227 protein-coding genes, 4 tRNA genes and 1 pseudogene (2 of these 232 only partly in view) are annotated in these 224,494 nt (G+C 58.0%); 130 read left to right on the top strand and 102 right to left on the bottom strand.

Going from position 1 to position 224,494, the window contains the following annotated elements; all coding sequences use genetic code 11:
- From BW958_RS06615 to BW958_RS06600, 4 genes are all read left to right on the top strand, one after another.
- Window positions 1-1,612, top strand: partial view of an assimilatory sulfite reductase (NADPH) flavoprotein subunit gene (locus BW958_RS06615; protein WP_076574945.1) — the 3' portion only. Its footprint begins 170 nt before the window's first position; the window shows 1,612 of its 1,782 coding nt (coding positions 171-1,782); the start codon falls outside the window, past its left edge; its stop codon occupies window positions 1,610-1,612.
- Window positions 1,612-3,324 carry an assimilatory sulfite reductase (NADPH) hemoprotein subunit gene (gene cysI, locus BW958_RS06610; RefSeq protein WP_076574944.1) on the top strand — a complete coding sequence of 571 codons (1,713 nt, stop codon included), beginning with the start codon at window positions 1,612-1,614 and terminating at the stop codon, window positions 3,322-3,324. The genes BW958_RS06615 and cysI overlap by 1 nt, the downstream gene beginning before the upstream one ends.
- Entirely contained in the window at window positions 3,314-4,096 is a 783-nt protein-coding gene (locus BW958_RS06605; RefSeq protein WP_076574943.1) for a phosphoadenylyl-sulfate reductase, read from the top strand. Before cysI ends, BW958_RS06605 begins: the two co-directional genes overlap by 11 nt.
- Before the next feature lie 233 nt (window positions 4,097-4,329).
- A complete protein-coding gene (locus BW958_RS06600) occupies window positions 4,330-4,971 on the top strand; it encodes an RpiB/LacA/LacB family sugar-phosphate isomerase (protein WP_076574942.1) in 642 nt (213 codons plus the stop codon).
- 91 nt (window positions 4,972-5,062) lie between these two features.
- On the opposite strand, the gene BW958_RS06595 is transcribed toward BW958_RS06600, so the two are convergent.
- Both BW958_RS06595 and BW958_RS06590 read right to left on the bottom strand, forming a co-directional pair.
- Entirely contained in the window at window positions 5,063-5,554 is a 492-nt protein-coding gene (locus BW958_RS06595) for a 2TM domain-containing protein (protein WP_076574941.1), read from the bottom strand.
- A gap of 107 nt (window positions 5,555-5,661) precedes the next feature.
- Window positions 5,662-6,081 carry a bleomycin resistance protein gene (locus BW958_RS06590; RefSeq protein WP_076574940.1) on the bottom strand — a complete coding sequence of 140 codons (420 nt, stop codon included), beginning with the start codon at window positions 6,079-6,081 and terminating at the stop codon, window positions 5,662-5,664.
- A gap of 190 nt (window positions 6,082-6,271) precedes the next feature.
- Here BW958_RS06590 and BW958_RS20490 point away from each other — a divergent pair, with 190 nt between their 5' ends.
- Together BW958_RS20490 and BW958_RS20170 are read left to right on the top strand one after the other, a co-directional pair.
- A complete protein-coding gene (locus BW958_RS20490) occupies window positions 6,272-7,147 on the top strand; it encodes a cache domain-containing protein (protein ID WP_083687255.1) in 876 nt (291 codons plus the stop codon).
- Window positions 7,090-7,725: a GGDEF domain-containing protein gene (locus BW958_RS20170; protein ID WP_179078823.1), complete on the top strand. Its 636-nt coding sequence runs from the start codon at window positions 7,090-7,092 to the stop codon at window positions 7,723-7,725. The genes BW958_RS20490 and BW958_RS20170 overlap by 58 nt, the downstream gene beginning before the upstream one ends.
- A 3-nt stretch (window positions 7,726-7,728) precedes the next feature.
- Here the strand turns inward: BW958_RS20170 and BW958_RS06580 are convergent, their stop codons facing one another.
- The gene (locus tag BW958_RS06580) at window positions 7,729-8,715 is read right to left on the bottom strand and encodes an LLM class flavin-dependent oxidoreductase (RefSeq protein ID WP_076574939.1); all 987 of its coding nucleotides are present in this window, start codon (window positions 8,713-8,715) and stop codon (window positions 7,729-7,731) included.
- Window positions 8,716-8,985: 270 nt separating this feature from the next.
- On the opposite strand from BW958_RS06580, the gene BW958_RS06575 reads away from it, so the two are divergent.
- From BW958_RS06575 to mdtD, 3 genes are read left to right on the top strand one after another with little or no spacing between them, the layout of a single operon-like run.
- The gene (locus BW958_RS06575; RefSeq protein WP_076574938.1) at window positions 8,986-10,386 is read left to right on the top strand and encodes a D-arabinono-1,4-lactone oxidase; all 1,401 of its coding nucleotides are present in this window, start codon (window positions 8,986-8,988) and stop codon (window positions 10,384-10,386) included.
- 2 nt (window positions 10,387-10,388) lie between these two features.
- Window positions 10,389-11,516: a CobW family GTP-binding protein gene (locus tag BW958_RS06570; protein WP_076574937.1), complete on the top strand. Its 1,128-nt coding sequence runs from the start codon at window positions 10,389-10,391 to the stop codon at window positions 11,514-11,516.
- Window positions 11,517-11,525: 9 nt separating this feature from the next.
- Window positions 11,526-12,929 (top strand): multidrug transporter subunit MdtD, encoded by a 1,404-nt coding sequence (mdtD, locus tag BW958_RS06565; protein ID WP_076574936.1) that lies wholly within the window; start codon window positions 11,526-11,528, stop codon window positions 12,927-12,929.
- Window positions 12,930-12,980: 51 nt separating this feature from the next.
- Here mdtD and folK read toward each other — a convergent pair whose 3' ends face one another.
- A complete protein-coding gene (gene folK, locus BW958_RS06560; protein ID WP_076574935.1) occupies window positions 12,981-13,484 on the bottom strand; it encodes a 2-amino-4-hydroxy-6-hydroxymethyldihydropteridine diphosphokinase in 504 nt (167 codons plus the stop codon).
- Window positions 13,481-13,855 (bottom strand): dihydroneopterin aldolase, encoded by a 375-nt coding sequence (gene folB / locus BW958_RS06555; protein WP_076574934.1) that lies wholly within the window; start codon window positions 13,853-13,855, stop codon window positions 13,481-13,483. The genes folK and folB overlap by 4 nt, the downstream gene beginning before the upstream one ends.
- A gap of 157 nt (window positions 13,856-14,012) precedes the next feature.
- On the opposite strand from folB, the gene plsY reads away from it, so the two are divergent.
- The 17 genes from plsY to BW958_RS06465 all read left to right on the top strand — a co-directional run bounded on the left by plsY (window position 14,013) and on the right by BW958_RS06465 (window position 27,885).
- Entirely contained in the window at window positions 14,013-14,618 is a 606-nt protein-coding gene (plsY, locus tag BW958_RS06550; protein ID WP_076574933.1) for a glycerol-3-phosphate 1-O-acyltransferase PlsY, read from the top strand.
- A 112-nt stretch (window positions 14,619-14,730) separates the two neighbouring features.
- A tRNA-Phe gene (locus tag BW958_RS06545) sits at window positions 14,731-14,806 on the top strand.
- A 52-nt stretch (window positions 14,807-14,858) separates the two neighbouring features.
- Window positions 14,859-14,934: transfer RNA gene (locus BW958_RS06540), tRNA-Thr, on the top strand.
- Window positions 14,935-14,937: 3 nt separating this feature from the next.
- Window positions 14,938-15,013: transfer RNA gene (locus BW958_RS06535), tRNA-Phe, on the top strand.
- A 28-nt stretch (window positions 15,014-15,041) separates the two neighbouring features.
- Window positions 15,042-15,117: transfer RNA gene (locus tag BW958_RS06530), tRNA-Asn, on the top strand.
- A gap of 262 nt (window positions 15,118-15,379) precedes the next feature.
- Window positions 15,380-16,129, top strand: a complete 750-nt coding sequence (locus BW958_RS06525) for a M24 family metallopeptidase (protein WP_076574932.1) — start codon at window positions 15,380-15,382, stop codon at window positions 16,127-16,129.
- A gap of 585 nt (window positions 16,130-16,714) precedes the next feature.
- Entirely contained in the window at window positions 16,715-17,137 is a 423-nt protein-coding gene (locus BW958_RS06520; RefSeq protein ID WP_076574931.1) for an MGMT family protein, read from the top strand.
- A gap of 110 nt (window positions 17,138-17,247) precedes the next feature.
- Window positions 17,248-17,466, top strand: coding sequence for a hypothetical protein (locus BW958_RS06515; RefSeq protein WP_076574930.1), 219 nt, complete (start codon window positions 17,248-17,250; stop codon window positions 17,464-17,466).
- A 12-nt stretch (window positions 17,467-17,478) separates the two neighbouring features.
- Window positions 17,479-18,003 (top strand): hypothetical protein, encoded by a 525-nt coding sequence (locus BW958_RS06510; RefSeq protein WP_076574929.1) that lies wholly within the window; start codon window positions 17,479-17,481, stop codon window positions 18,001-18,003.
- Window positions 18,004-18,022: 19 nt separating this feature from the next.
- The gene (locus tag BW958_RS06505) at window positions 18,023-18,517 is read left to right on the top strand and encodes a hypothetical protein (protein WP_076574928.1); all 495 of its coding nucleotides are present in this window, start codon (window positions 18,023-18,025) and stop codon (window positions 18,515-18,517) included.
- 66 nt (window positions 18,518-18,583) lie between these two features.
- Window positions 18,584-19,030, top strand: coding sequence for a DUF2787 family protein (locus BW958_RS06500; protein WP_076574927.1), 447 nt, complete (start codon window positions 18,584-18,586; stop codon window positions 19,028-19,030).
- Window positions 19,031-19,214: 184 nt separating this feature from the next.
- Complete coding sequence (locus BW958_RS06495; protein ID WP_076574926.1) at window positions 19,215-20,441, top strand: tyrosine-type recombinase/integrase; 1,227 nt, start codon at window positions 19,215-19,217, stop codon at window positions 20,439-20,441.
- A 232-nt stretch (window positions 20,442-20,673) separates the two neighbouring features.
- Window positions 20,674-21,555: a helix-turn-helix transcriptional regulator gene (locus BW958_RS06490; RefSeq protein ID WP_076574925.1), complete on the top strand. Its 882-nt coding sequence runs from the start codon at window positions 20,674-20,676 to the stop codon at window positions 21,553-21,555.
- Between the two features lie 92 nt (window positions 21,556-21,647).
- Window positions 21,648-22,292, top strand: coding sequence for a TM2 domain-containing protein (locus BW958_RS20165; protein ID WP_083687252.1), 645 nt, complete (start codon window positions 21,648-21,650; stop codon window positions 22,290-22,292).
- Window positions 22,292-23,005, top strand: a complete 714-nt coding sequence (locus BW958_RS06480; protein ID WP_143233031.1) for a hypothetical protein — start codon at window positions 22,292-22,294, stop codon at window positions 23,003-23,005. Before BW958_RS20165 ends, BW958_RS06480 begins: the two co-directional genes overlap by 1 nt.
- A 1,804-nt stretch (window positions 23,006-24,809) precedes the next feature.
- A complete protein-coding gene (locus BW958_RS06470; RefSeq protein ID WP_076574923.1) occupies window positions 24,810-27,491 on the top strand; it encodes a DNA polymerase type-B family protein in 2,682 nt (893 codons plus the stop codon).
- Window positions 27,484-27,885, top strand: a complete 402-nt coding sequence (locus tag BW958_RS06465; RefSeq protein ID WP_076574922.1) for a hypothetical protein — start codon at window positions 27,484-27,486, stop codon at window positions 27,883-27,885. The genes BW958_RS06470 and BW958_RS06465 overlap by 8 nt, the downstream gene beginning before the upstream one ends.
- Before the next feature lie 596 nt (window positions 27,886-28,481).
- Here BW958_RS06465 and BW958_RS06460 read toward each other — a convergent pair.
- The 4 genes from BW958_RS06460 to BW958_RS20280 form a co-directional block, all read right to left on the bottom strand.
- Window positions 28,482-29,603, bottom strand: a complete 1,122-nt coding sequence (locus BW958_RS06460; RefSeq protein WP_076574921.1) for a DNA cytosine methyltransferase — start codon at window positions 29,601-29,603, stop codon at window positions 28,482-28,484.
- Between the two features lie 2 nt (window positions 29,604-29,605).
- Window positions 29,606-30,205: an Eco29kI family restriction endonuclease gene (locus BW958_RS06455; protein WP_076574920.1), complete on the bottom strand. Its 600-nt coding sequence runs from the start codon at window positions 30,203-30,205 to the stop codon at window positions 29,606-29,608.
- A 207-nt stretch (window positions 30,206-30,412) separates the two neighbouring features.
- Window positions 30,413-30,769, bottom strand: a complete 357-nt coding sequence (locus BW958_RS06450) for a hypothetical protein (protein WP_076574919.1) — start codon at window positions 30,767-30,769, stop codon at window positions 30,413-30,415.
- Window positions 30,770-30,861: 92 nt separating this feature from the next.
- Window positions 30,862-31,641: a hypothetical protein gene (locus tag BW958_RS20280; protein ID WP_143233030.1), complete on the bottom strand. Its 780-nt coding sequence runs from the start codon at window positions 31,639-31,641 to the stop codon at window positions 30,862-30,864.
- A 584-nt stretch (window positions 31,642-32,225) separates the two neighbouring features.
- On the opposite strand from BW958_RS20280, the gene BW958_RS06445 reads away from it, so the two are divergent.
- Window positions 32,226-33,146 carry a WYL domain-containing protein gene (locus BW958_RS06445; RefSeq protein ID WP_076574918.1) on the top strand — a complete coding sequence of 307 codons (921 nt, stop codon included), beginning with the start codon at window positions 32,226-32,228 and terminating at the stop codon, window positions 33,144-33,146.
- 439 nt (window positions 33,147-33,585) lie between these two features.
- A complete protein-coding gene (gene map / locus BW958_RS06435) occupies window positions 33,586-34,416 on the top strand; it encodes a type I methionyl aminopeptidase (RefSeq protein ID WP_076574917.1) in 831 nt (276 codons plus the stop codon).
- Window positions 34,417-34,449: 33 nt separating this feature from the next.
- Here the strand turns inward: map and nikR are convergent, their stop codons facing one another.
- The 14 genes from nikR to BW958_RS06365 form a co-directional block, all read right to left on the bottom strand.
- A complete protein-coding gene (nikR, locus tag BW958_RS06430; protein WP_076574916.1) occupies window positions 34,450-34,893 on the bottom strand; it encodes a nickel-responsive transcriptional regulator NikR in 444 nt (147 codons plus the stop codon).
- A 6-nt stretch (window positions 34,894-34,899) separates the two neighbouring features.
- Window positions 34,900-35,703 (bottom strand): nickel import ATP-binding protein NikE, encoded by an 804-nt coding sequence (gene nikE / locus BW958_RS06425; protein ID WP_076574915.1) that lies wholly within the window; start codon window positions 35,701-35,703, stop codon window positions 34,900-34,902.
- A complete protein-coding gene (gene nikD, locus BW958_RS06420) occupies window positions 35,700-36,461 on the bottom strand; it encodes a nickel import ATP-binding protein NikD (protein ID WP_306169659.1) in 762 nt (253 codons plus the stop codon). Before nikD ends, nikE begins: the two co-directional genes overlap by 4 nt.
- Window positions 36,461-37,291 (bottom strand): nickel ABC transporter permease subunit NikC, encoded by an 831-nt coding sequence (gene nikC / locus BW958_RS06415; RefSeq protein WP_218641742.1) that lies wholly within the window; start codon window positions 37,289-37,291, stop codon window positions 36,461-36,463. Before nikC ends, nikD begins: the two co-directional genes overlap by 1 nt.
- Complete coding sequence (gene nikB / locus BW958_RS06410) at window positions 37,291-38,235, bottom strand: nickel ABC transporter permease subunit NikB (RefSeq protein WP_076574912.1); 945 nt, start codon at window positions 38,233-38,235, stop codon at window positions 37,291-37,293. Before nikB ends, nikC begins: the two co-directional genes overlap by 1 nt.
- A complete protein-coding gene (gene nikA, locus BW958_RS06405; protein ID WP_076574911.1) occupies window positions 38,232-39,806 on the bottom strand; it encodes a nickel ABC transporter substrate-binding protein in 1,575 nt (524 codons plus the stop codon). Before nikA ends, nikB begins: the two co-directional genes overlap by 4 nt.
- A gap of 348 nt (window positions 39,807-40,154) precedes the next feature.
- The gene (locus tag BW958_RS06400; protein WP_076574910.1) at window positions 40,155-40,766 is read right to left on the bottom strand and encodes a LysE family transporter; all 612 of its coding nucleotides are present in this window, start codon (window positions 40,764-40,766) and stop codon (window positions 40,155-40,157) included.
- Window positions 40,767-40,885: 119 nt separating this feature from the next.
- Window positions 40,886-41,716, bottom strand: coding sequence for a PRD domain-containing protein (locus BW958_RS06395; RefSeq protein ID WP_076574909.1), 831 nt, complete (start codon window positions 41,714-41,716; stop codon window positions 40,886-40,888).
- Window positions 41,717-41,742: 26 nt separating this feature from the next.
- Window positions 41,743-43,206, bottom strand: coding sequence for a glycoside hydrolase family 1 protein (locus BW958_RS06390; protein WP_076574908.1), 1,464 nt, complete (start codon window positions 43,204-43,206; stop codon window positions 41,743-41,745).
- Window positions 43,206-45,074 (bottom strand): beta-glucoside-specific PTS transporter subunit IIABC, encoded by a 1,869-nt coding sequence (locus BW958_RS06385; RefSeq protein WP_076574907.1) that lies wholly within the window; start codon window positions 45,072-45,074, stop codon window positions 43,206-43,208. The genes BW958_RS06390 and BW958_RS06385 overlap by 1 nt, the downstream gene beginning before the upstream one ends.
- Window positions 45,075-45,339: 265 nt before the next feature.
- A complete protein-coding gene (locus BW958_RS06380; RefSeq protein WP_076574906.1) occupies window positions 45,340-45,627 on the bottom strand; it encodes a putative quinol monooxygenase in 288 nt (95 codons plus the stop codon).
- 72 nt (window positions 45,628-45,699) lie between these two features.
- Window positions 45,700-45,882 carry a tautomerase family protein gene (locus BW958_RS06375; protein ID WP_076574905.1) on the bottom strand — a complete coding sequence of 61 codons (183 nt, stop codon included), beginning with the start codon at window positions 45,880-45,882 and terminating at the stop codon, window positions 45,700-45,702.
- Between the two features lie 60 nt (window positions 45,883-45,942).
- Window positions 45,943-46,941: an alpha/beta fold hydrolase gene (locus tag BW958_RS06370; RefSeq protein ID WP_076574904.1), complete on the bottom strand. Its 999-nt coding sequence runs from the start codon at window positions 46,939-46,941 to the stop codon at window positions 45,943-45,945.
- A gap of 53 nt (window positions 46,942-46,994) precedes the next feature.
- A complete protein-coding gene (locus BW958_RS06365; RefSeq protein ID WP_076574903.1) occupies window positions 46,995-47,621 on the bottom strand; it encodes an NADPH-dependent F420 reductase in 627 nt (208 codons plus the stop codon).
- 102 nt (window positions 47,622-47,723) lie between these two features.
- On the opposite strand from BW958_RS06365, the gene BW958_RS06360 reads away from it, so the two are divergent.
- Window positions 47,724-48,626 (top strand): LysR family transcriptional regulator, encoded by a 903-nt coding sequence (locus BW958_RS06360; protein WP_076574902.1) that lies wholly within the window; start codon window positions 47,724-47,726, stop codon window positions 48,624-48,626.
- On the opposite strand, the gene BW958_RS06355 is transcribed toward BW958_RS06360, so the two are convergent.
- From BW958_RS06355 to BW958_RS06320, 8 genes are all read right to left on the bottom strand, one after another.
- On the bottom strand, window positions 48,623-49,378 hold the full coding sequence (locus BW958_RS06355; protein ID WP_076574901.1) for a substrate-binding periplasmic protein: 756 nt from the start codon (window positions 49,376-49,378) through the stop codon (window positions 48,623-48,625). The two genes, BW958_RS06360 and BW958_RS06355, sit on opposite strands and share 4 nt — an antisense overlap.
- A 114-nt stretch (window positions 49,379-49,492) precedes the next feature.
- Window positions 49,493-49,750: a GlsB/YeaQ/YmgE family stress response membrane protein gene (locus BW958_RS06350; RefSeq protein ID WP_076574900.1), complete on the bottom strand. Its 258-nt coding sequence runs from the start codon at window positions 49,748-49,750 to the stop codon at window positions 49,493-49,495.
- A 158-nt stretch (window positions 49,751-49,908) separates the two neighbouring features.
- Window positions 49,909-50,262 (bottom strand): fumarate reductase subunit FrdD, encoded by a 354-nt coding sequence (gene frdD, locus BW958_RS06345; protein ID WP_076574899.1) that lies wholly within the window; start codon window positions 50,260-50,262, stop codon window positions 49,909-49,911.
- A gap of 11 nt (window positions 50,263-50,273) precedes the next feature.
- Complete coding sequence (locus BW958_RS06340) at window positions 50,274-50,672, bottom strand: fumarate reductase subunit C (protein ID WP_076574898.1); 399 nt, start codon at window positions 50,670-50,672, stop codon at window positions 50,274-50,276.
- Between the two features lie 4 nt (window positions 50,673-50,676).
- Entirely contained in the window at window positions 50,677-51,411 is a 735-nt protein-coding gene (locus BW958_RS06335) for a succinate dehydrogenase/fumarate reductase iron-sulfur subunit (RefSeq protein ID WP_076574897.1), read from the bottom strand.
- Window positions 51,404-53,185, bottom strand: a complete 1,782-nt coding sequence (frdA, locus tag BW958_RS06330) for a fumarate reductase (quinol) flavoprotein subunit (RefSeq protein WP_076574896.1) — start codon at window positions 53,183-53,185, stop codon at window positions 51,404-51,406. Before frdA ends, BW958_RS06335 begins: the two co-directional genes overlap by 8 nt.
- Window positions 53,186-53,620: 435 nt before the next feature.
- On the bottom strand, window positions 53,621-55,498 hold the full coding sequence (locus BW958_RS06325) for a methyl-accepting chemotaxis protein (protein ID WP_076574895.1): 1,878 nt from the start codon (window positions 55,496-55,498) through the stop codon (window positions 53,621-53,623).
- Window positions 55,499-55,593: 95 nt separating this feature from the next.
- Entirely contained in the window at window positions 55,594-56,271 is a 678-nt protein-coding gene (locus tag BW958_RS06320) for a glycerophosphodiester phosphodiesterase (protein WP_076574894.1), read from the bottom strand.
- A gap of 176 nt (window positions 56,272-56,447) precedes the next feature.
- Here BW958_RS06320 and BW958_RS06315 point away from each other — a divergent pair, with 176 nt between their 5' ends.
- On the top strand, window positions 56,448-57,239 hold the full coding sequence (locus BW958_RS06315; RefSeq protein WP_076574893.1) for a BPSS1780 family membrane protein: 792 nt from the start codon (window positions 56,448-56,450) through the stop codon (window positions 57,237-57,239).
- A gap of 32 nt (window positions 57,240-57,271) precedes the next feature.
- Here the strand turns inward: BW958_RS06315 and BW958_RS06310 are convergent, their stop codons facing one another.
- Window positions 57,272-58,171, bottom strand: a complete 900-nt coding sequence (locus BW958_RS06310; RefSeq protein ID WP_076574892.1) for a LysR family transcriptional regulator — start codon at window positions 58,169-58,171, stop codon at window positions 57,272-57,274.
- Window positions 58,172-58,281: 110 nt separating this feature from the next.
- Between BW958_RS06310 and BW958_RS06305 the strand changes: the two genes are divergently transcribed.
- The 6 genes from BW958_RS06305 to BW958_RS06280 all read left to right on the top strand — a co-directional run bounded on the left by BW958_RS06305 (window position 58,282) and on the right by BW958_RS06280 (window position 66,317).
- Window positions 58,282-59,139: a Vmh family MBL fold metallo-hydrolase gene (locus BW958_RS06305; protein WP_076574891.1), complete on the top strand. Its 858-nt coding sequence runs from the start codon at window positions 58,282-58,284 to the stop codon at window positions 59,137-59,139.
- A 40-nt stretch (window positions 59,140-59,179) separates the two neighbouring features.
- Window positions 59,180-59,818, top strand: coding sequence for a DsbA family protein (locus BW958_RS06300; RefSeq protein ID WP_372629163.1), 639 nt, complete (start codon window positions 59,180-59,182; stop codon window positions 59,816-59,818).
- A gap of 150 nt (window positions 59,819-59,968) precedes the next feature.
- Window positions 59,969-61,609: a methyl-accepting chemotaxis protein gene (locus BW958_RS06295; protein WP_076574890.1), complete on the top strand. Its 1,641-nt coding sequence runs from the start codon at window positions 59,969-59,971 to the stop codon at window positions 61,607-61,609.
- A gap of 117 nt (window positions 61,610-61,726) precedes the next feature.
- The gene (locus tag BW958_RS06290) at window positions 61,727-62,542 is read left to right on the top strand and encodes a Cof-type HAD-IIB family hydrolase (protein ID WP_076574889.1); all 816 of its coding nucleotides are present in this window, start codon (window positions 61,727-61,729) and stop codon (window positions 62,540-62,542) included.
- 261 nt (window positions 62,543-62,803) lie between these two features.
- The gene (locus BW958_RS06285; RefSeq protein WP_076574888.1) at window positions 62,804-64,441 is read left to right on the top strand and encodes a methyl-accepting chemotaxis protein; all 1,638 of its coding nucleotides are present in this window, start codon (window positions 62,804-62,806) and stop codon (window positions 64,439-64,441) included.
- Window positions 64,442-64,676: 235 nt separating this feature from the next.
- A complete protein-coding gene (locus BW958_RS06280) occupies window positions 64,677-66,317 on the top strand; it encodes a methyl-accepting chemotaxis protein (RefSeq protein WP_076574887.1) in 1,641 nt (546 codons plus the stop codon).
- Between the two features lie 29 nt (window positions 66,318-66,346).
- On the opposite strand, the gene BW958_RS06275 is transcribed toward BW958_RS06280, so the two are convergent.
- Genes BW958_RS06275 through BW958_RS06265 form a run of 3 tightly spaced genes read right to left on the bottom strand, consistent with a single transcriptional unit; the run spans window position 66,347 to window position 68,794 of the window.
- A complete protein-coding gene (locus tag BW958_RS06275) occupies window positions 66,347-66,907 on the bottom strand; it encodes a DUF2799 domain-containing protein (protein ID WP_076574886.1) in 561 nt (186 codons plus the stop codon).
- A 56-nt stretch (window positions 66,908-66,963) separates the two neighbouring features.
- Complete coding sequence (locus tag BW958_RS06270) at window positions 66,964-67,392, bottom strand: hypothetical protein (protein WP_076574885.1); 429 nt, start codon at window positions 67,390-67,392, stop codon at window positions 66,964-66,966.
- Between the two features lie 22 nt (window positions 67,393-67,414).
- The gene (locus BW958_RS06265) at window positions 67,415-68,794 is read right to left on the bottom strand and encodes an aminotransferase-like domain-containing protein (protein WP_076574884.1); all 1,380 of its coding nucleotides are present in this window, start codon (window positions 68,792-68,794) and stop codon (window positions 67,415-67,417) included.
- Between the two features lie 118 nt (window positions 68,795-68,912).
- Here BW958_RS06265 and BW958_RS06260 point away from each other — a divergent pair, with 118 nt between their 5' ends.
- The 6 genes from BW958_RS06260 (at window position 68,913) to BW958_RS06235 (ending at window position 74,063) form a co-directional block, all read left to right on the top strand.
- On the top strand, window positions 68,913-69,509 hold the full coding sequence (locus tag BW958_RS06260) for a LysE family translocator (protein WP_076574883.1): 597 nt from the start codon (window positions 68,913-68,915) through the stop codon (window positions 69,507-69,509).
- A gap of 73 nt (window positions 69,510-69,582) precedes the next feature.
- Entirely contained in the window at window positions 69,583-70,173 is a 591-nt protein-coding gene (locus BW958_RS06255) for a LysE family translocator (RefSeq protein WP_076574882.1), read from the top strand.
- A 10-nt stretch (window positions 70,174-70,183) separates the two neighbouring features.
- On the top strand, window positions 70,184-70,876 hold the full coding sequence (locus tag BW958_RS06250; RefSeq protein ID WP_076574881.1) for an aspartate/glutamate racemase family protein: 693 nt from the start codon (window positions 70,184-70,186) through the stop codon (window positions 70,874-70,876).
- A gap of 128 nt (window positions 70,877-71,004) precedes the next feature.
- The gene (locus BW958_RS06245) at window positions 71,005-72,111 is read left to right on the top strand and encodes a 1-acyl-sn-glycerol-3-phosphate acyltransferase (protein WP_076574880.1); all 1,107 of its coding nucleotides are present in this window, start codon (window positions 71,005-71,007) and stop codon (window positions 72,109-72,111) included.
- A gap of 162 nt (window positions 72,112-72,273) precedes the next feature.
- Window positions 72,274-72,738, top strand: coding sequence for a NanQ anomerase/TabA/YiaL family protein (locus BW958_RS06240; protein ID WP_076574879.1), 465 nt, complete (start codon window positions 72,274-72,276; stop codon window positions 72,736-72,738).
- A 125-nt stretch (window positions 72,739-72,863) separates the two neighbouring features.
- Entirely contained in the window at window positions 72,864-74,063 is a 1,200-nt protein-coding gene (locus tag BW958_RS06235) for an acetate kinase (RefSeq protein ID WP_076574878.1), read from the top strand.
- A gap of 106 nt (window positions 74,064-74,169) precedes the next feature.
- On the opposite strand, the gene lipA is transcribed toward BW958_RS06235, so the two are convergent.
- The 13 genes from lipA to leuS form a co-directional block, all read right to left on the bottom strand.
- Window positions 74,170-75,135 carry a lipoyl synthase gene (lipA, locus tag BW958_RS06230; RefSeq protein WP_076574877.1) on the bottom strand — a complete coding sequence of 322 codons (966 nt, stop codon included), beginning with the start codon at window positions 75,133-75,135 and terminating at the stop codon, window positions 74,170-74,172.
- Window positions 75,132-75,785 carry a lipoyl(octanoyl) transferase LipB gene (gene lipB / locus BW958_RS06225; RefSeq protein ID WP_076574876.1) on the bottom strand — a complete coding sequence of 218 codons (654 nt, stop codon included), beginning with the start codon at window positions 75,783-75,785 and terminating at the stop codon, window positions 75,132-75,134. The genes lipA and lipB overlap by 4 nt, the downstream gene beginning before the upstream one ends.
- Window positions 75,786-75,835: 50 nt before the next feature.
- Window positions 75,836-76,099: a DUF493 family protein YbeD gene (gene ybeD, locus BW958_RS06220; protein WP_076574875.1), complete on the bottom strand. Its 264-nt coding sequence runs from the start codon at window positions 76,097-76,099 to the stop codon at window positions 75,836-75,838.
- Window positions 76,100-76,340: 241 nt separating this feature from the next.
- The gene (locus BW958_RS06215) at window positions 76,341-77,510 is read right to left on the bottom strand and encodes a D-alanyl-D-alanine carboxypeptidase family protein (protein ID WP_076574874.1); all 1,170 of its coding nucleotides are present in this window, start codon (window positions 77,508-77,510) and stop codon (window positions 76,341-76,343) included.
- A 124-nt stretch (window positions 77,511-77,634) separates the two neighbouring features.
- Complete coding sequence (locus BW958_RS06210) at window positions 77,635-78,498, bottom strand: septal ring lytic transglycosylase RlpA family protein (protein WP_179078821.1); 864 nt, start codon at window positions 78,496-78,498, stop codon at window positions 77,635-77,637.
- Between the two features lie 129 nt (window positions 78,499-78,627).
- Window positions 78,628-79,731: a rod shape-determining protein RodA gene (rodA, locus tag BW958_RS06205; RefSeq protein ID WP_076574872.1), complete on the bottom strand. Its 1,104-nt coding sequence runs from the start codon at window positions 79,729-79,731 to the stop codon at window positions 78,628-78,630.
- Window positions 79,728-81,650 carry a penicillin-binding protein 2 gene (gene mrdA / locus BW958_RS06200; protein WP_076574871.1) on the bottom strand — a complete coding sequence of 641 codons (1,923 nt, stop codon included), beginning with the start codon at window positions 81,648-81,650 and terminating at the stop codon, window positions 79,728-79,730. Before mrdA ends, rodA begins: the two co-directional genes overlap by 4 nt.
- Window positions 81,651-81,701: 51 nt before the next feature.
- On the bottom strand, window positions 81,702-82,169 hold the full coding sequence (gene rlmH, locus BW958_RS06195) for a 23S rRNA (pseudouridine(1915)-N(3))-methyltransferase RlmH (RefSeq protein ID WP_076574870.1): 468 nt from the start codon (window positions 82,167-82,169) through the stop codon (window positions 81,702-81,704).
- 3 nt (window positions 82,170-82,172) lie between these two features.
- Entirely contained in the window at window positions 82,173-82,511 is a 339-nt protein-coding gene (gene rsfS / locus BW958_RS06190; protein WP_076574869.1) for a ribosome silencing factor, read from the bottom strand.
- Window positions 82,512-82,541: 30 nt separating this feature from the next.
- The gene (gene nadD, locus BW958_RS06185) at window positions 82,542-83,219 is read right to left on the bottom strand and encodes a nicotinate-nucleotide adenylyltransferase (protein WP_076574868.1); all 678 of its coding nucleotides are present in this window, start codon (window positions 83,217-83,219) and stop codon (window positions 82,542-82,544) included.
- Complete coding sequence (holA, locus tag BW958_RS06180; RefSeq protein WP_076574867.1) at window positions 83,213-84,247, bottom strand: DNA polymerase III subunit delta; 1,035 nt, start codon at window positions 84,245-84,247, stop codon at window positions 83,213-83,215. The genes nadD and holA overlap by 7 nt, the downstream gene beginning before the upstream one ends.
- Window positions 84,247-84,729, bottom strand: a complete 483-nt coding sequence (lptE, locus tag BW958_RS06175) for an LPS-assembly lipoprotein LptE (protein ID WP_076574866.1) — start codon at window positions 84,727-84,729, stop codon at window positions 84,247-84,249. The genes holA and lptE overlap by 1 nt, the downstream gene beginning before the upstream one ends.
- Before the next feature lie 12 nt (window positions 84,730-84,741).
- Window positions 84,742-87,321, bottom strand: a complete 2,580-nt coding sequence (leuS, locus tag BW958_RS06170; protein WP_076574865.1) for a leucine--tRNA ligase — start codon at window positions 87,319-87,321, stop codon at window positions 84,742-84,744.
- A 116-nt stretch (window positions 87,322-87,437) separates the two neighbouring features.
- On the opposite strand from leuS, the gene BW958_RS06165 reads away from it, so the two are divergent.
- Window positions 87,438-87,920, top strand: a complete 483-nt coding sequence (locus BW958_RS06165) for a zinc ribbon-containing protein (RefSeq protein WP_076574864.1) — start codon at window positions 87,438-87,440, stop codon at window positions 87,918-87,920.
- A 49-nt stretch (window positions 87,921-87,969) separates the two neighbouring features.
- On the opposite strand, the gene lnt is transcribed toward BW958_RS06165, so the two are convergent.
- The 5 genes from lnt to miaB all read right to left on the bottom strand — a co-directional run bounded on the left by lnt (window position 87,970) and on the right by miaB (window position 93,464).
- Window positions 87,970-89,499 carry an apolipoprotein N-acyltransferase gene (gene lnt, locus BW958_RS06160; protein ID WP_076574863.1) on the bottom strand — a complete coding sequence of 510 codons (1,530 nt, stop codon included), beginning with the start codon at window positions 89,497-89,499 and terminating at the stop codon, window positions 87,970-87,972.
- A gap of 3 nt (window positions 89,500-89,502) precedes the next feature.
- On the bottom strand, window positions 89,503-90,381 hold the full coding sequence (gene corC / locus BW958_RS06155) for a CNNM family magnesium/cobalt transport protein CorC (protein WP_076574862.1): 879 nt from the start codon (window positions 90,379-90,381) through the stop codon (window positions 89,503-89,505).
- A gap of 75 nt (window positions 90,382-90,456) precedes the next feature.
- Window positions 90,457-90,921 (bottom strand): rRNA maturation RNase YbeY, encoded by a 465-nt coding sequence (gene ybeY / locus BW958_RS06150; RefSeq protein ID WP_076574861.1) that lies wholly within the window; start codon window positions 90,919-90,921, stop codon window positions 90,457-90,459.
- A complete protein-coding gene (locus tag BW958_RS06145) occupies window positions 90,918-91,979 on the bottom strand; it encodes a PhoH family protein (RefSeq protein ID WP_076574860.1) in 1,062 nt (353 codons plus the stop codon). The genes ybeY and BW958_RS06145 overlap by 4 nt, the downstream gene beginning before the upstream one ends.
- A 51-nt stretch (window positions 91,980-92,030) precedes the next feature.
- Window positions 92,031-93,464 carry a tRNA (N6-isopentenyl adenosine(37)-C2)-methylthiotransferase MiaB gene (miaB, locus tag BW958_RS06140; RefSeq protein WP_076574859.1) on the bottom strand — a complete coding sequence of 478 codons (1,434 nt, stop codon included), beginning with the start codon at window positions 93,462-93,464 and terminating at the stop codon, window positions 92,031-92,033.
- A 203-nt stretch (window positions 93,465-93,667) separates the two neighbouring features.
- On the opposite strand from miaB, the gene BW958_RS06135 reads away from it, so the two are divergent.
- Together BW958_RS06135 and BW958_RS06130 are read left to right on the top strand one after the other, a co-directional pair.
- Complete coding sequence (locus tag BW958_RS06135; protein WP_076574858.1) at window positions 93,668-94,828, top strand: FAD-dependent oxidoreductase; 1,161 nt, start codon at window positions 93,668-93,670, stop codon at window positions 94,826-94,828.
- A gap of 103 nt (window positions 94,829-94,931) precedes the next feature.
- Window positions 94,932-95,390: a methylglyoxal synthase gene (locus BW958_RS06130; protein ID WP_076574857.1), complete on the top strand. Its 459-nt coding sequence runs from the start codon at window positions 94,932-94,934 to the stop codon at window positions 95,388-95,390.
- A 111-nt stretch (window positions 95,391-95,501) separates the two neighbouring features.
- On the opposite strand, the gene BW958_RS06125 is transcribed toward BW958_RS06130, so the two are convergent.
- The 11 genes from BW958_RS06125 to BW958_RS06075 all read right to left on the bottom strand — a co-directional run bounded on the left by BW958_RS06125 (window position 95,502) and on the right by BW958_RS06075 (window position 105,383).
- The gene (locus tag BW958_RS06125) at window positions 95,502-96,089 is read right to left on the bottom strand and encodes a superinfection exclusion B family protein (protein WP_076574856.1); all 588 of its coding nucleotides are present in this window, start codon (window positions 96,087-96,089) and stop codon (window positions 95,502-95,504) included.
- 107 nt (window positions 96,090-96,196) lie between these two features.
- Complete coding sequence (gene ansB / locus BW958_RS06120; RefSeq protein ID WP_076574855.1) at window positions 96,197-97,255, bottom strand: L-asparaginase 2; 1,059 nt, start codon at window positions 97,253-97,255, stop codon at window positions 96,197-96,199.
- Window positions 97,256-97,387: 132 nt separating this feature from the next.
- Window positions 97,388-97,579, bottom strand: coding sequence for a heavy-metal-associated domain-containing protein (locus tag BW958_RS06115; RefSeq protein ID WP_076574854.1), 192 nt, complete (start codon window positions 97,577-97,579; stop codon window positions 97,388-97,390).
- Window positions 97,580-97,637: 58 nt separating this feature from the next.
- The gene (locus BW958_RS06110; protein WP_076574853.1) at window positions 97,638-98,588 is read right to left on the bottom strand and encodes an AEC family transporter; all 951 of its coding nucleotides are present in this window, start codon (window positions 98,586-98,588) and stop codon (window positions 97,638-97,640) included.
- 63 nt (window positions 98,589-98,651) lie between these two features.
- Window positions 98,652-99,608, bottom strand: coding sequence for a LacI family DNA-binding transcriptional regulator (locus BW958_RS06105; RefSeq protein ID WP_076574852.1), 957 nt, complete (start codon window positions 99,606-99,608; stop codon window positions 98,652-98,654).
- A gap of 125 nt (window positions 99,609-99,733) precedes the next feature.
- Entirely contained in the window at window positions 99,734-100,882 is a 1,149-nt protein-coding gene (locus BW958_RS06100; RefSeq protein ID WP_076574851.1) for a carbohydrate porin, read from the bottom strand.
- 140 nt (window positions 100,883-101,022) lie between these two features.
- Complete coding sequence (locus BW958_RS06095; protein WP_076574850.1) at window positions 101,023-101,937, bottom strand: ROK family protein; 915 nt, start codon at window positions 101,935-101,937, stop codon at window positions 101,023-101,025.
- Between the two features lie 14 nt (window positions 101,938-101,951).
- Window positions 101,952-102,263 (bottom strand): PTS N,N'-diacetylchitobiose transporter subunit IIA, encoded by a 312-nt coding sequence (gene chbA, locus BW958_RS06090; RefSeq protein WP_076574849.1) that lies wholly within the window; start codon window positions 102,261-102,263, stop codon window positions 101,952-101,954.
- A gap of 33 nt (window positions 102,264-102,296) precedes the next feature.
- Window positions 102,297-103,679, bottom strand: a complete 1,383-nt coding sequence (locus BW958_RS06085; protein WP_076574848.1) for a glycoside hydrolase family 1 protein — start codon at window positions 103,677-103,679, stop codon at window positions 102,297-102,299.
- 47 nt (window positions 103,680-103,726) lie between these two features.
- Window positions 103,727-105,055 (bottom strand): PTS sugar transporter subunit IIC, encoded by a 1,329-nt coding sequence (locus BW958_RS06080; RefSeq protein WP_076574847.1) that lies wholly within the window; start codon window positions 105,053-105,055, stop codon window positions 103,727-103,729.
- A 22-nt stretch (window positions 105,056-105,077) separates the two neighbouring features.
- A complete protein-coding gene (locus tag BW958_RS06075) occupies window positions 105,078-105,383 on the bottom strand; it encodes a PTS sugar transporter subunit IIB (protein ID WP_076574846.1) in 306 nt (101 codons plus the stop codon).
- 242 nt (window positions 105,384-105,625) lie between these two features.
- Here BW958_RS06075 and BW958_RS06070 point away from each other — a divergent pair, with 242 nt between their 5' ends.
- From BW958_RS06070 to BW958_RS06050, 5 genes are all read left to right on the top strand, one after another.
- Window positions 105,626-106,927 (top strand): PTS sugar transporter subunit IIC, encoded by a 1,302-nt coding sequence (locus tag BW958_RS06070; protein ID WP_076574845.1) that lies wholly within the window; start codon window positions 105,626-105,628, stop codon window positions 106,925-106,927.
- Window positions 106,928-106,993: 66 nt separating this feature from the next.
- Window positions 106,994-107,935, top strand: a complete 942-nt coding sequence (gene treR, locus BW958_RS06065; RefSeq protein WP_076574844.1) for a trehalose operon repressor TreR — start codon at window positions 106,994-106,996, stop codon at window positions 107,933-107,935.
- Window positions 107,936-108,129: 194 nt separating this feature from the next.
- Entirely contained in the window at window positions 108,130-109,554 is a 1,425-nt protein-coding gene (gene treB / locus BW958_RS06060) for a PTS trehalose transporter subunit IIBC (RefSeq protein ID WP_076574843.1), read from the top strand.
- Between the two features lie 91 nt (window positions 109,555-109,645).
- A complete protein-coding gene (treC, locus tag BW958_RS06055) occupies window positions 109,646-111,310 on the top strand; it encodes an alpha,alpha-phosphotrehalase (protein ID WP_076574842.1) in 1,665 nt (554 codons plus the stop codon).
- A gap of 2 nt (window positions 111,311-111,312) precedes the next feature.
- The gene (locus BW958_RS06050; protein WP_256701864.1) at window positions 111,313-111,903 is read left to right on the top strand and encodes a sugar O-acetyltransferase; all 591 of its coding nucleotides are present in this window, start codon (window positions 111,313-111,315) and stop codon (window positions 111,901-111,903) included.
- A gap of 46 nt (window positions 111,904-111,949) precedes the next feature.
- Here the strand turns inward: BW958_RS06050 and BW958_RS06045 are convergent, their stop codons facing one another.
- The gene (locus BW958_RS06045; RefSeq protein ID WP_179078820.1) at window positions 111,950-114,004 is read right to left on the bottom strand and encodes a methyl-accepting chemotaxis protein; all 2,055 of its coding nucleotides are present in this window, start codon (window positions 114,002-114,004) and stop codon (window positions 111,950-111,952) included.
- An 893-nt stretch (window positions 114,005-114,897) separates the two neighbouring features.
- On the opposite strand from BW958_RS06045, the pseudogene BW958_RS06040 reads away from it, so the two are divergent.
- The 7 genes and pseudogenes from BW958_RS06040 to BW958_RS06010 all read left to right on the top strand — a co-directional run bounded on the left by BW958_RS06040 (window position 114,898) and on the right by BW958_RS06010 (window position 121,414).
- Window positions 114,898-115,877: pseudogene (locus BW958_RS06040) on the top strand (IS30 family transposase).
- Between the two features lie 69 nt (window positions 115,878-115,946).
- Window positions 115,947-116,516, top strand: a complete 570-nt coding sequence (locus BW958_RS06035) for a TetR/AcrR family transcriptional regulator (protein WP_076574839.1) — start codon at window positions 115,947-115,949, stop codon at window positions 116,514-116,516.
- A gap of 57 nt (window positions 116,517-116,573) precedes the next feature.
- Window positions 116,574-117,611 carry an aldo/keto reductase gene (locus tag BW958_RS06030; RefSeq protein ID WP_076574838.1) on the top strand — a complete coding sequence of 346 codons (1,038 nt, stop codon included), beginning with the start codon at window positions 116,574-116,576 and terminating at the stop codon, window positions 117,609-117,611.
- Between the two features lie 37 nt (window positions 117,612-117,648).
- On the top strand, window positions 117,649-118,557 hold the full coding sequence (locus BW958_RS06025; protein ID WP_076574837.1) for an alpha/beta hydrolase: 909 nt from the start codon (window positions 117,649-117,651) through the stop codon (window positions 118,555-118,557).
- A 54-nt stretch (window positions 118,558-118,611) separates the two neighbouring features.
- Window positions 118,612-119,301 carry a Rossmann-fold NAD(P)-binding domain-containing protein gene (locus tag BW958_RS06020; RefSeq protein ID WP_076574836.1) on the top strand — a complete coding sequence of 230 codons (690 nt, stop codon included), beginning with the start codon at window positions 118,612-118,614 and terminating at the stop codon, window positions 119,299-119,301.
- 116 nt (window positions 119,302-119,417) lie between these two features.
- Window positions 119,418-120,314: a LysR family transcriptional regulator gene (locus BW958_RS06015; protein WP_076574835.1), complete on the top strand. Its 897-nt coding sequence runs from the start codon at window positions 119,418-119,420 to the stop codon at window positions 120,312-120,314.
- Window positions 120,315-120,568: 254 nt separating this feature from the next.
- Window positions 120,569-121,414, top strand: a complete 846-nt coding sequence (locus BW958_RS06010; RefSeq protein WP_256701863.1) for a hypothetical protein — start codon at window positions 120,569-120,571, stop codon at window positions 121,412-121,414.
- Window positions 121,415-121,430: 16 nt separating this feature from the next.
- Here the strand turns inward: BW958_RS06010 and BW958_RS06005 are convergent, their stop codons facing one another.
- The 12 genes from BW958_RS06005 to BW958_RS05950 form a co-directional block, all read right to left on the bottom strand.
- Entirely contained in the window at window positions 121,431-121,706 is a 276-nt protein-coding gene (locus BW958_RS06005; RefSeq protein ID WP_076574833.1) for a putative quinol monooxygenase, read from the bottom strand.
- A 97-nt stretch (window positions 121,707-121,803) separates the two neighbouring features.
- Window positions 121,804-123,393, bottom strand: a complete 1,590-nt coding sequence (locus BW958_RS06000; protein ID WP_076574832.1) for a methyl-accepting chemotaxis protein — start codon at window positions 123,391-123,393, stop codon at window positions 121,804-121,806.
- 636 nt (window positions 123,394-124,029) lie between these two features.
- Window positions 124,030-124,596 (bottom strand): GNAT family N-acetyltransferase, encoded by a 567-nt coding sequence (locus BW958_RS05995; protein WP_076574831.1) that lies wholly within the window; start codon window positions 124,594-124,596, stop codon window positions 124,030-124,032.
- 9 nt (window positions 124,597-124,605) lie between these two features.
- Window positions 124,606-125,889 carry an L-methionine/branched-chain amino acid transporter gene (gene yjeH / locus BW958_RS05990; protein ID WP_076574830.1) on the bottom strand — a complete coding sequence of 428 codons (1,284 nt, stop codon included), beginning with the start codon at window positions 125,887-125,889 and terminating at the stop codon, window positions 124,606-124,608.
- A 105-nt stretch (window positions 125,890-125,994) separates the two neighbouring features.
- Complete coding sequence (locus tag BW958_RS05985; RefSeq protein WP_076574829.1) at window positions 125,995-127,425, bottom strand: gamma-aminobutyraldehyde dehydrogenase; 1,431 nt, start codon at window positions 127,423-127,425, stop codon at window positions 125,995-125,997.
- Window positions 127,426-127,445: 20 nt separating this feature from the next.
- Complete coding sequence (locus tag BW958_RS05980; protein WP_076574828.1) at window positions 127,446-128,249, bottom strand: ABC transporter permease; 804 nt, start codon at window positions 128,247-128,249, stop codon at window positions 127,446-127,448.
- The gene (locus BW958_RS05975; RefSeq protein ID WP_076574827.1) at window positions 128,239-129,192 is read right to left on the bottom strand and encodes an ABC transporter permease; all 954 of its coding nucleotides are present in this window, start codon (window positions 129,190-129,192) and stop codon (window positions 128,239-128,241) included. The genes BW958_RS05980 and BW958_RS05975 overlap by 11 nt, the downstream gene beginning before the upstream one ends.
- Window positions 129,189-130,187 carry an ABC transporter ATP-binding protein gene (locus BW958_RS05970; protein WP_076574826.1) on the bottom strand — a complete coding sequence of 333 codons (999 nt, stop codon included), beginning with the start codon at window positions 130,185-130,187 and terminating at the stop codon, window positions 129,189-129,191. Before BW958_RS05970 ends, BW958_RS05975 begins: the two co-directional genes overlap by 4 nt.
- A 63-nt stretch (window positions 130,188-130,250) precedes the next feature.
- Window positions 130,251-131,384, bottom strand: a complete 1,134-nt coding sequence (locus BW958_RS05965; RefSeq protein ID WP_076574825.1) for an ABC transporter substrate-binding protein — start codon at window positions 131,382-131,384, stop codon at window positions 130,251-130,253.
- 135 nt (window positions 131,385-131,519) lie between these two features.
- The gene (locus BW958_RS05960) at window positions 131,520-132,443 is read right to left on the bottom strand and encodes a LysR substrate-binding domain-containing protein (RefSeq protein ID WP_076574824.1); all 924 of its coding nucleotides are present in this window, start codon (window positions 132,441-132,443) and stop codon (window positions 131,520-131,522) included.
- A 99-nt stretch (window positions 132,444-132,542) separates the two neighbouring features.
- Window positions 132,543-132,923, bottom strand: a complete 381-nt coding sequence (locus tag BW958_RS05955) for a PilZ domain-containing protein (protein WP_076574823.1) — start codon at window positions 132,921-132,923, stop codon at window positions 132,543-132,545.
- A 90-nt stretch (window positions 132,924-133,013) separates the two neighbouring features.
- Window positions 133,014-133,499 carry an Rsd/AlgQ family anti-sigma factor gene (locus BW958_RS05950; protein WP_076574822.1) on the bottom strand — a complete coding sequence of 162 codons (486 nt, stop codon included), beginning with the start codon at window positions 133,497-133,499 and terminating at the stop codon, window positions 133,014-133,016.
- A 164-nt stretch (window positions 133,500-133,663) separates the two neighbouring features.
- Between BW958_RS05950 and nudC the strand changes: the two genes are divergently transcribed.
- Together nudC and hemE are read left to right on the top strand one after the other, a co-directional pair.
- Window positions 133,664-134,458 (top strand): NAD(+) diphosphatase, encoded by a 795-nt coding sequence (gene nudC, locus BW958_RS05945; protein WP_076574821.1) that lies wholly within the window; start codon window positions 133,664-133,666, stop codon window positions 134,456-134,458.
- An 87-nt stretch (window positions 134,459-134,545) separates the two neighbouring features.
- Window positions 134,546-135,613 carry a uroporphyrinogen decarboxylase gene (gene hemE / locus BW958_RS05940; RefSeq protein ID WP_076574820.1) on the top strand — a complete coding sequence of 356 codons (1,068 nt, stop codon included), beginning with the start codon at window positions 134,546-134,548 and terminating at the stop codon, window positions 135,611-135,613.
- A 52-nt stretch (window positions 135,614-135,665) separates the two neighbouring features.
- Here hemE and BW958_RS05935 read toward each other — a convergent pair whose 3' ends face one another.
- From BW958_RS05935 to cutA, 4 genes are all read right to left on the bottom strand, one after another.
- The gene (locus BW958_RS05935) at window positions 135,666-136,094 is read right to left on the bottom strand and encodes a hypothetical protein (protein WP_076574819.1); all 429 of its coding nucleotides are present in this window, start codon (window positions 136,092-136,094) and stop codon (window positions 135,666-135,668) included.
- A gap of 89 nt (window positions 136,095-136,183) precedes the next feature.
- Window positions 136,184-136,678: a GNAT family N-acetyltransferase gene (locus BW958_RS05930; RefSeq protein WP_076574818.1), complete on the bottom strand. Its 495-nt coding sequence runs from the start codon at window positions 136,676-136,678 to the stop codon at window positions 136,184-136,186.
- Window positions 136,675-138,399 carry a protein-disulfide reductase DsbD gene (locus tag BW958_RS05925; RefSeq protein ID WP_076574817.1) on the bottom strand — a complete coding sequence of 575 codons (1,725 nt, stop codon included), beginning with the start codon at window positions 138,397-138,399 and terminating at the stop codon, window positions 136,675-136,677. The genes BW958_RS05930 and BW958_RS05925 overlap by 4 nt, the downstream gene beginning before the upstream one ends.
- Window positions 138,396-138,713 (bottom strand): divalent-cation tolerance protein CutA, encoded by a 318-nt coding sequence (cutA, locus tag BW958_RS05920; protein WP_076574816.1) that lies wholly within the window; start codon window positions 138,711-138,713, stop codon window positions 138,396-138,398. Before cutA ends, BW958_RS05925 begins: the two co-directional genes overlap by 4 nt.
- A 163-nt stretch (window positions 138,714-138,876) precedes the next feature.
- Here cutA and BW958_RS05915 point away from each other — a divergent pair, with 163 nt between their 5' ends.
- Window positions 138,877-139,215, top strand: coding sequence for a hypothetical protein (locus tag BW958_RS05915; RefSeq protein WP_076575087.1), 339 nt, complete (start codon window positions 138,877-138,879; stop codon window positions 139,213-139,215).
- Here the strand turns inward: BW958_RS05915 and BW958_RS05910 are convergent.
- The gene (locus BW958_RS05910; protein WP_076574815.1) at window positions 139,209-139,625 is read right to left on the bottom strand and encodes a PACE efflux transporter; all 417 of its coding nucleotides are present in this window, start codon (window positions 139,623-139,625) and stop codon (window positions 139,209-139,211) included. The two genes, BW958_RS05915 and BW958_RS05910, sit on opposite strands and share 7 nt — an antisense overlap.
- Before the next feature lie 90 nt (window positions 139,626-139,715).
- Between BW958_RS05910 and BW958_RS05905 the strand changes: the two genes are divergently transcribed.
- Window positions 139,716-140,621 carry a LysR family transcriptional regulator gene (locus BW958_RS05905; RefSeq protein ID WP_076574814.1) on the top strand — a complete coding sequence of 302 codons (906 nt, stop codon included), beginning with the start codon at window positions 139,716-139,718 and terminating at the stop codon, window positions 140,619-140,621.
- Here the strand turns inward: BW958_RS05905 and ygfZ are convergent.
- A complete protein-coding gene (gene ygfZ, locus BW958_RS05900; RefSeq protein WP_076574813.1) occupies window positions 140,603-141,508 on the bottom strand; it encodes a tRNA-modifying protein YgfZ in 906 nt (301 codons plus the stop codon). The genes BW958_RS05905 and ygfZ overlap by 19 nt on opposite strands.
- 115 nt (window positions 141,509-141,623) lie before the next feature.
- Here ygfZ and BW958_RS05895 point away from each other — a divergent pair, with 115 nt between their 5' ends.
- From BW958_RS05895 to pspG, 19 genes are all read left to right on the top strand, one after another.
- Complete coding sequence (locus BW958_RS05895; protein WP_076574812.1) at window positions 141,624-141,893, top strand: FAD assembly factor SdhE; 270 nt, start codon at window positions 141,624-141,626, stop codon at window positions 141,891-141,893.
- Complete coding sequence (locus tag BW958_RS05890; RefSeq protein ID WP_076574811.1) at window positions 141,890-142,267, top strand: hypothetical protein; 378 nt, start codon at window positions 141,890-141,892, stop codon at window positions 142,265-142,267. The genes BW958_RS05895 and BW958_RS05890 overlap by 4 nt, the downstream gene beginning before the upstream one ends.
- 11 nt (window positions 142,268-142,278) lie before the next feature.
- The gene (locus tag BW958_RS05885) at window positions 142,279-142,899 is read left to right on the top strand and encodes an NUDIX hydrolase (RefSeq protein WP_076574810.1); all 621 of its coding nucleotides are present in this window, start codon (window positions 142,279-142,281) and stop codon (window positions 142,897-142,899) included.
- Between the two features lie 81 nt (window positions 142,900-142,980).
- Window positions 142,981-143,205, top strand: coding sequence for a DUF1656 domain-containing protein (locus BW958_RS05880; protein ID WP_076574809.1), 225 nt, complete (start codon window positions 142,981-142,983; stop codon window positions 143,203-143,205).
- Window positions 143,198-144,061: an efflux RND transporter periplasmic adaptor subunit gene (locus tag BW958_RS05875; protein ID WP_076574808.1), complete on the top strand. Its 864-nt coding sequence runs from the start codon at window positions 143,198-143,200 to the stop codon at window positions 144,059-144,061. The genes BW958_RS05880 and BW958_RS05875 overlap by 8 nt, the downstream gene beginning before the upstream one ends.
- Complete coding sequence (locus tag BW958_RS05870; RefSeq protein ID WP_143233028.1) at window positions 144,058-146,073, top strand: FUSC family protein; 2,016 nt, start codon at window positions 144,058-144,060, stop codon at window positions 146,071-146,073. Before BW958_RS05875 ends, BW958_RS05870 begins: the two co-directional genes overlap by 4 nt.
- A gap of 39 nt (window positions 146,074-146,112) precedes the next feature.
- A complete protein-coding gene (gene parE / locus BW958_RS05865; protein ID WP_076574806.1) occupies window positions 146,113-147,996 on the top strand; it encodes a DNA topoisomerase IV subunit B in 1,884 nt (627 codons plus the stop codon).
- A 21-nt stretch (window positions 147,997-148,017) separates the two neighbouring features.
- Entirely contained in the window at window positions 148,018-148,344 is a 327-nt protein-coding gene (locus BW958_RS05860) for an antibiotic biosynthesis monooxygenase family protein (protein WP_076574805.1), read from the top strand.
- A gap of 53 nt (window positions 148,345-148,397) precedes the next feature.
- Window positions 148,398-150,692, top strand: coding sequence for a DNA topoisomerase IV subunit A (gene parC, locus BW958_RS05855; RefSeq protein WP_076574804.1), 2,295 nt, complete (start codon window positions 148,398-148,400; stop codon window positions 150,690-150,692).
- A 72-nt stretch (window positions 150,693-150,764) separates the two neighbouring features.
- Window positions 150,765-151,181, top strand: a complete 417-nt coding sequence (locus tag BW958_RS05850) for a VOC family protein (RefSeq protein ID WP_076574803.1) — start codon at window positions 150,765-150,767, stop codon at window positions 151,179-151,181.
- Between the two features lie 257 nt (window positions 151,182-151,438).
- Window positions 151,439-151,879, top strand: a complete 441-nt coding sequence (locus BW958_RS05845; protein WP_076574802.1) for a hypothetical protein — start codon at window positions 151,439-151,441, stop codon at window positions 151,877-151,879.
- Between the two features lie 279 nt (window positions 151,880-152,158).
- Window positions 152,159-152,812, top strand: a complete 654-nt coding sequence (locus BW958_RS05840; RefSeq protein WP_076574801.1) for a histidine phosphatase family protein — start codon at window positions 152,159-152,161, stop codon at window positions 152,810-152,812.
- A gap of 75 nt (window positions 152,813-152,887) precedes the next feature.
- A complete protein-coding gene (gene cobT / locus BW958_RS05835) occupies window positions 152,888-153,955 on the top strand; it encodes a nicotinate-nucleotide--dimethylbenzimidazole phosphoribosyltransferase (RefSeq protein WP_076574800.1) in 1,068 nt (355 codons plus the stop codon).
- Window positions 153,952-154,728: an adenosylcobinamide-GDP ribazoletransferase gene (locus BW958_RS05830; RefSeq protein WP_076574799.1), complete on the top strand. Its 777-nt coding sequence runs from the start codon at window positions 153,952-153,954 to the stop codon at window positions 154,726-154,728. Before cobT ends, BW958_RS05830 begins: the two co-directional genes overlap by 4 nt.
- Window positions 154,725-155,288, top strand: coding sequence for an AAA family ATPase (locus BW958_RS05825; protein WP_076574798.1), 564 nt, complete (start codon window positions 154,725-154,727; stop codon window positions 155,286-155,288). The genes BW958_RS05830 and BW958_RS05825 overlap by 4 nt, the downstream gene beginning before the upstream one ends.
- 59 nt (window positions 155,289-155,347) lie before the next feature.
- A complete protein-coding gene (locus BW958_RS05820; protein WP_076574797.1) occupies window positions 155,348-156,070 on the top strand; it encodes a 1-acylglycerol-3-phosphate O-acyltransferase in 723 nt (240 codons plus the stop codon).
- A gap of 213 nt (window positions 156,071-156,283) precedes the next feature.
- Window positions 156,284-156,946 carry a phage shock protein PspA gene (gene pspA / locus BW958_RS05815; protein ID WP_076574796.1) on the top strand — a complete coding sequence of 221 codons (663 nt, stop codon included), beginning with the start codon at window positions 156,284-156,286 and terminating at the stop codon, window positions 156,944-156,946.
- On the top strand, window positions 156,943-157,155 hold the full coding sequence (locus BW958_RS05810; protein WP_256701859.1) for a PspC domain-containing protein: 213 nt from the start codon (window positions 156,943-156,945) through the stop codon (window positions 157,153-157,155). Before pspA ends, BW958_RS05810 begins: the two co-directional genes overlap by 4 nt.
- A 25-nt stretch (window positions 157,156-157,180) precedes the next feature.
- Entirely contained in the window at window positions 157,181-157,393 is a 213-nt protein-coding gene (gene pspG, locus BW958_RS05805; RefSeq protein WP_076574795.1) for an envelope stress response protein PspG, read from the top strand.
- Between the two features lie 60 nt (window positions 157,394-157,453).
- Here the strand turns inward: pspG and tolC are convergent, their stop codons facing one another.
- Window positions 157,454-158,761, bottom strand: a complete 1,308-nt coding sequence (gene tolC, locus BW958_RS05800; protein ID WP_076574794.1) for an outer membrane channel protein TolC — start codon at window positions 158,759-158,761, stop codon at window positions 157,454-157,456.
- 313 nt (window positions 158,762-159,074) lie between these two features.
- Between tolC and nudF the strand changes: the two genes are divergently transcribed.
- Genes nudF through BW958_RS05780 form a run of 4 tightly spaced genes read left to right on the top strand, consistent with a single transcriptional unit; the run spans window position 159,075 to window position 161,568 of the window.
- Entirely contained in the window at window positions 159,075-159,713 is a 639-nt protein-coding gene (gene nudF / locus BW958_RS05795; protein WP_076574793.1) for an ADP-ribose diphosphatase, read from the top strand.
- Between the two features lie 42 nt (window positions 159,714-159,755).
- The gene (locus BW958_RS05790) at window positions 159,756-160,151 is read left to right on the top strand and encodes a DUF1249 domain-containing protein (protein ID WP_083687267.1); all 396 of its coding nucleotides are present in this window, start codon (window positions 159,756-159,758) and stop codon (window positions 160,149-160,151) included.
- Window positions 160,152-160,176: 25 nt separating this feature from the next.
- Window positions 160,177-160,995, top strand: a complete 819-nt coding sequence (cpdA, locus tag BW958_RS05785) for a 3',5'-cyclic-AMP phosphodiesterase (protein ID WP_076574792.1) — start codon at window positions 160,177-160,179, stop codon at window positions 160,993-160,995.
- Complete coding sequence (locus BW958_RS05780) at window positions 160,996-161,568, top strand: YqiA/YcfP family alpha/beta fold hydrolase (RefSeq protein WP_076574791.1); 573 nt, start codon at window positions 160,996-160,998, stop codon at window positions 161,566-161,568.
- Window positions 161,569-161,632: 64 nt separating this feature from the next.
- On the opposite strand, the gene BW958_RS05775 is transcribed toward BW958_RS05780, so the two are convergent.
- On the bottom strand, window positions 161,633-162,502 hold the full coding sequence (locus BW958_RS05775) for a Tim44 domain-containing protein (RefSeq protein ID WP_076574790.1): 870 nt from the start codon (window positions 162,500-162,502) through the stop codon (window positions 161,633-161,635).
- A gap of 222 nt (window positions 162,503-162,724) precedes the next feature.
- Here BW958_RS05775 and dnaB point away from each other — a divergent pair, with 222 nt between their 5' ends.
- From dnaB to BW958_RS05760, 3 genes are all read left to right on the top strand, one after another.
- A complete protein-coding gene (gene dnaB, locus BW958_RS05770) occupies window positions 162,725-164,119 on the top strand; it encodes a replicative DNA helicase (protein WP_076574789.1) in 1,395 nt (464 codons plus the stop codon).
- Window positions 164,120-164,180: 61 nt separating this feature from the next.
- The gene (alr, locus tag BW958_RS05765) at window positions 164,181-165,254 is read left to right on the top strand and encodes an alanine racemase (RefSeq protein WP_076574788.1); all 1,074 of its coding nucleotides are present in this window, start codon (window positions 164,181-164,183) and stop codon (window positions 165,252-165,254) included.
- A complete protein-coding gene (locus BW958_RS05760) occupies window positions 165,254-165,673 on the top strand; it encodes a secondary thiamine-phosphate synthase enzyme YjbQ (protein WP_076574787.1) in 420 nt (139 codons plus the stop codon). The genes alr and BW958_RS05760 overlap by 1 nt, the downstream gene beginning before the upstream one ends.
- 48 nt (window positions 165,674-165,721) lie before the next feature.
- Here the strand turns inward: BW958_RS05760 and fumC are convergent, their stop codons facing one another.
- Together fumC and BW958_RS05750 are read right to left on the bottom strand one after the other, a co-directional pair.
- Window positions 165,722-167,113, bottom strand: coding sequence for a class II fumarate hydratase (gene fumC, locus BW958_RS05755; protein ID WP_076574786.1), 1,392 nt, complete (start codon window positions 167,111-167,113; stop codon window positions 165,722-165,724).
- A gap of 201 nt (window positions 167,114-167,314) precedes the next feature.
- On the bottom strand, window positions 167,315-167,722 hold the full coding sequence (locus BW958_RS05750; RefSeq protein WP_076574785.1) for a hypothetical protein: 408 nt from the start codon (window positions 167,720-167,722) through the stop codon (window positions 167,315-167,317).
- A gap of 291 nt (window positions 167,723-168,013) precedes the next feature.
- Between BW958_RS05750 and BW958_RS05745 the strand changes: the two genes are divergently transcribed.
- Entirely contained in the window at window positions 168,014-168,850 is an 837-nt protein-coding gene (locus tag BW958_RS05745) for a patatin-like phospholipase family protein (protein WP_076574784.1), read from the top strand.
- Between the two features lie 38 nt (window positions 168,851-168,888).
- Here BW958_RS05745 and nadB read toward each other — a convergent pair whose 3' ends face one another.
- Window positions 168,889-170,496, bottom strand: a complete 1,608-nt coding sequence (gene nadB / locus BW958_RS05740) for an L-aspartate oxidase (RefSeq protein ID WP_076574783.1) — start codon at window positions 170,494-170,496, stop codon at window positions 168,889-168,891.
- Between the two features lie 182 nt (window positions 170,497-170,678).
- Here nadB and rpoE point away from each other — a divergent pair, with 182 nt between their 5' ends.
- From rpoE to pdxJ, 10 genes are all read left to right on the top strand, one after another.
- The gene (rpoE, locus tag BW958_RS05735; protein ID WP_076574782.1) at window positions 170,679-171,257 is read left to right on the top strand and encodes an RNA polymerase sigma factor RpoE; all 579 of its coding nucleotides are present in this window, start codon (window positions 170,679-170,681) and stop codon (window positions 171,255-171,257) included.
- A 26-nt stretch (window positions 171,258-171,283) separates the two neighbouring features.
- Window positions 171,284-171,871 (top strand): sigma-E factor negative regulatory protein, encoded by a 588-nt coding sequence (locus tag BW958_RS05730; protein ID WP_076574781.1) that lies wholly within the window; start codon window positions 171,284-171,286, stop codon window positions 171,869-171,871.
- 47 nt (window positions 171,872-171,918) lie between these two features.
- On the top strand, window positions 171,919-172,857 hold the full coding sequence (locus BW958_RS05725; protein ID WP_256701856.1) for a MucB/RseB C-terminal domain-containing protein: 939 nt from the start codon (window positions 171,919-171,921) through the stop codon (window positions 172,855-172,857).
- A gap of 5 nt (window positions 172,858-172,862) precedes the next feature.
- The gene (locus BW958_RS05720; RefSeq protein ID WP_076575084.1) at window positions 172,863-173,324 is read left to right on the top strand and encodes a SoxR reducing system RseC family protein; all 462 of its coding nucleotides are present in this window, start codon (window positions 172,863-172,865) and stop codon (window positions 173,322-173,324) included.
- A gap of 120 nt (window positions 173,325-173,444) precedes the next feature.
- The gene (lepA, locus tag BW958_RS05715) at window positions 173,445-175,238 is read left to right on the top strand and encodes a translation elongation factor 4 (RefSeq protein WP_076574779.1); all 1,794 of its coding nucleotides are present in this window, start codon (window positions 173,445-173,447) and stop codon (window positions 175,236-175,238) included.
- Window positions 175,239-175,243: 5 nt separating this feature from the next.
- The gene (lepB, locus tag BW958_RS05710; RefSeq protein ID WP_076574778.1) at window positions 175,244-176,161 is read left to right on the top strand and encodes a signal peptidase I; all 918 of its coding nucleotides are present in this window, start codon (window positions 175,244-175,246) and stop codon (window positions 176,159-176,161) included.
- Entirely contained in the window at window positions 176,161-176,832 is a 672-nt protein-coding gene (gene rnc, locus BW958_RS05705) for a ribonuclease III (protein ID WP_076574777.1), read from the top strand. The genes lepB and rnc overlap by 1 nt, the downstream gene beginning before the upstream one ends.
- Window positions 176,829-177,734 carry a GTPase Era gene (gene era / locus BW958_RS05700; protein WP_076574776.1) on the top strand — a complete coding sequence of 302 codons (906 nt, stop codon included), beginning with the start codon at window positions 176,829-176,831 and terminating at the stop codon, window positions 177,732-177,734. Before rnc ends, era begins: the two co-directional genes overlap by 4 nt.
- A gap of 23 nt (window positions 177,735-177,757) precedes the next feature.
- Entirely contained in the window at window positions 177,758-178,498 is a 741-nt protein-coding gene (gene recO / locus BW958_RS05695) for a DNA repair protein RecO (protein WP_076574775.1), read from the top strand.
- A gap of 3 nt (window positions 178,499-178,501) precedes the next feature.
- Window positions 178,502-179,239: a pyridoxine 5'-phosphate synthase gene (gene pdxJ, locus BW958_RS05690; RefSeq protein ID WP_076574774.1), complete on the top strand. Its 738-nt coding sequence runs from the start codon at window positions 178,502-178,504 to the stop codon at window positions 179,237-179,239.
- 57 nt (window positions 179,240-179,296) lie between these two features.
- On the opposite strand, the gene BW958_RS05685 is transcribed toward pdxJ, so the two are convergent.
- From BW958_RS05685 to barA, 3 genes are all read right to left on the bottom strand, one after another.
- Complete coding sequence (locus tag BW958_RS05685; protein WP_076574773.1) at window positions 179,297-180,217, bottom strand: N-acetylmuramoyl-L-alanine amidase; 921 nt, start codon at window positions 180,215-180,217, stop codon at window positions 179,297-179,299.
- 3 nt (window positions 180,218-180,220) lie between these two features.
- Window positions 180,221-180,700, bottom strand: a complete 480-nt coding sequence (locus BW958_RS05680; protein WP_076574772.1) for a YehS family protein — start codon at window positions 180,698-180,700, stop codon at window positions 180,221-180,223.
- Between the two features lie 70 nt (window positions 180,701-180,770).
- Window positions 180,771-183,473 (bottom strand): two-component sensor histidine kinase BarA, encoded by a 2,703-nt coding sequence (gene barA / locus BW958_RS05675; protein WP_076574771.1) that lies wholly within the window; start codon window positions 183,471-183,473, stop codon window positions 180,771-180,773.
- Between the two features lie 76 nt (window positions 183,474-183,549).
- Between barA and rlmD the strand changes: the two genes are divergently transcribed.
- From rlmD to BW958_RS05625, 10 genes are all read left to right on the top strand, one after another.
- Window positions 183,550-184,887 carry a 23S rRNA (uracil(1939)-C(5))-methyltransferase RlmD gene (gene rlmD / locus BW958_RS05670; protein WP_076574770.1) on the top strand — a complete coding sequence of 446 codons (1,338 nt, stop codon included), beginning with the start codon at window positions 183,550-183,552 and terminating at the stop codon, window positions 184,885-184,887.
- 118 nt (window positions 184,888-185,005) lie between these two features.
- Window positions 185,006-187,213: a GTP diphosphokinase gene (gene relA / locus BW958_RS05665; protein WP_076574769.1), complete on the top strand. Its 2,208-nt coding sequence runs from the start codon at window positions 185,006-185,008 to the stop codon at window positions 187,211-187,213.
- Between the two features lie 59 nt (window positions 187,214-187,272).
- Window positions 187,273-188,070: a nucleoside triphosphate pyrophosphohydrolase gene (gene mazG, locus BW958_RS05660; protein ID WP_076574768.1), complete on the top strand. Its 798-nt coding sequence runs from the start codon at window positions 187,273-187,275 to the stop codon at window positions 188,068-188,070.
- A gap of 143 nt (window positions 188,071-188,213) precedes the next feature.
- A complete protein-coding gene (locus BW958_RS05655) occupies window positions 188,214-189,851 on the top strand; it encodes a CTP synthase (RefSeq protein WP_076574767.1) in 1,638 nt (545 codons plus the stop codon).
- Window positions 189,852-189,935: 84 nt separating this feature from the next.
- Window positions 189,936-191,237 (top strand): phosphopyruvate hydratase, encoded by a 1,302-nt coding sequence (gene eno / locus BW958_RS05650; RefSeq protein WP_076574766.1) that lies wholly within the window; start codon window positions 189,936-189,938, stop codon window positions 191,235-191,237.
- A gap of 159 nt (window positions 191,238-191,396) precedes the next feature.
- Window positions 191,397-192,668 (top strand): esterase FrsA, encoded by a 1,272-nt coding sequence (frsA, locus tag BW958_RS05645; RefSeq protein ID WP_076574765.1) that lies wholly within the window; start codon window positions 191,397-191,399, stop codon window positions 192,666-192,668.
- Between the two features lie 38 nt (window positions 192,669-192,706).
- The gene (gene crl, locus BW958_RS05640; RefSeq protein WP_076574764.1) at window positions 192,707-193,099 is read left to right on the top strand and encodes a sigma factor-binding protein Crl; all 393 of its coding nucleotides are present in this window, start codon (window positions 192,707-192,709) and stop codon (window positions 193,097-193,099) included.
- Window positions 193,100-193,193: 94 nt separating this feature from the next.
- Window positions 193,194-194,297, top strand: a complete 1,104-nt coding sequence (gene proB / locus BW958_RS05635) for a glutamate 5-kinase (RefSeq protein ID WP_076574763.1) — start codon at window positions 193,194-193,196, stop codon at window positions 194,295-194,297.
- A 61-nt stretch (window positions 194,298-194,358) separates the two neighbouring features.
- On the top strand, window positions 194,359-195,630 hold the full coding sequence (locus tag BW958_RS05630) for a glutamate-5-semialdehyde dehydrogenase (protein WP_076574762.1): 1,272 nt from the start codon (window positions 194,359-194,361) through the stop codon (window positions 195,628-195,630).
- A gap of 110 nt (window positions 195,631-195,740) precedes the next feature.
- Window positions 195,741-196,352, top strand: coding sequence for a murein L,D-transpeptidase catalytic domain family protein (locus BW958_RS05625; protein WP_076574761.1), 612 nt, complete (start codon window positions 195,741-195,743; stop codon window positions 196,350-196,352).
- A gap of 61 nt (window positions 196,353-196,413) precedes the next feature.
- Here the strand turns inward: BW958_RS05625 and BW958_RS05620 are convergent, their stop codons facing one another.
- Window positions 196,414-196,860 (bottom strand): universal stress protein, encoded by a 447-nt coding sequence (locus tag BW958_RS05620; RefSeq protein ID WP_076574760.1) that lies wholly within the window; start codon window positions 196,858-196,860, stop codon window positions 196,414-196,416.
- A 137-nt stretch (window positions 196,861-196,997) separates the two neighbouring features.
- Window positions 196,998-197,459, bottom strand: coding sequence for an RNA methyltransferase (locus BW958_RS05615; RefSeq protein ID WP_076574759.1), 462 nt, complete (start codon window positions 197,457-197,459; stop codon window positions 196,998-197,000).
- 174 nt (window positions 197,460-197,633) lie between these two features.
- Here BW958_RS05615 and BW958_RS05610 point away from each other — a divergent pair, with 174 nt between their 5' ends.
- Together BW958_RS05610 and BW958_RS05605 are read left to right on the top strand one after the other, a co-directional pair.
- Window positions 197,634-198,725: a PfkB family carbohydrate kinase gene (locus tag BW958_RS05610; RefSeq protein WP_076574758.1), complete on the top strand. Its 1,092-nt coding sequence runs from the start codon at window positions 197,634-197,636 to the stop codon at window positions 198,723-198,725.
- Window positions 198,719-199,627 (top strand): pseudouridine-5'-phosphate glycosidase, encoded by a 909-nt coding sequence (locus tag BW958_RS05605; RefSeq protein WP_076574757.1) that lies wholly within the window; start codon window positions 198,719-198,721, stop codon window positions 199,625-199,627. The genes BW958_RS05610 and BW958_RS05605 overlap by 7 nt, the downstream gene beginning before the upstream one ends.
- A 54-nt stretch (window positions 199,628-199,681) precedes the next feature.
- Here the strand turns inward: BW958_RS05605 and BW958_RS05600 are convergent, their stop codons facing one another.
- Genes BW958_RS05600 through BW958_RS05590 form a run of 3 tightly spaced genes read right to left on the bottom strand, consistent with a single transcriptional unit; the run spans window position 199,682 to window position 201,399 of the window.
- On the bottom strand, window positions 199,682-199,882 hold the full coding sequence (locus tag BW958_RS05600) for a hypothetical protein (protein WP_076574756.1): 201 nt from the start codon (window positions 199,880-199,882) through the stop codon (window positions 199,682-199,684).
- A 45-nt stretch (window positions 199,883-199,927) separates the two neighbouring features.
- On the bottom strand, window positions 199,928-200,989 hold the full coding sequence (locus BW958_RS05595; RefSeq protein WP_076574755.1) for a methyltransferase: 1,062 nt from the start codon (window positions 200,987-200,989) through the stop codon (window positions 199,928-199,930).
- A gap of 14 nt (window positions 200,990-201,003) precedes the next feature.
- On the bottom strand, window positions 201,004-201,399 hold the full coding sequence (locus BW958_RS05590; protein WP_076574754.1) for a hypothetical protein: 396 nt from the start codon (window positions 201,397-201,399) through the stop codon (window positions 201,004-201,006).
- A gap of 256 nt (window positions 201,400-201,655) precedes the next feature.
- Here BW958_RS05590 and BW958_RS05585 point away from each other — a divergent pair, with 256 nt between their 5' ends.
- The 17 genes from BW958_RS05585 to BW958_RS05505 are packed head-to-tail and all read left to right on the top strand — an operon-like array spanning window position 201,656 to window position 216,622.
- Window positions 201,656-202,366, top strand: a complete 711-nt coding sequence (locus BW958_RS05585) for a beta-ketoacyl synthase chain length factor (RefSeq protein ID WP_076575083.1) — start codon at window positions 201,656-201,658, stop codon at window positions 202,364-202,366.
- Window positions 202,351-203,145 (top strand): lysophospholipid acyltransferase family protein, encoded by a 795-nt coding sequence (locus tag BW958_RS05580; protein ID WP_076574753.1) that lies wholly within the window; start codon window positions 202,351-202,353, stop codon window positions 203,143-203,145. The genes BW958_RS05585 and BW958_RS05580 overlap by 16 nt, the downstream gene beginning before the upstream one ends.
- Window positions 203,126-203,392, top strand: coding sequence for a phosphopantetheine-binding protein (locus BW958_RS05575; protein WP_076574752.1), 267 nt, complete (start codon window positions 203,126-203,128; stop codon window positions 203,390-203,392). The genes BW958_RS05580 and BW958_RS05575 overlap by 20 nt, the downstream gene beginning before the upstream one ends.
- Window positions 203,392-203,637, top strand: a complete 246-nt coding sequence (locus BW958_RS05570) for an acyl carrier protein (RefSeq protein WP_076575082.1) — start codon at window positions 203,392-203,394, stop codon at window positions 203,635-203,637. Before BW958_RS05575 ends, BW958_RS05570 begins: the two co-directional genes overlap by 1 nt.
- A complete protein-coding gene (locus tag BW958_RS05565; RefSeq protein WP_076574751.1) occupies window positions 203,637-204,212 on the top strand; it encodes a COG4648 family protein in 576 nt (191 codons plus the stop codon). The genes BW958_RS05570 and BW958_RS05565 overlap by 1 nt, the downstream gene beginning before the upstream one ends.
- Window positions 204,199-205,575, top strand: a complete 1,377-nt coding sequence (locus tag BW958_RS05560; RefSeq protein WP_076574750.1) for an AMP-binding protein — start codon at window positions 204,199-204,201, stop codon at window positions 205,573-205,575. The genes BW958_RS05565 and BW958_RS05560 overlap by 14 nt, the downstream gene beginning before the upstream one ends.
- Entirely contained in the window at window positions 205,572-205,937 is a 366-nt protein-coding gene (locus BW958_RS05555; RefSeq protein ID WP_076574749.1) for an ApeI family dehydratase, read from the top strand. Before BW958_RS05560 ends, BW958_RS05555 begins: the two co-directional genes overlap by 4 nt.
- The gene (locus BW958_RS05550) at window positions 205,934-207,610 is read left to right on the top strand and encodes a glycosyltransferase family 2 protein (protein WP_076574748.1); all 1,677 of its coding nucleotides are present in this window, start codon (window positions 205,934-205,936) and stop codon (window positions 207,608-207,610) included. Before BW958_RS05555 ends, BW958_RS05550 begins: the two co-directional genes overlap by 4 nt.
- 7 nt (window positions 207,611-207,617) lie before the next feature.
- A complete protein-coding gene (gene hutH, locus BW958_RS05545) occupies window positions 207,618-209,168 on the top strand; it encodes an HAL/PAL/TAL family ammonia-lyase (RefSeq protein WP_076574747.1) in 1,551 nt (516 codons plus the stop codon).
- Window positions 209,161-209,583, top strand: a complete 423-nt coding sequence (locus BW958_RS05540; protein ID WP_076574746.1) for an acyl-CoA thioesterase — start codon at window positions 209,161-209,163, stop codon at window positions 209,581-209,583. The genes hutH and BW958_RS05540 overlap by 8 nt, the downstream gene beginning before the upstream one ends.
- Window positions 209,583-210,188 (top strand): LolA family protein, encoded by a 606-nt coding sequence (locus BW958_RS05535; protein WP_076574745.1) that lies wholly within the window; start codon window positions 209,583-209,585, stop codon window positions 210,186-210,188. Before BW958_RS05540 ends, BW958_RS05535 begins: the two co-directional genes overlap by 1 nt.
- The gene (locus BW958_RS05530) at window positions 210,175-212,490 is read left to right on the top strand and encodes an MMPL family transporter (protein WP_143233026.1); all 2,316 of its coding nucleotides are present in this window, start codon (window positions 210,175-210,177) and stop codon (window positions 212,488-212,490) included. The genes BW958_RS05535 and BW958_RS05530 overlap by 14 nt, the downstream gene beginning before the upstream one ends.
- Entirely contained in the window at window positions 212,487-213,047 is a 561-nt protein-coding gene (locus BW958_RS05525; RefSeq protein WP_256701853.1) for a DUF3261 domain-containing protein, read from the top strand. The genes BW958_RS05530 and BW958_RS05525 overlap by 4 nt, the downstream gene beginning before the upstream one ends.
- Window positions 213,044-214,210, top strand: a complete 1,167-nt coding sequence (locus BW958_RS05520) for a beta-ketoacyl-[acyl-carrier-protein] synthase family protein (RefSeq protein WP_076574743.1) — start codon at window positions 213,044-213,046, stop codon at window positions 214,208-214,210. The genes BW958_RS05525 and BW958_RS05520 overlap by 4 nt, the downstream gene beginning before the upstream one ends.
- Complete coding sequence (locus BW958_RS05515; RefSeq protein ID WP_076574742.1) at window positions 214,207-214,662, top strand: hotdog family protein; 456 nt, start codon at window positions 214,207-214,209, stop codon at window positions 214,660-214,662. The genes BW958_RS05520 and BW958_RS05515 overlap by 4 nt, the downstream gene beginning before the upstream one ends.
- Window positions 214,663-214,664: 2 nt before the next feature.
- Window positions 214,665-215,390, top strand: a complete 726-nt coding sequence (locus tag BW958_RS05510) for a 3-ketoacyl-ACP reductase FabG2 (protein WP_076574741.1) — start codon at window positions 214,665-214,667, stop codon at window positions 215,388-215,390.
- Complete coding sequence (locus BW958_RS05505) at window positions 215,387-216,622, top strand: beta-ketoacyl-ACP synthase (protein ID WP_076574740.1); 1,236 nt, start codon at window positions 215,387-215,389, stop codon at window positions 216,620-216,622. Before BW958_RS05510 ends, BW958_RS05505 begins: the two co-directional genes overlap by 4 nt.
- A gap of 53 nt (window positions 216,623-216,675) precedes the next feature.
- On the opposite strand, the gene BW958_RS05500 is transcribed toward BW958_RS05505, so the two are convergent.
- Window positions 216,676-217,404, bottom strand: a complete 729-nt coding sequence (locus BW958_RS05500; RefSeq protein WP_076574739.1) for a carbonic anhydrase — start codon at window positions 217,402-217,404, stop codon at window positions 216,676-216,678.
- A 271-nt stretch (window positions 217,405-217,675) separates the two neighbouring features.
- Between BW958_RS05500 and BW958_RS05495 the strand changes: the two genes are divergently transcribed.
- On the top strand, window positions 217,676-218,047 hold the full coding sequence (locus BW958_RS05495) for a DUF2541 family protein (RefSeq protein ID WP_083687247.1): 372 nt from the start codon (window positions 217,676-217,678) through the stop codon (window positions 218,045-218,047).
- A gap of 28 nt (window positions 218,048-218,075) precedes the next feature.
- Here BW958_RS05495 and mog read toward each other — a convergent pair whose 3' ends face one another.
- Entirely contained in the window at window positions 218,076-218,639 is a 564-nt protein-coding gene (gene mog, locus BW958_RS05490; protein WP_076575080.1) for a molybdopterin adenylyltransferase, read from the bottom strand.
- 266 nt (window positions 218,640-218,905) lie between these two features.
- Here mog and BW958_RS05485 point away from each other — a divergent pair, with 266 nt between their 5' ends.
- Window positions 218,906-219,253, top strand: coding sequence for a DUF3135 domain-containing protein (locus tag BW958_RS05485; protein ID WP_076574737.1), 348 nt, complete (start codon window positions 218,906-218,908; stop codon window positions 219,251-219,253).
- Window positions 219,254-219,280: 27 nt separating this feature from the next.
- On the opposite strand, the gene BW958_RS05480 is transcribed toward BW958_RS05485, so the two are convergent.
- The 4 genes from BW958_RS05480 to BW958_RS05465 form a co-directional block, all read right to left on the bottom strand.
- Window positions 219,281-220,606 (bottom strand): NCS2 family permease, encoded by a 1,326-nt coding sequence (locus tag BW958_RS05480; RefSeq protein WP_076574736.1) that lies wholly within the window; start codon window positions 220,604-220,606, stop codon window positions 219,281-219,283.
- A gap of 170 nt (window positions 220,607-220,776) precedes the next feature.
- Window positions 220,777-221,100, bottom strand: coding sequence for a hypothetical protein (locus tag BW958_RS05475; protein WP_076574735.1), 324 nt, complete (start codon window positions 221,098-221,100; stop codon window positions 220,777-220,779).
- Between the two features lie 80 nt (window positions 221,101-221,180).
- Entirely contained in the window at window positions 221,181-222,848 is a 1,668-nt protein-coding gene (gene ettA / locus BW958_RS05470; protein ID WP_076574734.1) for an energy-dependent translational throttle protein EttA, read from the bottom strand.
- 137 nt (window positions 222,849-222,985) lie between these two features.
- Entirely contained in the window at window positions 222,986-223,822 is an 837-nt protein-coding gene (locus BW958_RS05465; protein WP_076574733.1) for a lytic transglycosylase domain-containing protein, read from the bottom strand.
- A 329-nt stretch (window positions 223,823-224,151) separates the two neighbouring features.
- On the opposite strand from BW958_RS05465, the gene BW958_RS05460 reads away from it, so the two are divergent.
- Window positions 224,152-224,494: the 5' portion of a YitT family protein gene (locus tag BW958_RS05460; RefSeq protein ID WP_076574732.1), read on the top strand. The gene runs 257 nt beyond the window's last position; only the first 343 of its 600 coding nucleotides appear in the window; the start codon lies at window positions 224,152-224,154; the stop codon falls past the right edge of the window.

Below are 224,494 nucleotides of genomic sequence, written 5' to 3'. Positions count from 1 at the left end.
CGCTAGCGGCTCTCTGACCATTCTCTACGGATCCCAAACCGGTAACGCCAAGGGGGCGGCCGACAGCTTGCGCAAATTGGCGCAAAGCAAGGGTATTGCCGTGACGCTGGCCTCCATGGCCGACTACAAACCCAAGCAGTTGAAGAAAGAAACTCATCTGTTGGTGGTAGTGAGCACTTACGGGGAGGGCGAGCCGCCCGAGCCCGCCGTCGATCTGCACGAGCAGCTGAAAAAGGGCAAGATTGGCAAACTTGACGGCCTGAAATATGCCGTGCTCGGACTTGGTGACAGCTCCTACGAATTTTTCTGCCAGACCGGTAAGGATTTCGATGACTTCCTCGCCAAGGCGGGCGCTGAGCGGGTGCATGAGAGTGCCTTGCTGGATGTTGACTACCAGTCTGCTGCGGCCAGCTGGGGCGAACAAGCCCTGAGCGCGCTGGCTGCCACCCTCAATGCCGGCGCAGCCGCCAGCGTTGCCGGTGCGGTGGCGCAGGCGGTCGGTCACAGTCAGTATCACAAAGAGAATCCCTTCCCGGCGCGTCTGTCGGTGGTTCAAAAGATCACTGGCCGCGACTCGGTCAAGGATATTCGCCATATCGAAATCAGTCTCGAAGAGTCCGGTATCACCTATCAGGCTGGCGATGCACTCGGTGTCTGGTTTGACAACGATGCGGCGCTGGTTGATGAGCTGTTGGCGCTGACCGGTCTCACCGGCAGCGAAGCCACGGCGCACGGTGAGCTGCGCGCGGCACTGACCCGTCATTTCGAGCTGACTCGCCTGCACGGTGGTTTTATCACCGGACTGGCCGAGATCTGTGATCATGCCGCACTCAAGGATCTGGCCGGTGACAAGGCGCAGGTCAATGCGCTGGTGGCCTCGGCTCAGGTGGTCGATGTGCTCAAGCGCTTCCCGACTCCGCTTAGCGCCGAGCAACTGACCGGTCTGCTGCGCCCACTCACGCCGCGTCTTTATTCGATTGCCTCGAGTCAGCACGAAGTAGAAGAGGAGGTGCATCTCACCGTCGGTGTGGTGCGCTATCCGCAACAAGATGGCACGGTGCGCAGTGGCGCCGCCTCCTCCTATTTGGCCGATCGGCTGGAAGAGGGCGCCGAGGTGCGCGTGTTTGTCGAACACAATGACAACTTCCGCCTGCCGGCTGACCCGGCCACCCCGGTCATCATGATTGGCCCCGGTACCGGTATTGCTCCGTTTCGCGCCTTTATGCAAGAGCGTGAGGCGCAAGCTGCGCCGGGCAAGAACTGGCTGGTCTTTGGCAACCCGAACTTCACCCAGGATTTCCTCTATCAGGTGGAGTGGCAGCGCTATGTGAAGAGTGGCTTGCTGTCGAAGATCTCTCTGGCGTTTAGCCGGGATCAGGCCGAAAAGATTTATGTGCAGGATCGCCTGCGCCAGGAAGGCGCCGAGCTCTTTGCCTGGCTGGAGCAGGGCGCTCATCTTTATGTCTGCGGTGATGCCAACCGCATGGCCAAGGATGTGCAGGAAGCCCTGCTGGATGTGATTGCCCAACACGGCCACAAGAGCCGTGAAGAAGCAGAAGAATATGTGAGCGAACTGCGTCGTGCCAAACGCTACCAGAGGGATGTCTACTGATGAGCAAGCAAACTGTTCCCGGCCCGGTGGAAGGGCCGCTCTCCGATAACGAGCGCCTCAAGCGCGAGAGCAACTTCCTGCGCGGCACCATAGAGCAGGATCTGCAAGATCCGCTGACCGGTGGCTTTAACGGTGACAACTTCCAGCTGATCCGTTTTCACGGCATGTACCAGCAGGACGACCGCGACATTCGCCCCGAGCGCACCGCGCAAAAACTCGAGCCGCTGCACAACGTCATGCTGCGGGCCCGTCTGCCCGGTGGCATCATCACCCCGGCCCAGTGGCTGGTAATCGACAAGTTTGCCGAAGAGAGCACCCTCTATGGCAGCATCCGCCTGACCACCCGTCAGACGTTCCAGTTCCACGGTGTGCTCAAGCGTGACATCAAGTCGATGCACCAACTGCTTAACAGCACTGGCATCGACTCCATCGCCACCGCAGGGGATGTGAACCGTAACGTCCTGTGCACCAGCAACCCGGTGGAATCGGCGCTGCATCAGGAAGCCTACGAGTGGGCCAAGAAGATCTCCGAGCATCTGCTGCCCAAGACCCGCGCTTATGTGGAGATTTGGCTGGACGGCGAGAAGCTCGGTCAGGATGAAGAGCCGATCCTCGGCTCCAACTATCTGCCGCGCAAGTTCAAGACCACAGTGGTGATCCCGCCGCACAACGACGTGGACATCCACGCCAACGATCTCAACTTCGTGGCCATTGCTGAGGGCGGCAAGCTGGTGGGCTTCAACGTGCTGGTCGGTGGCGGTCTGGCCATGACTCACGGCGACACCAGCACCTATCCGCGCAAGGCGAGCGACTTTGGCTTTATCCCGCTCTCCCATGTGCTGGAGGTGGCGGCAGCCGTGGTCACCACCCAGCGTGACTGGGGTAACCGGGTTAACCGCAAGAATGCCAAGACCAAGTATACCCTCGAGCGGGTTGGCGTTGAGGCCTTCAAGACCGAGGTGGAAAAGCGCGCCGGTATCGCGTTTGGTGAGGTGCGCCCCTACGAATTTACCAGCCGTGGTGATCGCTTTGGTTGGGTTGAAGGGGTGGATGGTAAACACCACCTGACCCTGTTTATTGAAAACGGTCGCCTGCTCGATTTCCCGGGCAAGCCGCTTAAAAGCGGTATGCGCGAGATTGCCAAGGTGCATCAGGGGGATTTTCGCCTGACCGCTAACCAGAACCTGATCATTGCCGGTGTACCGGCCGCCGACAAGGCGAAGATCGAGGCGCTGGCCCGTCAGCATGGTCTGCTTGACGATGGCGTGAGTGAGCAGCGCAAACAGTCGATGGCCTGTGTGGCACTGCCGACCTGCCCGCTGGCGATGGCCGAGGCGGAGCGCTTCCTGCCGGCATTCGTGACCGAGATGGAAGGGCTGCTGAGCCGCCACGGTATGGCTGATGATGCGATTATCTTTCGCGTCACCGGTTGCCCCAATGGTTGCGGTCGCGCCATGTTGGCCGAGGTCGGCCTGGTCGGTAAAGCTCCCGGCCGTTACAACCTGCATCTGGGTGGCAACCTGGAAGGAACCCGTATTCCGCGCATGTATCGGGAGAACATTACCGAAGCGCAGATCCTGGCCGAGCTCGATTCACTGATCGGTCGCTGGGCACTGGAGCGCGAAGCCGGGGAAGCGTTTGGTGATTTCGTGATTCGTGCCGGCATTGTGGCGCCGGTGATTGATTCTGCGAGGGATTTCTATGCTGCCTAATGTGCTCGCTAGCGGGCCGCTCGATCTGGATGCCCTGCTGCTGCTCTCTCGGGAGGAGCAAGCCGAGGCGCTGGCCCCCTATAACCGCGAACTGGAAAAACTGAGCGCGCCCGAGCGGGTGCGCTGGGCGCTGGCCAACCTGCCGGGGGGCCACATCCTCTCATCCAGCTTTGGTATTCAGGCCGCACTGATGCTGCATCTGGTCAGTCGTGAGCAGGCCGATATTCCGGTGGTGCTGACCGATACCGGTTATCTGTTTCCGGAAACCTATCGCTTTATCGATGAGTTGAGCGAGCGGCTCTCGCTCAACCTCAAGATCTATCGCGCCGAGCTGACACCGGCCTGGCAAGAGGCCCGTTTTGGCCGCCTGTGGGAGCAAGGGGTCGAGGGGATCACCCGCTACAACCAGATCAACAAGGTCGAGCCGATGGAGCGCGCCCAGCGTGAACTCAACGCGCGCACCTGGTTCTCGGGGCTGCGCCGCGAGCAATCCGGCAGCCGCCAGAACTTGCCGATCCTCGGGGTTCAGCGTGGCCGTTTCAAGTTCCTGCCGGTGATCGACTGGAGTAACAAGGACGTTCACTACTACCTCAAAGAGTTCGATCTGCCTTACCACCCACTGTGGGAGCAGGGCTATCTGTCGGTCGGGGACACTCACACCACCGTCAAGTGGGAGCCGGGCATGAGTGAGGAGCAGACCCGTTTCTTCGGTCTCAAGCGTGAATGTGGCCTGCACGAAGAGAGCGGCGAGCAGGACGGCTCCGGCATCTGATATTTTGTGTTATGAGTGACTGCGCCCGCTGATGCGGGCGTTGTTATTGGTGGTGAAGTTCTGACCTTGCTCACAAAAAAAGAAAAGAATGAAAAAATAGTGAAATGTTGTTTTGTTTTTTCTTTTTCGCCGTTTATCCTACTTCTCATTCAGGTTGCCAGCCCAGTCACATGGACTCGTGCTTGCAACCCATCCATCGGACTTCATTCCCTTTTTTGAAACGGACCAGCACCATGAAAATTGCACTCATCAACGAAAACAGCCAAGCCGCCAAGAACGAAGTGATCTTCAATGCGCTCAAGGCCGTTGCCGAGCCCATGGGCCATACCGTCTACAACTACGGCATGTACTCTCCGGAAGACAAGACCCAGCTGACCTACGTGATGAACGGTCTGCTGACTGCCATCCTGCTCAACAGCAAGGCGGCTGACTTCGTGGTCACCGGCTGTGGTACCGGCATGGGCGCCATGCTGGCGGCCAACTCCTTCCCGGGCGTGCAGTGTGGCCTGGTGATCGACCCGACCGACGCCTTCCTGTTTGGCCAGATCAACGACGGTAACGCTATCTCCATGCCATATGCCAAGGGTTTTGGCTGGGCGGCCGAGCTGAATCTGCAAGACGTGTATCGCAAGCTGTTTGAAGGTGAGCGTGGTCTGGGCTATCCGCGTGAGCGTGCTGCCATCATGGCCAAGAACCGCGGTATTCTCTCTCAGGTTAAAGAAGTGACCCATCAGGATATGCTGACCATCCTGAAGAACATCGATCAGGATCTGCTCAAGACCGCCATCTCTGGCGAGAAGTTCCAGGAATACTTCTTTGCCAACTGCCAAGACGCCGTCATTGCCGACTACCTGAAGACCGTGCTGGCTGCCTGATCAGTTTACAAGGTCAGCACGCTCCTCTCCTCCTGAGCTCCTGTGTTGACCTTGAGGCCCGCCGTTTGGCGGGCCTCGCCTTTTATAAGGTTTACAGTTTGCGCCCCAGCCGCTTCTCAATTTGACGCCGCTCCCACTCGGGGCCGAGTAGAGTGGGCAGTTTGAATAGCCGCACACCATGCAGCGCCAAGCCAATCCCCCATCCCAGCATCGGCCATTTGGCCCAGATATAGTCGGGATCACTCATCAGATTGATGACAAACAGTGCGCTGATGACCACGACATAGCTGAGTAGGTGGCCATAGAACCCCTTGAGATTTTGCACATACTCCATGGCCTCTTTCTCTTCCCGGGTCACGCCGAATGTCGTGTTGTCTTGCGGTTGTGTGGTGTCGTTCATGTCGCTATTCCCCTGCAGCTGGCTAAGTTCCACCTCGAAGACGGATGCCAGCGCCTTGAGAGACTCGAGCCCCGGGGTTTGCCCTCGCTCAATGCGCTGCACGGTTCGCACGCTCAACCCGCTCAAAGTGGCCAGTTGCTCCTGTGACCAACCGCGCTGCAATCTCAATTTCCTGACAATCATTCGAGGCTCCCTGGTGTGATATGACAGCGCCAGCCTAGGGGGAAAACGGGGGAAAGCGCGACGACACTGGCCCGACATTCCCCTGACATTCAATTTAAATCAATTAGTTATCGTTGGATTGGCCGTTCACCCAGATAGCGGGTCAGGCGCAGTAGATAACCGTCCGGATCTTGCACCAAAAACTCCTGCTGACCGTTTTCCACCTCGTCAGCGGCATACCAGCTTTCGGTTAATGGCCGAAACAGTGGCCAGTTGGCCGTTTGTAGCCGCTCCAGCTGGGGCTGAATGTCGGCAAATTCCATCTGCAGATTGATGCCACGGCCAAACGGAGCGATTAACTCGGCGGTTTGCCAACCACCTGCATGGGAGGCCTCCAGCATCAATTGCACCCCCTCGTGGTCGAGATAGGCAAAGGGGGGATTGCTGCGCGCAAAGCGCACCGAAAAGCCCAGCAGTTCGCAATAAAAGTGCAGCGAGCGCTCAAGGTCAGTGACCGTCAACTCGGGCACCATAGGGTTCCAGTTCATCATGAGTCCGTTGTAGCGAGGCTAAACGGTTAACCTCAGCGTTTGGCACCGATTCGTCAAGGTGTATGTCACGATTCGTTACTGATGAATTGGACAGATATCCGGTTTATGGACGATATTATGCATCGGTGATTAATTAATCATTGGCTCATTCATGGTGCACTCTAATCGTTCACGTCTCGACTATTTAATGATCCAGTTCTCACTGCTGATCGGGGTGATGATCGTGCTGATGACCCTGGTGGTGACGGCGATTAATTACCGAACCAGTGTCCGGCTCCACCTGGAGCGTTATCATCAGGTACTGGAGACGCTGGAAACGACTTACCTGCGTGAGCTGATCCGCGAGAGTGAATACCAACTCAATGTGCTGGTAGGCAGCTTGGACCGCTCGGCGCTGGAGCAGGGACAATCGGCCTACAGCCCTTTGTGGCAGGTGGTGCAGCGCATGGCACCGCGTGATCACTATATCTATTTCTATCACATGGATACGGGGCGACTGGATCGCTATCCAGAGTGGGAGATCCCGGAAGGTTACGATCCGACGACGCGTCCTTGGTATGCCTTGGCCCACACCACACCGGAAAGTCCTCACTGGATCGGCCCCTATCCCGAGTACAAATCGGGTGAGATGGTGCTGACATTAGGCCAGCGGTTGGTCAATGCATCGGGCCAGACCATTGGCATCATGATGGTCGACATGTCGTTGACCTTGCTGCAGGAGGCGCTGGACCGCTCACTGGGCGCGATGGATGCCATTTTGTTTTTGCGCGAGCGCAGCAGCGGCAATCTGCTCTCTATCAGCCAACCGGGTGGACTGCGTTCTGACCTTGTCCCCATGCTGCCGCATGACATGAATCTCTCGCTATTGAGCAAGGGGGCGCTCATGTTGCACCCACTCTCCTATGTCGATTGGGAGCTACCCCCCGCCAGCTCTATCAGTGGCTCTATCCGGAACTGTTTATCCTGTTGCCCCTGTTGGCCATGGTCGCTGCAGGATTTATCGGATTGCGCTCATTGCTGCGGGTGTTTCGCCATGAGCTGGACCTGGTTGAAGGACGCCTGAGTCAACTGGGCCACGAGCCTGACAAGGAGCATAAATCCGACCGTCTGTCGGCTTGGTTTGTAGACAAGAGTCTGATTGAACTGGAACAAATTGAGCGGGAATATCTGACTCATCGCAAGGCGTTGCGTCTGGACCCCTTGACCGGGATCTTCAACCGGCGCGCTTTTGATGATGATTTGGCGCTGCGCGCTGCCGCTGGGAAGGTCTACACCCTGGTGATGATCGACGTGGATCACTTCAAAGCGCTCAATGACAACTTCGGCCATCCGTTTGGCGATCTGGTGCTGCGCCGTATCGCGGACGTGCTGGTCTGCGTCTTCGGACTGGATCATGCCTACCGCATTGGTGGCGATGAGTTTGCCATTATCCTTGATGCGCCCCGTAGCGAGGTGGCTAACCGCTTGCAGCAGCTTGCAGTGCGTATGCAGCGGCAACTGTGGCGTGAAGGCGATTGTCAGGTCACGCTCAGCATGGGCGCCGCCACTGGAAGCGGTGCGGCTGCCCCCCTTATCAAGCAGGCCGACGCGGCGCTCTATCAGAGCAAACACGCCGGCCGCAATCGTTGGCAGTTTGCCTGACGGCTACTGCAACCCTTTCATCACTTCTGCCCCAATCGTGAAAGAGTGCTTGCGCGCCTCGTGATCGGTGATGGGAGCATTAAACATCAGCTCATCGGCGCGGGTTTCGGCCAGCAGGGCGCGGATGCCGTGTGCGATGTCGTCACGATTGCCGACCAGCGAGCGGGCGAGGGTGCGTTCCATCGCCAGCAATTCGTGGGCGCCATATCCTTCCAGATCATCGACCGGATGAGGCAGCTCACCGGCATCGCCGCGATGCAGACGCAGAAACTGCTGCTGTACCGAGGTAAACAGTCGGCGAGCGGTGGCACTGTCGTCAGCGGCAATCAGGTTGACGCACACCAACACATATGGCTTGGGCCAACGTGCCGAGGGGCGGTATTGGCTGCGATAGATCTCGATCGCCTGCAGCAACATGGCGGGCGCAAAGTGGGAGGCAAACCCGAACGGCAGCCCCATTGCAGCGGCGAGTTGAGCGCCATAGAGGCTGGATCCGAGCAGCCAGACCGGTACTTGCAGGTTGCGACCGGGCACGGCGCGCACCGGGCTATGTGACTCGCCAAAATAGCCGATGAGCTCGGCCACATCGGCAGGAAATTCATCGAGCGTGCTCTCCTGACGGCGGCGCAGGGCGCGCATGGTTACTTGGTCGCTGCCCGGCGCCCGGCCCAGCCCCAGATCGATGCGATCGCCAAACAGGGCTGCCAGAGTGCCGAACTGTTCGGCCACCACCAGCGGTGAGTGGTTCGGCAGCATGATGCCGCCGGCACCGAGACGGATGCGGGAGGTGCCATTGCCTAGATGGCAGAGCAGCACCGAGGTGGCTGCGCTGGCAATGCCCGGCATGTTGTGGTGCTCGGCCAGCCAGTAGCGGGTATAACCTAAGCTTTCTGCATGACGGGCCAGATCGAGGGAGTGTTGAAAGGCGATGGCCGGCGTTGAACCCTGCGCAACAGGAACCAGGTCCAGCAGGGAGTAGGAAATACTCATGTCTTGCTCCGTAGATAACAGTCGCACCCCGCCAAGCCAGCAGCGGGAGCCCGGTCATGATAATCCGCTTCGATCTTCCCAAGGGTCCTCTGCTGGGGAACATTGTTCGGACGAGTTATGACGTTCTTAACACAGGATTGCATTGAGTCCAAATCTTTCCTGTCCGCTATATCGCAATAGAACCACCCTCTGCAGGGTCTTGTTTTTCATGCCTTGCCCGGGCCTTTTGGTTAAAATCACGGTTCGTTTTTGTATCGGTGAGGAGAGGGGATGACGGTCCGTTTCCAGGCATTTCACAGTATCAGGTCACTGGATGACAGCCAGGTGTTGCTCAACTGGTCCGGCACCAACCCTCTGGCCCGGGTCGAACAGGTCGTTCGGCCCCGTAGCGAGCAAGAGCTACAGCGCTGCCTGACCGAGGCGCCGACCCGGCGATTGCGTCTGGTGGGCTCTACCCTCTCGTTCGAACCAATCCACAGTGTCTTTGATGATCCGGATGCCCTGCTGGTGGATCTCTGCTACCTCAGTGGTCAGGTGGCGGTGGGCGAGCGGAGCGTTACCTATCGGGCCGGCACACCGCTAGATACCGTGTATGCCGAACTGGTGGCGATGAATCGTATGCTGCCGGCCTCTCCCGGCGTCATAGGCATCCAGACCTTGGGGGGCGCGCTGAGCACCGGCACTCATGGCCAGGGGCTGGCCCAATCATCCCTGTGTGATGCAGTGCTCGCCTTGCGAGTGATGCTGGCCAGCGGCGAAATCATTACAGTCGATCGCAGTGACGAGCGCTTTGGCGCGTTCGTGATGGGGCTGGGCTGCCTTGGTGTGCTGCTCGAGGTGACCCTGGCCACTGTGCCCAATCGCATCATGCGTTGCCGCAAGTTGACCACCGACGCCCAGTGGCTGCGTGACCAGCACGAGCCGCTCAATCGTCAGCATGCCTTTGTCAAAAGCTGGTGGTTTGCCTGGACGGGTGAGTGCCATCTCTGGCTGGTCGATCCGGCCAGTGATGAAGAGGTCGCGCGCTATCACGCCAATGGCGATCAACCGCTGACGTTGTCGGTGGCAGCCGATGCCAGCATGAACGCCACGGTGGACCAAACCCTGGCCAAAATGGCGCGTGATACCAAGGATGAGGCCCATGCCGGCGAGCATTTCGAAACGGTGCGTCGCTTCAAGGATGCCTCGGATCTGGTCGGTAACGTCTATCAGCTGCTGTGCAAGGGCATTCCTGCGCCGCAGATCAACTGTGAGATTGCGGTGCCGCTTGAGCGGATGGACGAAGCGTTTGCCCTGCTCGATAGCTGGCAGCAGGCTAATCCTGGCGTGCTTCATTACCCCTTTATCCTGCGTTGCTGCGGCCCCTCCAACGCCTGGCTAAGCCCGGCCTATGGCCGTGAGGTGTGCTGGATTGGGTTTCTGGTTTACCTCGCGGCAGATGGTACCTTTGTCGGCGGCTCGCTCGATCAGATGCATGAGCTGCAGCGACTGCTGGCACCGCTTGGCGGTGTGCCACACTTTGGCAAGCATCTTGCGTTGGACCTTTATGATTTTGCCCGGCAACTGCCACGTTGGAACGACTTCGTTGCCCTGCGTCAGCAGCTTGACCCGGCCGGCCGTTTTTCCAATCCCTGGCTGGAAACCCTGTTTTCCGCCAAACCGGAGGCTTGAACATGCTTACCGATGCCAACGATCCGCGCATTCCCGTGACGCTTCTGACCGGTTTTCTTGGCAGTGGCAAGACCACCTTGCTCAACCATTGGGTCAAACAACCCGAGCTCGGTGAGTGCGCCGTGCTTATCAACGAATTCGGTTCGGTGGGGCTTGACCACCATCTGGTGCAGCAGATTGACGAACAGGTGGTGCTGCTCGATTCCGGTTGTATCTGCTGCTCGGTGCAGGGCTCGCTGGTGGAGGCGCTGCAAGCGCTCTTCATGAAAGCGATTCAGCGCAAGATCAAACCATTTCGTCGCCTGATTATCGAAACCACCGGGCTGGCTGATCCGGCGCCTGTGCTGTTTACCCTGCGTGAAGAGGGGTTTGTCGCCCAGCGTTATCGCTTCGATGGTACGGTGACCGTAGTTGATGCCGGCCATATCGAGCAGCAACTCAGTTCACAATATGAAGCGGTCAAACAGGTGGCGCTGGCCGATCTGCTGGTCATCAGCAAGGGCGATCTGGTCGATGAGCAGACGCTGCAGGCCGTCGAGGGACGGCTGATGAGCCTCAATCCGGCTGCGCCGATCCACCGGGTCAGCCACGGTGCCCTGTCGCCAACCCTGCTTGAACAGCTCGGGGCCTACAGTGCAACCGCCGGGCGCGATGTGCGCCAAGTGCTGGCCTGGCTGCGCACCGAAGCGCCCCGTCAGGGGTTGGCCTCGCCGATGAAACCCCGATTGGCCCCCTTGGTGGCACAGGTCGGGGCCACCACGCCGACTCATTTTGAGCACACCGACGTGGAGAGTTTTTCACTGCGTATTGGCGAGCCCATCAAGGCCAGTCGCCTGCTGGCCGCCATCGAGGCGATTCAGGAGCAATATGGCGATGCATTGTTGCGGCTCAAAGGCATTTTGCAATTGGAGGGGGAGAGCCTGCCGGTGGTGATCCACGGGGTTCATGGTCAACTCTATCCGCTGCAGTCGCTCGGCGATTGGCCGGAAGGGCGAGCCCAGTCCAAGCTGGTGTTTATCGTGCGGCGCAGTGAGCGCGCCGGCATCGAGGCGCTGTTTACCACTACGCTGCAGGCGCCGGAGCCCTCTTTGGAGGAGCGGATGCGTGCCATGTTAGGGCTGCAATCCTAAGAGGTGTTGATGTCCACCGTGACTGTGTTTGAACGCAAGATCCTGCCCTGGCTCGCTGCGTTTGGTTTTTTCATGCAGGCGCTCGACGCCACCATCCTCAATACGGCACTGCCGGCGATGGCGGCGTCACTGGGCGAAAGTCCGCTGCGTATGCAGTCGGTGGTTATCTCCTATGTGCTGACCGTGGCGCTGTTGATCCCAGCCTCCGGCTGGCTGGCCGATCGCTTCGGCACCCGGCGTATCTATCTGCTGGCGATTGCGCTGTTTTCGCTAGGATCGCTGGCCTGCGCCGTGTCGCCCAATCTGCCCTTACTGATAGGCGCGCGGGTGCTGCAGGGGATTGGCGGTGCCTTGCTGGTGCCTGTTGGCCGGCTGGCGGTGCTGCGCATCTTTCAGGGCAGTGAGTTGCTGCGCGCCATGTCGTTTGTCACCATTCCCGGGTTGCTCGGCCCCTTGATTGGCCCGGCGCTCGGTGGCTGGCTGGTCGAGGTAGCGTCCTGGCACTGGGTGTTCTTTATCAACCTGCCGGTGGGGCTGGTGGGCATGATGGTCTGCTGGCAATTTATGCCGGATTTGCGCCAACCAACCCGCAGCTTCGACTGGCAGGGGTTTATCCTGTTCAGCCTTGGGCTGGTGCTGGCCTCGCTGGGCCTGCAGGGGATGGGGGAGCGCAGCTTTTCACTGGGGATATCGCTGCTGATGCTGCTGGCCGGACTGGCGGCCATGGCGGGTTACTGGCTCTATGCCGCGCACGCCGACAAGCCGCTGTTTGCCTTGTCGCTGTTTAAGACCCCTTCGTTTGCCATCGGTATTTTGGGCAACATGTTTGCTCGCCTTGGCAGCAGTGCCATGCCGTTTCTAACCCCGCTGTTTTTGCAGTTAGGACTCGGTTTTGCACCCAGTCAGGCCGGCGTCACCATGATCCCGACTGTGCTGGGTGCCATGCTCACCAAGACGCTGGTCAACCGCCTGATCCCCAAGGTCGGCTATCGCCGTATTTTGGTCGGTAACACGCTGCTCCTCGGCGCCGTGATTTGCAGCTTTTCACTGATAACGCCAGATCTCCCCTATCCGATGCTACTCTGCTGGCTGGCACTGTTTGGTGCGCTGAACTCGCTGCAGTTCTCGGCCATGAATACCTTGACGCTCAAGGATCTCGAACCGGCGCAGGCAAGTGGCGGCAACAGCCTGCTCTCGGTGGTGATGCAACTGGCCATGAGTATGGGGATTGCGGTCTCGGCCAGCTTGCTGAGTGTATTCCAGCAATCTCATGACAACTGGTTGCCGACGTTTCATCTGACTTATGTCTCGGTCGGCCTGATGTCGATGCTGGCGGCACTGATCTTTGCCCAGCTGCGTGGCAGCAGTGACACGGTGAGTTCATCCCGGGTCGGGCACGATCACGACGAGTAAGGTGCAGGTGTTATCAGGAAGAACGGGAGGCACTGGCCTCCCGTTTTTGCATCACTGAGCGCTGGGAGGCGACCAGATAAACGTAATTGGCGAGAGGCGCTGACTGCGTTTGTCATAGGCACGCCAGAGCGCAGCGAAGGACTCACCACTGATCGGATGCCGGCACTCGGGGGCGATCTCGGCGAGCGGCCACAGCACGAAGGCGTTGGTGAGGATCTCACCGCGTGGCAGGTTCACCGGTTGGTCACACACCAGATCGTCAAACAGCAGCAGGTCGAGATCCAGGGTTCGTGGCGAGAACTTCTTGGCGTGTTGCTCGCGGCCATGGGCGAACTCGAGCTCGCGCAGGGCATGGCTGAGTTCGGCCAGCGGGAGGTCGGTGTCGGCACCGACCACCAGATTGTAAAAGGGGCGACCGGCAAAGCCGACCGCTTCACTTTCAAACACGCGGGAGACATCGAGTGGCCCGAGCAGGCGATAGAGCCCGTCCAGTCCGGCTCGAATGTGGCGCTCGCGCTCGACGTTGGAGCCCAGACTGATATAGATGCGGGTCATGAGGCCTCGCTTACGCTCGGTGTGCGGTGGCGTAAAATCTCGACGCCAACACCGCTGGCCTGGGAGACCGCACCTGGCTTGGTCAGGGTCACGCGCACCCACTGCACACGGGCGTCGGCCAGCACCAGCGTCGCAACCTGCTCGGCCATGGTTTCGACCAGTTCAACCACTTGGGTGGTGGCATGCTGTATGATGCGCTCCGAGAGGGTGGCATAGTCGAGCGCCAGCGCAATATCGTCGGTGGCCGCGGCCGGGCGATTGTCGAATCCCATCTCCAGATCAAACACCAGCTTTTGGCGGATCTCCTTCTCCCAGTCATATACCCCAATTGTGGATAAAACTTCCAGACCGCGAATAAACACCTTGTCCATAGCACTACTTCTTCTTTAATCTTGATGTGTTGCCGCCGGTTCAACCGAATCGGCGCAGGCAGACCTTCTGCCGGAGTAAGCGGGCACGGATGAATCTCCCGTACTGGCTTCGGATTGCGCATTCTACTCCATTCACCGCAAGGTAAGAACGATCACAATGACGGCCCTGACGGTTTTGATGATTATCCTGGCCTATCTGGGAGGTTCGCTCTCCAGCGCCGTATTGATCTCCCGGGCCGTTGGTCTGCCCGATCCCCGCGAAAACGGATCCCATAATCCCGGTGCCACCAATGTACTGCGTCTGGGTGGCCGTGGTGCGGCTGTCGCGGTGCTGGTGCTGGATATTCTCAAAGGGTTGATCCCGGTCTATCTCTCCTGGTTCTTTGGCATCATGCCGGTCATGCTCGGCTTTATCGGTGTGGCCGCTTGCCTTGGTCACATGTACCCGGTGTTTTTCCGCTTTCGTGGTGGCAAAGGGGTCGCGACCGCGCTGGGTACCATGCTCCCCATTGGTTTTGGCATGGGGGGACTGGCGATCGGTACTTGGTTGCTGGTGCTGGTGGTCAGCGGTTATTCGTCACTGGCATCGATAGTCACAGTGCTGCTGACGCCGCTGTTTACCTATCTGCTCAAGCCCGAATACACCCTGCCGGTGTCACTGCTCTCTTGTCTTATCCTGATTCGCCATCACGAGAACATTGTCCGGCTGATGCGCGGTGAAGAGCCCAAGGTGTGGCGCCGCCTGCAGCGCCGGGGCCAGTAATCGGCTACAGAGTTGATAAAATCACCGTTGATGAACAAAAAAAAGACGAACGAGACAAAAACTAAAATTTCCCGTTGACCCGCCGCCCCAAAATCCGTTTAATAGCGCCCACGCCCAGATAGCTCAGTCGGTAGAGCAGGGGATTGAAAATCCCCGTGTCGGCGGTTCGATTCCGTCTCTGGGCACCACTTTAGTGTGGTATGCCAACAATTTGGTTTAACGCACAATGGTTTATAGTGTGCCGGCTTAGCTCAGTAGGTAGAGCAACTGACTTGTAATCAGTAGGTCACCAGTTCGATTCCGGTAGCCGGCACCATTTGCCCAGATAGCTCAGTCGGTAGAGCAGGGGATTGAAAATCCCCGTGTCGGCGGTTCGATTCCGTCTCTGGGCACCACCTTCGCAGTACGCTGCAAAAAGTTTGTTCCCTCGTAGTTCAGTCGGTAGAACGGCGGACTGTTAATCCGTATGTCACAGGTTCAAGTCCTGTCGAGGGAGCCATCTAATGAAAAGCCCGCTCAGTTGAGCGGGCTTTTTGCTTTTGTGTATTATCGATGCCCCTTCCTTCACTGCTTGTGCTTCGCCTGGCCTCTGGGTAACTGTTACTTCTGACAGTGTCTTAAGTATGAGCTGGACATCCATACTTTTTACTTAGTAAGAATGAGTTTCAACTGCTGCCTTTTATTCCCTGTCTCTGGGCTCGACGGTCGTTGCGATGTGTGGGGCTTAACATCGGTGTTCTGATGCGGTAGAGGTCACTTTGATGCGCGAAATAGCTATCCATGATGACAATGGGCTCAAACATATCCGGGTTGCGGCAGGTATTGCGTCCAGCGTACTGGATTGGCTGATCCCTCATGTGATTGAGGGGGTGACAACGGAGTCTTTGGATCTGTTATGTCGCCAGAAAATCGCCGCTAATCAGGCTGAGCCCGGTTATCTTGGATATCGCGGGTTTGACAAGGCGATCTACACCTCGGTGAACGATGTGGTCTCCCGTGGTCGGCCAGATAATCGTGAACTTAGGCAGGGGGATGTTCTCAATATCGATTTGGCCGTGGTCAAGGATGGGTGGTTTGGCCACACCAGTCGCATGTTCTCCATCGGTGAGGTGGATCCTGTCAAGGAGCACCTGATCGACTCAGCCTATACCACCTTGCTGGTCGGCATCTCACATATCAAACCGGGTGTTGCGTTTAGCACCATTTCCCATGCTATCGACGATGCCGTCAAGCGACTGGAGTGTCATCTGGCGGTTAAATGTATAGGCCATGGTATTGGTGCCGCCATGTCACCGGCGCCCCCCTTTATCGCCAAGGGGTGGATGACCGGCAACGAGGTCGCGGTGTTTACCGCCATGGGGATGTGCTGGAGTGGCTTTTTGAGCACCCACACCACCATGCTCGATGCCCTCGGCTATCGTCACCTCACCTCCTGCGCCATTGTCGCCCACACGGTCGGCGGCTTGTGCGCCGGTGTGGCCGGTCATCAGCTTTATATGCTGCTGGGCTGAGCAGGGTTCAGACACGGAAACAAAAAGAGGCTCTTCGGAGCCTCTTTGCATTTTCGGCTGTGAGTTACCGTGTCATAAGCCGTTCCGGTCTATATCAGGTCTGTGCGGCCAAGGTATGCCAGTGGAGCACTTCGTTACCGAGATGAGTAGATAGACGAGCCTGCCGACAGGCCATTTCTCCGGTCGTCTGCTCCGGTCTTTGCCGCTGGAGGGCTTGGTTAGGTTGAGAGCCGCCAGTACCGTGTGGCAGTGCAGGTGTGCATGGTAGGCCAGTTCAGTGTTTCCGGTCGGCAGTTCCGGTCTTTTAACGCTGAGTGTATTGGCTATGGTAAGACCGGAGGAGGGCCGGAGAGACGCAACCAGAGGGAATGTCAGGCAAGAGCGAGAGTGGGCGGTAAGCCTGATGTCAAAAGTCACCGAAGCTGAGTTGATCTGATATGTTCAGTGCGGGTCTGGGGGATATCCGGTCTACAGGCAGAGAATGGTGAGATAGCTTATCCCATTTGACTTCGGCGGGATTTAAGAGGAACCTTGTTTGTGCATAAATGCACAGCTTGTGCAATTTTACACAATCTGGAGGGTGTAATGGCTAAAGTCCAAATTCCGAAACTCAAATCTTTACCTGCGTCAGGCGCTAGGCGTTATGAACAGGCACATTTCATATGGATTATATTATCGGGCTGGGTGCTTTTTAATCCAGGAAAAACAATCACCTATGGTGAGTTAGCTAAGCTGCTTGGATATCAACCTCAAGCTGGCATCACTTTGGGAAATGCCTTGGGTATCGTATCTCTCTACTGCCTCTACAACGATCTCCCTCCGCTGAGTTGTATTGTCGTGATTAAAGACACAAATACACCGGGTTGGGAGGACTTGATACCTAAAGGGTCAACGTTGGAGGAGGAGCAGCGCAAGGTGTGGAGTACAAAATGGCATCTATATAGAACGCCATCATCGGGAACTTTAAGAAGGACACGTGAAGAACTGGAGTGGGCTGATTACCTCTAACGTATCTGTGTGCGCTTCAAACACATATTAAATCCATGTTCATCCAGAACATCAGGCCCTGAGCTAACCACTCAGGGCCTTTTTCATATCTACGACCCAAAGGACAGAGCATGTTTATCCACCAAATTTTGCGCAAACAAGTAGCTGCGATCAGCATCAAGCCAATGAGAGACGGCAGTATTGATTTCACGGTAAAGGGCAGCACCAAGGGGGCGATCAAAGGCGCTATCACCGGTGCGGGCGTAGGTGCCAGAGGCGGTATCCCCGGAGCCGTCGCAGGCACCATCATCGGCGGCACTATCGGTTATATCACTGGGCCAGCGGACTAAGGGGGATTTGCCATGGATGAGTTCATTCAAGAAGGGAAATACGCTTCCCACGAGACGCTAAAGGGTTATGCCTACAGCTGGCAAACGCTGAGCTTGTTGATGCAGGAGGTCATTACAAACGGATTGTATGTTCCTGAGTTCCTGCCAGATGAAAATCAGCCTGTGCTGCTGGTCGTGATCAAAGAAGCGACCGTCCTCAAGGCCAAGTCCCTGCACAGCGAAGCGCCTGAAGTATTGATCTCGATAGCATCCCATACCGGCGAGTCAGTCAGGGATGACGACAACGGTTACTACGCTGACTACTGGCGGTTGGCTGCGGGCACTATCAAGCTGATCGACTGCGCAGAAGATGCCGTGTTCTGGCTGCCTCTCCCAGAAGTGGAAGCATGGGAGCCCTATCGCTTCACTGGCTACGGCACACCGTTCTATGCCCTGTCGGCGCCACTCCCGGTATTCCAGCATCTTGCCTTCCTTCCCAAACCTGAACAGGCACAGCCCGACTTGGGCACCACCATCTATCTGAAATCCATTATCTGATTTACCCGAGGATCCCAATATGAACAGCAAGACCAGCAAGCAAGCCGCCAGCCAGCAGACCAATACCCAGCCCGAGAACAAGGCCAGCGATAAACCCGCGCTGCCTGCCAAGGTTATCTTGACCAGTGGTGTCGCAACCTTGCTCTCGCCAGGCTCAACTACCACTGTCGGTTATGAGATTGGCCATGAGTCCGAGCGGGCTGATCTGTTGATCCGTCTGTCCGGTAGTAGTGGCGGGGGCCTCTGTTCCAAGGAGTGGTTCAGCTTGGCACAAGTCATCGATCTGCTTAGCGAACAACAGCCGGACAAGGCGTTTACTTCCGGCCTGTTCAAGGTGATCTGGCACTTCAAAGGCAGCAGTAACAACGCGGGATTCCTGGCCGCCGTACTACGCCATCTGGAATTGACCAAGGCGGTACCGGAAGTGCGTTTCGGCCATCTGATCACGGGTAAACATACCGAGTGGTTTGACAGCCTCAAGGCCAAGCTGCCAGAGGTCAGCACCACCAACTAACCCACATCGTCAGCCCGCTCTATTCCATCACTCGAATCCCCACCTTTCACTTCAAGAGAACCAAACATGAAACCTACCCTCATTATCACGGGCTTGCCTGTGAGGATAAGTCACGACCTGCAAACGCTACTGGAGCAGGCCATCAGCTCGGCGCTGGAGGATTTCCCTGATGAGATCCCGGATGGCACATCACCAGCAGCTCTGACCCTCAACTACCGAGATCCTGACTACAGCGCAACAACCGGAGGCTATCACCCTGTCGAGATCCGTCTTGAACGCTGGGATGACGGCTGGCATCTACGCTACGTCACTGACTTTGCCTATGTTGGCCAAGGCTGGTCCACCGAGTTGGCCAAGGAGTTGGATTTCGATTTCAGCATGGGGGAGTACACCCATTCGATGATGGGAGAGATTTTCCCTACAGAGGTGAATGAGTGGTTTGACGTCTGGCAGCAGAGTTTTTGTTGCTACGTGCAGATGGGCGTTTTCACCCTGACAGTGACGCCAGACTGACGCCCAGACCAGATATCGACCGGAAAGCCGTTGGCCGCGAGTTGGGAAACCATCAGCGGCCAACATCACCACCAACAGATAAATCAGTACCACCAGACCGGCACAGGGATCCGACCTCCCTGTGCTGTTTTTTCTTGGGGCAATGCCAGCCCCCCCGCTCACACTAGTTAACAGGAGTTCCACTATGTCAGATCTCCCATCTCGTTTTCGCTTCACCCAAAAAGCGATTGAGGCGTTGCCACCCAATCCCGCAAATGCAAAATCCACGGAAGCCGAATACAGCGACACCCAGATCTCAGGGCTCAAATGCTTGGTGGGGAAAGGGGAGGGCAACAAGAAGTTCCTAATGCGGTATCTGTGGCATGGCCGCAAGCGGGCTATTGCCATAGGGCGCTTTCCAGACGTAGACCTGAACACGGCCAGAGAGATTGCCACGGAGTATAAACGGCTGCTGTCACAGGGCATCGACCCCAAGCAATTGAAGGAAGACAAGCGGCAAGAGCTCACGTTGCATGAGTTGTTCCAGCTGCATTACCTGCCTTATGCCAAGCACCATAAACGCTCTTGGCAGAACGACGAGCAGCGGTTCCGGGATCACCTGCAACCAGCGCTGGGCTCTCGGCTGTTATCGGAAATCAATTTGGAGCAAGGGCAAGCCTTGCAAACCAGCCTGATGTGCCAGTGCAAGCCAGCCACCAACAACCGGATCACCACCTTACTCAAGGCTATCCTGACATGGAGTGTACGGATGGGATATTTGCAGCAGCATCCATTGGTCTACCTGAAGACACTCCCCGAGAACAACCAGCGAACCCGATTCCTCGATAAGGCTGAGATCCGGCGTTTGTTCATGGCTGCGGATGCGGACGAGAACCGCTATGCAGGGCAGTACGTGAAATTGCTGTTGCTGACGGGGCTGCGCAAAGATGAGTTGAGGCTCGCCAAGTGGGAGCATATCGACAAGGTGCATCAGACGCTGTTCATCCCGCACACCAAGAACGGCAAGAGCCGGATCCTGCATATGAATCATATGGCGATGCAGGTTTTGCAGGATACGCCGGTGATAGCGGGAAACCCCTACCTGTTCCCAGGACAGAAGCAGGGGCAGCCGTTGAACAACGTCACCAAGCCATTCAATAGGATGTTGAAACGTGCACAAGTCGAAGGGCAAGTTTGCATTCACACCTGCCGCCACTCGGTCGCGGCCTTGATCGTCTCAAGTGGAGGAACGCTGTATGACGTACAGGCACAGCTGGGGCATTCCAGCAGCCAATCGAGCCAACGGTATGCCCATCTTCATGCCAGCAGACTGCGACATACCAGCGCTCAGTTAGCTAACTGTGTTGAGCAGGCATTGACGGCACCCAGTGCAGCCAACGCAGTGCCGCTTACCGTGCAACGGGTAGGATAAGCGGAGGAAGGCAGGGAAAATGCCGACGGTTGTGACGAGCTGACGGACAAACTCGGCGCCTCGACGCGATCGTCGGCATTCCATTAACGGACACATTTTCAGATACCAGAGCACCTGCAGTTATACCAACTCTGCTTACCCAAGCTCCCCTCTGTCGTGAAAATCCAAGTCGACACGCCCTGTCGGGCACCTGCGGGACACTTGGATACCTTTGACAACGATGCTTCCTTGGATGGCAGAACACGACACCCTAGCCCAACGCCTTGGCGTGATCCTCACCAAGCTCAATAGCGGGCAACGTCTGGTGATCTCTGAACTGGCCGACGAGTTCAATGTCTCGGCGCGGACGATTCAGCGGGACCTGAATCGTCGATTGGCGTACTTGCCACTGGAGCGTGAAGGACAAACCTATTGGCTCGACCCGAGTTATCTGGGTAGAGCCACGACATCAGCCATCTTGAGATTATGTGAACAGCTCGGAGCTAAAGCGTTATTCCCAGATGATCACGACACCCTGATAAAGCTCTGGCTCAACCCAACGTCGTCGCCTGTGTTCGTGCTAACGGGTTTTCAACTCGATGAGGACGATGGGCACCGCCAATGGCTAAAACCACTCGCCAAGGCGATAAGCCAACAGCGAATTATTCGTCTGTCATGGTGTGGTGAGCCAGCAGAGCAAGAGGTTGAGCCGTATATTCTGGTCAATAAACGAGGTCGTTGGCTCTTGGCGGGGGCGAGGGCAGGTACGCCATTTATCGAACCCCTGTCGAAGATCGCCAGCCTCCAGCAAATGGATTCACCAGCCATCATCGATGAGGCGCTGCAACGGCAGCTTAATAGCTTGATCGAGCAAGAGGCGCCGCCTACGCATGAGGTCGTGATCAAGGCAGCCTCACCCATTGCGCATGAATTCAAGCTCCGAAACATCCTACCCGAGCAGGCACTGATCAGAGAGCTGGAGGATGGCAGCATCTTGCTGGCAAGCAGGGTATTCGACGGCGCCCAGCTGCTGCCCGTTATCAAAACGTATCTTCCACACCTTGAAGTGATCAGCCCTGCGGGCCTCCAAGCGTTGGTCAAGCGCGATCTCAAAGCCTTGCTCAACAGGATGTGAGTCCCATTTTCACACTACTTATTTTATCTCCCGACACCACTTGTCGGGGCCCATCACCATTATCTGCATCTCAATCAACAAGGAGTGAAACTATGGGATCTCCCACGATAACGACGATATCCGACCTCGTTTTACGCAGTCATGACGATTATGAGGCTGTCTTTGAACATGTTGCCGCGCATTTGCAAGCAGAGGGCGGCACCATCAAGAGTGCTGACCGAGCTAAGGGTGTGCTGGAGGCATCCTGGAAGTACGGTATCAATCCATTCGGGTTGCGCGTGACCGTGCATTTCAGCTCGCCGGAAGAAGGGATTGTTGAGCTATCGCTGACAGGCTCCTTCGTTGATGCGATCGACACATGGGGCACAGCCAAGAAGAAGGCCAAAGCGATCGCTGAGGTGCTTCCCTCACCTATCGATGTAGCCGCGTGGCCTATCCGTGAGCAGGCGTCGGTTCCTGCTTCCACTCAATTAGCGCCAGCGGGAGGCTCGGTTCAGCATAGAGGCAAGCGGAAGGTCTTAATGGCGCTGCTGGTTTTCTTCGGCGGCGGGTTTGGTCTTCACAAGTTCTACACTGGTAACTGGGGCTGGGGCCTGATCTATCTGGCGGCCTGCACAACGGGGATCCCTGTTTTACTGTCACTTATTGAGTTCATCAAGGTGCTTTGTCTGTCCCAGGAAGAGTTCGATAAACGCTACAACTATCAAGCAGTAAGGGCATTCCAATGGGTATGGTGATGATGAAGAAAATTGCTTTGGCAGCCAGCGTTTCACTGCTGATGGCCTCTACAGCTCAAGCCGGATTGCTCAGTAAATGGGACGAACTGACCGTGAAAGGGGGAGAACTGGAAAGCTGTCCAGGAGTGACCTTGGAACAGCAGGCCGATAGCTTCTTCAAAGATCCCGAGTGGTCAGCAGGTAAAGCCACTGATGGGCGCAAACTGGTCAACGTGAGCGGTACATTCATCTATGGGGATAGACCTGTCCGGGGCCTGCTCCAGATGTGGGTTCAAGGTGAAGAGTTCAGCGTGGAAGCATTGGAGATAAACGGCCAGCCACAGCCGGATGTCATGATAGATGCCCTGCTGGAAAAGATGTGTGAGGCAGCGCAGAGTCAACAACCCAAAGGGGTGACCGAGAAGACCCAAGCCCGCGCAGATTTACCATTTGTAGGGAAACGGCGTTTCAACTTCTCGGGCGGTAGCGGTACAGCTGAGTTCATCACGATCCAGAGCAACGGGCATACTGTTGTGGAGAGTTGCGGCTCGGAATGCAGCATTGATTTTGAAGGGCCATTCACTAACCCGCTCAAGACGCAGTACGGGGTCTATCGAGTCGAGGCCAAGCGGATTTTCGAGCTCGATGAGAAGGGCCAGGGCAAGACCTGCCAGAAGGAGCCGAGAGACCCAAGAGATACAAAGTGCGGTGTAGAGCTGTATGTGGCTCAGTAAGAAGATCAGGCGGGAGCAATCCCGCCTTACTTTTTTCTGACGGCATAGGGCTGCAGTTACGTGGGATGCGCGGCACCAATGCGCATGAAACAGCGTCTCTAGCATGGGGTAACGACCTGAGGCCCGCCGCACCGCCAGACGATGACAAGGGTTAGACAGAAAATATGGGCTCTGTAGGCCAAACATATTTATAACAAGCAGCCCGGAGGGAGTGTCCCCCACTCTAGCCAACAAGACAAGCTCGACTCAGAGACGCCGAGGAAAAACCAAGTAAGAGACCAAGACAGCCTAGCCACCAGAGAAGCCAGCGGACAACGCTCATAGAGAAAGCTGGATAGAAGAAGTTTCTCATTCCATCTGCTCCACATTTTCCACCCTGCAGCCGGATCAGGGGGGGCAGAGCCCCAGATGAGGGCGGGTGGGGCTCACCCTCATCCCCAACGGGCATAATACACCACCCCACGGGCCCATACCCCGCATGGTCTCCCGAAATTCACATCGGCGCGTTTTCGGATTTTCGCGCAATTTAGCCGCCATTTTTCAGCACCGTTCGTAACCTTGCGCATCTCGGGTGGGTCAAGGAAATCATCAGCAGAGGGATTGCGAGTTGCACTCATTACTTGAATTTTCGCAGCGGCGGACGGCTGCCTTTATCAGTGCCAACACGGCCATGGGCATCGTTATTAGAGCGGTGAAGATGGGAGGCTAGTCAGGGGGCAATTTGTCGGCGCAAATTTAGGAATACGCGCAAGGTGAAAACTCAGAAAGCCAAGCATATCAAGGGATGGTAGAGCGGGGTAATAACGTCGTTGGGGATGGAGAGCGGATCACACGCCCATCGAAGCGCTCTCCATCCCCTGCCATGTTGCCCATGCGGTTATCTGGAGTGTTTGCTCGCCGATTGGACATCAGTTGATGCCACAGTGAGTGTCAAGATGGTTATCTGAGGTTTGAACATCCCGCTCGCGCATCCTCCAAGATCCATCAGTCGCTCATGATAGGGACGGTGCGGTGGATCTGCACCATCCCCAGCAGCATTACTACACCATGGCAGCAGTTCTTATCAGGCGCGGCTTCCCCAGTTTGAGTAGTGCGCGTGGGGTTGGAGTTTGCGCTGGAATTTTGCCCGTGAAGTGATACCTGGGTGATCCAGACCCCGTCCTTATTAGTTTCCTTTCATTATTCATGCTATGCGGTTGCCGACATTGAGGCCGAGTGCCAAATGTGGGGGGACTCTCAGGGTTGGGGGGGGGACCTATATATAAGTAGGGGGGGCCTATCCCCAGATTGCCGTTCATACCGGGCATTTTCATCCTTCAGTTTGTTAACTGCGGCCCAATGGTCCTGTTTCGTGTTGCCGAAGTTTTCCAGTGGATTTAGCAGATAAAAACTTAATGCCCCCGATTTGCCAACAAATCTATAAGGAGCACTTTGCACCCAAGCGCGGAACGCGACTTACTCCTTAATTCATCTTGGACAGCCTCATAGAGCCGCAGTCTGAAATTCAAACATGTTGGAGAGATTCGTATGAGCAACAAAAAATACCACAAATTCGCCACTGGAGACGTAGTTCTGCTAGCCCTTATCGGCTCATGTGCTCACTACCCCGATCACGGGGTGATGCTCTTGAACACTAAGGGTGAAAAGCTTGTTTGGTTACAAGAACCGGACAATGACGCTGCGAAGCATATGCGAGATGAGGTAGTCGCGAAGCTACTCGCCTAGTAGCTGATCAGTATCACTGGGCCGTATCCCCGTTTAAGGGATACGGCCTTTTTTTTTGCTCATAAATGGAGGACTCGTAATGGAGCTCGAACCTGATTTGTCATTTTTAACTGGACCTTCCTTCGACTATCCAAGCGAGCGTGGGGAGCCCTTCCCCATGCTATCTGTGCTAGATATCAGTGAGCTAATAGCCCCACCAGCACTTGATGATTTCTTCAATAAAACACCCCGTCGTCACCTAGATATACCCCTAGAACCTTTGGGTTTCGCTGATGGTGAGGACCTTTGGATAGGTATTGATGCCGAATGGGTACTGGAGAATGGACGTAATGTACTGCTTTCTTACCAAGCCTTTGTGATCACCCATCTTGGCGAGACGCTTGGCAGAGTTTATTACCCTGATAGGGGCAAGCGCCTCTCCTTTGAAAAGTTCATTGCGCGAGTAGTTGAGGATTGCCGTGCTGCTGGCTTGATCAAAAAGTGGCCTCGCACGGTAGTCGTTGTTGCTCACTTCCTGCGTGCCGACCTAAGTACGTTCAAAGACTTCTGGCACATGAAGACTCGCTTGGATGGTCAGGGTGGGAGCGTAGTCGGACAAATTATTACCGATAGCGGTTATGGCATCGACGAAACTGCTGAACGTAAGCGCCGTGCGCCGCTAAAGCCCATCACTCTGCTCGATCGCAATCGTAAGTCCCAGAAATCGATCATTCAATTTGTTGACACATTGTTTCTATCACCTAACAAATCGCCGCTGTCAGCGCTGGGCGCAATGCTCGGTTTGTCCAAGGTAGAAATCCCTGATGGCTACAGTATTGAGCGCATGGATGAGCTGTTGGCTGGTAACAAAGAGGCGTTTGAACAGTATGCTCAGCGGGATGCTGAGATTGCTTTGAAATATGCCCAGAAAGTACGCGATTTTCTCAGTGGGCAGTTCGGTTTGCCGAAGCTTCCTAGGTCTTTGGGGGCTGTCGGCGTTTCTGTATTTCGGCGACAACTCGAAGGCGCCAATATCGACTACATGACAGCCTTCGGGCTTGAGAACGCCAAGTTGGAGCGGTGGAATGCCGGTACAGGTAAAGTCACGACCAAGAGTGTGACACGGCCTTCTCCTGCTCGTGGTCTATATGAAGATCTTGCCATCCGTTGCTACCACGGGGGCAGGAATGAGTCATTCATGATGGGACCTACCCCGATAGGGGATTGGTATGACTGGGACTTAAAAGGTGCTTACACCACGGGGCTCTGTGACCTGTTAGTGCCTGACTACGCCAACATGTATACGAGCTCTGACCCGCAAGATTTTATCGGCCACGTCATGGGCTTTGCCTATGTCGAGTTCGCTTTCCCAATGGGCACTCGCTTCCCTTGTTTACCTGTCAGATCTGAGCAATATGGACTGCGCTTTCCTCTCACGGGCTTGGCATTTGTCACCGCGCCAGAAATCGAGTTGGCTCTCTCCATGGGGGCCACAATCGATATCAAACACGGAGTCATTGTGCCATGGGTTACAGGGAGTCAGCCCTTGTTTGAGGATTTCACGCGGCTGATCCAGCAGTTACGACGGAAATATCTCAAAAAGAGCCTCGAAGAAATAATGATCAAAGAAATCGGTAACTCGCTCTACGGGAAGCTGGCCCAGGGGCTTAGCAATAAGACAGCGTTCGATACTACTACCGGTTTGGGCAAGAAGATTGGGCCCTCGGCTGTGACCAATCCATACATGGCGGCTCATACAACGGGCCTGATCCGTGCAGTGTGCGGTGAGCTTCTTCACCGGATCCCCTCACATCGCACGGTGGTATCGGTCACTACCGATGGTTTCCTCACTGATGCCCTGTTGGAGGAGCTTGATCAGTCTGGGCCTCTGTGTCGTCGTTATCAGGCACTGTGTCAGCGGTTGCATGGTGATGAGAGTGGTGAATCCGTGCCGATGCTGGAACTGAAACATCATGCCAAGCAGATTGTCTCGATCAAGACACGGGGGCAGTGTACCGCTGTCATTGGTGATACTCCCCCTGTGCTAGCTAAAGCTGGCGTTAAGTGTGCGGGAACGACGGAGGAGCAGAACGCATGGATCCTGAGGCTCTACCTTGAACGTGAGCCGGGACAGAAGATCGACGCCAGTCACCTGATCTCGCTTCGGGAGCAGTGGCTAACGGAAAGCGACCTAATCGAAATAAAGAAGCAGAGCAGGCTGTCCTACGAGTTCGACCAGAAAAGGCAGTTGGTTAATCCCCAGATAGTAGAAGTGGCCGGTGGGTCGCATATTGCTTGCGATACAGTGCCTTGGGACGATGCTGGCATGGCTGATCATTGCCGTGCCCGTTTCGAGGGTTGGCGAGAGGGCAACTGCCTCAAGACCTTCGAGGACTGGGCTAGTTGGGAGGATTACTACGAATCTGCGCTGGCTCTGCAAGGTTCCAAGATGCGGGCTCGCGAGGATGGCTCGCTGGGCATCTTGACCCGCATTCTGACCCGCTCACTGGTGCAGAAGGCTTGGTTCGACCACACGATGACTTACGGCGAGATTTCGGCGTTGCTGACGTCGGTGGGTCTGCCTGTGACGGTAGACACCTGCAAGAACAGCAAGCGGGCCGCACTGCCGGTGAATGTCGTGCCTGTTACTGGCGAGGTACTGCGGGTGCTAGCACTGCTGCTACGTCAGCTCCCTGGCTACCCTCTTGAGCCTCTGTTTAAGCCCGAGCGGTTGGCTGAGGTTAAAAGTCGTTTGAATACTATGGAGATGTCGCATGAATGAACACCTGTATGGCCGCCAAATTCTTGCGGAGGCCCATTCTCTTAGCTCTGTCATGAAGGCTCGTAAACCCAAGTACGGGAGTCGCGAGCTCCCCTACTTGATAAAACAGTATATGCCTAGCTTGGCTCAAACACCCCAGTTCGAGCGTCAACTATTGTCCCTGATTGCGCAGACTCCTGACTGGGGGCGTAATCAGTTTCTCGACAGGGTTTTTGAGTTGATTGGGCGGCATTTTGGGGTTGCTGTGCCAGATAGGCTAAGAGCTGCGCCAAGGGGGTCCCGACTGGATGCACTTGCCGATGCAGTTGAAGATCGAAAGCAGCAGATAGAGGCTGATAACGAGGATTTTCGGTTGGAGACGATGGCTGATGAGCAACGGCCCTGGGATGATTAATTAATTGGTGTCATATGACAACGCTGCAGCCCATGGCTGCGGCGTTTTTTTTCTAGCGAGTCAGTTTGCAGTAACTGTTCACCGGGACTTGGTTGACGGATGAAACGCGGTGTGCTCAAGGAGCTTTTCCCAACAGAATATTCTATTGGGATGCTTTAGAATCCCAAATGCCAGCTGTTTCAGCTAAGGGAGGCATGAGCGCCTCATTGTCAATGATGCTCTCGGTGAACGGTTACAGTTTGCAAGCTACCTGATTTTTACGCACTTTCAGATAAATGTGCCGTATCACCATCAAGAATGGTTATGTATATCAATGTGTTATGGTTCGGTGTGCTAGGCCCGTTGGGGCAGGAATGCGAGACTCCCATTACCCGAGAGCGCATTCCTTCCCTAGCTTGTGCTTTCCTTTTGCCTTTTCGGCTACTTCCTGTGGTGTTAAACGATGCTGCGAATGCTGGCTTTGCTATTGTGACAGATTTCTTTTGGCAACCTTCTTGGGGATTGGTTTAAGCTGGACCGGTTAGCTCAAGGTGGGGCTGGATGGGTTGGCTCCATCATCCCTGACGTTGAAAGCTGTGAATTCTCTTGCCTTTGATTTATATTGCTTTTTTAAGAGCGCTATAAACCGATGTACCTATTGCTTCGGCGAGTTTTACAGGCACCGCATTACCAATTTGACGCATTGCTTCTCCCCATGCACCATGAAAGATAAAGTCATCTGGGAATGTTTGAATCCTTGCTGCCTCTCTGACAGTGAAGTATCTAACAGATTGATCTTCGTAACGAATCATATTTTCTCCTCCGGGAACCCCGTGGGCTCCAGCTTTTATGGTTTTGGAGGGTTCATCAATATCGCTACCTGTATGACCCGCATAAATGCGAGCTCCATCTTTAAATATGTGGCCCGAAAATGCATTGCTCGGATCTTCAGTGACGTATGGTTTGGGTAGATCACCTATAGCATCACGTACCGTAATCCACGGTTTTATAGGAAAATCAGAAATATCAAATTGTGGATTTTTTACATCACATTCTATATTGTGCTTTTGCCAATATGTACCGTTGCATTTATTAATGGAAAGCGCGTCTTTTGAATGGGTTTTCGATGGAAAATCCCATGAGATATTTAAGTCAGCTCTAAAGCCAACGATAAAAACTCGTTCTCTTTTTTGAGGGACACCATAGTCCGCTGCATTTAATAATTTATATTTGACAATATACTCCTCTGAGTGAGGATTGCGTTCTATAAATTGATGCAATGCTAACGCGTGGTCTTCCCATGTTTCAAAGTTTTCTCTTGGAATAGATGGGTATGTTAATTTTTTAATTATATAGTCGAAGTAGCTGGCAAAGCTCCCCCTTAAAAGTCCTTTCACATTTTCAAAGATAAAGGCCTTTGGCTTTAGCTCTCGAATGGCTCTTGCTGCCTCTGGAAACATATCCCGAGAATCTTCGTGGGCCTTATGCTTTCCTCCCAATGAAAATGGCTGGCATGGGGGGCCCCCCGAAACGAGGTCAATGACGTCAGTGATATCGCTGTAATTAAAGTTGCTAATGTCTCCATGATATTTTATCTTGCATCGTTGCCCTATTGAATTTGATATAATAGTTTTAAAGGCATCCTTATCCTTTTCCACAACAGCTAAAGGTTCAAACCCAGCAAAGTGTAGACCTGTCGCCAGACCTCCACAGCCAGAAAATAATTCAACGCTCTTCATTGTTAACCACGTTTTATTTTATCGATAATAATGGATATATCTGGTTTGGCTCCTGTCAGCTTAGCTGCAAAGGCCCTTCCTGGATGTAGAGTATCCCATTCAGATGGAGATTGTTCATATCGACCACTTCCGGGTGCATGATTTCCAAATCCATCTATCTTTGAATTCCATAGCGGTTTAAAAGTACGAATTAAATGTGACTCTATGGCAGCGTTTAAATTTGTTGCAATACCACTTAGTGTAATGTATGTGTACTTAAACATACTGGTATTTATACCTGCACCTAGCTCAATACTTCGGCGATGTTCTCTTAATCTTGAGTAAATCTTAAAATCTTTATCTGAATTGTTACTGACATTTCCTTGCCGTGATCCATCGACCACTGCTTTTCCTATATAAATGGGTCTGTCGGCAGATACATATCCTTCATATATACTTCCTTGAGGTGCTGTTAAAAAAATAGCGTATATGCCATTTCCCTCGAATTTATTTAAATCAGTTAGGGGATACTTTACATTGTTTAAAATGGAAGTTTCAGCATTGGACAAAATATCGTTTATAAACTGCTGGTTTATTTCCATTTCATGGTTATTTTGTGCCATAATGGTCCGATCCAGTTAATGTTTCGGACCATTCTACAGCAACCTCTAATCTTAATCAAATTAGTAGAGAGTTACACGCACCTTTGTTATTTAATTGAAATTAACTTTATATGATACCGTTCTTAAACATTTATTTTTGATAAACGGGCAAGGTTTATATTTCCGTAATTTCCCATAAGATTAAAAAAACTAACGTGCCGGGGATGGCTAATGGCGATTAGGGAATTCTAAGTCATCTCCCCATTGAATTATCTCATTAGTCCAAGCTAGGACAAGGCATAGACCTAGTCTTTCCACCCCCCACTTACGTCGTTCACTTCCAGCATAACCACCATAAATTTGATATATTTTCTCTTCATAGTAATTTTCAAAGTCACCATAGGCTGTGCTTTCAAGATGAATGCTCAAATCTATATCAGAGCCACATCTTTCTTTTATAAATCTCAAAAGCCTTTTTGATTCAATGGCTTGGTGTACTTCATCGATTGTGATGTCGTTATATTTACCTGAGTCAATCAGGCTGTTTATTTGCAGGATGAGTAATGTTAATGCTGTTATCTTCATTTTTTATCCTTATAGTGGAACGGTTTGAAGGGGGGCAGCGCACTCTACTAATATATATGTAATGCGCTGTGATAAAAAATTCTTTTAAGTGGCTATGTTGATAACCATGTTGCTGCATAGTTAGGATTTATTAATGTATACGATATTGCCAGCAGTACTAGTGAAAATATGAGCCATCCTTTTCCTGAAAATGAATATGTGAGCCCTGTCAGTTTCAACCAAAGAGGCTGCATAATCCCATAAGATCTCTGGTTCATTAAAGATATAATATGTAATTGGGATAAGAATATAAATAGTACGACAACAAATAAAATGCCCACACCTAAAACATGCATTAAAACAAAGTAGCGTCCGTAATCACTTAATGCTTTGAAATAAAAACTCCATAGCGAATATTCACTGGCAAGCTTTGATATCTCCGGGTCGAAACTAGAATGTGCTAGATTAAATAAATATAAACATCCACAAAGAAGTACAGATGGGGATATCAGATGAAAAATCCAATCCCTCGATGTTATCTGCCCCTTCAAAAATGCCATTAGTATAGAAGTCATAGAAAACGTTATTGCGAACAGCAATGCGAAGGACATGTAATAATGAATCTGATTTACATATATTGCGTATTTCCAAACTATAAAACCAAATCCCAATAGGAATAGCATCCCTAATCCTTCATCAGATTGGGTATTGGTGGAACTTGACTTTACGTGGGTTACGTAAATGTTTTTAGTCTGCACGACTGTTACGGGGGTTGTGTTTTGGGGTTTTTCAGTTAGACCTGAAAAAATAGCTCCAAATACAATCCCCATTATGGGGCCTATTACCATGCTTTGGAATATAGGGTCGTTGAATGCACTAATTAGAACGTCCATATTTACTCACTGTTAAATAAAGTGTTTTCCAAATGAGCATTGATGATGAATGGTCCATCATCAATGCTCCTCAGTTATACGCCTAACCTCAATGAGGCAATGATCGCCAATGTGAACAGACGTACTCCAAGCGACCCTGGCGACGACGTACATAGGCACAAACATGAACCGATTTATCGTTGTTCATAGCTGACCCCCTCCATTTAGTTGGATTTGTTAGGGAGGAATCTCTGGACATCAAGGCACGAAGAGTACAAAATTGTGTTTGAACAACAAGTTATACCCTGGGGGGAGACCTCCAATATGAATCCCTACACACCTATTGCTTCTTACGTGGGTGTGTAACTGCCCTGCTAAATAGCCGTTATCGTTGGCGCGATGCGGCTATTTTTTTGCCCCGTCAAACAGGGCTCAATCACATTTGTGTCGTTCTGACTTACCTGTGCTGTATCACTTTCCCCCTTCTTTACCTTCCAGTGCACTTGGCTTTTTAATGATATTGCCATACCATACACATACGAGACTATCACGGGACAAAATGGAGATCAACACAATACATTTTGTGTATCCATGTGGAGGTTGAAATGACATCAAATGTGAGTTCCTTTCGTTCCCTTGTGGAAGACCGCTCTTTGTCACAGGCTGAGCGACTTGCATTTATTGATTATAAAATCATGTACTTAGGTGAGGTTTCACGTCAGGATATCATCGAGGAATTCAGCATTGGTCAGGCTGCGGCTTCAAATGACATGCGACTTTACAGAGAGTTGAGGCCTGCAAACTCTCGCTTAGATCACGCAACGAAGCGAACGATCATAACTCCTGAAACATATGTGCCATTGGTTAATATTGATGCTCATACGGCGCTTGATTTTATAAAGAATGGGTTTTGTAGGAGCAGGTTAGAGCCTGGGGTACCAAGTCTACCAGTTGAGACCATTGACCCCCGTTTGGCGCCTGGAGCCCTTAACGATGAGCAGGTTGCTGCTGTTACTAGAGCAATGAAAGGGCAGTATGGGGTCGAATGTGAGTACGAATCTCATAATAGTGCTAACACGGATAAACGGGTGTTATTTCCTATTGCGTTGTTTGTGGATAGACAGAGTTGGTATGTGCGAGCTTTTGACCAAGGTGCAGCTAGGTTTAAAAACTTCAAACTCTCAAGAATAAAAAGCACACCGTGTGCGTTAGGCTCTAACCTTCAGTTTCCAAAGGTCGGCGGGTATCTGGAAAAAGATACTCAATGGCATACATTAGTTCCACTTGAGTTGGTTGTGGCGGATCCTGAAAACGTTCAGCAGCTTACAAGAGAGTTTGGATTGGAGCATGGGCGTAAGATAGTTGTCTGTAGGGCCGCGCTAATATATTTCGCTAGGGTTAATTGGCGTATTGATGTAGAGAATGGTGATAAAAATATATTTTATTTCAAACTTTCGAATTTAATTGCATTAAAACAGATGGGTTTGGGGGATGAATTGATGAAATCTATTAAGTTTGGCTCATGACTTAATACTCTTGTAAACAGGAGGGTATATTCAATCTGGTAATAAATAGGTATACATAATAATAAGTGAGCTTAGCTTCAGTTGAAGTGAGCAACCAGATTGGATGCTTTTGGCTGATTTGAAGCGGTACATGGACTGTTAATCCGTATGTCACAGGTTCAAGTCCTGTCGAGGGAGCCACATTGAAAGCCCGCTCAGTTGAGCGGGCTTTTTGCTTTTGTGCGCTGTCGACGCCCCTTCCTTCACTGCTTGTGCTTCGCCTGGCCTCTGGGTAACTGTTACTTCTGACAGTGTCTTAAGTATGAGCTGGACATCCATACTTTTTACTTAGTAAGAATGAGTTTCAACTGCTGCCTTTTATTCCCTGTCTCTGGGCTCGACGGTCGTTGCGATGTGTGGGGCTTAACATCGGTGTTCTGATGCGGTAGAGGTCACTTTGATGCGCGAAATAGCTATCCATGATGACAATGGGCTCAAACATATCCGGGTTGCGGCAGGTATTGCGTCCAGCGTACTGGATTGGCTGATCCCTCATGTGATTGAGGGGGTGACAACGGAGTTTTTGGATCTGTTATGTCGCCAGAAAATCGCCGCTAATCAGGCTGAGCCCGGTTATCTTGGATATCGCGGGTTTGACAAGGCGATCTACACCTCGGTGAACGATGTGGTCTCCCGTGGTCGGCCAGATAATCGTGAACTTAGGCAGGGGGATGTTCTCAATATCGATTTGGCCGTGGTCAAGGATGGGTGGTTTGGCCACACCAGTCGCATGTTCTCCATCGGTGAGGTGGATCCTGTCAAGGAGCACCTGATCGACTCAGCCTATACCACCTTGCTGGTCGGCATCTCACATATCAAACCGGGTGTTGCGTTTAGCACCATTTCCCATGCTATCGACGATGCCGTCAAGCGACTGGAGTGTCATCTGGCGGTTAAGTGTATAGGCCATGGTATTGGTGCCGCCATGCATACCCCGCCGTTTATCATGGTTGATAGTCTGCTGACTCAGGATGTTGTTTTGCAAAAAGGGATGGTATTTACGCTGGACCCTGTGCTCTCTACAGGCTCATCCCAGCTAGGTATTGGCAGTGATGGGATTTCCATCGTCAATGTGGCGCAATCGCCGGTTGCTCATTGGGAGCATATGGTCGAAGTCACCGAGGAGAGCTACTCGATTCTGACCGCCTCATTTCGTGAAGGGGACACTCTCGGCTATCCGGTGATCAACCAGACCCTGTTTGATTTCTGGAGTCCGAATCAATACCGATAGCTGGCCAGCAATTTCATCGCGGAGGTGACACGTTTAGTGCGAGTGTTCACCATGATGTGGGTGATGCAACTCGGTATGTTCATCGATCGGCAGACATTGCAGATGACCGTGGCGTACACCGCGTTGGGAGGTCACGTCATCGGCAAAGTGCTGGATCTCGCCCATCTGCCCCTTGAGCACGGCGATCTCCAGACAGTCATCGTGATTGATGTGCACATGCAGCGTTGCGACCGACAGGTCGTGGTGGTGATGCTGGGCTGACACGATGCGGCTGGCCAGATCGCGCTTTTCGTGTTCGTAGACATACGAGAGCACCGCAAACCCCTGCTGCTGGTTATCGCCGGTGGCTTCTTGGGCCAACGCCGTGCGCACGATATCGCGCAGCGCCTCCGAGCGGTTGTGGTAGCCGCGCCGGGCACTGAGCTGGTCAAGGGTCTCGACGAGATCGTCGTCCATGGTGATAGTGATGCGTTGCATAAGGGCTCACGATGCCTGTTTGAGGGCCGGGCGGACAGGATAGGCCGGCAGCACCGCCTGTTGCAATGCCAGACCGGCATCACTTTGCAGCTCAAAGTCCTGATTGACCGTGGCGTTTTCCACGATCCTCCCTTCCTCCATGATCATCACTCGTTGGCAGAACTGTTTAACCAGCCGCACATCGTGGGTGATAAACAGAAAGCTGGTGTGCAGCCTGGCCTGCAGTTGCTTGAGCAGCGTAATAATGGTGGCCTGCAGCACCAGATCCAGATTGGAGACGGCCTCATCAAGGATCAGCAATTTGGGATGGGTGATAAGGGCGCGGGCCAGACAGACACGCTGCAACTGGCCGCCACTGAGCTGGTTGGGGCGCGCGCCAAGCAAGGCGGCATCGAGCTCAACGGCCTGCATCATCTCGACAATTCTGGTTTCCTGCTCGGCGCGGCTGAGCGAAAAGAGATGACGCAGCGGCTCGCGCACAATCTCGCGCACCGTCATGCGCGGATTGACTGCGCTCGGCGCATCCTGAAACACCAGCTGGATATCGCGGCGAAAGGTGGCTGCATGGTCGCCGCGCAGAGTATGGATATCGTGCCCTTGCCACAACACGCTCCCTTCGGCGGGTCGCTCCAGCCCGACCAGCAGGCGAGCGAGGGTGCTTTTGCCACAGCCGCTGCGACCAAGCAGCGCCACGGTTTCGCCAGCCTGCAGCGAGAGGGAGATATCGTGTAACACCGGGCGGGGCGCGTCGTTATTGAACCCGTGACGATGATAGTGGTGGGATAATCCGGTGACGGTCAGCAACGTCATGATGCCAGCTCCAATCCATACAGGGCGAGATGGGCCGCCACCAGTTGCCGGGTCACCGGATGGCGCGGTGTGTGGAAAATCGATTCAACGTCCGCCTGCTCGACAATCCGCCCGTCGGACATGACGGCGACATCGTCAGCCAGTCTCGCGACCACGCCCATGTCGTGGGTGACCAGCAGCAGGCCCGGCGAGCGGCGCTGCATGATGGAATCGAGCAGGTCGAGGATGCGGGCCTGGGCCACCACATCCAGATCGGTGGTCGGCTCGTCGGCAATCAGAAATGGCGCGTCCGACAGTAGCGCCAGCGCCACCATGGTGCGCTGCAACATGCCGCCGCTCATCTCAAACGGGTAGAGAGAGAGCAGACGCTGCGGGTCATCCAGTCCCACGTCTTGCAGCAGCGCGACAAAGTGCTGGGTTTCAAACGGTTTGCCCAAGGCCTTGCAGGTTTCGCTGGCGTGATCGCGCATGGTGCGCAGCGGGTTAAAGGCGCTGCGCGGGTTTTGCATGATGGTGGCGACTACGCTGCCGCGCAGACTGCCCGGTGTGACGGGGGCGCCATTGAGCCGCACCACCCCCTCTTTTTGTTTGACCCCGGCGGGCAACACGCCAAGGGTGGCGGCGCAGGTCAGTGACTTACCGCTACCACTGCTGCCAACCAGTGCCAGCACGCGGCCACGGGTCAGCGTCAGGCTGACGCCGTGCAGCAAGGGACGCTGGCTGTGCAGCACCAGATTGTCGATGGTGAGCTGTTGCATCAGTGGCTGTGCTCCGCAAGCAGGTGAGGATCGAGGTGATCACGCAGGGCGTCACCCACCAGATTGAAGGCCATCACACTGATAAACAGCGCCAGCCCCGGCCAGAACATCTGCATCGGCTGGGTCCAAATATATTGGCGCGCATCGTTGATCATCACCCCCCACTCCGGAGTGGGCGTGCTGACGCCAAGACCGAGAAATGACATGCCGGCGACGTGCAGCATCATATGACCGATATCGAGGGTCGCCAGCACCAGCAGTGGCGGCACGGCGGTGCCAGCAAGATGATCGGTAAACAGGCGCAGCGGCCCGGCTCCGGCGAGTCGGGCTGCCAGCACAAACTCGCGCTGGCGCAACGAGATCACCAGGCTGCGCACCATGCGGGCATACCAGGCCCAGTGCGAGAGGGCGATGGCAATGACGACGTTGGTCAGCCCGGTGCCGAGCACGCCGACTAAAAAGAACGACATGATAGAGGTCGGAAACGTCATAAACAGATCGGCCACCCGCATCAGGGATTGATCGACCCGTCCGCCGAACAGCCCGGCGCAGCCGCCAATCGAGAGGCCCAGCGCGAGCACCAGCAGCAGACAGGCCATCACCGAGCCGAGTGATACCCGGGTGGCGGCCAGCAGACGGCTTAAAATATCCCGTCCCAGATGATCGGTCCCGAGCCAGTGCAGGCTGCCCGGTGCTTGTAGCCGTTCGGGCAGATTGATGGCCAGCGGATCGTAGGGGAGCCACCAGTGGCTGGTGAGGGCGATCAGCGCCAGCAACGCCAGCGTGACCAGCGCCAGACGCACCGGCCAGCGGGCGGTTTGCCAAAACATCACAGATGGCCTCCTTCGTGGCGACGAATACGTGGATCCAGCCAGGCATTGAGCAGATCCACCACCAGATTGCAGATCACGAACACGCTCACCATCAGCAGGGTGAAACACTGGATCACTGGATAGTCCCGGTTGAAGATGGCCGACACGGCGTAACGACCGACGCCCGGCCAGGCGAAAATACTCTCGATGATCAGGGTGCCGCCAATCAGCTCGCCAATATGCATGCCCAGCGCGGTGAGCACCGGCAGCAGGGCGTTGCGCAGAATGTGGCGCCGCTCGACCTGACGCTCGCTAAGGCCGCGCAGGCGCGCCCAGACGACGTGGCGCTGACCGGCCACATCCAGCATGCTGGCGCGCAGCAGTCGGGCATTGATAGCCAGCGACATAAACGCAATCGACACGGCAGGCAGTAGCAGGTGTTTGAATCCACCATAGCCCATGGCCGGCAGCCACTGCAGCTTGACGGAAAAGAGCATCACCAGCAGAAAGGCCAACCAGAAATTGGGCATCGAGACGCCGAGAAACGCCACCAGTCGCACCGCAGAATCGGGCCAGCCGTCACGATGGCGAGCCGCCCAGATCCCCAGCGGAACCGAGATAAGCAGGATCAACAGCAGCGCGGCGCCGGCCAGTTTCAGCGTGGCCGGCAGAAAGTGCAGCAGATCTGCCAGCACTGGCCGCTGAGTGGCATAGGAAGTACCAAAATCCCCATGCAGCGCGTTGACCAGCCAGTGCCAGTATTGCACCGGTAAGGGTTGATCCAGACCAAGCAGCACGCGGGTTGAGGCGATCATCGCCTCGGTCGGCGGCAGGTTGGAAAGGCGCAGGTAATCAAGCGCCGGATCGCCGGTGCCCAAATGCAGCAACACAAAGATGATCAGCGAGGCGGCCAGCAGCATGGGTAGCAGCAGGGCCAACCGGCGCAGGGCATAACGGGTCATGGCGCCACCGGCGTGATCTGATCAAACGGGATCTCCGACACGATGGGCGCGAAGGGCACGTTACCCAACTCGGCTCGGGCCACACTCATCTGCGACACATAGGTGAGCGGCAGGTAGACCGCGTCGTTGTGCAGCCGGGTCAACACGTCACGGTAGAGCTGCTGGCGGGTTTGCTCGTCACGGGAGGTGAGGACCTGGCCAATCTCTTTGTCGATCACGGCCTTGTCTGGCAAGCCACGCTGCGCCTGAAAGTCGGCGTGGGACGGCACCCGCATCGAGCTCATAAAGGCGTGCGGATCGTACGGCGCGCCCCAGGTGCGGTTGAAGATCATGCCAAAGCGGCCATCGCGCATGCGGGCAAAAATGCTGCTCTCCTCCTCGCCCACCAGATGCACCGCTACCCCGATTTGGCGCAAGTTCGCCTGGATGATCTCGGCCATCGATTTGCTCAGCGCATCGGTGCCGGTGTAAGCCAGTTCGATATCAAGCGGCTTGCCGCCTCTCTCGCGAAGGCTCTTGCCCACCGGCAGCAACCAGCCGGCCTGATCGAGCAGCTTGGCGGCCAGCGCCGGATCGTAGTGACGAGCCTTGAGACCGATGTCGGCATAGGGCACCGAGGGCGCAAACAGGGTATCGGCGACCTGCTGGGTGCCGTAGAGCACGCTTTTCACCATGGTCTGCTTATCGACGCCATAGTTGAGTGCTTCACGCACCAACTGCTCGCTGGTGGGGCCTTGGGCCGAGTTGAGGGCCAGCATCACGGTCTCTACCGACTGCGAGAGACGGGTCTTGAGGGTCGGCATATGGGAGAACCGCTCGAAGGTATCGAGGGGCAGCAGCCCTTCGTTGCCATAGAGCAAGTCCACATCCCCGGTCTCCATCGCGACCGCCCGGCTGGCCGGGTCGGAGATAACCTTGACGGTCAGTTTGCTAACGGCCGGTTTATTTCCCCAATAGTGTTCGTTGCGAACAAATATGTCGTCTTGGTTGAGACGCGATGCTTCTAATACCCAGGGGCCGGTACCAATTGGCTTGAGGATGCCATTCTTGGTCTGACCCTCTTTAAATTGCGATGGCGCAATAAAACGAAATGGCCGTGGCAGGGCAAGCTCTTGCAGGAAGGGGTAATAAGCGCTTTTGAGTTTTATTTGCAATTGATAACGGCCAAGGGCTTTGACCTCTTCAATCTGGTTGGTCAACTCCAGCCAAGCGTGGCGCTCGCGATTATTTAGCACTGCATTGAAATTGGCCACCACGGCAGCGGCATCAAACGCCTCGCCGTTGGAGAAGGTGACGTCCTGGCGCAGATTAAACAGCCAGATTTTGCCATCGGGAGCGCTGCTCCAGCTCTCTGCCAGCCAAGGCTTGACCGAGCCATCCTGCTGATATTTGACCAGTGGCTCATAGACCATGCTCTGGGCGTACATCTGGTTGGGGGTGTAGAGGTGCGGGTTGAGCGGACCGGCATTGACTGGCCAGGCGGTGGTGAGTGTCTGCTCTGCTGCGGTGGTGACACCGGAAGCGAGCGCTGAATAAGCCAAAATAGCCATGAGCAGTTGGCGAAAACGCATGAAAATAGTCCCCCACGCCGGTTGATGGAATTCCATCCGACGGATTGTGATGTGAGTATTTACAGGAAAACGGCTGTATGACGAAATTGAAAAAACATCATACGCCTGAATCAGGAGGGTGCAAGCGTATGACGATATTCACTCTGGATAAATTTTAAGTTCTTTTGCTATTGAGTGATAGAACGCTATTTTTGAGAAAAAGCTCACAGCTAATGGCTGAAAATTAAAAATATAAAAAATAAGTATCTATTGATTGGTGCTGAATCGAATGGATATTTATTGTCGCTTCGCCCAGAGTCCGCCCCTTATCATGAGGGATGGCAAGGGGCGGTGAGACCCACCGCGCGATTAACCCGAGGCCAGCTTGACCCCAAAACCAATCAGGAACAGGCCGGCGATCTTCTCCAGCAGACGTGACACCAGCGGGCTGGCACGCAGCCGCTCGGCCAGCAGATGGGCCGCCAGCACCATCAGCAACCCGTAGATAAAGGTGAGCACCGCCACGGTCAGCGCCATAAAGGCGAAGGTGACAAACCCAAGGTGGTGGGCCGGGTCGATAAAGAGCGGGAAGAAGGCCATGTAAAACAGAATGGCCTTGGGGTTGAGCAGGGTGATGGAGAGCGCCTGGCGCAAGAAGTGCGAGGGGCGGATGTTGAGCAGATTGGTGCTGCCGCCACGGGAAAACACCATCCGCGCGCCCAGCCAGACCAAATAAGCGGTTCCGAGCCACTGCACGATATGAAAGGCGGCAGGATACGCCTTGAGCAGCGCAGCCACCCCGGCCACCGCCAGCCACAGCAGCACCTGATCGCCGAGAATGATGCCAAAGGTGGCGGCCAGCCCGGCACGAATGCCGCCCCTGCCCGTGCTGGTGATCAGTGCCAGATTGCCGGGGCCCGGCAGGATCAGCAGCAAAATAAAGGCGAGCACGAATGCCCCGTAATTGGATACACCCAGCATGATCATCATCCCTGAACAGTGGGGCAGAGCGGCACTCTGCCAGTGGTGAAAAAATAGTCCGAACGACTATCCTCGCCGATCCGCCGCGCTGTCGCCACTATCCCTTGAATCTTTTTATGCTAGCGGCCAAGCAGACGATTGATGTGCACCGCCAGATAGGTGATCTCGTCGATGGGAATGGTGATGCCGTGCGCCTCTTCGAGCAGGGCCCGGATATGCTGCGCCCCTTTCATCGCTTGCGGGCAGTGGCTGGCAATCTGGTCAAAGAGCGCCTGATCCCCGTCACTGACCATCTTGCGGGTATAGAAACGCTCGACGAAGAACTTCACATGGGTGATGAAACGGCTGTAGTGCACCGAGTCGGTATCGAGCGGAGTACCTAAGCTATAGCGCACCAGATTGACTATGTCATCGATCATGCGGGCATATTTGATGCCGTTGCCATCATCGGATTCACTCTGGGCATTGATGAGGTGAAACGCCACGTTGGCCGCTTCTTCAATCGGCAGCGTCACCTCTAACTGCTCGCGGATCAGTTGCAGAGCGTTTTCACCGACATGAAACTCCTTGGGGTAGTAAGTCTTGATCTCCCAATAGACCCGGTTGGTAATGACGATGCCCTGCTCGGCCCGCTCAACGGCAAAGTGCAGGTGCTCAGCTAACGCAAACAGCAGTCGCTCGTTCAGGGCGATGCCGCAGTAGAGGGTGGCGTAGTCGAGCACCTGGCGGGTGATGTCGAAATAGGCCGCGGGGATGGCATCAATCAAGGCCAATAGCCGGCGCGAGTTCTGGTCATCCACCGGCAGGTAGACCTGGTCTACCTGCTCGGGAGCAATCTGGGTACCGGGGCGGCGGCCAAAGCCGATGCCCTTGCCCAGCAGAATCATCTCGCGGCCGTTACGCTCTACCAGCACCATGCTGGTATTGAGGGTCTTCTTGATGGTAATCAATCGGTTACCTCGCGGTCGTGGGGTGACTATTCGAGATCGGCGCCGTTGCTGGCGATGACCTTGCGATACCAATAGAACGAGTCCTTACGCAGGCGAGCCAGTGTACCATTGCCTTCGTCATCCTGATCCACGTAGATAAAGCCATAGCGTTTAGACATCTGCGAGGTACCGGCACTGATGAGATCGATCGGAGCCCAACTGGTATACCCCATCAGCTCAACCCCCAGCTCCACGGCGGTGCGCATCTCGCGAATGTGGGCGCGAAAGTAATCAATCCGATAGGGATCGTGCACTTTGCCATCAACCACTTCATCGCGCGCCCCCATGCCGTTTTCGACGATAAACAAGGGCTTGCGGTAACGGTCATAGAGCTCGAGCAGTGAAATCCGCAGCCCCAAAGGATCAATCTGCCAGCCCCAGTCGGTTGCGGGCAGATAGGGATTTTTGACCCCCAAAATGGTGTTGCCGGCACTTTTCTCCAGACCGTCGTCGGCCGATTCGGTGAGCGACATGTAGTAGCTGAACGAGACAAAGTCGACCGTGTGCTGGCGCAAGGTATCGAGATCACCTTCCTGCATATGAATGTGGATTCCACGGCGGGCCAAATCGCTCAGGATCAACGGCGGATATTCACCAAACACCTGCACATCGGCATAGAAGTGATTCTCCAGATTTTTCCAGAGCGTTTTTTCCACGTCCTGCGGCCGGCAGGTGTTGGGATAGGTGGTCAGTTTGGTCAGCATGCAGCCCATCTGCGCGCCCGGTACCAAGCGGCGCAACTCGGCTGTTGCCAGCGCCGAGGCCACAAACTGATGGTGCAGCGCCTGATAGATCTCCTGGCGCTCTTTACCCGGAGTGCACTGCTCGGGAATGATGCCAGCGGTAGTAAAGGGGTGGCGGTGAATGCTGTCGATCTCGTTAAAGGTCAGCCAGTATTTGACCTTGCCCCCGAAACGCTCGAAGCAGACCCGTGCAAAGCGCACGAAATGATCGACGACACGGCGATCCACCCAGCCGTTGTAGTTCAGACTGAGCGCCAGCGGCATCTCATAGTGGGAGAGCGTGACCAGAGGCTCAATTTTCAGTCGCTGCATGTCACTAAACAGGTTGCTATAAAAGGCGATGCCCTCTTCGTTGGGCTCTTGCTCTTCGCCGGTTGGAAACAGCCGCGACCAGGCGATGGAAACACGCAGCACCTTGAATCCCATCTCGGCAAACAGGGCCAGATCGCCTTGATACCGATGATAAAAGTCGATGCCGCGCCGCTTTGGATAGCAGTTAGAGGCCGGCTCTGCCAGCGCCGCATGAACGTCGGCCAGGGTAATACCCATGTGACCGGCATAATCCTTTACGTCCAGATGGGGCTTATATGCCACTACGTCGGCCACCGATGGCCCCTTGCCATCTTGGTTCCACGCCCCTTCCACCTGATTGGCAGCCAGTGCGCCGCCCCAGAGAAATCCTTCCGGAAAGCCTTGTTGTTTCATCATTATGCAAACTCCGACACCATCATGACTACGTTCTGATTACTGACTTGTTCGTGCTCGAGCAGCGGGGTGACCTGATAGCGCTCGCCATTGGTGACGATCAGCACCACCACCGGATCAATTCCGGCGCTGACCAGCGCATCGAGGTTGAAACGGATCAGCTCGTCCCCGGCCTTAACCTGTTGCCCGGCTTTCACCTGAGGGAAGAAGTGATCCCCTTCGAGGCGCAGCGTGCCGAGCCCGATATGGAAAATCAGGGCAGTGCCGCTTTGGGTACACATGTTGAGGGCATGTCCCTTGTCAAACACCCCTTCGATCACCCCATCGCTGGGGGCTCGCAGTACGCCTTCTGTGGGAATGATGGCGATGCCATCTCCGATAATGCGGCGCGAGAAAAGGTTGTCGTTGACCTCAGCCAGCGGAATCATGCGTCCTGCGATTGGGCTGTGCAGGGACTGGGTCTGTGCAATGGCCAGCGGCATAGGGTTGGCCGGCGCTGCTTGCGCGGCGGTCGGGGTGGCTGTGGATTGCGGCTCACGCCACAGGGCAAAGGCGGCTGCAAACGAGAGGGCAAACGAGAGCACGAGCACCCCGCCAGCATAGAGCAGGTTGCTCGGATCATTGGGCGCGATAAACATCGACAGGCTGGCGAGTCCCGGTCCCACCAGGGCAAAGGCGCTGATGGCGAGGAAACCGGCGGTGGCGCCGCCAATCAAACTGGCCAGCATCACGCTATAGAGCACCCGCTTGTTAAGCAGTGTGACGCCATAAAGGGCTGGCTCGGTGATACCGAACAGCGCCGAGATCCCGGCTGAAATGGCCGTTGAGCGCAGCCCTTTGTCACGGGTGCGGCATGCCACCGCAAAGCAGGCGCCCGACTCGGCAATGTTGTGGGCCAGCGATGCCGGCAGATAGAGCATCTCTTTACCAAATTGCCCCATTGAGGTGACCGCATACGGGATCATCGCCTTGTGCATGCCGGTTGCGACCATAAAGGGCAACACTGCGGCCAGCAAGGCGGTGGCCAACATGCCGAACTGGTTGAACAGCGCGAGAATGACATTGGCAAAGCCGGCACCAAAGGTGTAACCAAGCGGCCCGAGCACCAGCAGGGTGACCGGCACCGTGACCAGTAGCGAGAGCATGGGCACTAGGAAGATGCGCACGGACTTGGGTGAATAGCGGGTAAAGAGCTTCTCGGCCTGGGCATAGAACAGCACGCAGAGGATTGCCGGGAACACCTGCGAAGGGTAGGCGATATTTTGTAGCGGCAAGCCAAACAGCGAGCTGCCATCGGCCAGTTGCTTGGTCATGGCTGGCAACACCAGCGTCGCCACAGCCGAGACCGCAACGAGTGTATTGACCTTGAGCTTGTTGGCGGTTGTGATCGCCACCAGCAGCGGCAGGAAGTAGAGCGGGGCCGAGCCGATATTATTGAGCACCTGATAGGTCGGAGAGGTGCTGCTGAGCCACCCCAGCATATCGAGTAGCAACAGCAGGGATTTGAGTACCCCGCCGCCGGCAATCGCCGGGATCAGCGGCTGGAAGATACTGATAACAAAATCGAGCACCACGGCGTGCCAGCGGCGATCACCTTCAGACTCCGGGGGCGTGCTGCTGGTGGAGAGTGTCCCAACCAGCCGGCTGAGCTGTTCAAATACTTCCACCACGTCATTGCCGATGATCACCTGGCATTGCACGTTGATGCGCACGCCGATGACTCCATCCACCTTTTCAAGGTCGGTGAGAACGATCTTCTTGTTATCGTGCAGCGTCAACCTGAGCCGGGTCGAGCAGTGTTCCAGGTGGGCGATGTTCTCCTTACCGCCCACCAGCCGAAGAACTTCGCTGGCTGTATGTTGATAGTTCATGCTGTTGTCCCTTTTCCCGGGGCCTGAAAAACAAAAAGACCCGAAGCGACAAACCAGATAAATGGTTTATCCCTTCAGGTCTTGCCTGCATTACCAGTGACACGCCTTGAATGAACTCAAGGTGCGATGGGAAAGGGGGCGACGTCAAAGCGCTCGCAATAAAAATGCGAGTTAGGCCATATTTTGTCTGCTAGACAGATGCCAAAGTGTGATCTTGTGCAGGTTAATCGCACCACGCCGGTTTACCAGAAATGGCCAGGCTGCGTTACAGCTCGGTCACTTGCTCTATCTGGATGTCACCGATCAATTTATCAGCGAGTCTGTTGACCAGTTCGGTGAAATGGGGTGACTGATGATGGGCATTCAATGCCACGTTGTCTGCATAGGTTTCTATCAGATGAAATACACCAGTCTGTTGTTCAGAGCGAAACAGCAGATAAGTGCTACAACCCGCTTCGGCGCGTGAGGTTGGGACCATCGCCATGAGAGCTGCCTCTACATTTGTGAAAAATTGTGGTTTAGCTCTGACGGTAGCCAATATTGTAATGGGCATAATGCTTCCTAGGCTCCGTCAGCATAATACCGACGGAGTTTTATTAGTGGTGGGGATATATAGGTCTATGGGTTAATCACCAAATAGTTTCCCTTCTCCAGCCCAGTCAGACGGTGATACATCTTCAAAGATAACATAAATATATTTTGGATCAGTGGCTGTGTGACGGACAATACTTTCCGTGATATCGGCAGCGACCGCTTGTTTAGTCTGCGTCTCTTTGCCTTCGAACCATGTTACTCTAACTACTGGCATTGTTCTCTCCTGTGGGGTGGTTAATCAATATATGGGTGAATCTTGTCTGCATTTAGACGGTTATTTTTCAAGAAATCCACGTAAGTCATCGGTAAATTTGAATGGATTCTTAAACATGAGGAAATGGTCGCCCTGCTGTTTTTTGCTATAGATAAACAGTCGCGAGTCTGGGATGACTGAGTGCATCCAGCGTTGACTGGCTACATTAGCACTGTATTCACCAGTAAAGATGGCAACTGGGATATCTATTTTGTGGCGGATAACATCACTCCAGTCGTTGGATGCATGGTCATACATCACTTGCAGCATAGCAGCGGGATCATTCTTGATAACAGAATCGGCAAACTGTTCCGAGTTATCGAAATAAGGTGAGTCGCGCAATCTGGAGCGAATAATAAAATTGGTTGTTTGCGGATCCAGCTCTTTGGGGAGAGGCTGCTGTAGCCCATGAATCAAGGCATCAGCAGACGGGACCAATGCACCTGCATTGCGACGCTCAAGCTCGCTCCAATTAGCACGGGCAACAATTGCAACTGGCTCATCCACAAAAACCGCTTTTCGGATTGTCTTGCTGCCAAAGAGATCAATGTAGCTCCACAATACCGATGCTCCCATTGACCAGCCACAATAATAAGCGGATGTTACGCCGAGGTGGTCATTTAATTCTTTCAGATCCATCGCATAACGGGCTATTCGGTTACCGTATGCGGTTTTGTCGGATAGTCCCTGATTACGCTGATCCAGCACAATCACGCGATAGTGCTCGGCCAGAATAGACATCACATTGATGTACTCTGCGCCATTGGCAGACCAGCCAGGAATGAAAATAAGGGGTGTGCCTGAACCTAACTCCCAATAGCGGAGTGTCACGCCATCACTGGTCTTGAATTGATTGATTTGCAGTTTTTTAAGATCGGATAATTTATTGGGTAACCCATTTAATTGGTGAGGAAAAGTAAAATCTTTTCCTAAAACCTCTAGGGCTGGCGTCGCGATTGCCAATGTAGAGCTGAGTGACAATGTGAGTACTGTGAGTACAGCACCAAATAAGGGCTTCATGATTTACCTTGATGATAAATGGCTCGGCCATGCGAGCCATCACCAGTGACTAATTAAAGTTGTACCCAGGCCGGAGCGACAACCGGGCCCTTGCCGAGAAAATAACCGAAGTGAATATTCATCTCGCCAATCGGCTCAAGAAAGCGACTATTGGAGAGTGGACCGGCATCCAGTACCTCAAATCCAATCGCTTGCGCCAAACCGGTAACTGTGGCCTTCGCGGTCTCATCATCTCCGGCAATAAAGGTCTGCACGGTTTTTCCCAGGCGAGCTTGCGGCGCGAGTAGCTGGGCAAAAATGGTATTAAACGCTTTGACGACCCGAGCGCGCGGGGCCATTTTCTGAATCTCTTCGGCGGCCGAGGTGGTGTGACCTATTATCAGCTCTTTGTAGTCCGCACTAATTGGGTTGGAGATATCGATCAATACCTTGCCAGAGAGATCGCCAGCCTGTTTGAGCGCCTCTTCGGCGGCAGGAAAAGGCAATGCCAGCACGATGACATCGGCAAGCGTGGCGGCAGCGCCGATTCCTCCACCGACGGCACCATGCCCGATCTGGTCCGCCAGTGTTGCGGCTTTGACTAGATCACGAGCACCGATCATGACCTCATGGCCGGCACCAGCCAGTGCAGAAGCCAACCCTGAACCCATGTTACCTGTTCCGATTATTGCTACTTTCATGATGCATTTCCGATGTGATGGTGTGATGCATGCACTGTAAAACGTGAAGCCATATGTGATAAATAGTGTGCTAATTTCATCACTTGAAACTTAGGGTTTCTAATGGGCCGATTACAAAGTATGGAGGTGTTTGCCAAAGCGGTAGAGCAGGGGTCGTTTTCTGCCGCCGGGGAGGCTTTACGGATCTCCTCGCAGATGGTGGGTAAGCACATACAGTCCCTCGAGAAACACCTCGGGATTCGGCTGCTCAATCGCACCACTCGCCGGCAACACCTGACCGAAGCCGGAATGATTTTTTATGAGCGGGTAAAGATCATTCTGGCGGAAGTGGAGGCTGCCGAGGGCATGGTATCCATTAGCGAAGGGACGCCACGGGGGAGATTGCGCATCAGTGCTCCCGTCTCGTTTGGCATTCATGCGCTGACCAAGCATCTACCTGACTACATGCAGCAATACCCGGAAGTGTCGGTGGATATGTCACTCTCCAATGGTTTTGTCGATCTGATCGATGATGGTTTCGATGTGGCTTTTCGGGTCGGAGAGTTAGCTGACAGCGGATTGATAGCTCGTACCTTGGCCCCGTATCGTCTGATCTTGTGTGCCGCCCCCTCCTATCTGGCTAGCCACGCACTGCTTAGTCACCCCAATGAGCTCACGAACCATGAGTGCCTCGGTTTTTCCTACACAGAGCTGCGCACAAGATGGACTTTTAGCGGGGCGGATGGGGATATCACAGTACCGGTTTCCGGCAAATTGATGGTTGATAGTGGTGAAGCCTTACTGATGGCTGCGCGGGCTGGGCTGGGGGTGTTATTGCAACCAGCCGAGCTGGTTCGTGACGATCTCGATGCCGGGCGGCTGGTGGAGTTGTTGCCCGAGTTTCGGGCTCATGAACGCCCATTTCATCTGTTTTATGCTCCGGATCGTTGCATGTCTCCCAAGCTGCGCAGCTTTATCGATTTTGCCCTCGCCAGGTTTGGGGCGGATAACGCTCGTAACAGTTAGTTATAGCGCGCCGACAGCGAGTCGAGGGTGCCATCGCTGGCCAGTTGTTGCACTGCCAGTCGTAGCCGGGTTAGCACGATGGGCGGGATGCCGCGCGTTGCAAGCAGGTAGAAGAAGTGGTGTTCAAAAACCGCAGGTAAAATGCGAACACGCTCGGTCAGTTTCAGGCGTTCCAGCTCATCGTGCAGACCGGGTGAGCGGTAGTAAAAAAAACGACCGCGTCCTGAGAGCAACTTGCCGAGGTTGCTTGCGGTGGTCTGGCCGCCATCATCGACTTCTAGTCCACCGAGCGAGCGCAGCCGCTCAACCGGGCCACTGCCGCGATTAACTAAAATAATCCCCTCTTTACCCAGTGCCCGCACTTCCTGCCAATGGGCGACACTAACGGGATCATCCCTGCGTACTGCCATCTGATAACGCACAGAGAACAGTGGTGGCTCAATAAAGTGAAACTGCTGGCGGCGACTTAAGGTATCCCCGACACCGCAGAGCAGGCTCAGCTCCCCGGTCTGGACGCTGCGTTCGAGCCGGGTCAAGGGCAGAGGTTTGGCCGAGATGACCATATGCAGTTCTGGGTCGAGTTGTTCGATGGCATGCAGAATGTCGACGCACAATCCGCGTGCGGGTAACTGCTCATCTTGAACCAGATATTTGGGGGCTGAGTCGCGTTGCACAGCGGTGGTGAGCTCGAATGGCTTGGCCATGAGCAAGAGTGGGCACAGAAGGGGAAGTAGTGCGAGCCAGAGACGCATCGGGAATCCATTCGTTGCAGGAGGGGTTAACTCCTTGCCAACAAATCTACTCTGTTTGCAGAAAGCTTGCCACAGTGGCCGGGCAGGAGTGAGAGACCTGCCCAGCCAGTGTAATCAGGACTTGCCGCCGGCAAACTGACGGTAGACAAACAGCAGAACCAGGGCGCCGACGATGGAGATGCCCATGCTCGGCAGGTTGAAGCCGCTGACAGAGCCGATACCGAGTTTGGTGCTGATGAAGCCGCCCACGACAGAGCCGGCGATACCGAGTACCACGGTCATGATAAAGCCACCGCCATCACGGCCGGGCATGATCCATTTGGCCAGAATACCGGCGATCAATCCGAAAAAAATCCAGGCAAGAATACCCATTTGAGCTCTCCTCTTGAGTGTGAGGTGAGCGATTCTAGACACTCTGGGCAGAAGTGGAATGGCAGCAGGGCGGGGGCTGGTCAGATATTGTCCGATGTGACAAACATCACAATAATGAAAAGCCGGGCATGAAGCCCGGCTTTGTCAGGATGGGCGTGTTACAGCACCAGTACCATCAGCAGACCGACGGTGATGGCCGATACCAGGAAGGCAAAGCCATAGAATACGTAGTGGTGCAGCTTGGTGGTGTGAATGCCCAGATCGTGCAGACCGTGGTAGATACGGTGCATGCCGTGCCAGATCGGCAGGGCGATGATCACCAGAATGATGATGGCGCCCCACCAGGAGCTGGCGAACTCCAGCACACGGTCATAGCTCATGGTTTCTACATCCATGATGCCAAGCGGCACCAGGATACCGGTGATGAGGACGATGATCGGCAGCAACATAGCGACCACCATGCCGCCACCACCAAACAGACCCCAGTAGATAGGTTCATCGGAACGTCTCATGGTCTCTCTCCTCATGCCACGATGATCAGAACAAGCACGGATACCACAGCCAGTGCCACATACTGGACCAGAACGATGGGCTTCTCGGGGATCAGCTGATCACCTTTGAAGATGCGCATGGCTTTCGGGGCCAGGGCAAACCAGGTTTTGGCGTGGAACAGGCAGGCAGCCAGCGCAATCACATGGAACAGGATGGCCAGCGGACTTTGCAGGGATTCGAGCCAACCGTTGAAGGCATCGGCACCCTGAACCAGACGCATCAGACCCCACATCAGCACCACGGCGTAGATGGAGACAAACAGACTGGTACCTTCGCGGATCATGTAACCGGTGTAGAACGCATTCTTCAACCACCAGTCCTTCTTCATCTCGCGGACGTAAGGCTTACGTTTACTGTTGGTGTTGTTCATGGTGTCACTCCGGCTTGAACATGGCGATCATGTAGTCCTTGGCGCTTTCGACCTTGCCAAGCTGGATAGCGGCGGCAGGATCGACCCCCTTCGGGCACACATCAGAGCAGTAGCCAACGAAGGTGCAGCTCCACACGCCGGATTCGGCGTTGACGATCTTCATCCGCTCGGCGGCCGCGCCATCACGGCTGTCGGCGTTGTAGCGGTAGAGCAGCGCCAGGGCAGCTGGACCGGTGAACTTCTTGTTCAGGCCATATTGCGGGCAGGCGGCGTAGCACAGACCACAGTTGATGCACATGGAGAACTGGCGGTACTTCTCGAGCTGGGCCGGAGTCTGGATGTACTCACCATCGCACAGGCTCTTCTCTTCCTTCGGCACGATATAGGGCTTGATGCTCTCGAGCTTCTCGATGAAGTCGGACATGTCCACCACCAGATCGCGCTCGATCGGGAAGTTGTTGAGCGGCTCAATGCGCATCTTGCCCGGCGCATAATCCCGCAGGAAGGTTTTGCAACCCAGCTTGGGCACACCGTTGACCATCATGCCGCAGGAGCCACAGATGGCCATCCGGCAGGACCAACGGAAACTCAAGGTGGAGTCCAGGTGGTCCTTGATGTAGTTCAGCGCTTCCAGCAGAGAAATCTCTTTGGCAAACGGAACCTGGAAAGTCTGGAACCAGGGTTCGTTATCCTGCTCGGGACGATAGCGCAGGATCTCAATTTCCATCATCTCAGCCATGTTTCTTGGCCTCCTGTTGTTCAGCTTCAGCACCGTAGACACGCTTGGCAGGTTGCGACTTGGTGATCTTCACATCGGAATACTCAAGGTTCGGCACCCCTTCAGGGTTGTAGAAGGCCAGAGTATGTTTGAGGAAGTTCACGTCATCACGGTCCTGATAACCGTCCAGACGCTGGTGGGAACCACGGGATTCCTTGCGGTTGATGGCCGAGTGCGCCATCGCTTCGGCCACGTCGAGCAGATAACCCAGCTCGATGGCATACAGCAGGTCGGTGTTGAAGATCGACGACTTGTCGTTGACCTTGACCTTCTTGTAGCGGGTCTTGAGCTCGGAGATCTTGTCGATGGTCTGCTGCATCAGTTCGGCGGTACGGTAGATACCGACGCCCGCTTCCATGGTGCGGCCCAGCTCGTTACGGATATCGGCCGGGTTTTCGGTGCCGTCGTTGTCCATCAGAGCCAGATGTTGATCAATCAAGGCCTTGGCCTTGGCAGCCAGCGCATCGGTGTTACCGTGCTGGGTTTCCAGAGCATGCTTGGCTGCAGCCTCACCGGCCACCTTACCGAACACGACCAGCTCGGCCAGCGAGTTGGAGCCGAGACGGTTGGCACCGTGCAGACCGACCGAGGCGCACTCGCCGATGGCGTACAGACCCGGCAGACGGGTGGCGCATTGCCCCGTGGTTTCGATACCGCCCATGGTGTAGTGCACGGTCGGACGAACCGGGATCGGCTCCTTGACCGGGTCCACGCCCACGTAGGCCTTGGCCAGTTCGCAGATGAACGGCAGACGCTCTTTGAGGTACTTCTCACCCAGGTGACGCAGGTCGAGGTGCACGTAATCACCCATCGGGGATTCGAACACACGGCCCTTCTGCTGCTCTTGCCAGAATGCTTGGGAGAGGCGGTCACGCGGACCCAGCTCCATGTATTTGTTCTTCGGCTGACCGACCGGAGTTTCCGGGCCGAGGCCGTACTCTTGCAGATAGCGATAGCCATCCTTGTTGAGCATGATACCGCCTTCACCGCGGCAACCTTCGGTCATCAGGATACCGCTTCCCGGCAGGCCGGTCGGGTGGTACTGAACGAATTCCATGTCACGCAGGGGCACGCCGTGACGATAGGCCAGCGCCATGCCGTCACCGGTCACGATGCCGCCGTTGGTGTTGAAGCGATAGACACGGCCGGCGCCGCCGGTGGCGAAAATCACCGACTTGGCCTGGATGAAGCGGGTGATCCCGTTCTGGATATCAAACACCACCACGCCCTGTACGCGCCCCTCTTCCACGATGAGATCGAGGCAGAAGTGTTCGTCGAAACGCTGGATGCTGGGGTATTTGATGGAGGTTTGGAACAGGGTGTGCAGCATGTGGAAGCCGGTCTTGTCGGCGGCAAACCAGGTGCGGGGGATCTTCATCCCACCGAAGGCACGCACGTTGACACGGCCATCCGGTTTCCGGCTCCAGGGGCAGCCCCAATGCTCCAGCTGAACCATCTGCTGGGTAGCATTTTCCACGAAGTATTGAACGACATCCTGTTCGCACAACCAGTCGCCACCGGAAACGGTGTCGTTGAAGTGGTTGTCGAGAGTATCGTCATCCCGGACGACACCAGCGGAGCCCCCCTCGGCCGCCACGGTGTGGCTGCGCATTGGGTAGACCTTGGAGATAAGGGCAATACTCAGGTCGGGGTGGGATTCAGCCACAGCAATGGCGGCGCGAAGGCCACCACCACCGGCACCGATGATGGCAACATCGGTCTTGATAATATCCACATCTGCCTCCTTTGGGATAGTGTTGCTGGGCACGATTTTGCTCTATGAATAAAATTCAAATTTGATGCAAGTCAAAGAGCACCGTTTTAAGCCTCTGGCGTAGTGAATTATTCCACCCAGCCCCAATATCCGTGGGGACAAACCCTGAAGTCTGCTGCCATCCAGAAAAAAAACTGACCAATGACTTGTGATATTTCTTGTACTAAGGCCCTGAATTATACGCAAGCAGGTCCGATTAAAATGCGAATTACCTCTCTTTTTAGGTACTCACCATATAATTTTTAAGGTTTTTATTGGGTTAGTTGAATTTTGGTCAATTACGCGGTGAAAACAGCAGAATGTGAACACTCTCGCTATTCATAATTGTGGGTTTTTATGCGGATTTTAAGAATGAAAGAAGGGGCGCAGCGGCCCCTTCTTGTGAATAAAGCATGATTAAATGCGGAACATGCCGACCTGGGTATTGAGCTCGGAAGAGATATTTTTGAGCTCGTCCGCCAACCGGTTAGAGCTCACCGCATGGTTCGCCAACTCGTCAGTGACATCTTTCACCGCCTGGATGTTGCGGCTCACTTCGTCGGTGACGGCGCGCTGCTCCTCAGCGGCGCTGGAGATCTGGGTCGCCATGTCGGAGATCTGCCCGATGGACTCGGCAATCTGCTCCAGCGCCTGGGTGGCGCTGCTGGCGTCATCCACGCTGTTTTGTGCCAACAATTGGCTCTCTTGCATGGTGCCGACCGCACTTTGGGTATTGCGCTGCAAGGTCTCGATCATGGTGCGAATTTCGACCGTGGAGCTGTGGGTGCGCTGGGAGAGCACCCGCACTTCGTCGGCCACCACGGCAAAACCGCGCCCCTGCTCACCGGCGCGGGCGGCTTCGATGGCGGCGTTGAGCGCCAGCAGGTTGGTCTGCTCGGCGATGCCCTGAATGGTGGAGAGGATGGTGTTGATCTCCTGGGTGTTTTTCTCCAGCTCACGAATGGTGCCGGAGGCATGTTCCACTTGGGAGGCGAGATCGGTAATCGAGCGCTGGTTGCGGGCGATGACCTGCTTGCCCTGCTCGCAGTTACTGGCCGAGGCTCGGGCGGCATCGGCGGTCTGCTCGGCATTGTTGGCCACCTCGACCGCGGTCGCCGACATCTCGTGCACGGCGGTGGCGATCTGGGAGATCTCGTTTTGCTGGCGGGACAGGCCCTGATCGGTCTGCTGCGCCATCTTGTGCGACGAGACCGCTTGCCCATTAAGTTGCGATGAGGAGTGGGAGATGTCTTTCACCATCTCATGAATGCGATCGATGAAGGTATTGACGTGGCGCGCCACGATGCCGACTTCGTCATTGCGCTCAATCTTGATGCGGCGGGTCAGATCGCCGTTACCACGCGACAGGTCGGCAATGGCAAAGCCGAGGGTTTTAAGTGGCAGCAGCGAGCTCTTGATGGCGATATAGGAGATGCCGGCCACGATCAGTATGGTCAGTAGACCCTGCCAGATGGCCGAGGTAATGGTGCGGGTGACCGCCTGATAGGCCACGTCCTTATCAATCACGATGCCGTAATACCAGCCGGTATTGGGCACTTCGGTAAGGTCAAACACACTCGGTTTGCCACCGATGTCCATTTCGGAGATGGTGTTGTCGTGAGCCAGCGTCTTGATATTGCTGGCGGTCAGTTCTGGCGAGATCTCGGTGGCCGGCTTCATGGCCAGTGCCTTGTCCGGGTGGGCAATGATGTTGCCGCTGCCATCGACCAGAATGGCGTAGGTGCCCTCCATCTTGAGCGCCAGAATATGCTCGACCAGTGCGTCGATGGAGATATCACCGGCAATCACCCCCTTGGTGTTGCCGCGTTGGAACGGCTCGGCGATGGTCACCACCAGTTTGCCACTGGAGGCATCGGTATAGGGCGCGGTGATAGTCAGTTTGCCAGCAGCGGTGGCGGCCTGATACCAGGGGCGTTTACGCGGATCATAGCCGGCCGGAAAATCGGTGTGATGGCTGCGGACCATCTTGCCATCTTCGGTGCCGGCGTAGACCAGATCGAAGCCGCCGGATTTCTCGGCCTGAGCGAGATAGGTGACCGGCTCATCTTGCAGGGTGAAGGCTTCTTTAACCTGAGTCACCATGCTGACCCGGGCATCCATCCAGTGCGAGATGCCTTGCACGTTGGAGGACGAGGCAATATCTACCGAGTTCCACACCAGACGGCGGGTTTCGTCACGCAGTTGTGAGGTGTTGTACCATACCTGCAGCGCGGTGATGATCATGATGAGAAGGCTGATGGCCAGCACCAGCTTGTTTTTGATTGACACATTCATGGCCTACTTCCTTATGCGTGTCTTGTCCTTGGGTATCAAAAAGATTATCGACCAGCAGCAGCTAAACCTGATGATGGTGATGAAATATCTATAGTCTAACGGGCCCGCTCTGGGTGGTTGGTAAAGACGCCGTCCACGCCCATGGCCTCCAGCCATTGCCAGTCATCCGGTTGATCTACGGTATAGGCCAGCACCTTGAGACCGCGTTGATGGGCATCGGCCACCAGCTCGGGGGTGACAAAGTCCACATCACAATTGAGCGACCAACAGCCCATCTTTGCGGCAAAATGCGCCAGATGACGGGGCTGCCCGGCAATCAGGGCGCCAATCCGGATATCGGGGCGCAGCGCCTGGAAGGCGAGCAGCTCAAGATGGTCAAACGATGAGACCAGCCACTGTGCGGGCGCAAAGCCGAGCTCGGCTTCGGCGCGGCGGGTGAGCTCAGCCACCGCCTGTGCAGTATGGGGCCCCTTGAGCTCGATATGCAGCTCGCAGCGACCGGCTACTCGCTGCATGACCTGCCACAGTGTCGGAATATGTTCGCCGTTACCGGCATCCAGGCTGGCCAGATAATCGCGGCTCTGGCGCACCAACACGCCTTCGCCGTTGGTGCAGCGCTCCAGGCGCCGGTCGTGAAACACCCACAGCACACCGTCGGCCTGCTGCACGTCGAGTTCAATCGCGCTGATGCCCAGTGCCAGCGCCTGATCAAACGCCTTGAGGGTATTTTCCGGCGCAAGCCCACTGGCGCCGCGATGAGCAATGAACTGCATCTTCTCTCCTTGATGGGGTAACCCGCTACCGCTTCGAATGCGACCATGACAGACTAATGGAGCGCTTGATGGTGGTAAAGTGTGATTACTGTCCTCTTTCAAGCGCGCCGTGTACTCATGTAAGGTTCAGCTCTCTCGTGTAGAATCAGTGAGTTACTGAAAACTGGAGTCAATGTATGCAAACCCCCTCTCCCGTAGCGGAACCCAGGTCTCACTCCTTTGGGCGTGGTTGGGCCTGGACGCGCGGCGGTTTTGACCTGTTCAACCGGGCGCGCGGCGTGAGTGTGGCCATGGTGCTCTGCTGGCTGGTGGTCGGGCTACTGCTTGAGCAGATTCCTGCCGGGGGATTGCTCTCCAACCTGCTCTATCTGGTCTGGATGGCGGGCTGGATGATGGCGGCGCGGCGTGCCGAGCAAGAGGGACGGGTCGAGTTTGCTGATCTGTTTGCCGGGTTTCGCAGCGCGTTTACGCCACTGATGCTGGGCGGATTGGCGCTGACGGTGGCTGTCGTGCTGATCATGCAGGTGTCACTGATGCTGCTGGGCAGTTGGGGAATGGGTGACCTGCTCGGTCAGCCGCCCACCAGTCTCACCCCCGACGAAGCGCGGGCCGTATTGATGGCCATGCTGGTGGGTTTGCTGCTGGCGGTGCCGCTCTTGATGGCGGTGACCTTTGCCCCGGCGCTGATCCTGTTTGAACGTGTCTCGGTGCCGCAGGCAATGCGACTGAGTTTTCGCGCCTGCCTGCGCAACATGGCGCCCTTCCTGCTCTGGAGCATGCTGGCCTGCCTGTTGCTGCTGTTAGGCGGCATGCTGATGCTCATTGGTCTGCTGGTGGTGATGCCGGCGCTCAACTACTCCATCTATGTGGCCTACCGCGATATCTTCGGTGCCCCTGTCATGGACGCGCCGAGCGCACCGAGCGAGCCGCCGTCTCCTCCCGGTCCACAGGGTCACTTCGACGCCTGATGCCCATCAGTTCAGAGCGATCTCTTGGGCGGTTACTGCATACGCCACATGGGATCGCTTGCCATCCTCTCCACCAGAAAATCGAGAAAACTGCGCAGCAGCGGTGTCATCTGTCGGCGCGTGGTGTAAACGGCGTGAACGCCTAACTGCTGCGGCTCGCACTCGGGGAACAGGGCGATCAGCTCACCGCGAGCCAGATATTCGGTGGCGGCGTAGCGCGGCTGCAAACTGATTCCGGTGCCGAGCAGGGTGGCTTTTAGCAGCAGATGGGACTGGTTGGCGCTGAGATTGCCACTGACCGGCACGGCCTGCGGGCCCTCCAGCCCGGAAAATTGCCACAGACTCTTGCCAAAATAGGCATAAGTCAGGCAGTTATGACGGGCCAGATCCTGCAACTGCTTGGGTGTCCCGTGCGCCGCCAGATAGGCCGGTGTGGCACACACCACCGAGCGGCAGTCGCCAATGCGGCGAGCGACCAGATTGGGGTCGAGATCGTTGGTGATGCGAATAGCCAAGTCGATGCGCTCCTCAACCAGATTGACGGTGCGATCCAGCTGCAGGATATCGATGGCGGTTGCCGGCCAGCGCGCCAGATAGTCGTGGGCGGCACGGATGAGAAAGGCATCGGCCAGCGAATAGCTACAGGTCACCCGCAGTTGCCCTTTCGGCGTTTGATCGCCACTGGCGAGCTGTGTCATCTCTTCGCCCAATGCCAGCATCCGCTGCGCCCGGTTCAGCGCCTCTTCACCCGGGCCGGTCAGGCTGAGCCGGCGGGTGGTGCGGTGCAGCAGACGCGCCCCCATCCACTGCTCCAGCTCCGCCAGATAGCGCGACACCATGGCCCGAGACATATCGAGCCGCTCGGCGGCAGCGCTGAGGCTTCCCTGTTCGACAACGGCCACGAAGACCTGCAAGGCGGTGAGACGATCCATATATCTGCTCGATTTGTGCGACAGTGAAGTCACTATTATGCGGTATTTGCTACAGGATTGTTCCAATAGACTGCTCTTCATCGACACAGACACCCGATGAGGCATTCTTCATGGCACCTACTCTGCCCACCCTGACCCTGGTTTCCACCCTGATGGCCGGTACTGCCGGCGCCACCACGCTTCACCTCGAGGTTTACAACCCCGGTGACAAAGCGGTTTTTCCGGTGTCGTCCGAGCTGGTGACCGGCAACAAAGAGGCGATCCTGATTGATGCCCAGTTTGATGTGAAGCACGGCCAAGCGCTGGTGGATCTCATCAAAAACAGCGGCAAGCGACTGACCACCGTCTACATCAGCGGTGGCGATCCGGACTACTACTTCGGTCTGGAGCCGATTCTGGCTGCATTCCCTGACGTGAAGGTGCTGGCCAGTCAACATGTGGTGGATCACATCAAAGCCACCAAGGATGCCAAGCTGGCGTACTGGGGCCCTATCCTGGGTAAGGATGCTCCCCGTCAGCTGACCGTCCCGCAGGTGATGAACGGCTCCCGGCTGACGCTGGAAGGTGAGACTATCGAGGTGAAGGCTCTGAACACACCGTATGCCTATCTCTGGGCGCCGTCGCTCAAGACCGCCTTTGGTGGCGTGGGCGTCTACGGCGGCGTGCATGTGTGGATGGCGGACAGCCAGAGTGAGGCGGCGCGCAGCCAATGGGTGGCGACGCTCAATCAGTTGCTGGCACTCAAGCCGCAGCGGGTTATTCCGGGCCACTTCCTGGGGGATGAACCTAACGGCAGTAAGTCGGTGACCTTTACCCGTGACTATGTGCAGCGTTTTGAACGCGAACTGGCGCTTGCCAAGGGCTCTGCCGCCCTGATTGAGGCGATGAAACAGGCTTACCCGGCGCTGCCGGTGGATGATGGTCTGGCCATTGGCGCCAAGGTCGCGGCCGGTGAAATGAAGTGGTAAAGAGAGTGGGGCGGGTTTGTCCCGCCCCCTCGGAGGAATCATGATGAGTGATGCTGTTTTGCACTATGTTTACGATCCCCTGTGCGGCTGGTGCTATGGCGCTGCGCCGCTCCTTAAAGCAGCCTCGGCCGTCGCTGGACTTGGCATTGAGATCCATGGCGGTGGCTTGTGGGTCGGTGAGCGGCGTCAACCGATGGGGCCTGCTCTGCGTGACTACGTGCGTCCCCACGATCAGCGTATTGAGGCGATGACCGGCCAGCACTTTGGTGAGCGCTACTTTAACCAATTGCTGCTTGATGAGCGTCGCGTGCTCGACTCGGAGCCACCGATCCGCGCCATCCTTGCGGTGCATGCGCTGGGCGGTGACGATCTGCAGATGTTGCAGCGGATTCAGGAGTCCCACTATCGGGATGGTCTCTGGGTTGGAGACAGCGCGCTGCTGTCTGCGTTGGCCGAGGAGCAAGGCATTGCCGCCGAGGCCTTTACTGCGGCTTGTCGTGATGCGGATGTTGACGGTCATCTGCAGGAGAGTGCGCAGTGGCTACGCCGGTTGACAGGAAATGGGTATCCCACCCTCGGGCTGGTAAAAGATGGCCAAGTGACGTCGCTGCCAGTGGCCCGGCTGCTGGGTCATCCTGAGCGTTGCTACTCCTGGCTGGCGCAACAACTTGCCGGATGAGAGGTGGCTGGCAAAAAAGTGGTGGTCGTTTAAAAAACATCATGTAAATGCGCAGATTGCCGATGTTTGTTGGTTAACGACGCTATTCTCAATAGTGAAATTATTGAGGTAGCACGGCACCGTTATTTTACTGACGCAGGGAAGACGATCATGTTCAACAATGTCTCCATCGGCCGCAAACTGGGCGCCGGATTTGCAGTACTGGCCTTGCTGGTACTGGGTTTGGCCTGGTTTGCGGTTTCGCAGCTTGCCAAAATCAATGACAACATCCGGGTCATCACCACCAACATGATGCCTTCGATTCACGTAGCGGGTCAGATTCAGGCTGCGCTTGGTGATGCGCGGCGTGCCGAGCTCAACCAGGTGATTGGTGGGTTGGTCAAAGATCTCGCTGAGGTGGATGAGCGCACGGCCAGTTTTAACAAGGCGCAGCAAAAATATGAAGAGAGTATTCGCCAATATGGCGACTTACCATTCAGTACTGGCGAGGAGGAACAGGTCTATAACCAGCTCAAAACAGTCGGCGCCAGCTATTTCGCTTCACACGCTGAGTTGCTCTCTGCCATCAAAAATGGTGATACGGAGCGGGCCAAATCACTGCGCAAAAACGAGACACGCACTGCGCTGGAAGAGGCTTATAAACATGCCCAGCGCCTCTCCGAGATCAACCGTGGTCTGGCCGATGAGATGGCTGGCAAGATGGAGTCTCTGTACAGTGCTGCTCGCAGTATGAACATGCTCGCTGGTGCCTGTGGCGTTATCTTTGTGGTGGTGGTGGCCTGGTTGCTGATTGGCCAGATCCAGCGCCCAGTCAAGATGTTGCTCGACCAGGCCCACAAGGTTGCCGGTGGTGATCTCTCTACCCGCCTCGATGTGGCGCAATTTGGCAATAACGAGTTTGGCAATCTGGCGCGTGGTTTCAGCGAGATGCAAAGCAATCTGCTGCAACTGGTCAGCGGGCTTTCTTCGGCGGTGGGGCAGCTGAGCTCAGCCGTGGAAGAGATCAGTGCCGTGGCTAATCAGTCGGCCGGCAACATGCACAACCAGCAGCACGAGATCACCCAGCTGGCTACCGCCATGAATGAGATGCAGGCGACGGTACAAGAGGTGTCGCGCAATACCAGCGATGCCGCCGATGCGGCGAACATCGCCAGTCAGCGCGCCGCCAAAGGCTCGGCCACGGTGCAGGACTCCATTGCTGGCATCGAGCAGGTCGCCAGCTCTATCGAACAGACCGCGTCGGTGATCGTTCAGCTCGGTGATGACAGCCGTAACATCGGCGTGGTGCTTGAGGTGATTCGCGGCATTGCCGAACAGACCAACTTGCTGGCGCTGAATGCGGCCATTGAGGCGGCGCGGGCCGGTGAGCAGGGGCGTGGTTTTGCTGTCGTGGCCGATGAAGTCCGTACCCTTGCCAAACGCACCCAGGATTCGACTACCCAAATCAACAGCATTATTGCCGAGTTGCAGCAACGTACCGCTCAGGCTTCCAACACCATGCAGCAGAGCCAGGACATGATGCAGGGGGCGGTGGGCAAGGCGCGCGAAGCGGGTGGGTCAATTGGTGAGATCAACGATGCCATTGGCAGTATCTCCCAGATGAGTACCCATATTGCTACGGCGGCAGAGGAGCAGGGCTCGGTGGTGGATGAGCTCAGCCGCAATGTCACCAATATCAGCCACGCATCCGAAGAGGTGGCCACTGGTGCGACCCAGATGTCACAGGCCTGTCATGAACTGAACCATCTGGCAAGTCAGCTGATGGAGTCGGTACGCCGCTTCCGGATTTGATAAGGCGATGGGTGATAGCTGGGCTGCCGCAAGGTGGCCCGGCTTTTTTCTGGCATGCCGCTCCATAAGCCGTTAGGGTAAAGCTCCCGGTTTTACCCATGCACAACGGAGAGATGTATGTCGGCGTACAAGGCAATTGCCCTCGATATGGATGGTACTCTGCTCACCCGCGATCACCGGATTTCACCGGCGACCCGGCAAGCACTGGAGCGTGCCAGGGCGCAGGGTATCAAGGTGCTGCTGGTCACCGGTCGCCACTTTATGACGGCACGTCCGTTTCATGCTGATCTTGCACTCGATACGCCGATGATTTGCAGCAATGGTGCCTATCTGTTTGACCGTCCGGCTGGCCGCATCGTCGAAGGTGACCCGCTGTCGCGGGAGGTCAGTGACCGGCTGCTCTCTCTGATCCATGACAAATCGCTCGGCGCTCTGATCCATCTGGAAGAGGGGATTGCCTATCTTGGCTGCGAAGATCATGTGGCGCGGATGCGCCAGTGGTCGAGCGTTCAGCCGGATCATCTGAAAATTCGCCTGCTGCCCGTCGCCGAGCAGACCGGCCTGGCGCTGCAAACCTTTTGGAAGGTCGAGCTGTTTCATCGTGACCACGATTATTTGCAGCAGGTGGTTGAGCAGGAGGTTGCGGCCTTGCCGGTGACCGCTGACTGGGCCGCACCTTATGCCATCGAGTTGGTCGATCCGCGCTGTAGTAAGGGCAATCGCCTGGCCCGTTGGGCGGCACAAAACGGCATTAGCATGGAAGAGGTCGTGGCGTTTGGCGATAACCACAACGATGTCAGCATGTTTGAGCAAGCCGGTCTGGCTGTGGCGATGGGCAATGCCAAACCGGAGATCCAGGCCAGGGCTGACAAGATGACTGCAGATCACAATGAGGATGGCATTGCCGTGGCGCTGGAGCGTTGGGTATTCTGAGTCAACCGACGTTTATGTTTTGATGTATTGGATTGCATTGATTAACAGCCAGGGAGTGGCCGTTAGCGGGATAACTCCATCTGTCATCACAGAACCTTACGAAAGATAAGGTTTATTTTCGATATGTCTTGATTATCTGTTCATTGAGGTCGTTTTGCTTGTGAGAGACGCCGTACCGGGATCGGGTTGGATCTGCGGAAACGGGTAATCCCGACAAAACGGGCACATGAGGTGCCAGCAAAAGGCATCAAGGAAGCAGATATGTTCAAGAAAATGAGTATCGGGCAGAAGCTCTATGCGGGCTTTGGCCTGCTGGCGCTGATGGTGATCGGCATGATGCTGTTTGCCATCGGTCAGCTCTCCCGCATCTATTCGGTTACCGACCGAATCACCGACAACATGCTCCCCTCGCTGCAATATGCCAGCGCGATGCAGGAGTCGCTGCTCAATACCCGCCGCTCCGAGATGGGGGCTATCATCGGCTACCATGACCACAACCCCGATGATATCAACGGCAGTATCGCCTCGTTTGAAAATTATGCGCGAGCCTTCAGCGAGGCGCAGCAAGCCTACTCACAACTGCCGTTTTCCTCCGAGCTGGAGCGCCAGACCTTTGCCCAACTGGGTGCAGAGGCCAACGACTATTTTGCGGCGCACCAGTCACTGATCAGCGCGATTCAACGCGGCGATCCGGCCGGTATTGCCGATGGGCGCGCCCAAACCCGCACCGCGCTGGATGCACTCAGCCAGCCGCTGGCCAAACTGCGCAGCATCAACCGCGAGATGGCTCGCACTCTTACCGATTCTGCGTTTAACGAATATGGCGAAGCGCGCAGTGTCAGCCTGTTGTTTGGTGCCGGCACAGTCGCGCTGGTGTTGCTGGTGGCCTGGCTGTTGACCCGGCAGATCCGGCGCCCACTCGATACCCTGCTGGCGCAAACTCGCAAGGTAGCCGGTGGCGATCTTGGTAGTCGCTTGTCCCTGACCCAGTTCAATCAAGATGAGATGGGTGAGCTGGCCAAGGCGTTTGGCGATATGCAAGAGAGCCTGCGTCATCTGGTGGTGGAGGTGAGCGGCTCGGTCGCCCAGCTCAGTAGCGCCGCTGAAGAGATCAGCACGGTGGCAGCCCAGTCGGCAGGCAATACCCAACAGCAGCAAAGTGAGCTGACACATCTGGCCACAGCCATGAACGAGATGCAGGCGACGGTGCAGGAGATCTCTCGCAATACCAGCAGTGCCGCTCAGGATGCCAATCAGGCCAGCCAGTTTGCCGGGCAGGGAGATGGCGTGGTGGTGCGCACCGTGGCCAGTATCGAACAGGTGGCAGCTGTGGTGGAGCAGACGGCTGGCGTGATCAGCCAACTGGCTGACGACAGCCGCAATATCGGCATGGTGCTGGAGGTGATTCGCGGTATCGCCGAGCAGACTAACTTGCTGGCGCTTAACGCGGCCATCGAGGCCGCACGGGCCGGTGAGCAAGGCCGTGGTTTTGCGGTGGTGGCCGATGAGGTGCGTACCCTGGCCAAACGAACTCAGGACTCAACCAGCGAGATTAATCGCATCATCACTGAGCTGCAGCAGCGCACCGAGCAAGCCGGCATCGCCATGCAAGAGAGTCAGACCCAGATCCGCTCCACGGTAGAAACGGCCCGGGAAGCAGGCGGCGCCTTGTCTCAAATCAAGAGCGCGGTCAGCGGGATTTTTGAGATCAGCACCCAGATCGCCACCGCCACCGAGCAGCAAGAGGTGGTCAGTCATGAGCTCAACGTCAACATCACCAACGTCAATGGTGCGGCGCAAGAGGTGGCCGAAGGGGCGAAGCAGATGGCGCAAGCCTGTAATGAGCTCAACCAGTTGGCGGTCCAGTTGCAGGAGATGGTGCGCCGTTTTCGCACCTGAAGCTCTGGACCGTGTCACGAAGGGCGCCTGATGGCGCCCTTTTGCGTTTTCGCTAGCATTAAAGTGTTTAAAACATTAAATCGGATGTCTTAAGGCATTGAGCTAATCTGTCGATAACATATAAGCTGCATACATTATATATAAATCAGCATGTTAGTAACAAAGTTAGTTGCTTAACCCATGATCCAATTAGGGATTTAGTCATGGATTTTAAACAGCCTTGAGGGATGCCCCTATGTTTTCAAAGATGTCGATCGGCCAGAAGCTCAGTGCCGGTTTTGCTTTTTTTGCCTTGTTGGTGGTGGGGCTGGTGTGGTTTTCCACCACTCAGCTGTCGCGGCTGGATGAGCAGAGTACGGTGCTGGCCGAGAATCTGTTGCCGTCGGTCAACAGTGCCGGGCGGGTGACGACTCATCTTATCAATGCCCGTCGTCTTGAGCTCGGCATTGTGATTGCGGCACTGGGACATGACAGTGCTGACGTGGCTTCCCTGACCGCAGATTTCAATCGCAGCCGTGGCGAATTTGAAAACGAGCTGCAGGTCTATCACCGTCTGCCCTTCTCGAATGCCGAGGAGCGTGAGAACTACGATAAGCTGATTACCAGCGTGCAGCGCTATTTCGCCCTGCACGAGCAGATGATGGCGGCGATTGCCGCTAACGATATGGAGCGCCTCACCGAGCTGCGTAAAAATCAGAGCCGCGCCGCCCTCGAAGAGGCAGGGCGTTATGCTGCAGCTCTGCGCGACATTAATGCCGGGTTGGCCGAGCAGGCTGCCCAGCTCAGTCATGCAACTTATCAGCATGCCGAGCGGCTGATGCTGGCGGTCGGCGCCTTGGCTGTGCTGCTGGTATGGCTGCTCGCCTGGTGGCTCAGCGGCCAGGTACGCCATCCAGTTAATCGTCTGCTGGAGCTGATCCGCCAGATCTCGGCCGGGGATCTCACCGCTCGCATCGAACTGAATCGATTCAACCACGATGAGCTGGGGTCGCTGGCACGCGGTCTGGCCCAGATGCAGGAGAACCTGCGGCAGTTGGTCAGTGCGCTCTCCGGCTCGGTGCAGCAGCTGGCTGGCGCAACCGGTGAGATCAGCGCCGTGGCGCGCGAGTCGGCGGCCAGCATGAGTGGCCAGCAGCATGAGCTCAACCAACTGGCGACAGCGATGCATCAGATGCAGGCAACGGTGCAGGAGGTATCGCGCAATACCAGTGAAGCCGCCGAGGCGGCCGGTCAGGCCAGTCAGCAGGCAGGGCAGGGAACGGGCAAGGTTCAGCTGTCGCTGCAGCAGATCGATCAGGTTGCCGCTGCGCTAGAGAGTGCTGCCGGTGAGATCCATCAACTGGGCGATGACAGCCGCAACATCGGTGTCGTGCTGGAGGTGATTCGCGGCATTGCCGAGCAGACCAACCTGTTGGCGCTCAATGCGGCTATCGAGGCGGCGCGAGCCGGCGAGCAGGGGCGTGGTTTTGCCGTGGTGGCGGATGAAGTACGCACTCTGGCCAAGCGCACCCAGGATTCCACGTCACAGATCAACAGCATTATTAGCGAGTTGCAGCAGCGCGCCGAACAAGCCGCCGTGACCATGCAGCAGAGTCAGAGTCTGATGCAGAGCACGGTAGTGACCGCCCGCGAAGCCGGCACCGTGATCAGCGAGATCAGTGGCGCGGTCGGACACATCTCGGAAATGAATATCCAGATCGCCACCGCGACCGAGGAGCAGGGGGCGGTGGGCGAGGAGCTAAGCCGCAACGTGGTCAATATCAGCCGGGCGACCGAGCAGGTGGCGACCGGTGCTTCCCAGATGGCGCAGGCCTGCGCCGATCTCGATCTGCTGGCCGGTCAGCTGGGCGGTATGGTTCAGCGTTTCAGGTTGTAAACAGAACGGGGCCAAGCGGCCCCGTACTATTACTGGAAGTTGAACTGAATAACGGTGGGCGGGTTGCGCAGCTGGAACAGCTCCTGGCGAATATATTCGGCCTGGCGCTGCAGATAACGGCGCTGGCTGCGATAATCTTCCCGTTCAGCGTCGCTCAGATTGTCGTGCAGACGCCGCTCAATCGCGCCTAACTGCTGCTCAATGCGATAGAGCTCCTGTTGCAGAGACTGCATCCGCTGATTGACCTCATACTCCTGACGACCGCGCTGATATTGCTTGAGGAAGGTGGCGTCATTGGGGCAGACCCCCTGATATTGCTCACCATTCACACCCTTGCGATAGGCCAGCTCGGGAATGCAGTAAAGCTCCAATCCCTTGGCATAGCCACGCTGCCACTCGGCCTCATCAACCTTCACGCCATATTCGCTGCAGCTTTTTTGATAAGAGCCGAGCGCATCGCGGGTGTGGCCCTGCTGGCCGTCCTGATAGCCGAGGTTATACCAGCTGACGCTGCGACACTCCTCTTCGGAAAGAGATGAACAACCGGCTAGCAAAAAGGGGAAGGTGACGAGCAAGAGTCGAAGGCGCATGACGCAGATTCCGGTCTACAGAGATGGCGGCATTGTAGTGCTCTGCGCTGGGCGGCTCAATGGGCTGCCCAGTGGCAATCGCTCTGACGCTGGCGTTGTTCACCTTGTGCACTGCCCGCCTGCCACTGTAGCACCAGCAGGCCGAAGCGCCCGAGCCGGCGCAGCTCAAACGCATAATCGAGACACGGGTTTTGGCTAAGCTGGCCAGAAGCGGGAGCCGCATTGAGCCGATAGTGGTAGGTCAACTGCGGACCATCGCTGAGGGTCGCGCCAATGCCTTCTGCTTGCTTGGCGGCAAGGTGGCGACGCAGGGAGAGCGGCGAGTCGAGCGCTTTTTGATAGTGCAGGCCGTTGAGTTCGGCCAGCTCCTCTTCCAGTTGCTGCATCTCTCCTTGTAGCGTTCCAAGAGCCTGGCCTAGCGCCTGCCGGTTTGGCGAAGCGCAGCCACTTAACAGCAGAGCGAGCAACACCAACAGCAGACGCATGCAGACTCCTGTCATCACAGAATTACAGTAACAACTGGCTCGGAGGCAGGCTGGCCAGCAGGGCTTTGAGGCGCGCGAGCCCCTCACCCAGACGCGCGTCACTGGCCGGCTGCGAGATGCTCAGGCGCACCGCTTGCACCGTGGCTTGCTGGCTGGCCGCAAACAGCTCGCCGCTGGTCACGCCAACGCCCATCCTGTCTGCCGCCATCACAAACTCGCTGCAACGCCAGGGGGCGGGTAGCGCGAGCCAGGCATGCATCGCCCCCGGCTGCCAGCGTGCTTGCGGCAGCAGATGGGCCAGCAGCTCACCACGACGGGCCAGCGCCTGACGCTGCTCTTCCAGTAATGCCGTCAGCTGCCCCTGTTGTACCAGACGAGCCGCCAGTTCGACCAGCAGCGGGCTCACCATCCAGCTGGATAAGCGCATGGCTTGCCCCAGTGCTGGGCGTAAAGACGTTGGGCAGAGCAGAAATCCAAGGCGCAGACCGCCGCAAGCAATTTTGGCCAGACTGCCCAGATGAATGACCCGCTCGGGCATCAGGCTCACCATGGGGGTAAACCGGGTGGCCGGCAACAAGCCGTTGACGTCATCTTCCACCACCCACACCTCATGGCGGGCGCAGACCGCCAGCAGCTCACGGCGGCGCGCCTCCCCCATGATGGCGGTGGTGGGATTTTGCAGGGTTGGGGTGAGATAGATAAGTCGTGGTCGACGCTGGCGGCACAGCGCCTCAAGGGCATCGGGGCGCATCCCTTCATCGTCCATGGCGACAGCACTGACTTGGCAACGAAGCTGGCGCGCCGCCCCGAGCAGGCCTGGGTAGCTCAAGCTCTCGCACGCGATATGCTCTCCCACGCAGCCCGTGGCGAGCAGGGTTAGCAAGATGCCGTGCTGGGCGCCATTGCTAAATAGAAAGCGGTCGTGGGTGGCTGCAATGCCATGACTGCCCAGCCACTGCAAAAACACGTCGCGTTGTTCGGGTCGGCCTGCCTCGTTGTCATAACCGAGCAGGCGGTTGAGGCTGCCATCGCGTTCAATCTGTTGCAGCAGGGGGCCGACTTTGGCGGCTCGGTCGAGTGGCACCGGCAGATTTTGCCACAATTCGATGCGGCCATCCTGCTCTTCACGCAGTGGCCAGTCACTGGCGGTGGCCTCCTCTTCACTGCGCACCCAGGTGCCATCGCCCACCCGGGCGGTCAGCCAGCCACGGCGCTCCGCTTCGGCATAGGCGCGGGTGATGGTGCCAACAGTGACGCCAAGCCGATCTGCCAGCGCTCGTTGGGTCGGCAGGCGGGAGCCACCGGCCAGCTCACCCTGACCGATGGCGTGCTCGATGGCATTGGCCAGACGCAGATAGAGGGGGCCTGAATAGGCTGCGAGATCGGGAGTCCACATTGTCATGGTGACAATAAATCCATTGATCGAAAGATTGTCCCAATATAGCGTGAATTTCATACCAACAATAGCGTTATCACCTCGATTGTATCGAGACAATATGGATAGTTCAGGAGCTCATACGATGACAATGGAATGGTTTGCCACCCTGCTGGGATTTGCGATTCTTACCTGTGGAACGCCGGGCCCCAATAACCTGATGCTCACCGCCTCGGGCGCCAATTTTGGCGCGCGGCGCACCTTGCCGCACCTGCTCGGAGTGAGCTTTGGCCAGCCGGTCCTGCAACTGGTGCTGGCTCTGGGACTCTATCCCCTGTTCGAACAGTGGCCGCTGCTGCGTTTGGCGCTGCAGGTGTTTGGCAGCGCTTATCTGCTCTGGCTGGCCCTGCGCATTGCACTGGCCGGTTCTCCGGCTGATCCGGCGCAGCGCAGCCGTCCCCTCAATTTTGTAGAAGGCATCGGTTTTCAGTTCATCAATCCCAAGGCCTGGATGATGGGGATCTCTGCCATCAGTCTGTTTACCTTTAGTGGCCAGGCTTATTGGACGAGCCAGATGGCCGTGATGAGCATCTTTCTGATGGTGGCCGCGCCGGTCTGTTACTGCTGGGTGTTGTTTGGTCAGCAGTTGGGACAGTGGATTCGCAGTGAACGTGGCTGGCGTCGCCTAAATGGCACCTTGGGGGCATTGACGGCGCTGTGCGTGGTGATGCTCTGGATCTAGTCGCTGGGTATTGTTGTGAAGCGAGGGGCTGCGGCATAGTAGTGCGCTTGCTGATATTCAAGGAGAGTGCGAGATGGATCTGAACTGGCTGCTGCCGCTGGCCGGCTTTGCCCTGGTAACCTGTGGAACCCCTGGCCCCAACAATATGCTGCTGACCACCTCGGGGGCCTCCCAAGGCTTTCGTCGCAGTCTGCCGCTGCTGGTGGGGGTCGTCGGTGGCATCAACCTGATGATTCTGGCAATGGCGCTGGGATTGGGGGTCATCTTCGAGCGCGTGCCACTGCTGCACGATCTGCTGCGGATCATCGGCTCTCTCTATCTGCTCTGGCTCGCCTGGAAGGTGGCCAAATCGACAGGACCGGCGGAGGGCAATCGTCCGCTGATCCCGGCTCATCAAGGCGCGTTGCTGCAACTGCTCAATCCCAAGGCCTGGATGATGGCGCTGTCGGCCATCGGTGGATTTACTCTCAGCGGCGAAGCCTATTGGCCATCGGCCATCTGGGTGCTGGCGATCTTCTTTGGCACCGGACTCTATACCGGCGCGTTCTGGGTGGTGTTTGGGGCCCAGGTGCGTCGCATGATCCGCACTCCGGTCGGTTGGCGTCGTTTTAATCTGGGTATGGGGGCCGCGACAGCTGCCTGCGTACTAATGATCTGGTTATAAGGATTCAATCATGCTCTGTATCGGTGTGCTCGGTGGCATGAGCTGGGAGTCAACGGTCAGCTACTATCAGGCGCTCAATCGTGGGGTTCGGGAGCGTCTGGGCGGCCTGCATTCGGCCCGCATTCTTTTGCATAGCGTTGATTTTGCTGAGATTGAGCGGCTGCAGGCGCAAGGGGACTGGGAGCAGGCCGGCCAAGTGCTGGCCAAGGCGGCGCGCTCTCTTGAAGCGGGTGGCGCCGATTTTCTGCTGCTGGCGACCAACACCATGCATAAGGTGGCGCCGGCGCTTGAGGCTGCGGTCAGCATTCCGCTGCTGCATATTGCCGATGCGACCGGAGCCCGGCTGGTGCGTGACGGGGTGCGTCGCGTCGGGCTGTTGGGTACACGTTTTACCATGGAGCAGGATTTTTATAAGGGACGCCTGAGTGAGCGCTTTGCTCTGGAGGTGGTGACGCCCGACGAGCTGCAGCGTGAGCGTGTGCATCGCATCATCTATGACGAGCTCTGCCTTGGGGTCGTCAATGATGCCTCGCGCGCTGAATATTTGGCTATCATCAGCGCGCTGGCCGAGCAGGGCTGCGAGGCGGTGATCCTCGGTTGTACCGAGATTGCCTTGCTGGTGGGGCAGTGTCAGGCGGCGGTTCCCCTGTATGACACCACCGCTATTCACGCTGAGGCCGCTATCAGCGCTGCCCTCTCTTGAGGCTTGATATTCTACTGGTCAGATCTCATATCCTTCCCTGTCTCATATCACCCATGCCAAAAGTGTGTAAAATTGCGCCCTGACTTTTCGGCCCGTCGGGCCGTTTCTCCGAAAATGAAGGCATTCCCGTGGCAGAAGTAGACAGATTTGCAGAGATTCGTCCCTATAACGATGACGAAGTGGCCGCCGCCATTGATCGTCTGATCCGTGACGATGAATTTATTGGTGCCATCGCCAAATACCGTTTTGGCAATCTGGTCAATGGCTTGGGGTGGTTGCTCAAACCATTGATCCGGCTGGTATTGCGCTACAAATGGGCGGGCGTCAACACAGTGCGTCAAGTGCAGCTGGGGGTGGCCAGCTACATGCAGCGCATGATCGCCGGCTCGACCGATGGGGTGACCTTCTCCGGTTTGGAACATCTGGCGGCAGACAAGGGCTATCTGTTTGTTTCTAACCACCGCGACATCGCCATGGACCCGGCCTTTGTCAACTGGGGCCTGTTTAGCTGCGACCGTGACACGGTGCGTATCGCCATCGGCGATAACCTGCTGCGTAAACCCTGCGCCACCGAGCTGATGAAGCTCAACAAGAGCTTTATCGTCAAACGCTCGGCCAAGGGGCCGCGTGAAATGATGAAGGCGCTTGGCGATCTCTCTGCATACATCGGTGACTCGGTTCATACCGGTCACTCCATCTGGATCGCCCAGAAAGAGGGGCGTGCCAAGGATGGGGACGATAGAACCGATCCGGCCATCCTCAAGATGTTCTACATGGATGGCAAGAAGCAGAAGCTGGATTTTGTCGATTACATGCGCACGCTCAACATCGTGCCAGTGACCATCTCTTACGAGTGGGACCCGACCGACATGGCCAAGGCTCGCGAGCTCTACGAGAAGGCCCAGTTTGGTCGCTATGAGAAGGGCGAGTTCGAGGATATCGAAAGCATCGTGGCAGGTATTGTGGGCCACAAGGGACGAGTGCATGTGGCATTCGGTGCGCCGGTACAGGATGGTTTCAGCGATCCGGACCAGCTGGCGGCCCTGATTGATCGGACCATCTGGAGTCACTATCACCTCTTCCCGAGCAACTATCTGGCTGCCGGTCAGCAAGATAAGGCTAACGAACGGGAAGTGGCCGCGTATGCCGAACGACTGGCTCGCGTGCCTGAGGCTCATCAGGATCTGTGGCGACAGATGTATGCGAAGCCAGTTGAGAACTTAAAAAATATTTGATGATTTATATTTTTTATTTATAACGGGAGCAGATGCTCCCGTTTTTGTTTCTGGTCAAAAAAGTGGGGGCCAAGATGGTGAATACTATGGTTTCAGCTGGTACGATGTTGAAACCCCGTTTCGGGCCAAAGGGCCCCGTTTGATGATGAGTGAGGCCCGAAGATGATCACTGGTAACTTGAAAGCACTGGAGCGAGCGCTGCTGCACCCGGTGTTGGAAAAAGTTCTGCGCGAGGTCGTGGTATCGATCGAGCAGTGGGACGGTCGCCCGATTGGTCGCGTTGATGTGGACGGTGATCGCCTCTTCTGCCTGGTGCAGGAAGATCTCACCGAGCCGGCCGATGAACGTCACGGTGAGTTTCATCAGGAGTACCTCGATATCCAGCTGCTGCTCTCCGGTCGTGAATGGATCGGTGTTGGTCCCGAGCAGTACCGTCTGGAAGGCCTGACTCATCCTCATCCCGACCTCTGGTTTGTCGAGGTGGAGCAGGAGAGCTGGCTGGCGCTCAAGCCCGGCGATTTCGCCATTTTCTATCCGGGCGAGCTGCACCGCCCCCTGTGTACCCACGGCATGCCTGCCCCGGTACGCAAGCTGGTGGTCAAGGTGCATAAATCCCTGCTGGCTTAAAAGCCGCAGCCGAATTGAAGAATTGGTCGCGCCCGCCGTGCGGCCATAAGACCCCGACTGTGGGGATCCTGTCCCATGTGGATAACACGACACGGCATGATGCCGAACCACAGGAAGATTCAGAAATGAGCAAGTTGGTATTGATCCTGAACTGCGGCAGTTCCTCCCTCAAATTCGCAGTGATGGACGCCGAGTCCGGCGAGGCCTGTCTCTCCGGTCTGGCCGAGTGCTTTAACCTTGACGATGCCCGGATCAAATGGAAATTGCACGGCGTCAAGGGTGAAGCCATGCTGGGAGCCGGTGCGGCTCACCAAGAGGCCCTCGATCATATCGTTCACCACATTCTGAGCCAGGATCCCACGCTGGCTGCTCAACTGGTGGCTATTGGCCATCGTATCGTTCACGGTGGCGAGCGCTTCTCCAGCTCGGTGCAGATCAACGACGACGTGATTGCCGGTATTGAAGCCGCCATCCCGTTTGCGCCGCTGCACAACCCGGCTCACCTGATCGGCATTCGTGCCGCCCTCAAGGTGTTCCCGCAGCTGGCTGACAAGAACGTGGCCGTGTTTGACACCGCCTTCCACCAGAGCCTGCCTGAGGAAGCCTACCTCTACGCGCTGCCCTACAAGCTCTACAAAGAGAACGGCATCCGTCGTTACGGCGCTCATGGCACCTCTCACCGTTTTATTGCCGAGCAAGCCGCCATTGCGCTGGGCAAACCGCTCGCTGACGTCAATGTCATCAACTGCCACTTGGGCAACGGTGCTTCGGTCTGCGCCATCAAGAACGGCAAGTCGGTTGACACCTCCATGGGGTTGACTCCGCTGGAAGGTCTGGCCATGGGTACCCGCTCCGGTGATCTGGATCCTGCCATTATCTTCTTCCTGCACGACAAGCTGGGTTACTCGGTGGACGAGATCAACACCCTGCTGACCAAGCAATCCGGTCTGTTGGGTCTGACTGAAGCGAGCAGCGACTGCCGCTACGCTACCAGCAACTATGGTAGCGATGCCGGTGCCAAGCGTGCTGTTGACGTCTTCACTTATCGCGTTGCCAAGTATGTTGGCGCTTATGCCGCTGCGATGGATGGTCGTCTGGATGCGGTTGTGTTCACCGGTGGTATCGGTGAAAACGCCGCCATGATCCGCGAGATGATTCTTGATCGTCTGGCTCTGCTCGGCTTTAAGGTCGACAAGCAGGCCAACGAAGCGGCCGTGTTGGGTGGTGAAGGTCGTATCACCACCGAAGATAGCCGTCCGGCGCTGGTGATCCCGACCAACGAAGAGTGGGTCATTGCTCGCGACGCAATCGCTCTGGTGGGCTAAGTCCACTTGATGAAACAACGCCCGGCTTGCCGGGCGTTGTTGTTTACAGCGGATAGAGATGTAGAAAAGGCGCCGGGTGGCGCCTTTTCTCTGCAAGGGACCGAGGTTATTTCACCTCGACACCCTTGGCTTGCAGGTCGGCGTGATAGGACGAACGCACAAACGGACCGCAGGCGGCGTGGGTAAAGCCCAGCTCCATGGCCACGTCTTTAAGCGCATCAAACTCAGCTGGCGGCACGTAGCGCTTGACCGGCAGATGGTGACGGCTTGGCTGCAGATATTGACCCAGCGTCAGCATGTTGACGCCATGAGCACGCAGATCTTTGAGAACCTCGGCGATCTCTTCGTTGGTTTCGCCAAGACCCATCATCAGACCGGACTTGGTTGGCAGGTCCGGGTGCATCTCCTTGATCCGGCGTAGCAGCTCCAGCGACCACTTGTAATCGGCGCCAGGACGGGCCACGCGGTAGAGGCGCGGGGCAGTTTCCAGGTTGTGGTTAAACACATCCGGCGGCGTTTCACGAAAGACCTCAAGCGCCTGCTCCATCCGGCCACGAAAATCCGGAGTCAGGATCTCGATGCGGGTCTGCGGGCTGTGCTCACGAATCTCGCGGATGCAGTCGGCAAAATGCTGGGCACCGCCATCACGCAGGTCATCGCGATCCACCGAGGTGATCACCACGTAACGCAGGTTCATCTCTTTGATGGTCAGCGCCAGCTTTTTCGGCTCTTCCGGGTCGAGCGGCAGCGGACGACCGTGGGCCACATCGCAGAAGGGGCAACGACGAGTACAGATGGCACCCATGATCATGAAGGTGGCCGTACCGTGGTTGAAGCACTCGGCCAGGTTGGGGCAGGAGGCCTCTTCACACACCGAGTGCAGCTTGTTTTTGCGCAGGGTGCTCTTGATGTGATCGATCTTCTGGCTGCTGGGCGGCAGCTTGATCCGCATCCAGTCGGGCTTGCGCAGCACTTCCTCGTCGGCGTCCGGCATGAACTTGACCGGGATCAGCGCCATCTTGTCGGCATCACGCAGCTTGACGCCCGGCTCCATACGAATGGGTTTGCTCATGATTCACTCTCGGTGTTCGTTATTGTGTGGTAGCCGATCCGGCTCGCCAGTTCGGCGACCAGAACCGGTGCAGCGTCAGAGACGCTTTGTGGCCCACCCAAGGCACTGGCTTGGGTCATCGCCATGCCGGCATAGCCGCACGGGTTGATGCGCAAGAAGGGGGCAAGATCCATATTGATGTTCAGGGCCAGCCCGTGAAACGAGCAGCCTTTACGAATACGCAGTCCCAGTGATGCTATTTTGGCGCCATTAACATAGACGCCAGGTGCATCGGGCTTGGCATAAGATTCGATATTCCACTTGGCGAGGGTGGCTATGATGGCGTTTTCCAGCGCGCTGACCAGCTCGCGCACCGACAGGTGACTGCGGCGCACATCGACCAGCACATAGAGCACCAGCTGGCCAGGGCCGTGATAGGTAATCTGCCCGCCACGATCGCTCTGGACCACCGGGATATCGCCGGGATTGATCAGGTGCTCAGCCTTGCCGGCCTGTCCCTGGGTGAAGACCGGATCGTGCTCCACCAGCCAGAACTCATCGGGCGTATCGCCACTGCGCTGGTCGGTGAAGGCCTTCATGGCATCCCATACCGCGAGATAGGGGCGGCGGCCAAGATGGCGAACAATCAGGGGCGGGAGATCCTGCGGCATCACTTCCTCGTCAATGTAATATCGCCCCGGCACGGCGGGGCGAACAACGCTTACAGTACGTAGCGGACCTGTTCGATCTCGCCGAGGGCAACGTACATCGCTTCGATGTGTTCTTTGCTATGGGCAATCACGGTCACGGTGACCGAGTGATAATTGCCCTTGGTGCTGGGACGCACGCTCGGGCTGTAAGTGCCCGGTGCATGCTGCTGCAGCACTTCCACCACCCGATCCGGCAGGGCGGGATCGGCCACGCCCAGTACCTTAAACGGGAACTTGCAGGGGAACTCGAGCAGCTCGTCAAACTTGGTATTCATTGCTTCACCTTTGCTGGGCAGCTCGGGCTGCCCGTAGATTATCTTGCTCAATCCCGAAACGGGATGCATCACAGTATGGGGGCGCAACCGGGCAGCTTCAACCCGAGGCGGGCAGATACCATGATGGTGAGGTGGTGCTTTTTACCACAAATCCAGGGTGGGCGGAACCGATAAACCGAAAGGTTATTACAGGTGAAATGAAAAACGGCGCCTAGTGGCGCCGTCTTGCAGAGTGAGCCGATTACTTAAGCAGGCTCTGGATCAGCATCATCAGGTAATCCCAAACGCGGCTGAGCAGATTGCCTTCTTGCACCTCTTCGAGGGCAACCAGCGGCGCTTTGGCAATCTCTTTGCCATCGAGCTTGACGGAGACGGTACCCACTTGCTGGCCCTTGGTCAGCGGTGCCTTCAGCTCGCTGTCGAGTTGGAAATCAGCCTTGAGCTTGTCAGCCTGACCACGGGTAATGGTCACTGCTACGTCTTTATCGACACCCAGCTTCACGGTCGGCTTGTCACCCATCCAGATCTTCTGGTTGACCAGCTCGGTTCCGGCCTTATACGGGGTCAGAGTCTGGAAGAAGCGGAAACCGTAGGTCAGCAGCTTCTTGCTCTCGTCAGCGCGCACCCGCTCGCTCTCGGTCCCCATCACCACGGAGATAAGGCGCATCCCCTCTTTGTTGGTGGCGGAGGCAACCAGGTTGTAGCCGATTTCACTGACGTGGCCGGTCTTGATGCCATCGACGTTGAGCGAGGTGTCCCACAGCAGACGGTTACGGTTGTGCTGGGTAATACCGTTGAACTGGAAGTCTTTCTGCGAGTAAATCTTGTACTCTTCCGGCACATCGCGAATCAAGGCCTGACCGAGGACGGCCATGTCGTGTGCGGTGGAGTAGTGGTTATCGTCGAACAAACCGTGCGGGTTCATGAAGTGGGAGTCCTTCATGCCGAGCTTGGTGGCCCAGGTGTTCATCATGTCAGCAAAGGAGTCGGTACTGCCGGCGATGTGTTCGGCCATGGCGACACAGGCATCGTTACCGGACTGGATGATGATCCCCTTGTTAAGGTCATCGACCGAGACCTGTTTGCCCACTTCGATGAACATCTTGGAGGAGTCGGAGTAGTTCTTGGACCAGGCGTTCTGGCTAACGGTGACCATGTCATCACGCTTGATGTTCCCCTTGAGCAGCTCCTGGCCGATGATGTAAGAGGTCATCATCTTGGTCAGGCTGGCAGGCGGGAGGCGCTCGTTGGAGTTCAACTCGACCAGCGTTTGGCCGGTGTAGTAGTCCATCAGGATATAGGACTTGGCGGCGATGGCGGGTGGAGTGGGAACCATAGGCGACTCGGCGCTGACAGAGGCAGCGGCACTGGCCAGGGTGGTGAGAAGCAGAGCATTGACAAGTTTGGACATCTTGGGACTTCCTGGGTGCCTGGTGGGGTCCCACGGACCCCTGGAACAAAAAAACGGGCTCCACTATACCAGATGTGCCCTTGCGCTACACAGCGGAAGCGACAATCTGGCGCTTGTGAATTGACTAACTGATGAAATAGGCTTGGCGATAGCCCAGTTTTTTCACTTTTTTCATCAACATCTGCTGTTGCTTGGTCGGCACTGGCCCCAGCACCAGTCGGTGCCATTGACCATTACTGACCACGTAATAGGGAACGTGCAACTGCTTTTGCAATTGCTTGCCTTGCGCGACCAGTTTCTCTTTATGGCTACCGCTGAGCACCTGCAGCTTCTTACCACCCACCACCGGCGCGTCATCCACGGTTTTTTTGGCGTGGCGGCGGGTTGATGCGGTGAGCTCTGGCTCAGGTTTGGCCTGGGCGCGGGCCAGCGCCGGGCTGACTGTTTCCAGACGCACTTTCGCCGTGCCACTGCGCGCCATGCCAATTTCAGCGGCGGCTGCATGGCTGATATCGATCAGCAAATGGCGGTTAAACGGACCGCGATCGTTGATCTTGACGATGACCTGACGACCGTTGTTGAGGTTGGTGACCCGCACATAGCTGCCCAGCGGCAGAGAGCGGTGCGCCGCCGTGAATTTACGGCTGCTCATTACTTCGCCACTGGCGGTGCGGCGACCATCAAGGTCGTGCGCCAGCCAGGAGGCAGTGCCGGTGGCGCGATAGCGACCGGAGCGCGCCCAATTGGCCAGCGGCTCGGGATCGGCGTCGACGCCCTGGTCACTGGATTGCAAGACCGAGCGATCGCTGTTGTAAAGTGGCTCTTGGCCGGCCGCATTGGCACGGGCCAGCACCTCGTAAAGAGGTGGCTCCTGCTGCGTGTTGGCAGCAGTGTTCCCGGTCGCCGCCGTCGGCGCCGGATGATGGCTACAGGCAACCAGCAACAAAGCAAGGCAGCCAGAGAGGAGTGTGCGGCAAAGCATTGTCATGACATTCCTTTCGTGTCTTTCAGGTTGTTGGTCGGTGTGCCGGTCAGGCGATAAAACAGACAAACCGAGGCGGCATGGTAGCACGCACTGGGCGACCATGCCTCCCCGGAAAGTGTGAGCTGCGACAGACTATGCCAGCAGGCGACGGTGAGTGTGGATGGACATCAGGATGCCAAAGCCGGCCATCAGGGTCACCATGGAGGTGCCACCGTAGCTCACCAGTGGCAGGGGAACGCCCACGACGGGCAGGATGCCGCTCACCATACCCATGTTAACAAACACATAGACGAAGAAGGTCAGTGTCAGGGCGCCGCCGAGCAGCCGCTCGAAGCTACTTTGCGCCTGCATCGAGATATAGAGGCTGCGACTGATCACATAGAGATAGAGCAGCATCAGGATGGCAACCCCAATCAAACCGAACTCTTCGCTGTAAACCGCGAAGATAAAGTCGGTATGGCGCTCGGGCAGAAACTCAAGCTGGGATTGGGTGCCCTGCAACCACCCCTTGCCAAACAGGCCGCCAGATCCGATGGCAATCTTGGACTGAATGATGTGATAGCCGCGGCCGAGCGGATCTTTTTCCGGATCGATCAGCATCAACACCCGCTGGCGCTGGTAGTCGTGCATCAGGAAGAACCACATGATGGGCAAAAAGGCGGCCACCATCAGCACTGCCAGACCAATCAGCCACCAGCTGATCCCTGCCAAGAAGATCACGAAAAAGCCCGATGCGGCAACCAGAATCGAGGTCCCCAGATCCGGCTGAGCGGCGATCAGTAATGTCGGCACCAGCACCAGCATGATGCTGATCAGCAGATGGGTGAACTTGGGCGGCAGCGGATGGCGGCTGAGCCAAACCGCCACCATCACCGGCATCGACAGCTTCATCAGCTCTGACGGTTGGAACTTCATAAAGCCCAGATCGAGCCAGCGCTGCGCCCCTTTACCGATATGGCCAAATACGTCCACCGCAATGAGTAACAACACCACCACGGCAAACAGGGGCACCGCCCAGCGGGCGTAAAAGTTGGGATGAAACTGCGCCATCACAATCATGATGCCGAGCGATAGCAGGCCACGCATCAGTTGGCGCATCAGGTCATCCATGCTCTGACCCGATGCGGAGTAGAGCACCACCATCGAGAGCGCCATGATGGCCAAGAGGCCGATCAGCAGGGGCACATCAATGTGCAGGCGATACCAGAGGTTGTTCTGGCGTTCAGAGTTATTCATGGTTGCTTCTCCTGCGCCATCTGCTCATAGGCAGGTTTACGCGGCGGGGCGGGGGGCAGTTGGGGCTCTGGCGGCAGCAGCAGGGCATCAAACATGGCGCGAGCTACTGGCGCGGCATTAACCGAGCCGCCACCGGCGTTTTCCAGAACCAGCGCAATCACCGCCTTGGGATCTTCATAAGGTGCAAACGAGACGAACAGGGCGTTGTCACGGTGCTCTTCCTTGATGGCGTGGGCGTTGTAGGTCTGGTTCTCTTTCAGGCCGATAACCTGGGCCGTCCCCGATTTACCGGCAGCCACATAGGGGGTATTGGCAAACGCTCGTCGACCGGTCCCTTCATGACCGTTGATGACGCGCCACATCCCCTCACGAGCCACTTTCCAGTAGTTGTCATCTTTCACCTGCAGCGCCATGTTGGGGTTGACCGGCGCATCCTGGCTGCTGGTGGCCGTGGTGGTGCGCTTGAGCAGGTGCGGAGTCACATCGTGGCCATTTTGGGTCAGGATACTGATACCACGAGCTAGCTGGATTGGCGTGGCACTCCAATAGCCTTGGCCGATCCCGATGGAGATGGTGTCGCCCTGGAACCAGGCTTGATGCCAGCGCTTGCGCTTCCACTCCCGCGACGGCATGACGCCCTTGGTCTCTTCGTAGATATCGACGCCGCTGTACTGGCCAAAGCCAAATTTGGTCATGTATTCGTTGATGCGATCGATACCGACTCGATAGGCCAGATCGTAGAAGTAGGTATCCGCCGAAACCTCAATGGCCCGGTAGACATCGAGCCAGCCGTGGCCCCACTTCTTCCAGTCGCGAAACTTCTTGGTGGTCCCCGGAATCGAGAAGGTCGGGCCGCCAAAATAGCGATAGGTTGGAGTAATCGCCCCTTCGTTGAGACCCATCACCGACATCATCGGCTTCACGGTCGAAGCCGGTGCATAGATACCCTGAGTGGTCCGGTTTACCAAGGGGCGCGCTGGATCGTTGAGCAGGCCGGAGTAATCCGGTCCGCTGATGCCGTTAACAAACAGATTGGGGTCGTAACTCGGGCTCGACTCCATGGCGAGGATCGCGCCGGTTTTGGGATCGACCATGATCACCGCACCGCGGCGGCCTGCCAGCAACTGCTGGGCACGCAGTTGCAGACGGATATCGATGTTGAGGTAGATATCCTTGCCCGGGATCGGCGGCAGGAACTTGAGAGTTCGCACAATACGGCCGCGGTTGTTCACCTCGACTTCCTGGTAGCCGGTAGTGCCGTGCAGCACGTCCTCGTAGTACTTTTCGACACCCTGCTTGCCGATATCTTTGCTGGCTGCGTAGTTGGAGAGCTTGCCATCGGCGTCGAGCCGCTCGAGATCCTTGGTGTTGATCTTGGAGACATAACCCAGTGCATGGGTCAGGGTGTCGCCAAACGGGTAGTAGCGCTTGAGGTAGGCCTCAATGCTGGCGCCCGGATAGCGGTATTGGTTGAGTGAGAAGATGGCGACCTGCTTCTCGCTGAGCTTTTCATACAGGGCCACCGGTTTGAAACGGCGTTGGCGCTTGGTTTCAGCGAGGAACTTCTCTTTGGTACCGGGCGGCAGTTCCAAAAGGGCGACCAGATCATCGGCCATTTTGGCCACATCGCCAGCCTCTTCGGGCACGATTTCCAGACTGTAGACCGGGCGGTTTTCCGCCAGCAGTACACCGTTGGTGTCATAGATGAGGCCACGGGTCGGCGCGACCGGCACCACCCGGATGCGGTTGTCGTTAGAGCGGGTCTGGTAGGTATCGAACGAGAGAATCTGCAGATAATAGAGGTTGCCAAACAGCACCACCATCAGCACCAGCATACCGATAAAGGCAACCAGAGTCCGGCGGAAGAAGAGTCCGCCTTCGGCACTGTGGTCGCGCATCTGAACCCGATCTTTTAGCATGTGGGCTCCTTGCTGCGCGCAGCAGAATCAATAACAGGGGCGACCATGGCATCACTCCCGGTGGTATGGGTGGTTGGTGGTGATGCTCCAGGCACGATAGAGACTCTCGGCCACCACCACGCGCACCAGCGGATGCGGCAGGGTCAGCGGCGAGAGCGACCAGCTCTGCTCGGCAGCCTGCTTGCACTCGGGCGAGAGGCCTTCCGGGCCGCCGATCAGCAGCGCCACGTCGCGACCATCCAGTTTCCACGCCTCGAGCTGCACGGCCAGTTGTTCGGTTGTCCAGGGCTTGCCCGGAATGTCGAGCGTGACAATGCGTGAGCGCCCGGCAACCGCCAGCATCGCTTCCCCCTCCTTTTGCAGGATCCGGGGAATGTCGGCGTTTTTGCCACGTTTGCCGGCGGCAACTTCGGTGAGCTCAAAGGGCATGTCTTTCGGGAAGCGGCGGCGATACTCTTCAAAGCCGGTCTCTACCCAGGCGGGCATCTTGGTGCCCACCGCAATCAACTGGAGTTTCATCGATCAGGCTGCTTCAAGAGGGGCGCCGCCCCACAGTTTTTCCAGTTGATAGAAATCGCGATATTCATCCTGCATCACGTGAACGACCACGTCGCCCAAGTCAACCAGCACCCACTCGGCGCTCTCTTGTCCCTCGACACCCAGCGGGTCATGGCCAGCCAGTTTCAATTCACTGGCGACATGGTGCGCGATAGAGCGAACGTGGCGGTTGGAGTTGCCCGAGCAGATGATGAGGGTATCTGTGATGGAGGATTTGCCGCGGACGTCCAGAGTAATGATGTCGCGGCCCTTCATGTCATCAATCTTGTCGATGATAAAGGCGTGTAGAGCGTTGCCTTGCAATGACCTTCTCCTGTGATAGCGTCTCGGCGGCTAGCGGGGGGCGCGGATTATATCATGAGCATCCCGCTTTCCCACATAGAGACCATGCTGACGAATATACTCTGCTACTGATTGAGGCAACAGTTCGCCCGGATCGTTCCCTGTTGCCAGCAGCGCACGAATGTCGGTGGCCGAGAGGGCCAGCGGCGCATTGGCGGAAAACCAGATATGGCCTGCCAGCGTATTGCGCAGTGCTTCGGGTGTGTGAGTCTCGTGCTCGGCCAACAGGATTTGCAGCGTCTCGCCGGCTACCTTGTGGTCCCAACCGGGTCGCACGCTGACCACCAGATGGGCCAACTCCAGCAGCCGCTGCCAGCGGTGCCAGGTGGGCAGGCTCAACAGTGAATCCATCCCCATCAGGAAACAGAGCGGTGTATCGGGCAGCTCACGGCGCAGCTCTTCGAGCGTATCCACTGTCCAGGAGGGCTTGTGGCGGTGCAATTCGCGCTCATCGACGGTCAGGCCAAACTCGGCGGCCGCCAGACGCACCATGGTAAGGCGCTGCTGGGCACTGCAGTGGGGCAGTGCACGATGGGGCGGCAGTCGGTTGGGCAGCAGGCGCAGTTCACGCAGGCCAATGGCATCACGCGCAGCCAATGCCGGCTGGATATGCCCCATGTGGATAGGATCGAAGGTGCCACCGAGCAGGCCGAGAGGGGCTCTTAGCATGGCAGCGCCTCTGCGAGCGGCAGCGGAGCAGCATCGCGAAAACCGATGCAGAGGGTCGCCAGCCACAACCAGGCACGCTCTTGGTCAAATTGGCGCAGGCTCTGGTCAAGCTCTGCCATTACCAGCCACAACTGACTTAACTTGCTGACCGGCAGGCGGTTAAGTGCTTGATTGATAAGTTGCTGGCGGCTTTGCCAGATGCGCAGACGATTAAAATGTTCGCTCAGCGATTGGCCTTCCTGCCGGGCCAGCGCCAGGGTTTGCAACTGTTCGAGTTCACGCGCCAGCACCCAGGCCAGCTGACCGGGCTCGGTACCTTCGGCACGTAGCGCAGCCAGAATACGCTGGGCCCGGTTGATTTTCCCCTCCAGCAGGGTATCGACCAGCTGAAACGGGGTGAAATGGGCGTGGCGGGTGATGGTCTCTTGCAGATACGCAACCGTCACCGGCTGGGGCGGTGAGAGCAGGGTGAGCTTCTCAATCTCCTGGCTGGCGGCCAGCAGATTGCCTTCATAACTGTGGCACATGAAGTTGACGGCATCCGGCATCGCTTTGAGACCGAAGCGTTGAAAACGGGTACTCATCCAGCGCGGAAAAAAGCGTGGCTCGGGATGATTGACCGGCACCCAGACGCCCTGTTTTTCCAGTTTGTCGAACCAGGCGGCCTTGGTCTGGGCCTGCGTCAGGCGCGGGCCTGACAGGATCAGCAGTAGATCACTGTGCAGCTGCTGGCCAATTTCGGTGATGCGTCCGGCCAGATCCTTGTCCATCTTGGCGGGCAACTCGAGCTCGATCACCTGGCGGCTGGAGAACAGGGAGAGCGCCTGACAGGCATCGTAGATCTGGTTCCAGTCCAGCCCCGGCTCAACGGTAAAGCTGTGGCGCTCATCGAAGCCTTTCTCGCGCGCTGTGCGGCGAATGCTATCGATGGCTTCCAGTTTGAGCAGTGGCTCGTCACCAAAAACAAGATAGCAGGGCCGAAGCCCTGCTCTTAGATGCTCATCCAGCTGCTCTGGAAAAATCCGCATTAGAAACTGACCTGACTGAGCTGCCGAATAACCTGGTTGGCCGCCTGCTCCTGCATCTCCTTGGTCAGCTGCTCTTGCTCGCGGGAAGAGGCCAGCGCCGCATCCGATTTTTTCAGGAAGCTGCGGTTAAACGAGATGGGAAACACCTGGGTCGGTTTGCCCGGCACTTCGACGGTAAAGCTGGTGTTGAAGCCGAGGACATATTCGGTGTCCTGACCCAACACGTTCACCGAGGCGACTTTGCTGGAGCTGCTTACCCCACGCAGATTAAGAACCGGAACCCCTTGCGCTTCGGAGAGGGTGACGCCGGATGCCTTCAGGCGCGTGGTGACCAGACGATAGAAATCACTCTTGTTGTCACCGACCACCTTCATGGTCATCAGCTCGGGGGGGATAGTCATGCCGCGCAGGTGAAAACCACAGGCCTGCACCAGCAGACCTGCGACCAGAATCACCAGCCAATGACGCATCAGACGGGTCATCGGATTCCTCACTTAGTTGGCCACGATGTTGAGCAGCTTGCCCGGGACATAGATCACCTTGCGCACTGTCTTGCCATCGATATGCTTTTGCACGCCGGCATCGGTCATGGCGAGCTCTTCGATCTGCTGCTGGTTGATCTCGGCCGGTACGGTGATCTTGCCGCGTACCTTGCCGTTTACCTGCAGCACCACCAGCTTCTCATTTTCGACCAGAGCGGCTTCATCTGCCACCGGCCAGCTGGCGTCATCGATCTCGCCGCCCTTACCGAGCGCCTGCCACAGTTCGCAGCAGATGTGCGGAGTGATGGGGTAGAGCATCACGACGACCGCTTCCAGCGCCTCTTGCAGCAGGGCGCGCTCTTGCGGCTCGCTACCGAGACGGGCCAGACCGTTCATCAGCTCCATGATGGCGGCGATGGCGGTGTTGAAGGTCTGACGGCGACCCACGTCATCGCTCACCTTCTTGATGGTCTTGTGCAGTTCACGGCGCAGTGCTTGCAGATCGCTATCAAGCGCGGCCACATCCAGTGCCGGAGCCGCCCCCGCACCCAGGTGCTCGAAAGTCATCCGCCACAGGCGGCGCAGGAAGCGCAGGGCACCCTCCACGCCGGAGTCGGACCACTCGAGGGTCATTTCGGCCGGGGAGGCGAACATCATGAACAGGCGCACGGTGTCGGCGCCATAGCGCTCGACCATCAGTTGCGGGTCGATGCCATTGTTCTTGGACTTGGACATCTTGGTCATGCCGGAGTGGATCACTTCGCGACCTTCGTTGTCCACCGACTGGGTAATGCGGCCCTTCTCGTCACGGGTAACGCTGACGTCGAGCGGGCTAACCCAGACCCGGGCACCCTTCTCGTCGGTATAGTAGAAGGCATCGGCCAGCACCATGCCCTGGCAGAGCAGACGCTTGAACGGCTCGTTGCTGTTCACCAGACCGGCATCGCGCAGCAGCTTGTGGAAGAAGCGGGCGTAGAGCAGGTGCATACAGGCGTGTTCGATGCCGCCGATGTACTGATCGACCGGCAGCCAGTGGTTGGCCTTGTCCACATCGAGCATGCCCTTGTCGTAATCCGGGCTGCAGTAACGGGCGTAGTACCAGGACGACTCCATAAAGGTGTCGAAGGTATCGGTCTCGCGAAACGCCTCTTCCCCGTTATAGGTGGTCTTGGCCCATTGCGGATCGGCCTTGATCGGGCTCTGCACGCCATCCATCTGCACATCTTCCGGCAGCAATACCGGCAGTTGGTCATCCGGCGCCGGTACAACGGTGCCGTCCTTGAGGGTCAGCATGGGGATCGGTGCGCCCCAGTAGCGCTGGCGGGAGACGCCCCAGTCGCGCAGACGGTAGTTGACGGTGCGCTTGCCACGGCCAAGCGCTTCCAGCTTGCCGGCAATGGCATCAAAGGCCGCCTTGAAATCCAGATCGTCAAATTCGCCGGAATCAAACAGCACACCCTTCTCGGTGTAAGCCACGGCGCTCACATCCAGCGCGCTGCCATCGGCCGGCTTGATGACCGGGATGATTTCGAGGCCGTACTTGGTGGCAAATTCGTAGTCACGCTGATCGTGGGCCGGGACCGCCATGACGGCGCCGGTGCCGTAGTCCATCAGCACGAAGTTGGCGACCCACACCGGCACCTTGCGGCCGCTGAGCGGGTGAACGGCATACAGGCCGGTGGCCATGCCCTTCTTCTCCATGGTGGCAAGCTCGGCTTCGGCCACCTTGGTGTTCTTGCACTCTTCGAGGAAGGCGGCCAGCTCCGGATTGCCGACAGCCGCTTGCTGGGCCAGCGGGTGGCCGGCAGCGATGCCCACATAGGTCACCCCCATCAGGGTGTCCGGACGGGTGGTATAGATATCAAAAGAGGCATCCTGACCGTCCACCTGGAAGGTCATGGTGACTCCTTCGGAGCGGCCAATCCAGTTGCGCTGCATGGTCTTGACCATTTCCGGCCAGCCATCCATCTGATCCAGCTCGGTCAGCAGCTCTTCGGCATATGCCGTGATCTTGATAAACCACTGCGGGATCTCTTTTTGCTCAACCGGGGTATCACAGCGCCAGCAGCAGTTATCGACCACCTGCTCGTTGGCCAGCACGGTCTGATCGTTCGGACACCAGTTGACCGATGAGGTCTTCTTGTAGACCAGTCCCTTCTCATAAAGACGGGCGAAGAACCACTGCTCCCAGCGGTAGTAGTCCGGTTTACAGGTCGCGAGTTCGCGATCCCAGTCATAACCCAGACCCAGCATCTTGAGCTGGTTCTTCATGTATTCGATGTTTTCGTAAGTCCAGGGGGCCGGCGCGGTCTTGTTCTTGATCGCGGCGTTTTCGGCCGGCAGACCGAACGCATCCCAACCGATCGGCTGCATGACATTCTTGCCGTTCAGACGCTGGTAGCGGGAGATGACGTCACCTATGGTGTAGTTACGAACGTGCCCCATGTGTAGACGACCTGAGGGATAGGGGAACATGGAGAGGCAGTAGAACTTCTCCTTGTCGACCTTTTCCACGGCCTTGAAGGTTTTCTGGGTGGCCCAGCGCTTCTGCACTGAGGGTTCGATCGTCTGGGGAACGTACTGTTCTTGCATTGGTGACATCCGGATCTGTGAATTGGATTGGAACATCCAGCTGGAAAATCGCCATAGAATACCGAGTAACGGCGGCCGCAACAACCGGCCCGGGCTGGCAAGAGGGAGGAGAAACCATGGACAAGCAGAAAAAGGGCTATGAAGCCTTTATTGAGGAGCTGCGGGCCCAGTGGGAAGCAACCGGACAGTTCCAGGGCGAGCGTCTCAACCGGCTGGTCGCCCGGGTACAGGCCTATCTGGAGGCAGCAGGCGATCTGACCCGTGACGAATGGGCCTTGATTGCCGAATACGTCAAGCGTGACCTCGGCAATTTTGATGAGGGACGCCAGGAGCAGGAGCCGTCGACCTTTGGCCTGATGCTGGAAGATTCCATCTGGGGTTGGTTGGCCGAAGCGACCGACCGGGCTCAGGTGGAGTGGACCGAGCTTGCGGCAGACCTTGAGCATAAAGGGGAATACCAAACTGGCGATTGGGTCGGGCTGGGGGTCATGGTCTGCCAGACCTGTGGCCACCGCCATGTCGTGCTGCGACCCGAGCAAGTCACTGATTGTATTGAATGTGGCGACAGCCACTTCATCCGTGAACCGCTCTCTCCCTGACTGAACGTGTAGCAAGAAAAAGGCGCCGGGTGGCGCCTTTTTTATGTTGTTAATCCCGCTGATGCCAGGGATGGGCGCGTGGCCGCAGCCAGAGGCCGAGCACCAGCAGCAGAGCGGCAATGCCATACATGGGCAAGCTGCCCATGCGTTGATACGGCGTCATGCCGTTAGCCGGACGCACATCCACTTCCAGTACGCCATCCTGAAACTGCGGGATCTGGCCGATGATGCGACCATCAGTCTCGGTGGCGACCGTGATACCGGTGTTGGTGGCTCGCAGCAGCGGACGCGACAGTTCGAGACTGCGCATCCGGGCGATCTCCATGTGCTGCCAGGGGCCGATGCTCTGACCAAACCAGGCATCATTCGAGACGGTCAACAGGAAGTCGGTATTGGCCTGCACGTTGCGACGCACCTCTTCGGGGAAGACAATCTCGTAGCAGATGGCTGTGGCCAGACGCAGCCCTTTGGCGAGCAAGTTCTCCTGGATTGGCGCCCCTTCACTGAAATCTGACATGGGCAGATTGAAGAAGGGGGCAACCGGGCGCAGCAGGTCGGCCAGCGGCACATACTCGCCAATCGGCACCAGATGCACCTTGTTGTAGCGGTTATCCTGCTGATAGCGATAACTCTGGCTGCCCGCCTTGTCGGTCACGCCCAAGCCCAGCACCACGTTATAGAAGTGGCGCTCTTCCTGATTGAAATTGATGATGCCGGTGATGAGGGCGGTATCGTTAACCTTCATCGCCTTATCGAGATTCTCAAGATAGGGCACCATCTGCTTTTCCAGCGCCGGAATGGCCGACTCGGGCCAGATGACGATATCGGCATCCGGATGGGCACGGCTGAGATCCTGATATTTACGCACGGTGGGCACCAGCGCATCCGGGTTCCACTTAAGCGATTGCTCGATGTTGCCCTGCACCAGTGCGATCTTGACCGGTTCACCACGGGTGACCCAGGAGTGCTGCATCGAGAGCATGGCGACAGCCACCAGTGCGCCCGGCAGCACCAGCCAGAGCAGGTTACGGCGCAGCCAGATTTGCCACAGGCTGGCGGCGGTCAGCAGCAGGGCGAGCGTGATGCCCTGCACCCCGAGCAGCGGTGCCAACCCCTTGAGCGGGCCATCAATCTGGGTATAACCGAACCAGAGCCAGGGAAAGCCGCTCAAGACCTCGCCGCGCAGCCAGTCAGCAGCCAGCCAAAGGGCCGGGAAGGCAAGCAGCCAGCGACTCCAGTGCCGCTCGCGAAAGAAACGGGCAAACAGCCAGCAGGCCAGCGTCGGATAGAGCGCCAGATAGGCCGACAACCCAGCCAGCAGCACAAAGGCTACCGGCAGCGGAATGCCGCCAAAATAGGTCATGCTGACGTGGATCCACCACAGGCCCGGCAAGAACAACCCCATGGCATAGCCAAAGCCGCGCCAGGCGGCCTGTTTGGGTGTCGCCCGCTCCAGCAGGGCAAACAGGCCAAGCAGGGAGGGGATCACCAGATACCACTGGTTAAAGGGGGCAAAAGCCAAAACGGCCAGCGCCCCGGAACCCAGGGCGCTGACACTGATAAGAAGTTTCGATTTCACGGATTATTGAGGCTCTGATTGGGCTGCAACATGATCTTCCGGTATCTTAACCTGCAACTGCTGCAAACGGCGACGGTCCGCGTGCATCACTTTGAACAGATACCCTGCCAGTTCTATCTCTTCGCCCTTCTCCGGTAGATGGCCAAAGGCGTGCATCACCAGACCGCCGACCGTATCGACCTCTTCATCGCTGAAGTTGCTGCCGAAGAAGTCGTTGAAATCCTCGATTTCGGTCAGGGCGCTCACCGAGAACACCCGCTTGCTGATACGGCGGATCTCATCGGGCTGGTTATCGTCGTCATCGAACTCATCGTCAATCTCGCCAACGATAAGCTCCAAAATATCTTCAATGGTGACCAGACCGGAGACACCGCCAAATTCGTCCACCACGATGGCCATGTGATAACGCTGGGCCTGGAACTCCTTGAGCAGGCGATCGACGCGCTTGCTCTCTGGCACGATCACCGCCGGGCGCAGGAAACGCTCGATGGCAAACGGCTCTTCACTCTGACCGAGCCCCACTTTTAGCAGGTCTTTGGCCAGCAGGATCCCCTCGACGTGATCCTTGTCCTCATTGATGACAGGAAAACGGGAGTGGCCTGACTCGATGATGACCGGCAGAAACTCTTCCACTGCCTCGGTCTTCTCGATGGTCACCATCTGCGCCCGCGGGATCATGATATCCCGCACCCGCAGCTCGGCGATCTCGAGTACGCCCTCTATCATGTCTCTGGTTTCCTGATCGATCAGGTCACGGTCGCCCGCGTCCTGGATCACTTCCACCAGTTCATTGCGGTCCTTGGGCTCGCCCTGGAACAGCTGGCTAAGTTTGTCGAGCCAGCCCTTCTTTGGCGAGCCGGTACTAGGGTGTTCGTCGGTCATCTTGTCTCTAATTGGCGGTGATAAAACGGGTGATGCGAGCAGATATGAGGTTAAACCCCAATCATTTCAAGGGGATTACTGCTCGTCATCGGCGTAAGGGTCGGCGTAGCCAAGCTCGTTCATGATGTCGCGCTCAAGCTGCTCCATCTCTTCGGCTTCGTCGTCCTCGATATGGTCATAACCTAGCAGATGCAGGCAGCCGTGGACAACCATGTGAGCCCAGTGCGCCTCAAGCGGCTTGCCCTGCTCGTCGGCTTCACGCTCTACCACCTGACGGCAGATCACCAGATCGCCCAGCAGCGGCAGCTCGATGCCGGGCGGCGCCTCGAACGGGAAAGAGAGCACGTTGGTCGGCTTGTCCTTGCCGCGATAGGTGAGGTTGAGCTCGTTGCTCTCGGCCTCATCGACCAGGCGCACCGTGACTTCGGCCTCATCTTGAAAACCGTTGATGGTGCCATCAAGCCAGCGCTGGAAATCGCTCTCGGCCGGCAGCCCTTGCTGGCTTTCACACGCCAGTTGCAGATCCAGAACTACGTTCATGCTTCACTCTCCCGGTTGGCCTTGCGCTCGGCATCGGTCTGGGCTTTCAAACGCGCCTGCTCGGCATCGAATGCCTCGTAGGCTTTGACGATACGGGCCACCACCGGATGGCGAACCACGTCCTGGGACTGGAAGAAGTTAAAGGAGATGCCATCCACCCCTTGCAGTACTTCCAGTGCATGGCGCAGGCCCGATTTGGTGCTGCGCGGCAGGTCAATCTGGGTGATGTCACCGGTGATCACCGCCTTGGAGTTAAAGCCGATGCGGGTGAGGAACATCTTCATCTGCTCGGTGGTGGTGTTCTGGGCTTCATCCAGAATGATAAAGGCATCGTTCAAGGTGCGACCGCGCATATAGGCAAGCGGCGCGACTTCAATCACGTTGCGCTCCATCAGCTTTTCCACCCGCTCAAAGCCGAGCATCTCGAACAAGGCGTCGTAGAGCGGACGCAAATACGGATCGACCTTTTGCGACAGATCGCCCGGCAAGAAACCGAGCTTTTCTCCGGCTTCCACGGCTGGACGGGTCAGCAAAATGCGGCGGATCTCCTGGCGCTCCAGCGCATCGACCGCAGCGGCCACCGCCAGATAGGTCTTACCAGTACCGGCCGGGCCAATCCCGAAGCTGATATCGTGGCGCACTATGTTGGCGATGTACTGGGACTGATTCTGGCTGCGCGCCTTGATCATGCCGCGTTTGGTCTTGATGTTGACCTCACGGCCCCAGCTCATGGCGGGATCATGCGCTTCATCATCCTGCTGCTCCAGAGCCTGGCTACCGAGGATGGCCAGATGCACCTGCTCCGGCTCGATATCCGGTACCTGGTTGCCGCGCACCGGCGCCGTGTCAACGTAGAGCTGCTTGAGCATCTCGGCCACGGCTTCGGTTTGGGCCGGTTGGCCGAGGATCTGGAAGTGGTTGTTGCGGTAGCTGATCTCGACGCCCATGCGGCGTTCGAGTTGCTTGAGGTTATCGTCAAACGGCCCGCACAGGCTGGCTAACCGGGCGTTGTCGGCCGGTTCCAGATGCAGGTTGATGGTGGAGATATGTCGGCTCAAGGGGATCCTCGCAAGACGAAACCGCCTGCCCGAAGGCAGGCGGTAGAGCAATCAGTGGGGGGTGAAGGCGGCAACGCCGAGAGAGTCCGGTACGTTGTCGGGGCGACGGGCCAAAATCTCACCCGGCGCGGTGGCCTGACGCAGATTCATCTCATCTTCACCGCGCAGGAAGGTGCCGCGCAGAGAGTGCGGCATCACCTCGGTGATCGCCACATCGGCGAAGTGGCCAATCAGCGAATGCGGGCCTTCAAAGTTGACCACCCGGTTGTTCTCGGTGCGACCGCGCAGCTCCATCGGGTTGAGCTTGGAAGGCCCCTCCACCAGGATGCGCTGGGTCGAGCCTTGCATGGCGCGGCTGATCTGCATCGCCTGATTATTGATGACGTGCTGCAGATGATAGAGACGCTCTTTTTTCAGCTCCATGTCCACGTCATCCGGCAGATCGGCGGCCGGGGTGCCGGGGCGCGGACTGAAGATAAAGCTGAAGCTCATATCAAAGCCCACGTCTTCAATCAGCTTCATGGTGGCGGCAAAGTCCTCTTCGCTCTCGCCCGGGAAGCCGACGATAAAGTCGGAGCTGACGGTGATATCAGGGCGGGCGGCGCGCAGACGGCGGATCTTGGACTTGTACTCCAGCGCGGTGTGCGGACGCTTCATCAGGGTCAGGATACGATCCGAGCCGCTTTGCACCGGCAGGTGCAGGAAGCTCACCAGCTCGGGGGTGTCCTTGTAGACCTCGATGATGTCATCGGTAAATTCAATCGGGTGGCTGGTGGTGTAGCGAATGCGGTCGATGCCATCGATGGCGGCCACCAGACGCAGCAGCTCGGCAAAGGTGCAGATGCCCTCGTCATGGGTCGGGCCGCGATAGGCATTCACGTTCTGCCCCAGCAGGTTGACTTCACGCACGCCCTGCTCGGCCAGCTGGGCAATTTCGTAGAGCACGTCGTCGAGCGGGCGGCTTACCTCTTCACCGCGGGTATAGGGCACCACGCAGTAAGTGCAATATTTCGAGCACCCTTCCATGATCGAGACATAGGCAGTCGGCCCCTCGGCACGGGGCTCAGGCAGCCGGTCGAATTTCTCAATCTCGGGGAAGCTGACGTCCACCTGGGCGCCACGGCCCTCCTGGACACTCTTGATCATGGTTGGCAGGCGGTGCAGGGTCTGCGGGCCAAACACGATATCGACGTAGGGAGCGCGGGTACGGATGGCGTCGCCTTCCTGGGAGGCTACGCAACCACCGACCCCGATCACCAGGTTCGGGTTCTTCTCTTTGAGCAGCTTCCAGCGACCCAGCTGGTGGAATACCTTCTCCTGCGCCTTCTCACGAATGGAACAGGTGTTCAGCAGCAAGACGTCAGCTTCCTCGGGCTCCTCGGTAAGCTGATAACCGTTGCTGGCGTCGAGCAGGTCAGCCATTTTGGACGAGTCGTACTCGTTCATCTGGCAGCCCCAGGTCTTGATATGAAGTTTCTTGCTCATTGCTACTCTTGCGGTGTTGAAATCGGCATGATCAAAGGACCGCGCATTTTACTCCGCAATCGGGCGGCTGACCAGTTAATATCCAGCGGTCAAAACCCTGCATTACAGGCGGTTTTTGCCGTCTGTGCTCACTGCGAGGCGCGGCAAAGCGCGTTACAATGACGCCACTTGCCCCGCTGGGCGCCCAGTTTGGAATTGTATAGATGCAATCGTGTGATATCGCCATCGTCGGAGGTGGCATGGTCGGTGCGGCCACAGCGTGCTTACTGGCCCGTCAGGGACTGGACGTGGTGGTGCTGGAAAGTGCCCTGCCCGAGCCATTCAGTCCCGAGCAACCGATGGACCTGCGCGTATCGGCCATCAGTGCGGCCTCCATCAAGCTGCTGCAAAAAGCTGGCGGTTGGGAGGCGGTGCTGGCCATGCGCAGCTGCCCGTATCGCCGTCTCGAAACCTGGGAGTGGGATGGTTTTACCACCCGCTTCGATGCCGCCCAACTGGGGTTGCCTGAGCTTGGCCATATTGTCGAAAATCGCCTGATCCAGCTCGGATTGCTGGCGCAGATGGAGTCATTGCCGAGCGTTCGCACTATCACTCCGACCAATGTGGTGGCACTGGAGCAGGACCAGCACTATGCCCGGCTGACCCTTGATGATGGCTCGCGTCTGCAGGCGCGCTGGGTGCTGGCCTGTGATGGCGCCGAGTCAAAGACCCGCCAGTTGGCCGGAATTGGCGTGTCACGCTTTGAATATCGCCAGCACTGCATGCTGATCAACATCGACAGCGACGACGAGCAGCAAGACATCACCTGGCAGCAGTTTACCCCCAGTGGTCCGCGCGCCTTCTTGCCGCTCGCTGGCCGTCACGGCTCGCTGGTGTGGTATGACAATCCGGCCCGTATTCGCGAGCTGATGGCGCTCGATCACTCATCGCTCGAGCAGGCTATTTTGCGAGCGTTTCCTGCGCGCCTTGGTGGTTTTCGGGTCACCGGACGCGGCAGCTTTGCACTGGTGCGCCGCCATGCCAATCACTATCACGCCGGGCGGGTGGTGCTGCTCGGTGATGCCGCCCATACCATCAATCCGCTGGCGGGGCAGGGGGTGAATCTCGGTTTTCGCGATGTGGCCTGCTGGAGTGAGCTGTTGCACGGTGCCGGCGAGCGCTGGCACGAACTCACCCTGGCGAGCCGTTATGAGCGTAAACGTCGGCCGGACAATCTCCTGATGCAAAGCGGCATGGATCTGTTCTATGCGGCATTTAGCAACCGGCTTGGCCCCTTGCCGGTGCTGCGCAACCTGGGCCTGACGCTGGCTGACAAGGCCGGTCCGCTCAAGTCGCTGGCGCTGCGCTACGCGCTTGGAGTGTGAGGCAGCTCGCGCTTGTCTATGCCGGTGTTGATGTGGGGGCGCCAAGCGCTAGTCTTTGCGGTAGCATGGCGTCTTTGCCTGTATCAACACGACGGAATCGAACATGCGCAGTACGACACGGGAAATGGCGGCCCACAAGCGGGTTGCCCTGGTCGCTCACGACAACATGAAGCAGAATCTGCAGCGCTGGGTTATCGCGCGCAAAGAGGCGCTCAAGCTTCATCACCTTTATGCCACCGGCACGACCGGCACCTTGCTGAGCAAATCGGCAGGACTGCCCATCACCTGCCTCTTCTCCGGCCCGATGGGGGGCGATCAGCAGCTTGGCGCCCTGATTGCCGAGGGCAAGATTGATGTGCTGATCTTCTTTTGGGATCCGCTCAATGCCGTGCCGCATGATCCGGACGTCAAGGCGTTGCTGCGACTGGCGGCGGTGTGGAACATCCCGGTGGCAACCAACGAAGCCACGGCCGATTTCCTGATGGACTGCCCGCACATGAATCAGGCATTTACGGTCGAGATCCCCGATTATGCCGGTTACCTCAAAGAGCGTACCGAGTAACTCGCTCGCGTGAGCATGCCAAGAGCCAGCCTTCGGGCTGGCTTTGTTGTTTCTGATAAAAAAAAAATCGCAGCCTGGCTGCGATTTTTGCGTTACGTCTGGGAAGGGAAATCAGCGAGAGAGCCCCTTCTGGGCAAATTTGGGACGGGCATTCATGATCTGCTCGACCTGCTCGTCACTCATCTTGCCGCGCGACAGCCCGAGCACCTTGTAGGTGAGCAGCGGCCTGGCCGGCAGGGCAATCATCAGGGCACGGATCTGGTTTTCGTCATCCTTGTCGCGATTCGGCTTGCCGTAGGCGTAAGTGAGGATGCCGGCATCCATCAGGTTTTTGACGGCCGGCTCGGTGATCGGCAGATTTATGACGCTTTTACGCTGCAGTACAAATTCGCGCAGCACCGCCTTCTCGTTGAAATCGAGGAAGGAGATGGTCTGCTCCATCTGGCTGTGCTGACGGCGTTGGCTCCATTCGTCACACAGATACTCCCAGGCAATCAGCAGGCCCTGGCTGGTGAAATAGGAGAGCGCGATCAGCATGCCAACGCCAATCCAGCCGGCATAGGCGTCCGCCCAGCGGGTGATTGCGCCGTCCATCAGACCGGCGGGGAAGACCAGAATCAGGCTGCAGCACAGCAACAGCCACACCATGACCCAGTTAAGTTGGGAGAGATGATGAAAGTGTTGGATCCAGCGTCTCATAGCTTTTCCTTTCCAAACGATGGCGACCTGGCTGGATCAAAGCAAAGCACGTGCCAAATAAAAAAGGGCGGGGAAGATCCCGCCCTGTTTGGCATGGCTACAACGGCTTAGTACGCCTGGAAGTACTGCTGGATCTGCTTCGGATCCTTGGTCTTGGTCAGGGAGAGCATCAGCAGCACGCGGGCTTTTTGCGGGTTGAGGGTTTCGGCCGCGACGAAGCCATACTTGGCATCATCCACCTCGGCATCCAGCGTGGTTGAGCCGGTCGGTACGCGGGCCGAGCGCACAACGCGTACTCCCTTCTCGCTGGCCTTGGCCAGCGTGTCGAACAGGGTGTGGTAGAGGTTACCGTTACCCACACCGGCACTGACAATGCCGTCGAAACCGGCATCAACCAGCGCCTTGGCCGGCAGCTCGGAGGCGTTGGCATAGCTGTAAACGATGCCGACCTGCGGCAGCTTGTTGAGCTTGCTCACGTCAAACGGGGTTTTGCTGGTGTGCAGATGGCCCGGGGTGCGTTGGTAATCAATCTTGCCGTTGTGGATGTAACCAAGCGGACCGTAGTTGGGGGCGGCAAAAGTTTGCACACCGGTGGTGTTGGTTTTGGTCACGTCACGGGCGTCGAGCACGGTGTCGTTCATGGCAACCAGTACGCCACGACCCTTGGAGGCGGGATCGGAGGCGGTGACCACGGCGTTATAGAGGTTCATCGGGCCGTCGGCGCTCATGGCGGTGGAGGGGCGCATGGCGCCTACCAGTACCACCGGCTTGTCGCTCTTGACGGTCAGGTCGAGGAAGTAGGCCGTCTCTTCCATGGTGTCGGTGCCGTGAGTGATGACGATACCATCCACGTCCGGGCGAGCCAGCAATTCGTTGACACGCTTGGCCAGTTTCAGCCACACCTCGTCATTCATGTCCTGAGAGCCGATCTTGACGACCTGCTCACCTTGCACGTCGGCGATGGTTTTCATCTCGGGAACGGCCTGGATCAGGGTCTCGATGCCCACCTTGCCAGCTTCGTAGTTACTCTGGGTCGCCGACTGGCCGGCACCGGCGATGGTGCCACCGGTGGCCAGGATATGGATGTTAGGCAGCGCCATCGCCAGCGGCGACAGGCTCATGCCAAGGGTCAGGGCAATCAGGGTCTTGCGTACGGTAAGAGACATGCTGCGACTTCCTTTTTGGTTTTTAAAATCGCAGCAATTGTCCTCAAAAAAAGTGTGCCTTTTTGTGACTGGATTCAATTAAATCAAGTTGTGACAGAATTTTAACCTATTAAAATAGTCAATAGGCGTGATTTACACTGCCGTAAAACCCTGTTCTTCAATGGCGTCAATGATCGCCTCGCGTGAGACCTCGCCTTCAACCTGGGCGGTGCCACGGGCAAACTCCACGCTGACCTTACCGGCACCCGGCAGGGCAGACAGGGCTCGTTGCAGGGAGGCGGCGCAGCCACCGCAATGCATCCCTTCCACTTTGACTTCAATCATCTTGATACTCCTGTTGGGTGAGTCTGTTGCAACCCTAACTCTGCCGGCAGGGGGAAGGTCAAGCCATCAACCCCAGATAGCTCATGAGCGCCGCGCCGATACTGGTGCTGACTAGCGAACCCAGCGTGGTGGTGGCGATGATATTGGCAGCCAGCACGCTGTCGCCGCCCATGGCGCGGGTCATCACATAGCTGGCGGCCGCAGTGGGGGTGGAGCTGAGCAAAAACAGGATGCCGAGCGCCTGGGGTGAGAAGCCGAGCAGCATGGCACCTATTACCATCAACACCGGAATCAGGCAGAGCCGGTTGGCGGTGGCCCAGCCGGTCAGGCGTGGATCGCCGCGCAGCACATTGAGGTTGAGGCTGGCTCCGGTGCAAAGCAGTGCCAGCGGCAGCGTCAGGTTGGCAAAGTAGTGACCGGTGGTCAGCAGCAACTGGGGTAATTTCAGGCCAAGCAGGCTAAACGTCAGGCCGCTGACGATAGCGATGATCAGGGGATTGCGCACAATGCCGCGGGCGATCGGCCGCCACCCTTGCTCACCGCCCAGACTGCGGGTGAGGGTGATCACGGCCAGCACGTTATAGAGCACCGTCACCGCGCCGACATAGAGCGCGGCAGCGCCAATTCCTTCGGTGCCATAGGCATTTTGCACATAGGCCAGCCCCATGATCCCCATGTTGCCGCGAAAACTGCCCTGCACGAAGATGCCGCGCTGCTGGCGCTCGCCAATCCAGTGACTGGCGACCCATTCAAGCAGCAGAAAACTGATGACGGTGGCCGCGATACCATAGACCACCAGCCAGGGGCTCGGCATGGCCGAAAAATCGGTACGCACCACGCTCAGAAACAGCAATGCTGGCAGCGTGACCTGAAACACCAGCCGTGAGGCGCCATCGACAAAGGCATCCGGTAGCAGACCCCAGCGTTTGAGCAAGATGCCCAAAATCAGCACCAGGCAGATGGGACCGGTAATGGCGAGGGAAAAGTTGAGACTGGCCAGCAGTGACATGGGACATCCTTCTCCGAGTCAAAGTCCCATGCTACACCGCAGGCCAGCCAGGCGCGACGGTGTTTAGCGGTTGATCACCGATTCGCGCACCATCAGGCGGCCACGAAAGCGCTGCAGCGGCTCGTGGCGAAGCAGGGTCTTGCCTTGCGAGCGGGCCAGCAGTTCACGGGCGCAGCTTTGGGCTATCTCTTCCACCGGGTATTCGATGCTGGTCAAGGGCGGCAATAATTGGCCGGCCAGACGGGTACCTTCCAGGCTGATGATCGACACATCCTGCGGCACCTGCAGATTGAATTCGCGCAGCAGCTGCATGGCATCGGCCGCCTGCTCATCGTGCTGCACCAGCAGGGCGGTAAAGGGCAGGTAGCGGTTGAGCAGATCGAGCAGCGCCTGTGGGTTGCGGGTGGTTTCGACAATCAATTGCTGGTTGTAGGGCAATGATTGCTGCTGCAACGCCTGCTGGTAGCCCAGCAGGATCTGCTGGCCGGCGGCACTGCGCTGATCATCGAGCTGCAAGGCAATCTGGCGATGCCCCTTGCCGAGCAGGAAGCGGCAGGCGCTTTCACAGGCAAAGGTGAGGTCATAGCCGAGGCTCTCGTCGCTGTGGGTATCGAGCAGCAGCAGCCGCTCATCTTCCGGCAGCGGGCAGTCGAGGCCGACGGCGAGCACGGCGTCGCAACGCCCGCCGAGCAGATCATCGAGGGCGGCTTCCTGTGCTTCACTCTGCTCGGCAAAGCGCAGCAGCAGGCTTTTGCCAGCCTGGGCCAGCTGGTTTTCCAACTGTGGTAGCAGTGAGGTGAGCAGGTGCGTGCAGTGCGGCGAGATCAGCAGACCGATACAGTCGGTGGCCTGGTTGGCCAGGGATCGGGCGATGGCGTTGGGACGATAGTTGAGCTGCTCCACGGCCTGCAGCACGGCGAGGCGGCTCTCTTCACGCACACCGCGCGAGCCGCTCAATACCCGGGATACGGTCGCCTTGGACACGTTGGCCAGGCGGGAAACATCGGTAATATTGGCCATGGTTTTACATCTGGTAACCGGTTTACAATTTATTTCATCATAGCATATCCGGCCATTGGCGAAAACCGCATCAGTTCACGATAAAGTGTTAAGAAGGGTGGCTTGCGCCACCCTTTGTCGTCGGTTTAGAAGAAGTATTTGAAGCGCACCCGGCCACCGTAGCGATCCATGTTGTCGACCTTGTCCGAATCAGGCTGCAGCTGTGACCAGTAGGCACCCAGATAGATGTCGAAGTTGGTCAGACCGAGCACACTCGGGAACTTGTAGGAGGCATAGGTGGTGTGGATTTTGTGCTTGCCGATCATGGCCGAGAAGTCAGCGCTGGTGTTGGCAACATTGGCATCCTTGATGTCATTGATGGCAAAGATGTAGCCCAGGCCGAGGTTCTGCCACACGGTGTTGGCACCCAGCGTGGTATCGGTTTCATCTTCAGCGTCCATACGGGCTGCGTTGAAGTTGAAGGTCAAGCTATCGCTGGCAGTCCAGGTGGTGGTGACACCGTAGCCAACCCGCTTGGAGATGCTCTGCTCATTGCCGCTGCTGTCGGTGATGACCAACGCGTCACGAATCACGTTCGCTTCGCCGCCGATGGCCACCTTCAATTTCTCACCCTTCCACGCCAGAACCGGGCGCAGGATCAGGGAGTCTTTCTCCTTGGTCACGTCATAGCCGTGATATTGGGAGGAGTTGAACAGGTTGGATCGATCGCCGACCAACCCCGCCACTTCCATATACCAGTTGCCTGTTTCCTTGTTGACCAGCAGTTGACCGCCCTTGCCGGCCCGACCACGCCCTTCCTTGAGCATGTAGATATAGCCGTGTCCGTCGGTGTAGAGATCGTTGGCGCTGTCACCGGAGTGCTCGACGAAGATATCCTGGCCGAGCGGGAACATGTCATAGGCTTCGAAGCGACCCACCTTGACCGCCCAATCCTTGCGCACCCCGAAGGTGAGCGAGGCGTCATCGGCACTGGCGCCGCCATTGGTGCCCACCGTCGGCTGCAGCAGAACCTCGCCATAGTGGCCATTGGGCAGATCGCGCACACCCTTGATGCTGAGCAGCAGACGCCCGTCTTCATCCCAACGGTCAGTCCGGTCGCTCTTGCCCAGCACGTTGCCCGGGCTGGTATTGGCGGCGTTGACGTTGTACTCCACGTCGCCTCCCATGCTCAGGGTGCCGAAGTCGGTATTGCTCTGCACCACGGCATGCGCCGAGGAGGCCACCAGCAGTGCCAGCACAGAGGGCACCAGAGCAGTAACGCGTTGATATTCCATAGTGACATTCCTTTTTTATGTTGTTGATCTGACAGCTTTTACTACTTCTATTCGGCCAACTTCCGGCCGTTTTCTGGCAACAGTCACCCGCACGAGCCAAACGGCGGCACGTGGAGGGATGACTGTGAATGAGTGACCTATCAGCCTGGCATGGGGTGTAACTCAGGTAGCCAGGCTGCGCCGCGTACCCCGCTGCTGTCGCCGTGACGGGCCGGCAGCAGGCGAGTGCGGCACTGCTCGCCGAACACCCAGTTCGGTACTGCCAGTGCGAGATCCTGATAGAGACTCTCCAGATTGGAGAGCCCGCCACCGAAGACGATCACATCCGGGTCGAGCAGGTTGATGACGCTGGCCAGACTGCGAGCCAGCGCATCGACAAAGTGGGCATAGTGCGCCTCGGCGCAGGCATCACCACTGGCCGCCGCAGCCAGAATCGCCGGTGCGCTCAGTGCCGAGCCATAACGGGCGGCAAAGCGCACGGCAAAACCGGTGCCCGAGACAAAGCGCTCGATGCAGTTGCTGCGTCCGCAGTAGCAGGTCTGCTCGGCGCCGTCATAGCTCGGGTCATAACCGGGCAGTGGATTGTGTCCCCACTCGCCGGTCAGAGCGTTGGGGCCCCCCAGCAAGCGGTTATCCACCACGATACCGCCGCCGCAACCGGTGCCGAGGATCACGCCAAACACCACCCGGTTGCCTGTCCCGGCGCCATCACGTGCCTCCGACAGAGTGAAGCAGTCGGCATCGTTGGCGAGCCACACCGGTTGGCCGAGCCGCTCTTCCAGGTCATGACGCAGTGACTGACCATTGAGAAACAGGCAGTTGGCGTTTTTAATCAGGCGGTTGTCACGCCGCTCGGCACCCGGCAGGCCGATGCCGACAGTGGCCGGCTCGCCGGCTTGCGCCAGAAAGCTGTTCACGAACTCGCTCACGCCGCCCAGAAACGCCTGATAACCCTGCGGCGTCGGGATGCGTCGGCGCATCAGTTCGTGGCCGGCGGCATCAAGCAGAATGCCTTCCATCTTGGTGCCGCCGATATCCAGTCCCAGTCGCAACATGCCGCGCTCCCGCCTCAGGCTGCCTGACGGCGATAGAGTTCAATTAGCTCGCACACCAGCTCTTTGGCTAGCATGGAGGTCATCAGGTGATCCTGAGCGTGCACCAGCACCAGGCTGACCTGGATCTGACCGGTTCCCTGGTCAGCCTCAATCAACCGGGTCTGCACCGCATGGGCTTCACGGGTCGCCTCGTTAGCTTGACGCAACAGGTCATCAGCCTCGCTGAACTGGCCTTTCTTGGCGCAGTGCAGTGCCTCGTAGCAGAGGCTGCGAGCCTGACCGGCGTTGATAATGATGCCCATCACGGTTTCTTCGAGATCAAACATGCTGTCCTTCCTTTACTGCTGTTATTGCCGGGCTTAGAAACCGCCGCGACGGGCTGTTTCGGCAAACCACTGGCCACTTTTCTTGATGCGGCGCTCGCCGCTGGCGAGATCGAGTCGCACAAAGCCATAGCGATTTTTGTAGGCATTGCACCAGGACCAGTTGTCGATAAAGGTCCACAGGTGATAGCCAAGGCACTGGCACCCTTCGCTGATCCCCTTGTGCAGCCAACCGAGATGACCGCGGATAAAATCGATGCGGTAGTCATCCTCGATGCGACCGGAATCTCCTAGGAACTTCTCCTCGCCTTCGACACCCATGCCGTTTTCCGAGATGTAGCAGGGCAGGTTGCCGTAGTTGTCGCGCAGGTTGATCAGGATGTCGTAGATCCCCTTTTCGTAGATCTCCCAGCCGCGGTGCGGGTTCATCTTGCGACCCGGCATCTCGTAGCTGTCGAAGAACCACTCCGGCAGAAACGGGCTGGCCGGATTGACTGCCTCAAGGCGGGCCTTGACCCGGCGTGGCTGGTAATAGTTCACCCCCAGCAGGTCGATGCGCCCATCGGCAAGCAGCGAGCGATCGCCCTCTTGCACCTGTGGCAGCTGGTCATATTCGCGCAGCAGCGCCACCAGATCGGCCGGGTATTCACCGCGCACCGCCGGGTCGAGGAAGCTGCGGTTAAAGAACAGGTCCGCCAGATGAGCCGCTTTTACATCAGCCGGATGCTGCGAACGCGGGTAGGAGGGCGTCAGGTTCAGGATGATGCCTATCTGCCCCTCACCACCCATGGCGCGAAATGCACGCACCGCTGCGGCGTGAGCCAGCATGGTGTGGTAGGCCACGCTGGCGGCACGGCGAAAGTCCAGCACGTTGGGGTAGTGGAAGTCATACAGATAGCCCCCTTCGACCGGCACAATCGGCTCGTTGAAGGTGAACCAGTGTTTGACCTTGGCGCCAAATAGCCGGAAACAGGTGGCGGCATACTCGGCATAGGCAGCCACGACCTCACGACTCTCCCAGCCTCCCAGCGCCTGCATTGCCATCGGCATATCGAAGTGATAGAGGCAGATGAAAGGGGTAATACCCCGGGCCAGCAGTTCGTCGAGCATGGCGTTATAAAAATCGACCGCCTCCGGGTTGGGCTCGCCACGACCTTCCGGAATCAACCGCGACCAGGCAATCGAGGTGCGGAAGGTGTTGTGTCCAAGCTCGGCCAGCAGTGCGATGTCGTCGCGAAAGTGCTGGTAGAAACCGGAGGTATCGGCCGGCCCGACCTGCTGATGGAAGCGGTGTGGCTCAAGGGCGAACCAGTGATCCCAGGTGGTTGGAGTCTTGCCACCGGTCAGGCTCGATCCTTCGGACTGAGCCGCGGAGGAGGCACTGCCCCACCAGAAGTTGTCGGGAAAACGGTACTGCATGATCGTTGTCTCCTGTCGGGCCGCCGTCAGGCGGCCCGGTTCATGGGTTAGCGGGCAGCCGCAGCGGCCAGATCACCGCGAGCACTCTGTTTCTCTTCCACTTCTTGCTTGAGCAGGGTGCGCTCATACGCCTTGAGGAAGGGGTAGTACATGGCGGCAGCACTGCACATGCACAGCAGGCTCAGGATCAGCGGACTGACGGCCCAGTTGGCTGCCCAGGAGGCGCCGATGGGGCCCGGCGTGGTCCACGGAGTGAGCGACACCACCCGTTCCACCAGACCGAAGTCGAGGGCAAACCAGGCGAAGGTGGCGTTGATCATCGGCACCAGCAGGAACGGCAGGAAGAACACCGGGTTCATGATGATGGGAGCACCAAACAGGATCGGTTCGTTGATGTTAAAGAAGCCCGGCACTATGCCCATCTTGCCGATAGAGCGCAGGTGCGCTGCCTTGCTGCGCAGCAGCAGGAAGGCGAGCGGCAGGGTGGAGCCCACGCCACCGATCAGCAGATAGTGATCCCAGAAGCCTTGCAGGAAGATGTGCGGCAACGGCTCGCCGGCGGCCATGGCGGCCTGGTTGACGGCGAGGTTGGCCATCCAGAACGGGTTCATGATGCCGGTGACAATCAGGGCACCGTGGATCCCGGCAAACCAGAGGATCTGGCACACCAGAATCGCCAGCAGCATGGCCGGCAGGCTGTCGGAGGCGGCCACCAACGGCTTGACCAGCGACATGATGGCTTGCGGCAGGATCATGCCAGTGCTGCTCTCAACCAGCAGATTGAGCGGATGCAGGGTGAGGATGATCACCAGCACCGGGATCAACACTTCAAACGAACGGGCCACCCCGGTTGGCACTTGCGGTGGCAACTTGATGGTGATGTTGTTGCGCTTGAGGAAGGCATACATCTCGCTGGCATAGATAGCCGTCAGCAGGGCGGTGAAGATCCCCTGGCCCGAGAAGTACTGCATCGAGATAGAGCCATCCTTGACCGGCGCCGCCACCAACATGAAGGCCATCAGGCAGAGCAGGCCAGTGGTCACCGGGTCAAGGCCGTTGAGGCGTGCCAGACTGGCACCAATGCCCACCGAAATAAACAGGGTCATCAAGCCCATGCTGAGCTGGAATGGCAGCAACAACTGCGGCTGGTATTTAGCCGAGAAGTCGAGCCAGGCCCGGGCAAATCCCCACTGGGTATCCGGTGAGAAGGGCGGAAAGATAAACACCAGCATAAAGCTGCCGACGATCATGAAAGGCAGGGCGGCAATAAAGCCGTCACGGATAGCCTGAATGTATTTTTGCTGGCCAAGACGCCCGGCCAACGGGCTCACCTGTTGTTCGATCAGAGTGACAAAGCGGTCGTAAACGGTATTCATGGCAGTTTCCTTATGCCAAAGGTCAGTTGATCAGGGAGAGGGCGTGATCCAGCACCTTGTCACCGCGCTGCATGCCGTAATCCATCATGTTGATGATTGCTACCGGGATCCCGAGCGGGGAGGCACGTTCGGCCAGCTCGGCCTGCATGTACTTCACCTGGGGACCTAGCAGCACCACCTGGTAGTGGGGCATCTGCTCGTCAAATTCGCTGGCACCATAGGCATCGATCTCCACCGGCAGCCCGCGCTTTTGCGCCTCTTCCTTCATCTTGCGCACCAGCAGGCTGGTGGACATGCCGGAGGAACAGCACAGCATGATCTTGTTCATCTACGTAATCTCCAGAGGTGGTGACGGACGAGCAGATTGTGAAACGATGGACTTGAAATGGAAACCGGTTTCCATGGTGTTTCCTCTGGTTCTGTGATCGTCGGCGCGCTTTCCGGTGGCGATTAGGCAGGAACTGTGATCGCTCTTGAGAAAATGGGAGATGATTGCAGGTGGAAACGGATTGTTTGGGTGAAACCGGGCAAAATGGTTGCATCCAAGCCAGGGAGGGACAGGAAAACGCAATGAACATGCAGGTCATGGGGGTGCTGGTCAGCATCGTCGAACAGCGCATGGTACCGCTGGCCAACTGGTTGACCGGCAGTCGGCACGTGCTGGCGTTGCGCGATGGGTTCCAACTGGCGATGCCCTTTATCATCGTCGGCAGCCTGCTGGTGCCTTTGCTGTTTCCGCCCATTTCGCCGGAAAACACCCACCCTTGGGCGATTGCTCTGCGCGAGCTGTCGCGCACTCTGGTGCCCTGGCTCTATCCGGTGTACACCCACACCGCCGGATTGGTGGCGCTGATTATCGCGTTTGGCTCGGCGGCCAGTCTGGCCAAAGCCTATGAGATGCCCGAGCGCCTCTGCGGTTTGTGCGGCTGCCTGTCGTTTCTGATGCTGATCGATTTTCGCACCCAACCCAGCGGCGTGGCCGGTTATCTCGGTGGCCTCGGGGTGTTTACCGCTCTGATTGCGGCCATCTATGCAGTCGAAGTGATCCGGTTTTTTTATCGGCGCAATTGGTGCATTACACTGCCGACCGAAGTGCCGCTCATGACCCGGCGCGGCTTTGCCCTGATTGTGCCGCTGCTGTTTATCATGCTCTCGCTAAGTCTGTTGCGCTTTTGGCTGGAGCACCATTTTGGTATTACGCTGCCGGAATTACTGGGGCTGTTGTTTCAACCGGTGATTACCAGTGCCGATACCCTGCCGGCGGTATTGATTGCCCTGCTGGTGGCGCATCTACTCTGGTTTATCGGCGTTCACGGCGCCCTGATCGTCACCGGCTTGCTGTCACCTTTCTGGATGGCGGGTATCAGTGCCAATCAGGAAGCCTTGATGGCGGGTCAAGCATTACCACACATCTTCGTGCAGGGATTTTGGGATTATTACCTGCTGATTGGCGGGATTGGCTCGACCCTGCCGCTGGTCTACATGGCCCTGAAAAGCCGCAGTCTGGCGCTCAACTCGGTGGGGCGGCTGGGGTTGATCCCGTCGCTGTTCAACATCAATGAGCCCATCTTGTTTGGCTTTCCCATCATCATGAATCCACTGTTCTTTTTGCCGTTTGTTGGGGTGCCGCTGGTCAATGGCACACTGGCTTGGCTGATGACTGAGTGGGGTTATCTGGATCGCTTCGTGGCCCTGCTGCCCTGGTCGATGCCGGCGCCACTTGGCGCAGCCTGGGCGGCCAACGGCAGTTGGAGCAATCTGCTGATGGCACTGGTGTGCATCCTCAACAGCTTCGTGCTCTATCGCCCCTTCTTTTTGGCCCATGAGCGGCAACTGCTGGCCCAGGAGGCGCGGCGGCGGGCGGCCGTTTAAGGGTTTCCCTTGTCTTTATCCGGTTGAATTACAACAATGTGGCGTCTTGGGTTGTGTGGGTGCGCCATGGAAAAGAAGCTGACTATTCTCGATATCGCCCGTCTGGCCGGGGTGGGCAAATCGACGGTCTCGCGGGTACTTAACCGCGATCCCAAGGTGCGGGAAGAGACCCGTGCTCGGATAGAGCAACTGATTGCCGAGCATGATTTCACCCCGAGCAAGTCGGCGCGTGCCATGCGCAGCCAGAGCCAGAAGGTGGTGGGTATCATCGTCTCGCGCCTCGATTCCGGCTCGGAAAATCAAGCGGTGCGCGGCATGCTGGAAACCCTCTATGCCTCGGGTTATGACGCTGTGCTGATGGAGAGCAAATTTGAACCGGCCAAGGTGAGTGAACACCTGGCGGTGCTCGAGCGGCGCGGTGTTGATGGCATCATTCTGTTTGCTTTCAACGATCTCGATTATGAGGCGATGGCACCTCTGCGTGAACGTCTGGTGCTGGTAGCGCGTGAAGCGCCCGGTTTCTCCTCGGTCTGCTTTGATGACGAGGGCGCGATTCACGCCATGGTGGAGGGGCTGCTGGCCGATGGTTTGCGCGAGCTGGCCTTTATCGGTGTGGAGCCGGGCGATCTCACCACCGGTGCCCGGCGCCGTGATGCCTATCTGGCGGCCTGCGCTCGTCATCATCTCACTCCCCGACTGGCGCTTGGCGACCTGTCGCACCAGAGCGGCTATCGTCTGGCCGCGACCTTGCTTAGCCCCACCACCCAGGCGTTGGTTTGCGCCAGCGATACCCTGGCGCTGGGCGCCGCCAAATATCTGCAGGAGCAGGGGCGCAGCGACGTGCTGGTTACCGGGCTGGGTAACAATCCGCTATTGACCTTCCTGTTTGCCAATGCGCGCAGTCTCGATCTGGGCTACAAGCGGGCCGGAGCTCAGGCCGCCAGCCAGTTGCTCGATCAGATTGAGCGGGGTGAACCGCCCCAAGCCACCATCGCCGCCAGCCGGTAAGGGTTTCACCACGTCGATGTTTGAGTGAATTGTGAGCTGGATTAAAAAATGGGAACGTTCCCATTGATCGAAGGTGCACTCTGACGCATGGTAAATGGGAACGATCCCAATATCGGCAGACCCACAGGATGAAGATGTGCTGTTCACCATCAGCGCATCTTTGTAACCCTCCGGGCCATCACAGGAATGACACCATGACCCAGATTCCCCGCAAGAGCCTGAGCCGGCTGATCGAGCAGATCGGTGGCAAGGAGAATATCGCGACCGTCAGCCACTGCCTGACACGGCTGCGTTTTGTGCTGAACGAACCGAGCCGGGCAGATGCCAAGGCCATCGAGGCGATCCCCGGCGTGAAGGGCTGTTTTACCAATGCCGGCCAGTTTCAGGTGGTCATCGGCAACGAGGTCGATGAGTGGTACAAGGCGCTGACCGAAGAGATTGGTGTGAGTGGTGCCAGCAAGGATGCCGCCAAGCAGGCGGCCCGTCAGAACATGAATCCGCTGGAACGTGGTATCTCTCATCTGGCGGAGATCTTCGTGCCCTTGCTGCCGGCCATTATCACCGGCGGTCTGATCCTGGGTTTTCGTAATGTCATCGGTGACATCAAGATGTTCGATGGCAAGTCGCTCACCGAGATCAGCCAGTTCTGGGCCCAGGTGCACTCGTTCCTGTGGCTGATTGGCGAGGCTATCTTCCACTTCCTGCCGGTGGGCGTCTGCTGGTCGGCGGTCAAGAAGATGGGCGGGGCCGAAATTCTCGGCATCGTGCTCGGCATCACGCTGGTGTCGCCGCAGTTGATGAACGCCTACCTCATCGGACAGCAAGCGCCCGAGGTGTGGAATTTCGGCCTGTTTGCCATCGAAAAAGTGGGCTATCAGGCACAGGTGATCCCGGCGCTGCTGGCCGGTGTAGCACTGGCCTGGATTGAGACCAGCCTCAAGCGCATCGTGCCCGCTTATCTCTATCTGGTAGTGGTGCCGTTTGTCTCGCTGCTGCTGGCCGTTATCTTGGCGCATACCCTGATCGGTCCGTTTGGTCGCTGGTTAGGTGACGGGGTGGCCTGGGCGGCCAAGGCTGCCATGACCGGCTCGTTTGCCCCCATCGGTGCGGCGCTGTTCGGGTTTCTCTATGCCCCGTTGGTTATCACCGGTATTCACCACACCACCAACGCGGTGGATCTGCAGTTGATGCAGAGCATGGGAGGAACCCCGATTTGGCCGCTGATTGCCCTGTCCAATATTGCCCAAGCCTCTGCCGTGGTGGGCATCATTCTGGTCAGCCGGCGTGATAACGAGCGGGAGATCTCGGTGCCGGCCGCTATCTCGGCCTACCTCGGGGTGACGGAGCCCGCCATGTACGGCATCAACCTGCGCTACAAATTCCCCATGTTGTGCGCCATGGTCGGCTCCTGCCTGGCCGCCATTATCTGCGGGCTGTCCGGCGTGTTGGCCAATGGCATCGGTGTTGGCGGTCTGCCTGGCATTCTCTCTATCCAGCCGCAATTTTGGGGCATCTATTCCCTGGCCATGCTGGTGGCCATTGCGGTGCCGATGGCGCTGACCATGCTGCTCTACCGCCGCCGTCAGGCACAGGGCTTGCTGGCCGTATCGGCTTCCTGATCATCATCTTATCCGGGGTCGCTGGCGACCTCCTGATTATCATTTTATCCGGGGTCGCAAGCGACCCCTTGCAACACAAAGAGAACGACCCATGAGCCAGACTCCCTGGTGGCAATCTGCCGTGATTTACCAGATCTATCCCAAGAGTTTTCAAGACTCCGGCGCCCGTGGCACCGGCGATCTGAAGGGAATTACCCGGCGGCTCGACTATCTCAAACTGCTCGGCGTTGATGCCATCTGGCTGACCCCCGTCTATCTCTCGCCGCAGGTCGATAATGGTTATGACATTGCCGATTACACCGCCATCGATCCGGCCTACGGCAGCATGGCCGATTTTGATGCGCTGCTGGCGGCGGCCCATGAGCGGGGGATCCGCCTTATCATGGATATCGTGGTCAACCACACCTCGACCGAGCACGCCTGGTTCAAATCAGCCCTGGGCAACAAAGAGAGCCCTTATCGCGACTACTACATCTGGCGCGATCCGCTGGCAGGGGAAGCACCAAACAACTGGCAATCCAAATTCGGGGGACCAGCGTGGGAGTTCGACCCCGCCACCGGCCAATATTATCTGCACCTGTTTGCCCGAGAGCAGGCCGATCTCAACTGGGAGAACCCGGCCGTGCGGGCTGAGGTCACCTCGATTATTCATTTCTGGGCCAATAAAGGCGTCGATGGTTTTCGGCTCGATGTCATCAATCTCATCTCCAAAGATCAGACCTTTCCCCATGACGAACTGGGCGACGGGCGCCGTTTTTATACCGACGGGCCACGTATCCACGCGTTTTTGTCGGATCTCTCCCGTGAGGTATTTGCCCCGGTGGGGGCCATGACGGTCGGGGAGATGTCATCGACCACCCTTGAACACTGCCGCCGTTATGGTGCGCTCGATGGCTCCGAGCTCTCCATGGTCTTTAATTTCCACCATCTCAAGGTGGATTATCCCAACGGGGAGAAGTGGAGCCGGGCGACGTTCGATTTTCTCGAGCTCAAGCGCATCTTCAACCATTGGCAGTGCGGCATGCACAATCAGGCTTGGTCGGCCCTGTTTTGGTGTAACCATGATCAGCCGCGCATCGTCTCGCGCTTTGGTGACGAGGGCGAGCACCGAGTGGTGTCGGCCAAGATGCTGGCCACCACCCTGCATGGCTTGCAAGGCACCCCCTATATCTATCAGGGGGAGGAGATTGGCATGACCAATCCCGGTTACCGCATTATCGAGCAATATCAGGATGTGGAGAGTCGCAATATCCACGCCATCAAGCTGGCCGAAGGGATGGGGGAGGCGGAGATCCTCGCCATTCTGGCGGCCAAATCCCGCGACAACTCGCGCACCCCGATGCAGTGGAGTGCCGAACCCAATGCCGGATTCAGTAAGGCAACCCCCTGGCTGGCACCGGCGAGCAACTACCCGAAGATTAACGTCGAGTCTGCGCTGGCCGACAGCGACTCGGTATTTTGGCACTACCGCGACCTGATTCGGCTGCGCAAGCAATACCCGGTGCTCACCGATGGCGATTATCAGGAGTTGTTACCGGGGCACCCGCAGCTGTGGGCCTATTGCCGACGCAGCGCTGGGCAGACCTTGCTGGTGGTGAGCAATTTCTACGGCGAGCCGGCAGAGTTTGTTTTGCCCGCATCGCTGCCGGTTGGGTGTGGCAAACTGCTGATCGGAAACTATCCCGATTGCCCGGCCAGCCCGCAATCGGTGACACTGCGTCCCTATGAATCACTGATGTGGTTGATGGAGGAGTGATGATGAGCGAGCAGCGAGGCACCGAGTGGCAGAAAATGGTGGCGGGCGATCCCTATGATGCGGGCGCCCCAGCGCTGACGGCTGCCCGCGAGCGGGCGCGGCGCCTGACCCATCGCCTTAATAGCGAGTGGCTGGAGCGCAGCGATCGCGATGCCCTGCTGGATGAGTTGCTGGGGCAACGGGGCGAGCAGTGCGCCATCAACCCGCCGTTTTATTGCGACTATGGCCGTAACATCTTTGTCGGTGAGAACTTCTACGCCAACGTGGGGTGCACCATCCTCGACGTGTGTGAAGTGCATATCGGTGACAATGTGCTGCTGGCGCCCAATGTGCAGATCTACACCGCCGCTCACCCGGTGGCGGTGGCGCCGCGCATTGCCGGGGTAGAGTTTGGCAAGCCGGTTCGCATTGGGCATAACGTTTGGGTCGGCGGCGCGAGTGTTATCTGCCCAGGCGTCACCATCGGTGATAACAGCGTGATCGGTGCTGGCTCGGTCGTGACCAAGGATATTCCCGCCAATGTGGTCGCGGCAGGCAACCCGTGCCGGGTGCTACGGCTGATGACGGCGGAAGAGTTGGCCGGACTCACATAGCAAAAGGGCAGGAAGTTCCTGCCCTTTGTTCGTAAGCAAACGGCACCTAGCGTTTTAGTACAAAGCGGCCGACCAGCGCGGTGAGCTGGGAAGCCTGCTGCGCCAGTTCGTTCGAGGCAGTGGCACATTTTTCGGAGGTCTGACTGTTTTGGTGTGAGACCTCGTCGATTTGCTGAATGCCCACCTGCACTTCATCGGCACCGGCGGCCTGCTGGGTTGAGGCGGATGAGATTTCGGCAACCAGCGATGCAACGGCGTTGGTGTTGCTGACGATCTGCTGCAACGCTTCGGCGGTTTGTGCCGAGAGGGCAATCCCCTTCTGGGTCTTATCTTTCGAGGCGCCGACCAGCAAAGAGGTTTGCTGCACTGCTTCGGCGCTGCGAGCGGCCAGTTTTCTCACTTCATCGGCGACCACCGCAAAGCCGCGTCCCTGCTCACCAGCACGAGCTGCTTCAATGGCGGCGTTGAGGGCCAGCAGGTTGGTCTGCTCGGCAATCGACTCAATGACCTTGATAAACTCGTTGATGTCGTTACCGGATGCCTCGATCTCGTTCATGGCAACCTGCAACTCCTCCATCAGCTCGTTACCGGCGCTGGCCGACTTGGCACTCTCCAGAGAGATATTGCTGGCCTTGTCAGCGCCGCTGGCACTTTGCCGGATCTGCAGCGCAATCTGCGACACCGTGGCGCTGATTTGCGTGACCGATGCGGCCGATTGGGTAGCCCCGCTGGCCAGATCGTGGCTCATGGCTGACACCAGATCAGAGTTGTTGCCGATGATGTCGGCACGCCCCTTGATCTCGCTGACCAGCTGGTTGAGATCCTGCAGCATCTGCTTGAGGGCCAGACCCAGCTGGTCATCTTCGGCAGCCAGCGACACCGACTGGTTGAGGTTGCCGCTGGCAATTTTCTCCGCCACGTCAGCGTGGGATTTGAGGATAACCGCCATGTTGTCGAGGGCGACAGAGAGCTGCCCCACTTCATCTTCACTGGTGTAATTAAGGCGGCGGTCAAAGTGTCCTTTGGCTATTTCCTTGGCCATCGACACCGCCTTCATGATGGGTTTGGTGAGGTTGCTGGCAAGCAGGAACAGACCAAACACGGCCATGATGGCAACGGCAAGACCAATCACCACCAACCACATGGCGTCTTTCTTGTTGTTGCTTTCAATCTGGCCAGTGATTTTTTCTACTTCACTTAGCACCAGATTTTTATCAAGGGTAATGGTGACGCCCCAACGCACACCGGTATTGCCCAGCATCAAGGGGGCAATCACGTTGACGGTGTTATTGGACTCATCGATAAAGTAACCGACGTCGCCGCTCTGGATCTGCGCCATCACCCGCTGGCCAAACCCGGCAGAGGCTCCCTGAATGGATTGACCGATGTTCTTCGGGTCGTTGCTATCGGCAATATAGAGGCCGTCAGAGGTGATGATGCGAACGATGGCGGCATCTTTGTAGACCGATTGCGCCACGTTTTTACTCAGGGTCTGCACGAACTCCAGATCGTAGTCAGTACCGGTCACCCCGAGAAAGGTGTTGTTGACGATGACCGGAGCTGAGAGGGTTGCCAGCCAGACATTGCGCCCCTGAACCACATAAGGCAGGGGCGCGGTGACGGTTGGTTTGGCAGTGGCCTTGGGCACCTGGAACCAGGCGCCTTTCTTCACGCCATTGGGATGGGCTTCCAGTGAGTCATATTCGACCAGCGGTTGCACGGTGACCTTGCCATTGGTGTTGTCACGCACCCAGTAAGGGGTGAAGCGGCCGGTCTGCGGGTTGCTGCCATTTTGCCCATTGGCATTGCCGGCATCCTGGCCGTCAAACGCATTGGGTTCCCAGCAGCTGTAAACACCGTTGAGATCCGAGTCGGCATGCAGCACGTTTTGCAACATCGTGTTGAACACCACGCGATCAATCATGCTGCCGGTGTTGCTGCCATCCGTCTGTTTCAGTCCTGATGCTGCGTTAGAGAGGGTTTCGGCTGCTTGCAGCCCTTTTTCCAGTTTTCGGGCTATGGTCTTTGACGATTCAGAGGCAACGCTCATCATCTTGTCCAGCGTGATCTTGGTGACCAGCTCGGAAACCTGGCTTCTCACTAAGGTGCTGGATTGGGTTGATGAGTAAACACTGAATACGACTAGAACGAAAACCGTAATTAGAACACCAATGGCTGCTGATACTGCTATTTTTGTTTTTATCGATTTTAACATATTCACTCCGTGAGAATATTCCATACGACGCGACACAACGTCATAAAGTATAGCAGAGAAAAATCGGCCCATTTTAAGTGTGTGCAAGTTCAGTCTGTTGAGGTTTTTAATAATTATTTAGGTGTTAACCTGAATTATCTTGATAAAAACGGCGATTCTTGGTCGACCAAAAGATGAAGTTGATAGAGGTAATTTTTTGTGGTGGCAAGAAACATTGAATTTACTAAGGAAAAATGAAAGGAATTTTCATCAAGCGCCACTTGCTAAATGGCAAGTCGTTAGCAATGTTTTTTCATAGAGTCGATGTACTTATTGGTTATTTTGAAAGTATCTGTGCTAACGTTTCTAGGTCATCGTGAGTTCAGATAATAAGTGCAATGCCCATGGTGCATAAAGAGAGAAGCGGTCAACTACCAGTTCAGGTACGCTTCTTCTCGCCAAAGAAACAAAGCGATACACCATGAAATACCAGCAGTTGACAGAGGGGCTACGATATCAGATTGCCTGCCTCCGTGACCGTGACCGTGACCGTGACCGTGACCGTGACCATGACCATGACCTGTCACAGGCCAGGGCGAGAGCGTGAACTCAGTGTTAGCGTGTTGGTTGTTTTGTGTTACCAAGTGACCTATTTGCCTAACATTTAAGCTAATCCGAACAATTCAATAGACGGCAGTACGAGCGATACTTATGCAATTTGCTGAAACCGGCATGTCGAAAATATGGATACGCTTTAGATGGTGCTGAATGAGAACCTTGCAAGCAAAAAATGCTTATTAATTACTCAAATCTGCTTGTTTTTAACAAAAAGTTCACGCTCTCGCCCTGTGTCACAGGCCCGTATTGCAACCGCTCGGGGTTCATCCATCGACTATCAGTCGTGAGCTTTGTCGTAATTGTGCTGGGCAGGCCTATCAGCCGCAACTGGCTCACCAACTTGCCACTTACACGACGGTTGCCGAGTCAGAAGCGTTCTGTCTCGTCGTATACCATCGACTTTGTTCGCATGGCGCTGGCCGCGGATTGGAGTCCCGAGCAGAGAAGTGGCGTTGGTTACATGATTGACTGCCCAGTCAGCCACGAGTGGATATATCGCTATGTGGCACGCGACAAGGCCAACGGTGGCACGCTATACCGGCATCTGCGTCAGGAGCATAAACGTCATCGCAAGGGTAAGAATAGCAAACGCAGCGTCATTCCCAATCCGGTATCGATTGATGAACGCCCAGCGGTAGTCAATGAGCGCAGCCGTGTCGGGGATTGGGAAGTTGATACCATGTTGGGTAAGCAAGGCAGTGGTGCAATAGCCAGTCTGTTGGAGTGTAAGAGTCGATTGTACCTAGTTCAATATGTCCCGAGCAAGACGGCCAGTGCGGTGGCGGACACCATTATCAGCATGCTGAAACCTTACAAGGCACATGTCCATACCATCACAGCCGACAACGGTAGCGAGTTTGTCGAACATGAGCGTGTAGCCGCAGAGCTGGAGGCGCAGGTGTACTTTGCCCATCCATACAGTGCATTGGAACGGGGACAGAATGAGAATAGCAATGGTCTACAGCGGCAATATGTGCCCAAAGGCAGTGATTTGAGTGTAGTGACAGCAGAGGTACTGTCAGCTGTCGAAAAGCGGCTGAACTTCAGGCCTCGCAAATGTTTGGGATTTAAACAGTCTCAGCTGGTCTTTGATGAATTTCTTGAAAACAGCCTGATTTTCAACCGGATGTTGTACTTCGAAGTTGAGTCCACAACGGTATAAAAACTACTTGACTTTATTTCAAATAGCACGAAAAATGAGTGCGTACTCACTGTTGATTGAGGTTTCGTAATGGCTCGCCCCCGTAGTGAAGATAAACAAATTGCTCTGCTAAATGCCGCTGCAGAAATTATCGCTTCTCATGGCATTGGTGCTGCAATGTTATTAATATCAAAACAGGCTGGTGTTGCGGAGGGAACATTATTTCGTTATTTCCCAACGAAAGATGACCTCCTGAATGAACTCTATTTATACATAAAGCAAAATCTTGGTGATGTTCTCAAACAAAACTGTCGTCAGAATGCGCCATTAAACGAACTGGTGCATGCGTTATGGAACAGCTATATCGAATGGGGTATTGCTAATCCGGCTGCCATTAAAACACTAAAACAATTGTTGGTATCTGACCGGATCACGCCTCAGACACATGCAAAGGTAGCGGAGTTACTTCCTGAAATTCATGAGATATCAAGTGCCAGTGTAGCGAGTGGTCATCTTGCTTCTCTACCACAAGAATTTGCTGACGCAATATTTATGGCTCTAGCTGATACAACTATGTTGTTTGCTGCACAAAATACAGAACAAAGCGAAGTCTATAAAACCGCCGGTTTTAACGTTCTTTGGGAAGGTTTTACACGGTAAATTTTTATATTAATAATGAGTGAGTACTTGCGTTATATTTAAGTGAGGAATTAAATCATGCAATATTCTCAACTTGGAAATACAGGTTTAATCGTTTCTCGGCTCGCCTTTGGATCTATGGCATTTACACAAGGTAATAAGGATATCGCATCGGTTTACAAGGTTGGTGCAGATTTAGCGAATGAGTTAGTCAGTACCGCTTTGGATGCGGGTATCAATTTCTTTGATACTGCGGATGCCTATGCTGATGGCGAATCTGAAATATTACTTGGTGCAGCACTGAAAAAACGGCGTTCAGATGCGGTGATTGCGACTAAGGTTGGATTCAGAACAGGTGCAGCATTAACACAATCCGGCTTATCAAAACGACATATTCACTGGTCTGTTGACCAAAGTTTGAAGCGTTTAGGAACTGACTGGATTGATGTTTATATCGTACACCGAGAAGATCCATTTACTCCTCTGGAAGAAACACTGGAAGCGTTGGATTCTATCGTTCGGGCCGGAAAGGTTCGATATTTGGGCTTTTCAAACTGGTCAGCATGGAAAGCGGCTGCCGCACTAGAACTGCAAAAAGCCAACCGCTGGGCGCAATTTACACATGGGCAAATGAACTATTCATTGCTCGGGCGCGATATTGAACGCGATGTGATCCCAATGATGAAACATTTTGGGCTTGGTTTAACGGTTTGGAGTCCTCTCGCAGCAGGCTTTCTGAGTGGGAAATATTTACGGGATGCAGCCATGAATCCATCAGATCGTCTATCTGGTTTTGATGTGTTACCTACCAATAAAGAACTTGGATATAGCCTCATTGAACAAATGCGCCCAATGGCAGAAAGACATAATGCCAGTATCGCGCAAATCGCCATTGCTTGGCTGTTATCTAAGCAGGCTGTGACCAACATATTGATTGGTTCAAGCAAGCTTTCACAACTAGAAGACAATATCAAAGCTATTGATGTGCAACTATCTGCCAGCGAAATTGCTGAGTTAGATGTTACAACCGCACTCATGCCTGTATACCCCAACTGGTTTATCGACAATGCATTCGACCAACTTGTTGCGCAGGTATTAAAAGTATCTAACCGCTGACAATCATTATTTACAACAAAAAACTAAGGAGCATTAAATGAAAAAGTCAGTCGCTTTCAGCAATAACCAAATTAGAATGGCTGGAGAACTGTTTACACCAGACAACCTTGATGAGACAACTAAAATACCAGCTATCGTCTGTACCCATCCGGCAGGTGCAGTAAAAGAACAGTCTCCGGCACTATATGCCGAATATCTTGCTGAAATGGGGTTTATCGTGCTTACCTTTGATGCCTCTCACCAAGGCGCTAGCGGCGGGGAGCCTCGTTTCTTAGAAAATCCCTTTGAGCGAGTGGATGATATTCGTAGTGCTATTGATTATTTAACTTCATTGCCTTTTGTTGATGCATCACGAATCGGTGCATTCGGGATCTGTGCAGGTGGTGGTTATTCGGTGAGTGCTGCAACAACTGAACGGCGTATTAAAGCTGTTGCGGGTGTGAGTGCAACTGATGCCGGTTCAGCCATCCGTGAAGGTTGGGATGGCAGCATAACACCCGCAGAGCAAATCAAAATGTTGGAATCCGTTGCTGCGCAACGAACTGCTGAAGCCAATGGTGGCGAAATCATGTACATGGCATATGTGCCTGAGACTATCGACGAAACAACCGCTGTCACCATGCGTGAAGCTCACGAATATTACAGAACACCTCGCGCTCAGCATCCTAACTCTCAGAATAAGGTGATGTTTACCAGTCTGGATAGACTGCTGACATTTTCAGCGACAGATCGCATTGACTCTTTGCTGACACAACCCTTGTTAATGATTGTAGGAAGTGAATCCGATGCAATGCATTTTAGTCAAAAATTTTATGAAAAAGCAGCCAGTGAGAAAAAAGAACTGTTCATCGTAGAAAATGCAACACATATCGATCTCTATGATGTGATGACTCATGTTAAACCTGCGATCCGCAAATTAGGTGCATTTTTTACTGAAAATCTTTGAGTCAATATTCTCCGGCTTTTGCCGGGGAACACCACATTTGCAATGGAATTGTTTATGTCAGAAGTTAACAAAACCAACAGCCCAGTTTCACGCCGCATAGCTATTGCTGGAGCTTCAGGGCTGGTCGGTAAATATATTTTACAAGGATTATTATCCGATGATACGGTCAGTGAAGTCCATGCGTTATGTCGCAAAGAGCTGACAGTGAAGCATCCAAAATTGGTTGTTCATTTGGTCGATTTCAACAATCTACCAGCCATACCTCCTGTTGATGAACTGTATTTGGCAATCGGAACAACCATAAAACAAGCTGGCAGTCAGTCTGCATTTCGTGCTATCGATTTAGATACAAACCTTCGAGTTGCCAAAGTATCATTATCAGCAGGTGCAAAACGGATTGGTCTGGTGAGCGCCGCAGGAGCCAGCAACCGTTCTGGTGTTTTTTATAACAAGGTAAAAGGCGAACTTGAGGAAGCACTGACTGCGCTGGCTCCTGAATCATTATTAATTGTCCGACCATCACTCTTACTTGGAGATAGATCAGCTCTGGGACAAAAACAGCGTCCTGCTGAAAAATTAGCAATGAAGGTATTCCAATTTCTTGGCTCCATCATGCCCCTGAACTTGCGTCCAGTCACAGCTCAGCGTGTTGCAGAAGTACTATTAGCAAAACTCCCTACCAATCAAGGGAATACGGTTATTTCCTCGGCTGAGATCCAGACAGTTAGCGCACTTATTATCTGAATTCACGATTACCTGAGTCAGAGTAGAAGTAGTCAGGATCTTAGATGCAATTAATAAGCGTATATAGCGTAAAATCGGCTTTGTCATGTTGCATAAACCGAACATATGGAGCCGATATGGATCAGCTAGTGGCCATGCAGGTGTTTGTCGATGTGGTTGAATTGGGCAGCTTAAGCGCGGCGGCCAACAAGCTGGATATGTCGCGTTCCATGGCAACCCGCTATATTGCCGCACTGGAAAAAACCTTTGGTGCCAGATTGTTGCACCGCTCCAATCGCAGCCTCGGGCTGACTGCGATGGGGGAGGATATTTTGCCTTACTGCCGGCAGATGGTGGCGCTGGCCGGTGATATCGAGTCGTTGATTGCCAGCAAGCGTAGTGAGCCGTGCGGCGTAATTCGGGTGGCCTCCAGTATCTCGTTTGGCCAGTCGTATCTGGCTGAGGCGCTGGGGCGCTTTATGCAGCACTATCCACGGGTATCGGTGGAGATGCTGCTGGCCGATCGTCCTATCAATTTGGTCGAAGAGCGCATCGATCTTGCCATTCAGGTGGGCGACAACATGGAGCTGGGGCTGATTTCCCGGCTGCTGACCCGCTGTGAATCGGTGGTCTGTGCTTCGCCCGCCTATCTTGCGCAGCATGGCACGCCGCAATCACCGAAAGCACTGACCGAGCACCAGTGCCTCATCCATACCCGGCATGGTCCAATCTGGCGCTTTGCTTCTCCCGGCAATGCGGCAGGCGATAGCGTCATGGAGGAGATTGCTGTCTTCGGCCAGTTCAGCGCCAATGACACCATGGTGCTGCTCAATGCTGCCCTTTCGGACAGGGGCATTGTGCATCTGCCGGCCTTTTCTACCGATGTGCATATCCGAAGCGGTGCCTTGATCCCGCTCCTTTGTGACTACCAGCTGCCCAAGTTGGGTGTTTATGCCCTGTTCTCCTCCCGCAAGCATCTTCCAATCACCACCCGAACCCTGCTGGATTTTCTGGTGGACGATATCAAGCGCTGAACCCCAAGCACTCTGCGCGTCTGTGCGTCCTGTCACTCTTTGCTGATAGAGATGTTATCAAGCCGCCTTGTTGCGAGGTGTCTCTCTTTTTTAATCTGGTATTAATCGTATGATTATTTTTGTAAACAAGGACCACGCCCGGATGTAACTGATTGATCCGGATGATTTCTGCCCGGGAATGGCAAGAGGGTTCGCTATTGCGATCATCATGACCTGACTTTGGAGGATTTATGCTGGGCTTTGTGATTGGTGACATGATTTGTAAATCATATGGGCACCAAAAATCGCTGCGAATCGGCAATCGTCCAGAGTTCTCCCGCGAGCATCCGTTTCGCGGTCGGGTCTCTGCCGCCATCATGACCATCGAAACGCTGCTCGATACTCCCTACCCTCAGAAGAAGTTCCGTGATCTGGTCTATGGTGCCTTTATCGACCAACAGCGCCGTCTGTTTGCCGAGCATGTGGTGGCGACCCAGCATGTGCAGGATGACCATCTGGAAAAGAGCATCGATTATGCCTTTATCAGCACCGCTGCACCGATAGGGTTGCTCGCTATTTCTGAAGAGATTGCCCTGCACACCGCGCCGCGCCCCAAGAAGAGCCACCCTGCTTATGATGAGCTGTGCAAGGCGATTGATGCGATCGTGATGACCCTGTTTTACGCCAAGGTTATCCACTACAAAAATGCGGTGCTCGAGAACATTGGTTATCAGTTTGGCTATCAGGTATCGGGTGAGTTGCGCGAGACGCACGTTGATGAGTCGAGCAGTGACTACGACCGCTTCGTGACCCGGGTGCTGACCTGTATTCATCACTCCCATTCACTTAAACAGGCGTTGGAGAATGCCTTGCTGATGGAGGAGCGCGACCCTGCGTTCTTCTGCCTGGTTGGCACCATTGCCAGCACCTTGTGGGGAGTACCGCGTGATTGGGCTTATCAGGTCTCTATCCATTTGCAGCAGCACAACCCGGCCTTTATCCATATTCTGCGCCGCGCCGAAGCGCGCACCGGCCGAGCTCAGGTCAATCTGACTGCGCCCAAGCCGCCCTTATTGGCACCAGTGCGGCGCCAGTTTGATCGACTGTTCAAGGCGTTCTAGTCAGGGGCAATGACGGCTATTCGGTGATGTGATAGTGGCGCTCGACCCGTACGGTGCAAGCGCCCCATTCCGATTGCCTGACGCGTTGCTGATGGGCATCAAAATCGGCCCGGCTGGCAAACTCTTCATAGACCTCAAAACGGCAGGGGTCACATTGACTTTGGGTCACGTTAAATACCAGACACCCCGCTTCGGCCCGGGTCAATGCCGTATGGATGGGAAGGGCTGCCAGCACGTCGGCCAGATCGTCGGTTGGAACCTGAATATATCCCTGCAGAACCACCTTGTTCATGCGCACTATCCTGATGATGGGGAGGTGGCAGCGTAGCACGCCGGTTTGGCCAGTGGGACAAAAGATGGCCCGAGCGAATGCCCGGGCCGGATGGCGATTAGGCAGGCAGGCGGTATTGCCCGACCTCTTTTTCCAGCGCTTGCGCTTCGCCCGAGAGGGCGTTGCTGGCAGTGCTGAGCTCTTCGAGCACGTGCGAGGTCTCTTCGACCGCTTCACGGATCCGCAGCAGAGATTGGGTCACCTGATTGGCCACCACGCTCTGCTCTTCCGAAGCGGCGGCAATCTGTTCGCTATGCTCAGTCAGGGTGCGAGTTTGGGTCGCGATATTACTGAATTCGCCGGTCGCCGCATCGGAAAGACTCATGGCGTTTTGGGCCTGATCCACCGACACCCCCATGCGCGAGACCGCCACGCCAGTGTGTTTTTGCAACTCGGCAATCATGTTGCCAATGTCGCCGGTTGCCGCCTGGGTGCGGCTAGCCAAGGTGCGAACCTCATCGGCCACCACCGCAAATCCACGCCCTTGTTCACCGGCGCGGGCCGCTTCGATGGCGGCGTTGAGCGCCAGCAGGTTGGTCTGCCCGGAGATGGCGCTGATGGTTTCGACCACCTTGCCGATGGCATCAACCTGCTGTTGCACCCGGTTAATGCCGTCGGAACACTCGGCCAATTCGCCACACAGCACCTGCATGGCGTTGATGGCTTGCTGGATCTTGGCTTCCCCGTCGTGGGCGCTGCTGGCCGAGATACGGGTTTCGCTGGCACTTTGGGCTGCCTGACTCGCGACATCGCGAATCGAGGTGCTCATCTGCTCCATGGCCGAGGCCAGTTCGTCGAGTTGCTGCTGTTGATCGTGAACAGCCTGCGTGACCTGATGCACTCCGGTATCCATCTGCAACGAGGCGCTGGCCACGGTTCCGGCACTCAGATGTTGGTGGTGGAGCAGTTCGGCCAGATTGAGGCGGGTTTGCTCGAGTTCGCGGTTGATGCCGGCAAACTCATCTTTGCCCCATACCTGGGTGCCCTGATCCAGAATGCGGTTGGCGATCCGGCGCAGGCCATCAAGCGAGGTGTTGACCTGCTGGCGCATGGTGCGGGCAATCAGCTGCACCAGCAGCAACATGCCCAGCATGCTGGCCGCCATGATCCACATGCTCTGCCACAGATATCGGCTATAAGCGGCCTCTGCCTGATCCAGATAGATGCCGGCGGCCAGCAGATGGTTGCCCACCGGCATCAAATAACTGACCTTCTCCAGCGTGATGTCGGTGCCTGGCTTTAGGAAGTCGTAGTGAACCAGCATGGGTTGGCCGCCCCGCACTGCTTGGGCAAAGGTCTGGGAGAGATTCAAACCGGTTTCATCCACCACGCCGGCAGAATCGGGTTTCTGACCGGCCAGCGCCGGGTTGGGGGGAAAGACCTCCAGCGCGCCCTCGGCATCGGCCAGGAACAGATAACCGGCGTTGTTTTCACCCCAGCGCGCCGCCGGTAGCAGGGCTTTGGCGCTATTCATCAGCGCCTCTTCGCCACCCTCTTTGAACTTGGCGTCCAGAATCGCATGATAACTGCTGACTTGATCCTCAAGGCTCTGCTCTAGCGCATCCTGCACGGTCTGTTTGGCTGTCTGGGCATTGAATAACCCACCGGCCAGGCTTAACACCAGCATCAGCAGGGTGAGCAGGTTCATTTTGGCGGCGAGGCTCAGTTGGGAAAGCCGTTGACTGAAAAATCCGGGGGAGGTGGTTGAAGGGGAAAAATCGGTGGATATTGCCCTTATAGGAGCGTTCATGGCAGGTCGTTCTCCTCGTGCAAGATAATAACGTAACTGGGTAAGAAGGATATTGGGTTATCGACAAAAGATAGCCAATATTAAACGAAATATAACCATGCTCTTCTGAAATGTTCGAGCAGTGCTTATCGCGACGGTCGGGAAGAGTGTGCCGGCACCATTAGCGCTGTATTCGGGAGAACATTGTTGAATACAGCGGCTCTGAATGATGATGACTTGAATGATAATTTCTAATATCAGCAATTACTTATGGATGACTTATGGCCAATCACGTCTGATTACCAAGCTGGTGCAGGGGGCAATAGTAGCGGTTAGCCTTTTACGTTTATCCAGTGCCATTTACTGATCTATCGATCATTAACGCAATTGCTCTGTATTTAGATTTATTAATAAAACCAAATAATTAATGCTGATGATCGAATAATGATCAGTTGGGCGTGTTTATTATTTTGTGCCATTTATTGGCTGAAAATCATTATTCTCAACAGTTGTGCGCTGTGTTGATAATTGGGTATGGCAAATACCAATTTATCATCAGTCATGGCTGTCACGCCCTATGACGCCGCAGCGCCCCATAACGATGGTGTCGTAATAGCAGCCATCGGCCAGACGCTTGTCCGCGCGCAGTACCCCTTCGCGAACAAACCCCAGTTGCTGATACAGGGCGATGGCGCGCTCATTGGTGGCGAGCACGCTGAGCGACATTTTCACGATCTGTGCCTGATCTGCCCACTCGATGGCGCGCTGTAGCAAACGGCGACCGATCCCAAGACCACAGCTGGCTTGCAACAGGCAGATCCCCAGCTCCACCTTGTGGCGTAGCCGGCGAAGTGGTGACCCTTCGCAGCGCAAAAATCCGATCATCTGCCCATCCACCAGCGCGACCAGAAACAGGTGGTTGGGCGCCTGACTATCATCCTCAATCAGGCGGGCAAACTGCTCGGGAGTGATCACCCCCTCGCCCGGTGCCCGGTCGAGAAATTCGGTCTCGCCATCAATGGCAATGCGCAGTGCTGCCAAGGTGGCGGCATCGCTCACGCTGGCCGAGCGGATGGTGCAACGGCCGGTGTTGACGGTGAACGAGCTCGGTGGGATCTGCATGTTCAATGCTCAGTCGGTGGAGCGCTGGATCAGCGCAACGCTCTGGCGCGCCTTGCTGCGTCGGCGCAGCAGGCTCCAGATGCCATAGAGTGCGGCCAGCAGTAAGGCATAACCCGACTCGCTGCCAAGGGCGAGCAGCACAGCAAGACAGAGCAGGGTGCTGAGCCCGGCCAGCCACTTGCCAATACGCGGCAGCAACACCCAACCGGCGGCCATCGACAGCAGATAGACGATGACGAAGTTGCCGTTGGCGTAGCTTATCAGGGTGGCGAGGGGCAGCTCGAACCAGCTGATAACACTGATGGATGCCAGACAGATGCCGAGGACGCAGCCCAGCGCATTGAGCGGGGCGCCGCGGCGGGAAAGATGGCCAAGACGGGCGGGCAGTTTGCCGTCACGGGCCATGCTCCAGATCAGGCGGGCAAAGCCTTGCAGATAGATATTGATACTGGCAAAGCAGGAGAGATAACCGAGCAGGGCCGCCACAATCCGGGCCTTCTCACCAAACAGATCCGCCAGCATGGCGGGGACGGCGGTGTTGTTATCGGCATCCGAGCCGTAGTGACCAAAGGTGAGCACGGCCACCGAGTTAGCCCAATAGATGACACCGGCTAACAGCACACCGCCGAGCAGCGCGATGGGGTAGTCCCGCTCCGGTCGCTTGAACTCTTCCCCCATGTGGGCAAAGGCTTCAAGCCCCACATAACACCAGAACATCACCGCCAGCGCCGAGGCCATCGGTGGCCAGGATGGCGCTTGTGGAAATGCGGGCAGCCCCTGACGCCAGTCCAGATCGCCCTTAAACCACACCACCAGCGTGAGTGCCAAAATGGCGAGCGCGATCAGCAGCTGCAAGTTGCCTGACGAGCGTGGACCGCGCATCCCGAGCAGATAAATCGCCAGCAGAGTCAACACTTCGACGGCCCACAGTCCGCCACCACCGAGCGGCAGCAAGGCATGCCAGAATCCGGCTGCCATCGACAGGGCGGCAGGCAGCCCCACCGGCAGCACGGCTAGAAACAGGAAGGCGGTAAAGCGCTCGGCGCCGGCGCCAAAAGCCAAACCAATCAGGTGCGGGGCGCCGCCTGCATGAGGGTAACGGCGGCCGAGACGGGCAAAGGTAAAGGCGATGGGTAGCACCAGGACAATCAGAATCAGCCAGTTCCAGAGCGAGGCTTGGCCTGCGATGGTGGCCGCTGTGGCGGGCACCACAAATATACCGGTTCCGAGCAGGGAGGTGGCGAGCAACCCCATTCCCTGCAGCAGACCCAGCTCTTTCTTGAGTCCTGACATGTCCGTGTCGTCTCCTTGGGGAAAAGACTCTCCATGCTAGGGCGTTTTATGGTTATCGCAAGGTATCGCACGAAATAAAGATGGCCCGAGCGGGCCATCCGGTAGTCAAAGCTTGGTCATGATATGGCGCGGCACCGTGTAATCTTCCAGCGCGTAGAGCGAAAGATCCTTGCCGTAGCCCGACATCTTCATGCCGCCGTGGGGCATTTCGGAGGTGAGCATAAAGTGGGTGTTGATCCAGGTGCAGCCATATTGCAACTGGCTAGCCATCTTGTGAGCAAGGCCAAGATCGCGGGTCCAGACCGACGAGGCGAGGCCGTAGTCCGAATCGTTCGCCCACTGCACCACCTGATCGGCATCGCTAAAGCGGGTCACCGAGACCACAGGCCCGAACACTTCGCGGCGCACGATCTCATCTTCCTGGCGGGCGCCGACGATCAGTGTCGGCTCATAGAAAAAGCCGCTGCCCGGTCGCATCCGACCACCCGTGGTCACTTCCATATGGCCGCTGGTGATGGCGCGCTCGACAAAGCTGGCCACCCGGTGGCGCTGTCTGTCCGAGATAAGCGGTCCCATCTCGACCCCCTCTTCACGCTGAGTGCCTACTTTGATTGAGGCCACCGCATCGGTCAGGGCGGCCACAAACTTGTCGTGCAGCTTGTTTTGCACATAGATGCGGCAGGCGGCAGTGCAATCCTGTCCGGCGTTGTAGAAGCCGAAGGTGCGGATCCCGGCGACGACGGCATCGAGATCCGCATCGTCAAACACGATGACCGGCGCCTTGCCGCCCAGCTCAAGATGGGTGCGCTTCATGGTGCGGGCAGCGCTTTGCAAAATCTTTTGGCCGGTAGCAATGTCACCGGTCAGCGAGACCATGCGCACCAGCGGGTGTTCGACCAGTGGCGCGCCGACGCTCTCGCCACGGCCGCAGATCACGTTGATGACGCCGCGCGGGAAGATCTCGCTGGCCAGCTCTGCCAGTCGCAGGGAGGAGAGCGGAGTCTGCTCGGAAGGCTTGAGGACCACGGTATTGCCGGCGGCCAGCACCGGCGCAATCTTCCACGCGGCCATCATCAGGGGGTAGTTCCAGGGGGAGATACTGCCGACCACCCCCACCGGATCGCGGCGGATCATGCTGGTGTGCCCCTCCAGATACTCCCCGCCGAGCGGTCCTTGCAGGCAACGGGCGGCACCGGCGAAGAAGCGGAAACAGTCGATCACGGCGGGCAACTCATCCCCGAGGACGGCCGCATAAGGCTTGCCGCAGTTGAGCGATTCGATGGCAGCAAACTCTTCGGCGTGTTGCTCGATGGCGGCGGCCAGTTGCAACAACAGATTGCTGCGCATGGCTGGTGTGGTGTGACGCCAGCTGGCAAAGGCGCGTTGGGCAGCGCTGACGGCGCGGCCAACCTGTTCAAACGAGGCTTCCGGCACCTCGGCAATCAGCTCGCCGGTCGCAGGATCGAGCACCGGCTCCGGAGCGCCTTCACCGGTGACAAACTGGCCATCAATCAGCAATTGGGTCGACATCTTCATGGTTTCCTTCCTTGGTCGAATTAGCGTTTTCCGGACACTGCGCTGGTGTCACGGGTGAGCAGATAGGCAAGCAAAATCGGTACGGACGTGACGGCGACGATGATGATCGCCACCACGTTAGTGACCGGCCGGTCACGGGGACGGATCAGCTCCTGATACATCCAGATGGGCAGGGTGGTCTGCTGACCGGCGGTAAAGGTGGTGACGATGACTTCATCAAAGCTGAGGGCGAACGCCAGCATGCCGCCAGCCAGCAGGGCGCTGGAGAGGTTGGGCAAAATGACATGGCGCAGGGTCTGGATGCCGTCGGCGCCCAGGTCCATCGACGCTTCAATCAAGGAGCGGTGCATGCGGCGAAAGCGGGCCAGGGCATTGTTGTAGACCACGACGACGCAGAAGGTGGCGTGGCCGATGACGATGGTCCAAAAGCCAAACGGAATATCCAGCACGCCATAGGCTGAACGCAGCGCCAGGCCGGTGACTATGCCGGGCAGGGCGATGGGCAGGATCAGCAGCAGTGACACCATCTCGCGGCCAAAAAAACGGCTGCGGGCGATGGCGGCGGCCGCGAGTGTGCCGAGGATCAACGCCACCACGGTAGCCAGGCTGGCCACCTGCAGCGAGAGCATGATGGCGCGCCATACATCGGGCCGCTCGAAGGTGACGGCGACCCAGTGCAGGGTGAAGCCGGGCGGTGGAAACTGGTAGCTCTTGCTCTCGGTGGTGAAGGCGTAGAGGAAGATAAACAGGATCGGCAGGTGCAAAAATAGCAGTCCGCCATAGGCCGCGACACGCAGGCGCAGGGTGGGTTGATCAGAGCGCATCGAAAGCCCCCAGTCGTTTGGCAATGGCCAGATAGATGGCAATGATGACAATCGGCACCAGCGAGAAGGCGGCCGCAAACGGCAGGTTCCCGGCGGTGCCTTGCTGCATGTAGACCACCTGACCCAGATAGAGGGTCGAGTTGCCGATGATGCCGGGAATGATGTAATCCCCCAGCGTCAGCGAGAAGGTGAAGATCGAGCCTGCCACCACACCGGGCAGTGCCAGCGGCAGGATCAGGGTTCGAAATGTCTGGGCCGGGGTGGCGCCCAGATCGCTACTGGCCTCCAGCAGCGAAGGGGGGATCCGCTCAACCGCAGCCTGAATCGGCAGGATCATGAACGGCAGCCAGACATAAACAAACACGATAAAAGTGCCGATGCGTGAAAACGAGAGTGACGGCCCGCCGATCTCTGGCAGCGACAGCAGGGCTTGCAGCAGACTTTCGGCGCCGAGTTGTACCGCCAGCCAGTTGATCACCCCCTCCTTGGCCAGGATCAGTTTCCAGGCGTACACCCGTACCAGATAACTCGACCAGAGCGGCAGCATCACCGCCAGATAGAAGAACGCCTGCTGGCGCCCGCTGGTGTAGCGAGCCATGTAGTAGGCGATGGGAAAGGCAATCAGGGCGCAGGCCAGCGTGACCAGCAGCGACATGCCGATGGTGCGGGCCATCACGTCCAGATTTTCCGGTCTGAGCAGGTCGATGAAGTTTTGCAGCGTGAGCTCATGGCGGATCTGGCCGCTGAACTCGTCCAGCCCGAAGAAGGCGTTGGAGAGCAGGAGCAGCAACGAGCCGGCATAGATCAGCAGCAGCCAGATCAACGGCGGCCCGAGCAGTACCGCCAGCAGCACCCCGGAGCGGCCATACAGCAGGTTGGAGAGGCGCCGGCGCAGCGGCACCCGGTCGGTGGGCAGTGTCATGGCAAGACTCGTGCTGTTCATGAGGCGGCCCCGATGGTGTGAACGGCGTGGTCTGCCCAGCTAAGGGAGACCGGCTCGCCCAGCGGTAAACGGGGTTGGCCTTCATTGGGGTGGTTGACGATAAGCTCGACCGCCGGATCAATCCGCACCCGATAACGGATATAGGGGCCGAGGTATTCCGCCTCGCGGATCTCTCCTGACCAACCGGGCGTCCCCTGCTGGGTGAGGCGAATGCGCTCCGGGCGCACCATTACCTGAGCGTGCTGGCCGGTCAGGCGCTGGGCCAGCTCGCCATCGAACAGGTTTACACTACCGACAAAACGGGCCACAAACGCAGTGGCCGGAGTGTCGTAAATGCTCTCGGGGGTCGCCACTTGCTCGATGCGTCCCTGATTGAAAATGCAGATGCGATCGCTCATACAGAGCGCTTCCTGCTGATCATGGGTGACGAAGATAAAGGTGATGCCCAGCTGGCGCTGCAGCCCCTTGAGCTCAACTTGCATCTGCTCGCGCAGTTTCAGATCGAGAGCGCCCAGTGGTTCGTCGAGTAGCAGCACCTTGGGCTGATTAATCAGCGCCCGTGCAATGGCCACCCGCTGGCGCTGGCCACCGGAGAGCTGGGCCGGCGAGCGATCGCCAATATCCGGCAGGCGCACCAGTTCAAGCATCTCGTTGGCGCGGCGGTGGCGGCTGGCTTTATCAACACCCTTGATCATCAGCCCGTAGGCAATGTTGTCGCGCACGTTCATGTTGGGAAACAGGGCGTAGTCCTGAAACACCGTATTGAGCGGGCGCTCGTAGGGCGGTTGGGTGGAGCATTCGTTACCAAACAGCCGGATGGCGCCACTGCTGGGGTACTCAAAACCGGCCAGCATGCGCAGGCAGGTGGTTTTGCCCGAGCCACTCGGGCCGAGCAAGGAGAAAAACTCGCCGGGGGCAATCGCCAGCGAGACATTATCGACCGCCACCACAGAGCCAAAGTGGCGGCTGACGCGTTCAAATTCGACGGCATGCATCACGCATTACTCCTGACTGACGTTGAGACAAAAGGCGGGCAGCCGGCAGGCTGCCCGGGGCTATCAGCGTCCGCCGAGGATGGCGATGTAATCAGAGACCCAGCGATAGTAGGGCACGCAGGTTCCCTGGCTCTTGCACTGGCTGACCGGAGTGCGCCAGAAGTGCACTCGCGCGAAGTTGTCGGCGCCATTGGTTTGGCAGCCGGACTCACCGAGCAGGGCATTCCCCTTACAGGCCGCCGGAACTACCGGCACCGAGCCAAACCAGGCTGCCAGATCGCCCTGCAACTTGGTGCCCAGGGAGTGTTCAAGCCATTGGTAAGCGCAGACCGGGTGCTTGGCCTCGCTGTGCAACATGGTGGTATCAGCCCAACCGGTCACCCCTTCTTTGGGCACAACAGTGGCGACAGGTTGTTTGTCCGCCGCCAGGGTGTTGGCCTGGAATGGCCAAGAGCTGGAGGCGACCACCCCTTCGTTTTTGAAGTCGTCGATCTGCACGTAGGCATCGTGCCAGTAGCGGCCGACCAGCTGACGCTGCTGGCGCAGCAGATCGAGCACCGCCTTGTACTGATCCTCATTGAGCTCGTAGGGGTCTTTGATACCGAGTTCAGGGCGCTTGTTCATCAGATAGAGTGCGGCATCGGCGATGTAGATGGGACCATCGAAGGCCTGTACCCGGCCCTTGTTGGGTTTGCCATCCGGCAGATTTTGCGGCTCGAACACCACAGACCAGGAGTCAGGGGCCTTGGCAAAGACCTTGGTGTTATACATCAACACGTTGGAGCCCCACTGATAGGGCACGCCGTAGTGCTTGCCCTTGACTGTGTGCCAGGGGGCATCTTGCAGACGCGGGTCAATGGTGTGCCAGCTGGGAATGCGGCTGGTATCAATGGCTTGTACCTTGCCGCCAGCAATCAGGCGCAGGCTGGCATCCCCGGAGGCGGTGACCAGATCAAAGCCGCCTTCATTCATCAGCGCCACCATCTCATCGGACGTAGCAGCCGTTTTGACGGTGACCTTGCAGCCGGTCTCTTTTTCAAATCCGGTGACCCAGTCGTAATTTTTGTCGGTTTCGCCTCGCTCGATATAGCCGGCCCAGGCAACGATATCGACCTGACCCTCGCCCTTGACCGCCGCATGGGCGGGCAGTTGACAGAGCACGGGCAGCAGCCCCAGGCAAAGTGCAGACAGTCTCATGGCAATCTCCTTGTCGGTGGTGCTTAACATCCTGTTAATACTCGAACGAGGTTAGGAGAGGCCGTCACTAATGAGAATTTCAATTTTCAGCGGCAGAGGTATCGGAAAAAGTGATATCGATGTCGATTGGAGCTTTTATCGCGGCGCCGACAGGCGGGCACGCAAACGCCCCTGCTCCTTGGCTATCTCGATAAATTCCCGCGCCGCCCAGTCCAGACGTGAGCCACGCCGCCAGACCAGACCGATATCGATGGCCGGGATCGGCTCTTTGATGGCCCGCGCTTCCACCCGCTCCTGCTCCAGCGACCAAGGGCGATAGGCAAAGTCGGGCATCAGGGCAATCCCCAGATGGCTGGTGACCAGACTGCGCACGGCTTCTACCGAGGCGGTGCGCAGCACGGTGTGGGGGTGTAGACCGTGACGGCGCAGGCCGGAGCGGATCACCTGCTCCATCTGGTCAGCGGTCAGGGCTATCAAGGGTTCCTGTGCCAGCGCCTGCAGGGAGAGGGTCGGCTGGGCGCAGAGAGCGTGGTTGGCTGGCAGCCATAGCCGCAGCGGTGAGCGAGTGAGCAGTTCGGTATCAAAGGCTTCGTGGCGGATGGTGCGGTTGGTCATCAGCAGCCCCACGTCGATTTCGCCGTTGACGATCTGATGCTCCAGATAGGGCTGCTCGTCCTCTTTCACCTCCAGACGCACCGCCGGAAACAGGCGGCGAAAGCGACCCAGCGCATCGGAGAGGTAGTAACCGGCCACCAGACTGGTGACGCCGATGGTGAGCTGTCCCTCTTCATGGTGGGTAAAGGCATTCAGGGAGTGGGTGGCATCGCTCATGGCGCCGAGAATACGGCGAGCGTGCAGCAAAAACTGGTGTCCCTGCGCGGTGAGGGTGACGCCGCGTGGGCCGCGCTCAAGCAACTTGGCGCCGAGCCCCTCTTCGAGCTCACGTACCGAGCCGGTGACCGCGGATTGGGAAATATGCAGCTCTTGGGCGGCGCGGCTGACCGACAGACAGTCGGCAACAGCCACAAAATAGCGGATCTGGCGAAAAGTGAAGTTCATCGGGCATCCTGCCACACGCTTCTTGTTACACCAGAGTAACGGGGAGAGGGCGCGCAGGACAACCAAAAAGCGGCGGGGCCCATCGGGCCCCGCTACCAATCAGGGGTGGGGGTGTTCGAGATGCTCCGAGAGCAGTTGCTCCAGCTCGCGGTGCAGCAACTCCTCGTCGCCCACATTGAGTTCGATCATGCGCCGCAGATGGGTGGCACTGTCGATGTCGATGTGGTGGCAGTAGAGGCCCAGCTTCTCATCATCCAGATGGGAGAGTTCACACTCCATCTGAATCCGGATATCGCTTCCGGTAAGGTGGAAGGTCAGATGGTAATCGAGGCTCTCGCCATGCAACCAGTCTGCCGGTCTTCTGATCAGCGCCCCCTGCAGCGAGATGTCGATAAGCACGGTGCTCCAGTTGTGATCCCCCTGGCTCAGAATGGCGGGGGTTGAGTAGAGGATCCGCGAAAAGCGGCGGCGCTCTGACATGGGGTTCTCCTGTTGCTTGCCAAGGACCACTCGCAAAAGAGTGTAATCCACCGGCAATCCGATGGCAGTGCTGCTATCGGAAAAACTTGACTAAGGACTCGTTTCAGCCACCAGTTGATCCACCACATCCAGCGCCTTAACCAACTGATCTTCGAGCCGGAAACGCTGCTCCAGCACGGGGCCCAGACGGTTGAGATCCTCATCGAGCGAGAGCAGATCGTCTTCGCTGGCGCCGCTGTATTTGTCGTTGAAGCGCAAGGCAAAGTCGGTGCAGGCACGCAGCTTGGGATAGATCTCCTGCGCCAGTGCCAGCTGCTCGCCCTTGGCATTCTCGTAGGCGTGCATGACGTGGTTGTAAATTTCAAAGTGGCCTGCCGACACATAATCGACCAACAGGTCACAAAAATGTTGGATCGCCTCGCTGCAGGGTAGCGGACGAGGCTTGTTGCGGTTCGGACTGAGCCCGGCCAGGCGAATAAATTCCACCAGCAGGGACTGACGAGCATCGAGAAACGCATCGATGGCGCGATGCTTGCCTGCGTAAACTTTTCTGGTCTCTTCGAGTTTGCTCAGCATAGACCCTCCGTGGTGCATGCCTGTTTCAGGTTGGTGCAGCTAACAATCTTATAACTATGTAAATTCCCCATCGGCGTCAATAGACTCACATCAAGGATCGTCAATATTGCGGATGGGGAGTACCATGACCACACCGGGTTGTTACCGATAAAGGCTCCGTGATCATGACGTTAAGTTTAGATGAAGGATTCTGGTTCGTGCTGGGCGGTGAAAATCGTTTATGGCTGACCGCAGCGGGCACGCTGCCAAAAGGGCGTTGTGATGCGCTTCCTTCCCATATTCAGGCAGTAAACTTCGAGGTGTTTGATTCGTGGCAGGGTCTACCTTGCTATCTGGCCGATGTTGGCGAAGACGAACCCGGCGACGCATTTGTCTCGATTCGCCAGCTAATGGAACAAGGCGATGAAGAGGCGTTCCGGCTGGCCGGGCGCGCCTGGCAACTGGTGAATTTTCATCGAACCCACCGTTTTTGTGGCCGCTGCGGCGGCGCCATGAGCCCTACCGACCGCGAGTGGGCGATGCGCTGCGAAGCCGGTCATGTGGTCTATCCACGCATCTCCCCCTGCATCATCGTTGCGGTGCGCAAGGGCAGCCAAATCTTGCTGGCGGCGCACCATCGCCACTACCGGGAAGACGATCCGCTCTTTACCGTGCTGGCCGGCTTTGCCGAGGCCGGTGAGAGCCTCGAGCAGTGCGTGGCGCGCGAAGTGTTTGAAGAGTGTGGTATTGAGGTCAGCAACATCCGTTATGTGGCAAGCCAGCCCTGGCCGTTTCCGCACAGTCTGATGATGGGGTTTCTGGCCGATTATGCCGGGGGCGAACTGCGGGTACAGCAAGAAGAGCTGGTCAGTGCCGACTATTTTAGCGCCGACAATCTGCCCAGGATTCCGCCCGATGGCACCATCGCCCGCCGTCTGATCCGGCTCACACTGGATGCCATCAAGGCCGACATGCCCTGAGTTTGCCCCGTCTCACATTTTGCCAGCCCCGCAGGTCGGCGGGGCGTGGTAGAATCATGCACTTTCGATACCTGATTGGATGGTGGGATGAGTCAACTGAGCAATGATCGTTACCTGCGAGCCCTGCTGCGCCAGGACGTGGATGTCACCCCGGTATGGATGATGCGTCAGGCTGGACGCTATCTGCCGGAATACAAGGCGACCCGTGCCGAGGCCGGTGACTTTATGTCCTTGTGCCGCAACGCCGAGCTGGCCTGCGAAGTGACCCTGCAACCGCTGCGTCGCTACCCGCTGGATGCGGCCATTCTCTTCTCCGATATCCTCACCGTGCCTGATGCCATGGGACTGGGACTCTACTTCGAGCAGGGTGAAGGCCCGCGCTTTGAGCGTCCGGTGCGCACGATGGCGCAGGTGGCCGCCCTGCCGATTCCGGATCCGGAAGATGAGCTGGGCTATGTCATGAATGCGGTGCGCACCATTCGCCGTGAGCTCAAGGGGGCCGTGCCGCTGATCGGTTTCTCCGGCAGCCCGTGGACGCTGGCAACCTACATGGTCGAAGGCGGTAGCAGCAAGGCGTTCACCGTTATCAAGAAGATGATGTTTAGCGAGCCCGCCACCTTGCACGCCCTGCTCGACAAGCTGGCTGACAGCGTCATTCTTTACCTCAACGCCCAGATCCGCGCCGGCGCTCAGTCGGTGATGGTGTTTGATACCTGGGGCGGCGTGCTGACGCCACGCGATTATCTTGAGTTTTCCTTGCGTTACATGCACAAGATTGTCGATGGTCTGACTCGCGAGCACGATGGTCGCCGGGTGCCGGTGACCCTGTTTACCAAAAACGGTGGACAGTGGCTTGAGCATATCGCCGCCACCGGCTGTGATGCTCTGGGTCTGGACTGGACCACCGATATTGCCGATGCCAAGCGCCGGGTCGGTGACAAGGTGGCGCTGCAAGGCAACATGGATCCGTCCATGCTTTACGCCCCGCCGGCGCGCATTCGTGAAGAGGTGGCCACTATTCTGGCCGGGTTTGGCAATGGCAACGGCCATGTCTTCAACCTCGGCCATGGCATTCATCAGGATGTGGAGCCGGAGCATGCCGGTGTGTTTGTCGATGCGGTGCACGAGCTGTCACGCCCCTATCACGGCCGCTAACGGCTAGAAAACCAAAAGGGCCCGACGGGCCCTTTTGCAATCTGTCACCGGATTAACCCGCTTTGGCGGCCACCGGCTGCGCCAATCGCCACCCTTGCTCGGTTTTAACCAACCAGACAGTGGTCTCTTCCTGGCGGGTATCGCCCATGTGAAACTCACCATAGCGGCTTTGCAGGGTCATCATGGTCAAATCCTGATGGAACTTACCGTTGCCGTCATAGACCACGTCGGCATCGCGCTCCCCTTGCAGCTCGTCAAAGTCTTTCACAAAACGCAGGGTATAGCGCACCTCAATGCGATAGAGCCCCTCTTGCTGCTGGCTCTTGTCCAGCACGCTGAATTCGGCGGGTGTGGCAATGCTCTGACCAAATTCGGCTTGCAGTCTGGCCATCACCAGCTGCTTGATCTCGTCTTCACCCGGACCCGAACTGCAACCCCACAGCAGCAACCCCAGCAGCAGGGCAAGGCACCCTCTTCTCATCGATACTCCAACATGCGCAGACAACGGCAGCTGATTGTGCCACGCTCTTTCCCTATCCCCAAGGCAGATAACCCAGCGCTTCCTGAGGCTCACAGGCTTCGCTCCATCACGATCACCTCGGCGCGATACCCCTCCAGCGTCTTGCGATAGCACTCGATAAAGCCGCGAGCCAGCCAGAAATTGAGACCCGGTTGATTGCAGGCCACTACCGCCAGTCGCATCCGCTGGCATCCCCAGCTGCGGGCGAGGTTGCACGCCTCTGTGTAGAGGGCGCGGCCCTGTCCGGCCCCTTGCCAGGGCTCGCCAATTTGCAGCAATCCGAGATAGGCGATATCCGCTTCGGGATAGCCACGCAGCAGATCCACCACCCCGATCATCTCATCACCGCACCAGGCACCCAGCGTCCATTTATGCTCAAGCGCCAGTCCCGGTGGGCAATCGATCAGCTCGTCACTGGCTGCGCTTGGCGAAAGCGGCTCGGTATGAACCAGCTCGTGATAGATGCGGCCCTGCTCCAGCAGACGCTGCAGCGAAGCCACATCAAAGGGTTGGTTTTTATCAAGCCGGCGCAAGGTCAAGGTCATGGCAACGCCTTGTCGAGATGGGCAGCAAAGTCAGCCGGCCCCATAAACCCAGTGACGCGGGCGCCGGTCACTTCACGGCCTGTATTATCAAACAGGATCAGGGTCGGCAGTCCCAGCACCTTGAGGTCGTTGAGCAGCGCCACATCCTGCGCATCGTTAGCGGTCACGTCAGCCTGCAGCAGCACCATGTTGGCAAAGCGCTGCTGCACCAAAGGATCGGGGAAGGTCTTGTGTTCAAACTCTTTGCAGGCCACACACCAGTCGGCATAGAGATCGAGTAGTACCGGTTGGCCACTGGCGGCAGCGAGGCGGTTTTTCAGATCGTCCACGGTTTTGATGCGAACAAATCCGGCGCTATGGACCTCGGCCTTGGCAGTGGGGGTGATACGCCAAACATCGTGCGCAGTGACGACGGTGATCACCACCGCGAGCAGTAGCCCCATAAAGCGGGCAGAGCGCCAGCGCGAATGCGCCGTGGCATGGTTGTAGTGAAGCAGCACGGCGCACAGCAGCACTGCCCAGAGCGCCCAAGCCAGTTGGCTGATGCGATCATCCCACAGCCGCGAGAGCAGCAGCAGCGGTACGGCCAGCAGCACGAAGCCAAACAGCTGCTTGATGCGGGTCATCCATGGGCCGGCTTTGGGTAGCAGGCGGCCGCCGGAGGTACCGAGCAGCAGTAGCGGCAGGCCCATCCCCAGTGAAAGAGCGTAGAGGGTGGCGGCGCCAAGCACGCGGTCACCACTTTGCGCCACATAGAGCAGTGCTCCCGAGAGCGGGGCGGTGGTGCAGGGGGAGCAGACCAGTCCCGAGATCATCCCCATTACGGCGACACCGGTCAGCGAGCCACCCTGCTGACGGTTGGAGAGCTGGGTCAGCCGGGTTTGTAACGATGCCGGTAGCTGCAAGGTAAACAGGCCGAACATGGACAGAGCCAGCAGCACAAACAGCAGCGACAGGGTGATCAATACCCAGGGGGCCTGCAAGGCGGCCTGAAATTGCAATCCGGCCGAAGCAACCACCAGCCCAAGCAGGGTGTAGGTCAGCGCCATCCCCTGCACATAGGCCATGGATAGCGCAAAGGCTCGCCCCGTGGTCAGGCGTTGCCCATGGCCTGCGAGGATGCCGGTCAGGATCGGATACATGGGAAACACGCAGGGCGTAAACGCCAGCCCGAGGCCGAGCAGCAGGAACAAACCGATGCTGAGCCAATGCGACTGCTTGGCCAGCAACCCGGCGAGGCGCTCTTGCTCACCTTGCGCGACGCGCTTGTCTGTCGCCGGCGGCGCTACAGCGCTGATGGGGGCGACCGGAATCTTCAAATCGGTCGGTGGGTAGCAAAGGCCGTCAGTACAGCCCTGATAGGTGACGCGCAGCTCGGCGCCGTTTTCCACCTGTTCGAGGGTGATCGGAATCGTGACCGAGTGGTAATAGACCTCGCTCTTGCCGAAATAGTCATCCTCGTGGGGGGCGCCGGGCGGCAGGGTGGGCGGCGCAAAGCGAAGCTTATCGCCCTTGAACGCGAAGCCATGCCGATAGAGGTAGTAGTTATCGGCGATCTGGATAGTCACCGTCAGGGTGTTGCCCTGCTGGTGGTATTCGGGGCGAAAAGCCTGCTCGGCTTTGAGAAACGTGGGCTGGGTTAAACCGAGCGAGCTTAGCAGATCGCTGGCCTGCAGCGGCAGGCAGATCAGCATCATCAGCAGGCAGAGCAGCCGTCTCATCGGGTCTCCTCATCGAGCCAGCCAAGGTAGGGGAGATGCCCCGCTGCGATGGGCAGCGCCACGATCTCCGGCACCTCATAGGGATGATGCGCCAGGATGCACTGCTCCAGCGCCGGGAAATGGCGCAGCTTGCTCTTAATCAGCAATTGAATTTCCTGACTGCGCTCAATTTTGCCCTGCCAGCGATAGACCGAGGTCACGGCAGGTAGCTGGTTGATGCAGGCGGCCAGACGGGCCTCGAGCAGCGCGTCGCACAGCCGGTCGGCACTGGCTTGATCGGGGCAGGTACAGAGCACCACGATGGCGTCGTTCATGGTCAATCCGCTGTCAGTAATGGGGTTTCACTATACCGTCAGCGCCAAAAAAAGTCAGACAAAAGGCCGCTGCCGAGCCGTGCTTGTGGAGATAGACGGCGTGCTCGGCACAGGGCATCATCAATCACTGACAGGCAAGCGTCGCCGTTTTCAGGAAACCGTCATGAGTACACTCAACGAACAGCTGCAGACCCGCCGACTCCACCTGCTGCGCGAGGGCGAGCGGCGCATGCTGGTTCAGCTACATGGATTGATGCGCAGCACCGCCGACGAGCTCAATGCCGATTTCGAGCGGGAAGGATTGACCGGCGAGCCGGTGACCGTCGAGCAGCTGCGCGAAGTGATTCAAAGCCACCTGTTCGAGCGGGTGCACAAGGGCGATCTCCATCTCGCTCAGTCGTTGCTGCAAGAGTTTCAGAACGGCATCGAAACCCAGCTGCGCGAGCGCGAGCCGCCGACCGAAGAGGTTGCACCGGTCGAGCCCCCCGCTAGCGCTCAGTGAGCCGGTAACGGAAACAGGCGATCGTAGGCGAGGTTATAGAAAAAGGCGTAGATCAGGTAAAACAGCGCAAAACCCAGATCGAGCAGTAGCGCCTGCCACAGAGAGATCTCCATCCACCAGGCCACCAATGGCAGAGTGACCAGCAGCAGGCCGCCCTCAAAGCCGAGGGCGTGCCATACCCGCTCTCCCCAGCGTTTCTCAAGGCGTCCCAGATGGCGCAGCATCAGTGTATCCACCAGCAGGTTGTACAGATAATTCCAACCCGTCGCCAGCAGCGACAGCACCAGTGCGAGCACGCCAGTGTGCAGCAGGGGCTGCGCGGTGACGCCACTGGCCAACGGGACGCACAACATCAGTCCCAGCAGTTCAAAGGTAATGGCATGGCGCAGGCGATCGGTGCCGCTTCGCATGACGAGCTCCTCGTGTCGATTCGGTGTTGCAGAGAATCTATCAATCAATCACGATGGAACTAAGTTAGTTAATATCGGTTTAAGCGATAGATGAATGTGACGCTAGAACAGCTACGCACCCTGCAGGCTGCTGCCGAGAGCGGCTCGTTTTCGGCGGCGGCGCGCCGTCTGGGCAAGGCCCAGTCGGTGGTAAGCACCACCATCGCCAATCTCGAAATCGATCTGGGACTCACCCTGTTTGACCGCTCGGCGCGGTTGCCGCGGCTCACGCCAGAGGGGGAGAGAATTCTGGCCGAGGCAAGGCAACTGCTGGATCAGAGCGCTCGCATTGAGTCATTGGCTGGCGAGCTGGCGGCCGGTGTCGAGCCGCGTCTGACCCTCGCCATTGACGACGACTCCCATCTGCCCTGGCTCGGGCCGCTGCTCGAGGCATTTGCAGCGCGCTATCCGTTGGTCGAGCTGGAGCTCCTGTTTCCGCTTTTAGAAGATTTGCCCGAGATGCTGCAAAGCGGCCGTGCGCAGCTTGGCATCAGCTATGAGCAGTTGCATCCCCACCCGGAGATTGCCGTTCACACCTTGGGCCGCATCGATATGCCGCTGGTGGTGGCACCGAGCCATCCACTGGCCAAGCTCGGCACACTGACGCGCCTTGATCTGCAAAACCAGCGGCAGATGATGGTGACCGGTCGGCGGGATGGGGTGGAGCGGCAGCGCTTTCGTCTCGGATCGCAGGTGTGGTGGGTGGAAGGGGATTTGGGCGTGCTGGAGCTGGTCAAGCGGGGGTTAGGCTGGGCATCGCTGCCCGATTTTCTGCTAGAAGAGGCGCTGGCTCGCGGTGAGCTGGTGCGCATTGAGCCGGATTTTATCGGCAATCCGTCACTGGCGTTGGAGCTGTTGTGGCAGCGCGCCCGCCCGCTTGGGCAGGCGGGGCGCTGGTTACGTGAGGCGCTGTTGGCGCGCTGGCCAGCGCCGCGCGATCAGTCGATCAATTCGTAAGGGAGCGGCTGCAGGGTCAGGGCCGACTGCTCTTCGTCCTTGATCCGAAACTCGGCATCCTGCTCGGTGTCTTTTGGCAATACGGCACTGATCAGCAGCGCATCGCCCTCTTGCCAGACGTTGAGCACGCTACCGCTGCGTCGCCAGTTGTCACCCAGGCGGATTTCCAGCGTCTCGCCGCTTTCGATAGCCTTGCTGCAATGACCTTGCAGGATAAACAGGGCGCGGTTGTTGGCGCCGCGATACTTGGCGCGGGCGACCGTCTCCTGACCCATGTAGCAGCCCTTGGTAAAGCAGATACCGCCAAGTGCCTGCAGGTTGATCATCTGCGGGATGTACTCGCCCTGATGCACCGCCTCAAGGTGGGGTAGACCGGCGGCAATCTCAAAGCCCATCCACTCGCTTTCGCTCGCCTCCGGCAGGGTCGGCATGTCATCGCTCACCAGCAACCAGCGGTTGGGGGCCAGGCGCACCGCCATGCCACCGCTGACCAGCCCGCTGTCAGTCAGGCCGAACTGGGCGCTGACCCACTCGTCACTGCCAATGCCAGCAATCCCGGCGATGCTTTGGGTGCCTTCGCTGATCTCGGTCTTGGCAAACACGCCAAATTTCTTCAGCTCCTGCAGGGTGCGCGGCAGCACCGAGCGACGCAGCACCAGCAGCAGCGCCTCTTCCAGCATCAGCAGTCGAAAATCGCTCCACATCTTGCCCTTGGCATCACAGTGCCCGCCGAGACGCTGCTCGCCGGGTTTGAGGGCCGTGACATCACAGGTGACCTGACCGTGCAGATAGCTGATGCGATCTGCACCGGTGAGCTGGATGGTGGCAAAACCGGATAGGGGATAAAGAGTAGGTTGGCCTGGGATCAGCGGCAGTTGACGACTCATGGTGGGTGTCCGACAGACGGGAAGTTGTGACCGCCATGGTAAAGATGGGAGGAAAATTTGTCAGCCGGAAATTCCGGCTGTTACCATTTCGGGGTTTCCATTTGGAGTGATGTCGATGTTGACCTCTGTCGAGAAATCCCGTCTCAAGTGGGCCTGCCGTCGTGGCATGCTGGAGCTGGACGTGATCGTGATGCCGTTTTTTGAACACGAGTACGATAGCCTGACTCCGGCCGAGCAATCTGCCTTTGAGCGTCTGCTGGCCTGTGACGATCCGGACCTGTTCAAGTGGTTTATGGGGCACGGCGTGCCGAGCGACCCGGAATTTGCTGCCCTGGTACCGCTTATCCTCGAGCGCAACCAGGCTCGCCACGACCGCCTGGGATGATCCCCGCCGCCCTGCCACTTGCGCCATCGCGCCGTGCCGGCAGGGCGCTGCTTCTGCTTTATCTTCTGCTGCTGTGGCCGGCTGCCGGTGTGCTCAGTGCGCTCTGGCAGTGGGCCATTGTGTTGCCGGTGTGGGCGTTTGCCCTGTGGCAAAGCCTCAAGGTGGCGGCGCGAGTGACGCCGCTGCGCTGGCAAAGCGACGAGCTGTACCGGGGCGAGGCGCCCTGTCAGTGGCATCACAGCCGGGTGCTGCCCGGCATGCTCTGGCTGCATTTTGCCGATGGCAGCTCGCTACTATTGTTTTGCGATCAAATTGCCGATGAGCACTACCGCCTTCTGGCGCGCAGGATTACTCTGGCTGCTCCCTCACCCTGAAGAGGTGCTGTATGTCTTCCCTTCAACGTTATGTGGAGCTGGTGCTGGCCACGGCGCAAGCCGGTCTGACCTATACCAGCAACGTCTACGACATCGAGCGCTATCAGAAACTGCGTGATGCCTCACTGGCCCTGCTGGCTGACGCCGACGGGCTCGATCCCGCCGTGCTGGCCAACTGGGTCAATCTCGACAGTGGTTATCCGACCCCCAAGCTCGATGTGCGGGCGCTGCTGCTTGATGAGCAGCAACGCATCCTGCTGATCCGTGAAAAGGCCGATGGCTGCTGGTCACTACCGGGTGGCTGGTGCGATGTGGGGGATTCCCCTGCGGCGGCTGCCGTGCGCGAGGTGCGCGAAGAGAGTGGTCTCGAGTGCGAGGCCGTGCAGCTGCTGGCCCTGTTCGACAAGCTCAAGCATCCCCATCCACCGCAACTGCCACACGCCCATAAGGCGTTTTTCCTCTGCCGCATGACGGGTGGCGAGCTGTTGACTGACACCAGCGAAACCTATGGCGCTGGTTGGTTTGGCCTGCATGAGCTGCCGCCGCTGTCGCGGGATCGGGTGGTGCGCGAACAGCTCGAAACCCTGCATGCGCATGTGCGTGCCGGACGGCCAGAGACGCTGTTTGATTAACCCCCCTGCTGCGGCTGGCACGCTAACTGGCCGCAGTGCTACTCTGAGCCTTTGCGATTCCTGCAGGAGCCGGTTCGTTTCGTGAATCCCACCTTTTTTTCGTTGGCCGATACCCTGTTCGGTGCTGCCCTGCTGTTTCCTCCGCTGTTCAAGGCGGTGCTGCTGGCGTTGCCGGTCTGGCTGCTGGTGCACCGGTTGCTGCGCAGTTGGCTCTATTCCGGCGCCCTCTGGCACCCTTTGCTCTGCGATCTCTCTTTGTTCATTCTCGCCGTCTGCGGCGCTTTGTGGATGCTGACCCATGGCTGAATTTCGTCAATTTCTGCGCTATGCCATTACCCTGCTGGTGACGGTGGCAGCCCTCGCGGCTGGCTGGTGGCTCTGGAACCAGTACATGGAGGGGCCCTGGACCCGCGATGGCAAGGTGCGCGCCGAAGTGGTCAATATCACACCGCTGGTGGCTGGCCGCCTGATTGAGGTGGCGGTGCATGACAACCAGTCGGTGAAAAAGGGCGATCTGCTGTTTCGCATTGACCCCGAACCCTACCGTATCGCCTTGCAGCAGGCTGACGCCGAAGCGCAGCAGGCACAGGCCGTGGCCGATAAGGCGCGCCACGAGGCTGACCGGCGCAAAGGGCTGCCGCGCAGTGTGATTGCCAGCGAAGATGTGGAAGCCGCCAACTTCAATGCCCGCTCGCAAGAGGCCAGTCTGGCATTGGCCAATGCTCGGGTGGCACAGGCGCGCTGGGATCTGGCCCAGACCGAGGTGCGCGCCCCAGCCGATGGCTTCGTGACCAATCTCGGGGTGCGGGTGGGTAATCGCGCCGACACCAGTGCGCCGCTGGTGGCGCTGGTCGATAGCCACTCTTTCTATGTGCTCGGTTATTTTGAAGAGACCAAGCTGCGCCATGTGAAGGTGGGGCAGGCGGCAACCCTGACCCTGTACAGCGGCGGTAAGCCGCTACGCGGTGAGGTCGAAAGTATCGGCCGCGCCATCGAAGATCAGAGTCTGCAAAGCCGTGATGGCTTGCTGCCCGACGTGAAACCCAACGTACCCTGGGTGCGATTGGCGCAGCGGGTGCCGGTGCGGATCAAGCTGCTTGATGAGGAGAGTTTGCCGGTGCTCATCGCCGGCACCACCTGCAGCATCGTGCTGGCTCCCTGATGATGCCGCTCTGGCAGCGCACGCCGTGGGGGCGCGCCAATCTGGGCCAGTGGCGTTATGCCTGGCGCAACGCGCTGGCGATGGCGCTGTCGCTGTGGTTGGCGTTTTTGCTGCAGCTTGATGCCCCCTACTGGGCGATGACCTCGGCGGCGGTGGTCAATTTCCCGACCGTCGGCGGCATCATCAGCAAGAGTCTGGGCCGGGTTGCTGGCAGCCTGATCGGCGCCATGGCGGCTGTATTGATGGCGGTCACCGGCTTTTCCGACCCCTGGCTGTTTGCTTGTGAAATCGCCCTGTGGCTGGCGCTGTGCACCTACCTCTCCCAGCTCTATTTCAACAACGTCGCCTATGCCTGCCAGCTGGCCGGCTATACGGCGGCGATCGTGGCGTTCTCTTGCGTCAACGTCGATGACCCTTACCATATCTTCGAGATTGCCCAGGCGCGGGTGAGCGAGGTGATCCTCGGCATCCTCTGCGGCGGTTTTATGATGATGGTGCTGCCGACCCAGACTGACGCCGATGCCTTGTTGGTGGCGCTCGACAAGGCGCAAAGCCGGCTGCTCGAACACGCAGCCCTGCTCTGGCGCGGCGAGCAAGGGGCAGTGCGTCAGGCTCACGAAGGGGTGATTGGCCAGTTGTTGACCCTCGATCTGTTGCGGGTGCAGGCGGTGTGGAGCCATCACGATCTGCGTCGTCACAACCGGCTGCTCAACTATCTGCTGCACTGTCAGCTGCATCTGGTTGGCCGGCTGTCGGGTCTGCGCCGCTTGCTGCATAACTGGCCGGCCCAGCCGGACTGGCTGCCGGCGCAACTGGAGCAAATTCTGGCTCTGCTTGGCCGCCTTGATGCCGATGAGTACGCACTGGCCCGTCTGCTGGCGCCGTTTTATCAGGGCGCGGATACCCGATCGCGCGCCTTCGCCGGTCGATTGGCCGATACCGGCCGCCTGCTGCTGCGCTGCCGGCGCTGGCAACGGCGGTTGGTGGCGGGGCGGGTGCATCGCTATCAGCATGTACCGGGCGAGGCCGCGCTCAGCCGTTATCAAGACCGGCTCGAAGCGCTCTATAACGCCGGTCGTACCTTTCTCGCGGTCTGGCTCGGTAGCGCCTTCTGGATTGTCACCAACTGGAGTGCTGGCGCCTCGGCGGTAACCCTGCTGGCAGTCGGTTGCGTACTGTATGCGGCCACTCCGGCACCGGCGCGCAGCACCGGTGTGATGCTCAAAGCGGTGGCCTGGTTGTCGCTGGTCTGCATCGGGGTGAAGTTTGGCATCATGATCCACCTCACCGATCTGGTGAGCTTTACCCTCTTGTTGCTGCCGGTGCTGGTCACCCTCAATTTGCTGCGGCTGCAGCAGCCAACCCGCGCCGCCTTGTGGGCGCAGCTGGTGGTGTTTCTCGGCTCGTTTCTGGCCGTGACCAACCCGCCCGATTACGACTTTGCCAACTATCTCAATCGCAGTCTGGGTCAGGTGCTGGGATTGATGGGGGCCATTTTGGCGTTCCAGTTGCTGCAGCCCTTTAGCGATCAGCATCGCAGTCAGCGTATCCAGCGCGCTTTGCGCCGGGAGTTTCACGATCAGCTGGCAAGCCGGCCGGGGCGTAGCGAGCGCGCGTTCGAATCGCGTTTGTATCATGCGCTCGGCCAGCTCTGCCAAGGACGCGATGCCGAGGCCAGAACCTGGGCACTGCGCTGGGGCGTGGTGCTGCTTAACTGCAGCCATGTGGTGTGGCAACTGCGTGCCTGGCAAGGTGATCCGCCCCTTGAGCAGCTGCGCAGCCGCTTGCTGGGGCAGTTGGCCGGCATCGTGTCGGCGCGCGGCATTGATCACAGCGCACTGCGGCCGGTGCTGGTCGAGCTCGAGCGCCAGTATCCGCTGCTGGCAGCGCGCCAGGATCCCGCATCACAGGCGCTTTGCGGCCTGCTTTGGCGCCTTGCCAGCGCACTACACCCACTGCTGCAAGCACCACAAACCACAGGGAATTTGTCCAAGGAGCCTGCAAACGGGTAAGATTCCCTTCAACTGTCTTTCACCAAGACCCGAGAATCCATGTCCCAATACAATGCCGATGCCATTGAGGTCCTCAATGGTCTGGAGCCGGTGCGGCGTCGCCCCGGCATGTACACCGATACCACCCGCCCCAATCACCTGGGTCAGGAGGTCATCGACAACAGCGTGGATGAGGCGCTGGCCGGTCACGCCCGCAGCATCGAAGTGATCCTGCACGAGGATAACTCCCTTGAGGTCATCGACGATGGTCGCGGCATGCCGGTGGATATCCACCCGGAAGAGGGGGTCTCGGGGGTCGAGCTGATCCTCTGCAAGCTGCACGCAGGCGGTAAGTTCTCCAACAAGAACTACCAGTTCTCCGGCGGTTTGCACGGGGTGGGGATCTCGGTGGTGAACGCCCTGTCCGAGCGGGTCGAAGTGACGGTGCGCCGTGACGGGCAGGTGTATGACATCGCCTTTGAAAAGGGCGAGAAGGTGTCTGATCTCACCATCACCGGCACTTGCGGTCGTCGCAACACCGGCACCCGGGTGCGCTTTTGGCCGGAAGTTCACTACTTCGATTCACCCAAGTTCTCGGTCTCCAAGCTTGAGCACCTGCTCAAAGCCAAAGCCGTGCTCTGCCCGGGCTTGTCTATCACCTTCCTCGACAAGAACACCGGCATCAAGCTGGCATGGTGTTATGAAGACGGCCTGAAAGATTATCTGGTCGATGCGGTCAAAAATGTCCCCTGCCTGCCCGAGCAGCCCTTTGTCGGCGCCTTCTCGACCGACGCGTCAGCGGTGGACTGGGCCCTGTGCTGGTTGCCGGAAGGGGGCGAGTGTCTGGCCGAATCTTACGTCAACCTGATTCCGACCGCGCTTGGCGGCACCCACGTCAATGGGCTGCGCCAGGGCTTGCTCGATGCCATGCGCGAGTTCTGCGAGTTTCGTAACCTGCTGCCGCGCGGCGTCAAGCTCACCCCGGAAGATATCTGGGATCGCTGCGCCTACATCCTGTCGGTCAAGATTCAGGACCCGCAGTTTGCCGGCCAGACCAAGGAGCGCCTGTCGTCCCGTCAGTGCGCGGCGTTTGTCTCGGGCGTGGTCAAAGATGCGTTCAGCCTGTTTTTAAACAGCAACACTGAGCTCGCCGAGCAGATTGCCGAGCTCTGTATCTCCAGCGCCCAGCGCCGGATGCGCGCCGCCAAGACGGTGGTGCGCAAGAAAGTCACGCAAGGCCCGGCGCTACCCGGCAAGCTGACGGACTGTAACTGCGCTGATCCGATGCAGGGCGAGCTGTTTCTGGTGGAAGGGGATTCGGCGGGCGGCAGTGCCAAACAGGCGCGCGACCGTGAGTTCCAGGCCATCATGCCGCTGCGCGGCAAGATTCTGAACACTTGGGAAGTTGAGGCCGGTCAGGTGCTCGCCTCACAAGAAGTGCACGATATCTCGGTGGCGATTGGCCTTGATCCCGATTCCGACGATCTGTCGGGGCTGCGTTATGGCAAGGTGTGTATCCTCGCTGATGCGGACTCTGACGGTCTGCACATCGCCACCTTGCTGTGCGCCCTGTTCGTCAAACACTTCCGCCCGCTGGTGAATCAGGGTCACGTCCATGTGGCCATGCCACCGCTCTATCGGATCGACATCGGTAAAGAGGTCTATTACGCCCTCGACGAGGATGAGAAGAACGGCATCCTCGAGCGGGTGGAGGCCGAGAAGAAGAAGGGCAAGGTGATGGTGACCCGATTCAAGGGCTTGGGTGAGATGAACCCCAAGCAGCTGCGTGAAACCACCATGGACCCCAATACCCGCCGTCTGGTGCAGCTCACCATGGAAGACGCCGAGGCCACCTTGCAGCTGATGGACATGCTGCTGGCCAAGAAGCGCTCCGGTGATCGCCGCGAATGGCTGGAAGAGAAGGGCAACCTCGCCGATGTTTAACGCCCGACGCAAGGAGTGCAGATGATAGCCACTACGCCGAAACCGCCCTATTACGCGGTAATTTTCACCTCCGAGCGCCACGATGGCGATCATGGCTACGGCGCCATGGCCGAGCGGATGGTCGAGCTGGCAGAGCGTCAGAGCGGTTTTCTTGGCATCGAGTCGGCCCGCGATGGCCTTGGTATCACGGTCTCTTACTGGCGCGATCTCGAATCCATCCGTGCCTGGAAGGCGCAGGTTGAGCATCAAGAGGCGCAGCGCCTCGGTCGCGAGCAGTGGTATCGCGCGTTTAAAACCCGCATCGCTCTGGTCGAGCGGGATTATGGTTTCAGTGACCAGACAGATTAATCCTATTGGTGGGGGCGGCGATGCTGCCTCGCAACCGGAGAAGAACCCATCACATGAGTGATACATTGGAACAGAGCCTGGATGGCGTGGAGCGTCAGCCGCTACGCGCCTTTACCGAAAAGGCCTACCTCGACTACTCCATGTACGTCATCATGGACCGCGCCCTGCCGCATATCGGCGACGGTCTCAAACCGGTGCAGCGCCGCATCATCTACGCCATGAGCGAGCTGGGGCTCTCTGCCCTCTCCAAGCACAAGAAATCGGCCCGTACCGTGGGTGACGTGCTGGGTAAGTACCACCCGCACGGCGACAGCGCCTGCTATGAAGCCATGGTGCTGATGGCGCAGCCGTTCTCTTACCGCTATCCGCTGGTGGATGGTCAGGGGAACTGGGGGGCGCCGGACGATCCGAAATCCTTCGCGGCCATGCGTTATACCGAAGCGCGCTTGTCGCGTTTCTCCGAGATCCTGCTCTCGGAGCTGGGGCAGGGCACCGCCGACTGGGTGCCCAACTTTGATGGCACCATGAAAGAGCCACGGGTGCTCCCTTCGCGCCTGCCGCACATCCTGCTTAACGGGGTGACCGGTATCGCGGTGGGGATGGCGACCGATATTCCGCCGCACAACGCCCGGGAAGTGGCTTATGCCTGCGCCGAGCTGCTCGACAACCCCAACGCCGGGCTCGATGCCCTGATGGCGCACATTCAGGGGCCGGATTACCCGACCAACGCCGAGATCATCACCCCGCGCGATGAGATCCGCAAAATCTACGAAAGCGGCAAGGGCACCATCAAGCAGCGCGCCGTGTGGACCTTTGAAGAGGGCGAGATTGTCATCAGCGCCCTGCCGCATCAGGCCTCGGGTGCCAAGATCCTCGAGCAGATTGCGGCCCAGATGACCGCCAAGAAGTTGCCGATGGTCACTGATCTTCGTGACGAATCGGACCATGAAAACCCGACCCGGCTGGTGATCGTGCCGCGCTCGAACCGCATCGACGTGGAAGGGCTGATGGCGCACCTGTTCGCCAGCACCGATCTGGAGAAGAACTACCGGGTTAACCTCAATATTCTGGGGCTGGATAACCGGCCGCAGGTCAAAGACCTTCGCACCATCCTGACCGAGTGGCTCACCTTCCGCCGTGAAACCGTGCGCCGTCGTCTGCAATATCGCCTCGACAAGGTGTTGGCCCGCCTGCATATCCTCGAAGGCTTGCTGATCGCCTATCTCAATATCGACGAGGTGATCCACATCATCCGCACCGAGGATGAGCCGGGTGCCGTGATGATGGCGCGCTTTGGCATCAGCGAAACCCAGGCCGAAGCCATCCTTGAGCTGAAACTGCGCCACTTGGCCAAGCTTGAAGAGTTCAAGATCCGCGCCGAGCAGAAAGAGCTGGAAGAGGAGCGCGAGAAGCTCGAGCAGATCTTGGGCTCCGAGCGCCGCTTGTCGACGCTTATCAAGAAAGAGCTGCTGGCCGATGCCGAGAAGTATGGCGACGAGCGCCGTACCCCGTTGGTAGAGCGTGCCGCTGCCGTGGCACTGACTGAAAAAGAGCTCACCCCGAGCGAGCCGGTCACCGTTATCCTCTCGGCCAAGGGCTGGGTGCGCGCCGCCAAGGGTCACGATGTAGAGAGCGCCGGGCTTAGCTACAAGGCGGGCGATGAGTTCCTCTGTGAGGCTCATGGCCGCAGCAACCAGCAGGTGGTGTTCCTCTCCACCCTGGGTCGAACTTATTCGTTGGAAGCCCACACACTCCCCTCGGCCCGCAGCCAGGGCGAGCCACTGACTGGTCGCTTTGCGCTAAGTCCCGGTGAAGAGGTGCGCCATATGGTGCTGGGCAACGAGCAAGAGCCCTACCTCATCTGCTCCGATGCCGGTTATGGCTTTGTCTGCACCTATGACGAGCTGATTGCCAAGAACAAGAACGGCAAGGCGCTGCTCTCGGTGCCCGAAGGGGGCGTGGTGATGGCGCCGCAACCTATTAAGCATCCCGACAGCGATCTCTGCATGGCCATCTCGAACGAAGGGCGCATGCTGCTGTTCCCGCTCTCGACCCTGCCGGTGCTGGGCAAGGGGAAGGGCAACAAGATCATCAGCGTGCCGTCGGCGCGGGTGAAATCACGGGAAGAGTTCGTCACCCAGATTGCCGTGGTGCCGCAAGGCCAGGCCGTCACCCTGTTTGCCGGCAAGCGCAAGCTGACCCTGAAACCGGCGGATCTCGAGTTCTACCGCGGTGAACGCGGCCGCCGTGGCGCCAAACTGCCACGCGGCTTGCAGCGGGTCGATAAGATAGAGATTGAAACCGCTGCTGCTGTAGAGCCGGTGGTTGGCGACAATCAGGAAGGGTAAATAATCATGAAGGGCGCGAAAGCGCCCTTGTTATTGGAATAGGTTTTGGCGATCAGCAAGCCGGAGTGTGAGATGAAACAGAATATTGTGCATATTGCTCTGGTGGTCAGAGATTATGACGAGGCCATCGATTTTTACGTTAACAAGCTCAACTTTGAACTGCTTGATGATACTTATCAGCCGGAGCAGGACAAACGCTGGGTGGTGGTTGCGCCGCCAAATTCTCATGGTGCCGCTTTGCTGCTGGCAAAAGCATCCAAGCCAGAGCAACTGGATTTTATCGGCAATCAGGCTGGTGGTCGGGTATTTCTGTTTCTCAATACCGATGACTTCTGGCGTGATTATGAGCGAATGAGATCTCAGGGGATTCACTTCGTGCGAGAACCCCAAGAGCAAGATTATGGCACCGTCGCGGTTTTTGAAGACCTCTACGGTAATCTCTGGGATCTGCTGCAGCTTAATCCTGATCATCCGATGGCAAAACGGTAGGTGTAGGTGATAACTAGCTCTATACACACCGCAAATCAAGAAAAGCCCGCTGAAAGGTGGGCTAGAAAAACTTAATCCAAATCAAAGTATTTACAGCCTGATCAAGCACGGCTGCCGCTGCTTTTTCTGCCTCGCCTAACAGACATTGGGGCATATATGGTCACCATCGCTGGATGCAAGGCCAAGATTAAGCCCAAGAATCTTTTGGAATGAAATTTGCCTGATACTGGCCGGATTCGATGTTTATGGAGTCATAAATGATCGTCAACGGTTACTCAAGCGCGATCTATTCGGCGCAGCCCAGTAGTGCAGCCGAGCGCCAGCAAAGCGCAGCGGCGTATCAGCAAGGCACCCGTTTCGTTCTGGCCGAAGACAAAGTCACGTTGGGTGAGGGCTCTTCCTCATCGTCTGACACCTATTCGCGTGCCAGCGTCACTCGTAATAGCGCTGAGAAAAAGTCCCTGACTGACGTGGCGTGGGAGCATCTGCTGGCCAAGCGGGTTGGCCTTAGCAAAGAGAAGCTCGATCAGATTGAGCAAAAGAAACAGGAAATCGAGGGCAGCCAAAAGCTCACGGCCGAACAGAAGCAAACGCTGCTCGATGATCTGGAAAAGCAGCGCGAGGCACTGATTAAAGAGGCCTCGGAGCGTCGCCGCGAACAGGGCGATGAAGCGCAGCAATCCAATGTCACTGGCTAAATAGTCGGCTCGTTTTGCCGCCTGACGGCAATATCGTGCCCTGTTCAAGCGGGCATATTGCCGGACGTGATAGCGCGGCGCGATAACAGGAGTGCAGCGAGCCCCCCGGTGCGATAACGATTACCAGTTGTCGACGTGGGGGCGTCTCGCTAGCCAAGGCATTGCCAGCCCAATCTAAACAACAACGTATGCCTGCACGGATGAGGCAAGCCTCTGGCGCGGCGCTTTGTTACTATGGTTTGTCTGGTTTTGCCATCTTGTTTCGCCCGAGGAGCCACCATGAGTGATTACCGCAAGCTCTCCCTGTTTTTGCTGCGTCATGGCCAGTGCGACGGGGGGGAGATGGTGCGCGGGCGTACCGACGTGGCCCTGACCCAGACCGGATTTGACCAGATGCAGGCCAGTTGGCGCATCCTCTCGGAGCGCTTGGCGCAGGGGAGCGCGTTGGCCAGCTCGCCGCTGCAGCGCTGCCAGCGCTTTGCGCAATCGCTGCAAGGTCAGGCGCCGCTTCGTGGTGAGCTGGCCCTGTGCGACTGGGCGCGCGAGATGGATTTTGGTCAGTGGGATGGCTTGCCGCAATCAGAGGTCTACCGGTGCTGGCCTGAGTTGGCCGACGGTTTTTGGCGTGAGCCACAGCGCCATACCCCGCCAGATGGGGAGCCGCTGGAGCACTTTTGCCAGCGAGTCTGGCTCGGTTGGCAGCAGTGGCTTGGCGAGCTCGCTGCCGCCGAGCTACCCGGCGCCCTGCTGGTGTGCCACGGCGGTGTGATGCGGGCGCTGCTCAGCCATGTTTTGCAGCCCGAGCATCTGCCCGGCGCCCCCTGGTTTACCTCCCTTGACCTGCCCTATGGTGCCGCAGTGGAGATCACCGCGTATCTGGGTAATGAGCGCCCCCCCTTCTATCGCCTGCACTGGCCTTGCCAGATGTCTTAAGGGGCGTACTATCTCATTCATTTTCAAAGGGAAGCTTAGCCTTCCGGCGATATTCAAATTCTCAAAGGAGTGAAGATGTATCCTGTTGCCCCACTGAAACATTCTCTGGCTGCGGCCATCCAAGCCCGCATTGATAACAAGACCAAGCCGCTGGGCGCGCTGGGTGAGATTGAGAAACTGGCGCTGACGCTGGGCCAGATCCAGCTGAGCGATGCCAGTGCGGCACTCGCCATTACCCGCCCCACCATGCTGGTATTTGCCGGCGATCATGGAATCGCCCGTGCCGGCGTTTCGATTGCGCCGAGTGAAGTGACCACCCAGATGGTGCACAACTTCGTGGCGGGTGGCGCGGCCATCAACGTCTTCTGCCGCCAGTTGGGTTGGGCTATCAAGGTGGTCGATTGCGGCATCCTGGCGCCACTCTCACTGCCAGAGGTGATTGAGCAGCGTCTGGGGGCAGGAACGGCGCCGTTCCACGAAGCCCCGGCCATGACGCGCGAGCAGGTCGAGCAGGGCTTTGCCTATGCCAAATCCTTGGTGCAATCCCAAGTGGCCGATGGTTGCAACCTGCTGGCGCTGGGCGAGATGGGCATTGGCAATACCTCGTCGGCAGCGGCCATCATGGCGGCGTTGACCGGTTTGCCGGTGGCAGATTGTGTCGGTCGCGGAACCGGAATCGATGACGCCGTGCTGGCGCGTAAGCAGGCGTTGATCGCACAGGCGCTGGCCCTGCATCAACTGGATAAGGATGATCCGGTGGCGGTGCTGGCCGCGGTCGGCGGCTTTGAGGTGGTGCAGATGACCGGTGCCCTGCTCGCCGCCGCTGAAGCGGGTGTGCCGGTGCTGGTCGATGGCTTTATTGCCACCGCCGCCGCCCTGTGTGCGGTGCGACTGGCGCCCGGTGTGCGCGATTACCTGATCTTTGCTCATCAATCCGAAGAGCAGGGGCACCAGCGTTTGCTGGCGCTGCTGCAGGCCCGTCCACTGCTCTCGCTCGGGCTGCGACTGGGTGAGGGAACTGGCGCCGCGCTGGCGCTGCCGCTGTTACACGCTGCGGTGAACTTCTACAACCAGATGGCCAGTTTCGGTGAAGCGGGCGTCGATAACGTGGTCGAGAGCCCGCAGGATAGCGCCACGTCATGATAGGAAACATACTGGCCGCCGAGTGGCGGCTGTTTTTGATTGCCCTCGGCTTTTTTACCCGCATTCCGGTGCCCGAGAGTGTGGCGGTCGATACGGTCAGTTTGAACCGGGCCAGCCGCTATTTCGGTATGGTCGGCGTGTTGGTGGGGGCGGCGTCGGCACTGGTGCTGTGGGGGGCCGCCTGCCTGCTGCCGGCTGGCGCCGCAGTGGTGCTCGCCATCGTGGTCAGCGTACTGCTGACCGGCGGTTTTCATGAAGATGGGCTGGCCGATACCGCCGATGGCTTGGGCGGTGGTTGGACCCTCGAGCAGAAGCTCACCATCATGAAAGACAGCCGGCTGGGGAGCTATGGCGCTCTGGCACTGGTGTTGGCGCTGCTGCTGAAATGGCAACTGCTGACCGCTTTACTGGAGCGCGGCGCTGCCGATGCCGTTATCGCCTTGCTGATTGCCCATGTATTGAGCCGCGTGGTGGCCGCCAGCCTGATTGCCACCGAACCTTATGTGCGCGAAGAGGGCAAGGCCAAGCCGCTGGCCCATCAGCAGGAGCGCGGTGAACTGCTGGTGCTGGTCGGCACCGGTGTGGTCGCTGTGCTGGTATTGGCGCCGGGGATGCTGCTCTGGCTCACTCTCGGCCTGCTGGTAACCCGCTTTGCCATGGTTACCTTACTGCGCCGCCAACTGGGCGGTTACACCGGTGATACTTTGGGTGCCGTACAGCAGGTCAGTGAACTCGCGGTGTATGCCCTGCTGTGGGTCGGAGGTCATGGATGATTGGCAGCGTGACGGCGCCGGTGATCATCACCGGCGGCCCGGGCGGTGGCAAAAGCACCCTGCTGGCAGAGCTCGCCACCCTCGGCTTTGTCACCTTTGCCGAAGTGCCGCGCCAGCTGATTGAGGCGCAAAGCCAGATCCCGGATGGAATTTTACCGTGGGATAACCTGCCGGGCTTTGCGGCGCTCTGTCTACAGACGATGGAAGGACAAAAGCGCATCGCCGCGACCGTGCCGGGGCCGGTGTTTTTGGATCGGGCCATTGGCGATATCTGCGCTTACCTCAACTGGGGCGGTCATCAGGTGAGCGAGGCTTATCGCAGCGCTAGTCTTGGCTACCATCCGCAGGTGTTCTTCTGCACCCTGCATCCGGATTTCTATGTGCGCGATGCGGTGCGCCCTTACCCCTTTGCCGAAGCGCAAGTGCTGCACGAGCAGCTGTTGTTCGCTTATCAGGCGCTGGGTTATCACTGTGTTGAGGTGCCCTGGGGCACGCCCGGCGAGCGCAGCCGTTTTGTACTGTCTCATTTGGAAGCAGGCTGGTCGGCCCAGTCTGGCTAACACTTGTTCGCTTAATAGGGCGCCAGTATACTGCGCCCTGTTTCAATTCGAGGTGTTCGATGCTCAAACTCGCTCGTGTGCTGCTGCTCGCAGTGCTGCTCGTCTTCTGGTTCATCTTCGGTCTGCTGCTCTGTCTGGTGCGTCCGCGCCATCGCAACAACGTATACGTGTTTGCCAGCATGTATCACGCAGTCTGTCCGCTGCTGGGGCTGAAGGTGAAGGTGATCCTGCCGCCCGGCGTGGATGAGATTGGTCCGGCTGTTTATGTCTGTAATCACCAGACTAACTTCGACATTTTCACCGTGACCGGCGCAGTGCGCCCCGGCGTGGTGGCGGTGGGCAAGAAGAGTCTGGCCTGGATCCCCTTGTTCGGCATTCTGTTCTGGCTCTCGGGCAACGTGCTGATTGATCGCAGCAACCGCAGCCGCGCCATCAGTACCATCAGTCAGGTGGTCGATCGCATCAAATCCCGAGGCACCTCGATCTGGATGTTCCCGGAAGGAACCCGCTCTCAGGGGCGTGGCCTACTGCCGTTCAAGGCTGGCGCCTTCCACACTGCGGTGCAAGCCGGTGTGCCGGTGGTGCCCATCATCTGCTCGAGCTACTTCGGTCAGGTCGATCTCAATCGCTGGGACAACGGTGAAGTGCTGATCGAAATGCTGCCGCCCCTGTGCTCCAAAGAGCATGGCGCCGCCGGGATCCGCGAGCTGACCGAGACCTGCCGCGTGCAGATGGAGGCCAAACTGGCCGAGCTTGATGGCAAGGTGCGCCGTCCGGTCTAAATACCCGTCAGTGCGATGAGAGGGGAGCAAGGCTCCCCTTTTTCATGTCTGGCGAAAATGACCAGTGCGGTTGGTTTTTTTCACCATATTGTTTTCTCTGTTGTCTTCCGTTCATAGTCAACCCATTGAAAAACATCAAGTTCATGCCTTTGGCACACTCCTTGTAATACATGATCAGTGCTATCTGACCCACGTAAACCCAAGGAGCGAGTCATGAGCCTGTTTCGTCGATTAAGTGATGTGATCAATGCCAACCTGCACTCTCTGCTCGACAAGAGCGAAGAGCCCGAAAAGCTGCTGCGCCTGATGATCGAAGAGATGGAGGAGGTGCAGGCTGATATGCGCAGCCAGGCCGCCCGTCTGATTGCCGAGCAAAAGCAGCTTGAGCGCCATCAGCAACATCTCGAGCATCAAATGAATGAATGGGATGCCCGCGCGGCGCTGGCCATCGGCAAAGGGCGTGAGGATCTGGCCCGCGCTGCGTTGGCCGAGAAGCTGGCCGAGCAGGAGCGCCTGCAGCAGTTGCAGCAGGAGCAAACCCGTCTGGCTGATGTGAAGGCCCAGCTGCAGGCCGATAGCGAGCAGTTGGCGAACAAACTGGCTGAGGCGCGCGAAAAGCAGAAGATGCTGACCCTGCGCGAGCAGACCGCCCACAGCCGACTGCGGGTGAAAGCCCAACTCGATACGCGCCGTATGCACGAGCTGATGGCCCGTTTTGATGGTTTTCAGGGACGGGTCGAGCAGCTCGAAGCGCAGCTGGAAGCCGCCAGCTTTGGCCAGAATACGCCGCTCTCGGCGCAGTTTCGCGAACTCGAGCTCTCCGATCAGATAGAGCGGGAGCTGGCTCGTCTCAAGGGCGAGCGGGTGGCGCTGTGATCAGGCTGCGCTGGCGCCGTGACCGGCAGCATGCCCGGCTGGCCGGTGTGTGTGCAGGCATCGCCAGAGAGCTGGGGGTATCGCGCAGTGCGGTGCGGTTGGTGGCGCTATTTACCTTGATTTTACTACCGCCGCTGGCGTTGGCCCTCTATTTGGCCGGCTGGCTGTTGATGACGCCACAGGCGGAAATCCGCCGCTGGCTGGATTGATGTGATGTGACCCAAGGAGTCTGACATGGTGGAGTTTCTGGTTCTGCTGGCCGTACTGGTGGGAATGGGACTGGCCGGATTTACCCTGCTGGCGATGCTGATAGTGACCGGTCTGTTTGTGCTGTTCGGTATTCTCAGCGGCATGTTGGCACTGATCGTCAAGCTGGCACCCTGGATCCTGCTGGTGCTGCTTGCCTGCTGGTTGCTGGGTCGGCAGCGCCGGGTGCGCTATCACTGACCCTGCATCACATAACACGAAGGGCGCCTGATGGCGCCCTTCTCTTGTTAAAGCGGGAGATTACTTGGCCGGATGCTTGAGACCCTGGTTCAGGTCGGTCAGATCCTGCTCCTGCAACGTGCCAGCAGCCAGCTTGAGCTGCAGGATGTTGAGGATGTAGTTATAGCGCGCCTCGGAGAGGTTCTGCTTGGCCTGATAGAGCGCCTTGGTCGAGTCGAGCACATCGACGATGGTGCGAGTGCCCACCTCGTAGCCGGCTTCGGTGGCCTTGAGCGAGCTCTCGGCCGAGATCACATACTGGGTGTAGGCCTTCACCGAGCCGATGTTGGCGTTCACGTTGTTGTAGTAAGAGCGCACTGTACTTTGCATCGAGCGATAGCTCTTCTCCATATCCTCGCTGGCGGCCACATAGTTGTGCTGGGCCTGTTTGACCTGAGACGTGGTAGCGCCACCGCTGTAAAGCGGGATGCTCAGCGTCAGGCCGGCAGTGGCCTGATTGGTGGTGCCATCCTGGCTGCTGTCCAGCTTATAGTCGCTGTTGGTGCTGCCGGCGCTGGCATTGAAGTTCAGGGTCGGCTCGTGGCCGGTCTTGGCCAGATCGATCTGCTCTTTGGCGATGTCCTTGGCAATGCGGGCACTGTGCAGGGAGAGATTCTTGTCCACCGCCAGCTCCATCCACTGATCGGCGTTGAGCGGGGTCGGGGCCGGGCTGAAGCGCTCGGTGTTGAGCACATCAAGCTTGCGGAAATCAACGCCGGTCAGCTCACGCAGGCTCTCATAGCTGTTGGCCAGGGTATTTTCGGCGCTGATCTCGTCGGCCAGTGCCTGGTCACGCTGGGCCTGGGCTTCGTTGACGTCGGTGATGGCGCTCAGCCCCACTTCAAAGCGTTGCTGGGTTTGTTCAAGTTGACGCTGCACAGCGGTCTTGTTGGCCTGCACATATTCGAGCGCATCTTGCGCCTTGAGCACGGCGAAATAGGCCTGGGCGGTGCGCAGGATCAGGTTTTGCTGCTCAAGGTTGTAAGCCACATCGCTTTGGGTGGCACTCTTCTCTGACAGGCTTAAGTTCAACCAGTTGCTGCGGCTGTAGAGCGACTGTGACAGCGCTACCTGACCGCCAAGCTGGCTGCGGGTCGAGGTATCGTTGGTGGTCTTCTGGTAATCGGCTGTGCCGGTCAGGTTGACCTGCGGCAGCAGCGGCGCACGGCTCTCGTTAATTTTTTCGAACGCGGCATCACGACTGGCCTTGGCAGAGAGCAAGGTGGGGTCCTTGGTTTGGGCCAATTGATAGATGTCGAGCAGGTTTTCGGCATGAACCAGCGGGCTGATGCCAAGCATGACGAGAGCAGACAGAAGAGTTCGTTTCATAGATTCCTTAACCTTACTGGTTATTCCAGTGCCGCACTGGACGCAAAGGCGGTTGCCGATTTTCTTTCGGGTAACCTTTATCAGAGCTTAACAGCCTGAGAACTCGGCAGAAAAGTTATCTTGCCGCCCAATTGCAGCGACTCCCGCTAAGGGAAGGTCAAGCTCAACCGGGTATTTTTACAAAGTGTCACTTAGCCAAGCAGTTCCCGCCTGCTAGAATTCGCTTTCTGTGACGCGGGATGATGTGTGAATGAACGTTCATTCACGACGATTCTAGGTGCTGCCCGTGGCAAGTCAAGTTCGGAGGCATGAGATGGCAGGCAATATCCCCGAGATTACCTTTGGCCGTGATGATGTTGAGGTACTGGAAAAGCGAGTCGGTTATGACGGCTTTTTCAAGATCAACAGCTATCGACTGCGCCACAAGCTGTTTGCCGGTGGCTGGTGCACCCCAATAGTGCGCGAGCTGTTCGAACGGGGTCATGCGGCGGCGCTATTGGCCTTCGATCCGCTGCGCGATCAGGTGGTGATGGTCGAGCAGTTTCGCATCGGTGCCATCGCCACCAGCGAATCGCCCTGGTTGCTGGAGCTGATTGCCGGCATCATCGAACCGGGTGAACAGGCCGATGAAGTGGCCCGCCGTGAGGCAATCGAGGAGGCTGGTGTCACCATTGGTCGCATGGAACACGCCATCAGTTATATGGTGAGTCCCGGCGGTACCACGGAACGTATAGAGGTGTTCGTGGGCGAGGTCGATGCGAGCAGGGCCCAGGGCTTGCATGGACTGGCCGAAGAGGGCGAGGATATCCGCGTTCATGTTCTGGACAGGCAAGATGCCTATGCTCTGGTGTGCAGCGGTCGTATCGACAATGCAGCGTCGGTGATTGCGCTGCAGTGGCTGCAGCTTAACCATGACACCTTAAAGAGCCGCTGGGCGGCGGGAGCGAGCTAAGTGGGACTGGCACTGAAAAAATATGTGCCCGACTTGCGCGCCATGCAGCGCACTTGTGAGGTCAACTACATGACGCTGATGCGACTGCTGCCGCGTGAGCGTGAACTGGGCTCTGTGCGCAGCTATGCGGTCGGTGAAGGGCTGCATTTCCAGCTGACGGTGCTAGAGGAGAGCCGCTTTACCACGAGAGTGGCGTTGACCCAGCACAACCCGGAACTACCGGAGTGGTTGCAGAGTAAAATAGAGATTCGTTTGTATCACGACGTGCGGATGGCCGAAGTGTGTGCAGCACAGCAGATTTCCCGTTTGAAACCGCGATATGATTATCCGAATACGCAGATGCATCAGCCGGATGAAAAAGCTCAGGTTAATCTGTTTTTGGCCGATTGGTTGAATTTTTGTCTCAGGCACGGCAGTTATCTTGCCAAGGTTTTCTAATAAACAAATTAAAAGAAGCGTGATTTTGGAAACAGAGCTCCTGCAGGCGCCCGATGGGAGTGTACGCCTGTTGCAGATTACTGATACCCATCTTTTTGGCAGCGTCGACAGCCAGTTGCTCGGCGTGCGCACGGCTGACAGTCTGGCCGCCGTCCTTGCACGAATCCAGGCTAACGCCCATCCCTATGACCTAATTCTGGCCACCGGTGATCTCTCTCAGGATCACAGTGACGACTCCTATCAGCGTTTTGCTGACATGCTGGCCCCGCTTGGCAAGCCCATTTACTGGCTGCCCGGTAACCACGACGACGGCCCTCTGATGACCCAACGCCTCTATGAGTCGGGTATCAGCGAAGCCAAGTGGCTGGTGGGCGAGTATTGGCAGATTGTCCTGCTCGATACCCAGGTGCGCGGCAAGCCGCACGGGCTGCTGGCCGACCATCAACTGGCGATGCTCGATCACGCCCTGCGCTCTCATCCTGACAAGCATACGCTGATTGCGGTGCACCATCAGGGGGTGCCCGTGGGGTGCGGCTGGCTCGATCAGCACAACCTGAAAAATGCCGACGACCTGTTTGCCGTTTTGGCCCGCTATCCGTCGGCGCGCGCCATCCTGTTTGGTCATGTCCATCAGGAGTTTGATGAAATGCACCGGGGGGTGCGGCTTATCGCCACGCCCTCAACCTGCATCCAGTTCAAGCCCCTGTGCCACGACTTTACCCTCGATGAGTCGGGCCCCGGCTGGCGTTATCTGACCCTCTATCCTGATGGGCGCATTGCGACCGAGGTGTGGCGATTGCCGCCCGGTGATTTCCAGCCGCAGGCTGATGCGCGGGGATATTAAGTGGCAACCCTGCTCTATCTGCACGGATTTAACTCCTCTCCTGCATCGCAAAAAGCGGTGCAAATGGCGAACTGGTGCGCCCGGCATCGCCCGGATATCCGGGTGGTGATCCCGGCTCAGCCCTCTACTCCGGCCGCCGCCTGGCAGGCTATTGAAGCCTCTATAGCGGCCCTGCCGTCCGACGAGACCATCGGCGTGGTGGGGAGCTCGTTAGGTGGCTTTATGGCAACCCGCGTGGCAGAGCACTATGGTTGCCGCGCTGCACTGATCAATCCCGCCGTGCGTCCGCACGAGCTGCTGCGCGGTTATCTTGGCCCGCAGCAAAATCCCTATACCGGCGAGCGTTATGAGCTTACCAAGGCGCACATGACCGAGCTCGAAGCGCTGGCCGTTGCAGTCTCAGCCCCCGAGCGGTTGTGGGTGTTGCAGCAGCAGGATGATGAGGTGCTCGATTATCAAAAGGCGCTGGTGGAGTATCACTTTGCCCGCCTGACCATCGAGTGCGGTGGCAATCATGCCTTTGTCGGCTTTGAGCGTTACTGCGCCCAGATTGTCCGTTTTCTCGGCTTGTGACGGTTGTGACGGATACAAAAAATCAAGGCGGCCCAGTGGCCGCCTTGTTGTTTCTGCGTCGTGTTTACGCTTGCTCGATACCGACGATGTGCCAGGGAGCACCGGCTTTGGTCAGATCGCGCTCGAGGTGCCAAACTTCGCGAATGTCTTCTTCCACCTGCTCGGTCCGGTCCATGTAGCGGCCGGTAAACAGTACGCTGACCTGGGCCCAGTCGCTGCCGTGGTCGGCGCGCACCAGCTGGGTATCCACGTACATCACTTCGGTGTGCTGCTCGCCGCTCAGCTCATTGCGCTCTGCTTTGAGCTGGGCAAACAGCTCCGGGCTGACATACTCCTGGATCTTGCTCAGATCGCCCTTGTTCCAGGCCTCTTGCAGGGTGCGATAGTGATCGCGGGCACCGGCCAGGAAGGCGTTCATGTCAAAGCCGGGCGGCAGGCGAAACGGCACGTCGCTGTCGGTAAATCCGCTCGACTGCGGTGCAGCAGTGTCGGCCTGAAACGCTTGCGGTGCGGATTGCTGCGCAGCAGGCTGGTATCCGGCGTAGGCCGCTTGTTGCTGCGCGCTGGCCTGCGGGGCGCCGCCTTTACGCAGAGTGCGCAGCAGGAACATGACCCCGAAGGCGAGGGCGGCGATCAGGATAAAGTCCATCGCCTGCAGACCTTCGAAGGCGCCGCTGCCGAGCAGCCATGCAAACAGGCCACCTGCCAGCAAACCACCGAGCAAGCCGCCCATCAGGCCGCTTTTCTTGGGGGCAGTGGGGGCTGCGCCGAGGGTCGGATTCTTGTTATCGACCGGTTTTGCCGCCGGTTGGGCCGGGGCGGTCTTGAAGCTCTTGCCGAACGATTTGCTGCTGCCAAACTTCTTGGCTTCGGCAACCGGCGCTCCGAGGCCGAAAGCCAGGATGACGGCAAACAGGGTCAACCATTTTTTCATATCAGCTCTTTCACTCCTGGAGTTGATGAAGGCGGTCCGTGGTGGTACCGCGCGCCGCGCGCCGTCCAGTGCGCTCAGCATGTAGCTTAAGTAGCATTTCGCATATGAATTATTCATGAATGAAGAATTAGGTTGCCGGCAGTGCCAGGTGCCGGATTGATCTCGCCCATCACGGCAATCTTGGGTAAAATCCCCCTTCCTTTCGCGTAATTCAGATCCCCTATGGCCGAGCAACCGACAGCAAAAAAAGACGCCAAGACCTTGCAGCTCAAGGTGCCTCCTCACTCCTTCGAGGCCGAGCAATCCGTTCTTGGTGGTCTGATGCTCGACAACGAGGCCTGGGACCGGGTGGCCGAGCGGGTCATCGATCAGGATTTCTATAGCCGTCCGCACCGCCTGATTTTCCAGGCGATGAACCGCCTGTCCAATGCCGGCAGCCCCATCGATCTCATCACGGTGCAAGAAGATCTGGAGCGCTCCGAGCAGCTCGAAGAGGTGGGTGGCTTTGCCTATCTGGTCGAGATCGCCAAGAACACCCCGAGCGCCGCCAACATCACCGCCTATGCCGAGATCGTGCGTGAGCGGGCGGTGGTGCGCGAGATGATTGCGGTGGCTAACGAGATCGTCGAAGCGGGTTATGAACCGCAAGGGCGTAACTCGGGCGATCTGCTCGATCTGGCCGAAAGCAAAGTATTCAAAATCGCCGAGCAGCGCACCAGTGCCAACGAGGGGCCGCAGCCCCTGCGGCACATCCTCGAGCAGACGGTCGACAAGATTGAGGAGCTGTTCAAAAAACCCCACAACGGCGTAACCGGGGTATCGACCGGTTACAACGATCTCGACAAGATGACCGCCGGTCTGCAGCGCTCCGATCTGGTGATCGTGGCGGCGCGTCCCTCCATGGGCAAGACCACGTTTGCCATGAACCTGTGCGAAAATGCGGCGCTCACCTCCGACAAGCCGGTGCTGATCTTCTCGCTCGAAATGCCCTCGGAGCAGATCATCATGCGTATGCTCGCCTCGGTGGGGCGCATCGACCAGACCCGCATTCGTACCGGCCAGCTCGACGATGAAGATTGGGCGCGTCTCTCCTCGACCATGGGCACCCTGCTCGAAAAGGGCAAGATGTACATCGACGACTCCTCGGGCCTGACGCCGACCGAAGTGCGCTCCCGCGCCCGTCGGGTGGCCCGGGACAACGGCGGTCTTAGCATGATCATGGTCGACTACCTGCAGCTGATGCGGGTGCCCAGCCTCTCTGATAACCGGACTCTGGAAATCGGTGAAATCTCCCGCTCGCTCAAGGCGCTCGCCAAAGAGCTGCAGTGCCCGGTAGTGGCGCTCTCCCAGCTCAACCGTAGCCTGGAGCAGCGGGCCGACAAGCGTCCGGTCAACTCCGACCTTCGTGAATCCGGTTCTATCGAACAGGATGCCGACCTTATCATGTTCATCTACCGTGATGAGGTTTATCACGACGACAGTCCCGACAAGGGGATCGCCGAAATCATCATCGGCAAGCAGCGTAACGGCCCCATCGGCCGGGTGCGCCTCACCTTCCAGGGACAGTTTTCCCGGTTCGACAATTATGCCGGTCCGGCCTTCGACGACGACTATTGAGTGGCGGCGCTCTGCCGCTCGGCGGCAGATGGCGTCATACGTGCCCTCATAAGGGAAAACCATGAAAGCGGCTACTGCCCAAATCAATACCGAGGCCTTGCGCCACAATCTCGCCGTGGTCAAACGCCACGCTCCCGACTGCAAGATCATCGCGGTGGTCAAGGCCAACGCCTACGGCCACGGCCTGCTGCCGGTGGCGCGTACGCTGGCCGATGCCGATGCCTATGCGGTGGCGCGGATCGAGGAGGCGCTGATGCTGCGCTCCTGCGCCGTGGTCAAACCGATTGTGCTGCTGGAAGGCTTCTTCAGTGCCGACGATCTGCCGGTGCTGGCGGCCAACAACCTGCAAACCGCCGTCCACACCTGGGAGCAACTCGAAGCGCTTGAGCGCGCCGAACTGCCCTCTCCGGTGGTGGCCTGGCTCAAACTGGATACCGGTATGCACCGTCTGGGGGTGCGCGCCGACGAGATGCCGGCTTTTATCGCCCGCCTGGCCAAGTGCAAGAACGTAGCCCAGCCGTTTAACATCATGACCCACTTCAGCCGCTCCGATGAGCTGGAGCAGCCGACCACCCGCGAGCAGATCGATCTGTTTGCCAAACTGACCGCGCCGCTGGCCGGTGAGCGCGCCATGGCCAACTCTGCCGGCATTCTGGCCTGGCCTGACTCTCACTGCGAATGGGTGCGCCCCGGCGTGATTTTGTACGGCGTGTCGCCGTTCCCGAATACCGTCGCAGCCGACTATGACCTTAAGCCGGTGATGACCCTCAAGACCCAGCTGATCGCCGTGCGTGAACACAAAGCCGGCGAGCCGGTTGGCTATGGTGCCAACTGGGTGTCCGAGCGTGATACCCGCCTCGGCGTGGTGGCGATTGGTTATGGTGATGGTTATCCGCGCATGGCGCCTAATGGCACCTCAATGCTGGTCAATGGCCGCATTGTGCCGCTGGTAGGCCGCGTCTCGATGGACATGACCACGGTCGATCTGGGCCCTGATGCTACCGACAAGGCCGGTGACGAGGTGATCTTGTGGGGCGAGGGACTGCCGGTGGAGCGGGTGGCTGACGAGATTGGCACCATTCCCTACGAGCTCATCACCAAGCTCACCTCGCGGGTTTTCATGGAGTACGTCTGATGTGGTGTCAGCGGCAGATAAGGCTGGCGCCCAAACGGCGCGGTTTTCATCTGGTGACCGACGAGATCCTGGCTCAAATGCCAGAGATCGCAGGCATCCAGATAGGTCTGGCCCATCTGCTGCTGCAACACACCTCGGCCTCGCTCACGCTCAACGAAAACTGCGATCCGGATGTGCGCCGCGATATGGAGGCGCATCTGGGCATATTGGCGCCGGAGTTGGCGCCGCACTATCGTCACACCAGCGAAGGGCCGGACGATATGCCGGCGCATATCAAATCCTCGCTGCTCGGTGTCAGCCTGCAACTGCCCATCAGCCGCGGCCGATTGGCGCTTGGCACCTGGCAGGGCATTTGGCTCGGTGAACACCGCGATGATGGCGGCAGCCGCCGCATCATCGTCACCCTGCAAGGGGAATAATCAGGGGCGCTGCGGCGCCCCTTGGTTTTTTAGCGCTTGGCTGACGGCTTATTTGAGATGACCCACCATTTCGGCCGGGATGACCCAGGCATCAAACTGCTCGGCGCTGAGGTGGCGCGAAGCAATAGCTGCATCGCGCAGGCTGAGCCCTTGGTGGTGCGCTCGCTTGGCGATCTCGGCGGCCTTGTCATAGCCAATGTGTGGGTTGAGGGCGGTGACCAGCATCAGGGAGCGGCTGACCAGCTCGTCGATACGGGCGCGATCCGGCGCGATGCCCAGGGCGCAGTGCTGACGGAAACTGTTCATGCCATCGGCCAGCAGGCGCACGCTCTGCAGGAAATTGTGCGCCACCAGCGGACGGAAGACGTTGAGCTCGAAGTTACCGCTGGCGCCGCCGATGTTGATGGCGACGTCGTTGCCCATGACTTGGGCACACAGCATGGTCAGCGCCTCACACTGGGTCGGATTGACCTTACCCGGCATGATGCTCGAGCCCGGCTCGTTTTCCGGAATGGTGATCTCGCCAAGGCCGCTGCGCGGGCCACTCGCCAGCCAGCGCACATCGTTGGCGATCTTCATCAGCGAGGCGGCCAGTGTCTTGAGCGCGCCGTGGGCATGCACCAGCGCGTCACAGCTGGCCAGTGCCTCGAACTTACTCGGAGCCGTGACCAACGGCAGGCCGGTCTGCTCGGCCAGCTCTGTGGCGACCGCCTCGGCAAAGCCCGGCGGGGTGTTAAGACCGGTACCAACCGCAGTGCCGCCCAGCGCCAGCTCGCACAGATGGGGCAGGGCCGCGCGCAGATGGCGCTCGCCGTGGGCAAGTTGGGCCACCCAGCCGGAGATCTCCTGACCCAGGGTGAGCGGGGTCGCGTCCTGCAGGTGGGTGCGACCAATCTTCACTATGTCCTTAAACTCGCTCGACTTGGCGGCCAGCACTTCGCGCAGGGCCACCAGGGAGGGCAACAACTGCTGCTCGATGGTGGTCACGGCAGACAGATGCATGGCGGTGGGGAAAACATCGTTGCTTGACTGGCTCTTGTTCACATCATCATTGGGGTGAACGAGCCGTCCTTCGCCGCGCTCGCCACCGAGCAACTCGCTGGCCCGGTTTGCCAGCACCTCGTTGACGTTCATGTTGGTCTGGGTACCGGATCCGGTCTGCCACACCGAAAGGGGAAATTCATGGGGATGCTGGCCTGCCAGCACCTCATCGGCTGCGGCGACGATGGCGTCGGCCTTGCGCGCTTCTAGCTTGCCAAGCGCCTGATTGACACGGGCACAGGCGCGCTTGATGCGGGCAAGGGCGGCGATGATCTCCGGGCTTTGCCGCTCGCTTGAAATGGCAAAATGGCGCAATGACCGCTCTGTTTGTGCGCCCCAAAGATGCTCGGCGGGGACGGCGATAAAACCGAAACTGTCTCGTTCCTGACGGGTAGACATGCTGACTCCTCTTACAGATGACACGGATACACCGAGTTAACATCGCAGATAAATGAAAGTCATTATCATTTATCTAAATGCGTGATCGTGCTGTCAAAGGTGGCAGGGGGGAGGGATAAAGTCGTCTGGAAAAAAGCGATTAAGGTGGTCATGAAAAAAGGGCCAAGCGGCCCTTTGTAACACACCGGGGGAGACAATCGGTTAACGGCAGTCAAACTGGGTGGCGTAAACGATCGATGCGAAGCGGCCATCTTGAGTACGTACGGTGACGCAGTTCCCGGTTTGCTCTTCGTTGTAGTAGGCATAGGCGCTGCTGCCAGCGGCTTCTTTGCGGATGAAGGAGTAGCCACGGGAGGTCAGCTCACCTTCAGCTTGGCCGGCGCGGGCACCAACCAGATCTTCCAGCGCCGAGACTCTGGAGCCGGTAGCTGCAGTGCTGTCCTGGTTTTGGTGATGATGACGGCTGTGGTGGCTCTGGCCCTGATTGTCATTTTGGGACTGGTAGCTGTCATCGTAATCACGGCGGTAGTGACCATCTGAATCAACCGGGACAACGCAACCGGCCAGGCTCAAGGACAACAGGGCGCCGAGCAGGATCTTGGCATTCATGGTGTGGGCTCCTTAACAAGCATCAAATGAAGTGAGCACAGACAAGGACCCGGATGCGGGTACGGCCTGGCGGGCAGACGTGGTAGTCTGGGGACGCAGTGGCTCCGTCCGTACAAGTTCTGAAGGCGCATGGTAAGTGGTTGATATGGGCCGACAAGTCTGGCTTGAGCATGCAGGAACGTGACACGGATCACTTTGTCGCAGCGCCAGGGCGCGCCAGCACTGGCGCAGGATGCTCTGACCGGGGTCTCAATTGTCGCAACTCGGAACAGTCTGAATTTGACGCAACCTATGACAAATCAATCAAGAAGGGCGCTGGTCGTCGAAGGCGGCGCCATGCGCGGCATCTTTGCCGCCGGGGTGCTGGACGCTTTTCTCGAGCAGGGTTATCAGGCGTTTGACCACTGCATCGGTGTGTCGGCCGGCGCGGTCAATCTGGCGGCATTTCTCTGCCATCAGCACGGCCGTAACTACAAGGTGATCACCGATTACTCCTGCCGGCCGGAATTTATCAATCTGCCGCGGTTTTTGCGCGGTGGTCACTGGCTCGATCTGGATTGGTTGTGGGCGGTGACCATACGGGAAATCAGGCTCGATCTGGCGCGCTTTGCCGCGAGCGCGATTCCGCTGACCGTGGTGACCACCCGCATCGACACCGGAGAAGCGGCCTATCTGACCGCTCATTCCCAGCAGCTTGAGCAACTGCTGAAAGCCTCTTGCGCCGTGCCGCTCGCCTATCGTGATCAGGTGCTGTTTGATGGGTTGCCGATGACCGATGGTGGCGTCGCTGATTCGATTCCGGTAGAGCATGCCTATCGCCATGGCGCCCGCGATATCACGGTTGTGCTGTCGCGCCCACTTGGCTATCGCAAACATGCGCCCAGAGTGCCGGCCCTGACCCGTCACTTGCTACGTAACACACCCCAGCTCGCGGCCGCCATGCTGCTGCGCCATCAGGCTTATAACCGCGCCATCGACTTTATCGCGGCGCCGCCATCTGACTGCCGGGTGCGGGTGATTGCGCCCACCGCTGCGTTTCGGGTGGGGCGGGTGACCACCGATCCGTCACGGCTGGAGGCGGGTTATCGGATGGGGCATCAGGCAGCATTGGCCTATCTGGCAACATAGCCACAAAAATCAGGCCCCGCAGGGCCTGATGGTTCACATCAATCGATGTGCGGCGTGAGAATGGTCGGCTTGGGATTGGGCAACTGATCCGGATAGTCGAGGTTGTAGTGCAGACCGCGCGACTCTTTGCGGCGAATGGCACATTCAACAATCAACTCGGCCACTTGCAGCAGGTTTCTCAGCTCCAGCAGGTTGTTGGAGACGCGGAAGTTGGCGTAGTACTCCTGCACCTCTTGCTTGAGCAGATCGATACGGCGTTTGGCTCGCTCCAAGCGCTTGTTGGTGCGCACAATTCCCACGTAGTCCCACATCATCAGCCGCAGCTCGTGCCAGTTGTGCTGAATGACCACCCGCTCATCGGAGTTGTCGACCAGACTTTCGTCCCAGGCTGGCAGCTCGGGCGGCTCTTCACTGGCAGGCAATTTGCTGAGGATATCCTCGCCGGCAAAGCGGGCATACACCACACATTCAAGCAGCGAGTTGGAGGCCATCCGGTTAGCGCCGTGCAGACCGGTATAGGTCACCTCACCAATGGCATAGAGACCCGGGATATCGGTTTGACCATGCTTGTCGACCATCACGCCACCGCAGGTGTAGTGCGCGGCGGGGACCACCGGCATCGGCTCCTTGGTGATGTCGATGCCCACGGCCATGCAACGCTCGTGGATCGTCGGGAAGTGTTTGACGATGAAATCAGCCGGTTTGTGGCTGATATCGAGGTACATGCAATCGACCCCGAGACGTTTCATCTCATGGTCGATGGCGCGGGCCACGATATCACGCGGCGCCAGCTCGGCGCGGGGATCGAAATCTGGCATAAAGCGGCTGCCATCGGGGCGGCGCAGATAGGCGCCTTCACCGCGCAGGGCTTCGGTCAGCAGGAAGTTGCGATCGTCCGGATGGAACAGGCTGGTGGGGTGGAACTGGTTAAACTCCAGATTCGCCACCCGGCAACCGGCGCGCCACGCCATAGCGATACCATCACCGGAGCTGACGTCCGGGTTGGAGGTGTATTGATAGACCTTGGAGGCACCACCGGTGGCCAGCGCCACAAAACGGGCCCGCACCACTTCCACCTCTTCGCTGTTCCGGTTCCAGACATAGGCGCCAAGCACCTTGTTGCCGGGCAGGCCGAGCTTGCGCGTGGTAATCAGGTCGACTGCGTTGAAACGCTCCATCAGCGTGATGTTGGGGTGGCGGAGCACCTGATCGATCAGGGTGGTTTCGACCGCTTTGCCGGTGGCGTCGGCGGCGTGGAAGATGCGGCGGTGGCTGTGGCCCCCTTCGCGGGTGAGGTGATAATTCTCCTGACCCTCTTCACCTTCTTCCTTGTCAAACGGAACCCCTTGTCTTATCAACCACTGGATTGAGTCTCGGGCGTGGCGGGCGGTAAATTCCACTGCTCGCTTGTCACACAGCCCGGCACCGGCATTCAGGGTGTCATTGACGTGGGATTCGATGCTGTCGGTTTCGTCGAAAACGGCAGCGATGCCTCCTTGCGCATAGAAAGTGGCCCCTTCACTGATGGGCCCCTTGCTCAGTACGAGGACTTTGGCCGAATCTGCCAGGCGCAAGGCGAGGGAGAGTCCGGCGGCACCACTACCAATGATCAACACGTCGCAAAGGTATTCAACACTTGCTTTCATAAGTATCATTGGCCTGAGTTGGAAATGGCCTATGGTAGCCCATGGACGCCTATCGATGCAGCCTGCATCACATTTTTTTGTGCCCGAGCGAACTTTCCCTGATGAACCTTGTCTGAACTAGTGCGCTGAGGAAAGGGCCGAAAATAGAAGAACAATAACCTTATGGGGGTTTTACGGCTCTGATGAGCGACCAGAATCTACTGGATGAACAACTGGTTGAGCGGGTCCAGCGCGGTGACAAAAATGCGTTCAACCTGCTGGTGCGAAAGTATCAGCACAAGGTGGTCAACCTGGTATCGCGTTATGTGAACAATCCCGGTGATGTGCCGGATGTCGCCCAAGAGGCGTTCATCAAGGCTTACCGGTCACTGGCGACGTTTCGTGGTGAGAGTGCGTTTTACACTTGGTTGTATCGAATCGCCGTCAATACGGCAAAGAATTATCTGACCTCCCAAGGGAGGCGGCCGCCCAGCAGTGATGTGGAGGCCGATGAGGCGGAATATTACGATGGCGGTGAGGCCCTGACTGAGGTCTCAACTCCGGAAAACCTGATTCTCACTGACGAGATAAGGGAGACGGTGTTTGCTGCCATCGACGCCTTACCCGAAGATTTGCGTACAGCGATCACCCTTCGTGAACTGGAAGGGCTGAGCTACGAGGAGATTGCAGAGATCATGGAGTGTCCGGTGGGTACTGTGCGTTCCCGGATATTTCGGGCCCGTGAGGCCATCGACAAGAAACTGCAACCTCTGATGGAATAACGATAAACGGGGATACAGGTTTACTTATGGCGAACAACGAGCAACTTTCAGCCCTGATGGATGGTGAGCTGGATAGCCGCAGTCGTGCTGCCTTGCTGGATTCGGTGGAAAATGACACCGAATTGCAAGACACCTGGTCACGCTACCACCTTATCGGCGATACCATGCGGGGAGATTTGCCTGACACCATGCAGTTTGATCTGTGTGACAGGATAGCCCTGGCGCTTGAGGACGAGCCGACCGTGCTGGCGCCCCAGCCCGAGGTGGTAGAGCCGAGCCGCGACAGCAACGTCGTACCCTTTATCCGCCGGGTCGGTCAGCAGTTTGGCCAGTATGCGATTGCCGCATCGGTGGCGGTCGCCGTTATCTTCGGTGTGCAGCAATATCAGCAACAGGATGCCGTTGCTCCGGTCAGCCCGGTGCTTAACACCATTCCGGTAGCAGGCAGTGCCTCTCCAGTCAGTGTGCACTATCCAAAAGATGACAGCCGCGCCCGTCAACAGGCGCTGAGCGACCAGCAGATGAATGAGCAGCGCGAGCGGATTACCGCTTTCCTGCGCGACCATCAACTGCAACAGCGTCTCCATCAGGCACAACAACAGGTGCAGGAATAGTATTCGTGCTCAAGCATTGTCTTGCAGCGATGACGGCTCTTTTCCTTATGACAGCTCAAGCCTCGGCAGACCCCGCGTCAGCCGGGGCTTTGCTGCAACAGATGCAGAGCGCCGCCCAGAATCGCAACTATGAACTTTCCATGGTGAAAATCCGCCAGGGGCGCATCGAATCGCTGCGCTACAGCCATGCTCTGATCGACGGCAAACAGGTGGCCCTGATGAGTCACCTTGATGGCCAGAATGCTGAATATCTGCAGCGCCAGGACGAGTTCACCTTCTTTGAAAATACCCACTCTCCCTACACCCTGAAAAACGCCCGTTTTCCTGGCATTTGGAGTGCCTTACAGCGGGTTGCGCTGGATAAGGTGGTGGATTCCTATGACATGGTGATGGCCGGGCGTAGCCGGGTGGCTGGCAGCGTTGCTCAAGTGGTGCGGCTGGTACCGCGTGATGGTGACAAGTACGGCTTTGTGCTGTGGATTGACGAGCAAAACCATCTGCTGCTGCGTGCCGACATGGTGGATCGTGAAGGGGCGCTGGTCGAACAAACTCTCGGCGTCAGCCTGGTCTTTAGCAAGAGTCCCTCAGCCGAGCTGGTGAAGCTCTCTACCAGCAAACAGCCGCCGGCCCTGTCGGTCGATGAGGTCTACAAGGCGCCGCAACAGGCGCTGAGCTGGAACATCACCTGGTTGCCCGATGGCTTTACCTTGCGCTCGAGTGACCGACATCAGCTGATCAGCACCGATGTACCGGTCGATTACATGATGGCGTCCGATGGGCTGGTGGATTTCTCGGTCTATGTGACCAAGGCCGATCAGCAGCAGAGTGTGCGCAATCAGTTGGTGGTACAAGGTGGCACCACGCTGGTAAGCTTCGTCAATGATGTCGGTGTCGAGATCACCGTGGTCGGCGAAATTCCGGTGGAAACTGCCAAGAAAATCGCCGAGTCGGTGCAGCCGTTGGCGCGTAACGAGGCGGTACAATGAACATGATGAGTGAGGAGCTGGCGACCGTGATTCAGGTCGACGGCGATCATGCCTGGGTCAGCTGCGAGCGGCGCAGTGCCTGTAGCAGCTGCCACCAACAGAGCGACTGTGGCACCGGCCTTGTCTCAAAGGCTATTGGCCCGGGCAGCCAGCGGGTGCGAGTGCGCTTGAGTGGCGCGGTGCGACCGGGCGATCAGATTCGTATCGGAATTGCGCGTCGCAGCTTGCTCAGTAGTGCCGTGCTGGTTTATCTGCTGCCACTTTTTAGTCTGCTGGCCGGGGCTCTGCTTGGCCAGCTTTGGCTGCGCCCTATGCTGATGGCCGGTGAAGGCGCCACGATTCTGGCGACCCTGGCTGGCGGCGCACTGGGGTTTGCCTTGGTGCATCTGCTGGCGCCACGGCTCGGTGGTGATGCTTATGCACCCCGTATGCTGGGCAGCGTGATACCCACTCGTTGCCATCCTTGATCCACGCTTGTTTCCGATTTATTGCGCACGGTCGACTAAAGAATGGCCGAGCGTGCGCTTATCCAGTAAAATCCTGCGTCCATATCCAGAGTTAACCCTTTTTTGAGTGATTATTGCTCGATGAAAAATATTCGTAACTTTTCTATTATCGCGCACATCGACCATGGCAAGTCGACCCTCTCCGACCGCCTGATCCAGATCTGTGGCGGCCTCTCCGACCGGGAGATGCAGGAGCAGGTGCTGGACTCCATGGACTTGGAGCGCGAGCGCGGCATTACCATCAAGGCACAGAGTGTGACCCTGAACTACCAGGCCAAAGACGGTAACACTTATCAGCTGAACTTTATCGACACCCCGGGTCATGTGGACTTTTCCTATGAAGTTTCCCGCTCCCTGGCTGCCTGCGAAGGTGCGCTGTTGGTGGTGGATGCCGGCCAGGGGGTTGAGGCACAGACTCTCGCCAACTGCTACACCGCCATGGAAATGGATCTGGAAGTGGTTCCGGTGCTCAACAAGATTGACCTGCCGGCGGCTGATCCCGAGCGTGTTGCTGAAGAGATTGAAGATATCGTCGGTATCGATGCCATCGATGCGGTGCGCTGCTCGGCCAAGACGGGTCTGGGCGTGGACGAGGTGCTGGAAACCATCGTCAAGAGCATTCCTTCCCCGGAAGGCGACCCGGATGCTCCGCTGCAGGCGCTGATCATCGACTCCTGGTTCGACTCCTATCTTGGCGTCGTATCGCTGGTACGCATCAAGAACGGCTTCCTGAAAAAGGGCGACAAGATCAAGGTCATGAGCACCGGCCAAAGCTGGGGCGTTGACCGCATTGGTATTTTCACGCCCAAGCAGGTCGATACCGATGGTCTGGGCTGCGGCGAGGTAGGTTGGGTTGTCTGCGGTATCAAAGACATCCACGGTGCTCCGGTGGGCGATACCCTGACCCTGTCCCGTAATGGCGCCGAGAAACCGCTGGCTGGCTTTAAAAAGGTCAAGCCGCAGGTGTATGCCGGTCTGTTCCCGATCTCCAGCGATGACTATGAGGCGTTTCGTGACGCGCTCGAGAAGCTGTCGCTCAACGATGCTTCCCTGTTCTATGAGCCGGAAAACTCGACGGCGCTGGGCTTTGGTTTCCGCTGCGGCTTCCTTGGCATGCTGCACATGGAGATCATTCAGGAGCGTCTGGAGCGTGAATACGATCTGGACCTCATCACCACCGCACCGACCGTCGTGTATGAAGTGGTGACCACCGACGGTGAGACCGTCTATATCGACAGTCCGGCCCATCTGCCGGCGGTTAACAGCATCGAAGAGGTGCGCGAGCCCATCGCCGAGTGCAACATCCTGCTGCCGCAGGAGTACATGGGTAACGTGATCACCCTCTGTATCGAGAAGCGTGGTGTGCAGACCAACATGGTCTATCACGGCAATCAGGTGGCGCTCACCTATGAAATCCCGATGGCCGAAGTAGTGCTCGATTTCTTCGACCGCCTCAAGTCGACCAGCCGTGGTTATGCGTCGCTCGATTATGGCTTCAAGCGCTTCCAAGCCTCTGACATGGTGCGTCTCGATATCATGATCAACGGTGAGCGGATCGATGCTCTGGCCATCATCACCCACAAGGAGAACTCCCAGTTCCGGGGTCGCCAAGTGGTGGAGAAGATGCGTGAGCTGATCCCGCGGCAAATGTTCGACATCGCCATTCAGGCCGCCATCGGCAACCACGTGATTGCCCGTAGTACCGTCAAGGCGCTGCGTAAAGACGTGACGGCCAAGTGCTACGGTGGTGACGTGAGCCGTAAGAAAAAGCTGCTGCAAAAGCAGAAAGAGGGTAAGAAGCGGATGAAGTCCCTGGGCCGTGTTGACGTGCCGCAGGAGGCCTTCCTGGCGATTCTCCACGTAGGTAAGGATTAATATCCATGGCGAGCACCTTTTCCCTGATCCTGGTGATTGTCACCGCGATCACCGGCACTATCTGGGCCCTCGACAAGCTCATTTGGTCCAAGCAGCGTGCTGCGAAGATTGCGGTAGCCCGCGCCAATGCCGGTGGTGCCGTGGACGAGAAGACACTGGCCAAGGTGGCCCCGGTCCCGGTCTGGATTGAACAGACCGGCGGTGTTTTCCCGGTCATCGCGCTGGTGCTGGTGCTGCGCTCTTTTGTCTACGAGCCGTTCCAGATTCCGTCCGGCTCCATGATGCCGACCCTGCTGGTGGGCGACTTCATCCTGGTTGAGAAGTTTGCCTATGGCCTGCGCAACCCGGTCAGCAACGGCAAATTCCTTGAAACCGGTGAGCCCAAGCGTGGCGACATCGTGGTATTCAAGTATCCGCTTGATACCCGTGTGGATTACATCAAGCGGGTGGTTGGCCTGCCGGGTGATCGCGTCATCTATCGCAACAAGGAGCTGATGATTCGCCCCCGCTGTGACGATGGCAAGACTTGCGAAGGCTTCAAGAAGCTCGATGTGCAGTTCCAGCAGAGCGGCGAATTTACCCAGATGGGTATCCCGCTCGATCGCTACAAGGAGCAGTTGGGCGACGTGTCGCACAACACCCTGCGCAATCCGCTGATGCCGGATCTGGTCGATCGCTACTATCGTCAGCCGGGCACTGAAGATGATGAATGGGTAGTGCCGGAGGGGCACTACTTTATGATGGGTGACAACCGCGATAACAGCACTGACAGCCGTTTCTGGGGCTTTGTTCCCGAGGAAAATCTGGTCGGTCGCGCCGTTGCCATCTGGATTAGTTTTGAATTTGAGCGGGAAGAAGGATCACTGCTGCCGAGCTGGATTCCGACCGGCGTTCGCTTCAACCGCATTGGCACAATCAAGTGATGAATCTCAAGCGTAATCGGCTGCAAGCCCGTCTGGGCTACAGCTTTAATGACGAGGAGCAGCTGACTCGGGCCCTGACCCACCGCAGCGCCGGCTCCCGTCACAACGAGCGTCTGGAATTTCTGGGCGACTCGATTCTGAGTCTGGTGATTGCCGAGGAGCTGTTCCACCGCTTCCCGCAGGTCGCCGAAGGGGACATGAGCCGCATGCGCGCCACTCTGGTGCGCGAAAAGACACTGGCCGAGCTGGCCCGCGAATTTGAACTGGGCGATCACCTGATCCTCGGTCCTGGCGAGCTGAAAAGCGGTGGCTTTCGCCGCGAATCGATTCTGGCCGACACGGTCGAGGCGATCATTGGCGCCGTCTATCTCGACAGCAACATGGAGAGCATCCGCTCCCTGCTGTTGGGTTGGTATGCCAGCCGTCTGGAAGAGATCAAGCCTGGTGTCGAGCAAAAGGATCCCAAAACCCGTCTGCAGGAGATCCTGCAGGGGAATCGCAAGCCACTGCCCACCTACACTGTGATTAACGTCAAGGGTGAGGCACACAACCAGGAATTCACCGTGCAGTGCGACGTGGTGGGCCTGGATATTCCGCTGGTGGGTGTCGGCTCAAGCCGCCGCAAGGCTGAGCAGGCCGCCGCCCAACAAGCTCTGGAGCAGTTGCTATGACCGAATCCGAGATGACTTACTGCGGCTTCGTCGCCATTGTCGGTCGCCCCAATGTGGGCAAATCGACGCTGCTTAACCAGCTGCTCGGGCAGAAGGTGAGTATCACCTCGCGCAAGCCGCAAACGACCCGCCACCGCATTCTCGGTATCGACACCGACGGTCCTTATCAGACCATCTATGTGGATACGCCGGGCCTGCACATCGAAGAAAAGCGGGCCATTAACCGCCTGATGAACCGTGCCGCTACCAGCTCGCTGGGGGATGTGGCCATGGTGGTATTTGTGGTGGAAGGGACCCACTGGACCAAAGATGACGAGATGGTGCTGGGTAAAGTGCGCGATCTCAAATGCCCTGTGGTGCTGGCCATCAACAAGGTGGATCAGGTCAAGGACAAAGAGGCGCTGCTGCCCCATCTGGAGTTTTTGAACAGTCAGATGAAGTTCACCCACGTGCTGCCCATCTCTGCCAAGAAGGGTGACAACGTCGGCAAGATCCGCGAGTGGGCCAAAGAGTGGCTGCCGGAGAATGGGCACTTCTTCCCGGAAGATTACATCACCGATCGCTCTTCCCGCTTCATGGCGGCCGAGATCATCCGCGAGAAGCTGATGCGCTTTACCGGTGATGAACTGCCCTATTCGGTCACGGTGGAGATTGAACGCTTCAAGGTTGAAGAGAACGGCATCTTCCACATCAACGGCCTTATTCTGGTCGAGCGTGATGGTCAGAAGAAGATGGTGATCGGCAACAAGGGCGAGAAGATCAAGACCATCGGCACCGAGGCTCGCCTTGATATGGAGCGTCTGTTCCAGAATCAGGTGCACCTCGAACTGTGGGTCAAGGTGAAAGCCGGTTGGGCCGACGACGAGCGCGCCCTGCGCAGTCTCGGTTACGGCGACGACTGATCCGGCTCGGGCGAGGTCAGGCCATGCTTCCCCACGCTCGTGATCGCGGCGACCATCATTCGGTCGCCGCGTTTGTTCTGCATACCCGCCCTTATCGCGAAACCAGCCAGCTGGTGGATCTCTTTAGCGCCGAGCTGGGACGTTTTACCCTGGTGGCTAAAGGCTCGCGTGCTGCCCGCTCACCGCTTAAAGGGGTGCTGCAACCCTTCTCTTGCCTGAGCGTAAGCTGGCGCGGTCGCGGCGATCTGAAAACCCTGACCAAGGCCGAGACGGTCGGGTTTGGTCCGCGTCTTACCGGCGATCGCCTCTTCTATGGTCTCTATCTCAACGAACTGGTTTACTATCTGCTCGAGGCCAACACCGCCTTTCCCGAGGTGTTTGCGGCCTATGGCGAGGCGCTGGCGCTGCTGATTGATACGCCGGTGCCGGAGTTGCCCCTGCGCCGTTTTGAATTTCTGCTGCTCGAAGCCCTCGGCTATGCGGTCGATTTCGAAATGACGGCCGATGCAGAGCTGCCGGTTGAGGCCGGGTTGTTGTATGGTTTCGAACGTGAACTGGGTTTTGTGGCACGGGAAAAGTGCCAAGAGTCCCATCTCTTTCTCGGCGCGCATCTGCTGGCCTTTGCCGAGCGCCGTTTCGATACCCCGGCCATTTTGCAGGCCGCCAAGCGGTTTAGTCGGCTGGCGCTGCAGCCCTATCTGGGTCAGCGCCGCCTGCGCAGCCGGGAACTGTTTATCAAACGCAAGGTTTCATCCAAGGAGTAATCAATGAGCGAGATCTATCTGGGGGTCAACATCGACCACATCGCCACCCTGCGCAATGCCCGTGGCACCCAGTATCCGGACCCGGTACAGGCTGCCTTTGTGGCCGAGCAGGCCGGTGCCGATGGCATCACGGTGCACCTGCGCGAAGATCGCCGCCATATTACCGATCGTGACGTAGAGATCCTGCGCCAGACCATCCAGACCAGAATGAACCTGGAGATGGCGGTGACCGAAGAGATGCTGGATATCGCCTGCCGTATTAAACCCCATTTCGCCTGTCTGGTGCCGGAAAAGCGTACCGAAGTGACCACCGAGGGCGGTCTGGATGTGGCCGGTCAGCTCGACAAAATGAAAGACGCGGTCGCCCGTTTGTCGGCGGTGGGCACTCAGGTCTCCCTGTTTATCGATGCCGATCTGCTGCAGATCGATGCGGCCGCCGACAGTGGTGCCCCGTTTATCGAAATCCACACCGGTCGTTACGCCGATGCGACCACCGAAAGCGAGCAAAATGCCGAGCTCAAGCGCATCGTCGCTGGCGCCTCCTACGCCGCTGGCAAGGGGCTTAAAGTCAATGCCGGTCACGGTCTGCACTACCACAACGTCAAGCCGATTGCCGCCATCCCCGAGATGAATGAGCTGAATATCGGCCACGCCATCATCGCCCGCGCCGCCTTTGACGGTCTGGCCAAGGCCGTGGCGGATATGCGAGTCCTGATGCAGGAAGCTCGCGCCGGCAAGTAAGCCCTCACAAGGGGACAGCAGAAGGGGGCTCTGGTAGCCCCCTTGGTTTTATCCGCTTTACGGCGCTTCGTTGGGCGTCTCCTCTCTGGGGGTGTCCAGCAGCGGGCCATGCCACGAGGGGACGTAACGCTCGAGCAAGGCATTAAGGCGTGCCCAGCTCTCTTGATCGGGCTCACCATCATAGCGTGCTGGCCGAAAGTGCAGTTGAAAGGCGCGTAGCACCTGATGGGTCATGTTATCCCACTCGCCGGTTTGCTCAACACCATAGCCATAACGGGCCAGCGCCTGCTGCCACGGGCCTGCACTTCGTGGAAAGGGTGCCGCGAGCCATGCCTGCACCCGCGCTTCATCCGGCCAGGCACCGACCCCAAACTCATCATGCAGCCGTTGCCAGGGAAACAGTGGGCCCGGATCGACTTTACGCTCGGGGGCCACATCACTGTGCCCCAGCACATGGGTCGGGCGCAGGTGATAGCGGGTCACCAGATCGCGCGCCAGCGCCCCCACAGCGGCCAGCTGCGCCGCTTCAAATGGCTGCCAGTGGCGCTGATCCAGTGGGAGGGCCGCATCTTTTTCGGCATAGCCGCCATTGACGATCTCAATCCCGAGCGACGTTGCATTGAGCGATGGTGTGCCACGCCAGCGGCTGACGCCGGCATGCCAGGCGCGCTGCTCATCCGGCACCAGTTGCAAGATGGGGTAGGGTTGCTGGTGAGAGCCTGCGGGAACGAGATAGTGAGCACTGACCTGCCGCTCTGGCGAGGTGAGCGCTAAGAGCGATCCGGCGTTGTCCTCATCGGTGTAGTGCAGGATCAGAAAATCGATGCGGCTGTCCTGATTGGGGCTTGGATGCGACTCAAGATGATAAGGCTGCTGCTGACAGGCAGCCAGCAGCAGGATAAGGCTAAGGGCGGCTAGGCGGCATCGCCCACTGATGGCCAACAGCTGGACTGACAGTGAGCGCAGGTGCCGGCGCATCGGTCAGCCACGATACTTGGCGGTGAGACCGATCAGGAAGTTGCGCAGGATCTGATCCCCGCAGTCCTGATAGTGTTTGTGATCCTTTGAGCGAAACAGGGCGCTGAGCTCGGATTTGGAGAGGTTGAAGTCGGCCTGCTTAAGGGTGGCGAGCATCTCCTCTTCCTTGAAGTTAAGGCCGATGCGCAGCTTGCGCAGGATCAGGTTGTTGTTTATCCGGTTGGGGATCACCTGAGGCGGCGCATCGTCGCGCACGCCACGGCGCACGGCGATGAAGCCATCAAGGAACTGGCTCAGCGCTGCGTCCGGGCAGGGGACAAAGCCCGGCTCCTGCGCTTCACCCTCGTCGGCCTCTTTCATCAACCAGCCGTGTAACTGGAGGTGGGAGACGGTCAGGTTGCCTTTGGCAAACATGTCGACCATCTGGTCGTTGCTGATGCTAAGGGCGTAGCGCAGGCGGCGCAAAATATCGTTGTTGGTCAAGGTCGGCTCCTATGGGTACGGCGCAACTGTACCATCTGTCGGGGCCCGCGTCGAAAAAGCGGGCCATCGGTCAAGCAAGATAGCGGGGCGCTTCGCTGCGCACCTGCTCCATGGCGTCTTGTAACTCCAACAGCTCGGGCTCCAGCTCCTCGGGGGAGGTCTCATCGCGCAAGGCTTGCTCCAGCTGGGCCAGCAGTCGCTGCAGGGTTGGCACACCGCAGTAGGCACTACCACCATGCAAGCGGTGCAGCTTGGCCAGCAGCTCTTGCGGGTCGGCGTCGCCCGAAAGCGCCTGCTCGATGATAGGCTGGGTCTCATCAAAACTGGTGAGCAGCATGGTCAGCATCTCACGGGCCAGTGGCTCCTTGTTGGCTGCCTGGCGCAGTGCCAGCGACCAGTCGATGATCTGGCTCTGAGTGCGTTGGTGGCGCTGACCGGCAAAGGTGGTCACCAGTTGCTCGAGCACCGCTTCGTCGATGGGTTTGGCCAGATAGTCGTCCATCCCCTGACGCATCAGCCGTTCCCGTTCGCCGGCGATGGCGTGGGCGGTAACGGCAACGATCGGCGTATCCAGGTTGCACGACTGGCGACGAATCGCCTGAGTGGCGCTGATACCATCCATGATTGGCATCTGGATATCCATAAAGATGATGTCAAAGGTGTGGCTTTGGGCCAGCTTGACCGCCTCTTTGCCGTTCTGGCAGATCACGACTTCGCTGACTCGCTCTTCGAGCATGGCCGCAATCAGCTTGAGGTTGGCCGGATTGTCATCCACGGCCAGCACCCGGATATTGTGACGTGCTACCGGCGGCTGCAGCTGCAGCTGGGGCTGCGGCTCGGCCTCGCGGGTGAGCAGGGCGTGCTGCAGTTTGCGATGATGCGCCGGCTTGGCCAGACAGTGTTGGGCTCCGTGGCGCAGCATCTGTTCGTGCTGAGCCTGATCGTGGCTGCCGAGCAGCACGATGATAGGGTTGCTGTTGCCATAGCTGTCGAGCCAGGGCACGACCTCGTCGGCCGGCATCTGGGCGCCGCTGCCGATGATCAGTGGCTCTTGCGGTGGCAAGACGCTATCGGGCTGCAGCTCCACCGGCTGCATCTCCCACTCTTCAAGCTGGGCTAACAAGGCCTCACGGCTGAAGTTATCCGGCTCGAGCAGCCAGACCCGTTGCCCGGCCAGCGGAGAGCGGGTGGCGTGATGGTCGATGGGTAGCGGCGCCACTTCAATTTCGAGGCTGAACGAGAAGGTTGAGCCGTGTTCAAGCTGCGAGGCGATCTGGATCTGCCCACCCATCTGCTGCACCAGCTTCTGGGTGATGACCAGCCCGAGCCCGGTGCCACCATAGCGGCGCGAGATGGACGAGTCCGCCTGATTGAAGGCCTGGAACAGCTGGCGCTGCTGCTCGGTGGAGATACCGATGCCGGTATCACGCACATGCACATTGAGCCGCACCTTGCCACCGGACAGGGAGGCCTGGCGCTCGATGCGCACATCCACGTTGCCCAGCTCGGTAAATTTGATGGCATTGCCGCACAGGTTGGTGAGCACCTGCTGCAGCCGCAACGGGTCGCCAATCAGTTGATCGGGTACGTCACGCTCGATACGAAGTGAGAGCTCAAGTCCCTTGTCGTGTGCGCTGGGGCCAAGCAGTTGCATCACATCTGACAGGGTATCGCGCAGGCTGAAGGCGATGTGCTCCAGCTGCAGCTTGCCGGCTTCGAGTTTCGAAAAATCGAGGATGTCGTTGATGATGCCAAGCAGGTTGCGCGCCGACTTCTCGATGGTGAGCATGTAGTCGGCCTGATTCGGTGTCAGGCTGGTCTTGAGCAACTGCCGGGTAAAGCCAATCACGCCGTTGAGCGGGGTGCGCAGTTCGTGGGACATGTTGGCCAAGAACTCGGATTTGACCCGCGCCGCTTCCTGGGCGCGCTTCTTGGCCATGTCGAGCTCGACGTTCTGGATCTCGATCTGCTCTAACGTTTCACGCAGGTCTGAGGTGGCCTGATCCACGCTCTGCTGCATCTCTTCGTGATATTCCGAGAGTGCCTTGGCCATAGCGTTGATGCCGTTTTTCAGCATCTCCAACTCGCCGGTCAATGGCCGGTTGACCCGGGTATCGAGCCGTCCTTCCCGGATCCGGTGCACCGCCTGCACCATCTCGGTGATGGGCTGGGTGACGCTTTTTACCAATCGAAAGCCAAACAGCACACTGATGCCGATGCCGAGGATCAGCATCAGCACGGCAAAGAAGGTATCGCGATATTGCAGCACCAGCGCGCTGTCGGTGGTGATCTGCATGGCGATGTAGCCAATCACCGGTGGCTCGCTGTCACTTGGTAGCGGGAAGCCATCAAAGCTGGTCTCCGCCTGGATCGGGGTGCGCAGTATGATGTCATCACCGTGCATCTCGACGCTGGTCAGGGTCGGGATGGGGCTGCCCCTTGGCAGGCTCAGCAGTGCAAAGTCGCGGTGATAGTTGGAGGTGACAAACAGGACGTTGTCCTGAGTGAACACCGCGATGGATTTTATCAGGGGCGAATTTTTACGGTGCGTCAGCCCAATTAGGCGCTTGAGCGACTCACGGCTGTGCTGGGTCATGCCATACTCGCTGGCAATGGCGAGTGGCTCGATGATGTTGATGCCCTGGTTGATGAGGTTGTTTTCCAGCTGCTGGTAGCGGTGGAAGGAGAAATAACCCGCCATCATGCCGCCGATAAGCAAGGTCGGCAAAATGGTAAACGCCAGCACGCGCGCTCTGAGGCCGTATTTGGTCATACTGTATCAGTTGTGGGACAATGCCCGGCTGCAGGTACCCACATGATGACATAGCCACCTATAGGCACCAAGTTTTATGGCCCAGTTTTTCACCCCCAAGAAATCGTCTCAACAGCCCCAACACATTGAATGCAATGTGGATACGCTCGACCACCACTGTGTGGGTATCGGTCGTCACGAGGGTAAGGCCATCTTTATCGAAGGGGCGCTGCCCGGCGAGCGGGTCAAAGTCCGCCTGACCGAGCAGAAAAAACAGTACGCCCACGGCCAGTTGCAGAAGATTGTGCAGGCCGCCCCCGAGCGTATTGAACCCTTCTGTCCGCACTATCGTGAGTGTGGCGGCTGCAGCACCCAGCACATGACGCTGGCGCACCAGCATGAGGCAAAGCAGCAAGGGCTGCGCACTCTTTTTGCGCGGTTGGGTGGCGTGACCGTCCCGCCGCTCGAGCCGGTATTGACTGGCGCCGAACAAGGTTACCGCCGGGTTTGCCGGCTGGCGGTCAAATATGACAAGGGGAGCCGGCGCGTTCAGCTCGGTTTTCGCCGGCGTCAATCGAGTGAGCTGGTTGAGGTGCATGCCTGCCCGGTGCTCGAGTCAGCCCTGTCCACGTTGATTGCGCCGCTGCGTGCGCAACTCGAGCGTCTCAAGCACCCCCGTGATATTGGTCATGTGGAGTTGATTGCCGATGACCAGGGCGTGTTGATGCTGCTGCGTCACACCGGTCGCCCCAACGAGCATGATCGTCAACAGCTGATGGATTTTGCTGACGCACACAAGCTGGATCTCTATTTGCAAAGTGGTGATGCTGGAGAGGGAAGTGTACCGTGCGAGCCGCTGCGGCAGACCCGCACACCGGTTTATCGTCTCGGTGAGTTGTCGCTCTCGTTTGCCCCTGGCGACTTCATCCAGGTCAACCGCTCGGTGAACCAGGCGATGGTTGAGCGGGCGCTGGCGTGGCTTGATGTGCAACCGGGTGAGAAGGTGCTCGATCTCTTCTGCGGTGTGGGCAATTTTACCCTGCCGCTTGCCGCCAAGGCCCGCGAAGTGGTGGGGGTGGAAGGGGAAATGAGCATGGTGCGGCGTGCCCAGCACAACGCCGAACAAAACGGTATCGGCAATGTCCGTGTTTACAAGGCGGATCTGGCGGCCGATATCACAGACCTCCCCTGGGCCCGTGAAGGATTTGATCGGGTGCTGCTCGACCCGGCGCGCCCTGGCGCACTGGAGGTCATGCCACATATTGTGAAACTTGCACCCCGCCGCGTGGTCTATGTGTCATGTAATCCGGTGACACTGGCGCGCGACAGCAAGGTGCTGGTCAATGCCGGCTACCGCCTGCGCCGACTGGGCATGCTCGATATGTTCCCGCACACGGGACATCTGGAGTCGATTGCCCTGTTCGAGAAGGAGTAGACTGGTCCGGCATCTGCTCATGCCCACTGGCAAGCCTTGAAAGAGCGGGTGCCCATCCCCACTGATGGGGAGTCATTTATACCCGGGGCAGTTTGCCCCTGAACAAAGGATGGACAAGATGGTTTCGGTTCGTGACATACACCTCAAAGAGAATTTTACTCTCGAGGAGTGGCTCTCTTCGCTGACACTGGGCGGTGCCGAGCGAGAGCAGTTACGAACCCTGTATCAGTACTGTCTGGGGTTGGCCGATGAGGAGGTCACCAGCCGCTTGCTGGTGCGTGGCGTGGAGATGGTCGGCATCCTGATGATGCTGAGCATGGACATTGCCACCCTCAAGTCCGCCATTCTCTATCCCTTTGTCGAAGAAGGTTATATCGGGCGCGACAAGCTGGCCGAGGATTTTGGCAACAAGACGGCCAAGCTGGTGGAAGGGGTGCTCGAGATGGAAGCCATCCGCTCCCTGCAGACCGCCCAACGCACCGAAACCTCCCCGGAGCAGGTCGACAACGTGCGCCGCATGCTGCTGGCCATGGTCGAAGATGTGCGTGCTGTGGTGATCAAGCTGGCCGAGCGGATCGCCTCATTGCGCGAGGCCAAGAAGGCCAGCGAAGAGACCCGGGTGCTGATGGCACAGGAGATCTCCAACATCTATGCGCCGCTGGCCAACCGTCTCGGGATTGGTCAGCTCAAGTGGGAGCTTGAAGATCTCGCCTTCCGTTACCTGCATCCGGACACCTATAAGCAGATCGCCAAGCAGCTGGATGAGAAAAGACTCGATCGCGAACGCTATATCCGCGATTTCGTCGGCTCCCTCAAGCACTATCTGCAGGAGTCCGGTATCGAGGCCGAAGTGTATGGCCGACCGAAACACATCTACAGCATCTGGCGCAAAATGCAGAAAAAACACCTCGAGTTTACCGAGCTGTTTGATGTGCGTGCGGTGCGGGTTGTCACCCACCGGTTGCAGGATTGCTACGCCGCGCTCGGGGTGGTGCACACTCATTTTCACCATATTCCGCGCGAGTTTGATGACTATGTTGCCAACCCCAAACCCAACGGCTATCAGTCGATCCACACCGTGGTGGTTGGGCCCGAAGGCAAGACGGTCGAGATTCAGATCCGCACCGAGCAGATGCATCAGGATGCCGAGCTCGGTGTCGCGGCTCACTGGCGTTACAAAGAAGGTACTGCCACAGCCAAGGGCGGTAACTTCGAGGACAAGATCGACTGGCTGCGTAAACTGCTGGCTTGGCAGGAAGACATGTCCGAGAGCGGCTCCTTGCTTGAAGATCTGCGCAGCCAGGTGTTCGAGGACAGAGTTTATGTCTTTACCCCCAAGGGCGATGTCATCGATCTGCCGTCCGGCGCCACGCCGCTCGATTTTGCTTATCACATCCACAGCATGATTGGCCACCGCTGCATCGGTGCCAAGATAGAAGGGCGGATTGTCCCGTTCACCTACACCCTGCAGACCGGCGATCAGGTGGAGGTGATTACCCAGAAAGAGCCCAACCCGAGCCGCGACTGGATGAACCCCAACTCGGGCTTCCTGCGCTCTAGTCGGGCTCGTGCCAAGGTCGCCACCTGGTTTAGAAAGCTGGATCGGGACAAGAATATTGCCGCCGGCCGTGAGCTGCTCGACAAGGAGCTGGATCGCCACAACCTGACGCTTTCCAAGGTAGACAAGGTGGCGCTCGAGCGCTTCAACGCCGAAGAGCTCGACGATCTGCTGGCCGGGATTGGCAGTGGCGATGTGCGCATCAACCAGCTGCTCAACTACCTTGAGACCCGCTACAACAAGCCGACGGCCGAGGAAGAGGACCGCCGCGTGCTCGAAAAACTCGAGCAAAAAGCCAACGCGCCGTCGCGTCCCAAGGCCAAAGATCACATCGTGGTGGAAGGGGTCGGTAACCTGATGACCCACATCGCCCGCTGCTGCCAGCCGATCCCCGGCGACAGCATCGTCGGCTTTATCACTCAGGGACGGGGCGTATCGGTGCACCGCGAGGATTGCGAGCAGGTCAAGGAGCTGTCGCGGCGTAATCCGGAGCGGGTGATCGATGCCATCTGGGGTGAAAACTACTCGGGGGGTTACGGACTGACGATTCGCATCGAGTCTAATGATCGCTCGGGTTTGCTGCGTGACATCACCACCGTGCTCGCCAACGAAAAGATCAACGTAATGGGTGTGCGCTCGCGCTCCAACGTCAAGCTGCAGACCGCGCAGATCGATATGGAGCTTGAGATCTACAACATCGATACCTTCAACCGGGCGCTGTCGAAACTGAGCCAGTTGCCGGACATCATCAACGTCAAACGCTTGTAATCCAGTGACCGGCCAGCAGGCCGGTCACCCTTTTGGGCCCTGTTCAGACCGAGGACACCATGAACCAGCCGTACCAACTTGCCGATCTGCTTGCCATCATGGCCAAGCTGCGCCACCCCGAGCAGGGTTGCCCCTGGGATCTCAAGCAGGATTTCGCCAGCATCGTTCCCTACACGCTGGAAGAGACCTACGAGGTGGTGGCCGCCATTGAGGAGCAGGATTGGCAGGGGCTCAAGGGCGAGCTCGGCGATCTGCTGTTCCAGGTGGTCTTCTATGCCCAGATGGCCAAAGAGCGCGGCCTGTTTGATTTTGCCGACATCATCGATACCGTCAGCGATAAGTTGATCCGCCGTCATCCCCATGTGTTTGGTGATGCCGATTTGAGTGACGAGCAGGCGGTCAAGGCCAATTGGGAAGCGACCAAATCCCGCGAGCGGGCCGAGCGTGACCAGACCAGCGTGCTGGACGACATTCCGCTGGCGCTGCCCGCGTTGACCCGTGCCGCCAAGATCCAAAAGCGCTGCGCCAGTGTCGGTTTTGACTGGAAGACGCTGGGCCCGGTGGTGGACAAGGTGCACGAAGAGATCGACGAGGTGATGGAAGAGGCGCTGATGGCCGACGTGAACCCGGAGCGGGTGGCCGATGAGCTCGGCGATCTGCTGTTTGCCACCGTCAATCTGGTCCGACATCTGGGGCATGAACCGGAAAAAGTGCTGCGTGGTGCCAATGCAAAATTCGAGCGTCGTTTCCGTCAGGTTGAGTCGCTGATCGCCGCTGAAGGGCTTGCTGTGAGCGACTGTAGCCTGGAAAAGCTCGATGCAGCCTGGAACCATGTGAAAGAAAATTACGAAAGTTGATTTGGCGCAAGACAGCCTGCCTCGCAGGCTGTTAGATTTTTGCGCGTTGTTTGGGAGTGGGGGGTTTGTTATACTGTGTCCCCGTCCTGCTTCATCTCCCCGAAGCACCCTAATCATTCCCTAAACTTTCTTTCAGGTTCAGCATGACGACCAAATATATTTTTGTTACTGGTGGCGTTGTTTCATCCCTCGGCAAAGGCATTGCCGCAGCTTCTCTGGCAGCCATTCTGGAAGCCCGTGGTCTGGATGTGACCATCATGAAACTGGACCCCTATATCAACGTGGATCCGGGTACCATGAGCCCGACTCAGCACGGTGAAGTATTCGTCACAGAGGACGGGGCTGAGACCGATCTGGACCTGGGTCACTATGAGCGTTTCATCCGCACCAAGATGACTCGCCGCAACAACTTCACCACCGGTCGCATCTATGCCGACGTGCTGCGCAAAGAGCGTCGTGGTGACTACCTGGGTGCCACCATCCAGGTGATTCCGCACATTACCAATGCCATCAAGGAACGCGTCATCGCTGGTGGCCAAGGCCATCAGGTTGCCATCGTCGAAATCGGCGGTACCGTGGGTGACATTGAGTCCCTGCCGTTCCTTGAAGCCATCCGTCAGCTGGCCGTGGACGTGGGTCGTAACAACGCCCTGTTCATGCACCTGACCCTGGTTCCGTATCTGGCCGCGGCCGGCGAAGTCAAGACCAAGCCGACCCAGCACTCGGTGAAAGAGCTGCTCTCCATCGGTATCCAGCCGGATGTGCTGATCTGCCGCTCCGACCGTGCCATTCCGGCCAACGAGCGCGCCAAGATTGCCCTGTTCTGTAACGTGCCGGAGCGCGCCGTCATCTCCATGAAAGACGTCGACTCCATCTACAAGATCCCGGCACTGCTCAAGTCCCAAGGCTTGGACGGTTATGTGACCGAGCGCTTTGGTCTCGACTGCATGGACGCCAACCTGGCCGAGTGGGATCAGGTGATTTATGAAGAAGCCAACTCGACCGGTGAAGTGACCATCGGCATGGTCGGCAAGTATGTTTCTCTGCCTGATGCGTACAAGTCGGTCAACGAGGCGCTCAAGCACGGTGGCCTCAAAAATCGTCTGTCGGTACACATCAAGTACATCGACTCCCAAGACATCGAAACCCGTGGTTTCGAGCTGCTCGAAGGTCTCGACGCCATTCTGGTGCCGGGCGGTTTCGGTGAGCGTGGTGTGGAAGGCAAGATCCTGGCTGCCAAGTACGCTCGCGAGAACAAGATCCCCTATCTGGGCATCTGCCTGGGTATGCAGGTTGCGATGATCGAATTTGCCCGCAACGTGGCTGGCATGGAAGGCGCGCACTCTTCTGAATTCAAGAAGGACACCCCGTATCCGGTGGTCGGTCTCATCACCGAATGGGTGGATGAAGAGGGCAACGTGGAAACCCGCAGTGAGAAGTCCGATCTGGGCGGTACCATGCGTCTGGGTTCCCAACTGTGCCACCTGATTGAGGGGTCCAAGGTTCGCGAGCTGTATGGTTCTGCTACCATCTACGAGCGTCACCGCCACCGTTATGAAGTAAACAATACCCTGCTGCCGAAAATTGAAGCAGCCGGTCTCAAGGTGACCGGTCTCTCCGCTGACAAGAAGCTGGTTGAGATCATCGAAATCCCGGATCACCCCTGGTTTGTTGCAGCCCAGTTCCACCCGGAGTTCACCTCCACGCCGCGTGACGGGCATGCCCTGTTTGCCGGCTTTGTCAAGGCTGCAGGTGAGTACCAGAAGCGTAATTTGAAGTAAAACGGGAGCGGTTAGGGCATTGTGCCGTAACCGCTTTTCCTTAATAATTTCTGTTGTTTTTTTACGAAACCTGAGGAAAGAAACATGTCCAAGATCGTTAAAGTGATCGGTCGTGAAATCATCGACTCCCGCGGTAACCCGACCGTAGAGGCTGAGGTTCACCTGGAAGGTGGTTTTGTGGGTATGGCTGCCGCTCCGTCTGGCGCCTCCACCGGCTCCCGTGAAGCTCTGGAACTGCGTGACGGCGACAAGTCCCGCTTCCTGGGCAAGGGTGTGCTGAAGGCTCTTGAAGCCGTTAACGGCCCGATCGCTCAAGCTCTGCTGGGCAAAGATGCCAAGGACCAGGCCACTGTTGACCAGATCATGATCGATCTGGACGGCACCGAGAACAAGTCCAAGTTTGGCGCCAACGCCATCCTGGCTGTCTCCCTGGCTAACGCCAAGGCTGCTGCTGCTGCCAAGGGTATCCCGCTCTACGCTCACATCGCTGACCTGAACGGTACCCCGGGCGTTTACTCCATGCCGCTGCCGATGATGAACATCATCAACGGTGGTGAGCACGCCGACAACAACGTCGACATCCAAGAGTTCATGATCCAGCCGGTTGGCGCCAAGACTCTGAAAGAAGCCGTTCGCATGGGTGCCGAAGTATTCCACAACCTGGCCAAGGTTCTGAAGTCCAAGGGCTATAACACCGCCGTTGGTGACGAAGGTGGTTTCGCTCCGAACCTGAAGTCCAACGCCGAAGCGCTGGAAGTGATCGCTGAAGCCGTTGCTGCTGCTGGTTACAAGCTGGGCACTGATGTGACCCTGGCGATGGACTGCGCTGCTTCCGAGTTCTACGACGCCGAGAAGAAAGAGTACAACCTGAAGGGCGAAGGTCGTATCTTCACCTCCAACGGTTTCTCTGACTTCCTGGAAGATCTGACCACCAAGTTCCCGATCGTCTCCATCGAAGATGGCCTGGACGAATCTGACTGGGAAGGCTTCGCCTACCAGACCCAGAAGCTGGGCAAGAAGATCCAAATCGTTGGTGACGACCTGTTCGTAACCAACACCAAGATCCTCAAGCGTGGTATCGACAACGGTATCGCCAACTCCATCCTGATCAAGTTCAACCAAATCGGTTCCCTGACCGAAACCCTGAACGCCATCAAGATGGCCAAGGACGCTGGCTACACTGCCGTCATCTCCCACCGCTCCGGTGAGACCGAAGACGCGACCATCGCCGACCTGGCTGTTGGTACCGCTGCTGGCCAAATCAAGACCGGTTCCATGAGCCGTTCTGACCGTGTTGCCAAGTACAACCAGCTGATCCGTATCGAAGAAGCCCTGGGTGCCAAGGCTCCGTTCCGCGGTCTGAAAGAAGTGAAGAACCAAGCCTAATCGCTTTTCCAAGCGTTAGGATTAAAAGCCCCGGCAGTGATGCCGGGGCTTTTCTTTTTGTTAAAAAAGCCTCAATCAGAACTGTGAAGGGGTGTCTTTGCGCCCCTCAACGCTTACTATGATCTGCAGACGAAGCAACCGACTAGCAATGAGGCCGTTGTGGTAGGCAATGATGAGAGCAATCTGACCGAGCGACTGTTTAGCCGGGTCAGCAAGGTGAAGGAAACCTCTGAGATCTCCAACAGCAGCCCTCCGGAGCCGGACGACGAGCCGGTGCAGGAGAAGCCTTTTATTGACGGCTCGTTTTATCGCAGCTGGTATCGTCTGCTGCGCCGCCCATCATGGGCGTTTCAGGGCGCCGACCCGGTTGAGGTGGAAGAGGTGTTGTCGCGCATCGCCGTGGCCGAAGGGCCGCGCACCCACGAGCAGTATCTCGATACCATCAAAGGATTTATTCCCGGCAACTGGATCTATGAGTGGAGCCAATTGGCTGGCCGCTATCTTAAACAGGGGCGTGACGCTGTGGCCGCAGGGGATCGCGAGCAGGCCCTGATGCAGCTGCAAAAAGCGGTGCGTTACTACTCCATAGCCAGTTACCCCCACCTTAAAAACGATGAGTTGGCCGATCAGGCCCAAATCCTTGGCAATCAGGCCTATCGTGAGGCTGGTCGTCTGTTCAACGTGCCGCTTAAAGAGCTGCAGGTGCCATATCACGGCAAACACATTCAGGGTTATCTGCACCTGCCGACTACCGACCGCCCGGTTCCTTTGGTGATGGTGAGCGGCGGGATTGACTCGTTGCAGATAGACTTTATGCGCTTCTATCTGAAGTTTCTCGAGCCGGCCGGGATCGGCATGCTGTCGCTCGACATGCCGGGCATCGGTTATGCCGAAAACTGGCCGCTGGTGCAGGACACCAGCCGCTTGCATCAGGCGGTGTTGCAATATCTGGGGGAGGTACCTTGGGTCGATCACCAGCGTATCGCCATGCTGGGCGCTCGTATGGCCGGCAATATCGCAGCCCGGCTGGCGTTTGTGGAACCCTTTAAGCTGCGTGCCGCCGTCTGTATTGGCGCCGGTGTGAATCAGGTCTTTACCCAGCCGGAGCTGTTTGCCAAATGCCCACGCATGATGCGCGACAGTCTGGCCAACCGACTCGGTGCCGACGCGGCTCACTGGGAACACCTGCACACCAAATGCCGGGTTTTTTCATTAAAGATTCAAGGATTGCTCGGGACTCGCACTTCCGTGCCGATATTGAGTATTGGACACAAACAGGACTTCATCTGTCCGGAGCAGGATATCCGGGCGCTGGCAGCCGCCAGCCGCAATGGCAAGGCCATTGTGTATGACCGGGAGCCGCTGTGGGAGGTCCACGAACGTTCTTTGGTGGAAACTGTCAACTGGTTGAAGCAGTACCTCTTGACCTGAAATGCCCGTGAGGGCAAGGCAACGACAGGATGGTAGATATGCCCGAAAGAGTCTCTTACAAACGTCTGTTACGCAAGTTTCTGGCCATCGGCCCTTACCTGCGCGAGGAGCAATGCAAGGAAGGGGAGTATCACTTTGATTGTCTGTCCGTATGCGCCAATGCCAAACCTGCTCCTGATAAACGGGAGTTCTGGGGGTGGTGGCTGACGCTCAGGCAACAAGATCGCAGCTTCACCTACCAGTGCCACTTCGGTTTTTATGATGCTGATGCTGCCTGGAGCAAAAAGGCGGTGCCGAAGAAGCATCAAGAGGAGCTTGAGCGCACACTGGCCCAGTTTCTGACCCGTCTGCAGCAGCAATTGACCGAGCTCGAATGTCAGTTGCAGCCCGAGCAGGCAACCCAAGCGGAGCTGACAGAGACCACTGCCTGATACGCAGTACTCTTCGCCTTGCCGCACACTACTTGCAGCACACCAAGGGCATGGGTATAAAGATGTTTCCCTTGCCCTTTTCTTTTGCAGTTCCATGGAAAACAGAACCATTGTCGTCAAGCTGGGCACCAGCGTGCTCACGGGAGGCTCTTCCCGTCTTAATCGTGCCCATATGGTCGAGCTGGTCCGCCAGTGTGCCGCCCTGCATCGTGACGGCCATCAGGTCGTCGTCGTGACCTCCGGCGCCATTGCCGCCGGCCGCGAACACTTGGGCCACCCGGCATTGGCGCCGACCCTGCCTAACAAGCAGATGCTGGCGGCTGTGGGGCAGACCCAAATCATCCGGGTCTGGCAGGATCTCTTTAATCTCTATGGCCTGCATATCGGACAGATGCTGCTGACCCGCGCCGATTTGGAAGATCGTGAGCGTTACCTCAACGCCCGCGATACCCTGCGCGCCCTGCTCGATAACCGCATTATTCCGGTTATCAACGAAAATGACGCGGTGGCGATTGCTGAAATCAAGGTCGGTGACAATGACAATCTGTCGGCGCGAGCTGCCATTTTGGCCGACGCCGATTTATTGATCCTGCTGACGGATCAAAAGGGGTTGTTTACCGCCGATCCACGCACCAATCCGGATGCCCAGCTCATCGAAGAGGTGCAGACCATTGATGACACCCTGCGCAAGCTGGCGGGTGACAGTGTCAGTGGTCTGGGCACCGGTGGCATGGCCACCAAGCTGCAGGCGGCTGATGTGGCGCGCCGCGCCGGTATCAATGTGGTCATCGCAACCGGTCAGGTGCCGGAAGTGATTGGCCGTCTGGCCAAAGGCGAGCGGATTGGTACCCGTTTCCCGGCGATAGCTTCTCCGGTTGAGGGGCGCAAGAGCTGGATTCTGGCAGGCCCCAGCTCTCACGGTGAAGTGCATGTGGATGCCGGCGCCGCCCGTGCGGTGCAAGAGAAAGGCTCCAGCCTGCTGCCCAAGGGCATTGTCCGGGTGAGCGGCGATTTTGCCCGTGGCGACGTGATCCGCATTATGGGGCCTGATGGCCAGATCCTGGCCCGTGGCATCAGCCGTTACAGCCATGATGAGTTGGCGCGCCTGTGTGGCGTTCACTCCGATCACATTGAGCAGGTTCTCGGCTACGGCTATGGTTCCGTGGCCATCCACCGTGATGACATGGTGGTACTGTGACCCCTATTTCGGCGCAGCGCTGAACCTTGCTGCGCCGCACCCTGTTTTGAAAGGACATTGCATGAGTCAGGAACAATCGGGTCGTCTGGAGACGCTTGGACAGGCAGCCCGTGAAGCGGCCTATCAGCTGGCTACGACCTCGACAGCAGATAAAAACCGCGCACTCGCGGCGATTGCCGATGAGCTGGAGGCCCAGGTCAGTACCATTCTGGCAGCCAATGCGCTGGATATCGACGCCGCCCGCGCCGGTGGAATGGGCGAGGCCATGCTCGATCGGCTGCTGCTGACCGAGTCGCGTCTGGCCGGGATCATCAGCGATGTGCGCAAGGTGATCACCCTTGATGACCCCGTTGGCATCGAGGAGGGGAGCCGGGTGCTGGAAAACGGTCTGCGACTGGCCAAACGCCGGGTGCCGATCGGGGTGATCGGCGTCATCTACGAGGCGCGGCCGAATGTGACTATCGATATCGCCAGCCTCTGCCTGAAAACCGGTAATGCCAGCATTTTGCGTGGCGGTCGTGAGACCTTCCACTCCAACCTGGCGCTGGTGCAGGTGATTCAAAACGCACTGGAAAAGAGCGGTCTGCCGGCCGCTTCGGTGCAATATATCGATAATCCGGATCGCGCTCTGGTGGGCGAATTGCTGCGCCTTGACCGCTATGTGGACATGATCATCCCGCGCGGTGGCGCGGGTCTGCACAAAATGTGCAAAGAGCAGAGCACCATTCCGGTTATCATCGGCGGCTTTGGCATTAGCCACATATTTGTAGACGAAAGTGCCGATCAGGCGCGCGCTATCGAGGTGATCGACAATGCCAAGGTGCAGCGTCCCTCCGCCTGTAACGCCCTCGATACCCTGCTGGTGCATGAGCAGATTGCCAGCGAGTTCCTGCCCAAACTGGTTGCCCGCATGAACCAGCGCCAGGTTGCGCTGGTGGCTGACGAGACCGCGCTACCTTATCTGCAGGGGGCGGCGCAGCTGCGTGCTGCCGGTGGTGAAGATTTTGATACCGAGTGGCTGTCGCTTACGCTCGGGGTGCGTCTGGTGCGGGATGTGAATGCGGCATTAGCACACATGCGCGAGCACAATGCCGGCCACTCCGATGCCATTCTCACCCATGATCTGCGCAGCGCCGAGCGTTTCGTTAACGGTGCCGGCTCGGCAGCGGTGTATGTCAATGCCTCGACCCGCTTTACCGATGGTGGCCAGTTTGGCTTGGGCGCCGAGGTGGCGGTATCGACCCAAATGCTGCATGCCCGCGGCCCGATGGGGCTGATGGAGCTCACCAGCTACAAGTGGGTAGGGCAAGCGGACTACCTGATCCGAACCTGATTGACGCGAGCTTTATCACAATGCCGGCGCAGAGTCGGCATTTTTATTGCTCAATACCAAACCCGCGTTTATAAACAATAAGCTGACAAAAATCTCAATAAAGGTTCGGTATGATGCGCATGGGATGGATGATCACAGGGATAGTGCTGGCACTTTGCTCATGGCAGGCCAGTGCCAAAGCACTGAGTGACAGTGCGCTCTATTACGAATCCGGTATGTCGCGGGTGGTCTCCTCCGCCGTGTTTGCCGAGGCGCTGGCCAATTACCGCAAGGTGCAGGATCAACATCGGCCGGTGCTGACCATCATCGACTACAGCAAGCCGTCCAATCAGAAACGGCTGTTTATTCTGGATGTGCAGCACGGGCAGTTGCTGTTTTCGACCTGGGTCAGCCATGGCCGTAACTCCGGCGATGAGCGAGCCTATGCGTTTTCCGATCAACCCAACTCGTTGCAAAGCTCGCTCGGGCTCTATCGCACTGGTGAAACCTATCTCGGTAAATATGGCTATTCGCTGCGACTCGACGGGCTGACTCCGGGCAAAAATCTCAACGCAAGACGGCGCGACATCGTGTTGCACGGCGCGCCGTATGCCAGCCCTGACCATATCCGCCGTTTCGGCAAGCTGGGCCGCAGCTGGGGATGCCCGGCGGTTCCGCTCGAGCAGGCTAACCGGATCATCGAGCTTATCAAGGGGGGCAGTATCATCTACGCCCACGGCTAACGCCTTATTAAAACAACAAAGGGAGCTGCGGCTCCCTTTGTGCATTCTTGCGTGCACTCTTTTACGCCGGATGCTCTTCCCGCTGGCGCACGATGAGTACCGGGCAGGGAGCATGGCGCACCACCGCTTCGGCCACACTCCCCACCAACAGATGGGCCAATCCGGTGCGGCCGTGGCTGCCCATGATGATGAGATCGCACTCGGCCTTGGCGGCCAGGGCGGTGATCTCGTCCGGTGCGCGGCCAAAGCAGATTTCGCTGGTGGCCGGAATGGTCAGGGACGTTATCAGGGTGGCCAGATGGGCTTTGGCCTGCTGCTCGAGCTCGAAAGTGATCTCGGCGGCGGTCATATGCAGGATCTTGTAGCTGTCAAAACCCTGCAACTGATCAATGACATGGACCAGGTGCAGCCGCGCGCCATGGCTTTGCGCCATAAACACGGCGTAATCGAGCACCGGCTTGGACATGGGGGAGAAATCGATGGGGCAGAGGATGCTCTGGATAGACATGATGGACTCCTTGGCAGTGACCGCGCGGCGGCATGCTGGAATGGGTGGCGGGCTCCCGTCACCGCTTGACTCCATCTTACGGCGCCAGCGGGTGGCCGGCATCAGTGCTGCGCCACAAACATGACCGGCCTCAGGTTTTATCGCTCGGTGTTGTTGTCTTCCGCTTGGTAACCCTTGGCCAGCCGGTCATACAGGATCACATTGACCGAGGCGGCCAGGTTCATACACCCCTCGGTTGGCACGTAGATCACATCACGACACCATGAAAGGATCTCGGGGCCCAGGGTGCCATCTTCGGGGCCGAAGATGTAAAAGGCGTTGTCGGGATGCTGATAGGTGGGCAAGGGGATGGCGCCGTCGATAAGATCAACGGCCACCGCGACCGCGCCGGCCGGCAAGGCTTGTTGCAGTTCATCGACTCCGACCAGCGGAATGCGGCTGACCATGCGCTTGGTGTCGGTGACAAAGCGTTGGGCTAGCTCAAAGCGCACGCCGGTGTAGAAGACGGCATCCGCCCGATAGCAACCGGCAGCACGCAGCACGGCGCCAACGTTCTCCGGGGATTTGGGATTAACCAGTCCGATGCTTACTTGTGTCATGACGCCTCCTCTATTAGGCGGCAGATTATAGGGAGTCGTTTCACGCGGCGCTGCTTCTTTTTCCGATCGACTGTTTGGGAGATGTGCGCTCTGTGGCATTTTTCGCCAGCAAGGGTTGCGGTCGCTGGGTAATCGGCAAATAATAGACAAACGTTTATAAATGGATGTTTGTCTATGACAGAGCGAGAGCAAGAGATACTGCGACTGCTGCGTGAAGATCCCATGATACCGCAGCAGACGTTGGCTGACCGGCTTGGGATCAGCCGCTCGGCGCTGGCCAGCCATATCTCCAGCCTGATGCGCCAGGGCTATGTGCTGGGGCGTGGCTATGTATTGCGCGAAGGCCCCTACGCCGTGGTACTGGGCGGTGCCAACATGGACATCTGTGGCAAGGCGCTCGGTGAGCTGCGCTCCGGTGATTCCAACCCCGGCCGGGTGCACACGGCTGCCGGTGGGGTGGCTCGTAATATCGCCGAGAATCTCGCTCGTCTGGGTAGCGATACCCGACTGGTGACCGCAGTGGGTAATGACCCGTATGGGCAACGCCTGATTGAGGTGAGCCAGCAAGCCGGCATTAATATGCGCCACACGCTGGTGCTCGACGGTCTCTCCACCTCCTGCTATCTCAGCCTGCATGACAGCAGCGGTGAGATGGGCTGCGCCATCAATGACATGGGTATCCTTGCCTCGCTTACGCCGCAGCGCCTGACTGCGCTCGATGGCCAGATTTCAGCAGCCGGTGCGCTGGTTATCGATACCAATCTGGCAACGCCGACCCTGGCCTGGCTGTTTGATCGCTACGGTCATCTGCCGCTGTTTGTCGATACCGTCTCGGTGGCCAAGGTGGAGAAGATTCGCCCCTGGCTGCCCGCCATCCACACCCTTAAACCCAATCGTCTCGAAGCCGAGAGCCTGTGTGGCATCACCATTCGTGGGCCGCAAGATGGTCCGGCGGTGGCCGAGTGGTTCCACCGCGCCGGGGTGCGTCGTCTGTTCCTCAGTCTGGGTGAGCAGGGGATTTTCTATAGCGATGGCGAACATCAGGAACACCTGTCAATTCTGCCCTGCCCGGTCATCAATGTGACCGGTGGTGGCGATGCCTTTATGGGCGGCCTGGTCCATGCCTGGTTGCAGGATTATTCGCTCAAATACACCGCCCGCTTTGCCCTGGCCTGCTCGGCCCTGGCAGTCGGTTGTGAAGATACCGTCTTTACCGGCCTGTCTCAGGCCGCCGCAGAACGTATGTTGGAGGAGTACCCATGTTGAACGATTATCTCGATATCCAGCCGGAAGTTGCGCAAGCCCTGGCCGCCGGTCGCCCCGTTGTGGCGCTGGAGTCCACCATCATCTCCCACGGTATGCCCTATCCGCAGAACGTGGAGACCGCACGGCTGGTTGAGCAGGTGGTGCGTGACAATGGCGCTGTGCCGGCGACCATTGCCATCATCGGTGGCCGCCTCAAGGTGGGTCTTGATGAAGCGGCGCTCGAGGCGCTTGGCAAAGGGGGTTATAGCGTGGCCAAGTGCAGCCGCCGCGACATTCCGTTTGTGCTGGCTGCCGGCAAGATGGGCGCCACCACGGTGGCATCGACCATGATCATCGCCGCCATGGCGGGGATTCGGGTGTTTGCTACCGGTGGTATTGGCGGTGTGCACCGTGGCGCTCAGGAAACCTTCGACATCTCTGCCGACCTGCAAGAGCTGGCTCATACCGACGTGGCCGTGGTGTGTGCCGGTGCCAAGTCGATTCTGGACATCGGCCTGACACTGGAATACCTGGAAACCCAGGGTGTGCCGGTGATTGGCTATCAAACAGAAGAGCTGCCGGCTTTCTATACCCGCGAGAGCGGCTTCAAGGTCGATTATCGTCTCGATACCCCGGAAGCGATTGCCGAGGCGCTGCGACTGAAATGGTCGTTGGGTCTGGAAGGGGGCGCCGTGGTCGCCAACCCGATCCCGCAAGAGTTTGCCATGCCCAAAGAGGCGATTGATGCTGCCATCGCCCAGTCGCTGCAAGAAGCCGATGAGCAAGGGGTCAAGGGCAAGGCATCCACCCCGTTCCTGCTGGCCCGTGTGTGCGAGCTGACCGGCGGTAACAGCCTCTCTTCCAACATCAAGCTGGTGCTCAACAACGCCGCACTGGGTGCCCGCATCGCCGCTGCCCTGTAAATCCGACGATTGATCGGCACTAAATAGCAGAGGGCCCGCGGGCCCTCTTCTCATTTACTGGTTCTGGATCTGGTTGCCAATCCCTTTGACCGTATCACGGGTGCCGTGACCAATCTCGCGGGTCACATCCCGGGTGGTATGCCCAATCTGCTTGGTCACGTCCCGGGTGGTATGGCCGATGGTTCTACCCGCCCCTTTGATCTCTGCGCAGCCGGTTATTAATAGCGCTGTGATCAGCAGCAACGCATATTTCATACTGACTACCCCTCATATTGGCCCCAATGCTCTGATCTAACCGTTTCAGAGCGGCCTTGCAACCAGCAGGGTATGGCCCGGCCCCGCAATATCGTGGTCAGCTTCTACATGGAACTCGGCCTCGCGCAGACACTGATACATTTCACGAGAGTGGTAAAAACGGCTGTTGCCGTTGGCCAGGCAGGTGAAATAGAGCGAGGTGGCATTGAGGCTGAAGCTGGCCGCCTCAAAGGGCTGGCGATCCCAGAACAGCTCCAGAATGCAGACGCGGGCTCCTGGCTTCATGCTGCGACGGATACGTTTAAGCAGGCTGACAATTTGTTCATGGCTGAAGCAGTCAAGGAACTGGCTCATCCACCAGATATCGGCATCGCCAGGCAGCTGCCCCTCTTCCAGCAGATTGACCGGATGGCCATGTACACGATCTTGCAGGTTGGCCTCGCGAATAGTGCTGTTAGCCATGGCGATCTGTTCAGGCAGATCGAGAATGGTCACCTGCAGCTTGGGATCGCGCTTGGCGCAAGAGAGTGCCCACTTGCCGGTGTTGCCACCCAGGTCATAGAGATGTTGGGGCTCATAAGCAAGCACATGATCTTGCGCCTGTTTGAAGGCCCAGTCGGAGTAAAAATGGTCAAAGCGGAACCAGCTGCTACGTGCCGGCTCTGGCAGATCCTTAAGATGGGGATAGATAGTCTGCCAATCACCAAATTCGCGCAGCCCTTCGGGCTTGCCACTGATAATGGCCTCATGCAGATGGGCCAGTGGTCGGTAGCAAACATGCTGCACAAAATCCATGTTGACGCGGGTCATCGGATCGCTATGCAGGTATTGGCCAACCTTTCCCAAACAATAGCGATCATCAGACAGATGGCAGATGCCGCCGCCCAGCCCCATATCGAGCAGCACGCTGGCCGCATAGTCGGTCAAGCCGGTTGCAGCAGCGATGTCGGCACTGGTTGCTCCCTGCGGCTGGTTGGCAAGAAAGGCCAGAATCCCGCTTTCACGCAGACTCCAGGCTGCCTGGAATAGCATGGGGGCAAAGACAATACGTTGTGCCTGGCTGATGGCATCCAGCGCATTGTGGCCATCTGTCTGATAGTGTTTCAATCGAAAACTCCCGATTATTGATAATTACTGGCTCGATTCAATTCCAGTTGGATGGCTTGGTTCAATCCGGCAATCCAGCGGTTGTAATTACGGTGGATTTTTCCGCTGCCGTTATCATCCAGATTGACGCTATTTACGTAGGTAATGGAGTAATCATGGGTGGTGTAGGGAATATCAATGGTGGCTTGGTGTTGACGCACCTGAATATGACCACGGATAACACCTGGACGCTCTTCTTTCATAATCCACTTCTTGCTGATTCCCGCATTAATAATCGCTCGAGAAATCTGCTGATCTGAAAGCTTGGCGGGGATGGGATTGCTCGTCATATTCAGTACGGGTTGGGATGTTGAGCAGCCTATTAATAACAGCATGGTTAACATGCTGATAAAATGTTTGATATTTTTCATTTTTATAACCTTTGTATTTATGAGGTGTGCCAACTGGCGGGCTCATCAAACAATAAAAAATGATGGCTTTCAATAAAAAGCAGAAAATTATGGGATTAAACCAGACTCTGTCGGATTGCACGCAGAGAGCCTCTGTTCTTCAAAAAAAATGATGGTAATATGCCCTCCACTTATTACTTTCTTAACGGAAGATGAATCATCAGCCGATTGCGGATAGAGCGCGCTGCCGCTGATGGTCATGTACCAAGGTTTGTGTGTGCTGAGTCATCCCGGTTTTTCCATCATCGACGCTGCGGCATTGGCGCCCGGTCTGGTGACGCGCGAGCAGTGGCTCGAGTGGGCCCATACCGGCGTGTGGCCGATGGCCGAAGGCATGCAGACGCCCCATCTGCCGATGATGGTAGCCCGGCGTATGAGTCAGGGTGCCCGTCTGGCCGTCGAGCTGGCTCTGAGCATGATGGAGCAGCATCCCGTTGATGGCGCTGTGTTTGCCAGCCGGCACGGGGAGCTGGATCGCTCCATCACCTTGCTGCAGGCGCTGGCGGCGCAGCGAGCTCTGTCCCCCACTGATTTCTCCCAATCGGTCCACAATACCTCGGCAGGTCTGGCCTCCATTCAGGGGCAGCACAGCATTCCCATGAGCTCGCTGGCAGCCGGTGAGGGCAGCTTTGCCGCAGCATTGCACGAGGCTATCGGCATGTTGGCTGATGGTTTGCAAAAGGTGCTGGTGGTGGCATTTGAAGGTCGTATCCCGACATTTTCCCAGCCTTGGCTTGCCGATGAAATGCCGCCACGAGCCGTGGCGCTGGTTTTGGCAAAAGGCGGGGAGTGGCAGGGATGCAGGGCGACAACTTCTGTCCCGAGAGAGATGGATGGCGCATTATCGTGTTGGCGTGCCCAGCTAATGGGGTTATCGCACTTTTCGGTATTTGATGGGCGGCAGGGGTGGCTATGGCAGCGCAACTGAGCCGGTGGTGGCGATTGCTGGGCACTATGCTTGGCTTTACCCTGTTTGGTGGCGGTGGAATATTGCTGACGATATTCTGGTTTCCACTGCTTGCGCTGTTTGTTCGCGGTGAGTTACGCCGCCGCTGGGCTCAGGGTTCGATTCGTCACTCCTTTCGCCTCTTTATGCGTTTTTTAAAGATGATGGGCGTGCTTGATTATCGAGTCGAGGGTATTCCCGCCAATCTGGAAGGGACTCTGGTCTTGGCAAATCACCCCAGCCTGCTGGATTATGTGTTGCTGGCCTCTGAGATGCCAAATTGTGACTGCATCGTCAAAGAGGCGCTGTGGCGTAATCCATTTGTTGCCGGCGTTGTGCGCGCCGCCGATTATATCCCCAATGTGGTTGCCGAGCGGTTATTGCCATTATGTATTGAGCGGATTCGGCAAGGGGGAATATTGCTGATATTTCCCGAAGGCACTCGCACCACCCCGGGTGAACCACTACGTCTGCAACGTGGTGCGGCGCAGTTGGCGGTGCGAAGTGGCGCCAGATTGCAGCCGGTTCGCATCCACTGCTCGGCCAGATTTCTGACCAAGCAGCACAAGTGGTTTCATGTGCCCACACACAAGCCGGTGTTTACCGTCCAGTTTTTGCCCCAGTGTCAGGCGCAGGATCTGGTTCCGGCTCACGAGCCCCCTTCGCTGGCGGCCCGTCATCTGACTCACCATTTCACCCGGGTATTGAGCCCGGGCAATCAAGACCCTGTATGGACTCAAGATGCAACAAGCCCTAATTGAAGAGATCAAACAACTGATTATCGACAGCCTCAATCTGGAAGGCATGACTCCGGCCGAGATTGAGACCGACGCCCCGCTGTTTGGCGATGGCCTCGGCCTCGACTCCATTGATGCGCTGGAGCTGGGGCTCGCAATGAAAGGCCGTTACGGTATCGTGCTCTCGGCTGATGATGAAAACACTCGCCGCCACTTTGCCTCGGTGGCAGCACTGGCCGCGTTGGTGAATGCCCAGCAGGAGCGTGCATGATGACCAGAGAGGAGATTTTCAACGAGATCCGCAGCGCTCTGGTCGATTTGTTTGAGATTGATGCCGACGCCGTGACCATGGATGCCCAGCTCTATCAGCAGTTGGAGCTCGATAGCATTGATGCCATCGATCTGGTGGTGCATCTGCAAAAACTCACCGGCAAGAAAATCAAGCCGGAAGAGTTCAAATCCGTGCGCACCGTGGCCGATGTGGTGGACGCGGTAGAGCGTCTGCTCGCCGCCTGATGGTGCGTGGTTTCAACCTGCTGGCCGGGGGCGTGCTACTGCTCTACCCCTTGTTGGTCTATGTCGGCATGACCCGCTGGAGTCACGACGCGCTGGCTCTGATGCTGCTCCCGCTGTTTGCCTTGCGTCTGCTGCCAGGCAGTGCTGCGCTGCGTGAGTGGTTGTGGGCGGCGCGTCTGGCCGGCGTGGTGGGGTTGGCGCTGGTGGTGCTTAGCCTGTGGTTCAAAGCCCAACACTGGCTCTTGTTCTATCCGCTGGTGGTCAATCTGACCCTGCTGGCGGTATTTGGCTGGAGTCTGCGCCAGCCCATGACACTGGTGGAGCGTCTGGCTCGCCTGACCACCCCTGACCTGCCGCCGCGTGGCGTGCGTTATACCCGGCGCGTGACCCAGGTGTGGTGCCTGTTTTTTATCATCAACGCGGCCTTGGCCACCTTGACCATCCTGCACGGTGACCTTGCGTTGTGGAGCCTCTATAACGGTTTGATTAGCTATGTGCTGATCGGCGTCTTGATGGGGGGAGAGTGGCTGGTGCGCCGACATGTGATGCGGGGAGGGGACAATGACCCTACTTGATGAGCTGTGGCAGGCTCCGGCCGAGCGGGTGGTGGCCTTTGGCGTTGAGGGCGACCTGTCCCTAGCCGACTTGCGCTCGGGGGCTCTGCAACTGGCGGCTCGCATGAATGGTGCGGGTGCACAGCGTTGGGCGATCTGTCTGACCGACAGTTACCATTTTTGCCAAGCCCTGCTGGCTTGCGCCCTCACCGGCCATCAGATGATCTTGCCCGGTCACCAGCGCCCTGCTGCCTTGGCTGCCTTACTGGCGCAAGGCGCATTTGATGGTGTGCTGGCCGATGAACCGGCTGACCTCTCCTGTCCGCAGCTTATGATCGATGAACTTCCGACAGCTGCTCCGCGTTCATTTTACCAACCCGGCACCGGTTCACTCGCACCAACCATCACGCTCTACACCTCGGGCTCGAGCGGTGATCCCAAGCCCATTGGCAAGGTGTGGCAACAACTGGACACCGAAGTGCGTGTGCAGTGCTCTCTGTGGGGTCAGTGCAGTCACGGTGCCCGGCTCTATTCGAGTGTCAGTCATCAGCATATCTACGGCCTGCTGTTTCGTATCTTGCTGCCGCTGGCGCTGGGAATTCCGCTGGCGCGCCGTCAGACCGATTATCCCGAGCAATTGCAAAGCGATAGCGGCCCCTGGCTGCTGGTCAGTTCACCTGCCTTTTTGTCCCGTCTCGATCCTGCTTTGCAAAGCAGTGGCTGCCAACTGGTGCTCTCTTCCGGTGGTCCGCTGGCCTGGCAGGATGCCAGGCAGTGCGCAGCGTTGCTCGGCCAGCGACCGGTCGAAATCTATGGCAGCAGCGAAACCGGTGGGATTGGCTGGCGCCAGCGTGAACAGGAAGATCAGTGCTGGCATGCGTTTCCCGGTATGCAGTTAAGCTCGGGCGCCGATCAGTTGCTGACGCTGATTTCTCCGTTTTTACCGGACAATACGCCCTGGCTTGGCAGCGATCGCATTGCACTGGATGAGGGTGGCCAACAGTTTCGCCTGCTCGGTCGTAGCGATCGAATTATCAAACTCGAAGAGAAACGCATCTCGTTAGATGACGTCGAGCTGCGTCTGTTGTCACTGCCCTGGGTCAACGAGGTGGCCGTGATGCCACTGGAGCGAGGCGGTCGTAAGGTGCTGGGCGTAGCACTGGTGCCAAGTGCCGAGGGGCAAGCGGAATATGATGCGTTGGGGCATGGTCCCTTTTTGCAGGCACTGCGTCAGAGACTGCGTCCCTGGCTGGAGCCGGTAGCGCTGCCGCGCTCTCTGCGGATGTTTAATACCATGCCATTGACCGGTGCAGGCAAACGCGATGGGGTGGCGCTGCGTCATAGCTTTGCTTGCGACATCACCTTGCCGGAGGACGATGCATGATGGACGCGAGCTTGTTACCCGAAGTGCAGGCATGCCAGCCTGATGGAACAGGCGTGTTGCTGACTCTCTACCTTGCGCCAGATTTGCCCTGGTTTAGCGGCCACTTTCCCGGTGCAGCCCTGCTGCCGGGCGTGACCCAGCTGCACTGGGCTCTGGCGCTGGCGCGCCGCGAAGGGGTGATGGAGGGGCAATTTGCTGGCATGGATCAGCTTAAATTCCAGCGCCCTTTACGACCGGGTATGCGCTGCGCCTTGTCTTTGCAACGCCACGCCGAGGGACGGCTGCGCTTTGAATATCGGATTTTACAGTCGGATGGTGAGCCGGGTGAGCTGGCGAGCAGTGGTCGGGTGAGCCTGACATGAACCCGTGCATCATCATCCCCTGCTATAACCATGCCTCCCCTTTGCGCAAGGTGCTGGCGCAGCTTGAGCGCTACCAGCTTCCCTGCCTGCTGGTCGATGATGGCAGTGAGCCGCAAGCGGCGGCGGCGCTGGATGTGCTGGCTGCCGAGCATGCCGGTTGGGTCAGCCTGCTTCGCCACGAGCGCAATCGTGGCAAAGGTGGCGCCGTAATGACGGCGCTACGGGCCGCCAAGGCGCGGGGATTTAGCCACGCGCTGCAGGTCGATGCCGATGGTCAGCACGATCTGACCCGCTTGCCGGATCTGTTGGCCGAGGCTGAGCAATACCCGACGGCGCTGGTGTCCGGCGCACCCGAATATGATGAATCGGTGCCCAAGGGGCGCCTCTACGGCCGCTATCTCACCCATGTCTGGGTCTGGATTGAGACGCTGTCGCTGGATATTCGCGATAGCATGTGCGGTTTTCGGGTCTACCCGTTGGCTGCGACCTGCGCCTTGCTCGAAGGTTGTCGTCTTGGCGAGCGGATGGACTTTGATATCGAAGTGATGGTGCGCCTCTATTGGCGCAAGGTGCCGGTGCGCTTTGTGCCACTGCGGGTACACTATCCGCAAGACGGACTCTCCCATTTTGACCCACTGGCTGACAACCTGCGCATCTCCTGGATGCACACCCGGCTGGTGTTGACCCTGCTTGGTGAAGGCGCTCGCCATCTGCTGCGCTGGCCCAAAGCATGGCTGGCATTGGGTCGCGCGCACTGGTCGCGCACGCCTGAGCGCGGCACCTTGCTCGGGCTGCGCATCATGCTCTGGAGCTACAGCCTGCTCGGCCGGCCCGGCTTCAAGGCTATTTTACTGCCGGTGATCACCTATTTCTGGCTGACCGGGCGCAGTCAGCGTCAGGCCTCCCAAGACTATCTGGCGCGCTTGAGCCAACGGGCGGCAGAGCGTGGTGTCACACTGCCCGGGCCCCTTGGCAGCCTGCGCCACTTTCTGCGCTTTGGCGAAGCGGCCCTCGACAAGCTGGCTGGCTGGCGCGGTGATATCCGGCTCGATCAGATTGAGCTGGTGGGCCGCGAACACTACCAGGCGGCGCGCGGTCAGGGCGCGCTGATCCTGGGCTCGCACCTGGGCGATTTGGAGCTGTGCCGGGCGCTCGGTCATCAGGAAGGGGCGGTGCACATCACGGCTCTGGTCTTTACCCGTCATGCCGCCCGTTTTAATGCCTTGCTGCAGGAGATCAACCCGCAGGCCGGCCTTAATCTGGTTCAGGTGCAGGAGTTGGGGGCCGATACCGCCATTTTGCTCAAAGAGCGGCTTGATGCCGGTGAGTGGGTGGTGATCGTCGGCGATCGCACCTCGGTGACTCGTGAAAAACGGGTGGTGTGGGCCGATTTTCTTGGTCAGCCAGCGCCGTTCCCGCTCGGGCCGTTTGCACTCTCTGCCGTGCTGGGATGCCCCACGTATCTGATGTTTGGTCTCAAGGAGCAGGGGCGTTTTCGGGTGCACTTCGAGCCGTTTGCTGATGGCCAGCCGCTACCCAGAGCTAACCGCCAGCAACTGCTGGAAGCGCGCGTGCGCCACTATGCCGAGCGGCTGGAGGCGCACTGCCTGCAAGCCCCGCTCGACTGGTTCAATTTTTTCGACTTCTGGCATCTGACCGATGAGCCGGACTGAGTAACCCATGCGTGAGATTGTCTTTGGGGCTGGGCCCCTCACGATTGAAGATGTCGTCGCCTTGGCAGAGCGCCGTGCTGTGCCAAGACTCTATTGCGACCCGGCCTTTCGGGCGCGTATTTCGCGTGGTGCCGATTACCTCGACCGCCTGCTGAGCGAAGAAGGGGTGATCTACGGCGTGACCACAGGTTATGGCGATTCGGTCACCCGCGCCGTGCCGCTTGAATGGGTCGATACCTTGCCGTTGCACCTGACCCGTTTTCACGGTTGTGGCCTTGGAGCCAACCTCGATCTGGCTGCAACACGGGCTGTGCTGGCGACGCGTCTTAACTCATTGGTGCAGGGTGTATCCGGCGTCAGCATGGGGTTGCTTGAGCGCCTGCACTGGCTGCTGGAGCAAGACCTGCTGCCGCGCATTCCCGAAGAGGGTTCGGTGGGGGCCAGTGGCGATCTGACGCCGCTCTCCTATGTCGCCGCCGCCCTAGTGGGTGAACGTGAGATCTACCGCAATGGTGAGTTGGTTTCGGCGGCAGATCTCTATCATGAGCTGGGCATTGCGCCGCTGACTTTGCGCCCGAAAGAGGGGCTGGCATTGATGAACGGCACCTCGGTGATGACGGCGCTGGCCTGTCTTGCCTATTCGCGCTGCGATTATCTGATGCGTTTGTCTACCCGCATTACGGCGCTGGTGAGTGTGGCGATGCAGGGCAATGCCTTTCACTTTGACGAACGGTTGTTTGCGGCCAAGCCCCATCCGGGGCAGCAGCAGATCGCTGCTTGGCTACGCGCTGATCTGCAGAGCGGCGATCTGCCGCATCACAGCAACCGTCTGCAGGATCGCTACTCTCTGCGCTGCGCCCCTCACGTCATTGGCGTGGTGGCTGACACTCTGCCCTGGTGGCGTACCCTGATTGAAAACGAGCTCAACAGCGCTAATGACAATCCCCTTATTGATGGCGATGGCGAGCATGTGATGCATGGCGGTCACTTCTATGGCGGCCATATCGCCATGGCCATGGATAGTATGAAGATCGCCGTGGCCAATCTGGCGGACTTGCTCGATCGTCAGTTGGCCCAGCTGGTGGATAGCAAGTTCAATCAGGGATTGCCGAGTAACCTGTCGGGAGCCAGCGATGAGCGCCGTTTTATCAACCACGGTTTTAAAGCGGTGCAGATTGGTGCCTCGGCCTGGACGGCAGAAGCGCTAAAACACACCATGCCGGCTAGCGTGTTTTCACGCTCTACCGAGTGCCACAACCAGGACAAGGTGAGCATGGGCACCATCGCCGCTCGCGATGCGCTGCGAGTGCTGACCTTGACTGAGCAGGTGGCAGCCGCCAGCTTGTTAGCGGCGGTGCAGGGGGTTGAGCTGCGCCTTGCTCTACAGGGCGATGCAGCCCAGCCCTTGAGTCCGGCGTTGACAGAGATGGTGGCAGCGGTGCGCTGCGATCACCCCTTCTTGCAGGAAGACCGTCCGCTTGAGGCCGAGTTGCGCGCCCTATTGGCTCGCCTGCAAGTACGCCATTACCCGCTGTTTGATGAGGTGCCCCATGTCTGAGCCCTGGCAGCTAAGCGCCGAGGTGGATGTCACCATCCCGTTTCACGATGTGGACATGATGGCCGTTGCCTGGCATGGCCACTACCTGCGTTATGTCGAGCTGGCGCGCTGCGCGCTGCTCGATCGCATCAATTACAACTATCCGCAGATGGAGGCCTCCGGCTATCTCTGGCCGGTGATCGATGTGCGCATGAAATACATTGCACCGCTGCGCTTTGGCCAGACGGTGCGGGTGCGCGCTACCTTGGTGGAGTATCAGAATCGTCTCAAGATTGACTATCTGCTGTTTGACCCGGCAACCGGTCAGCGCACCAGTAAGGGCTACTCCGTGCAGGTTGCGGTGGATAAAAAAAGTGGTGAGATGTGTCTGGCATCCCCGCGCGTGCTGCTCGAACGGCTGGGCGTGGAGCAATGATGCGCCCTATCCTGTGCTTGATTGCCCTGATGCTGCTGGGCGTGGGCCGCGCTGATGCCATAACCCTCGAGCAGGTTCGCCAGCAGATCAATGCCGGTGACGTACAGCACGCCCGCTTTGAGCAGGCGCGGCAGGTGAGTGGACTGACCAAGCCGCTGTTGTCGTCCGGTGAGCTGCTGCTGGCGCGTGGTCAGGGGCTCTGGTGGCACCAAGTAAAGCCGTTTGAGCTGACGTTGACGCTCACCCCGAGTCGCATGGTGCAGCAGATGCCGGGGCAACCGGCCCAGGTGCTCGATAACCCGCAGCTGCTGGAGTTCAGCCATCTGATGCTAGCCCTGTTCGATCCTACCGAAGCATCGCTTGGACACTACTTTACTCATCAGCTGGCCAGCCAGGGGCAGAGCGCCTGGACCCTGACCCTCATGCCGAAACAGGCGCCGCTCGACAAGGTGTTTGCCAAGCTCGAGCTCAGTGGCGAGCAAGGCTTTCGCGCCTTGGCCATTCACGACAAGCAGGGTGATGTGACTAGGCTGCAATTTACCGATTGGCAGGTGCATCCCTTGCCGCTCAGTGCCGAGGAGCAAGCGCGTTTTGTCCATGAGTGAGAAAACTTGGCGTCGTCTGGGTGTTGCCTGGCTGCTGCTTTGTGCACTGTTGGCCGCCCTGCTAGCCTGGCGTCTGCCTGATACCCGCATCAACACCAGCGTCATGGATCTGCTGCCTCATGAGGCGCGCAGTGAACAATATCCCGAGCTCAAGGCTGGCCTGTTGGCCCAGCTCGACCGTCAGTTGATCTGGATGGTAAGTCTGCCTGCTGGGCAGAATGGGGCGTTAGCGGCCGCAACCTGGCGCAACGCCCTCAGCCACACCGACTCGCTTGAGCATATTCGTGCGGCGCAGCCCGAGCTGGCCCCTGCCTGGCAGGCCTATATGCGGCAGATGGCCGGACAACACCTGAGTGCGCCAGCGCGTGAGCGTCTGAATGTCGGGGCCGATGCCTGGAGCCAGTGGGTGTTGGGACAGATTTACTCCCCGTTTGGCGGCGTATCGCGCGCCGAGTGGCAGGCCGATCCGCTGCTGCTCACCCGGGCGGCGGTGCTCACCCAGAAGAGCCCGATGCAGCTTGATGAGCAAGGCTGGCTGACCCGGCGTGATGACGACGGCCGGGTGTGGTTCATGGTGCGCGCCGAGCTCAACCTCTCGGCGTTCGACATGGCGCGTAATCAGCAACTGCTGGCGCAACTGGCCGCGGGTGAGCAGCAACTACGCCATGATTTCCCCGGTGTTGAGCTGCTGCGCCGTGGCACACTGTTTTATAGCCAGCACGCCAGCGCACTGGCCGAGAAAGATATCTCAACCATTGGTCTGGGCTCCCTGATTGGGGTGATTGTCCTTATCTGGCTGGTGTTTCGTTCGCCCCGTGCGCTGCTACTTTCGTTGCTGCCCCTGCTGACCGGGCTGGGCTGGGGGCTTGGCGCCGTGCTGCTGGTGTTTGGCGAGATCCACGTCTTTACGCTGGTGATAAGCTCCAGCCTGATCGGTATCTCGATTGATTACGCCCTGCATTTTATGAGTGAGCGGCGCCTGCACGGTCATGAGAGCCCGCATCTTACGCGCAGCCGGTTGCTGCCGGGTTTGAGTCTGGCCCTGCTAACCACGCTGGTGGGGTATGCCCTGCTGTGGTTGGCGCCATTCCCCGGTCTGCAGCAACTGGCCGTCTGTGCCTTGGCGGGCCTGTTGGCCGCATTTTTAACCGTGCTGCTGCTATTTCCCGATTGGTTAGGGCCGCTCGCGTCATCGCCGTTGCCCATCTCGCGCTGGCAGATGCGTTGGCTCGCACTGTGGCAACGCCCCGGTGGGATGCGCCGCTGGCTGCCATTACTGGTGCTGGTGTTGGCGGGTGTTGGGATCAGCCGTCTTGAGGTGGACGATGATATTCAGCGTCTGCAGCCATTGCCGCGTGAACTGCAAGCCCAGGAGCAACAGATCCAGCGCCTGACCGGTCAGCAAGGGGGCATGCAGGGTTATCTGGTGGTGGGGCAGAGTGGCGAACAAGCCTTGCAGCGCGTAGAGCAGCTAGCGGGTTGGCTTGAGCAGGCGCGCGGACAGGGGCAGATTGATAGCTACGTCTCTTTGACCCAGTGGCTGCCGTCACTGGCCAGCCAGCAGGCCGATCATCAGGCTATGTTGGCGCTGTTGCCTCAGGTGGTCAGTCGTCTGCAGGCCGCCGGTGTGCCGGTCAGTGCCAAGGCGCCCGGGTTTGTTGCGCTACAGCCTGATGCCTGGCTGGCAAGTCCGGTCAGCGAAGGTAGCCGCCTGCTCTGGCACCGGCTAGCCGATGGCCGTGTCGGAATCTGGGTGCCGGTAATGGGGGTGCACGATGTCAGCGCCATGGCGCAGCTGGCGAGCAAACTCGATGGGGTGGTCTGGCAGGATCAGCGTAGCCAGTGGAGCCGGTTGTTTGCCGATTACCGCATCAAGCTGGCTGAGCTGCTGCTGGTTGCCATTGTGCTGGTGGGGGCGCTGCTCTGCTGGCGGCTCGGATCTAAACTGACGCTGCGCATTCTGCTGGTTAATCTGCTGGCGGTAGGCATGGGGCTGGCACTACTGGCGCTGTGTCAGCAGCCACTGACCCTGTTTGGCGTCCTGGCACTGAGCCTGATTTTTGGTATTGGTATCGACTACGGCCTCTTCTTTGCCCATTGCGGCAGTGATCCGGCCCGTCAACAGTCGACCTTGCTCGCCATCTTGCTGGCCCACCTGACTACCTTGCTGGCCTTTGGCCTGCTGGCGCTCAGTAGTACACCGGCCATTGCCGGCTTTGGCCTGGTGCTGAGCGGCGGCATCTTTACCGCATTTCTGTTATCGCCGCTGGTGCTGGCACCGGCAGAGGCTTCGACGTCATGATGAGATACTGGTTTTCCCTGTTGTTGGTCGTGCTGGCAGGTTGCAGCAGTTCGCCGCGCCCTGAAGCCTTTGTGGCGCCCGGCGTGGCGATGTCACTGCCATCGCCGCGCAGCGCGGCTCCTTTTAGTCGCCAGCAACTGCTGCTGGCTAACGCCAAGGGCAAGCAATATCAGCTGCTCACCGCGCTTGAAGCACAGCGCGATGGCATTACGCTGGTTGGGCTGATGCCCACCGGCGCTCGCCTGTTCAAGGTGCGCTACGACGCGCAAGGTATTCATAGTGAGCGACTGGCTGCACTGCCAGAATCGGCACTGCCGCCGGTGAGTCAGGTGCTGAGTGATGTGATGCTCTGCTACTGGCCGCTGCAGGCTTGGTTGCCGCATCTGCCGGCCGGTTGGCAGCTACAGGATGAAGGGGATCGCCGTTTACTGCGCGACCCTGCCGGTCAGCTGGTCACCGAAGTGCACTATCGCAACTGGCAAGGGCTGCGCGAGCCAGAGAGTCTCACCCAGCACCGTTTTGGATATCGTCTGCAGCTGGAGAATCTGGCGCCATGACCCCCTATATTCACGGCTACGCCCTGGTGTGCGCGCTCGGTCAAGGCAAGGATGAGGTGGTGAGCGCACTGGCTAACTGGCAGGGTGCTGGTGTCAGTGCGTTGGATAACGCCCGCTGGACCCTGACGGACGGGCGCACCTCCCCGGTCGGCCGAGTGGAAGGCGAGTTGCCGCAGGTGCCATTGGCGCGCCACGCTTCGCGCAATAACCAGTTGCTGCTCGCTGCGCTCTCACAGATTGAGGATGAGGTGCAGGCCGCTATCGAGCGTGTTGGCGCCGAGCGCGTTGCCGTGGTGCTTGGCACCAGCACCTCGGGAATTGGCGAGGCTGAAGTGGCGGTGGCAGCCTGCGAGGCCGGTCAACCATTGCCGGCCGGTTTTGATTATGTCCAGCAGGAGCTGGGGGCGCCTTCCCTGTTTTTGGCGCAATACCTGAACATCGCAGGGCCGGCGCTGACCATCTCTACTGCTTGCTCGTCGAGTGCGCGTGCCTTTATCACTGCGCGCCGGCTGCTATTGAGCCATCAGGCCGATGTGGTGCTGGTGGGCGGTGCCGATAGTCTGTGCGGGCTGACGCTCAATGGTTTTGATAGCCTCGAGTCGCTCAGTTTATCCCGTTGCCGGCCGTTTACGGCCGAGCGCGACGGCATCAATATCGGTGAAGGGGCAGCCCTGTTTGTGCTCAGTCGCGAGCCCTCGGCGCTGGCGCTGCTCGGTGACGGTGAATCGTCCGATGCCTGGCATATCTCGGCGCCACATCCGCAGGGAGACGGCGCTGAGCGGGCCATTCGCATGGCGTTGACGCGGGCCAATCTGTCGCCTGATGGCGTGGGGTACGTCAATTTGCATGGTACGGCGACGCGTTTAAATGACGAGATGGAGAGTCGCGCCATGGCACGGGTCTTTGCCGGACAGGTGCCGGCCAGCTCGACCAAGATGTTGACCGGTCATACCCTTGGCGCGGCGGGCGCTATTGAAGCTGCGCTCAGCTGCTTGTTACTTGAACGGCAATTGCCACTGCCGGCGCAGCAAAGCCCGCTCGATCCTTCGCTTGATGCGCTGCGTCTGGTGACGGGGGAAGGGCCGGTATCGACCATCATGTCTAATTCGTTCGCCTTTGGCGGCAACAATGTCAGCTTGATCTTCGGCAAGGTGAACTCATGAATTATCCCGCGATTGAGACGCTGGTTCCCCATCGTGCCCCCATGCTGCTGCTGGAGCGAGTGGTCGACAGCGGTGAGCAGTGGATCTGCTGTGACACCGTGGTGGGGCCACGGCAAGGGCTGCTGCTGGATGCGCAGGGCAATTTGCCGGGGTGGTGTGGCATCGAGTTGATGGCGCAAACCATCGCGGCCTGGGCGGGATTGCAGGGGCATGCTCGCGGTGAACCGGCGCGTATCGGCATGCTGCTTGGCGCGCGCAAGTACGACAGTCAGCGGCCGGTGTTTGCGGCAGGAGAGCGCTTGCTTATTGAGGCGCGTTGTCTGCTGCAAGATGGTGGCATGGCCAGTTTTGAATGTGTTATCCGGCAGGAGGGTCAAGAGTGCGCACGGGCGCGTCTGTCGACCTATCAGCCGGATGAGAGTCAGTTATCGGATTTGTTGAAAGCGGAGTAAGGATGAGCGAGCGCGTACTGGTAACCGGCGCCAGCAAGGGCATTGGCCGGGCCATTGCCCTGAAACTGGCGGCCGATGGATTTAACGTGGTGGTGCACTATCACAGTGATCGCGCTGGTGGTGAGGCGACGCTGGCCCAGATTGAGGCAGCCGGTGGCCGTGGCGCGTTGATAAGCTTCGATATTGCCAATCGCGAGCAGTGCCGCGAGCAGTTGGAGAGCGACATCGCCGCCCATGGCGCCTATTACGGCGTGGTCTGTAATGCCGGTATTATTCGTGATGGCGCGTTTCCAGCCCTGACCGATGACGAGTGGGATGGGGTGCTGCACACCAATCTCGATGGGTTCTACAACCTGCTCAAGCCCTGCATCATGCCAATGATCGGCCTGCGCCGTGGCGGTCGCATCGTCACCCTCTCTTCAGTTTCCGGCATCATGGGCAACCGTGGTCAGGTTAACTACAGCGCTGCCAAGGCCGGCATTATCGGTGCCACCAAGGCGTTAGCGCTGGAGCTGGCCAAGCGGCGCATCACGGTCAACTGCGTGGCCCCCGGACTGATTGATACTGGCATGGTCAATGCGGAGGTTGAGTCTGAAGCGCTCAAGATGATCCCGCTCAAGCGAATGGGGCAGGCCGATGAGGTGGCCGGGTTGGTCTCCTACCTGATGTCGGACATTGCGGGCTATGTCACCCGGCAAGTTATCTCAATCAACGGAGGTCTGGTATGAACCGGCGCGTCGTGGTCACCGGCATGGCCGGCGTGACCGCCTTTGGTAATGACTGGGCCAGCGTGGGCTCACGCCTGCGCGCAGGCAAAAATGCGGTGGTGCAGATGCCCGAATGGGCGGTGTATGACGGGCTTAACACCCGTTTGGCAGCGCCAATCCCGGACTTTGCCCTGCCAGCCCACTACCCGCGCAAGAAGACCCGCGCCATGGGACGGGTTTCCGAGCTGTCGACCGTGGCCACCGAGCTGGCCCTGGCGCGTGCCGGCCTGCTCGGTCATCCGGTGCTGACCGACGGGCGCACCGGGATTGCCTATGGCTCATCGACCGGCAGTACCGCTCCCATCAGTGCGTTTGGCGCCATGCTCAACGACAAGACCACCGCCAGCATCACGGCAACCACCTATGTGCAGATGATGCCGCACACGACAGCCGTCAATACCGGCCTGTTTTTCGGGTTGCGGGGCCGGGTGATCCCCACCTCCAGTGCCTGTACCTCTGGCAGTCAGGGCATTGGTTATGCCTATGAAGCGATCCGTCATGGCTACCAGAGTGTGATGGTCGCCGGTGGCGCCGAAGAGCTCTGCCCCTCCGAGGCGGTGGTGTTTGATACCCTGTTTGCTACCAGCCAGATGAACGAGACCCCGGAGTGCTCGCCGCGGCCGTTTGATGCCGAGCGCGATGGTCTGGTGATTGGGGAAGGGGCCGGCACGCTGGTGTTGGAAGAGCTCGAATTTGCGCTTTCGCGTGGCGCCCCCATCATTGCCGAGCTGGTCGGCTTTGCCACCAACTGCGATGCAGCCCACGTCACTCAGCCCCAGCGCGACACCATGCAGCTGTGCATGCAGATGGCGCTGGATCAGGCTGGTCTTACCCCCGATCACATCGGCTATATCAGTGCTCACGGCACTGCTACCGAGCGTGGTGATATTGCCGAAAGTCAGGCTACCGCTGCGATCTTCGGTGATAAAACACCGATATCTTCACTCAAGAGCTATTTTGGTCACACCCTGGGTGCCTGTGGCGCGGTCGAGGCGTGGCTGTCGCTGGAGATGATGCACGAGGGGTGGTTTGCGCCGACCTTGAATCTGGTTAATCCGGATAGTGCCTGTGCGCCGCTTGATCACATCATGGGCGAGGGCCGTGCCCTCGATGTGGAGTATCTGATGTCCAACAACTTCGCCTTTGGCGGCATCAATACGTCGCTTATCTTCCGGCGCTGGCAGCCGCAATAACACCATGCCGTGAATAGAGAGGAGGGCCGCTTGGCTCTCCTCTGTTTTGACCATTATTCCAGAATTTCCCGGGCATTCACCGACTGAACCGGACGGTTGTTGGCGTGCGGGATAGCCGTCTTGAACGCGTCCAGTTGGGCTTGGCTGACCGTCATCGGGTGTTTGAGTACCAGCCAACGTACCCCTTCGCTGCAGGGCGGGGTAGTGAGAGAGCCGCTGAAGCGGTAATAGTTCAGCTTGGTTGGCAGCAGCTTGCGGGCATCGAGCAGCGAGTCAAACGCCACCTTGTCACCGCTTTTCGGCAAGCTCTTCCAAGCCTGATCCAGCAGTTTGTTGGCCGCGCCGACCTTGAACATCACCGCCAGCACCGCCAGCTCGCCCTTGTCATTGGCATGTACCAGATGCGCCTCGAGCGGGTAGGCCTGACCGCGGATCAGGTTTTCACTCGGTACATGGAAGTGGAACTGCTTGAGGGTAAAACGCTGCCCGTCGAGCTCCAGGGTGCTGCCCGGCTGGTAGTTCACCTGCAGGGTATGGCCGTTGTTGACCAGCTCGTTGCCGCCCGCCACATAGTGGGTCTTGATGGGGGCCAGCGCCGCTTTGATGGTGCCACCGATATTGACTGGAGACTGGTTTTTACCCGCGCAGGCGGCAAATTCCGGGGTCAGTTTGGCCCAGTTATCGGGGCCACTTTCGCCGCTGTACTCCCAGTGGGGGGCGGTCGCGGCAAACGCAGAGGAGGAGAGCAGCAAAGAGGCTGTCAGCCAGGCATTCATTTTCATCATGGTTATCCTGCAAGTGTGGTGTGTGACTCGAGGCAAGCTAGTGGAGTGTAGTTATTGTTGGCACCGCGCGAGGGGGGTTAGCGTGTCGGCGGCAGGGCGGCTTATCATGCCGAGTCGCGTAACCTCTGGAAAGCATTCAAATTAATGGCGAAAACCGGACTGATGAATATCCTTTTTACGGCTGTGGTTTTGTGAAATGTCATGCTGGTTAAGTTTCTGTTTGGCTCCGCTCGCTAGACTGCCTGCCCTTTGATAGCCGAAGAGAGTCATGATGTTACGCAGAAGGTGGTTGGGGATCTTGATGTTGGGGGTTTTACCGGTGCAGGCGGCGGAGGATCAGTTTACGCTGGGACGCACTGTGTTGCTGGAAGTGAGCGATCGTGGCGCGGTGATCCCGCTGGTGATCTGTCGGGTGGCCAGTGAAATCAAGATCAAGGCCGAGCGTAACCTGACGCTCGATAAGTTGCTGGTCACCTATGGCAAGGATCGAACACGAACCATTAATGCCAGAGGGGTGCTGCGCCGTGAGCAGGAGACAGGGTGGTTGCCACTGGGTGGGCGTTACTGCGTGAAGAAAATAGAAGTGCGCGGCCATGCTGACGGTAACAAGGCTGGCGTCAAGGTATTTGGCCGGCGCTAAGAGAAAGGGCGTCTTCTGACGCCCCTGCTTATTTCTTGGGGCGAAACGGTTTGATTACCGCGTCGTTGCACTCGAGATAAGGGCCTTCCATCAAATCGATGCAGTAGGGGATGGCCGGGAAGACCGCATCCAGACACTCGCGAATCGACTTGGGCTTGCCGGGCAGATTGACGATCAGCGTGTTGCCACGCAGCCCTGCTGTCTGGCGCGATAAAATGGCGGTCGGAACAAACTTGAGCGATTCGGCCCGCATCAACTCGCCAAAGCCCGGCATCATGCGATCGCACACCGCTTCGGTCGCTTCGGGGGTGACATCACGCCGCGCCGGGCCGGTGCCACCGGTTGTGACCACCAGTGAGCACTGCTCCTGGTCTGCCAGCTCAATCAGGGTTTGCTCAATCAAGGGCTGCTCATCGGGAATCAGGCGGTAGACCGGCTCCCAGGGCGAGCTCAGATAGGCGTTCAGGGTATCGATGATGGCCTGGCCGGACAGATCTTCATATACGCCGGCACTGGCCCGGTCGCTGACGGTGACAATCCCGATACGGGCAGTTTGCGTTGGCACAGTGGGTTCTCCTTCTGCTCCCTTCATTGGCGGCGCCACCATAACACGCTCTTTATCGCGCATACAGTGGCGATCCGGTGGGATTCAAGCCTGTCGCATCCACACTGATCGGAGCTGTTTCCCTCTTTTCGCTAATCATCGGATATGCCAAGGCTTTTCCAGCATTGTCGCGCCACACGCGACAAAATAGGTCGTTTTTCATACGACAGGCTGATTGATGATGAGAGACGAACGTGCTGTATTGGCTAAAAATCAACCAATAACTATCAGCGCAACGGCTCAGGAGAAGAGAGATGTCTACGTTGGATTTCGATACGCTGCGGGCGCTGGCCGAGCGGGATGAAGCCGCGCTTGATGCCCTGCTGCAACAGGAGCTTGAGTCACTGCTGGCATCGGCCAATCCGGAGTCAAGCCGCCGGCTGCGCGGCCTGCAATTTCAGATCGACTGCCAGAAACGGCTGGCGCGTAACCCGGTAGACCGCTGCGTGCGGTTATCACGCATGCTGCATGCCCGTTTCAATGAACTGCAGGAGGCACTGCAGCATCTGCTGGCGGGCGATGATGCGGCGCTCAATGCTCACCGCTGCGAGGTGGTGACACTGGCCCGTCATCGTCGGGTGCAAAAAAAACGGCCGACATAAGGTCGGCCGCTTTGCATCAGGCTGGGCTTAGTCGACCCAGACGAATTTCAGGACGAACAGCAGGGCGACGACCAGCACGCAAGGATTCACTTCGCGCCAGCGGCCAGTACCGGCCTTCATCACGCAGTAAGAGATAAAACCTACGGCAATCCCTTCGGTGATCGAGAAGCTAAACGGCATCATGACGGTGGTCATGAAGGCCGGCACCGCTTCGGTCAGATCATCCCACTGCACCCGGGTCAGCTCGGAGCACATCAACACCCCGACATACATCAGGGCGCCCGCTGCGGCGTAGGACGGAACCATGGCGGCCAGCGGAGAGAAGAAGATGGCGAGAATGAACAGGCAGCCAACGACAACGGCGGTCAGGCCGCTACGGCCACCCACGGCGACGCCGGAGCTGCTTTCGATATAAGCGGTGACCGAGGAGGTACCCATGAAGGCGCCGCCCACTGAGCTGACGCTGTCCACCACCAGAGCCTGGTTCATGCGCGGGAAGTGACCCTTGTCATCAGCCAGCTTGGCACGGTTGGTCACGCCAATCAGGGTGCCGGAGGAGTCGAACAGGTTGACCAGCATGAAGGAGAAGATCACACCAGCCAGGCCGATGTCGAACGAACCGGAGAGATCCAGCTGACCAAACACCGGAGTGATGCTCGGCGGCATCGAGACAAAGCCCTTGAAGGCCACATCACCAAACGCCCAGCCCAGAGCGGTAGTCACGGCAATCGCGATCAGCACGGCAGAGTGAACGCCCTTGGCAGAGAGAATGCAGATCAGGAAGAAACCGAGCGCACCCAGCAGGCAGGGCAGGGAGGTCAGCTTGCCAACGGTGACCATGGTGGCCGGGCTTGCCACGACCATACCGGCGTTGTGCATGCCGAGCAGGGCGATCAGCAGACCGATACCGGCGGTGATCCCTACACGCAGGGCGAGCGGGATGTTGGCAATCAGCCAGTAGCGCACACGAAGCACGGTCAAGATCAACAGGCCCAGGGCGCCCCAGAAGATGGTGCCCATACCGATTTGCCAGGAGTAGCCCATGCCGCCCACAACAACGAAGGCGAAGAAGGCGTTCAGCCCCATGGCCGGCGCCAGCGCGATCGGCAGGTTGGCGATCAGGCCCATCAGGATACTGCCGATACCGGCAATCAGGCAGGTGGTGACAAACACGGCCTGGGTGTCCATGCCCGCATTGGAGAGGATCTGCGGGTTAACGAACACGATGTAGACCATGGTCAGGAAAGTGGTGATACCGGCGATCACCTCGGTTCTGGCGTTGGTGCCGTGGCTCTTGAGGCCAAACAGGCGTTCGAGCACTCCTTGCCCGGCAGCGTGATGTGGTTGGGTCATCTCGTTTTCCAATTAAGCGTGATTATGGTGTCTGGTCGGCATGAATGTGACCAGCGGCACATTCTGTCACAATCGCTGGCCACTCCCAAATGGAAAAATCACCGCCAGATGACGCAAATTGGGGGAAGATGAAACGTTTTGTCGACCGTTTTCGGCTGACACCAAAAAAGCTAACCGACTGAGTCCATGTAGCGGGTGACCAGCATGCTCAAGGTCTCGTCGATGCGTTCACGCAGTACGCTGAGCTCGCAACCGGTACTGGCCAGATACTGACTGGCCTGCTCTTCGCTGAGGCGACGGGTCACCAGATGGAATTCCAATTCTTCAAGGTGCTTGTCAAAACGGGGGACGATTTGCCAAGTGACGCGATCCGGCTCCAGCCGGGCAAACACCTGCATGGCCAGCGTGCAAAAGGGTTCAATATGCTGTTTGCCATCCGGGCCGAGGCAACCGGGCTCGACGCGAAATAGCAGGGTCAGCTTGGGGATGGGCATGCACACCTCAGGCGTTGGTGGTTCAGAAAAAGTATGGCAGGAAGTGGAGAGGGAGCCAGGCTCCCCCTCCATCGACATCATCACTTGGTGATGCGCTTGTACTTGGCGCGGTGCGGCTGAATCGCATCGGCACCAAAGGTCTTCTTCTTCCACTCTTCGTATTCGGTAAAGTTACCTTCGAAGAACTCGATCTTGCCTTCATCCTGATAATCGAGGATGTGGGTGGCAATGCGGTCGAGGAACCAGCGGTCGTGCGAGATCACCATGGCGCAACCCGGGAATTCGAGCAGGGCGTTTTCCAGCGCACGCAGGGTTTCAATATCCAGATCGTTGGTCGGTTCATCGAGCAGCAGCACGTTGCCGCCGGTCTGCAGCAGCTTGGCCAGGTGCAGACGACCACGCTCACCACCGGAGAGTTCGCCAACCCGCTTCTGCTGATCAGAACCCTTGAAGTTAAAGCGACCGATATAGGCGCGGCTCGGGAACTCGTAGTTGCCGATCTTGAGTACGTCTTGGCCGTCAGCCACTTCCTCAAACACCGTCTTCTTGTCGTTCATCTTGTCGCGGAACTGATCCACTGATGCCAGCGTCACGGTCTCACCCAAAGTGATAGAACCGGAGTCCGGTTGCTCCTGACCTGACATCATGCGGAACAGGGTCGACTTACCGGCACCGTTCGGGCCGATGATGCCGACGATGGCCCCTTTCGGAATGGCAAATGACAGATCGTCGATCAGCACCCGATCACCGTAGGATTTGCGCAGGTTGGCCACTTCGACCACCTTGTCGCCAAGACGCGGTCCGGGCGGAATGAACAGCTCGTTGGTCTCGTTGCGCTTCTGATAATCGCTGGTGTTGAGCTCTTCGAAGCGAGCCATACGAGCCTTGGACTTGGCCTGACGGCCTTTCGGGTTTTGACGAACCCACTCCAGCTCCTTCTCGATGGACTTGCGACGGGCCGCTTCGGAGCTGGCTTCTTGCGCCAGACGAGCGTCCTTTTGCTCCAGCCAGGAGGAGTAGTTGCCTTCCCACGGGATACCCTCGCCGCGGTCGAGCTCCAGGATCCAGCCCGCTACGTTATCGAGGAAGTAACGGTCGTGGGTGATGGCAACGACAGTGCCTTCGTAGTCGTGCAGGAAGCGCTCCAGCCAGGCCACGGACTCGGCGTCCAAGTGGTTGGTCGGTTCGTCCAGCAGCAGCATGTCCGGCTTTTCCAGCAGCAGGCGGCACAGTGCCACACGGCGACGCTCACCACCGGAGAGGTGCTTGATCTGGGCATCCCAGGCCGGCAGGCGCAGCGCATCGGCGGCACGCTCCAGCTGGTTCTCCATGTTGTGACCATCGTGCGCCTGAATGATGGCTTCCAGCTCACCCTGCTCCTTGGCCAGCTTGTCAAAGTCGGCATCGGCTTCGGCATAGGCAGCATAAACTTGGTCGAGACGGGTCAGTGCGCGCTTGAGCTCGCCCATCGCCTCTTCCACGGCTTCGCGAACGGTCTGCTCCGGATCCAGTTTCGGCTCTTGGGGCAGATAACCGATTTTGATACCGGGTTGCGGGCGGGCTTCCCCTTCGATCTCGGTATCGATGCCAGCCATGATGCGCAGCAGGGTCGATTTACCGGCGCCATTCAGACCCAATACGCCGATTTTGGCGCCCGGGAAGAAGGAGAGGGAGATGTTCTTCAGGATATGACGCTTGGGCGGCACGACCTTGCCAACCCTGTTCATGGTGTAAATAAATTGAGCCATTGGCTAATTCTCTTATATTTCAGTGTGTTGGGTTCAATTCCAGCACGCTGGGGCCGTGGTGGGGCCGGGGTAACCCCGGTTCCAAAAAACCCGTCGATTGTAAACCAAGGGGAAGGGGTGGGCAAAGGCGCCAAGCCTCAGGGCGCGGGCCGTCCGGCATAATAGAGAACCCGCTGCACATACTCCTGGGTTTCCGGATAAGGCGGCACACCACCATAGCGGATCACCGCCTGCTCACCCGCGTTATAAGCGGCGCTGATACGCACCCAGTCCTGACCGAATTGGCCTTCGAGCCACTTGAGGTAACTCATGGCGCCACGGATGTTCTGCTCGGCATCAAACGGGCGGGTGACGCCAAAACGGGCCTGCGTTTGCGGAATAAGTTGCATCACCCCTTGCGCCTGACGGGTTGATTGGGCCGTGCGATCCAGATTGGATTCGGCGATGGCAATCGCCAGTGCCAGCTTGGGATTGACCTGATGCTGCAAGGCCGCTTTGCGGATCATCACCGCCAGTTTGCGTTTGGTCACAGATTGATTGGCCAGATAGGTCTCCACATCGAACGGTTGTCCCGGCTGTATCAATGGGGCGAGCGAGCGGGCAGCGCCGCGGCCACAGCGATCGCCCAACGGCGCATTGCCAACAGCAGGGTGGTAAAACCGAATGGCTTGTTGGCTACCCAGGCGCATGGCCATGGCCAGATGGGCGTTAGCCAGCCGGCGGTTGCGCAAGGATACAGGGCCGGTCGCCAGCAGGCGTCCGACTCGAAAATAGCCCTCGGGATGGCCCATTTTTGCGGCCTGACAATAGAGGGTGATGGCACGGGTAAACTGGCCGGTTCGCTCGGCCTGCAAACCCTGGTGCAGAGCCGTGATGGCCCGGGATGCCTGACGAAAGGGAGCGGCACTGGCCTGCTCTGCCCATGGCAGCATCAGCCAGATCCCCAGCAGGGCAGCGTTCAGCAATCGCTTCATGGCGGTTCTCCTGCAGGTGTCGGCACGATAACGCCGTCCGCCGGGTTACACCATGGTTCTGGCAGACCGAGTGGTTATGTTATGACCAGCGGTGAGAACCGAACGGAATTAAACAGGGTTCAAACGCCGGTCTGGCAAGGGTTGGCGAAAACCGGTCAGTATGGCCCCAATGCCATTAATTGGTGCAGGCGCTGTAACGCCTGCGTGACGCGCCCCACATTGGGGCATTTTTTGGCAGTCTTGTGATCTTTCTCACTGAACATAGACTCGGAAGCTGTATTGGCCCCGGGACGGGGTCGCACTTTATGATCGTTTGACAGGAATTCGTTATGGATAACCGTACTCATACCCTGTTTGAGGATGTGCTAGCTCTGCTCACCGCCTCTGCGTTTGTCTCCCTCGGGGTTTTCCTGTTTCATCAGGTCGGTCTGCTGACCGGTGGCACGGCGGGGCTTGCTCTGTTGCTGCAGAAAATCACTGGCATCAGCTTTGGTATGCTGTTTTTCTGTATCAATCTGCCGTTCTACGTGTTGGCCTGGATGCGGATGGGGCCGCGTTTTACCGTGAATACCTTCATCTCGGTTGCTGCGGTGTCGTGGATGACGGATCACCTCAATGCGGTGCTGCAAATAGGTCAAATTGAGCCTGTCTATGCCGCCTTTATCGGCGGTA

Source organism: Aeromonas sp. RU39B (assembly GCF_900156095.1).
In the GTDB taxonomy this organism is placed as follows: domain Bacteria; phylum Pseudomonadota; class Gammaproteobacteria; order Enterobacterales; family Aeromonadaceae; genus Aeromonas.
This window is presented reverse-complemented; position numbering and strand designations above follow the sequence as displayed.

Excerpts from the sequence above, each read along its gene's own strand:
- cysI (WP_076574944.1), top strand. The coding sequence starts at position 1,612 with ATGAGCAAGCAAACTGTTCCCGGCCCGGTGGAAGGGCCGCTCTCCGAT.
- BW958_RS06605 (WP_076574943.1), top strand. The coding sequence starts at position 3,314 with ATGCTGCCTAATGTGCTCGCTAGCGGGCCGCTCGATCTGGATGCCCTG.
- BW958_RS06600 (WP_076574942.1), top strand. The coding sequence starts at position 4,330 with ATGAAAATTGCACTCATCAACGAAAACAGCCAAGCCGCCAAGAACGAA.
- BW958_RS06595 (WP_076574941.1), bottom strand. The coding sequence starts at position 5,554 with ATGATTGTCAGGAAATTGAGATTGCAGCGCGGTTGGTCACAGGAGCAA.
- BW958_RS06590 (WP_076574940.1), bottom strand. The coding sequence starts at position 6,081 with ATGAACTGGAACCCTATGGTGCCCGAGTTGACGGTCACTGACCTTGAG.
- BW958_RS20490 (WP_083687255.1), top strand. The coding sequence starts at position 6,272 with ATGATCCAGTTCTCACTGCTGATCGGGGTGATGATCGTGCTGATGACC.
- BW958_RS06580 (WP_076574939.1), bottom strand. The coding sequence starts at position 8,715 with ATGAGTATTTCCTACTCCCTGCTGGACCTGGTTCCTGTTGCGCAGGGT.
- BW958_RS06575 (WP_076574938.1), top strand. The coding sequence starts at position 8,986 with ATGACGGTCCGTTTCCAGGCATTTCACAGTATCAGGTCACTGGATGAC.
- BW958_RS06570 (WP_076574937.1), top strand. The coding sequence starts at position 10,389 with ATGCTTACCGATGCCAACGATCCGCGCATTCCCGTGACGCTTCTGACC.
- mdtD (WP_076574936.1), top strand. The coding sequence starts at position 11,526 with ATGTCCACCGTGACTGTGTTTGAACGCAAGATCCTGCCCTGGCTCGCT.
- folK (WP_076574935.1), bottom strand. The coding sequence starts at position 13,484 with ATGACCCGCATCTATATCAGTCTGGGCTCCAACGTCGAGCGCGAGCGC.
- folB (WP_076574934.1), bottom strand. The coding sequence starts at position 13,855 with ATGGACAAGGTGTTTATTCGCGGTCTGGAAGTTTTATCCACAATTGGG.
- plsY (WP_076574933.1), top strand. The coding sequence starts at position 14,013 with ATGACGGCCCTGACGGTTTTGATGATTATCCTGGCCTATCTGGGAGGT.
- BW958_RS06525 (WP_076574932.1), top strand. The coding sequence starts at position 15,380 with ATGCGCGAAATAGCTATCCATGATGACAATGGGCTCAAACATATCCGG.
- BW958_RS06520 (WP_076574931.1), top strand. The coding sequence starts at position 16,715 with ATGGCTAAAGTCCAAATTCCGAAACTCAAATCTTTACCTGCGTCAGGC.
- BW958_RS06515 (WP_076574930.1), top strand. The coding sequence starts at position 17,248 with ATGTTTATCCACCAAATTTTGCGCAAACAAGTAGCTGCGATCAGCATC.
- BW958_RS06510 (WP_076574929.1), top strand. The coding sequence starts at position 17,479 with ATGGATGAGTTCATTCAAGAAGGGAAATACGCTTCCCACGAGACGCTA.
- BW958_RS06505 (WP_076574928.1), top strand. The coding sequence starts at position 18,023 with ATGAACAGCAAGACCAGCAAGCAAGCCGCCAGCCAGCAGACCAATACC.
- BW958_RS06500 (WP_076574927.1), top strand. The coding sequence starts at position 18,584 with ATGAAACCTACCCTCATTATCACGGGCTTGCCTGTGAGGATAAGTCAC.
- BW958_RS06495 (WP_076574926.1), top strand. The coding sequence starts at position 19,215 with ATGTCAGATCTCCCATCTCGTTTTCGCTTCACCCAAAAAGCGATTGAG.
- BW958_RS06490 (WP_076574925.1), top strand. The coding sequence starts at position 20,674 with ATGGCAGAACACGACACCCTAGCCCAACGCCTTGGCGTGATCCTCACC.
- BW958_RS20165 (WP_083687252.1), top strand. The coding sequence starts at position 21,648 with ATGGGATCTCCCACGATAACGACGATATCCGACCTCGTTTTACGCAGT.
- BW958_RS06480 (WP_143233031.1), top strand. The coding sequence starts at position 22,292 with ATGATGAAGAAAATTGCTTTGGCAGCCAGCGTTTCACTGCTGATGGCC.
- BW958_RS06470 (WP_076574923.1), top strand. The coding sequence starts at position 24,810 with ATGGAGCTCGAACCTGATTTGTCATTTTTAACTGGACCTTCCTTCGAC.
- BW958_RS06465 (WP_076574922.1), top strand. The coding sequence starts at position 27,484 with ATGAATGAACACCTGTATGGCCGCCAAATTCTTGCGGAGGCCCATTCT.
- BW958_RS06460 (WP_076574921.1), bottom strand. The coding sequence starts at position 29,603 with ATGAAGAGCGTTGAATTATTTTCTGGCTGTGGAGGTCTGGCGACAGGT.
- BW958_RS06455 (WP_076574920.1), bottom strand. The coding sequence starts at position 30,205 with ATGGCACAAAATAACCATGAAATGGAAATAAACCAGCAGTTTATAAAC.
- BW958_RS06450 (WP_076574919.1), bottom strand. The coding sequence starts at position 30,769 with ATGAAGATAACAGCATTAACATTACTCATCCTGCAAATAAACAGCCTG.
- BW958_RS20280 (WP_143233030.1), bottom strand. The coding sequence starts at position 31,641 with ATGGACGTTCTAATTAGTGCATTCAACGACCCTATATTCCAAAGCATG.
- BW958_RS06445 (WP_076574918.1), top strand. The coding sequence starts at position 32,226 with ATGACATCAAATGTGAGTTCCTTTCGTTCCCTTGTGGAAGACCGCTCT.
- map (WP_076574917.1), top strand. The coding sequence starts at position 33,586 with ATGCGCGAAATAGCTATCCATGATGACAATGGGCTCAAACATATCCGG.
- nikR (WP_076574916.1), bottom strand. The coding sequence starts at position 34,893 with ATGCAACGCATCACTATCACCATGGACGACGATCTCGTCGAGACCCTT.
- nikE (WP_076574915.1), bottom strand. The coding sequence starts at position 35,703 with ATGACGTTGCTGACCGTCACCGGATTATCCCACCACTATCATCGTCAC.
- nikD (WP_306169659.1), bottom strand. The coding sequence starts at position 36,461 with ATGCAACAGCTCACCATCGACAATCTGGTGCTGCACAGCCAGCGTCCC.
- nikC (WP_218641742.1), bottom strand. The coding sequence starts at position 37,291 with ATGTTTTGGCAAACCGCCCGCTGGCCGGTGCGTCTGGCGCTGGTCACG.
- nikB (WP_076574912.1), bottom strand. The coding sequence starts at position 38,235 with ATGACCCGTTATGCCCTGCGCCGGTTGGCCCTGCTGCTACCCATGCTG.
- nikA (WP_076574911.1), bottom strand. The coding sequence starts at position 39,806 with ATGCGTTTTCGCCAACTGCTCATGGCTATTTTGGCTTATTCAGCGCTC.
- BW958_RS06400 (WP_076574910.1), bottom strand. The coding sequence starts at position 40,766 with ATGCTGGGTGTATCCAATTACGGGGCATTCGTGCTCGCCTTTATTTTG.
- BW958_RS06390 (WP_076574908.1), bottom strand. The coding sequence starts at position 43,206 with ATGATGAAACAACAAGGCTTTCCGGAAGGATTTCTCTGGGGCGGCGCA.
- BW958_RS06385 (WP_076574907.1), bottom strand. The coding sequence starts at position 45,074 with ATGAACTATCAACATACAGCCAGCGAAGTTCTTCGGCTGGTGGGCGGT.
- BW958_RS06380 (WP_076574906.1), bottom strand. The coding sequence starts at position 45,627 with ATGCCCATTACAATATTGGCTACCGTCAGAGCTAAACCACAATTTTTC.
- BW958_RS06375 (WP_076574905.1), bottom strand. The coding sequence starts at position 45,882 with ATGCCAGTAGTTAGAGTAACATGGTTCGAAGGCAAAGAGACGCAGACT.
- BW958_RS06370 (WP_076574904.1), bottom strand. The coding sequence starts at position 46,941 with ATGAAGCCCTTATTTGGTGCTGTACTCACAGTACTCACATTGTCACTC.
- BW958_RS06365 (WP_076574903.1), bottom strand. The coding sequence starts at position 47,621 with ATGAAAGTAGCAATAATCGGAACAGGTAACATGGGTTCAGGGTTGGCT.
- BW958_RS06360 (WP_076574902.1), top strand. The coding sequence starts at position 47,724 with ATGGGCCGATTACAAAGTATGGAGGTGTTTGCCAAAGCGGTAGAGCAG.
- BW958_RS06355 (WP_076574901.1), bottom strand. The coding sequence starts at position 49,378 with ATGCGTCTCTGGCTCGCACTACTTCCCCTTCTGTGCCCACTCTTGCTC.
- BW958_RS06350 (WP_076574900.1), bottom strand. The coding sequence starts at position 49,750 with ATGGGTATTCTTGCCTGGATTTTTTTCGGATTGATCGCCGGTATTCTG.
- frdD (WP_076574899.1), bottom strand. The coding sequence starts at position 50,262 with ATGAGACGTTCCGATGAACCTATCTACTGGGGTCTGTTTGGTGGTGGC.
- BW958_RS06340 (WP_076574898.1), bottom strand. The coding sequence starts at position 50,672 with ATGAACAACACCAACAGTAAACGTAAGCCTTACGTCCGCGAGATGAAG.
- BW958_RS06335 (WP_076574897.1), bottom strand. The coding sequence starts at position 51,411 with ATGGCTGAGATGATGGAAATTGAGATCCTGCGCTATCGTCCCGAGCAG.
- BW958_RS06325 (WP_076574895.1), bottom strand. The coding sequence starts at position 55,498 with ATGAATGTGTCAATCAAAAACAAGCTGGTGCTGGCCATCAGCCTTCTC.
- BW958_RS06320 (WP_076574894.1), bottom strand. The coding sequence starts at position 56,271 with ATGCAGTTCATTGCTCATCGCGGCGCCAGTGGGCTTGCGCCGGAAAAT.
- BW958_RS06315 (WP_076574893.1), top strand. The coding sequence starts at position 56,448 with ATGCAAACCCCCTCTCCCGTAGCGGAACCCAGGTCTCACTCCTTTGGG.
- BW958_RS06310 (WP_076574892.1), bottom strand. The coding sequence starts at position 58,171 with ATGGATCGTCTCACCGCCTTGCAGGTCTTCGTGGCCGTTGTCGAACAG.
- BW958_RS06305 (WP_076574891.1), top strand. The coding sequence starts at position 58,282 with ATGGCACCTACTCTGCCCACCCTGACCCTGGTTTCCACCCTGATGGCC.
- BW958_RS06300 (WP_372629163.1), top strand. The coding sequence starts at position 59,180 with ATGATGAGTGATGCTGTTTTGCACTATGTTTACGATCCCCTGTGCGGC.
- BW958_RS06295 (WP_076574890.1), top strand. The coding sequence starts at position 59,969 with ATGTTCAACAATGTCTCCATCGGCCGCAAACTGGGCGCCGGATTTGCA.
- BW958_RS06290 (WP_076574889.1), top strand. The coding sequence starts at position 61,727 with ATGTCGGCGTACAAGGCAATTGCCCTCGATATGGATGGTACTCTGCTC.
- BW958_RS06285 (WP_076574888.1), top strand. The coding sequence starts at position 62,804 with ATGTTCAAGAAAATGAGTATCGGGCAGAAGCTCTATGCGGGCTTTGGC.
- BW958_RS06280 (WP_076574887.1), top strand. The coding sequence starts at position 64,677 with ATGTTTTCAAAGATGTCGATCGGCCAGAAGCTCAGTGCCGGTTTTGCT.
- BW958_RS06275 (WP_076574886.1), bottom strand. The coding sequence starts at position 66,907 with ATGCGCCTTCGACTCTTGCTCGTCACCTTCCCCTTTTTGCTAGCCGGT.
- BW958_RS06270 (WP_076574885.1), bottom strand. The coding sequence starts at position 67,392 with ATGCGTCTGCTGTTGGTGTTGCTCGCTCTGCTGTTAAGTGGCTGCGCT.
- BW958_RS06265 (WP_076574884.1), bottom strand. The coding sequence starts at position 68,794 with ATGACAATGTGGACTCCCGATCTCGCAGCCTATTCAGGCCCCCTCTAT.
- BW958_RS06260 (WP_076574883.1), top strand. The coding sequence starts at position 68,913 with ATGACAATGGAATGGTTTGCCACCCTGCTGGGATTTGCGATTCTTACC.
- BW958_RS06255 (WP_076574882.1), top strand. The coding sequence starts at position 69,583 with ATGGATCTGAACTGGCTGCTGCCGCTGGCCGGCTTTGCCCTGGTAACC.
- BW958_RS06250 (WP_076574881.1), top strand. The coding sequence starts at position 70,184 with ATGCTCTGTATCGGTGTGCTCGGTGGCATGAGCTGGGAGTCAACGGTC.
- BW958_RS06240 (WP_076574879.1), top strand. The coding sequence starts at position 72,274 with ATGATCACTGGTAACTTGAAAGCACTGGAGCGAGCGCTGCTGCACCCG.
- BW958_RS06235 (WP_076574878.1), top strand. The coding sequence starts at position 72,864 with ATGAGCAAGTTGGTATTGATCCTGAACTGCGGCAGTTCCTCCCTCAAA.
- lipA (WP_076574877.1), bottom strand. The coding sequence starts at position 75,135 with ATGAGCAAACCCATTCGTATGGAGCCGGGCGTCAAGCTGCGTGATGCC.
- lipB (WP_076574876.1), bottom strand. The coding sequence starts at position 75,785 with ATGCCGCAGGATCTCCCGCCCCTGATTGTTCGCCATCTTGGCCGCCGC.
- ybeD (WP_076574875.1), bottom strand. The coding sequence starts at position 76,099 with ATGAATACCAAGTTTGACGAGCTGCTCGAGTTCCCCTGCAAGTTCCCG.
- BW958_RS06215 (WP_076574874.1), bottom strand. The coding sequence starts at position 77,510 with ATGTCCAAACTTGTCAATGCTCTGCTTCTCACCACCCTGGCCAGTGCC.
- BW958_RS06210 (WP_179078821.1), bottom strand. The coding sequence starts at position 78,498 with ATGACAATGCTTTGCCGCACACTCCTCTCTGGCTGCCTTGCTTTGTTG.
- rodA (WP_076574872.1), bottom strand. The coding sequence starts at position 79,731 with ATGAATAACTCTGAACGCCAGAACAACCTCTGGTATCGCCTGCACATT.
- mrdA (WP_076574871.1), bottom strand. The coding sequence starts at position 81,650 with ATGCTAAAAGATCGGGTTCAGATGCGCGACCACAGTGCCGAAGGCGGA.
- rlmH (WP_076574870.1), bottom strand. The coding sequence starts at position 82,169 with ATGAAACTCCAGTTGATTGCGGTGGGCACCAAGATGCCCGCCTGGGTA.
- nadD (WP_076574868.1), bottom strand. The coding sequence starts at position 83,219 with ATGCTAAGAGCCCCTCTCGGCCTGCTCGGTGGCACCTTCGATCCTATC.
- holA (WP_076574867.1), bottom strand. The coding sequence starts at position 84,247 with ATGCGGATTTTTCCAGAGCAGCTGGATGAGCATCTAAGAGCAGGGCTT.
- lptE (WP_076574866.1), bottom strand. The coding sequence starts at position 84,729 with ATGACCCGTCTGATGCGTCATTGGCTGGTGATTCTGGTCGCAGGTCTG.
- leuS (WP_076574865.1), bottom strand. The coding sequence starts at position 87,321 with ATGCAAGAACAGTACGTTCCCCAGACGATCGAACCCTCAGTGCAGAAG.
- BW958_RS06165 (WP_076574864.1), top strand. The coding sequence starts at position 87,438 with ATGGACAAGCAGAAAAAGGGCTATGAAGCCTTTATTGAGGAGCTGCGG.
- corC (WP_076574862.1), bottom strand. The coding sequence starts at position 90,381 with ATGACCGACGAACACCCTAGTACCGGCTCGCCAAAGAAGGGCTGGCTC.
- ybeY (WP_076574861.1), bottom strand. The coding sequence starts at position 90,921 with ATGAACGTAGTTCTGGATCTGCAACTGGCGTGTGAAAGCCAGCAAGGG.
- miaB (WP_076574859.1), bottom strand. The coding sequence starts at position 93,464 with ATGAGCAAGAAACTTCATATCAAGACCTGGGGCTGCCAGATGAACGAG.
- BW958_RS06135 (WP_076574858.1), top strand. The coding sequence starts at position 93,668 with ATGCAATCGTGTGATATCGCCATCGTCGGAGGTGGCATGGTCGGTGCG.
- BW958_RS06130 (WP_076574857.1), top strand. The coding sequence starts at position 94,932 with ATGCGCAGTACGACACGGGAAATGGCGGCCCACAAGCGGGTTGCCCTG.
- BW958_RS06125 (WP_076574856.1), bottom strand. The coding sequence starts at position 96,089 with ATGAGACGCTGGATCCAACACTTTCATCATCTCTCCCAACTTAACTGG.
- ansB (WP_076574855.1), bottom strand. The coding sequence starts at position 97,255 with ATGTCTCTTACCGTACGCAAGACCCTGATTGCCCTGACCCTTGGCATG.
- BW958_RS06115 (WP_076574854.1), bottom strand. The coding sequence starts at position 97,579 with ATGATTGAAGTCAAAGTGGAAGGGATGCATTGCGGTGGCTGCGCCGCC.
- BW958_RS06110 (WP_076574853.1), bottom strand. The coding sequence starts at position 98,588 with ATGTCACTGCTGGCCAGTCTCAACTTTTCCCTCGCCATTACCGGTCCC.
- BW958_RS06105 (WP_076574852.1), bottom strand. The coding sequence starts at position 99,608 with ATGGCCAATATTACCGATGTTTCCCGCCTGGCCAACGTGTCCAAGGCG.
- BW958_RS06100 (WP_076574851.1), bottom strand. The coding sequence starts at position 100,882 with ATGGAATATCAACGCGTTACTGCTCTGGTGCCCTCTGTGCTGGCACTG.
- BW958_RS06095 (WP_076574850.1), bottom strand. The coding sequence starts at position 101,937 with ATGTTGCGACTGGGACTGGATATCGGCGGCACCAAGATGGAAGGCATT.
- chbA (WP_076574849.1), bottom strand. The coding sequence starts at position 102,263 with ATGTTTGATCTCGAAGAAACCGTGATGGGCATCATTATCAACGCCGGT.
- BW958_RS06085 (WP_076574848.1), bottom strand. The coding sequence starts at position 103,679 with ATGCAGTACCGTTTTCCCGACAACTTCTGGTGGGGCAGTGCCTCCTCC.
- BW958_RS06080 (WP_076574847.1), bottom strand. The coding sequence starts at position 105,055 with ATGAATACCGTTTACGACCGCTTTGTCACTCTGATCGAACAACAGGTG.
- BW958_RS06075 (WP_076574846.1), bottom strand. The coding sequence starts at position 105,383 with ATGAACAAGATCATGCTGTGCTGTTCCTCCGGCATGTCCACCAGCCTG.
- BW958_RS06070 (WP_076574845.1), top strand. The coding sequence starts at position 105,626 with ATGAACATGCAGGTCATGGGGGTGCTGGTCAGCATCGTCGAACAGCGC.
- treR (WP_076574844.1), top strand. The coding sequence starts at position 106,994 with ATGGAAAAGAAGCTGACTATTCTCGATATCGCCCGTCTGGCCGGGGTG.
- treB (WP_076574843.1), top strand. The coding sequence starts at position 108,130 with ATGACCCAGATTCCCCGCAAGAGCCTGAGCCGGCTGATCGAGCAGATC.
- treC (WP_076574842.1), top strand. The coding sequence starts at position 109,646 with ATGAGCCAGACTCCCTGGTGGCAATCTGCCGTGATTTACCAGATCTAT.
- BW958_RS06050 (WP_256701864.1), top strand. The coding sequence starts at position 111,313 with ATGAGCGAGCAGCGAGGCACCGAGTGGCAGAAAATGGTGGCGGGCGAT.
- BW958_RS06035 (WP_076574839.1), top strand. The coding sequence starts at position 115,947 with ATGGCTCGCCCCCGTAGTGAAGATAAACAAATTGCTCTGCTAAATGCC.
- BW958_RS06030 (WP_076574838.1), top strand. The coding sequence starts at position 116,574 with ATGCAATATTCTCAACTTGGAAATACAGGTTTAATCGTTTCTCGGCTC.
- BW958_RS06025 (WP_076574837.1), top strand. The coding sequence starts at position 117,649 with ATGAAAAAGTCAGTCGCTTTCAGCAATAACCAAATTAGAATGGCTGGA.
- BW958_RS06020 (WP_076574836.1), top strand. The coding sequence starts at position 118,612 with ATGTCAGAAGTTAACAAAACCAACAGCCCAGTTTCACGCCGCATAGCT.
- BW958_RS06015 (WP_076574835.1), top strand. The coding sequence starts at position 119,418 with ATGGATCAGCTAGTGGCCATGCAGGTGTTTGTCGATGTGGTTGAATTG.
- BW958_RS06010 (WP_256701863.1), top strand. The coding sequence starts at position 120,569 with ATGATTTGTAAATCATATGGGCACCAAAAATCGCTGCGAATCGGCAAT.
- BW958_RS06005 (WP_076574833.1), bottom strand. The coding sequence starts at position 121,706 with ATGAACAAGGTGGTTCTGCAGGGATATATTCAGGTTCCAACCGACGAT.
- BW958_RS06000 (WP_076574832.1), bottom strand. The coding sequence starts at position 123,393 with ATGAACCTGCTCACCCTGCTGATGCTGGTGTTAAGCCTGGCCGGTGGG.
- BW958_RS05995 (WP_076574831.1), bottom strand. The coding sequence starts at position 124,596 with ATGCAGATCCCACCGAGCTCGTTCACCGTCAACACCGGCCGTTGCACC.
- yjeH (WP_076574830.1), bottom strand. The coding sequence starts at position 125,889 with ATGTCAGGACTCAAGAAAGAGCTGGGTCTGCTGCAGGGAATGGGGTTG.
- BW958_RS05985 (WP_076574829.1), bottom strand. The coding sequence starts at position 127,425 with ATGAAGATGTCGACCCAATTGCTGATTGATGGCCAGTTTGTCACCGGT.
- BW958_RS05980 (WP_076574828.1), bottom strand. The coding sequence starts at position 128,249 with ATGCGCTCTGATCAACCCACCCTGCGCCTGCGTGTCGCGGCCTATGGC.
- BW958_RS05975 (WP_076574827.1), bottom strand. The coding sequence starts at position 129,192 with ATGAACAGCACGAGTCTTGCCATGACACTGCCCACCGACCGGGTGCCG.
- BW958_RS05970 (WP_076574826.1), bottom strand. The coding sequence starts at position 130,187 with ATGCATGCCGTCGAATTTGAACGCGTCAGCCGCCACTTTGGCTCTGTG.
- BW958_RS05965 (WP_076574825.1), bottom strand. The coding sequence starts at position 131,384 with ATGAGACTGTCTGCACTTTGCCTGGGGCTGCTGCCCGTGCTCTGTCAA.
- BW958_RS05960 (WP_076574824.1), bottom strand. The coding sequence starts at position 132,443 with ATGAACTTCACTTTTCGCCAGATCCGCTATTTTGTGGCTGTTGCCGAC.
- BW958_RS05955 (WP_076574823.1), bottom strand. The coding sequence starts at position 132,923 with ATGTCAGAGCGCCGCCGCTTTTCGCGGATCCTCTACTCAACCCCCGCC.
- BW958_RS05950 (WP_076574822.1), bottom strand. The coding sequence starts at position 133,499 with ATGCTGAGCAAACTCGAAGAGACCAGAAAAGTTTACGCAGGCAAGCAT.
- nudC (WP_076574821.1), top strand. The coding sequence starts at position 133,664 with ATGACGTTAAGTTTAGATGAAGGATTCTGGTTCGTGCTGGGCGGTGAA.
- hemE (WP_076574820.1), top strand. The coding sequence starts at position 134,546 with ATGAGTCAACTGAGCAATGATCGTTACCTGCGAGCCCTGCTGCGCCAG.
- BW958_RS05935 (WP_076574819.1), bottom strand. The coding sequence starts at position 136,094 with ATGAGAAGAGGGTGCCTTGCCCTGCTGCTGGGGTTGCTGCTGTGGGGT.
- BW958_RS05930 (WP_076574818.1), bottom strand. The coding sequence starts at position 136,678 with ATGACCTTGACCTTGCGCCGGCTTGATAAAAACCAACCCTTTGATGTG.
- BW958_RS05925 (WP_076574817.1), bottom strand. The coding sequence starts at position 138,399 with ATGAGACGGCTGCTCTGCCTGCTGATGATGCTGATCTGCCTGCCGCTG.
- cutA (WP_076574816.1), bottom strand. The coding sequence starts at position 138,713 with ATGAACGACGCCATCGTGGTGCTCTGTACCTGCCCCGATCAAGCCAGT.
- BW958_RS05915 (WP_076575087.1), top strand. The coding sequence starts at position 138,877 with ATGAGTACACTCAACGAACAGCTGCAGACCCGCCGACTCCACCTGCTG.
- BW958_RS05910 (WP_076574815.1), bottom strand. The coding sequence starts at position 139,625 with ATGCGAAGCGGCACCGATCGCCTGCGCCATGCCATTACCTTTGAACTG.
- BW958_RS05905 (WP_076574814.1), top strand. The coding sequence starts at position 139,716 with ATGAATGTGACGCTAGAACAGCTACGCACCCTGCAGGCTGCTGCCGAG.
- ygfZ (WP_076574813.1), bottom strand. The coding sequence starts at position 141,508 with ATGAGTCGTCAACTGCCGCTGATCCCAGGCCAACCTACTCTTTATCCC.
- BW958_RS05895 (WP_076574812.1), top strand. The coding sequence starts at position 141,624 with ATGTTGACCTCTGTCGAGAAATCCCGTCTCAAGTGGGCCTGCCGTCGT.
- BW958_RS05890 (WP_076574811.1), top strand. The coding sequence starts at position 141,890 with ATGATCCCCGCCGCCCTGCCACTTGCGCCATCGCGCCGTGCCGGCAGG.
- BW958_RS05885 (WP_076574810.1), top strand. The coding sequence starts at position 142,279 with ATGTCTTCCCTTCAACGTTATGTGGAGCTGGTGCTGGCCACGGCGCAA.
- BW958_RS05875 (WP_076574808.1), top strand. The coding sequence starts at position 143,198 with ATGGCTGAATTTCGTCAATTTCTGCGCTATGCCATTACCCTGCTGGTG.
- parE (WP_076574806.1), top strand. The coding sequence starts at position 146,113 with ATGTCCCAATACAATGCCGATGCCATTGAGGTCCTCAATGGTCTGGAG.
- BW958_RS05860 (WP_076574805.1), top strand. The coding sequence starts at position 148,018 with ATGATAGCCACTACGCCGAAACCGCCCTATTACGCGGTAATTTTCACC.
- parC (WP_076574804.1), top strand. The coding sequence starts at position 148,398 with ATGAGTGATACATTGGAACAGAGCCTGGATGGCGTGGAGCGTCAGCCG.
- BW958_RS05850 (WP_076574803.1), top strand. The coding sequence starts at position 150,765 with ATGAAACAGAATATTGTGCATATTGCTCTGGTGGTCAGAGATTATGAC.
- BW958_RS05845 (WP_076574802.1), top strand. The coding sequence starts at position 151,439 with ATGATCGTCAACGGTTACTCAAGCGCGATCTATTCGGCGCAGCCCAGT.
- BW958_RS05840 (WP_076574801.1), top strand. The coding sequence starts at position 152,159 with ATGAGTGATTACCGCAAGCTCTCCCTGTTTTTGCTGCGTCATGGCCAG.
- cobT (WP_076574800.1), top strand. The coding sequence starts at position 152,888 with ATGTATCCTGTTGCCCCACTGAAACATTCTCTGGCTGCGGCCATCCAA.
- BW958_RS05830 (WP_076574799.1), top strand. The coding sequence starts at position 153,952 with ATGATAGGAAACATACTGGCCGCCGAGTGGCGGCTGTTTTTGATTGCC.
- BW958_RS05825 (WP_076574798.1), top strand. The coding sequence starts at position 154,725 with ATGATTGGCAGCGTGACGGCGCCGGTGATCATCACCGGCGGCCCGGGC.
- BW958_RS05820 (WP_076574797.1), top strand. The coding sequence starts at position 155,348 with ATGCTCAAACTCGCTCGTGTGCTGCTGCTCGCAGTGCTGCTCGTCTTC.
- pspA (WP_076574796.1), top strand. The coding sequence starts at position 156,284 with ATGAGCCTGTTTCGTCGATTAAGTGATGTGATCAATGCCAACCTGCAC.
- pspG (WP_076574795.1), top strand. The coding sequence starts at position 157,181 with ATGGTGGAGTTTCTGGTTCTGCTGGCCGTACTGGTGGGAATGGGACTG.
- tolC (WP_076574794.1), bottom strand. The coding sequence starts at position 158,761 with ATGAAACGAACTCTTCTGTCTGCTCTCGTCATGCTTGGCATCAGCCCG.
- nudF (WP_076574793.1), top strand. The coding sequence starts at position 159,075 with ATGGCAGGCAATATCCCCGAGATTACCTTTGGCCGTGATGATGTTGAG.
- BW958_RS05790 (WP_083687267.1), top strand. The coding sequence starts at position 159,756 with ATGCAGCGCACTTGTGAGGTCAACTACATGACGCTGATGCGACTGCTG.
- BW958_RS05775 (WP_076574790.1), bottom strand. The coding sequence starts at position 162,502 with ATGAAAAAATGGTTGACCCTGTTTGCCGTCATCCTGGCTTTCGGCCTC.
- dnaB (WP_076574789.1), top strand. The coding sequence starts at position 162,725 with ATGGCCGAGCAACCGACAGCAAAAAAAGACGCCAAGACCTTGCAGCTC.
- alr (WP_076574788.1), top strand. The coding sequence starts at position 164,181 with ATGAAAGCGGCTACTGCCCAAATCAATACCGAGGCCTTGCGCCACAAT.
- BW958_RS05760 (WP_076574787.1), top strand. The coding sequence starts at position 165,254 with ATGTGGTGTCAGCGGCAGATAAGGCTGGCGCCCAAACGGCGCGGTTTT.
- fumC (WP_076574786.1), bottom strand. The coding sequence starts at position 167,113 with ATGTCTACCCGTCAGGAACGAGACAGTTTCGGTTTTATCGCCGTCCCC.
- BW958_RS05750 (WP_076574785.1), bottom strand. The coding sequence starts at position 167,722 with ATGAATGCCAAGATCCTGCTCGGCGCCCTGTTGTCCTTGAGCCTGGCC.
- BW958_RS05745 (WP_076574784.1), top strand. The coding sequence starts at position 168,014 with ATGACAAATCAATCAAGAAGGGCGCTGGTCGTCGAAGGCGGCGCCATG.
- nadB (WP_076574783.1), bottom strand. The coding sequence starts at position 170,496 with ATGAAAGCAAGTGTTGAATACCTTTGCGACGTGTTGATCATTGGTAGT.
- rpoE (WP_076574782.1), top strand. The coding sequence starts at position 170,679 with ATGAGCGACCAGAATCTACTGGATGAACAACTGGTTGAGCGGGTCCAG.
- BW958_RS05730 (WP_076574781.1), top strand. The coding sequence starts at position 171,284 with ATGGCGAACAACGAGCAACTTTCAGCCCTGATGGATGGTGAGCTGGAT.
- BW958_RS05725 (WP_256701856.1), top strand. The coding sequence starts at position 171,919 with ATGACAGCTCAAGCCTCGGCAGACCCCGCGTCAGCCGGGGCTTTGCTG.
- BW958_RS05720 (WP_076575084.1), top strand. The coding sequence starts at position 172,863 with ATGAGTGAGGAGCTGGCGACCGTGATTCAGGTCGACGGCGATCATGCC.
- lepA (WP_076574779.1), top strand. The coding sequence starts at position 173,445 with ATGAAAAATATTCGTAACTTTTCTATTATCGCGCACATCGACCATGGC.
- lepB (WP_076574778.1), top strand. The coding sequence starts at position 175,244 with ATGGCGAGCACCTTTTCCCTGATCCTGGTGATTGTCACCGCGATCACC.
- rnc (WP_076574777.1), top strand. The coding sequence starts at position 176,161 with ATGAATCTCAAGCGTAATCGGCTGCAAGCCCGTCTGGGCTACAGCTTT.
- era (WP_076574776.1), top strand. The coding sequence starts at position 176,829 with ATGACCGAATCCGAGATGACTTACTGCGGCTTCGTCGCCATTGTCGGT.
- recO (WP_076574775.1), top strand. The coding sequence starts at position 177,758 with ATGCTTCCCCACGCTCGTGATCGCGGCGACCATCATTCGGTCGCCGCG.
- pdxJ (WP_076574774.1), top strand. The coding sequence starts at position 178,502 with ATGAGCGAGATCTATCTGGGGGTCAACATCGACCACATCGCCACCCTG.
- BW958_RS05685 (WP_076574773.1), bottom strand. The coding sequence starts at position 180,217 with ATGCGCCGGCACCTGCGCTCACTGTCAGTCCAGCTGTTGGCCATCAGT.
- barA (WP_076574771.1), bottom strand. The coding sequence starts at position 183,473 with ATGACCAAATACGGCCTCAGAGCGCGCGTGCTGGCGTTTACCATTTTG.
- rlmD (WP_076574770.1), top strand. The coding sequence starts at position 183,550 with ATGGCCCAGTTTTTCACCCCCAAGAAATCGTCTCAACAGCCCCAACAC.
- relA (WP_076574769.1), top strand. The coding sequence starts at position 185,006 with ATGGTTTCGGTTCGTGACATACACCTCAAAGAGAATTTTACTCTCGAG.
- mazG (WP_076574768.1), top strand. The coding sequence starts at position 187,273 with ATGAACCAGCCGTACCAACTTGCCGATCTGCTTGCCATCATGGCCAAG.
- BW958_RS05655 (WP_076574767.1), top strand. The coding sequence starts at position 188,214 with ATGACGACCAAATATATTTTTGTTACTGGTGGCGTTGTTTCATCCCTC.
- eno (WP_076574766.1), top strand. The coding sequence starts at position 189,936 with ATGTCCAAGATCGTTAAAGTGATCGGTCGTGAAATCATCGACTCCCGC.
- crl (WP_076574764.1), top strand. The coding sequence starts at position 192,707 with ATGCCCGAAAGAGTCTCTTACAAACGTCTGTTACGCAAGTTTCTGGCC.
- proB (WP_076574763.1), top strand. The coding sequence starts at position 193,194 with ATGGAAAACAGAACCATTGTCGTCAAGCTGGGCACCAGCGTGCTCACG.
- BW958_RS05630 (WP_076574762.1), top strand. The coding sequence starts at position 194,359 with ATGAGTCAGGAACAATCGGGTCGTCTGGAGACGCTTGGACAGGCAGCC.
- BW958_RS05625 (WP_076574761.1), top strand. The coding sequence starts at position 195,741 with ATGATGCGCATGGGATGGATGATCACAGGGATAGTGCTGGCACTTTGC.
- BW958_RS05620 (WP_076574760.1), bottom strand. The coding sequence starts at position 196,860 with ATGTCTATCCAGAGCATCCTCTGCCCCATCGATTTCTCCCCCATGTCC.
- BW958_RS05615 (WP_076574759.1), bottom strand. The coding sequence starts at position 197,459 with ATGACACAAGTAAGCATCGGACTGGTTAATCCCAAATCCCCGGAGAAC.
- BW958_RS05610 (WP_076574758.1), top strand. The coding sequence starts at position 197,634 with ATGACAGAGCGAGAGCAAGAGATACTGCGACTGCTGCGTGAAGATCCC.
- BW958_RS05605 (WP_076574757.1), top strand. The coding sequence starts at position 198,719 with ATGTTGAACGATTATCTCGATATCCAGCCGGAAGTTGCGCAAGCCCTG.
- BW958_RS05600 (WP_076574756.1), bottom strand. The coding sequence starts at position 199,882 with ATGAAATATGCGTTGCTGCTGATCACAGCGCTATTAATAACCGGCTGC.
- BW958_RS05590 (WP_076574754.1), bottom strand. The coding sequence starts at position 201,399 with ATGAAAAATATCAAACATTTTATCAGCATGTTAACCATGCTGTTATTA.
- BW958_RS05580 (WP_076574753.1), top strand. The coding sequence starts at position 202,351 with ATGGCAGCGCAACTGAGCCGGTGGTGGCGATTGCTGGGCACTATGCTT.
- BW958_RS05575 (WP_076574752.1), top strand. The coding sequence starts at position 203,126 with ATGCAACAAGCCCTAATTGAAGAGATCAAACAACTGATTATCGACAGC.
- BW958_RS05570 (WP_076575082.1), top strand. The coding sequence starts at position 203,392 with ATGACCAGAGAGGAGATTTTCAACGAGATCCGCAGCGCTCTGGTCGAT.
- BW958_RS05565 (WP_076574751.1), top strand. The coding sequence starts at position 203,637 with ATGGTGCGTGGTTTCAACCTGCTGGCCGGGGGCGTGCTACTGCTCTAC.
- BW958_RS05560 (WP_076574750.1), top strand. The coding sequence starts at position 204,199 with ATGACCCTACTTGATGAGCTGTGGCAGGCTCCGGCCGAGCGGGTGGTG.
- BW958_RS05555 (WP_076574749.1), top strand. The coding sequence starts at position 205,572 with ATGATGGACGCGAGCTTGTTACCCGAAGTGCAGGCATGCCAGCCTGAT.
- BW958_RS05550 (WP_076574748.1), top strand. The coding sequence starts at position 205,934 with ATGAACCCGTGCATCATCATCCCCTGCTATAACCATGCCTCCCCTTTG.
- hutH (WP_076574747.1), top strand. The coding sequence starts at position 207,618 with ATGCGTGAGATTGTCTTTGGGGCTGGGCCCCTCACGATTGAAGATGTC.
- BW958_RS05540 (WP_076574746.1), top strand. The coding sequence starts at position 209,161 with ATGTCTGAGCCCTGGCAGCTAAGCGCCGAGGTGGATGTCACCATCCCG.
- BW958_RS05535 (WP_076574745.1), top strand. The coding sequence starts at position 209,583 with ATGCGCCCTATCCTGTGCTTGATTGCCCTGATGCTGCTGGGCGTGGGC.
- BW958_RS05525 (WP_256701853.1), top strand. The coding sequence starts at position 212,487 with ATGATGAGATACTGGTTTTCCCTGTTGTTGGTCGTGCTGGCAGGTTGC.
- BW958_RS05520 (WP_076574743.1), top strand. The coding sequence starts at position 213,044 with ATGACCCCCTATATTCACGGCTACGCCCTGGTGTGCGCGCTCGGTCAA.
- BW958_RS05515 (WP_076574742.1), top strand. The coding sequence starts at position 214,207 with ATGAATTATCCCGCGATTGAGACGCTGGTTCCCCATCGTGCCCCCATG.
- BW958_RS05510 (WP_076574741.1), top strand. The coding sequence starts at position 214,665 with ATGAGCGAGCGCGTACTGGTAACCGGCGCCAGCAAGGGCATTGGCCGG.
- BW958_RS05505 (WP_076574740.1), top strand. The coding sequence starts at position 215,387 with ATGAACCGGCGCGTCGTGGTCACCGGCATGGCCGGCGTGACCGCCTTT.
- BW958_RS05500 (WP_076574739.1), bottom strand. The coding sequence starts at position 217,404 with ATGAAAATGAATGCCTGGCTGACAGCCTCTTTGCTGCTCTCCTCCTCT.
- BW958_RS05495 (WP_083687247.1), top strand. The coding sequence starts at position 217,676 with ATGATGTTACGCAGAAGGTGGTTGGGGATCTTGATGTTGGGGGTTTTA.
- mog (WP_076575080.1), bottom strand. The coding sequence starts at position 218,639 with ATGAAGGGAGCAGAAGGAGAACCCACTGTGCCAACGCAAACTGCCCGT.
- BW958_RS05485 (WP_076574737.1), top strand. The coding sequence starts at position 218,906 with ATGTCTACGTTGGATTTCGATACGCTGCGGGCGCTGGCCGAGCGGGAT.
- BW958_RS05480 (WP_076574736.1), bottom strand. The coding sequence starts at position 220,606 with ATGACCCAACCACATCACGCTGCCGGGCAAGGAGTGCTCGAACGCCTG.
- BW958_RS05475 (WP_076574735.1), bottom strand. The coding sequence starts at position 221,100 with ATGCCCATCCCCAAGCTGACCCTGCTATTTCGCGTCGAGCCCGGTTGC.
- ettA (WP_076574734.1), bottom strand. The coding sequence starts at position 222,848 with ATGGCTCAATTTATTTACACCATGAACAGGGTTGGCAAGGTCGTGCCG.
- BW958_RS05465 (WP_076574733.1), bottom strand. The coding sequence starts at position 223,822 with ATGAAGCGATTGCTGAACGCTGCCCTGCTGGGGATCTGGCTGATGCTG.